The organism is Rhodopseudomonas sp. BAL398 (genome assembly GCF_033001325.1).
Taxonomy (GTDB): Bacteria; Pseudomonadota; Alphaproteobacteria; order Rhizobiales; family Xanthobacteraceae; genus JARJEH01.
Window position 1 is genome coordinate 4947186 of the sequence record NZ_CP133111.1, and the last position, 227071, is coordinate 5174256.

Consider the following 227071-nt stretch of genomic DNA (forward strand, 5'->3'; position numbering starts at 1 on the left):
AACGCGAGGCCGGCGGCGAGAGCACGCGCTTCATCTACCGTAATTTCAGCGGCGGCAGCCTCGAGCCGGACGATGGCGCGACGGGTACCTAGCGGCTGATATCAGCACTCCATGCGACGCCGTTGCGCGATTATTCAGTTGGTAACGATGTAAGGCATTCGGTAGATGTCCGAGATGTCCTCGATTGGCCACCGTGTTAGACTTGGAAACAAATCTAACTCAGGGAGCGATCGAGATGTGCGTCGTATGCGGAGATAATAATCACGACGAGCGGATGAGTTCGTCACGTCGCTCGATCCTGCAATTCGCCGCCGCATCGGCGGTCGGGCTGGCGTTGAGCGCGCCCGCCAGCGCCAAGGACGCGAAGGCGCCGCCGAAGCCGCAAAACGTCGTCTCGCCCGAAGAGTCGATGGAGCTGCTGCTGAAAGGCAATGAGCGTTACGTCAAAGGCAAATCGAAGCTGCACGATTTCAAGCACGAACGCGAGGCCCTGGTCTCGGGCCAAAATCCCTATGCCAGCGTTCTCAGCTGCGCGGATTCGCGGATCGCGCCGGAATATGCCTTCGACAGCGGCCGGGGTGATCTGTTCGTCTGCCGGGTCGCGGGAAATTTCGCCAATGACGACACCGTCGCCAGCCTGGAATATTCCGTGGCCGTGCTCAACACGCCGCTGATTCTGGTGCTGGGTCACGACCGCTGCGGCGCCGTCGACGCGACCATCAAATCACTCAAGGACGGCACGACGCTGCCCGGACATCTGCCGTCGCTGGTAACGGCGATCGCCCCAGCGGTGAAAGCGGCGGCGCAACAGCCCGGCGACGCGCTCAACAATGCGATCCGGCAGAATGTGCGCGACAATGTCGCCAAGCTGAAGGCGGCGGGGCCGATTCTCAGCGCCGCGGTCGAGGCCGGCAAAGTCAAAGTGGTCGGCGGCATCTATCGGCTGACCGACGGTCGGGTTGAAATGCTCTCTTGAGCGCCTGACTCAAAGACCGATCAATCGTAACAGGCGTTCAACTTCGTCATTGCGAGGAGCTGTTGCGACGAAGCAATCCAGTCTGTGCCTGGCACTCCTGGATTGCTTCGCGGTCGGACGGCGCTGCGCGCCGGCCTCGGCTCGCAATGACGGAATTGGCTCGATCCCATGAGTTTCTTGTCAGTCCGCCCCGAAACCAGACACCTTCCGCCCAAATCGATGGCCGATTATGCAGGCACGATGATCTTGCCGATCGGCCACAGTGCCAGGCCGGCGAGTTTGACATGCGCCCAGGCAAAGGGGATGCCGACAATGGTGACGGCGAGCACGACCGCCGTCACGATATGGCCGATCGCCAGCCACCATCCCGCCAGCACGAACCAGATGATGTTGCCGATCACGCCGAGCGGGCCGGTGCCGATATCTTCCTGCCCCGTATAGAAGTCGCGCGCCACCGCCTTCTGGCCGAACGGAAACAGGGTGTAGGCGGCGATATTGAAGGCGGCTTTCGCCCAGGGCAGGCCGACGATCGTGATCGCCATGATGATCGCGGCGATCACCCAGCCAGCGGCCATCCACAGCCCGCCTAACAGGACCCAGAGAATATTGAGCAGCAAGGAGACCGGGGACATGGCTTCACGTCTTTCCTATTGGGCGCTTTGAGCAGGTTATCAGGGCGTTCAGGCGGACCGGAACACGTTGTCGACGTTTGCCGGCGATCCTTGTTCCATCACGCCCAGCTCGGCCTTGCATTGCCGCGGCCGACGGCTGTTCTTATAGTCCGATGAGAATTGAGCAAACTGATGAGCAGGGCGACGGCGCAATGACCTATGACGAGCTGGTTGAGCAGGCGATCGCCGCCAACGACGTCCAGACGCTCTTTAAATATATCTATGGCTACCCCTGCATGTGCAAGAAAATAAAGGGCGAGCCGATGTGCGTCTGCAAGATGCAGGAAAAGGCCGCACGCGAAAAGATCGTCCCGCTGGCGTTGTTCAAGGACCGCATTCAACGGGTCGACCAGCGCTAGGCGGAAGGCGGCGGTTTTACACCGAAGGTCCGTCATCGACTTGTTGGAATCGTCAAATTGCCGCGATGCCGGCGAATTGCAGCCAAACCTGTTGGACATACCGGCAGCAAATAGCCGGAAGGGACCGACGCTTGACCTACAAGATTTCAGCGGCGCGCGAGAATGAGAAGATGGAGAGCGAGCGGGCCAGCTCGCTGATCGCTATTGCCAAGGCGCGAATCTGGGCCAGCGAGGGATGGCTTGTGGTGATCACCGACGAGGCCGGACGCGAGTTCATTCCGGCTCAGTTCGATGAGCTGTCGCCATTCAGGCGGCCCGCCCCGGTGGATAAAAGCCCAGAGCTGACTGCCGAAGACGAATCAACATCGGATGAAGCTGGCGACGTCAGAGTCCTGTCGTAGCGCGGCAAGGTCTTCCTCGCCGGGCAATTGCGGCCGGTCGCGCTCGGCATTGACGAGGCACAGAAAACCCAGCATGTCGCCGGCATTGGCGCGGAATTGATGCCAAGTCAGCGGCGGGATGAACACCAGATCGCCGACCGCGACATCGCCGATGTGGCGTCCGACTAGGCATTGGCCGCGGCCGCGATGGATCATCACCGCATGGACGTGGTCGTGGCGTTCCAGTGTCGAATAGCCGTCCTTGGCGACTTCGAAATAGCGCCATTCGCAGGCGAGCCGCGGATCGGCGAACAGCACCTGCCGCGTCACCGCGCGGAACGGCGCGGCATCGTCCTGCTTATAGGCCATCACGTCGACGCCGTGCCAGCGGCCGGGACCCGCTGCCGTGCGGATGCCGGGCTGCTGATGTTGCACCGTGGGCGCGACCTGCGCTGCCGCCCTGTCGGCTGTCGCCTCATCCATTGCCATGCGCGGCCACCTCTTTGACAAATCGCGCCGCTTCCTCGGTGAGCCGCTCGCGCGCGGCAAGCAGGGCGCCGCCGATCAGCAGCATCATGTCCTGACCATAAAATTGTAGCAGCTCGGTGACACGGTCAACAGCAATGCCGCCGGCGGGCATCGGCGCGCAGGGTTTCACCGCGTGCCACGGGTCGCGCGCGGCGCCGGCCAGCGCCAAACAGGTCTCGGGCGTGTAAGCGAAACGGCCGCCGAAATTGGGAAACACGGTGGCGTCGGCGCCAAACAGCCGGAACAGGCGGCCGAGCAGCAGCGGCGGCGCGATTCGCGCCACGCCGGACAGCGCCGGATGCGCCACCACCGCCAGCCCGGCGGCCTCCCGAACGATGGCGTGAAAATTCGACAGGCCGACGATCATCGGCGCCACCAGCACCGCCTCGATGGCCTCGGCCCGGACTATGTCGAGCTGTCGGCGCATGTCGTCGAGCGTGCCGGACAGGTTGGGCGCATAGATCGCGTGCCGCCCGGTCACCGCATTGGCGTCGCGTACCGCGCGGCCGATCGCGACCGCGCGCGCCGCGAACGGGCTGTAGGCCTGGTCGGCGAGGCCGTGGTCGTCCTTGATCAGATCGACGCCGCCCAATGCCAGCCGCTGCGCGATGCCGGCCAGCGCCTCGGGCGCCAGCCCCTGTGGCTTCAGCGCCGACGCCGTCAGCGCCCGGTGCCGCGCGCCGGTCAATGCGCGGATTCCGGCGAGGCCAAGCCGCGGGCCGCCAAAGGCGCGCAGATAGGTCTCGGGCAGCTCGACATCGGCCAGCACCACGTCCTGTTGGATCGAGCTGTTGCCGAACAGCATGTTGATCAATTGGCCGGGGTCGGGGGGCGCGGTGGCCGGCGCCAGCCCGATCCGGACCGCATAGCGGCCGGTGGCCAGTTCGGTGATGGTCTCGACCCGCCCGACGATGGAGTCGAGCAGCGCGGGATCGGGCACCGCCGCCAGCGGGCATTCCACGCTTTGTTCGAGGGCGAGGCCCTTGGCGCGCTCCGTGATCTGCAAGGCGTCGCTCTCGACATGGTAGGTCGCGACAATGCGTTGGGAAGACATCGGCGGCTTCGTCCGTCTTCGCGGCTGCGCAACGCCGGTCGATCCGCCGGCCCATCTCACTAGCACAAGCGGGCACAACAGGCCTATGACGCGCTTGCGCGACGATGGTCTGCGCCGTCGCGCGAGGCCATCGTCAGGCGACCTCGGTCGGCAGGCTATGCGAGCGCAGCAGACGCGCGAAGGCGGCAGCCGGGATCGCGGGGCTGAACAGATAGCCCTGCATCTGGTCGCAGCCGAGCGAGCGCAGCAGCTCGCGCTGCTGAATTGTCTCGACGCCCTCCGCAACGGTGGTCATGTTGCGCGCCGCCGCGATATCGACCACCGCCCGGATGATCGCGGTCGATGCCGCCGAATCCTCGATCTTGTCGACGAAACTGCGATCGATCTTGATCTTGTCGAACGGAAAGCGCTGCAGATAGCTCAGTGACGAGTAGCCGGTGCCGAAATCGTCCAGCGACACCCGGATACCCAGCGCCCGAATCTGGTGGAGCGCCGCCAGCGCGGTGTCGTCATCCTGGATCAGCACGGCCTCGGTGACCTCGAGTTCGAGCCGCCTCGGCGGAAGCCCGGAGGCCGCCAGCGCCGCCGCGACCTTCAGCGCGAGGGTCCGGCTCTTGAATTGAACGGGAGAAACGTTGACCGCGAGGCTGATCTCGCCGGGCCAGCCGGCCGCTTCGGCGCAGGCGGTCGCCAGCACCCATTCGCCGAGCGGCTCGATCAGCCCAGTGGCTTCGGCGATCGGGATAAACTCGGCGGGAGAGATCATGCCGCGAACAGGATGCCGCCAGCGCAGCAGCGCCTCGCAGCCGGCAATCCGGTCATTGCGGAAATCGACGATCGGCTGATAATTGACCTCGAAGCCGCCATCCGCGATCGCCACGCGCAGATCCAGTTCCAGCTCGCGTCGGGCTTTCGCATCCGCGTCCATCTGCGGCGCGAAGAACCGATAGGTCCGCCGTCCTTCGGCCTTGGCGCAATACATGGCCAGATCGGCCTTCTTCACCAATTGGTCGAGATCGATGCCGTCGTCCGGGAATAGCGCAATGCCGATGCTGGCGTCGGTGGAAATATGGTGGCCGAGGCACTCATGCGGCTGGCGGATGGCGTGATAGAGCCTCTCGACAAGTTCGACGACATCGGGACGGTCCGTCACCGGGGTCTGAATGATCGCGAATTCGTCGCCGCCGAGCCGGGCGACGAAATCGGTCGGCCGAATGCATTCGCCCAGCCGGAGCGCGACGCCCTTCAGCAACTCATCGCCGACCGGATGGCCGAGCGTGTCGTTGATGCCCTTGAATTCGTCGATGTCGATATAGAGCAATGCGAAGGGCTCAGCGCCTTTCCGCAGTTCCTGCTCGAGCTGTTGGCGGAATAGGACGCGATTGGGCAAGGCAGTCAATGCGTCGTAATGGGCCAGATGGGCGATCTGCTGATCAAAGCGCCGGCGTTCGGTGATGTCCTCATGGGTTGCCACCCAGCCGCCGCCGGGCACCGGATGACTGGTGATTTCAATGGAGCGGTCGTCGGAGGTTTGGACGACTGAGACGCCCCTGACGCAAACATTGTCGATGACGCTTTGGCAATAGGCGTCGACATCGCCGGGGAACGATCCGGTCTGCTTGCGATGCGCGATGATGTCGCGAAAGCTGCAGCCCTCGCTCACAACCTCGGCCGACAACCCATACATTTCGATGTAACGCCGGTTGCAGATCACCAGCCGCTCGGATGCGTCGAACAACAGCAGGCCTTGCGACATGTTGTTGATGGCGGTGCTGAGTCGCCACTTGTCCTGCGACAACCCGCGTTGCGTCGCCAGATGCTGGCTGGTCAGTTGGCGGATGATCAGGAATAGGATCATCGTCACCACCAGCGCCGAGACGTAGGCCGTCACGATGATGAATCGCGTTTGGGTGCGCCAATCGGCCAGCGCCGCCGCGGTGGTGGTCGTCACGACGATCACGATCGGGAAATCCGCCAGCGCGTGTGACGAGGTCAGCCGGGCCTCGTTGTCGAACGGGCCGAGCAGTCGCGTATTGGTGTCCAACGTCAACACGCCGCCGGGATCCGAGAACTTCACGCCGATCATCTCGGCGATTTGTGGATATCGCGCCAACAAGACCCCGTCGCGGTGATAGATGGCGATCGCCGAGCTCTCGCCCAGCACGACCGATGCCAGGAATTGTTCGATCTGCCGTATCGGAACGGCTATGGTGACAACCCCGAGAAACTCTCCCGTCGCACCGACAAGCCGGTGCGCGGTCACGATCGTCCAATCGCCGCCGGAAACCCGGTTTCTCACCAGCTCAAAGGTTGACGATGTTGAGGGAGCCACTTTTCAGGAGTTGGAAATACGCGCGATCAGCGATCGTGACGTCGGGAACCGGCCAGATGTCCGCGGAGTTGAGCAGCGCCCCACTTGCCGCGAAGATCGCCACGCCGTCGCCCGCCGCGGCGAGCTTGTTTCGCAATACTTCGTGCATCGCCAGGGACGACATCTGGCCATTGAAATGCGCCGACGAGGCGAAATCCGATTGCGCGATCAATTCGACGATATTCTGCTGGATCGCCGTGAGTTGGCCGAGTTCGCTATCGTAATGGCGGGCCAGCAGCCGGGCCGCATTGCTCTGCTCGCGGTAGGTGTTCCGCAGCGCCTGCTCACGGAAATCGCCGATCGCCATCACGGTGGCGCCGGCGATCGCCAGGATCAGCAAGATGCCGCAGCAGATCAGCCAGAAAATCGGCCCCTGACGCAGCAGCGATCCGACCACACCGCCGGGGATGGCACCGGCAGGTTGAATGGAATCTCCAACGGAATCGCGATTTGAGAATAGCCGCATCCCCAAGCGGTAGGCGCGACAGATGGAAAGCGGGTTAGGATTCAGCGTTATCTATTGGTTTAAGATTCATCGACAAATCGGCATTGCTATGCACAGCCAGCGCGGCTGGCGGCGCTCGCGGAATCAGCCGGGCGCGGCGCCGGCTGCAAGCCATGCTGGTGTCGGCCGCCGCAGAGCGGTTCTGCTCGACGAAGCCGACTCCGAAAATCAGTTGATCCGGGGACCATCGGTGCGGGTGGGGCCGGCCCGGCCGGTGAACGGGTCGAGATTGCTGCCCGTCGCCCGGGCCACCGAACCATTGGCCCGATAGATCTCGACCACGGCCCAGACGGCGATGGCGAGGAAGGCGATCACCACCAGGTTTCGCGGCAGCATCATTGACAGCGCAATCAGTGACACCGCGATCGCGCCGGCCTTCACCACCTTGTCGCGATCGGCGAAGATGCCTTCGAACTGCTCCCAATTCTCCCGCTTCCACAGCGGCGGCGACAGCCGGTTGAGACCGAAACGGATCCACGCGCCCTTAAAGCCGAGTTCGCGCGCCCACAGCAGAAACAGCGCGATCAGGAAGGCCAGCACGGTGATGACAGCGCCCAGCGGGCCGGCGGCGTAGCCGACGACGACGACGATGGCGACTGCGAAAGCAGCGATCCAATATTGCATTGATTTACCTTTTCACCCCGGTCGCGGGTGCCCTTTCAGGTTTCGCCACCCCCACTACGCGGAAGGTGAAATTGATAGGACGGCCAGAAATATGCAAAGCGACGCACGGGCAAGCCCCGCGACTTATGTGCTGCGGAAGCGAGCACGATCAAATTTTCAATTCGTTGAGTTATATCAAAAGCCAGGCTGCTGACAGTCCGGCGAATCGCTGACACCGGGAGGTTCGATGCAGGTATTCGACGGACATGCGGTATCCTGGTCGCAGGTCCTATCACGGGACGCACGACATCAGTTCCATCAGTTGCGAGACATGCGGGCTTTGCGGTGCGCCAGGCGGAGGGGACATCGCGCTTGAATCCGCTAGATCGAAACGTTGCTATATCGGCACCTCACTGCTCCAGTTGAAGAGCATCACGACTGCTATCAAGGCAATGTATTGGCGCGGCGCAGCGTCGGTTCGACTGTATATCGCAGCATTCCTCAGGTATTCTTACGAGGCCTCAATTTAATCAGCGGGTAACGACGGGCTGGAATACTCGCCGCGTTACTGGAGGCTTGGAAGATACAAAGACTTGAAACCACCGATCTGAAAGAGGCGCGGCGTTCCCGGATTGCGCAATTCAGCGGACGAAGTGCGACGCTCAAAGTGGGTGGCGCCATGGTCACCGGCCTGGTCCGCGCCGTGCAGGAAGACAAGTCCAGCGACACCCCGCGCTGGATCGTGACCGTGATTCCGAAACAATCCAAAGGTTGAGACGAGCTTCGTCAGTCCGGCTTGAGCAGCTGCGGCGGCACGAAATGCGCGGCATTGCTGCCCACATTCGCCTTGGCCTTGGCAATCTCCGCCCGGGACACCACGCGCAAATGGACTTCGTCAGGCCCGTCGAGGAACCGCATCGCGCGGCCCCAGGTCCACAGATAGGATAGCGGCGTATCGGGCGTCAGCCCCATCGCGCCGAACACCTGCATGGCGCGGTCGACGATCCGGGTCTGCAGCCGTGCCGCCACCAGCTTGATCGCCGAGACATCGACCCGCGCCGCGGCATTGCCGCCGCGGTCCATCCGGTGCGCCGCCTGCAGCACCAGCAGCCGCGCCTGATCGATCTCGAGCCGCGATTCGGCGATCCAGTCCTGAACATTGGCGAAGTCGGCCAGATGCCGGCCAAACGCCTTGCGCTCCAGCGCGCGCTCGCACATCAGCTCGAGCGCGACCTCGCATTGCCCGATGGTGCGCATGCAATGATGGACGCGGCCGGGCCCGAGCCGGTCCTGCGCCAGCTTGAAGCCCTTGCCCTCCTCGCCGAGCAGGTTCGACGCCGGCACCCGGACGTCGCGGAACAGCATCTCGCAATGCCCCTCGGGGGAGTGGTAATGCATGATCGGGATGTTGCGGACAATGCTCAGCCCCGGCGTATCCATCGGCACCAGGATCATCGAATGCCGCTGCAGCGAATTCGGCTCCAGCTCCTCCCCAGTGACGCCCATCACGATCGCGACCCGGCAGTTTGGATGCAGCGCGCCGGTGATAAACCATTTGCGGCCGTTGATCACATAGTCATCGCCGTCGCGCCTGATCGTGGTGCGGATGTTGCGGGCGTCGGACGACGCCGCGTCAGGCTCGCTCATGGCGAAACAAGAGCGGATCTCGCCGATCAGCAGCGGCTCCAGCCATTGCTGGCGCTGCGCCGGCGTCGCGAACAGATGCAGCAGCTCCATATTGCCGGTATCGGGCGCGCTGCAGTTGAAGGCTTCGGAGGCCCAGGGAATCCGGCCCATGATTTCGGCCAGCGGCGCATATTCCAGATTGCTCAGACGCTGGCCGGGGTCGTCGTCACCGAGTCCGGGCAGAAACAGATTCCATAGGTCTTCGGAGAATGCTCGCGATTTCAACCGTTCGATCAATGCCACCGGATAGCGGCCGGCCTCGGCCTCGCGATGCCAGGCGAGATTCGCCGGCTCGACATGGAACCGCATGAAGTCGGTGAGTTGCGCCCGCAGCCGCTCGACCTTGGCGCTGTGATCAAAGTCCATGCGGCGGCTTTCCGGCACCGGCGCGCCGGCTGGCGATCAAGGTCGGCTCAATCATGCCTGAGCCCGAGGATGTATTGGATGATCGCGTCGGCATCGCCCGGCGCGATGATGAAGTTGGGCATGGTGGTGTGATTGGTTTGCAGGAACACCTTCAGCGACAGCGCCGTTGTCGAAGGCAGCTCGGCGATTTTCTGGAATTCCGGCGCTGTCGGCTTGGCTGACGGCGCCGATGCGGCGTCGATAGCATGGCATTCCTTGCACCACGTTGCGGCGAGCTGATGGCCCCGTGAGGCCTCAGGTGAGACGACGCCGGCAGCCCGGTGAAGCCGAACAAACAGCAGCACCGCCAGGATCAGAATTGCGGTTGCTACGAGCCGTATCCACCCGTGCGCCATCGCGGTTCCCTAGTGACGAGGGGGCACCGGCTGATCGCGGTGCGCTTCGGCTTCCAGCGCGTTGAGCGTGACCTTGTTGCCGCAATAGGACTCGTAATGCTCGGCCAGGCTGCCATCGGCGATATCGTGATCGCATTCGCTCTTGTGCCGGCACAGCGCGCAGACCCGCTCCAGATCGCGCATCACCAGCGGTTGCGCCCGCGCCAGCGCGTGCTCGTCGATGCCGAGTACTTTCAGCAGCTGCGGCAATTCCTCGACCTGGTGTGGGCCCTGGCGCACCAGATCGTCGAGATCCGACGCCGTGACGCCGAGATCGTGGGCGATGCGGCTGTATTCGGCGGCGTCGAACTGACACATCTCGGAGATTTCGCGCCGGTGCCTGAGCCAGTCGGCAAACATTTCGGTTAGTCGTTCAAAAAACATCTGGGGTTTGGTGTGGGCCGTCATCGCACCCTCCGAGGTTGCCGGTAATTGTCGCGACAATTGCCGATCGGGCGGGCGATCACATTGCGATAGATCAAGCAGGCGGGCCGAGAAACCTCCGGATGATAACGGATTCGCCTGCCTGTTCAGCGCGTTGAACCGGGGGCTCAAAAGATATCAGCAGCTTTGCGCGGAACGCGGGCCGGTTTCATCTGTCCGGCGGAATTTGCTAACTGCGGGATCCGCCGCGTCGCGCGACCGCCGGGCGAGCTGCTTCGGGCTGTCGCCCGGCGGCATTGGGGCGACCATCGCTGACCGCGTGCGCCGGCGGCTTTAACTCGTCGAGGAAGATCGGCTTGGAGAAGTAGTAGCCCTGCGCGTAGCGGATGTTGGTGGCGGCCTGCAGATAGGCCAGTTCTTCAAAGGACTCGATTCCCTCGGCGATCACCGTCATGCCGAGCGCCTCGCCGAGCGACTCGATGGCTTTCAGAATGCCCTGGCTGCGCGGGCGTTTGTGGATGTCGGTAATGAAGGATCGATCGATCTTAATTTCATCGGCGGTGATGTCGGAAAGCGCTGACAGCGACGAGTAGCCGATGCCGAAATCGTCGATCGAAATTCCGACGCCGATCTGGCGCAGCAGCGGCAGGATCTCGGACTGGAAAAGCGACTTGGCGACAAACGCATCCTCGGTGATTTCGACCATGAAGCGCTCCGGGCATTCGGTGGCGGCGAGCGCGGCCGCGAAGGAGCGCATGAATGCCGGATTGCCGGCCTGCTTTGCCGCGACGTTGATGCTGATGCTGGTGCCCGAGCCGAATGCCTCGTTGATCAGGTCGATCGACGCCATGATCTCGACCAATACCAGATGGGTGAGGTCGTCGATCAGCCCGAGCTCGACGGCGAGATCGATGAATGTGCCGGGCGCCTGGAGCACGCCGTCGTCATTGCGCAGCCGGACCAGCGCCTCGATGCCCTTGATTTCCCGGGTGCGGATATCGACCTTGGGCTGAAACGCGCAGCAAAAGCGCTTGTCGAGGATCGCCTCGCGCAACGACTGCTCCAGTGCCATCCTCACCAGCGACTCGCGTTCCATCGTGACGTCGAAGATCGCCGCCTCGCCCTTGGTGGCGCCCTTGACTCGATACATCGCGATGTCGGCGTTCTGACGCAATGCCTCGTAGTTGCCGCCATGCTCGGGATAGACGCTGACGCCGATCGACGCCGAGGTGAACAATTCCGAGCCGTCGATGTAGAACGGCACCTTCAGCCGTTGCAGCAGGAATTCGATGTAGTCGGCGACTTCGTCCTGGCTCTGGATCGGGTTGAGCAGCAGCAGAAATTCGTCGCCGCTGATCCGCGATAACATGTCGGTCTCGCGCAGCTCCATGCCCAGCCGCTTGGCGACCCCGACCAGCAGTTCGTCGCCCACTGCGTGGCCGTAGTAATCGTTGACGTGCTTGAAATTGTCGATGTCGAGGAAGGCCAGCGCGAAGCGGGTGGAATCCGTCGCATTGAGCAGGATCGCATTGGCTTGCCGCTCGATCACGCTGCGGTTCGGCAGGCCGGTCAGTTCGTCGAAATAGGCCCGATGCACCAGCGCGTCCTCGACGGCCTTCTGCTCGGTGATGTCGAGCGAACTCGACAACAGCAGATTTCGGTCGGCGATGCGGACCGGCCGGTGCGCCGTCAGCATCACCCGTGCTGTGGCGCCATCGCCGAGCCGTTCTTCGCGAAGCAGGGGCCCGCCCTCCCGCAGCTTTTCGATGCCGGTTCGGCGCAGCTGATCCCGTGCGACGGTGGGCAGCGAGGCCGCGGCATCGGTTGCCGACATCGCGGCGGCGCCCGCATCATATTGCGCGGCAGCGGCCTCGTTGACGAACAGCAGCTCGCCGAATTCGTCCTGAACGGTGATTGCGGCGGGCAATGCCCTGAGAATGTCCCGGAGCAGATCGAGTTCGTCGCGCTCGATTTGGCGTTCGGCTTGGCGCGCGCCTTGGCACTCAACGCTGGCGTCCGGCGTGATCCGTCCCAGGTCGCCGGCACTTGGCGGCTCCTCGACGGCGGCTGACGGATCGGAATTGGCTGCGCTTGACATGGTGGCGTAACATCGCAAGTTCTATTCTAATAAAGGTTAAGCGGCGACGCGAGTGCCCGTTGCAGCTGTGGTCCAAGGCGACCTGATTGGCAGCGGCGCATTTTGTCATTAACAAATGGTCAACGGATGGGGCGCGAGGTCCCACCGTCAGGGGAGAACGACATGGGACGGCTGGACGGCAAGGTTGCGGTGATTACAGGAGCGACCAGCGGCATAGGCCTGCGCACGGCCGAGATCTTCGTCGCCGAAGGCGCCAAGGTGGTGATCGCGGGACGCCGGGCCGCGGAGGGTGAGGCATTGGCCGCCCAGCTCGGTGCCGCCTGCGTGTTCAGGCAGACCGACGTCACTGATGAAGAACAGATGCGGGCCTTGATCGGCCAGGCGATCGACTCCTTCGGCCGGATCGATTGCCTGTTCAACAATGCCGGGGGCCCGGCGCAGACTGGCGGCATCGAGGGCCTCGAGGTCGACCGCTTCGACGCCGCGATGGCCACGTTGGTCCGCAGCGTGATGCTCGGCATGAAACATGCGGCGCCGCATATGAAGCGGCAGGGCTCCGGCAGCATCATCAACAATGGCAGCATCGCCGGCCGGCTCGCCGGCTTCTCGTCGTCGCTGGTGTATGGCGCCGCCAAGGCCGCGGTGATCCACCTCACCAAATGCGTGGCGATGGAGCTCGGCGAGAGCGGCGTCCGGGTCAACAGCATTTCTCCGGGCGCGATCGCCACCGGGATTTTTGGCAAGGCGCTCGGCCTGTCGGTGACGGCGGCGGAAAAGACCTCGGCGACGATGCGGGAGATCTACAAGACCGCGCAGCCGATCCAGCGCGCCGGGCTGCCGGACGACATCGCCCACGCCGCGGTGTTTCTGGCCAGCGACGAATCCAGCTTCATCAATGGCAACGATCTGGTGGTCGATGGCGGCATCACCGGCGGCCGCAACTGGACCGCGCAGCAACAGGGCCTCGCCGCGCTGAAGCAGGCCTTCGATCACGGCGAGGGATAAGGCTCAACATGAAGTTTCGTCATTCCGGGGCGTGAGCAGCGATAGCTGCGAGCGAACCCGGAATCTCGCCCCACGCTGTGCCTGACCGCAAGATTCCGGGTTCGCTCGGCCTGTCGGCCTCGCGCCCCGGAATGACTGCGGGGGGTGGAGCCGGCGGAGTAACAACCGGGTCACCCAGGCGCCACTCACCGCACCGGCGCGAGCGTCACCTTCAGCCCGTCCTTCGGTTTCGGGATCGGCCACATCTGCCAGTCGGACTGATAGCCCGGCTCGAAGCTGACTTCGAGATTTTGCAGGAAGTGTCGGGCGAAGCATTTCGCCTGCATATAGGCGAAGTGCAGCCCGATGCACATATGGGCGCCGCCGCCAAACGGCACGAAGGCGAAGCGGTGGCGGTCGCGTTGCGCCTCGTCGGTAAAACGCAGCGGATCGAAGCGGTCGGGATCGGGCCAGATCTCCGGCATGTGATGGCTGAACAGCGGGTTGATCGCCACCAGCGTTCCGGCCGGAATCGCAAAGCCCTTGAAGCTGAAATCCCGGGTCGCCCGGCGCGGGATCGACGGCACCGGCGGGCGCAGCCGCATCGCTTCCTTGAACGCCATCTCGGTCAGCGGCAGCGCCTCGAGTTGCTCGAACGCCATTGCCTCGCCGGGCGCGAGGCCGAGTGCGGCGATCTCGTCGCGTAGCCGCTGCTGCCATTGCGGATTGGCGGCCAGCGCGGCGACGAATGACGTCAGCGACGAGGTCAGCGTGTCGTGCGCCGCCATCATCAGGAAGCTCATATGGTCGACGATGTCCTTGGTCGACAGCAGCGCGCCGTCCTCGTGGGTGGCGCGGCACAATTGCGAGAACAGATCATCGCCGCCCCTGGCGCGGCGGATCGGAATCTGTTCGGAGAAATACGTCACGATCCGTTGGCGGCCGCGGACGCCGCGCGCCATCGCGGTGCCCGGCCAGGGCTTGCGGATCGGCGCCACCGAGGCCGCCACCATGTCGACAAAGGCGCGGGTGATGTCGTCGGTCTCGGCGCCGATTCCGGTGCCGAGAAACGAGGTGGCGGCGAGATCGAGCGTTAGCTGTTTCATCGCCGGATAGGCCAGCATCGCGCCGGGCTGGGCCTTCCACTGCGCCACCCGCCTGCCGATTCCGGCGTCGAGATCGGCGAGGTAGGAGTGCATCGGCCCGGCCTTGAACGCCACCGACAGCGCCCGGCGGTGCAGCCGGTGCTCCTCGAAATCCAGCATCATCAGCCCGCGCGGAAACAGCAGGCCGAGGATCGGGCCCCAGCCATGGGCCGAGGAAAACAGTTTTGAATTGTCGAACAGCACCAGCTCATTGGCTTCCGGGCCGAGCAGGGTGATGCTGGTCTCGCCCAGCACCCGGCTGCGATAGACCAGGCCGTAATTCGCCGCCATTTTCTCGACCTGGCCCTTGGGGTCGGCCAGCACCTCGAGCGTGCGGCCGATGATCGGCCAGCCTTCGTCGCCCGGAATATGGGCCAGCGCGGCACGCTTCGGCGGCGCCAGACGGGAGACAAGTGACGAGTCCGCGATCGGTAGCGACATCGGAGATCCTCGGCGTTTCCTGGGTCAGTGCGGCAGATTGTGGCTCGGGAGTGGGCTCTCGAGGCGGGCCGTCATTGCGGCAAGGTTGTCGCGTTCGGCGGTTTTTGGCAAGGCTGGATTGCTCACCGCGCCCCGTCAGGGGAATGCGCCAGGAGCCCCGGCCGCGACGCGCTGCCGCACAGCAACATCTTGCGCAGCCACCGGTACAATCCCCATCTTGAGCGCAGCGCCGCGCGCCAGTGTTGCGCGGGCAGGAGAGGATGATGAGCTACTTCAAGACTGCGATGCTGCTGGCCGGCATGACCGCATTGTTCATGGGCGTCGGCTATCTGATCGGCGGCGCGTCGGGCGCCACTATCGCGCTGGTGGTCGCCGCCGGCATGAACCTGTTCACCTATTGGAATTCCGACCGGATGGTGCTGTCGATGTACGGCGCCCAGGAGGTCGATGCCCGCAACGCGCCGGAGCTCCATCAATTGGTCGCCGAACTGGCCGGCCGCGCGCAATTGCCGATGCCGCGGGTGTTCATCATGGACAATCCGCAGCCCAACGCCTTCGCCACCGGCCGCAACCCGGAAAACGCCGCGGTCGCGGTCACCACCGGCCTGATGCAATCGCTGAGCCGCGAGGAACTCGCCGGCGTGATCGCGCATGAACTGGCCCATGTGAAGAACCACGACACTTTGCTGATGACCATCACCGCCACCATCGCCGGCGCGATCTCGATGGTCGCACAATTCGGCATGTTCTTCGGCGGCAACCGCAATAATGGCCCCGGCCTGATCGGCTCGCTGGCGCTGATGATCCTGGCGCCGCTCGGCGCCATGCTGGTGCAGATGGCGATCAGCCGGACCCGCGAATACGCCGCCGACGAAATGGGCGCGCGGATCTGCGGCCAGCCCGCCTGGCTCGCCTCGGCGTTGGCCAAGATCGACAATGCCGCGCATCAGATTCCTAACGCCGACGCCGAACACGCCCCGGCCACCGCGCATATGTTCATCATCAATCCGCTGTCGGGGCAGGGCATGGACAATCTGTTCGCGACCCATCCCTCGACCGAGAACCGGATCGCGGCGTTGCAGCGGCTGGGCGGCGAATTTGCTCCGCTGGCGCCGTCGCGCCCGGTGACGAGCGTGCCGCCGCGCGGCCCGTGGAGCGGCCAGCCGCGTTCGCGCGGCGTTCCGTCGCGCGGTGCACCGCGCGGCCCGTGGGGCTGAGCGCTGCTAGCTACAGCTCCCGGCGGATTCCGGAAAAGAACGCGAAGGTCCCGATCCTGATATGGCTGTCGAGCCGGGACCTTCTCGTCGGTCCGCCGTCCGTCGCGACGGCGCGGCTCGGTTCACATCCATTGCGGATTGACAGTCCGGCGCGTCCCCGCCCAAACTGTGCCCGCCTTGCTGTTTTCGATTGCCGACGGCCATAAGCATTATTTCCTGATCACATTCTATTAGGTCACACCGCCAGACCGTAACTACCAGCAAGGTCATCGACGCAATGACGGGAAGCTGTGACCGCTGAGCGGTCGCGCCAAACGCTCAGGGTCCATCGCCATGCATCAGGCCGTTGCCGCCACCGTCGCGCCGTCGCATCGCTGGCGGGTGCTGGCGATCGTGGTCGCGGCCCAGTTCATGTTCGGGGTCGATACTTTCATCGTCAACGTCGCGATCCCGACCATCGCAGCGGAACTGCAAGCCAGCTCGTCACAGCTCGAGGCGGTGGTGGCGATCTATCTGATCGGCTACGCGACGCTGATCGTCACCGGCGGCCGGCTCGGAGATATCTACGGCGCCAAGAATGTGTTTCTGGCCGGCGTGCTCGGCTTCACTTTGACCTCGCTGTGGTGCGCGCTGGCACGGTCCGGCGCCGAGCTGATCCTGGCGCGGCTGGCGCAGGGCACCACCGCAGCTCTGATGGTGCCGCAGGTGCTGGCGACCATCCATGTGCTGTTCGCCGATTCCGCCCGTGCCCGCGCCTTCGGCATCTATGGCATCGTGCTGGGCCTGGCCGGCGCCGCCGGCTTTGCGCTGGGCGGCGTTCTGGTCACGCTGGATCTGGCGGGGCTGGGCTGGCGCGCGATCTTTCTGGTCAATGTCCCGGTCGGGCTGGTCATCATCACGGCCGCCTGGCGGGTGATGCCGGCGGTGCCGCGCCGGCCCGGCACCCGGCTCGATCTGCCCGGCGCGCTGATCCTGTTTTGCGGGTTGCTCGGCGTGATCGGCCCGCTGTTGTTCGGCCGTGACCTGGGCTGGTCGGTCTGGGTCTGGGTGATCATGGCGATCGGTGTGGCGATCATCGCCGCTTTCCTGCGCTATGAGCGGCTGGTGGCGGCGCGGGGCGGCATGCCGCTGATCGATCTCGCGCTGCTCGCCGATACCGCCTTCATCCGCGGCCTCGGCTCGGTGTTCTGCTTCTTCTTCGCCAATCTAGCGTTCTATCTGGTGATGACCCTGTATATGCAGACCGCGCTGCGGATTCCGCCGCTGCAGGCCGGTCTGGCCTTCATGCCGCTGGCTTTGGCGTTCGTGCTGGCTTCGCGGCACAGCGGCGCGCGGGCCCGGCATCGCGGCACGCTGGTGCTGATCGAGGGCTGCGTGCTGCAGATCCTGGGCCTCGCCGCGGTCGCGGCGACGCTGGCCACCATCGCTGCGCCGTCGGCCTTTGTGGTGGCGCTGCCGTTGATGGTGTTCGGCTACGGTCAGGGGCTGGTGATGGCGCCGCTTTCCGGCGCCGTGCTGTCGCGCGTGCATGCGGGCAGTGCCGGTTCGGGGTCCGGTCTGTATGGCACCACCACACAGATTTCCAGCGCCGCCGGCGTCGCCGCCATCGGGTCGATCTATTTCGCGACCGAGCGGATACGCGACGCGCCGGCCGCGCTCGATCTGGCGCTGGCGCTGATCGCGCTGTCGATTGCCGGCAGCATCGGATTCCTGCTGTGGATGCGCCGCGCCGCGCCGGCCCCGCAGTAGCGAGGTCGGGCGGAGCTGGGTCAGGCCGGCACGTTGTTGCCCAGATAGTCGATCGCCGCCGTGGCGCCGCCCTTGCCATGCGGAATTTGCAGCGCGGTGAGCCCGACCTCGATGACGCCGAGCGTGCCCAGCACCATCGGGGCGTTGACGTGGCCCATATGGGCGATCCGGAACGCCTGGCCGGACAGGTCGCCGATCCCGACGCCCAGCACGACGCCGCATTGGTCCTTGCAGTAGCGCTGCAATGCGCCGGAATCAAAACCCTCGGCAACCAGCACCGTGGTGACGGTGTCGGAGCGCTCGCTGGCGTCCTCGATATTGAAGCTCAGCACCTGGCCCTCGGCCCAGACCGAAACCGCGCGGCGCACCGCTTCGGCGAGCAGGCGATGACGCAGGAACACATTGTCGAGCCCTTCGGCGAACAGCATGTCGAACGCCTTGCGCAGCGCGAACAACAGATGCACCGGCGCGGTGCCGGCATATTTCTGATAGTGCTCGGGGCCCTCGCGCTGGGTCCAGTCCCAATATGGCGTGCGCAGCCCGGCGTTCCTGTGGACTTCGCGGGCGCGATCATTGACCGCGACGAAGCCGAGGCCGGGCGGCGACATCAGCCCCTTCTGCGAGCCCGACATCGCAACGTCGATGCCCCAGGCGTCCATCTCGAACGGCATGCAGCCGAGCGAGGCCACCGCGTCGACCATGAACAGCGCCGGATGGCCGGCCGCCTTGATCGCCTGGCCGATCGCCGCGATGTCGTTGCGCACGCCGGAGGCGGTATCGACCTGCACCACGAGAATCGCCTTGATGGCGTGCTGGGTGTCGCGCCGCAGCCGGGCCTCGACCTCGGCGGGGCGCACGGCGCGGCGGTAACTGCCTTGCAGCACCTCGACCTCGGCGCCCATCGCCGCCGCCGCGCTGCCCCAGCCCATCGCGAAGCGGCCGCTTTCCAGCACCAGCACCTTGTCGCCACGCGACAGCACATTGCTGAGCACGGCCTCCCAGGCGCCATGGCCGTTGGCGATATAGATGTAGGACCGGCCCTTGGTGGCGAACAGCGTGCTGAGATCGCGATGCAGGCTGTCGGACAGCTCCACCATGGCGTCGGAATAGATGTCGAGCGCGGGGCGATGCATCGCCTGCAGCACTTCGTCGGGCATCGTGGTGGGCCCGGGAATGGCGAGGAATTCCCGCCCGGCGCGAACGACCATTGATGGTTTCCTTGGCTTGCTGTTCGATGGGAGTGTCATGCTGGCATGGCGGCGCGCCCGATTGAAGCACGCCGGCACGATGGATGCAGCCTGCGCGGATGTATTGCAAGCCGTCGGTCGACCAGCCGCCTAGCGTCTGGTCTCGCGGCAACCGGCGGCTTCGGCCTCTTCCACCGAACAGAACCAGCGGGTGCCCTTGCTGATCTTCATCTTGATCTTGGCATACCAGCGGCTGGTCGGCTTGTGATAGATGCAGTGTCCGGAGCGGTTGACATTGCCCTTGATGGTGCATTCCGGCGACGGCGCGATCGGCCCCGATGCCGAGGCCAACAGGATCGCGTTGGCGCTGGCCGGGACCTTGGCGGCGCCCAGAATGGTGGTCTTCTTGTTGCGGACGCGCCAGTCCCAGGGCGCGATGAAGGCGCCTTGCCACATCCCCAATTTGGCGGCGCGCGCGGCTTTCTGATCGGCATCATACAGATGGGAGAGCCGGGCGACGGCCAGCGCCCAGCCGTTCTTGACCATCCATTGCTGGATGTCCTCGCCGTCGACCTCGCATTTGGCGATCGAACGCCCAAACTTGTCGGCCCGCAGCGTGTGGCAGCTCCAGCTTTTGGCGCCGACATGCTGCGCCAAGGCGTCGCGCGCGGCCACGCCGCAGGTCCAGCGCTCGCCCTTCGGATTGAGGCAAAGCTGATCCCGCGACGGCGCGTCGATGCCGGCCAGGCGAATTTTGGTGCTGCCGATCAGCACGTGATCGCCATCGCGCAGCTTGGGAATGCCGGTGATGTCGGCGGCGTTGGCGGTTGCGGGCAACAGCAAGACCGCAAGAGCGAGAACAAAGTGCTTCAACATGGGCGGCCCATTCAGCAAAACACCGACTCGGTCGCGGTAAATGCGCAGTGAGCAGGTGCTGCGATTGTGGTGTGAATTTGACCCCTGCGCCAGCGCCGTTTTGCGCCTTGCTTCACCTTCGCGCGAGACCGGCTTTAAGCCGCGGCGGAGCGCTGCGCGATCGTCTTGCGCGCCAGCGCCAGGCCCATCAGCACGAAGGCCGAGGTCACCTCGGGCCCGCCGACCAGGATCCGGGTCGGGGTCTTCATCTTGTTCCACTCATAGGCCTTGAACGGGCCGTGTCGTCCGCCTTCGCCCAACGCATTGAGGATGCAATGCAGCGCCGGAACGATAGAGGTCAGTTCGGCGCCGAGATGGCCCAACGCGATCAGCGCCAAAGCGGCGTCGAATGCGTTCATCTCGGCCGGAACCATCTCGTCCTGCACATAGCCGAGCACCTTGCCGCGCATGGTTTCAAAGTGCCCCTCGGGGTCGATCGCCTGCTGGGCCGGTTCGGGCAGCGCGCGGAACGCGGCGTAGCAGCGGCCGAAATAGGCGCAATACAATTCCGGCAGGTAGTAGATATGGGATTTCGGATCGGCGAAGGCGCCGCTGATCACCAGCCGCAGCTGAAACTCGACGATCCGCCGCACCGTATCCAGCCGCTTCGGCGTCTCGAGGATCTGCCAGCGCCCGCAATTGCGGAAGCTGACCTCGAGCACGTCGAGATTGAGCGTCGGGTCGAGGTCGTTGCCGAACGGCCGGTCGCCGGCCAGATTGTCGATCCAGGTGACGATGGCGCCGTCATAGTCGAGATGGTCGTTGAGCGGCACGCTGACCAGCGGCTCGTTGGCGCCGGCGCGGATCTGATAGCCGGCGTAGAAGTCGATCAGCGGCTGATCCAGCATCGGGTCGGGCGAGCCGGCCTGGGTCGCCGCGGAAATCGAACAGGCCGTCGTGTCGCAATCGGGCACATAGACACCGAAGCCGAGGTTGTGCTTGACCCGCGTGAAGAACCGGCTGAAGCGCGGATGCGGCGGCGGCGCCAGCGCGGTGACGACGTTGAAGCGGCTGCCATCGGCGCCGCGCACGCTCTCGCGGCTGACGTTCAAACAGAAGTCGATCATGTCGGCGATGGTCCGGCGCGACGCCGCTACGTCATCGGGCGATGCCAGTCCGGTGTCGATATAGCCGAGCAGCGCCTCGACGAAAAACGCGTCGTAATAGGCCGAGCGGTGCCGAATCTGCATCGGCTGCCACATCGGCTCGGCGATCCCGGCCCAGGGCGGATTGATCAGCTCGCCTGCGGGCGAGCGGGCGATGAATACCCGCGCCAGATTAAATAACAGCGTCGAATTCTTGTAACTTCGCGCATTGAGCCCGGTCAGCGCCGTCAGGAAATCGCGGCCGTGGATATCGGGATCGCCGATCAGGTTGAACCCCGCATAGGCCGGCAAGAAGCCGTTGCGCTCAAAGGATCGCAGCAGATGGTCGCCGCAGGCGCGGATCGCGCTATCGATATCGGCCGGGCGCGGCATCCGCGTCGGCATCGCGGCCGGCCGCGGGCGGGGATGTTGCAGCTGCACGGTGTCGAGCAGCTCGGCGACAGGCTTGCCGATCTCGGCCCAATCCGGGTTCTCGTCGTGGCAGGCGCGGGCCAGGGCGTCGCGCAGTGCGCGGAATTTGATCGGGTCGCGCAGTTCCGGCAATCCGGCGCGTCGCAACAACGGGCGCAGCGCCGGATTGCCGAGCGCGGTCTTGTAGAATGTCGCAATGTGCGGATCGCCGCCCTTGCGACCCAGAAACACCGGGTCACAAATGTCGTAGAGCGACGGGCCTTGCTTGTTGGCGGTCAGCGCACGATACGCAGCGCTGGCCATATGGCGAACATTCATGGGACTCTTTCCGCACGCTCTGGTCGTACGTCCCGAGCCCGGCCATATCGCTGCCCTGCCCCCGACCTGCAACCGATCGAAAATTCGCACGGGCCGCGGCGGAATACAAATGTGCGAAAGGTCACGGCGGGCGGTCGGAGCCAGGATCAGGATTTGCGCCACATGCCCGCACTCAGCAAGGCGCGCAAAGGGCAAGCAGCGCAGAGGGAGAGCGTCATGATCCGTCGGCAAGCCAGATTCGAACCCAAGTCGATTGTGCTGTGGCTGTTGCGTCCGCCATGGCTGGTTGCATGTTTGTCAGCCATGCAGCCGTCGCGGAGCGGCTCCGGGATCCGGTCCAGCAAGGCCACGCAACCACGCCATCCTGCCATTGCGGGCATTTCCGCGCCTTCAGCCAAGCCAAAGCGCCGCCGGAACCCGGTTCCCAAGGCTGTTCGGCCAATAATCGACCGGCTTGCCTGCCGGATGGTGGCACGGTAATCCTTTTTTATGGTGCGATGCCGCAAAACCAGCGCAATTGACTTGCACTGGATTGCCAACCCCAAAAACCTGACAGGCTTTGACGCGCCGAAGGCTCGCGTCGCAAGGAACTACTGACGATGAACATGCGCCAGTTTGGCATTTCCCGCCGTTCGCTCACCACCGCGGCCGCGCTGGTCGGGTTGGTGTCGCTTGGGCTCGGCGCCCATGCGGCGCTGAACAAGCGCGCGCTTGATGCCGCCAAGGCGGCCGAGGCCGCCGCGATCAGCAGCACCGAACCCAAGGCGGCCCGGCTCGCCCTGGTGATTGGCAACGGTCACTACCCTGATGCCGGCCAACCGCTGAGTCAGTCGATCAACGACGCGCGGGCGCTGACCGGCGCCTTGCGCCACGAAGGCTTTGACGTCGACGTCGTCGAAGACGCCACCAAGGAAGACATGGCGCGCGCGGTGGATCGGCTGAAATCCAGGATCAGGCCGGATTCGGTGGTGATGCTGTTCTTCGGCGGATTCGGGATCCAGTCCGGCCGCGAGAGCTATATGATTCCGGTCGATGCGACGATCTGGAACGAGCGCGATGTGCGCCGCAACGGGATCAGCATCGAGTCGGTTCTGGGGACGATCAAGGAGCGCGGGGCCCAGGTCAAGCTGGCGGTGATCGACGCGTCGCGACGCAATCCCTATGAGCGCCGTTTCCGGTCGTTTTCCCATGGGCTGGCGCCGATCGATGCGGCGGACAATGCGCTGGTGATTTCCTCGGACACGCCCGGCAAGGTCGCTGACGATGCCGAGGGCCAGAACAGCCTGCTGGTCAGCGAGTTGCTCAAATCGATTTCGTCGCCGACCATCGGCGCCGAAGCCCTGTTCAACAAGACTCGTCTCGCGGTGTCACGGGCCTCCGACGGCCGGCAGGTCCCGTCGGTTTCGTCATCGCTGGTCGACGATGTGGCGCTCGGCGAGCCCGCGACGCCGAAGGCCGGCGGCTGAAGCCACCAGCCTGCCTCGGCCGCCCCGCGCCTCAGTTCGACTGCAGCACGAAGCGGCGATTGTCCTTTTGCGCCGGCCGCGCATTCATCGGGTAGAGCTTGGCGAAGGCGGCGATGTCCTCTTTCGCCACCGCCACCGGATGGGTCAGCACCATCCAGTCGACGATTTCGCTGCAGGGCGGCGTCGTCAGCGAGCCCTCATAGCGGAAATAGCTGAGCTTTTCGGGCAGCAGCGCATTCGGATTGATCGCGGCGTCGGCCTTCACCGCGGGACCGGCGTGGTCCGGCATCGTCGCGACGATCTTGTGGAGCGTGGCATTGGCTTTGCCGGCCTCGAACAGGACGCCGAGGACGCCGAGCCCGCCGGAGGGCGAGCGATGCACGAAATGCGCCTCCATCGGAAAATTCTTGCCGTCGATCATATGTTCGCTCGGGTGATGGAAGTGCAGCTGCAGCAGGGCGAATTTGACTGCGCCGAGCTTCAGCGTGCTGCTGCCCTCGGCGAAATTCAGCTGAATGGTATGGCCATTGTTGACGATGGTGTCGGCCTTGTCGGCCCAGTTGATCTCGATCGGGAACAGGTTAGCCTGCACCGTTGCGCCGATATCGATCGGCGATTGCTGCGAGCCGACCGAACAGACCTGGTTGGCGGCGTCGAGCTCGCCCCATTTGGCCGGTCCGCCTTCGCCGTCATAGCCCCAGTGATGGGCAGTCTCCGCGGCCAGGCCGGCCGAGGCGCAGATCGGACACAGCGCAAGACCCGCCAGGGCCTTCAATGCATGGCGACGGTTCATAGGAGACTCCTCGGCTCGGTTCCCACCCTATTTGGGACCGATTCGATGGTGATATCAATCGCGCCGAAAGACGGGTCGGGCCGCCCCTGTGCTGCCGCGAAGCCGGCTTGAGCAGGATGACTTATTTTCGAATCGTCATCCTGCTCGAGCTTGTTTGAGCATGATCTTTTCCGAAAACCGGGATCCACCTTTCGGGATCATGCTCTATTGGCTGGCCCACACGATTCTGGCGATCCATTCGACCTCGGTGGGCGACAATGTCCGGTCCGGATGGCTGGGATTCAACGACTGCAACTCGACGACCTTGGTGGTCCGGCGCTTCAGCTCCTTGACCATCACCTCGCCGTCCGTGGTCTTGACCACGACGCGGTCGCCGCGTCGGATCGCAGTACCGGGCGACACCACGATGACGTCGCCGTCGCGGAACGCGGGCTTCATCGAATCGCCGGAGATTTCCAACGCATAAGCGTGTTCGTCATTGACCGAGGGCAGGCCGACTTCGTCCCAGCCCTTGCCGACCGGAAATCCGCCATCGTCGAAAAAGCCGCCGGAGCCGGCCTGGGCGAGGCCGAGCAGCGGCACCGACTGCACCGTGCGGGCGCGGTTGTCGATCAGCTGCACGAAGGAATCGATCGCAGTGTTGGTGGCGGCGAGCGCCTTGGCCACCGATTCGGTGGACGGCCAACGCTCGCGGCCGTCATTGGTGATGCGCTTGGATTTGTTGAAGGTGGTGGGATCGAGACCGGAGCGCTTGGCGAGGCCCGACGGCGACAGGCCGGCCCGCTCGGCAAGTCGATCCAATGCTGTCCAGATCTGATCATGAGTCAGCATGGTGGTCCATGGGTCCAGAGGCCCGGCATCGCCGGGCGGGTGAGATACTTGACGAAACTAGGAATTATTACCTTAGTGCTGGCGATCGCGCAATCCTGCGCGGCAATAAAACGCGCTCTTGAAGTGCGCAGGGGCGGCCGATACGGTCGGTCGCGGCCTTTCCGGATCGCGGCCAACCGTCACCACCAGGACACCGGTAAGCCTTTGTTTCAACGAACGTTGTCGGATCCCCGGCGGCGGCCCCGATAAGGCATGATGCAGACCGATCAGCCGCAGCAGGATTCCCGGCCCTTGCGCAGGATTTACAAAATTTGTGACGCCTCCGCCTGGCGCGAGGCGGAACGTCAGGGCGTGTACCGCGGCAGCGCCGACGACGCCCGCGACGGCTTCATTCATTTCTCCACTGCGGACCAGCTGCCGGGCACCTTGCGCAAGCACTATGTCGGCCAGACCGGGCTGTTCCTGGTCGCGGTCGATGCCGATGCGCTCGGCGACGCGTTGCGCTGGGAGCCCTCGCGCGACGACGCGCTGTTTCCGCATCTGTATGGCGAGCTCGATCTCGGCGCGGTCACCGCCATTGTCGAACTGCACACCCGCCCCGACGGCAGCCATGACGTTCCGGAGCTGCCGCGATGATCCGGGCCTTCGATGCGTTGTCATTGCCGCTGCTGCGCTGGCTGGATCCGGAAGACGCCCACCGCCTGGCGATCCAGGGCCTGCGCCTGCTGCCGCAGTTCCGTCCGCCGCTGGACGATCCCAAACTGGCGATGCGTGCGTTCGGCCTCAATTTTCCTAATCCGGTCGGGATCGCCGCCGGCTTCGACAAGAATGCGGAGGCGCCGGACGCGATGCTGCGGCTGGGGTTCGGCTTTGTCGAAATCGGCACGGTGACGCCGCTCCCGCAATCCGGCAATCCGCGGCCGCGCCTGTTCCGGCTCGAACGCGACGAGGCCATCGTCAACCGCATGGGCTTCAACAATGACGGCGCCGAAATCGTGCTGCGGCGGCTGGCGGCGCGCGCCCAGCTTCCCGGCATCGTCGGCGTCAATGTCGGCGCCAACAAGGACAGCGACGATCGCGTCGCCGACTACGTCAAGCTGATCGAAACCTTCGCGCCGGTGGCGAGCTATTTCACCGTCAACGTCTCGTCGCCGAACACGCCGGGCCTGCGCAATCTGCAGCAGGCGGCGGCGCTCGACGATCTGTTGGCCAAGGTGATCGAGGCCCGCGAACGGGTCCGGCAAAACGCCGGCGATACGCCGGTGCTGCTGAAGATCGCGCCGGATCTGACGCTGACCGAACTCGACGATGTGGTCCATATCGCGCGCTCGCGCCGGGTCGACGGCATGATCGTCGCCAATACCACGCTGGCGCGGCCGCCGACCTTGCGCGAGCGGACGCGGGCCACGGAGCAGGGCGGATTGTCCGGCCGGCCGCTGTTCCGGCTGTCGACCCGGATGGTGGCTGAGACCTTTGTCCGTGCCGAGGGCGCGTTTCCGCTAATCGGCGTCGGCGGCATCGATTCCGGCGGCGCCGCGCTGACCAAGATCCGCGCCGGCGCCAGTCTGATCCAGGTCTATTCGTCGCTGGTCTATAAAGGCCTCGGCCTGGTCGAGAGCATCAAGGCCGACCTCGCCTCGACGCTGCTGCGCACCGGCCGCGATTCGCTGTCCGAAATCGTCGGCGCCGACGCCCCCACCATCACCGCCGAAGACTGGCCGATCTGAGCAAGGACTCGTCATTCCGGGGCGCGCGCAGCGATAGCTGCGAGCGAACCCGGAATCTCGCTTGAGCGCACGGCCTCGCCGCGAGATTCCGGGTTCGCTCGGCCTGCGGCCTCGCCCCCCGGAATGACGAGAGGGTGGCGCTACAACTCGACGACCAGCCCGTCGCTTGCCGCCATATGCGGCAGGGTGTCGAGCCGGCGCAGCATGTCGTCGCTCATATGGGTGAGGATCAGCCGCTTCGGATTGATCTCGGGCAAATGGGTTTCCAGCGTCTTCAGGCTGAGGTGATTCTTGACGACCTTGTCGTGGTAATAGGCCTCGGCGATGAACAGGTCGGAATCATGCGCGGCGTTGACCAGGGTTTCGGTCCATTGGGTGTCGCCGCTATAGGCGATGGTGCGGCCTTCGGCCTCGACCCGGTAGGCGAAGAATGGACCGCCGGAATCACCATGGACCACCGGGAACGGCGTCACCGTCACGCCGCCGAAGTCACGGGCCTCGCCGGGCTCGAGCGCAATCACCGACAGGTCGAAGGTCGGCAGGGTAGCGGACGAATGCTCGAACAGCGCTTCCCGCAGCCTTGTCAGCCTGATGTCGATGCCCTGGGGACCGGCGATCACCAAAGGCCGTTTGCGCTTGGCGAATTGGGCGTCGAGCAGCAGGAACGGCAGCCCGCCGAAATGGTCGCCGTGGAAATGCGTGATCAGGATCAGGTCGATGTCGTCGCGCGCGATGTTGTAGCGCTTCAGCGCGGCCAGCGACGACGCGCCGCAATCGATCAGGAAATTGACCTTCTCGCCGCCGACATGAAAGCAGGTATTGAGCCGCCCACCGGATCCCACCGCATCGCCGCAGCCGACAAATCGCAGTTGCATGGCTTCGTTCCGTTGATCTGGCCCCATCAGCCGGCCGGAATTCTGCTCTACCCCGATCCCGGCGGAAACGAAACCCGTACCATTGCCGGATAGCGCAGCGCCTGCAGCGCCCCGCGGCACAGCAGGAACAACAATAGCGCAGTCCACAGCCCGCTATTGCCGAACGGCGCCAGCAGGTACAGGGCTCCGAGATAGGCGGCGAATGCGATCAGCATCAGGTTGCGCATCTCGCGCGCCCAGGTGGCGCCGATATAGATCCCGTCATACGCATAGGCGGCCACGCCGCAGAGCGGCGCCAGCGCGGCCAGCCACATCGCCTCGCGCGCCGCGACCCGGATCTCCGGGCTGGCGGTGATGAAGTCGATCAGCGCATTGCCGAACAGCGTGAACAGTCCCGTCACCGCGGCGCCAAACAGCGCGCTCCAGATCAGCACCAGCCGCACCGCATGCGCGAAGGCGCGGCGGTTGCGGGCGCCGAAACTGCGGCCGCAGAGCTGCTCGGCGGCGCTGGCGAGGCCGTCGAGGAAGAACGAGCCGATCATCAGGAAATTGTTCAGCACCGCATTGGCGGCCAGCGTCAGGTCGCCGGCGCGGGCGCTCTGCGCGGAGAAGACCAGGAAGGCGGCGATCAGCGCGGCGGTGCGGATCATGATGTCGCGGTTCATCACGAACAGCCGCGAGAGCTGGGCGCGATCCAGCAGCATCGCGCGCGACACGCCGAGCCGCCGACCGAGCAATTGCCAGGCGACGATCAGGCCGACGACGAAGCCGCAGCTTTCGGCCGTGACCGTGGCGATCGCCGCGCCGGCGATGCCCTGGCCGGCGACCAGGACCAAGAACGCGGTCAGCGCCATGTTGATGCAGTTGATGCCGACCTGGATCGCCAGCGCGATCCCGGTGCGGGCCTGGCCGACCAGCCAGCCGAGCACCACATAGTTGCCGAGCATCAGCGGCGCCGACCACAGCCGGATGAAGAAATATTGCCGCGCCGCCGCGGTCACCGCGTCGCTGCCGCCCATCAGGGTGAAGGTCAGCGTCGCCAGCGGCGTGCGCAGCGCGATCAGGGCGAGCCCGATGGCGAAGCCGAGCAGCAGCGCGCGCGCCAGCACGGCGCGGATCTCGAGCGTGTCGCCGGAGCCGAGCGCCTGGGCGGTGAAGGCCAGCGTCGCCATCCGCAGAAAGCCGAACAGCCAGAACAGGCAATCGAACGCCACCGAGGCCAGCGCCACGCCGCCGAGCAGATGCGGGTCGCCGAGCTGGCCGATCGCCGTGGTGGCGACGACGCCGAGCAGTGGCGTGGTCAGATTGGCCAGCATCGCCGGCCCGGCGATCGCGAATACGCGCCGGTTGGTCACGCCGGAACCGGCTGACATTGTCGTGGACTCGCGGCTCGATTACCGCCCGTTCGGTGCGCCGAACAATCGCGACAGCAGCCAGATCGGCACCACGATCACCGCGCCGAGCAGGAAATAGCGCCACAGCCCGTTGACGGCGTCGAAGCCGAGATCCCAGATCCGCTGGAACAGGATACGGATGCTGACAATGATGTTCCACGGATCGAAGCCGATCGCCGCCAGCACCACGCCGACCAGGACCGACAGCAGCACCAGCCGAAACGCCACCGCCAGCGGCGAGCCGCCCAGAAAGCGGGTCAGGCTGTCCCGGTTCGCCGGCAGTTCCCGTGTGTCGTTTGGCATCATTGGTCTCCCGCGCGGATCAGCGCGCATGATAGGCGCTGCAACGCAAATGGGGAACCGGTTTGATCCCGTCAATGGCCGCCGGCTGCAGGCGGAATCGGGGCGTCGCCCGTCAGCATCCGCTCCAGCGTCTCCAGCCGGTCGGCCTCGCGCGGCGGCTTGTCCCAGCGCAGCCGGCTGATTCGCGGAAACCGCATCGCCACCCCGGATTTATGCCGCGGCGAGCGCGCCAGCCCCTCGAACGCCACCTCCAGCACCAGGCCCTGATTCGGCTCATGCACCACATGGCGGACCGGGCCGAATTTCTCAGTGGTGTTGCGGCGCACGAAACGGTCGATCTGCAACAGTTCCTCATCGGTGAAGCCGAAATAGGCCTTGCCGACCGGCACCAATTGCTCGCCATCGTCGCCGTCGGTCCAGACCCCGAACGTGTAGTCGGAATAATAGGACGAGCGCTTGCCGTGGCCGCGTTGGGCATACATCAGCACCGCGTCGATGATGTGCGGATCGTGTTTCCATTTCCACCATTGGCCCTTCGGCCGGCCCGGCAGATACAGCGCGTCGCGGCGCTTCAGCATCACGCCCTCGACCGCGTCGGCATCGAGTCCCGCGCCGGCGCTGGCCGGATCGCGTCGCGCCGCGGTCAGCGCCGCCCAGTCGGCGAAATCGATCGTCTCCGACAGATCGATCCGCGGATCGGCGAGCTCGGCGATGAAGCGCTGCAGCCGGGCGCGGCGCTCGGCGAATGTCATCGTGCGCAGGTCGCTGTCACCGTCGCCGAGCAGGTCATAGGCGCGCAGGTGGATCGGATAGTCCTTGATCAGCTTCGGCGTCACGGTCTTGCGGTTCAAGCGCTGCTGCAGCACGTTGAACGACTGCACCCGTCCGTCGCGCAGCACCAGCAATTCGCCGTCGATCGCGCCGGGCAGTCGCAGCGACGGCAGCAGGTCGGGGAAGCTCCTGGTGATATCTTCGCCGCTCCGCGAATACAGCCGCGCGACAATGTTGCCGTCGGCATCGCGGCCGCTGACCGCCTGAATCCGGATGCCATCCCATTTCCATTCGGCGATGTAGTCGGCCGGATTCATCGCGGCAAAATCGTCGTCGGCAATTGCATGCGCCAGCATCACCGGGCGGAACGGCGCCGGATCGAGATTGATCGGCTTGGCGGCGCGGCCTTCGAGCCAGGCGAACAGCTCGAGATAAGGCGGCGAAAGCCCGGGCCAGATCAGCTCCAGCTCATGTGCATCCTTGTCGCCGAGCGCCGCCGCCGCGGTCTTCGCCAGCCGCGCCGACACCCCGATCCGCATTCCGCCGGTGACCAGCTTCAACAGCGCCCAGCGCCCGGTCTCGTCGAGCTCGTCCAGCCACCGCGCCAGCTGCGCCGGCAGTTCGGCCTTGCCGAGCGTCGACAGCGTGGCGACGACCTCGGTCAGGGTCGGCGGCGGCGGATTGTTGTGGCGGCTACTTGCCGACTCGGTGGGAGTCGAATTTGCTCGCTCGCCGCGAGCAGGGCCTGCTCCCTCCCCCCTTGCGGGGGAGGGTTGGGGTGGGGGGTAAGCTGCGGGTGCTGCCGTTGTGGCTACCCCCACCCCCGCCCCCGGATCAAGTCCGGGGCAGGCTCCCTCCCCGCAAGGGGGAGGGGAGATGAGGGCGGAGTGCTGATGCGCCGGCCACATCAGCGCCACGGTCTCCGACAGATCGCCGACGTAATCATAGGACAGCGCGAACAGCACCGGGTCGGTGCGGGCGGCGATCAGCTCGCGGATCAGGCCCGGCTTGGCATGTTTGAACGACAGCGCGCCGGTCAATGCGGCCAGCGCGTAGCCGCGATCCGGATCCTCGGTGGCGCGCAGATAGTTGGTGATCAGCCGCAGCTTGTTGTTGCGGCCGGGCTCATAGGCGAGGCGGTCGAGCAGTTCGGCGAAACGGTTCATGCCGTGGCGCCTTCGCTTACGGGCGGTTCGTCGCCGTCTTCGTCGCCATAGCCGACCAGCGCCAGAGGCCGCGCCGCCAATCCTTGCGTCGCGCACCAATGCACCAGCGCGTCCTCCTGGCCGTGGGTGACCCAGATCTCGCCGGCGCCGGTGGCCTTGATGGTCGCGGTCAGCCCGTCCCAATCGGCGTGATCGGAAATCACCAGCGGCAGTTCGACGCCGCGTTGCCGGGCGCGGGCGCGGACGCGCATCCAGCCGGATGCGAAAGCGGTGACGGGATCGGGAAACCTCCGCGTCCAAATATCCGAGGTCGCCGATGGCGGCGCCAGCGTGATGGTGCCGGCCAGATCGGCCTTCTTCACGCCCTTGACCGCGCGCAGCTCGCCGAGCGGCACGCCGCGGCTCTGATAATAGGCGGTGATCTTCTCCATCGCGCCATGCAGATAGATCGGCGCGTCATAGCCGGCCTGACGGATCAGCGCGATGACCCGCTGCGCCTTGCCGAGCGAATAGGCCCCGACCAGATGGGCGCGTTCCGGAAACAGCGCTACCGAGGCCAGCAGTTTGGCGACTTCGGCGGCCGCATCGCCATGACGGAACACCGGCAGTCCGAACGTGGCCTCGGTGATGAAGACGTCGCAGGGCACGATCTCGAACGGCGCGCAGGTCGGATCGGGCGCATCCTTGTAGTCGCCCGAGGCGACGATGCGGATGGCGCCACAGCTCACCGCAACCTGCGCCGAGCCGAGCACATGGCCGGCGGGGTGGAATTTTATCGTGACGTCCCCGAGCCGCAATTGCTCGCCATAGCCGATGACCTGGGTGCTGCCGGCAAAATTCTCGCCATAGCGCAGCCGCATGATGTCGAGGGTTTCCTGGGTAGCCAGCACGGCGCCGTGGCCGGCCCTGGCGTGGTCGGAATGGCCGTGCGTGATCACGGCGCGCTCCACCGGCCGCACCGGATCGATGTGAAAGCCGCCCGGCTTGCAGCACAGGCCGGCGGCGGCGGGAATCAGTATGTCGTGCGGGCGCATCATAGCTATATAAGCCGGCGGCGAGTTCATTCGAGTGCCGCGAGTCTGTCGACACTTGCGAATTCCCGCCTCGGCAACCGGTTCCCAAAATGCCAGCACGCCTGTTCATGTCATCGGGCGATATGATCGCCGATCGGCGGTTCGATTTCGCGCGCGATCTGCAGTTGCGCGGCGATCTGGTGGCGGCCGAGGACCTGTTCGTGCAGGCCACCGATCTGGCGCCGGGCTTTGCCACCGCCTGGTTCACCCTGGGCGAGGTCCGCGAACAGCTCGGCGACCGCGCCGGCGCGATCATCGCCTTCGGTCATGCCCAGAGCAGCGATGAAGGCGACCGCAACGGCGCCGGTCTGCGGCTGATGCGGCTCGGCGCCGCCAGCCTCGCAACCATGCCGCCGACTTATGTCACTGCGCTGTTCGATCAATATGCGCCGAAATTCGAATCCGCCTTGGTCGGCACGCTGGGCTATTGCGGTCCGGAAGTGCTGTACAAGGCCGTGCTCGGGGTTCGCGCCGCCGCCGCGCGGCCGATGTGGTTCGACCACGCCATCGATCTGGGTTGCGGCACCGGCCTTGCCGCAGGCGCCTTCGCGGCGGTCGTGGGCGAGTTCATCGGCATCGATCTGTCGCCGCGAATGATCGAGCGCGCTTGCGCCACCGGGCTCTATGCCGAACTCGAAGTGGCGGAGATCGTCGACGGCCTCGAACGCCGGGGCGCCGCCGGCGCCGATCTGGTGATCGCCGCCGATGTGCTGATCTATCTGCACGAGCTCGGCCCGGTGCTGGCGCAAATCGCGCGGGTGCTGGCGCCGGACGGGGTGCTGGCCTTCACCGCCGAGAGCCATGATGCTGACGGCGTGATCCTGGGGCCGGGGCTGCGCTACGCCCACAGCGAGAGCTATCTGCGCGTCGCGATTGCCGGCGCGGGCCTTCGGCTGCAACGGCTGGATCGGATGTCGACCCGCCAGGAGGGCGGCGTCGCGGTGCCGGGCCTGGTTGCGATCGCGACCAGGATCTGATCGCGCAAGATCCGATCCCCGCAAGCGGCGCCACAAACAAAAACCCCGGCCGTGAGGCCGGGGTTGAAGTTTACGGGAGAAAGAAAGGCTCAGTAGCGCGCGACGGTCGGCGAATTGAAGTGATAATTCAGGCCGGTGCGGAGCACATGCTCGGTGACATCAGTGGTGAACGTTGTTGTTCCTGATCCCTGAGTTTGCGAGCCAAGATCAACGTAGAGATATTCAGTCTTGGAGGTCCAGTTCGGTCCGAACAGCCCGAGCGGATTGAACGGGGTCTCGATGCCGCCGCCGACGGCATAGCCGGTCTGGGTGTTCGACACCTCGGCAGTCTGGCCCAGCACGCTGACTTTGGTTTTCACTTCGCCGTAGGCGAAACCGCCAGTTGCGTAGAACAGAGTCTGACCAACCGAGTAACCGAGGCGGCCGCGAACGGTGCCGAACCAGGGCAGCTTGGCGTTAAAGGAGGCGAGGCCGAGCGCCACAACGGTCTTGTCGTCCTTCTGGTTCGAAGCCTGAATGTCGGTCTCGAGACCGTAGACCCAGTTCGCCATCTGCCAATTGTAGCCGGCCTGCACGCCGCCATTCACGCCGTCGGGCGACAGGTTGAACTGTTCGTTGATGCCGGCGATGGAGCTGCGATCACGGCCCGTTCCGGAACCGAAATTGCCACCGAGATACCAGCCGGTCCAGTTCGCCGCGACCGGCGCGATGTAACCCGCATTGTTTCCGCCAATCCGGTAGTTCAGACCGACGCGGAAGATGTTTTCGCGGATTTTGCTGTTGAGGACCTGGACGCCGGGACCGAAGGTGTCGGTCTTGTTGCCCATGTCGAGGTAGAGATATTCAATCTTGCCGGTCCAATTGCCGCCGAGCGCTGCTTCAACGCCGCTGCCGATGGTCCAGCCGGTCACGGTTTTGCTGTCCGAGAATGCGGCGATGCCGCCTTCATTGACCGTGGTCTTCAGGTTGCCATAGGCGTAACCGCCAGTGAAATAGCTGAGCACCGGTCCGGTCGCCAGACCGATGCGGCCGCGAACCGTGCCGAACCAATCGCTCTTCTGGTTGTACTGGGTGGCCGGGAGCACGGAAACGCTGTCATCGCTGAGGCCCGCGCCCTGGAAATCGGCTTCGACACCGTAAACGATCGGCCCCAACATCGAGTTGGTTTGCCAGTTGTAGCCGATCTGGCCGCCGCCGAAGCCGCCCTGCGGATTGATGTAGAGCGTATCGTTGTTCAAGCTGTGCGAGGTGCGGTTGCGGCCGATGCCGACGCCTGCGTTCACGCCGATATAGAATCCGGTCCAATCATAGATCGCGGCCATCGGGGCCTTGAGGTAGGGCGCTTTGACGGCCATGTCGGCTGCCTGCGCGCTCACTGCGGTTCCAACGAGCATCGCACCGGCAAGAATTCGTTTCATCGACGACTCCAATTCGAATTGAGCAATGAATCTACACCCGGCGACCCCGTTTCGCTGTCTCCGCGCCGCCACACTCGCCAAGATTGCGACCCAAGCGGTTGAAGAATTGCGTAAATTTTTCGTTTCGGGGGGCAATTTCGGCGGCGGCGCAGCGATCCCGCGCGAGTCATCGGCCCCGGTGGCGGCAGAACCGACATTTCGGTCTTCGACCGAGGGGATTGCCAAGCCGGACCGGCCCGCACAGGATGCCGTCGGCCATCAAGCTGCGATCAACGCGGCGGCTGAAAAAGAGCGGCCCGCGTAACGGCGCCGACACCTCTGGGAGAGAATGCCAATGGATTTGCGTCACCATTCCGTCTTCACATCTGTGGCCGCCGTCGCGGTCGCGGCGATTCTGGCCAATCCGGCCATGGCGGCCGGGAAAAAATACGGCCCCGGCGCCAGCGACAGCGAAATCAAGATCGGCCAGACCGTGCCGCATTCCGGCCCGGGCTCGCTCTATGGCGTGCTCGGCCGCGTCGGCGAGGCCTATTTCCAGATGCTGAACGAGAAGGGCGGCATCAACGGCCGCAAGGTCACATTCCTCACCCGCGACGACGCCTATAGCGCGCCGAAGGCGGTGGAGGCGACGCGGCGGCTGGTCGAGCAGGACGAGGTGCTGGCGCTGTACGGTTCGCTCGGCACCGCGCCGCAGACATCGGTGCATAAATACCTGAACTCCAAGGGCGTGCCGCAGCTGCTGCTCAACACCGGCGCATCGAAGTGGAACGATCCGAAGCACTTCAAATGGACCATGGCCGGGTTGCCGCTGTACCCGACCGAAGCGCGGATCCTCGCCAAATACGTGCTCAGCGTGAAGCCGGATGCCAAAGTGGCGATCCTGTATCAGAACGACGATTTCGGCCGCGACTTTCTCGGGCCGTTCAAGAAGGTGCTGGAAGACGCTGGCGGCAAGGCCAAGGTGATCGCGGAGCAGAGCTACGATCTGAGCGAGCCGACGGTCGATTCGCAAATCATCAACCTGTCGAAATCCGGTGCCGACGTGTTCTACAACATCACCACCGGCAAGGCGACGTCGCAGTCGATCCGCAAGGTCGCGGAACTCGGCTGGAAGCCGCTGCAATTGCTGTCGGCGGGGTCGACCGGCCGCTCGATTCTTCACGCCGCGGGATTCGAAAACGCCAAGGGCATCGTGGCGATTTCCTACGTGAAGGACATCGGGTCGCCGAAATACGCCAACGATCCCGACGTCAAGGCGTTCGAGGCGTTGCGCGAAAAATATCTGCCCAACGTCGCGGCGGACAACTCGATCGCGTTCGCCGGCTACGGCCAGGCCGTCGCGATGGCCGAGATCCTGCGCCGCTGCGGCGACGACCTGACCCGTGCCAATGTGCTGAAGCAGGCCTCGATGCTGGGCGGCTTCCGCGCGCCGCACATGCTGGACGACGTCAGCTACTCCTACACCCCCACCGACTACACCTCGATCAAGACGCTGCACACCATGCAGTTCGACGGCAAGGAGTGGGAGGTCTCGGACAAGGCGGTGACCGAATAGCGCAAGGCGGCTGAGAAGTCCGGCTGCACGCTCGTCATTGCGAGGAGCTCTTGCGACGAAGCAATCCAGTCCTTGCTTTTGCCACTGGATTGCTTCGCTGCGCTCGCAATGACGGCCGCCAATGATCCGGCGTCCAATGGTGTGGCCGGGTCGAACCGGGGTCCCGGTTCTGCGACGCGGCATGAAGAATGCCGCATCGCGCCCGGGACACGGTCGCGCTCAATTTTCAAATTCAATTGTCAAACAGCCACGATGAGTTCAGCGCATCAGTCCGCGATCTCGCGGCTCGCGCGAGCCCGAGTTATGTGCAAGTTTCCGCCCCAACCGAGGGGCGGGGGCGCGCCGGGCGGCGCGGGGGTGGTGGTTCGCAATCCGCGGCGAAGCGGATCGCGCGTCGCCGCATCGGCGCGCCCACCGCGGCGATTTTCGGCTTCAGGCCCGTGCTTCCGGGGACGGGCGCGATGCCTTTGCACCGCCTGATCCCGACGGTTTCCCGCCGTTCACCCGCCCCACGTCCAGCGAACTAACAAGTCGCAGAGCCTCGTAATGGGCTCGGACGGGGACCCAAAGCCTCCCGGGCGGCGCTTGCGAGACGCCGGCGCAGGACGCCGCATCCAACCCGGCTTCGCCAGCAGGCTGGCTGCGCCGGGCCATTGACCGGTCCGGTTGCCCGGCCCGGTGATCTGTCCCACTTCCCGAACGCCTCGCGAAGCGCCCCTCGTGGACAGGACGAAATAGGAATATAATCAATAGAGCGGTTTGTCAAGCGGGCCCCGGCTTTGTGCGGCCGGCCACTCGACCTTGCCGCCGCCAGTGCCTAGCTTCGAGGGGTGCCCGCCGCCCGCAAAGCTCCCCCCGATCTTCTCCCCGACCATTTCCGGCAATGGTTCGCCTCGCGTGGCTGGGTGCCGCGCGAGCATCAATTGGCGTTGCTGCAGATGGCCCGCGACGACCGCTCCGCGCTGCTGATTGCGCCCACCGGCGCCGGCAAGACGCTAGCGGGGTTTCTGCCGACGCTGGTGGAATTGGGCGCAAACCTCTCCCCGACCGCGGCGCCGCTTCACCTCTCCCCGCGCGAGACGCCTCTTCACCTCTCCCCACCGGGGAGAGGTCGGATTGCGAGCGCAGCGAGCGATCCGGGTGAGGGGGGCGATGACGACGTTTCGGACGATGCGACAGCGGCAACCGCGGCGCCCCCTCACCCGCCCGGCGCCGCTTCGCTGCGCCGGGCGACCTCTCCCCAGAGGGGAGAGGTGAAGAGCGCGTGGGGAGAGGTGAAGAGCGCGTCCACCGGACGCGGCGTCACCCGCAGCGGCGGGCTGCATACGCTGTACATCTCGCCGCTGAAGGCGCTGGCGGTCGATATCGCGCGCAACCTCGAGACGCCGATCGCCCAGATGCGGCTGCCGATCCGGGTCGAGACCCGCACCGGCGACACCCCGGTGTCGCGCCGCGCCCGGCAGCGCAAATATCCGCCCGACATCCTGCTGACCACGCCGGAGCAATTGGCGCTGCTGTTGTCCAGCGACGACGCGCCGTTCCTGTTCGCCTCGCTCAAGCGCATCGTGCTCGACGAATTGCACGCGCTGGTGACCTCGAAGCGCGGCGATCTGCTGGCGCTGGGGCTGGCGCGGCTGTGGAAGATCGCGCCGCAGCTACGCGCGATCGGGCTGTCGGCGACGGTGGCGGAGCCGGACTCGCTGGCGCGGTTTCTGGTGCCGCAACCCGCGGGCGGCATCGTGGCCGCCGATATCGTCACCGCCGGCGGCGCGGCTCAGCCGGTGGTGGAGATGCTCGACACCAAGGAGCGATTGCCCTGGGCCGGGCATTCGGCCCGCCATGCGCTGCCGGAGATCTACGATCTGATCCGGCGCAACAAGACCAGCCTTGTGTTCGTCAACACCCGCAGCCAGGCCGAGATGCTGTTTCAGGAACTGTGGCGGATGAACGACGACAATCTCGCCATCGCGCTGCATCATGGCTCGCTCGACGTCGCCCAGCGCCGCAAGGTCGAGGACGCGATGGCGGCGGGGAGGCTGCGCGGCGTGGTCTGCACCTCGTCGCTCGATCTAGGCGTCGATTGGGGCGATGTCGATCTGGTGATCAATGTCGGCGCGCCGAAGGGCGCGTCACGGCTGATGCAACGAATCGGCCGCGCCAATCACCGCATCGATGAGGCCTCGCGCGCGGTGCTGGTGCCGGCCAATCGCTTCGAGGTGCTGGAATGCAGCGTGGCGATCGACGCGGTCGCCGAGAACGCGCAGGACACACCGCCGCTGCGAATCGGCGCGCTCGACGTGCTGGCGCAGCACATTCTCGGTTGCGCCTGCGGCGCGCCGTTTTTGGCCGACGATCTCTATGCGGAAGTGCGGAGTGCGGCGCCCTATGCGGATCTGTCCCGCGCCGATTTCGACGACACGCTGGAGTTCGTCGCCACCGGCGGCTACGCGCTGAAAAGCTATGAGCGCTTCGCCCGCATCAAGCAGGACAAAGCGGGCCATTGGCGCGTCACCAATCCGAAAGTGCGGCAAACCTATCGGCTCAATGTCGGCACCATCGTCGAGGAATCGATGCTGAAGGTGAAGCTGGTGCGCGGCCGCGGCCGCGGCTCTGGCGCCACCGGCGCGATCGCGCGCGGCGGCCGGATGCTCGGCCAGATCGAGGAATATTTCATCGAGAACCTGGTGGTCGGCGACACCTTCGTCTTTGGCGGCGAGGTGGTGCGCTACGAGGCGCTGATGGAGGACCAGGTCTATGTCTCCCGCGCCAACGACAAGGACGCGCGGGTGCCGTCCTATATGGGCGGCAAATTTCCGCTCTCGACCTATCTGGCCGAGCGGGTGCGCAAACTGCTCGACGACAAGCGCGCCTGGGGCGCGCTGCCGCAGCAGGTGCGCGACTGGCTGAATTTGCAGGCCCACGCCTCGCGGGTGCCGGGCGTGCGCGAGCTGGTGGTCGAGAGTTTTCCGCGCGCCAACAAATTCTATCTGGTGTGCTATCCGTTCGAGGGGCGGCTGGCGCATCAGACGCTCGGCATGCTGCTGACGCGGCGGCTGGAACGCGGTCGCGCCCGGCCGCTCGGCTTCGTCGCCAATGAATATGCGCTGGCGGTGTGGGGGCTGGGCGACGTCTCGCACATGATCCGCCACGGCCGGCTCGATCTCGACGCGCTGTTCGATCCCGACATGCTGGGCGACGATCTCGAGGCCTGGCTCGCGGAGTCCGCATTGATGAAGCGGACGTTTCGAAGTTGCGCGGTGATCTCCGGGCTGATCGCGCGGCGCTCGACATCCGAGGAAAAGACCCGGCGCCAGGTGCTGTTCTCCACCGACCTGATCTATGACGTGCTTAACAAGCACCAGGGCGATCACGTGCTGCTGCGCGCCGCCCGCGCCGACGCCGCAAGCGGCCTGCTCGATATCAGGCGGTTGAGCGACATGCTGATGCGGATCCAGGGCCGCGTCGTCCACAAGGAACTCGACCGAGTGTCGCCTCTGGCGGTGCCGGTGATGCTGGAAATCGGCCGCGAAGCGGTGTACGGCGAAGCCTCCGACGAATTGCTGGCCGAAGCCGCCGAGGAACTGGTGCGCGAGGCGATGGGCGAGACATGACGAGAGAATTCGATGCGGACGGATCTCGACACGAGCGGCTTTCTTCTCCCTCCCCAATTGCGGCAGGGCCATCGCAAATGAAAGTCTGCGGTCGCAGGAAGGATCACCCTCCCCTGGAGGGGGAGGGTCGCTCGCGCAGCGAGCGGGGTGGGGTGGCGAAGAGGTCATCCGCCGTGCGCGCGGCTCACCCCACCCCGGCGGGCAGCGCGCTTCGCGCGCGACCCGCCGACCCTCCCCCTCAAGGGGAGGGTGAAGAGAGCTCCGATTCAATAGCCCGCCAAGATCCAGATGCGATTGCGCTGCCGCAAGGGGGAGGGGAGCCGTGCGTCAGCATCGCCGGCGTCGAGCTGTACGCCGATCTGTCGGGCGCGCTGTATTGGCAGGCCGAGCGGCTGCTGATCGTCTCCGACCTGCATCTGGAAAAGGGCTCGAGCTTTGCGATGCGCGGCGTGCTGCTGCCGCCTTACGACACCGTGGCGACCCTGGGCCGGCTCGGCGCCGTGATCGCGCGCTACGATCCGCGCCGGGTGATCGCGCTCGGCGACAGTTTTCACGATCGCGAGGCGCATGGCCGATTGTCGGACGGCAACCGCGACATCCTCGCCGCGCTGCAGGCGCGCCGCGACTGGATCTGGATTTCCGGCAATCACGATCCGGCGCTGCCGTCCGATCTCGGCGGCGCGGTGGCCAGCGATGTCGCCATCGGCGGCATCGTGTTTCGCCACGAGCCGACCGGCGCCAAGGGCGAGATCGCCGGCCATCTGCATCCCAAGGCGCGGGTGTCGAATCGCGGCCGTTCCATCGAGCGGCGCTGCTTTGCCAGCGATGGAATGCGCGCGGTGATGCCGGCTTTCGGCGCCTATGCGGGCGGCTTGAACATCCGCGACGCCGCCTTCGCGCGGATCTTTCCGGCGCTGGATTTCGTCGCCCATCTGCTCGGCGATCACCGCCTGCACGCCATCGCGGCGGCGCGCTGCCGCTGAGCGGACTCATCCAACGACGCCGCGTTCGGCGTCACCTCTCCCATGGGAGAGGGGGCGCGCAGCCGCTGACTGAGGCGCACTATCTCATTTGAATTGGTCATTCCGGGGCGCGAGCAGCTTTGCTGCGAGCGAACCCGGAATCTCGCGGCCAATGTCAGCGCCCCACCCGCGGCGAGATTTCGGGTTCGCTCGCAAGTGCTCGCGCCCCGGAATGACGAGGCTTGTGCGCCATCAGTCGAGCCGCGCATCGGCGGATGCGGCGCCGGCTAATCCTTCTTGAACACGATCGATGCCATCCAGCCGGTCATCAGCGCCATCAGCGCCGTCATCAAGCCGTAGATCAGACCGTTATGCCGGGCCGCGGCGGCGACGAATTGCTCGAAGCCGACCTTGACGATTTCGAACGAGGTGGTGGTCTGCGTCACCAGCACGCCGTTGGAGAACGCCTTGATGTCGACGTCATAGCTGCCGATCGGCACCGAGGCCGGCAGCGGAATGCGGGTGCGGAACAGGCTCGGCGTCAGGAACTTCACCGCCGAGGTCTCCTCGCGGTAGAGGCCCTGCTCGGTGCGCAGCCGGACGAAGGCGCTGCGAAACACGTCGTCCGCCACCACATCCGCATAGTCGGTCCCGACCCGCTGGGTCAGCAGCACGTGATTGATCCCGATCTGCTGGCGCCGCCGCACCTCGGGCGTCGCGATCTGCTCCAGCGGCCGGTCGGCGAACACCGCCAGATAGCCGGGCACCATCAGAAATTCCCGCGAATCGGTGTTGACCCAGATTCCGAATTTGCGCTCCTTGCGCCGCGTCACCAGGTCGGCACGCGGGCCGATCACGGTGACGACGATGTCGTAGCCGGTCTGCCGCACCGGCGCCGGACTGTCCTGCTCGACCGAGCCGAACAGCACCAATTCGCCGCCGGAATAATTCGGCGTCACGGTGACGCGGGTGTTGGAAACCGAGACGATCAGCTTTTCCGCCTGCGCGGCACCGAGCGGCACGGCCAGCACGGCGAGCAGGCAGATCAGGGCTGCGCGCGCGGCAAGCCTCATCCGGCGCCCCCCGCTTCGCGGATGGTGAATAGTTCGGCGGGGTGGATTCCGAGCTGGATCGCGAAGCGGATGCCGACCGACAGGATCAGCAATCCCAGCAGCAGCCGCAGCTGTTCGCCGCGAATCTTCTGCCCGGCGCGGGCCCCGAACTGGGCGCCGGTGACGCCGCCGATCATCAGGATCAGCGCCAGCACGGCGTCGACCAGATGGTTGGTGACGGCATGCAGCACGGTGGCGATCAGCATCGTCACCAGCGTCAGCACCATCGCGGTGCCGATCACCATGCCGGTCGGCACCCGCAGCAGGTAGATCATGATCGGAATCAGGATGAAGCTGCCGCCGATTCCCATCACCGCGCCGATGAAGCCGATCAGCAGGCCCACCGCCACGATCGGGATCACCGACAGATAGATCTTGGAGCGCTTGAAGCGCACCTTCAGCGGCAGCGCGTCGATCCAGTTGCGGTTGCCGGAGCGGCGCAGCGCGGTCTCGCCGCGGCGGACCCGCAGCATGGCGCGGATGCCTTCCCAGAACATCACGCCGCCGACCGTGGTCAGCAGCACGACGTATGACAACGCGATGACCAGATCGAGCTGGCCGAGCTCGCGCAGCAAGGTGAACAGCCAGACTCCCAGCGCGGTGCCGACTACGCCGCCACATAACAGCACCGCCGCCAGCGCCGGATCGATGGCGCGGCGGTGCCAATAGGCCAAGGCCCCGGAAAATGACGAGGCGGCGATATGACTGGCGACCGAGGCGACCGCGACGGCGGGCGCGATGCCGACGAAGATCAGCAGCGGCGTCATCAGGAATCCGCCGCCGATTCCGAACATGCCGGAGACGAACCCGACTGCGGCGCCCATCGCCAGAATCAGCAGGACGTTGACCGGAATATCGGCGATCGGAAGATAAAGCTGCACGCGCGTTCGCTTCGGAGTTCTGCGCTGAGGCTGGATGAGGCCCTGACGCGGATTGATATACCGCGTCTTTGCATAACCGAAATCATCCGGCGCGGGGGTTAAAGAATCGGCGACAGCCGCGATTTTTTGCCCGGATTGCCGCGCAATTATCAATTTGGTGAACGATCAAGCTTAACGCGCGGGCGTCTCGTCATCCGCCGCCGCGCCGATCGGCGCCGCCGATGCGGCGCGCCCGGCGTGACGAGTTCATCCGGCGTGCTGTGCGGCGGACACAGGGAGCCGGCCTATCGGCCGGAATATCGCTCCGCCATGTATCGGCCCGGAGAGGTGCCGAGCGTCTTGCGGAACATGGTGACGAAGCTCGGCACGCTCTCATAACCGAGGTCGGCGGCGACCTGCTGGATCGATGCGCCGCCGGCGAGCCATTGCACCGCGAGCATCACGCCGAGTTGCTGCCGCCAGCGTCCGAAGCTCATTCCGGTTTCGCGGCTGATCAGCCGCCCCAGCGTGCGCTCGCTCAGGCCGGCGCGCTTGGCCCAGCCCTGCAGCGAGCCGCGCTCCGCGGGCGCGGCCATCATGAGATCGACCAGATTGCGCAGTCGCGCGTCGGTCGGCATCGGCAGATGCAGATCCTCGACCTCGGCGGTCGCGATCTCGTCGAGCAGCACCGCCAGCAGCCGGGAATTGGCGCCGCCTTCATCATAGAACAGCGGCAGGCGGGCGGCGCGGAACAGCAATTCGCGCGCCAGGGGCGTCACCGCGACGGTGCAGCAGCGCTCCGGCAGGCCGGCATCGCTGCCGGGCGCGACGAAGGCGCTGTAGCCTTCCAGCGCGCCGGTCGCCTTGATGGCGTGCAGCGCGCCGCCCGGGATCCAGACCGCGCTGCGCGGCGGCACGATCCAAAGCCCGCCCTCGACCTGGCAACTGAGCGCGCCGCGCTGCACCAGCATGATCTGCCCCTTGGCATGGCGGTGCATGTCGAGCTCGATCGCGCCGATCCTGTTTGACGCGATGCCATAGGTGACGACCGGGCGCGCGACCTCGTCGGGCTCGACCCAGTCGGACGCAACGGAGCTATCTGTGAGAATGGGCATTGTTCGACCTACCATAGCGCTTGGCGCGAATGGATAAGAATTTGTCCAGGCTTCGTAATGACGCCAATGCGGCCTCCCTTTACTCACACGGACAGGCGATGCCGAAGCGGTCTCGTCCTCACCGAAAGGGAAGTTCATGACATTGCTGAGCAGCAAGCGCGTCGCGGAGACGCTCACCACACTCCACGCCGAGGCCGAGGCGGCGGATCATGACTTCGGGGTCGAGCTGATGGCGCGGCTCGAGGCGTCCGGGACTTCAATCGAGGAAGCGTTGGGCCAGTTGATCGCCGCCGAGCGGGCGGATTACCGGGCGACCTATCGCGATCACGCCGAGCATTTCCTCGCGGTGTCGCCGGCCTATGGCCGCTTCCTTTACGCGATCGTGCGCGCCCGCAGGGCGACCCGGATCGTCGAGTTCGGCACATCGATGGGGATCTCGACGATCTATCTTGCGGCCGCGCTGCGCGACAATGGCGGCGGACAGCTGATCGGGTCCGAGATCGAACCCACCAAGGTGACCCGGGCGCGGGCTCATCTCGAAGCGGCCGGGCTTGCCGATCTGGTGGAGATCCGCGAGGGCGATGCGCTCGACACGCTCAGGGACGTCGGCGGCGAGGTCGATGTTCTCTCGATCGACGGCGCGTTCTCGCTGTATCTGCCGGTGCTCAAACTGATCGAGCCGCGGCTCGCGCCCGGCGCTGTGATCCTCGGCGAGAACGCCTTCGCGCAGGATTATCTCGATTACGTCCGCGCGCCTGCCAACGGCTATTTCTCCCGGCCGTTCGACATCGACGAAGGCCGCGGCAACGAATTCACCGTGCGGGTCGGCTGAGCTTGGCGCGGCCGGCGCCGCTGAATTGCGGCGCCGCGGCAGGACCAATGGGTTTACCGCGCCGCGCGCTTGGCCGGACCATGCGCCGCGGCGCTGGTCGCCGCGTCCCAGCCGCCGGGAGGGCTGGCGACCTCGGTGGCGTCGCTGGGCTGCGGCTCCAGCGTGAAGGTCTGGACCGCGAGCTTGGCGGCCGACAGCGATTGCGGGTCGAGCCGCTTGGCGACGTCGTCGCGCTTGTTGCCGGCATCGACATCGCCCTGGGCGGCGGCGAGGCTGAACCATTTGTAGGATTCGGCGAGGTTCTGTTCGACGCCGATGCCGCGCGCATAGAGGATGCCGAGATTGAACTGGCTGTCGGCGACGCCGCGGGCGGCGGCCTTGCGGAACCAGTGCACGGCGCTCTTGTAGTTCGCGCCCTTGCCGCCGCCATCGGCGTCGAGCACGGCCAGATTGTGCATCGCCTTGGCGTTGCCGCGCTCGGCGGCCTGGGCGTAATAGACCCGCGCCATGGCGAGGTCCCTCTTCACGCTGAGACCCTTTTCATACAGGGTTCCGAGCCGGAACACTGCCGGAACGACGCCGGCCTTGGCGGCGCGCGTGTACCATTTGGCGGCCTCGTCGAAATTCGCCGCGACGCCTTTGCCTTCAGCATAGCGCATGCCGACCTCATAGGCGGCCGAGGCGTCGCCCTTCAGCGCGGCGTTGCGCAGCACCGGGCCGCCAATGCTGGTGGGAAGCTTTTCGTTGGCCGGAATTGTGACCCGGCCGAGCGGCTGCGGCGCGCTCGGCGGGGCCGCGGGTTGCGGCGCCGGGATCGTGCCGGTGATATCGCCGGGCACCTCGGACGTCTCGGCTGTCTGCTCGCGCTGTGGCGCTGCGGCTGGCGCGGGGGCATAGAGCGACTGCCGGCCGATCGGGGTCGGCGAGGTCATCGACGGCATCCGTGGCGCCTCGGGCGCGGGCGCGGTGGTATCTTGTTCGGCTTCCGGCTCGGCTTCCGGTTCGGCTTCGGTCTGGGCCGGCGCCGCCGACGGTCCGGCGCTGCTGACGACCGGGGCGGAACCGCTGTCGAGCAGGTTCATCGTCATCTTGAAGCTGCCGAGCACGATCACCACGACGCTGGCGCCGACCAGCAGCGCCCGGATCTTGGAGCCGAAGCTGGAGTTTGGGTTGGCCGGCGCGGTGTCGGGGTTTTTTGGCGCGCGTTTTGGCTTCTCGGCCGCCGGCGTGGCGGCCGCAGCCGCGGCCTGGGCGGCGCGGCGGGCCGCGGCGATGAAGCTCGATGTGCTGGCCGGCTCGGCCGCCGCCGGCTGGATCTCGCTGATGGCGTTTTCGGAGGCAGCAATCCGCTCGGAGGGCGAGGCCACCCGGGCGATCGGTCTTGTGCCCGGCTCGAGCGGATAATCGGGCGGCAGATCCGGATCGACCGCGCGGGATTTCGGCGGGTCGAATGCCGGTGCCGAGACGGGCGTGGCCTCGCGCGATCGCGGGTCGAGAATGTCATGGATCGCCCGCGGCACCGCCTGCGCGGGCTGCGGTTTCGGCGCGGCCGGTGCCGGCCCGAACTGACGCGGCGCCGCGTCGAAACCGGCGGGATTCGGCAGGTCCGGGCGCGGCGGCAGCGCCGGCGCGGCGGCAGCCGGCTGCGCCCTGGCGGGCTCGGCTGGTTTCGGCCCGGCTGATTCGAATTGGGCAGGTTGGGATTTGACGGGTTCGGAGGGGGCAGCGGACCGCGCGGTGCGCAGGTCGCCTTCGATCATCGCCAGCCGGTCGACCACATGACCCAGCGTATTGTGAACCGCCTCCAGCGAATCCTGGGTGTGGCGATCGGTTTCCGACTGGCTGAAGCGCATGTCGGACAATTCGCGCTTGATGGTTTCGACCAGCGCCGGGTCCATCTGGGCCACCGGCGCGACGTCGCGCGCGGTCAGCGCGGCAAAGCTGGTCTGCTGGCGTTCGAGATGGCGCAGAATGTCCTGCAGACCCTCTTCGACCCGGCCGAGATTGCCGGTGCCCGGACCGGTCACCTGTTCCATGCGCTCGAGCAGATAGGAAACCCGCTGTTCGAGATGGGCGAAGGCCGAGGCGCTGTCCTGCCCGACCTGCAGGTGGTCGAGGCGGTCGGACAAGGCGCGCAGCGCGACCTCGAGCTGATCCGAGGAGTCGCTGGGCGCCGGCCGGTCGCGGCTTTCCAGCGCCGCGGTCAGCGCCGAAATCCGCTGTTCCAGCGCGGCGAAGGACGAATCGCTGGCGCTGCCGGCCTGCGCCAGCTGGTCGACCTTGGAGGACAGCGTGTGGACATTGTCGCTGAGCTGGGCCAGCGCCTCGTTGGAGGCGACGTTGGAGACGATCGCCCGCAAAGCGGCGATCGCGCCCTCGAGCTGCTGCAGGGTGCCCGGATCGTCGCTGCTGCGTACGATCAGATCGATCTTGGCGCCAAGATTGCGGATCGCGTCGTCGAAGCCGGCGAGTTGCTCGGCCGGCGTCAGCGCCCGCAGCGCGTCCTGAATCTCGGCCAGCGCGCGTTCGACCCCGGTCAGCGCGCTGGGGTCGATGCCGCTGTGGCGGCTGTCGTCGATCCGGCGCGACAGCGAGCGGATTTCGTTCTCGATCGATTCGATCGCGCGCCGCGGCATCGCCTCGGTGATGGTCTGGCGGATCTCGGCCAATTCGGCGCGAAACGCCGCGATCGACTGCTCGATGCCGTCGTCGGGACGCTGCAGCGCGTCGATCTGGCTGGTGATCTTGAGAAGCTGACGCTCCAGGCTGGAAAAATCCGGCCCGGCCGGGGTCGGCGCCGGGGGCGGCGTCATCGCCGGGGCGATCGGCGGCGCCAGCGGCCGCGACGGGCGCGGCGCCATGCTGGGGGCGGGGGCGTCGAGTTCGCTCTGGCGCGCGGCGATCTCGGCGATCGCGAAATCCAGCGAAGCGGGATTGAGCGGCGGCGAGGCGTGATAGACTTGGTTGGCGGCGCGTTCGACGCGCTCGGTCTGCGGCTGCGGTGCCGGGGGGGCTGGGGTCTGCGCTTGCGGCTCGGCTTTGGCCGATGGCTCGGTGATCCGCGACAGCCGGGCGTCCAGCCGGGAAATGGCGTCGTTGAGCTGCCGCGCCACGGCCGGTTCGCCGCGCGCCGCGGGGCGGGAAATCTGCTCGATCTGACGGGTGATGGAATCCAGCCGCTGGTGGATTTCGGCGACTTCGACGGCATCCTTGTCGGCCATCGGGGCGCGCACCGGCTCGGTGGTTGTGGCGGGATAGCGGTATTCCGGCGGAGCGTCGCCGACCTGTGAGCTGATCCAGTCACCGAGCGACATGCCAGCGCGCTTGGCGGCGGCTTCAGCCCGCTCGCGTACTGATGGTTCGATACCCTCGACGCTCCACGACACGCGATTCATGCTCTCGTCCGCTTCCGCACACCGGCGCCCCACTGCGCCTGCAAGCCTCCCCGTACGTCCCGTCGAGATACAATCGAGCGTGGCCGCTGGCGGTTTGCCTCTGTCCCCCACTTTTTCGCGTTAGGGTAAATTCCGAGTTAAGGATTGTGCCGGCGCCGCCATAAAGTTGAGGCGGTACCGCTTTGCAGCGTGGAAGGAAGATGGGGGATCAGATCGTGCAGCGCGACCAAAGGGCCTGCAGGGTCGAATTTCCAGGTCCCGAACGGACGAAGGGGTCCTCGCGGACCCCTCGTTTAGTAGTGCCCCTTACGGGACAGCGGACACGTTTTTAAGCGCGCCGTATATGCCTTTAAATATAAATGCTCCTACCGTGTAGTCAACTAGATCGTTTGGTTAGACGGTGGGAACCTTCGGCAATAAACTCAAAACCAGCCCCAACATCTCGTTGAACTCAGTTTCTGGCATGCGCCGAATCGCCCCATGGGTCGCAACCAGACGGCTAACGGCTACCGTTGTTGGCTTATCACAAATGGCCCATGCGGCACGCCCGTCAATTGTCGTTATCATGGGAAGGCGAGTTTGGGGTTCTGATTGGCTGACGTTGAGCACGGGATCACGACAACAGAGCCATAAAGCGTTGCATTCATCGATAAAATGACAACAGGCCGCCGCTTCCAGAACTCCGGAAGTTGCGCATCCTGCGGAAAATCGCACCAGTAAAGCTGCCGGATTTTGGGTGCCGACTTCAGTCGCGGCGCAATCCTTGGAGGTGGTTCTTCTGCCTGTGCCATCTTTCGCGCCTAGTCGTCGCCCTCGCGCGGCTGTTCGATCGCCACGATGTTGCCGCGTCCGGACACCGCGGCCAGCGCGTCGAGCGCCTCTTCGCAAAAATCCGCCACCATCCGCTCGTGGCGCAGCCCCATCCGCAGCAGCAGCAATTTGCCGGTGTCGGCCGGCGTGGCGGTGCCTTGCGGAAAGCGCTTGGTCAGGATGCGGTCGTAGCGGGCGGCGCGGTCGCGGTGATATTCCATCCGCGCCATCAGGTCGCCGCGCAGCGGATCGATGTCGACGCTGTCGAGCGCGTAGAGCCGCACCAACAGGTCGTCCTTCATCAGGGCCGGGCTGCTCGGCCGCGCGGCCCAGTGCCGCAGCGCAATGCGGCCTTCCGGCGTCAGGGTGTAGACCAGCTTGTTGGGTTTGCCGGACTGCACCACCTCGCGGCCCTGAACATGGCCGCGGTCGCGCAGCCGCGCCAGCTCGCGATAGATCTGCTGATGGTCGGCCTTCCAGAAGAAGCCGATCGACGCATCGAAGGTCTTGGCGAGCTCATAGCCCGTCATCGGACGTTCAGTCAGGCATGCGAGGATTGCGTCGCCCAGCGCCATTCGCCTACCCTTCAATGCCATCCGTCGGCTTGACTTTATGCATAATGATGCATATGCGTCAATGTGCATATCGACATCCGGGAACCCGCGCCTGACTGCGGGGTCGTGATGTTGCGCCCAGAGGAGACGTCCGATGTCCGTGAGCGGTCTGGAGAGATGGTACGCCTATATGAAGTCGCACGACCAGGCGGCGCTGTGGGAGCTGCTGCATCCCGACGCGGTGTTTGAAAGCCCGGTGGTGCACACGCCGCAACGCGGGCGCGAGATTACCTTCAAATATCTGGCGAGCGCCGAACAGGTGCTGGGCGGTCCGGGATTTGTCTACCGGGGCGAATGGCGCAGCCCGACCGGCGCGGTGCTCGAATTCGAAAAAGTGATCGAGGGCATCACCATCAATGGCGTCGACATTATTACCTTCGACGACGACGGTAAAATCATCAACTTCAAAGTGATGGTGCGCCCGCTCAAGGCGGTCAATCTGTTGCACCGGCTGATGGGCGAACAATTGACCCGCATGGCCGGCGAGGCCGGCAAAGCAAAACCATCATCGCAGCCGTGATACTTGCCGCGGAGCTTGCGGAAACCGCTAAGGTCCATCCTGCAACGGAACGATTGCTGAGCTGCACGAACGCCCTATAGAGGGAGTTGCCAGCCAGCCGGGAGAACATCATGCCGACCTATAAGGCCCCTCTGGAAGACGTCGGATTTCTGCTCAACGATGTCTTCCAATTCGATCGCTACAACAATCTGCCGGGCTTTGCCGACGCCTCCGCCGATCTGCGCGACGCCATCCTGAACGAGGCGGCGCGCCTCAGCGAAGAAGTGCTGCAGCCGCTCAACCGGGTCGGCGACAAAGAGGGCTGCACCCGCCATGACGACGGCAGCGTGACCACGCCGAGCGGGTTCAAGGAGGCCTACAAGCAGGTCGCCGAAGGCGGCTGGCTCGGCCTGTCGGCGCCGACGGAATTCGGCGGCCAGGGCCTGCCGGTGACGTTGACCCAGGTGGTGGCCGAATTCCAGATCTCCGCCAATATGGCGTTCTCGATGTATCACGGCCTGACCATGGGCGCCGCAGCGGCGCTGCTGGTGCACGGCAAGCCGGAGCAGAAGGCGATCTTCCTGCCCAAGATGGTATCGGGCGAATGGACCGGCACCATGAACCTGACCGAGCCGCAATGCGGCACCGATCTCGGTCTGCTGCGCACCAAGGCGGTGAAGCAGGCCGATGGCAGCTACAAGATTACCGGTACCAAGATCTTCATCTCCGCCGGCGAGCACGATCTGGCCGAGAACATCATCCATCTGGTGCTGGCCCGGATCGAGGGCGCGCCGGCCGGGATCAAGGGCGTGTCGCTGTTCGTGGTGCCGAAGATCAAGGTCAATACCGACGGCTCGCTCGGCGAGCGCAACGGCGTGACCTGCGGGGCGATCGAGCACAAGATGGGCATCCACGGCAATGCCACCTGCGTGATGAATTACGACGGCGCCACCGGCTGGCTGATCGGCGAAGAGAACAAGGGCATGCAGGGCATGTTCGTGATGATGAACGAGGCCCGGCTCGGCGTCGCGGTGCAGGGACTGGCGCAATCCGAGGTGGCCTATCAGAACGCCGTCACCTATGCGCGCGAGCGGCTGCAGGGCCGGGCGCTGTCGGGGCCGAAGGCGACCGACAAGCCGGCCGACCCGATCATCGTGCATCCCGACATCCGCCGCGTGTTGCTGACCATGCGCGCCTTCAACGAGGCGGCGCGCGCCATGGTGGTGTGGACCGCGCTGAAGAGCGACGTCGCGCATCGCTCCAGCGATGCCAAGGAACGCCAGGCCGCCGACGATCACATGGGGCTGATGACCCCGGTGCTGAAGGGCGTGCTGACCGATGTGGGTTTTTCCAACACCGTGCTGGCGCAGCAGGTCTATGGCGGCCACGGCTACATCGCCGACAACGGCATGGAGCAGTTCGTCCGCGATGCGCGGATCGCGATGATCTATGAGGGCGCCAACGGCATTCAGGCGCTCGACCTGGTCGGCCGCAAATTGCCGCGCGACGGCGGCCGCGCCGTGATGGCGTTCTTCGCCGAGCTCGGCGCCTTCGCCAAGGAGCATGGCGGCGACGAGGCGATGAAGCCCTATATCGCGCCGGTCTCGACCGCGCTCGGCCATCTGCAGCAGGCCACCACCTGGCTGATGCTTAACGCGATGGCGGCGCCCGACAATGCCGGTGCCGGCGCCACCGATTACATGCAGCTGTTTGGCCTGGTGGCCTGCGGCTACATGTGGGCCAGGATGGCCAAGGTGGCGCAGGACAAGATTGCCAGCGATGGTGCCACACCCTATCTGACCACCAAGCTCGTCACCGGCCGCTTCTTCATGGAGCGGATGCTGCCCGAAACCGCGCTGCATCTGGCCCGCATCCAGAGCGGCAGCGCCACCACGATGGAACTGCCGGCGGAGGCGTTCTGACACGGTCGCAACGACAACGCTGTCATTGCGAGCGCAGCGAAGCAATCCAGGGCTGCAAGCAAGAGCTGGATTGCTTCGTCGCTTCGCTCCTCGCAATGACGCAATGGAATTTGTCTGCAATTGGTGGGCTCGAAGAGCCAGACCGAAACGGGAGAAAATGAATGCCCGAAGCCTTTATCTACGATCACGTTCGCACCCCGCGCGGCCGCGGCAAGCCGGATGGCGCGCTGCATGAAGTGACCGCGGTGGCGCTGGCCACCGCGCCGCTGAAAGCGCTCAAGGAGCGCAACAATCTGCAGGTCGACACCGTGGACGACGTGATCCTCGGCTGCGTCGATCCGATCGGCGAGGCCGGCTCCGATATCGCCCGCTTCGCGGCGATGAATGCCGGTCTCGGCGAGGCGGTGCCCGGCGTGCAGATCAACCGGTTCTGCGCCTCGGGTCTCGACGCGGTGAATTTCGCCGCGGCGCAGATCATGAGCGGGCAGCACGAATTGGTGATCGGCGGCGGCGCCGAATCGATGAGCCGGATCGGCATCGGCGCCTCCGGCGGCGCCTGGCCGATGGACCCGTCGATCGCGGTGCCGTCCTATTTCATGCCGCAGGGCATCTCGGCCGATCTGATCGCCACCAAATACGGCTTCTCGCGCGACGACGTCGACGCCTATGCGGTGCAGAGCCAGCAGCGCTCGGCCAAGTCCTGGGACGAGGGCCGCTTCGACAAATCGGTGATCCCGGTCAAGGACATCAACGGCCTGACGATCCTCGCCAAGGACGAGCATATGCGGCCGTCGACGACGATGCAGTCGCTCGGCCAGTTGCAGCCGTCCTTCGTGCAGATGGGGATGATGGGCGGCTTCGACGCGGTGGCGATCCAGTCGCATCCCGAGATCGAGAAGATCAACTACGTGCATCACGCCGGCAATTCCTCCGGCATCGTCGACGGCGCCGCCGCGGTGCTGCTCGGCAGCGCCGAGGCTGGCAAGAAATACGACATGAAGCCGCGGGCGAAAATCCGCGCCTTCGTCAATATTGGCTCGGAGCCGGCGATGATGCTGACCGGTCCGGTCGACGTCACCAAGAAGCTGTTCGAGCGCTCCGGCATGAAGAAGGGCGATATCGATCTGTTCGAGCTCAACGAGGCCTTCGCCTCGGTGGTGCTGCGCTACATGCAGGCCTTCGAGATCGACAATGACAAGATCAATGTCAATGGCGGCGCCATCGCGCTCGGCCATCCGCTCGGCGCCACCGGCGCGATGATTCTCGGCACCGTGCTCGACGAATTGGAGCGCACCAACAAGTCGACCGCACTGGTGACCTTGTGCATCGGCGGCGGCATGGGCACCGCGACCATCATCGAGCGGGTGTGAGCTCTTTCCCTCCCCCTTGTGGGGAGGGTGGCCGGCCGATAGGCCGGTCGGGTGGGGGGTAAGCCGCAGGCTCAGTGCTCGCTGCTACCCCACCCCCGACCCCTCCCCGCAAGGGGGAGGGGAGAAGAGATCACGCGCTGCGCCGCCAAGGCCGCAGCGAGCATCAGAACAACAGTTGCACCATCCTGATTGGGAGCACCACATGGCCTTCAAGAATTTCAAACTCGAAACCGATTCCGACGGCATTGCGCTCGTGACCTGGGATCTGCCGGGCCGCTCGATGAATGTGCTGGATACAGCCACCATCGAGGAGCTCGGCGCCATCGTCGAAGCCACCACCGCGGACGCCGCCGTCAAGGGCGTGGTGATCACCTCGGCCAAGGAGGCGTTCTGCGCCGGCGCCGATCTGTCGATGCTGGAAGCCATGAACAAGCAGTTCGCGCAGATCCGCAAGGAGAAGGGCGAGGAAGCCGCGCAGCAGATGCTGTTCGACGAGAGCCGCAAACTGTCGCAGATCCTGCGCCGGCTCGAGACCTGCGGCAAACCATGGGTCGCGGCGATCAATGGCTTGGCGCTCGGCGGCGGTTTCGAAGTGACGCTGGCCTGCCATTATCGCGTGGCCGCAGACAATCCGAAGACCAAGCTCGGCCTGCCGGAGATCAAGGTTGGCCTGTTCCCCGGCGGCGGCGGCACCCAGCGGCTGCCGCGGATTCTGCAGCCGGCCGATGCGATGCAGATGCTGCTCAAGGGCGAGCAGATCAATCTGGCCAAGGCCAAGGCGCAGAAGATCGTCGACGCCATCGTGCCGGCGGCCGAGCTGATCGGCGCCGCCAAGGAGTGGATCAAGGCCGGCGGCAAGCCGGTGGCGCCGTGGGACATCAAGGGTTTTAAACTCCCCGGCGGCGCGGTGTTCTCCAAGCAGGGCATGATGATCTTCCCGGCCGGCAACGCGATCTATCGCCGCGAGACCTATGACAATTATCCGGCGGCGCGCGCCATCATGAGCTGCGCCTATGAGGGATTGCAGCTGCCGATGGACGCCGCTTTGCGCGTCGAATCGCGCTATTTCGCCCACATCCTGCAGAGCAAGGAAGCCGCGGCGATGATCCGCAGCCTGTTCCTGTCGATGCAGGAATTGAACAAGGGCGCGCGGCGGCCGCAGAATATTCCGCCGACCAAGGTGAAGAAGCTGGCCATCATCGGCGCCGGCTTCATGGGCGCCAGCGTCGGCTATGTCTCGGCCAAGGGTGGCATCGAAGTAGTGCTGATCGACCGCGACCAGGAGAGCGCCGACAAGGGCAAGGCGCATTGCAAGAGCGTGATCGACGGCCTCGTCGCCAAGGGCCGCGCCAAGGAGGCCGACCGCGACGCGCTGATGGCGAAGATCACCGCCACCGCCGATTACGCCGCAATCAAGGATTGCGATCTCGTCATCGAGGCGGTGTTCGAGGATCGCGCCGTCAAGGCCGAGCTCTACAAGAAGGTGCAGCCATTCTTAAAGGAGGGCGCCATCATGGCGTCCAACACCTCGACGCTGCCGATCAATTCGCTGGCGGAAGAGTTCGAGGATCAATCGAAATTCATCGGCATCCATTTCTTCTCGCCGGTCGAGAAGATGATGCTGGTGGAGATCATCGTCGGCAAGAACACCGGCGACGTGGCGCTCGCCACCGCGCTGGATTATGTCCGCCAGATCAGCAAGACGCCGATCGTGGTCAATGACAGCCGTGGCTTCTTCGCCAATCGCTGCGTGCTGCGCTTCACCGCCGAGGGGTTGGAAATGCTGATGGAAGGCGTGCCGGCGCCGATGATCGAGACCGTCGCCAAGATGGCCGGCATGCCGGTGGGGCCGCTGTCGCTGTCCGACGAGGTCGCGCTCGATCTGGTGCTGAAGATCATGAAAGCCACCGAAGCCGATCTCGGCAGCCAGGCGGTCGATCAGCAGCAGAAGCAGCTGATGGTCGAGATGGTCGAAAAGCAGGGCCGGTTCGGCCGCAAGAATTCGAAAGGGTTCTACGACTATCCGGAAAAGGGCAAGGGTCAGAAGAGCCTGTGGCATGGCATCGGCGCCCTGCAACCCAAGCACCTCGATCCCGACACGCTCGACATCGAGGAGATGAAGCAGCGCTTTTTGGTGGTGCAGGCGGTGGAAGCCGCGCGCACCGTCGAGGATCACGTCATCACCGATCCGCGCGAGGCCGATGTCGGCTCGATCCTCGGCTTCGGCTTCGCCCCGTTCACCGGCGGCACGCTGAGCTATATCGACTTCATGGGCACCAAAGAGTTCGTGGCGCTGTGCCACAAGCTCGAGGCCAAATACGGCTCCCGCTTCACCCCGCCGAAGCTGTTGGAAGACATGGCGAAAAACGGCGAGACTTTCTACGGCCGCTTCCCGCCGAAGAAGCTGGCGGCAGCGTAAGCGCGCGGCGACGCGCCTGTCATTGCGAGCCGAGGACGGCGCACCGCGCCGTCCGACAGCGAAGCAATCCAGGGACATCAAGCAAGGACTGGATTGCTTCGTCGCAAGAGCTCCTCGCAATGACGACGTTGAAGGCCTCGTTTTGTGGGTTGGTTTTGGAGCCAGGCGCTATGGGGTCGGCCGGAGCATTGCGGCCTCATGGTTCGAGACGGCGCTGCGCGCCTCCTCACCATGAGGGTCTGCGCATCATACCAACGGGTTTTGCCGTTGACTCATCAATCTGGTCATGGCCGGGCTTGTCCCGGCCATCCACGTCTTTGATTAGGCACAGCTTTCAAGGCGTGGATGCCCGGCACAAGGCCGGGCATGACGACCGAGAGGCACCGACCGTGGGCATAAAAAGGGCCGGATCAGCGATCCGGCCCTTGTGATTCGTCGCCATCAATCCGCCAGAGGCGCCGGCCTCACGCGGCCTTCAGCAGGCCTTCCTTGGCGAGGGCTTCCTGCACCTTGGGCCGCGCGGCGATTCGGGTCTTGTAGGCGGTCAGGGTCGGCAGCGCCGAGATGTCGATCTTCATCGCGTCGGCCCAGCGCAGGATCGTGAACAGATAGCCGTCGGCGACGGTGAATTGCTGGCCCATCAGATAATCGTGACCGGCGAGCTGCTCGTCGAGATATTTGAACTTGCCCATGATGCGGTCGCGGAACACGGTCTTGACCTCGTCGGGGATCGCCGGGTTGAACAGCGGCGAAAACCCCTTGTGCAGTTCGGTGGTGATGAAGTTCAGCCATTCCTGCAGGCGATAACGCTCCGGGCTGCCTTGGGCGGGGGCGAGCTTGGAGGCTGCGGCCTGGTCGGCGATGACCTGGACGATCACCGGGCCTTCGGTCATGACCTCGCCGGAATCGAGCCCGAGCGCCGGCACCTGGCCCTTGGGGTTGATCTTGAGATAATCGTCGCCGTTTTCCAGCTTTTTGGCGCGAACATCGACCTTCACCAATTCGTAAGGCAATCCGGCCTCCAACAATGCGATATGCGGTGACAGCGAGCAGGCGCCGGGCGAATAATACAGTTTCATGGGAAATTTCCTCGCTGGGGCTTATTGGTGATTGGCCAAAGCGGAATTAAATGCAATTGCATGGAAGAGTCAAGATTGATGCAGCTGCATATAGTGCGATACACTGCGCGCAGATGATGGACCCCGTCATGAAACGCAAACCGTCGACCGAAGCGACCGCGGCCTGGATTCGCCTGATGCGACTCCAGAGCAGGGTGCTGGACGCCGTCGAGCAGGAGCTGAAGAAGGCCGGCTTCCCGCCGCTGGCCTGGTATGACGCGCTGCTGGAATTGTCGCGCGCGCCGTCGGGCGAGCTGCGGCCGGTCGAGCTCGAAAAGCAGATGCTGATCCCGCAATATTCCACCTCGCGGCTGATCGACCGGCTCGTCGATGAGGGCCTGGCGGCGCGGCGCGAATGCAAGATGGACAAGCGCGGCCAGTTCGTCGAGATCACCGAGGCCGGGCGCGAGTTGCAAAAGAAGATGTGGGGCGCCTATTCGGCGGCGATCGAGACCCATGTCGGATCGAAATTGTCGGATGCCGACGCGGCCAAGCTGTGCAGCCTGCTCGACCGGCTCGGCTGCTCCTGCGACGGGACAGCCTCGCTCGCCACCAAAGACAGCGCCCCGGCGCGATGATACAGCTTGCATCCTCCACCGCGGCGGGCGCTCTCGCCCGCCGCGGACCCCGCCACCGCGCGCTGACCACGACCGCGCCCATCTTCCGGAAATCCCATGGCGCGTGACCAGATCGATATGACGCCGCTGCATTCGCGCGACGAGCTCGTGGCTTGGCTGGAAGACGGCATCAAGCCGCCATCGGAATTCCGGATCGGCACCGAGCATGAAAAGACCCCGTTCACGCTGATTGGCCATCAACCGGTGCCCTATGCGGGCGGCAACGGCATCGGCGCGCTGCTCGACGGCATGAAGCTGCTGCTCGGCTGGGAGCCGATCATGGAAGGCGGCAACATCATCGGCCTGCTTGATGTGACCGGCGGCGGCGCGATTTCGCTGGAGCCGGGCGGCCAGTTCGAATTGTCCGGCGCGCCGGTCGAGACCGTGCACCAGACCCAGTCGGAATTGATGGCGCATCTGGCCCAGGTGCGCGAAGTGGCGACCCCGCTCGGCATCGGCTTTCTCGGCCTCGGCATGACGCCGTCCTGGTCGCGGGCGCAGATCCCGACGATGCCGAAAGGCCGCTACAACATCATGACCAATTACATGCCGAAGGTCGGCCAATACGGCCTCGACATGATGTATCGCACCTGCACGGTGCAGACCAATCTCGACTTCTCGTCGGAAGCCGACATGGTGAAGAAGCTGCGGGTGTCGGTGGCGCTGCAGCCGATCGCCACCGCTCTATTCGCCAATTCGCCGTTCACCGAAGGCAAGCCTAACGGCTATTTGTCGTTCCGCTCCGAGATCTGGCGCGACACCGACAATGCCCGCTCCGGCATGATCCCCTGGGCGTTCGAGGACGGCATGGGGTTCGAGCGCTGGGTCGATTACGCGCTCGACGTGCCGATGTATTTCGTCAAGCGCGGCGACCAATATATCGACGTCGCCGGCGCCTCGTTCCGCGACTTCTTCGATGGCAAGAACAAGATTCTGCCCGGCGAGCGGCCGACGCTGTCGGATTGGGCCAATCATCTGTCGACGATCTTTCCCGAGGTTCGGCTCAAGCGTTATCTGGAAATGCGCGGCGCCGACGGCGTGCCGTGGGGCCGGCTGCCGGCGCTACCGGCCTTCTGGGTCGGCTTGCTGTATGATGACACTAGCCTCGACGCGGCCTGGGAGATCGTCAAGCGCTGGAATGCGCAGGAGCGCCAGGCGCTGCGCGATGACGTGCCGCGACTTGGCTTCAAGGCCAAGATCCGCGAGCGCTTCCTGTTCGAAATCGCCAAGGAATGCATGGTGCTGGCCCATGCCGGGCTGCGCCGCCGCGCCCGCATCGACCATCTGGGCCGTGACGAATCGCGGCATCTGGAGCCGCTCGACCACATTCTCGATACCGGCCGCACCCCGGCCGAGGAGATGCTGGAGAAATTCCACGGCGCCTGGCACGGCTCGGTGGAGCCGGCCTATGACGAATACGCCTTCTAGGCTTCAGTCGGCCCCTTCGGACAGCTTCGGGTGAGCTGCCCCGCTCATCGCCTTGCCAGTCATTCCGGGGCGAGAGCCCGCAGGGCGAGCGAACCCGGAATCTTGCTGAAGCGCTTTGCCTTGCCGCAAGATTCCGGGTTCGCTCGCAGCTGACGCTGCTCGCGCCCCGGAATGACGACAGCCTGAGCTTCGAACGAGACATCTCATCTGGAAACACTCCTGGCTCCATTCACGGTGTCATGAGGCCCGCTCCCCGTTCATCCGCCATACAGGTGGCGGACCGTCAGATGCTCCTTGGTGTGGCGGTTCGGAAGTTCCCTTGAGGGGCGCTCGGTCGGGGATTTCGGAGCCAAACTCGAAAGCGATTGGAATGCGGCGCGGCGGCCTGCTTAGGGCGTGTTCGGTCATGCTTGCTTTGGCGGCGGGCCTGACGACGGCTGCGCTGTCGGCCAGTCCGGCGAGGGCGCAGGCCAATTTCGACCGCCCGGGCGGAGACTATTCGCGCGCGCCGGTGCCGAGCGGCGACCCGGCTGATTGCGCGCTCACCTGCGAGCGCGACCGCCGCTGCCGGTCATGGACCTTCGCCTATCCGACCTCGCCCGATCACGGCGCGGTGTGCTGGCTGAAGAGCACGGTGCCACAGCTGCTGCCGAATAATTGCTGCGTCTCCGGGGTGCGCGGCGCCGGCGTGCTGGAGCCGCGCAACCGCTCGATCGAAGCGTCGATCGATCGCTTCGGCGGCGATTACAAGAACATGGAGCTGAAAAAGGGCGACGGCAACGAGGCCTGCAAGGCGATCTGCGAGGCCGACCACAAATGCCGGGCCTGGACCTATGCCCGGCCGGGCTATATCGGCAGAAATGCCCATTGTTTCCTGAAGAAGGAAATCAAGCCGCCGCGGCGCAAACCCGGATTCATCTCCGGCGTGGTCAGGTAACAATTTCGCGGCCGGCGCGTAACGTTGTCGGCGCGGCGGCGAACCTCGTGTGACCGCGGCCGTCCGCGCATCCGGCAAATGAGGAGTCTCGCCATGACAATGACCCGGAAGATGTTCACCAGCGCCCTGTTTGCCGCCTCGCTGGCGGTGGTCGGGCTGGTCACGCCGGCTTTCGCCGGCCAGGTGACGCCGTTCACCGCCGAGGCCTTCAAGTCGGCGCAGGCCGCGGGTAGCCCGGTTCTGGTCGAGATTCACGCCGATTGGTGCCCGACCTGCAAGGCCCAGACCCCGATCGTCGATCGCCTTACCGCCAATCCGAAATTCAAGGACATGAAGATCTTCCGGGTCGATTTCGACGACCAGAAGCCGGTGGTGAAGCAGTTCGGTGCGCAGATGCAGTCGACCCTGATCGTGTTCAAGGGCGCGGCCGAGCAGGGCCGCTCGGTCGGCGACACCAAGGAAGCCTCGATCGCCAAGCTGCTCGACAAGGCGCTGTGAGCCGGTGACCGGTTTCGCGCTGGCCTTTCTGGCCGGGCTGTTGTCGATCCTGTCGCCCTGCGTGCTGCCGCTGGTGCCGATCGTGCTGGGCAGCGCAGTCAGCGCGCATCGCTATGGCGCGCTGGCGCTGGCGGCCGGGCTGGCGCTGTCGTTCACCGCGATAGGCCTGCTGCTGGCGGTCGCCGGCTTCAGCCTTGGCATCGATGCCGGAATGTTTCGTGTCGCGGCCGCGGCGATCATGATCGCGATCGGCGTGATCCTGCTGGTGCCGGTCTGGCAAATGCGGCTGGCCGCCGCCGGCAATCCGCTGGCGGGCTGGGCCGATCGTCGCTTCGGCGGCGCCGCAGGCTCCGGGCTCGGCGGCCAGTTCGGAATCGGTCTGCTGCTCGGCGCGGTATGGTCGCCCTGCGTCGGCCCGACGCTGGGCGCGGCGTCGCTGCTGGCGTCGCAGGGCCGCGATCTGCCGACGGTGGCGCTGACCATGGCGCTGTTCGGCATCGGCGCCGCGCTGCCGCTGCTGCTGATCGGGCAGCTTTCCCGCGCCGCCCTGATGGGTATGCGCGACCGCCTGCTGTCGGCCGGCAAGCTCGGCAAGACCCTGCTGGGCGCGGCCTTCGTGCTGATCGGCGTGGCGATTGTCAGCGGCGCCGACAAGAAAATCGAAGCCGCGCTGGTCAACGCCTCGCCGGCCTGGCTGACCGAGCTCACGACGTCGTTCTGACAGACCGATTCAAAAGAGGCCAAAGAAGTTAGCCGTCATTGCGAGGAGCGCTTGCGACGAAGCAATCCAGTCTGTGCTTGGCGCCCCTGGATTGCTTCGCGTTCGGACGGCGCTGCGCGCCGGCCTCGGCTCGCAATGACGACGTCGCTTGATCCTGTCAGGTCAGGTCATCAGCAAGCGCCGGCATCACCCGCAATTCGGGCCACAGCGCTGCCCAGCGCGCGGATTTGGCCCGATAGGCCTCGGCGGAAAAATTCGGCGTCGGATTGGGCCGCACGATCATGCCGGCGATATCGTCGAGGCCGTGCGGCGCATAGGAGCGGTCGCCGTCTGGCGTGCGCTGAATGCCGACCTGGGTGCATCGGGTGAGAAAGCGGTCGATGCCGTCGCTGGCGCGTCGAAGGGCGGGGTACGGCCGGCCGTGCTTTTGCGGGTACCACAGATGCACGCGGGCCTGATTGCGCAATTCAATCTGCGCGCCGAGCCGCTCGGTCGCCCGGCGCAGCTCCGCGATAGCGCGGTCCTCGGCCTCCCATGACAGATCGGGATCGAAATAGAACACGTCGTAATCATTGATGCCATGAGCGGGCGCGCGGCCGGTCTGGATATTCCACACCGTCTGCGTCAGGCAGCCGGCGACGATCCAGGCGTCCGGCAGGCCGAGGCTCACGATCGCATCAAGCAACGCCTCATGCAGCGGGTTTTGCAGGATCGCGGCGCGGAAATCGTCGATCTCCATCGCGCCGCCGTCCGATTCCGTCGCCCTCGAAGCGTGGTCTCAATGCACCGCGGTGAAGAACCGCGCGATGCGGAAGCCCGATAGCCAGGATGCGATCGGCCCGTTGCGCACCGCCGGGTCCCAGGAGCCGACAATGGCGTCGACGCGGCCGACCAGATTGTCCATCGGCAGCAGGCCGACGCCGCCGTCGCGCACCGGCACGCGGCTGTCGGCGGAATTGTCGCGATTGTCGCCCATCACGAACAGATCGCCCGGCGGTACGGTGACTTCCGGGGTGTTGTCGAGCCGGCCGTGATCATAGAGCTTGAAGATCGGGTGCGAGACGCCGCCGGGCAGGGTCTCGATATAGCGCTGCGCGGTTTCGTTGCCGCCTTCCTCGTCCTCGGATTGGCCTTGCCCGTCCGGCCGCACCTTTGCGGCGACGCCGTCGATATAGACCTGGCCCTGGCGCAGCTGGATGCGGTCGCCGGGCAGGCCGATCACCCGCTTGACCCAGACCTGCGAGCGGTCACCGGGCCAGCGAAACACCACGACGTCGCCGCGCTTGGGCGTTTCGCCGAATACCCGGCCGGTTTCCGGAAAGGCGACATGGATCGGCAGCGAGGCGGTCGAATAGCCATAGGGATATTTCGACGCCAGCAGCGCGTCGCCGATCAGCAGCGTCGGCTCCATCGAGCCGGACGGCACGTAGAAGGGTTCGGCCAGCGCGCCCTTGGCGACCAGCACGATCGCCACCACCGCGAGCAATTGGCCGAGCTGCGACGACCAGCGCCGCGCCGTCGCCTTGAATGATCCGGATTCCGTTTCGACGCTCATCAGCCGGTTCCTCCAACCGTAATCCGTTCCATCCGCAGCGTCGGCTGGCCGACGCCGACCGGGACGCCCTGGCCGTTCTTGCCGCAGGTGCCGATCCCGGAATCCAGCTGCACGTCGTTGCCAATCATGGAAATGCGGTGCAAATCGGTCGGACCGTTGCCGATCAGCATCGCGCCCTTCAGCGGCGCGCCGAGCTTGCCGTTTTCGATTCTGTAGGCCTCGGTGCACTGGAACACATATTTGCCCGAGGTGATATCGACCTGGCCGCCGCCGAAATTGGCCGCGAAGATGCCGTTCTTCACCGAGGCGAGAATCTCTGCCGGGTCGTGGCCGCCGGCCAGCATATAGGTGTTGGTCATCCGCGGCATCGGCACATGGGCGTAGGACTGGCGCCGACCGTTGCCGGTCGGCTTCATGTTCATCAGCCGGGCGTTCTGGCGATCCTGCATATAGCCGACCAGAATGCCGTCCTCGATCAGCACGGTGCGGCTGGTCGGGGTGCCCTCGTCGTCGATCGACAGCGAGCCGCGCCGCGCCGAAATGGTGCCGTCGTCGACCACGGTGACGCCCTTGGCGGCGACCTGCTGGCCCATCAGACCAGCGAAAGCAGATGTCTGCTTGCGGTTGAAATCGCCCTCGAGGCCGTGGCCGACCGCTTCATGCAGCATCACGCCGGGCCAGCCTGGGCCAAGCACGACATCCATCTCGCCGGCCGGGGCGGGGATCGATTCGAGATTGACCATGGCCTCGCGGATCGCGCCGTCGGCGGCCTCGCGCCAGGCCTTGGTCTCGATGAAGCGGGCATAGCCTTCGCGGCCGCCATAGCCCTTGTTGCCGCTTTCCTGGCGGTCGCCCTGGCCGGCCACCACCGACACATTGACCCGCACCAGCGGGCGGACGTCGCGATAGCTCTCGCCGTCGGGGCGCAGGATCTCCACCACCTGCCAGGTGGCGCCGATCGAGACCGAGACCTGCCGCACCCTGGGATCCTTGTCGCGCACATAGGCGTCGATCTCGGCCAGCAGCTTGACCTTGCTCTCGAAGGCCTCGCCCTCCAGCGGATTGTCGTCGCCATAGAGTCGGACATTGGTGTGCGCCGGCGCCGCGGCGAAGCTGCCGCTGTAATCGCCGCGCACCGCCGAGACCGCGTCGGCGGCGCGAATCAGCGCCGGCAGCGACACGTCGGACGAATGGGCGTAGCCCACGGCATCGTCTTTCACCGCGCGTAAGCCAAAACCCTGCGCGGTGTCGTAGGTCGCCTGCTTGAGCCGGCCATTGTCGAACGCCAACGCCTCGGTCTGGCTGTATTCCAGGAACAATTCGCCGTCATCGGCGCCCTGCAGGCCGCGCGAGATTTCGCGCCGGACCTGGTCGCGGTCGAGATTGGCGCGGTCGAGCAGGGAGGTGGTGGCGGGTTGGGTCATGAAGGCTCCAATGCCGGGCAGGCGTTGCGTTCGTCCGGGCTGAACGCAAGAAGTTCAGCGAAGATGCGTGGCGTAGATAGGCATTGTTCTCACAAAAAGGGAGGGCATATGGCCTCCCCTGCGGCCGGGACTGGCCCGTTCACGCGATTTTCATCGCGGAAGCTGCGCCTGTTGGCGCTGCCGGGATGTCCCACCAGCAGATCATCGACGATTTCCCGGAACTGACCGAAGCCGACATCCCGGCTTGTCTCGCTTATGCGGCCGACCGCGAAAGCGTGTGGTGACTGCGGTCGTCTAACAAGTCCGAATGAAATCCGTCGCGTGCGGCGTTCCAGCAGGGAGCGGCCCATACACAAACGTCATGGCGGGGCTTGTCCCGGCCATCCACGGATGCGCGACGTTGCCTCAAGACATGGATGCCCGGGACAGCCCGGGCATGACGGTCGTTACGATTTCAACCGGTGTGGCGACGGCTTCGCTGCCGACGTGTAACCGCACGACCTCGAGCCGTCACGGCAGCTTGTCGTAGCCCTCGCCGATGCCGTTGAGGCTGAGCGGAAAGCCGATGCCTTCCTCCGGGGTCTCGAAGATGATGAAGGTCGCGGTCTTGGCGGTGCGCAGCTGGCCGAGCAATTTATCGTCCATCACCACTTCGGCGACGCAGCCGTTCGGCAGGCAGCGCACGAAACCGGCGCGGCCGACATCGACGTCGTCGAGCTTGAGCCCGAGGCCGGACGGCAGCAGCACGCCGAGCGGCGCCACCACCCGCATCAGCTTGCTCTTCTGATCGGCGGTTTTCAGGATGATTACGGTGAGGCCGGCATTGGAGCGGTCTTCCGCCACCACGCTCTGGATCAGCGCGCATTGTTCGGCCTTGGCGCCGGGCGGGGTGTCACAGCGGATCTGCCAGTCGCCATGCACCGAGCGCACCGCGCCCTGGGCTTGTGCGCCTGTGGCGATCCCGAGGAAGGAGACAGCCGCGACGGCGCCCGCCACAACGAGCCGCCATGCCGCATGGCGTGCGGTCGGTCCGGATGCCGTGCGAATCGGCAGATATTTCGAAAACCCCATCAGGGTCCATCCCATAGCGATGACGTGCGGTCAACGCAGTGATACGGCAACACGGCACCATGAAGGCGACACGCCCGGATAGCGAATCGGGCCTCCGCGACACCGCCATGCTGTGCCTACATCGGGGCGCGCGCCTGTCAAGCTTGCTTCACATACCGGGGCACCGATTCGGCTCGCCGCAGTGGTATCGACGGGCGGCTCGTTACAAACCTTCAGCTGTTCTCACCCGAACGCCAATCCTGCATTGCGATAGATCAAAAATTATGGTTTGAGAACGGAATGCGAGACATTCTCATAGAAGAATCTTCGCGGTGGGACACAAGTGAATCATGCGGCCAGCATCGTCGACAGGCGGGGCATGCGATCAGAATTCATCAAGGGGAGCGCGAACGGCATGAAGCTGTTGATGGGCCGAATCGGCCGCCAGTTGCTGGGCTTGGCGATTCTGGGGGGCACCCTTGCGATCGGCGGGACGGCGTTCGCAGAACTCGGTCAGCCCGCACCGTGGGAATACAAGCTCCAGGAATCCGGCTCACCGGTGATGGACAACCTCACTTGGTTTCACAACTTCCTGACCTGGATGATCATCGGCATCACGCTGTTCGTGCTGGCGCTGCTGGTGATCGTGGTGGTGAAGTTCAACGCCAAGGCCAACCCGGTGCCGTCGAAGACCACGCACCACACCTTGATCGAGGTGGCGTGGACGATCATTCCGGTGCTGATCCTGGTGGCGATCGCGGTGCCGTCGTTCAGGCTCTTGTTCCTGGAACTCGACATTCCGAAGTCGGACATCACCATCAAGGCCACCGGCAACCAGTGGAACTGGACCTACACCTATCCCGACGACAAGATCGAGTTCACCTCGATCATGCTGAGTGACGAGGAGCGGTCCAAGATCACGCCGACGCCGCCGCGCCTGCTCGCCGTCGACAACGAGGTCGTGGTGCCGGTCAACAAGGTGATCCGGGTGCAGACCACCGGCGCCGACGTGATCCACTCCTTCGCGATCCCGGCCTTCGGCATCAAGATCGATGCGGTGCCCGGCCGGCTCAACGAGACCTGGTTCAAGGCCACCAAGCTCGGCAAATATTACGGCCAGTGTTCGGAATTGTGCGGCAGGGACCATGCATTCATGCCGATCGTGGTGCGGGTGGTGACGGATGCCGACTACGCCGCCTGGAAGAAGCAGCAGCAGGTCGCCTCCCGGGCCGGGACATCATTTGCCTCGGCCGGGACGGCCGCGCGATAGGCGCGGTGCGCCGCGCGACAATGCGTATCGGTGAGGGGGCCGGAAGGCCCCAGGGTTTGCAAGAGAGTTTGCAAGAGAGTCTGCAGGTCAGGATCTGAAAATGACAATGGAAGCTGCCAGGGTTGCTCACGCCGATCACGCCCATGACGATCACGCGCATGGCCATCCGACCGGATGGCGGCGCTACGTCTATTCGACCAATCACAAGGACATCGGCACGATGTACCTTGTGTTCGCGATCATGGCGGGGATCATCGGCGGCGTGTTGTCGATCCTGATCCGTATCGAGCTGATGTATCCGGGCGTGCAGATCTTCCACGAGAGCCACACCTACAACGTGTTCGTGACCTCGCACGGGCTGATCATGATCTTCTTCATGGTAATGCCGGCGATGATCGGCGGCTTCGGCAACTGGTTCGTGCCGTTGATGATCGGCGCGCCCGACATGGCGTTCCCGCGCATGAACAACGTGTCGTTCTGGCTGCTGCCGGCCTCCTTCGCGCTGCTGATCATCTCCACCTTCGTCGAAGGTGAATCCGGCTCTAACGGCGTCGGCACCGGCTGGACCATGTATGCGCCGCTGTCGACCACGGGCCATCCGGGGCCGGCGGTCGATTTCGCCATCCTGGCGCTGCATCTGGCCGGCGCGTCGTCGATCCTCGGCGCCATCAACTTCATCACCACGATCTTCAACATGCGCGCGCCGGGCATGACCCTGCACAAGATGCCGCTGTTCGTGTGGTCGATCCTGGTCACCGTGTTCCTGCTGCTGCTGTCGCTGCCGGTGCTGGCCGGCGCCATCACCATGCTGCTGACTGACCGCAATTTCGGCACCACCTTCTTCTCCGCCGAGGGCGGCGGCGATCCGGTGCTGTTCCAGCATCTGTTCTGGTTCTTCGGCCATCCCGAAGTCTACATTCTGATTTTGCCCGGCTTCGGCATGATCAGCCAGATCGTCTCGACCTTCTCGAAGAAGCCGGTGTTCGGCTATCTCGGCATGGCCTATGCGATGGTGGCGATCGGGGTGATCGGCTTCGTGGTGTGGGCGCACCACATGTACACGGTCGGCATGTCGAGCGCGACGCAGGCCTACTTCGTCGCCGCCACCATGGTGATCGCGGTGCCGACCGGGGTGAAGATCTTCTCCTGGATCGCCACGATGTGGGGCGGCTCGATCGAATTCCGCACCCCGATGCTGTGGGCGATCGGCTTCATCTTCCTGTTCACCGTCGGCGGCGTCACCGGCGTGGTGCTGGCCAATGCCGGCGTCGACCGGGTGCTGCAGGATACCTATTACGTGGTGGCGCATTTCCACTACGTGCTGTCGCTGGGCGCCGTGTTCGCGATCTTCGCCGGCTGGTATTACTGGTTCCCGAAGATGACCGGCTATATGTACAACGAGACCATCGGCAAGCTGCACTTCTGGGTCACCTTCATCGGCGTCAATCTGGTGTTCTTCCCGCAGCATTTCCTCGGCCTGTCCGGGATGCCGCGACGCTATGTCGACTATCCGGACGCCTTCGCCGGCTGGAATTTCGTCTCCTCGATCGGCTCCTATATTTCGGGCTTCGCGGTGCTGATCTTCCTCTACGGCATGGTGCTGGCCTTCATCAAAAAGGAGAAGGCCGCCGATAATCCGTGGGGCCCCGGCGCCACCACTTTGGAATGGACCCTGTCGTCGCCGCCGCCGTTCCATCAGTTCGAGGTGCTGCCGCGGGTTCGCTGAAGCGTCGCGGCGCCCGGCGCCGCGCGCAACGATCATGACGCATCCGCCGCGGTTTGATGCCGGGGCGGAGAGGCTTCAACAGAGAGGGAACCGCCTTGTCGGTCATTGAAAGCAACGAGCTCGCTTTTCTGCCGCGGATCTCCGAGGCCAGCGTTGGCGACTATGTCGCGCTGCTGAAGCCGCGGGTGATGTCGCTGGTGGTGTTCACCGCGCTGGTCGGATTCTTCCTGGCGCCCGGGTCGGTGCATCCGGTGCTGGCGATCACCGCGATCCTGTGCATCGCGGTCGGCGGCGGCGCCGCCGGCGCGCTGAACATGTGGTACGAAGACGACATCGACGCCAAGATGACCCGCACCGCCAACCGGCCGATTCCGCGCGGCCGGGTGACGCGGCCGGAAGCGCTGACCTTCGGCATGACGCTGGCGTTCTTCTCGGTGATCACGCTCGGCATTCTGGTCAACTGGCTGGCCGGCGCGCTATTGGCCTTCACCATCTTCTTCTACGTCGTGATCTATACGATCTGGCTGAAGCGCTGGACCGCCCATAACATCGTGATCGGCGGCGCCGCTGGCGCCTTGCCGCCGGTGGTGGCCTGGGCCTCGGCGACCGGCTCGCTGGCGGTCGAACCGGTGCTGCTGTTCGCGATCATCTTCTTCTGGACCCCGCCGCATTTCTGGGCGCTGGCGCTGTTCCGCAACGACGACTACGCCCGCGCCGGGGTGCCGATGCTGCCGGTTGTGGCGGGGCCGGATCATACCAGGCTGCAGATCCTGCTCTACACCGTGGTGCTGGTCGCTGTCGCCTTCGCGCCCTGGCCGCTGGGCTATTTCGACGCGATCTACGGCGTGACCTCGCTGCTGCTGGGCGGCTGGATGCTGGTGCTGGCGGTGCGTGTCTATCAGCGCCGCACTGGAAGCGCAGCGTTGCGCGCCACCAGGAACCTGTTCCGCTTCTCGATTCTTTATCTGTTCGCGCTGTTCTCGGTGCTGCTGCTGGAAGTGGTCGGGCGCGGCGTGCTGCGACTGATCGGCTAGAGGATGAAGACAATGACCACCAAGCATGATCGAGACCTGCCGGGCGTCGTTCTGACGCCTGCGCAAAAGAAGAGCCAGCGCGAGCGCTCGATCGCCATCGCGCTGGCGCTCGGCGTGCTGGTGGTGCTGTTCTTCGCCGTCACCATGGTCAAGGGACCGGCCGTGCTGGTGCGGCCGATGTGATGATCATGACAGAGCGGTGCCCCCGATGAGCCAAGAGCCGATGAGCCAAGAGCCGGTCAGCCAAGAGCCGATGAAGCAACACCGCAAGCCGCCGCGCCTCGGCCGCGACGCCATGGTGGCGTCGATCTGCGGCTTGGTCGCGGCGCTGATGGTCGGCGCGGCCTTTGCGGCGGTGCCGTTCTACAATTGGTTCTGCCGCACCACCGGCTTCAACGGCACCACCCAGGAGGTGACGTCGGCGCCGACCGCCGCGCCGCTGTCGCGGCACATCTCGGTGCGGTTCGATTCCAACGTCAATGGCGGGTTGCCATGGAAGTTCGAGCCGGAGAAGAACGAAGTCGACGTCGCGATCGGCGAGGTCAAGACGGTGTACTACACCGTGACCAATCAGTCCGCGCGCACCACCACCGGCCAGGCCGCCTATAATGTGGCGCCGCTGACGGTCGGATCGTATTTCAACAAGATCAATTGTTTCTGTTTCACCGAGCAGACTTTCAAGCCCGGCGAGAAACGCGAATTGGCCGTGGTGTTCTATGTCGATCCCGCCTTCGCGGCGGATCACGAGAATGACGGGGTCAGCACCATCACGCTGTCCTACACATTCTACCCGGTGCAGAATCCGACGCCGAAGCCGGTGGCTCAGACCGAGCCGGACAAGCGCAAGGGCAGCCTGTGATCGTTGACGTCGCAGAACTCGATTGTCGGGACCGACGAGATGCAAGACAATATCGGGAATAACGGAGAACACCCAATGGCCACGGCGCACGCCAAGCACCACGACTACCACCTTGTCGATCCCAGTCCGTGGCCGGTGGTGGGCTCGATCTCGGCCTTTATCATGGCGGTGGGCGCGATCGGCTGGATGCACAACATGTATACCGGCGCGCCGCTGGTATTCGGCGCCGGCACCCTTGGCGTGCTCTACACTTTCGCCAGTTGGTGGGGCGACGTCATCAAGGAGGCCCAGCACAAGGGCGACCACACCCGCGTGGTGCAGATCAGCCATCGCTACGGCATGATCCTGTTCATCGCCTCGGAGGTGATGTTCTTCGTCGCTTGGTTCTGGGCGTTCTTCAACGCCTCGCTGTTTCCCGGCGATCCGGTCCATGCCACCCGCGAGGCGCTGTTCGGCGGGGTGTGGCCGCCGAAGGGCATCGAGACCTTCGATCCCTGGCATTTGCCGCTGCTCAATACGCTGATCCTGCTGACTTCGGGCACCACGGTGACCTGGGCGCATCACGCGCTGCTGCACAATGACCGCAAGGGGCTGAAATACGGCCTGATGCTGACCATCGCGCTCGGCGTGATCTTCAGCTGCGTGCAGGCCTATGAATACAGCCACGCCACCTTCTCTTTCGCCGGCAATGTCTATGGCGCGACCTTCTTCATGGCCACCGGCTTTCACGGTTTCCACGTTATCGTCGGCTCGATCTTCCTGGCGGTCTGCCTGTTCCGCGCCTATGCCGGGCACTTCACCCCGGAGCGCCATCTCGGCTTCGAATTCGCCGCCTGGTACTGGCACTTCGTCGACGTGGTCTGGCTGTTCCTGTTCATCTGCATCTATGTCTGGGGTCGCGGCGCCGAATCCATGGCCCACGCCGCGCATTGATCGCGAACTAATGTGCTACAAGGGGCGGTCGCAAGGCCGCCCTTTTTCTTCTCCCCTCTCCCCTTGTGGGAGAGGGTGGCGAGCGAAGCTCGCCGGGTGAGGGGGGCTCTCGTTGTGTCGCGCCCCTCATCCGGCACGGACTTCGTCCGCGCCACCTTCTCCCACAGGGGGAGAAGGAAGGAACATTGCCAATGACCGACTATCCTGCGACCACCACCTGGCAGAGCGCGCTGCGCGGCCTGGCGTGCAAGTGCCCGCGCTGCGGCAAGGGCAAGCTGTTCGCCGGGTTCCTGACGCTGGCGCCGCGCTGCGAGGTCTGCGGGTTGGACTACGCCTTCATCGATGTCGGCGACGGCGCGGCGATCTTCATCATCATGATCTCCGGCGCGATCGTGGTGGTGGCGGCCTTGATCGTCGAGGTCAAATACCAGCCGCCATTCTGGGTCCATGCCGCGCTGTGGCTGCCGCTGATTCTGGCCACCACGCTGCTGCCGCTGCGGCTGATGAAGGCGCTGCTGATCGCGCTGCAATTCCATCACAAGGCCGCACCCGGCCAGCTGATCGATCGCGACCCGCAATGAGCCCACAGCTTCCGCGCCGGCGCGGCATCGCCGGCCTCGCGCTGATTACGCTGGTGATGGTGGCGGTGCTGCTGTCACTCGGCTTCTGGCAATTGCAGCGCCGGACCCAGAAGCACGCCTTGATCGCCGCCCTGACCGAGCGGCTCGCGGCTGCCCCCGTGGCCTTGCCCAAGGTCGCCGACTGGCCGACGCTGACGCCGGCCGATGATGAATTCCGCCGCGTCGCGTTCACCGCGACCTACGACAAACGCCCCGACGCGATGGTCTATTCCTCGGGCTCGGCGGTGCGCAACGACGTCTCCGGGCCCGGCACCTGGGCGTTCCTGCCGGCGCGGCTGCCGGGCGGGCAGAGCGTGGCGATCAATACCGGCTTCGTGCAGAACACCATGCAGGACCGCGCCCAGCAGGACCGCGCGGTGGCGCCATTGGTCACCGGCGCGTCGGTGCAGCTCACCGGCTATCTGCGCTTTCCCGATGCCGGTGGGATGCTGACCCCGGCCGCCGACCCGATCAAGCGGCTATGGTTCACCCGCGACGTGCCGGGGATGGCCGAAAAGCTCGGCTGGAGCGGTGAAATGGCGCCGTTCTACATCGACCTCGAGAGCCCGGTGCCGGCCAGCGGCACCCCGAAGCCCGGGCCGCTCAGCGTCCATCTCAAGGACGATCACCTGCAATACGCCATCACCTGGTTTGGGCTGGCCGCCGCCGTCGCCGGCGGCTTCGGCTTCTGGCTGTTCGGGCGGCGCAGGTCGGCCGCGGAGCGGGCGGACCGGTCGCCAGTCGCCTCCTGACGGGATTGGCGCGTCTCCGAGGGGGCTGTAAGATCGGCCTGAATCCGGATTAGGCCTGGAGCCACAACATGACGGCAAACTACAGCTATTCCGTCATTCTCGAGCCCCAGGAAGGCGGCGGTTTTAGCGTGCTGGTCCCGGCGCTGCCCGAGGTCGTGACCGAAGGCGACACCGAGGAGGAAGCGCTCGCCAATGCCCAGGAGGCCATCCGTGCCGTCCTCAACTATCGGCGGGAACAAGGGCTGGCGCCGCCGTCCGATGCTCCTCCCGAAATTCGCCACGTAACCGTGGCCGCCTGACTAAGCTCCCGTAATTTTCGCCATTCCCGGTTTCCCCTGCGCTGCAAAACCCTCTATGGTGGCCGGCGATTTCGCCCGTGGTGAAGTCATAATCCATTCAGCATCAAAGGCTTGGCAAGGGCCCGCGCCTTTGGAGGACGTTTTGACGCAATATATTTCGACGCGGGGCGAGGCCCCCAGACTGGGTTTTTGCGATGTCATGCTGACCGGGCTCGCCCGCGACGGCGGGCTCTATGTGCCTGAGGTCTGGCCGCAGCTTTTGCCCGAGACGATCGCGGGGTTTTTCGGACGGCCCTATTGGGAGGTCGCCGTCGAGGTGATCCGGCCCTTCGTCGCCGGCGAAATCTCCGATGCCGAGCTCGGCCGGATGGCCAATGAGGCTTACGCGACGTTCCGCCATCCAGCGGTGGTGCCGCTGCGCCAGACCGGCCCGAGCCAGTTCGTGCTCGAATTGTTCCACGGCCCGACGCTGGCGTTCAAGGACGTCGCCATGCAGCTGATCTCGCGGCTGATGGACCATGTCTTGGAGAAGCGCAAGCAGCGTACCACGATCGTGGTGGCGACCTCGGGCGACACCGGCGGCGCGGCGGTCGACGCCTTTGCGGGGCTCAACAATGTCGATCTGTTCGTGCTGTTTCCGCAGGGCAAGATTTCCGACGTGCAACGCCGGATGATGACGACGTCGGGCGCCGGCAATGTCCATGCGCTGGCGATCGAGGGCCATTTCGACGATTGCCAGGCGATCGTGAAGGGCCTGTTCAACCACCACGCGTTTCGCGACCAGGTGGCGCTGTCGGGGGTCAATTCGATCAATTGGGCGCGGATCGTGGCCCAGGTCGTATATTATTTCACCAGCGCGGTGGCGCTCGGTGCGCCGGCACGCGCGGTGGATTTCACCGTTCCGACCGGCAATTTCGGCGACATCTTCGCCGGCTATGTCGCCAAGCGGATGGGGCTGCCGATCGGCAAGCTGCGGATCGCCGCCAATATCAACGACATCCTGGCGCGCACGCTGAACACCGGGATCTATGAGGTCCGCGAAGTCCATGCCACCGCCTCGCCGTCGATGGATATCCAGATCTCGTCGAATTTCGAACGGCTGCTGTTCGAGGCCGCCGGCCGCGACGCCGCTGTGGTGCGCGGCCTGATGGCGTCGCTGAAACAGTCCGGCCGTTTCGTGCTGCCCGACGCCGTGCTGGCGGCGATCCGCAATGAATTCGACGCCGGCCGCGCCGACGAGACCGAGACCGAAGCCGCGATCCGCGCCGCCTGGCGCGAGGCCGGCGACCTGATCGATCCGCATACCGCGGTGGCGCTGGCGGTCGCCGATCGCGACACGCCGGATCAGCGGATTCCCAATATCGTGCTGGCCACCGCGCATGCGGCGAAATTCCCCGATGCGGTGGAACAAGCCTGCGGAATGCGGCCGGCCTTGCCGGCCTGGCTCGATGGTCTGATGACCAGACCCGAGCAGGCCAAAGTCATGACACGCGACCAGGTCGAGATCGAACGCTATGTGGCGTCGGTCAGCCGGGCCGCGAACCAAGGAGTTGCCGGATGAGCGTCGAACTGACCAAGCTGCCCTCGGGCCTGACCGTCGTCACCGATACGATGCCGCATCTCGAGACTGCGGCGCTCGGGGTCTGGACCGGGGTCGGCGGCCGCGACGAAAAGGCGGACGAGCACGGCATCTCGCATCTGCTCGAGCATATGGCGTTCAAGGGCACCAAGCGGCGTTCGTCGCGCGAGATCGCCGAGGAGATCGAGGCGGTCGGCGGCGACCTCAATGCCGGCACCTCGACTGAAAGCACCGCCTATTATGCGCGGGTGATGAAAGCCGACGTGCCGCTGGCGCTCGACGTCTTGAGCGACATTCTCGCCAACCCGTCCTTCGATCCGGAGGAGCTGGAGCGCGAGAAGAGCGTGATCGTGCAGGAGATCGGCGCGGCCCAGGATACGCCGGACGACATGGTGTTCGAGTACCTCAACGAGTTGTGCTATCCCGAACAGCCGATCGGGCGCTCGCTGCTCGGTACGCCGCAGACCCTGAAGACCTTCGACCGCGCCACCTTGCAGAATTATCTGTCGACGCATTATCGCGGACCCGAAATGGTGGTGGCGGCGGCCGGCGCGGTTGATCACCAGCAGGTCGTCGCCGAGGTCGAGCGGCGCTTCGCCAGTTTCGACGGCAGTGTGGCGCCAAAGCCGGAGCCGGCGATGTTCGGCAATGGCGGCTCGCGGGTGGTGCATCGCGACCTCGAACAGGCGCATCTGACGCTGGCGCTGGAAGGCCTGCCGCAATCCGATCCGTCGCTGTTCAGCCTGCAGGTGTTCACCAATGTGCTCGGCGGCGGGATGTCGTCGCGCCTGTTCCAGGAGGTCCGCGAGAAGCGCGGGCTGTGCTACTCGATCTACACCTTCCACGCGCCCTACAGCGACACCGGCTTCTTCGGCCTCTACACCGGCACCGATCCGGTGGACGCGCCGGAGATGATGGAGGTCATCGTCGACGTCATCAACGACGCGGTCGAGACCCTGACCGAAGCCGAAATCGCCCGCGCCAAGGCGCAGATGAAGGCCGGGCTGTTGATGGCGCTGGAAAGCTGCTCATCGCGCGCCGAGCAGCTCGCCCGCCACATCCTGGCCTATGGCCGGCCCTTGTCGGTGCCGGAGCTGGTCGCCAAGATCGACGCCGTCAGCGTCGAGACGGCGCGCGACGCCGCGCGCGGGCTGTTGTCGCGCGGCCGCCCGGCCGTGGTGGCGCTGGGCAGCGGCAGAGAACTGGACAGCGCGGTGGGTTTTGCGGAAGGATTGACACAATTGAGGACCAAAGCCAGCTATCATTAATCCGCCCATCGTCGCGCGACCGCCGAGCGTCGCGCCGGATGCTGGGCTGGGGGTGTCATCATGGCGCTGTTTCGAATTCCATCCAGTGGTCCCACGGCGCTGGCGCCGCGCGGCTATGGGCTGTTGCTGCGGGCGCCGCAGATGGCGGACTTCGTGCAATGGGCGCAGCTGCGTGAAAACAGCCGCGCCTATCTGACGCCATGGGAGCCGATCTGGCCGTCCGATGATCTCACCCGCGCCGGCTTTCGCCGCCGGCTGCGCCGCTACGCCGACGATATCGCCGGCGATAAATCCTATCCCTTCCTGATCTTTCGCGAATCCGACGGCGATCTGCTCGGCGGCGTGACGCTGGCCAATGTCCGCCGCGGCATCGTCCAGGCCGGCACCATCGGCTATTGGATGGGCGAACCGCACGCCCATCGCGGCTATATGACGTCGGCGCTGCGGGTGCTGCTGCCGACGCTGTTCGGCGAGCTAAATCTGCACCGGGTCGAGGCCGCCTGCATTCCCAGCAACGCCGCCTCGGTCCGGGTGCTGGAAAAATGCGGCTTCACCCGCGAAGGCCTGGCGCGGCGCTATCTGTGCATCAATGGCATCTGGCAGGATCACCTGCTGTTCGGCCTGCTGCACGAGGATTTTCGCGGTTAGCGCCTCTGTCAGGTGCGTTGATTCGCTTGAAAAATGCCGCCATTCCGGGGCGCGAGCAGCGTCAGCTGCGAGCGAACCCGGAATCTCGGCGCAGCGCTTTGCCTCGCCGCAAGAGTCCGGGTTCGCTCGCCCATAGCGCGTCGCAGACGCGCGTAAACGCGTTGCCAGGCTCGCGCTCCGACTGACCGCATCGTTGAATCCCCTCGGGTGAAAATGCCGCGCGCCCGTGGCGCCGGCGCCAAGGCCTTTGGTTCGCCGCCTTTGCTTTGGTATAAGGCGGGGCGTCCGGGGGGACGCTGCACAAGGGACGTAAGATGAGTGTTGAGCGTGAGATCATGACAATGGCGCCCGCGCCGCGGCGCCGATTCGGGCTGCGGAGCGCGATCTGCGCGGGCCTGTGCTGCGGCCTGCTGGCGGTGCCGGCGTCGGCGCAATCCATCACCGACCGCTTCAAGAGCCTGTTCGGCGGGTCGTCGGAACCGGCGCAGCCGGCTGCTCCCGGCGCGGCACCCGGCGCGGCGCCCACCGACGAAAGCGGCTTGACCTGTCCGGAGGTCAGCATTCGGGTCGGCGCCTCGACCTATGCGGTCGGCCTGCCGGGCAAGCCCGCCAGCGGCAATGATCTGCGCTTTCAGGCCACGCTCGGCGACACCGCGCGCTCCTGCAACCTCAGCGGCGGCATGATCACCGCGCGAATCGGAATCCAGGGCCGCGTCATTGCCGGGCCGGCCGGCGCGCCGAGCTCGATCGACGTCCCGCTGCGGGTCGCCGTGGTGCAGGAGGGCGTGTCGCCGAAGACCATCTTCACCAAGGCCTACCGGATCAATGTGGCGATGGACCCCGAGGGCAGCGTGCCGTTCAGCCTGGTGGCGGAAGACGTCGTGTACCCCGCGCCCAGCGTCGCCGACGGCGATTCCTACGTGTTCTATATCGGGTTCGATCCGCAGGTGCTGGGGTCGGCGCCCCGCGAGCGCAAGCACAGGAGATAGCCGCGGGATCGCGTCTCTTCACCCTCCCCTGGAGGGGGAGGGTCGGCGGGAAGCGCGCGAAGCGCGGTGCACGCCGGGGTGGGGTGAGCCGCGAGCACGGCTATGACCTCTTCGCCACCCCACCCCGCTCGCTTCGCGAGCGACCCTCCCCCTCCAGGGGAGGGTGACCAAACAAAAAGCCGGCGCGAGGTGATCGCGCCGGCTTTGATGTGTTGGACGGGCTGGGTCGTCAGTTCAGCTTGGCGCGAACTTCCGAGATGCCCTGGGTCAGCAGACCGTCGGCCACCGAGCCCTGCACCGATTGCGACAGGATGGTCGAGGCCGCCGTGATCGCCGCATTGGCGGCGGCGGCGCGGACATCGGCCATCGCCTGGGCTTCCGCCAGCGCGATCTTGCTTTCGGCGGTTTTGGTGCGCCGGGCGACGAAATCTTCCAGCTTGGCCTTGGCTTCCGCGGAGATCCGCTCGGCCTCGTCCTTGGCGCTGGCGATGATCGCCTGGGCTTCCTTCTCGGCGGTGGCGTGGCGGGCGCGATACTGCGCCAACAGCGCCGCGGCGTCGTCCTTCAGCTTGCGGGCCTCGTCGAGCTCGGCCTTGATCCGTTCGCTGCGGTGGTCGAGGGTCTTGAGCACGGTGCGGTGAATGCCGACATAGCCCAGCACGCCCATCAGGATGACGAAGGCGATCGCGACCCAGGTTTCCGCTTCCAAGAAAATCCCAGTCATCAGGCTATCCCTTCAACGACGCATCGACGGCGCGATCCAGCGCCTTGCCCTCGGGGGCGGTGCCGATCAGCCGCTGCACGATGGCAGAGGCGGCCTCGGCGGCGATGCCGCGGACATTGCCCATCGCAGTTTCGCGCGTCGCCGCAATGGTCTTTTCGGCGTCGGCGAGCTTTACGGCCAGCCGATCTTCCAGGACCTTGCGCTCGGCTTCGGACGCCGCGTTGGCCTTTTCGCGGGTCTCGGCACTGATCGCCTGAGCCCGGGCGCGGGCTTGCGCCAGCTCGGTCTCATAGGCCTTCAGCGCCTCATCCGACTCGCTCTTCAGCTTCTGCGCGGCGGCGAGATCGCCGTCGATCTTGTTCTGGCGTTCTTCCAGCACGCTGCCGACTTTCGGCAGCGCGATTTTGGATACGATCAGATAGAGCGCGACAAACGCCACCAGCAACGACACCAGCTGCGAAGCAAAAGTGTCCTGCTGGAACGGCGGGAAGGGAGCCTTGTGGCCACCGTCCGCTTCCGTGTGGGCCGTCGCGCCCGCCGCGTTGCCATGACCTTCAGCCACGAGCATCTCCCATTCAGCCGATCGCGACCTTGCGGCCGGGATCAGGTTTGGCTCAGAGCGCGAACAGCAGCAACAGTGCGATCAGCAGCGAGAAGATGCCGAGCGCTTCAGTCACGGCGAAGCCGAAGATCAGGTTGCCGAACTGGCCCTGAGCCGCGGAGGGGTTGCGCACCGCAGCGGCAAGATAGTTGCCGAAGATGATGCCAACGCCGGCGCCAGCGCCACCCATGCCGATGCAGGCAATACCGGCACCAATGTACTTCGCGGCAATCGGATCCATGAAACGAACTCCTAGTTGGGGTTTGGTTGGAGAGGTCGGGCCTTAATGGCCCGCGTGTAGCGCATCGTTGAGATAGATGCAGGTGAGGATGGCGAAGACATAGGCCTGCAGGAACGCCACCAGCAGCTCCAGCGCGGTCAGCGCGATCACCATGCCGAGCGGCAGCACGGCGCCGAAATAGCCGGCAATGCCCAGGCCCGCCAGCAGCGGAACGAAGCTCGCGAACACCTTCAGGGCGATATGGCCGGCCAGCATGTTGGCGAACAGACGCACCGAATGCGAGATCGGCCGCAGGAAGAACGAGAACACCTCGATGAATACGACCAGCGGCAGGATGAAGCCCGGAACGCCCGACGGCACGAAGATTTTGAAGAAACCCAGGCCGTTCTTGTAGAAGCCGTAGATCACCACGGTGAAGAACACCAGGAACGCCAGCGCGGCGGTGACGATGATGTGGCTGGAAATCGTGAAGGCGTAGGGAATGATCCCGATCATGTTCGAGATCATGATGAACATGAAGATCGAGAACACCAGCGGGAAGAACCGCATGCCCTCGGCGCCGGCGGTCGATCGTATCGTGCCGGCGACAAATTCGTAGGAGATCTCGGCCAGCGACTGGATCCGTCCCGGCACCATCTGCCGCCCGGCCACGCCGCCGATCATCAGCAGCGAAATCACCGCCACTGCGACCAGCATATAGGCCGAGGAATTGGTGAACGCGATCTCCTGATTGCCGATATGGCCGATCGTGAAGATGTTGTGGATATTGAATTGGTGAATCGGATCGATCATACGCGCCGCATCTCTCGGTCCGCCGGCTAACCGGCGCATTGACATCAATCGTCTGGCCGCGCGTCCGTCAGTGCTTGGTCCGCTCGGGAGCCACGCCAGCGGACCGTATCAGGTTGATCAGGCCGGCGATGAAGCCGAGCAGGAAGAACACGATGAGTCCCCAAGGCGAGGTCGACAGCAAGTGGTCGATCCCCCAGCCGATCAGTGCCCCGACAACAACGCCCGCGACCAGTTCGGAGGAAAGCTGAACACCGCGCGCCATGGCCGAGGCCCTGGATTTGGCGTTTTCACTTCCTGTTCCGGATTGGTCCGTCTGGCCCTTCCGGCTCTCCCGCGATTGGGACAACCGTCGTTCCAGGCTTCCGAGCCTTGCGGAAAGCGCAGCTTCGTCAAGCATGGCGCCGCGATTGTCATCCTGGTGATCGCCGCCTGCGTGCGCGTCTTCCGCCATGGTGAGGAGACCCGAACGATGCCGCAATGGATGAAAATAACGCCCCATTACCCTTAAAAGCCGCGCGGACCATACTGACGGCACCCGGGCAAGTCAAGATTCGGCCGTAGTCGACTAACCCTTTGAATCGCGTGAATTTATTGCGGATTTGGCGATCCCCTGCGATAACTTGTCCGCAGTGCAATAGCGCGCGCAGCTTATGATCCTTGTTGCGTGGTCCGAAGCGGTCTGCTGGGATACCGCCAGCTTTGGGCATTCGCGTCGCGGATTGTCGGAGCATGATCCGTTACCGGAGTCCGTATGACGCGCCAGATCGACTATTATTTCTCGCTGCAATCGCCCTGGGCCTATATCGGCCACAAACCTTTCCGGGATGTCGTAAGCACTTACGATCTCAAGATAAATTACAAGCCGGTGGTGCTGCTCGAACTGTTTTCGGAGACCGGCGGGCTGCCGCTAGGCAAGCGCCATCCGGCGCGCCAGCGCTACCGGATGGTCGAGCTGCAGCGCTGGCGCGCCAAGCGCGGGCTCGATTTTCAGCTCAAACCGAAACACTGGCCGTTCGACGGCCGGCTCGCCGACGGGGTGGTGATCGCCGCACTCGCGGCTGGCCACGATCCGGAGCCCTATCTGCAGCTGGCCTATCCGGCGGTGTGGGAGCGCGAGCTCGATCTTGCCGATCCGGCGGTCCTGACCCAACTCGCTGATGAGGCGGGCTTGCCGGGTCGCGAGCTGGTCGCGCGCGCGGCGTCGCAGGAAATCGGCGCCATTTACGACCAGAACCGCCAGGACGCGCTGGCGGCCGACGTGTTCGGCTCGCCGGCCTATGTGCTGGACGGTGAGGTATTCTGGGGCCAGGACCGGATCGAATTGCTGGCCGATGCGTTGAAATCCGGGCGCGCCCCATATCGTCCCTAGAGTCTGACTCTAAAAGGGATCAATAGAATGACGCCTTCATGGTCGTCATTGCGAGCTGTGCGACGAACCAATCCAGTCGGTGCCCGGCGCTCCTGGATTGCTTCGCGGTCGGACGGCGCAAGGCGCCGTCCTCGGCTCGCAATGACGAAATCAAGTTTGATTTCATCAGCTTGTTTTTCGGTCGGACTCTTCGGATGAGCCCCCATATGAATTGGGTTGTCATCCGTCAGGCGGAGCATGCCATGACCCTAGCCATCTGTGTTGCCGACCCCCGTTCGGCGACAGCTGCGACCGTCACGCCCGCGATCCGGCCGGCGCGGCGTCGCCTGGTCGCGGCGCTGACGACCGCGCTCGGCCTGTGCAGCGCCGGCGCCTTGGCCCAGTCGCTGCCCGACACCGAAAACGGCCGCTATACGCTGTCGCCGGCCGCGGACGGGATGCTGCGGCTCGACACCCGTACCGGCCAATTGTCGACCTGCAGCGACAAGGGTAATGGCTGGGCCTGTTATACGACGCCCGACGAGCGCGCGGCGTTCGATGCCGAAATCGGCCGGCTGCAACAGGACAATGAGCGGCTGAAGCAGGCCGTCGACGCCCTGCAAAAGGACAAGGACAGCCTCAAGGCGCAGCTGGCGGCGCGCGACTCGGTCGCCGGCAAGATCGACGAGCCGCTGCCGAAAGCCGATTCGCTGAAGAAGCCGGAAATCACCACCAAGGACGGCGCACGCAAGCTGGAAATCCCGCTGCCCAGCGACCGCGACCTCGACCGCGTAATGGCGTTCCTGGAGAACGCCTGGAAGCGGCTGCTTGACCTCGCCAACAAGGTGCAGAAGGACGTCACCGGCGAGGACAAGATCTGAGCGTGATGCAATGATGTGGAATCGCCCCGCCGCAATCCCCGTTTCACCTCTTCCAAGGGGAGAGATCGGATTACAAAGCAATCCGGGTGAGGGGCTGCGGCCTGACGAGAGGGTGTATCCCTTCACCCCAGCCCCCCGATCAAGTCGGGGGAGGGCTCTCTCCCCACGGGAGAGGGGGCGCGCCGCCGGCGCGGCGAGGCTTTGCGTAAGACGGTCCAAACTCTAGCTTTCGAGGCAGTCGTGGGTTCAGCAAAATCCATCGCGCGCGCGCCGCTGTCGCGGGTCGGCGTCACCAGCATCGTGTCGTCGTGGCTCAGTGTGCAGACCGCCGGCGTGGGCTTTGTCGACCTCACCGGCGAGGTCGGCAAATTCATCGCCGAGGCCGAGGCGCAGGAGGGCGCGGTGACACTGTTCGTGCGCCACACCTCGGCGTCGCTGACGATCCAGGAAAATGCCGATCCCTCGGTGCTGGTCGATCTGTTGAGCGTGCTGAACCGGCTGGCGCCGCAGAGCGCGGCTTGGACCCACGACAGCGAAGGCCCCGACGATATGCCGGCCCATGTCAAAACCATGCTGACCGCGACGTCGCTGCAGATCCCGGTGCTCGGCGGCCGGCTCGCGCTCGGCACCTGGCAGGCGATCTATCTGATCGAGCATCGCCGTCGGGCGCACGCCCGCGAGGTGGTGCTGCAATTCATCGGCGCGGCGGGCTAGCGCATCGGTCAGCTGAATTGATGACTCATCAAGCTCGGTGTCATTCCGGGGCGCGAGCCCCGCAGCGCGTTCACGCGCGTCTTCGGCGCGCGATGGGGCGAGCGAACCCGGAATCTTGCGGCAAGTTAGTCCTCTGAGCGAGATTCCGGGTTCGCTCGCAGCGAAGCTGCGCGCGCCCCGGAATGACCGCCTTCTTGGTCTCGGGCGAATCAACTCGCCTGAAGAATGCGCGAACCCTTCAAAATCCAATGGCCGCGGCTTGCGTCGCGGCCATGATGTCTCATACCAAAGGCGATTAGTTTCGACTCATCCACGCGTCATGGCCGGGCTTGTCCCGGCCATCCACGCCTTTGGTCCAGCACGGCTTTCAAGGCGTGGATGCCCGGCACAAGGCCGGGCATGACGAACGAGAGGCCGGGCCCTCTGGTGTCAGTCTTTCGCCTCGTCGGCGCGCCGACTACATCCGGCTGATGTCGACGTTCTTGGTCTCCGGCAGGAAGATCAGGCCGACGACGACGGTGATCGAAGCGAAGATGATCGGGTACCACAGCCCGGCATAGATATCGCCGGTCGAGGCCACGATCGCAAAGGCGGTCGCCGGCAGCAGGCCGCCGAACCAGCCATTGCCGATGTGATAGGGCAGCGACATCGAGGTGTAGCGGATCCGGGTCGGGAACAGCTCGACCAGCATCGCGGCGATCGGCCCGTAGACCATGGTGACGAAGATCACCAGGATGAACAGCAAGCCGATCGTCGCCGCGATCCGCGGCTGGAAGATGTCGAACGGGTTCGACATCTTGATGATCTGCGGGTCGCCGGCCTTCGGATAGCCGGCGTCATGGATCGCCGCCAGCACCGCCGGATTGGAGGTCTTGGCGTCGGCGTAGGGTACTTCCTTGTCGTTCACCATCACCTTGACGCCGGAGCCCGCCGGGCCATAGGCGGTCGAGTACTTGACCGAGGATTGCGCGAGGTAGGCCCGCGCGGTGTCGCATGGCTTGGTGAAGACGCGGGTGCCGACCGGGTTGAACAGATCGCCGCACAAAGCCGGATCCGACACGACCTGGACCTTGATCTGTTCGATCGCCTTTTCCAATGCCGGGTTGGCGTTGCTGGTGATGCCGCGGAAGATCGGGAAGAAGCTAAGTGCGGCGATCAGGCAGCCGGTCAGGATGATCGGCTTGCGGCCGATCTTGTCCGACAACCAGCCGAAGAAGATGAAGAAGCCGGTGCCGAATGCCAGCGACCAGGCGATCAGCAGGTTCGACGTATAACCGTCGACCTTGAGGATCGATTGCAGGAAGAACAGAGCGTAGAACTGGCCAGTGTACCACACCACGCCCTGGCCCATCACGCCGCCGAGCAGCGCGATCAGCACGATCTTGGCGTTGCCCCAATTGGCGAAGGCTTCGGTCAAGGGCGCCTTCGAGCTCTTGCCCTCGTCCTTCATCTTCTGGAACACTGGCGATTCATTGAGCCGCAACCGGATCCAGACCGAGACCCCGAGCAGCACCACCGAGACCAGGAACGGAATTCGCCAGCCCCAGGCCGCGAAGGCCGGCTCGCCCAACGCCGTGCGGGTGATCAGAATCACGATCAGCGAGACGAACAGCCCCAGCGTCGCGGTGGTCTGGATGAATGACGTGTAGTAGCCGCGTTTGCCAGGCGGCGAATGCTCGGCCACATAGGTTGCGGCGCCGCCATATTCGCCGCCGAGCGCCAGGCCCTGCAGCAGTCGCAGCCCGATCAGGATGATCGGCGCCGCGATGCCGATATGTGCCGCGTTCGGCAGCAGGCCGACGATGAAGGTCGACAGGCCCATGATCAGGATGGTGACGAGGAAGGTGTATTTGCGGCCGACGATGTCGCCGATCCGGCCGAACACGATGGCGCCGAACGGGCGCACCAGGAAGCCGGCGGCGAAGGCCAGCAGCGCGAAGATGTCGCGGGTGGCGGGTGGATAGGCGCTGAAGAATTGCGCGCCGATGATGCTGGCGAGCGAGCCGTAGAGGTAGAAATCATACCATTCGAAAACGGTGCCGAGCGACGAGGCCAGAATGACGAATCGTTCGTCCTTGGTCATTCCGCCACTGCGCGCAGGTGTCGCGGCAATTGTAGACATGGTCTCCTCCCGGATGCTTACGAACTGGCTCCTCTGTCGGTCTTTTTCCTGACGCGATGTCAGGATTTGCCGTGCATGAGGAGTTCCCCTTTACGCTAGCACTCTGTTTATCTTTCCCCAATCGAGACTTTTGGCCACAGTTCTCGGTGTGTTCTTGCGCCGGCTCAATGTTTTGCGACGCATATTCAGCCAGGGTGGCTTGGCTTGGTCGGGCGTGACACGCCTTGCCAGCGGGGTCCGCTTCGGATGACACTTGATCATTCGGAAGAGGACCTTCACAGCCATTGCGACGCGTTCGATTGTAAAAAAGTTCACCAACAGCCTGCGGTAGGTAGAAAAATGACCACCCTCGCCAGCACGCATCTGATCATTGCCGATGATCATCCGCTGTTTCGTGATGCCTTGCGGCTGGCGGTTGCCAGCGTCGTCACCCCGGCCAGGATCGGCGAGGCCGGTTCGTTCGAAGAATTGACCGCGATGCTCGAACGCGAGGGCGACGTCGATCTGGTGCTGCTCGATCTCAAAATGCCGGGGATCAGCGGCTTTTCCGGGCTGATCTATCTGCGCGCGCAATATCCGGCGATTCCGGTGGTGGTGGTCTCGGCCTCCGACGACGTCGAGACGATCCGCCGCTCGCTCGATTTCGGTGCCTCCGGCTTCGTGCCGAAACGCTTCGGCGTGGAGAAGCTCGGCGAAGCGATCCTGCGGGTGCTGGATGGCGACGTCTGGATCCCGCCGGATGTCGACCTGTCGGCCGCCGCCGATCCGGAAATGTCGAGACTGCGCGACCGGCTGGTGACGCTTACACCGCAGCAGGTGCGGGTGCTGATGATGCTGTCCGAGGGTCTGCTCAACAAGCAGATCGCCTATGAGCTCGGCGTCTCGGAGGCCACCATCAAGGCCCATGTCTCGGCGATCCTGCAAAAGCTCGGCGTCGAGAGCCGGACCCAGGCGGTGATCGCCGCCGCAAAAATCTCCGGCAACCATTGGCGCCAGGACGAGCCGGTCGCGCAGTAGGGGAGCCGGGCCGCCATCATCGGTCATTCGCCAGCGTTGCCCCAAGGTGTTTGTCATGCCGGACGGATGGTTGCCGATCGCGCCGGCGGAAGCAGGCTTCGCGCCTGATCTGGAGGCCCGCCTTGATGCCGCGGTGACCGAAGGCCGGATCTGGAATCTGCACGGGCTGGTCGTGCTGCGAAATGATCGGCTGGTGTTGGAGCACTATTTCGACGGCGCCGATCGCGCCCGCGGCATCGGCGATCTTGGCCGTGTCAGCTTCAAGCCTGACACGCTGCACGATCTGCGCTCCTGCTCGAAAAGCATCGTCGGCCTGCTTTACGGAATCGCGCTGCAACAGGGAAAAGTCCCGCCGCCGCAAGCGCCGCTGTTCTCCGCCTTTCCCGAATATGCCGATCTCGCCGACAAGGACGGTCGCGACCGGCTCACCATTGAACATGTGCTGACCATGACGATGGGCACCGATTGGGATGAAACCAGCCTGATCTACTCGGATCCGCGCAACAGCGAAACCGCGATGGACGCCGCGGCGGATCGCTACCGCTATGTGCTTGAGCGTCGCGTCGTCGAGCCGCCCGGCGCGCACTGGACCTATTGCGGCGGGGCCACGGCGCTGCTGGCGCGCCTGATCGCCAAGGGCTCGGGCCAGACGCTGCATGATTTCGCGCGCGAACATCTGTTCGATCCGCTTGGTCTCGGGCCGACCGAATGGGCCGGCGGTCCGGACGGCGAACCGTTCGCGGCATCGGGGGCGCGGATGAGCGTGCGGGATCTGGCGCGGATCGGGCAGATGATGCTGCATGGCGGCCAGGTCGCCGGTCGCGGCGTGGTGCCCGCTGACTGGGTGAAACGCTGCACGACACCATTCGTCAGCGCTGATGAAATCCGCCGCTATGGCTATCAGTGGTTCGTGCTGGATATCGGGTTCGGCAAGCCGAAAGGCTGGGCGATCGGGCGACTGGAGCGGATGTGGACGGCGCAGGGCGAAGGCGGCCAGCGGCTGTTCGTCATCCCGGCGTTGCAATTGGTGATCGCCATCACGGCGGGGAACTACATGCAAGCGGACCAGTGGATGCCGCCGACCCGCGTGCTGCGCGAGGTGGTTCTGGCCAGCATCGTCGAGCGCTGAAGCCGTCCGGCTTGCGCCCGACTATTCCGCCGCCACCACCGCCTGCTGGGCGTGCCACTGGCTCAGCAAGGCGCGTAGCGAGGCGGCCTTGACCGGCTTGTTCAGCACCGCAATTTCCTCGTGGCGCGCCGCGGCGCGGACGCCGGGGCTGCGATCGGCGGTGATCAGGATCGCCGGAATGCTCTGGCCGAAGCGGCTTCTGATATCGCGGATCGCCCCGATGCCGTTGCCGCGGTCGAGGTGGTAGTCGACTAGCAGGCCGGTGATGCGCTGGCCGGCATTCTCGATCGCCCGGATCGCGGCTTCGGGGTCGGCGACCGCGATCACCTTGGCGCCCCAGGTGGTCAGCAGCGTCTTCATGCCATCGAGGATGGCGGGATCGTTCTCGATGCAGACCACCAGAATGCCGCTCATCGAGGCCCGCGACAGCGGCGTGGCGCTGGTGACCGCGGCGGTGTGGTTGACGGCGGCGGCGATCGGAATCGAGACCGAGAAGCACGAGCCGCCGCTGGCATTGGAATCCAGTGCGATGCTGTGGGCCAGCACCCGCGCCAGCCGCTCGACGATCGACAGGCCCAGCCCGAGCCCGCGCGCGATCCGGGCGCCCTGTTCGAGCCGATGGAATTCCTTGAAGATCTCGGCGCGCTTGAGCACCGGCACACCGACGCCGGTGTCGTAGATCGAGATTTTCACCGTGTCGCCATGGCGGCGGCAGCCGACCAGCACGCGGCCCTGCGGGGTGTATTTGATGGCGTTGGAAATCAGGTTCTGCAGCAGCCGCCGCAGCAGCAGCCGGTCGGACTGCACCGGCAGCGTGCAGGGCACGAAGGTCAGGTCGAGCCCCTTGGCGCGGGCGGCGGGGGCGAATTCGATCTCCAGCGAGCGCATCAGGTCGCCCATCAGGAAGCTCGTGATCGACGGCGTCATCGCGCCGGCGTCGAGCCGCGAAATGTCGAGCAGCGCGCCGATGATCTCTTCGATCGCCTCCAGCGATTCGTCGATGTTCTCCACCAGCCGCGAATCGTCGCCGCCATTCTGCCGCTCCACCAGGCTGGTGGCGTAGAGCCTGGCTGCGTTCAACGGCTGCAGAATGTCGTGGCTGGCGGCGGCGAGGAAGCGGGTCTTGGAGATATTGGCTTCCTCGGCGGTGCTCTTGGCCAGCGCCAGCGCCGAATTCAGCCGGGTCAGTTCTTCGGTGCGTTCGCGCACCCGTTTTTCCAGCGTCGCATTGGCGCGCTCCAGCGCCTCGGCGGCCTCGAAGCTCGGGGTGACATCCGAGAAGGTGATGACGACGCCACCATCGGGCATCCGGTTGGCGCGGACCTCGACCACGAGATGGCGATCGGGCAGCCGTTCCAGATAGGGCGCGCCTTCGGTGGTGTAGGCGGCGAGCCGCATCTGGGTCTGGGCGTCGGCGTCGCCGACATTCGCCGTGTTGCTGGCGAGGAATTCCAGGATCTCGACCAGCGGAATGCCGATCTGAATGATATGCGGCGGCAACCCGAGAATCTCGCCGAATTGCCGGTTCGAGCAGATCAGCTGCAGCTCCGGATTGAACACCGCGATGCCCTGACGGACGTGGTTGAGCGCGGTTTGCAGGATTTCGCGGTTGAAATGCAGCGCGGCGTGGGAATCGTCGAGCAGCTTCAGCGCCGCCTCGGCCGACACCGTGCGCTTGCGCAGCAGCAGCGACAGCACCAGCCGCGACGATGCCGCCCCGATCGACGAGGCGATCAGATGTTCGGCGTGTTTGAGCAGTTCGAAATCCGCTGGCGCGGTCGGCTCAAGCGTGATGCCGCGGGTGATCGCGAAGGCCCGGAACGAGGCGTGGGCGCGTTCGGGGCCGAGATATTGGGTCACGGCGCCGAGAATGTCGGCGACCGTCACGGTGCTGCGCCAGCGCCGGAACGCCGGCGTCATCGGCGTCAGCGCGGCGGGCACGAACAGATCGGCCTGCAGCCGCTCGATCGAGGATGGCCGGCGCAGCAGCGACAGCCCGATATAGGCCGCGATGTTGAGCGACAGGCTCCACAACACGCCATGCAGCAGCGGCGGCAGATCGGCGCCGAACAGCGCCTGTGGGCGCAGCGCCTCGATCCCGAACGGCCCGTGCTGCAACAGCAGGATGCCCGTGGTATTGCCTTCCATGAAGCTCGGAATGAACAGCGTATAGGCCCAGGCCGCGAAGCCGATCAGCATGCCGCCGATGGCGCCCTGCGCGGTGGCGCGGCGCCAGATCAGCCCGCCGAAAAACGCCGGCGCGAATTGGGCGATGGCGGCGAACGACAACAGCCCGATCGCCGCCAGCTGGGTGTTGCCGAGCGCGCGGAAATACAGATAGGCCAGGATCAGGATGGCGAAGATCGCGATCCGCCGCACCGTGAGCAGAAAGCCGCTATAGTCGCGTTGCGCGCCGCGCGGGGCGGCGCCGCGCTTGAGCACCAGCGGCATCACCAGGTCATTCGACACCATCACCGCCAGCGCCACGCATTCGACGATCACCATCGCGGTCGCCGCCGACAGCCCGCCGATGAAGATCGCGATGCTGAGCAGCGGCGCCTTGGCGGCGATCGGCAGAGCCAGCACATACATGTCGGCGTCGACCGCGCCGAACGGAAAGGTGATCAGCCCCGCCAGCGCGATCGGGATCACGAACAGGTTGATCGCAACCAGATAGAGCGGGAACAGCCAGCGGGCGCGGCCGACCTCGGCGTCGTTGGAATTCTCCACCACGCTGACGTGGAACTGGCGCGGCAGCAGCATGATGGCGCAGAACGACAACACCACCATGGTCAGGAAATTGCCGGACGACGGCGTGTACATGATGGCGCGGACCGCCTCCGGCGTCTTCATCGCGCGTTCGATCAATTCGCTCGGGCTGAACATCCAGAACGTGACGAACACGCCGGCGGTGATGAACGCCACCAGCTTGACGATCGATTCGGTGGCGACCGCTAGCATCAGGCCGTGCTGATGCTCGGTGGCGTTGGTCTGCCTGGTGCCGAACAGCACCGCGAACAGCGCCATCGCCAGCGCGACGATCAGCGCGATGTCGCCGGCGATCGGAATCTCGGCAATCGCCTGGTCGTCGCCCAGGATGGTCTGCAGCGACGACGCCACCGCCTTGAGCTGCAGCGCGATATAGGGCACCGAGCCGATGATGGCGATGATCGCCACCGTCGCCGCCACCGCCTGGCTCTTGCCGTAGCGCGCCGCGATGAAATCGGCGATCGAGGTGATGTTCTGCGATTTCGCCAGCCGGATCACGCGGCGCAGCAGCGGCGTACCGAACACGATCATCAGGATCGGGCCGATATAGATCGCCAGGAAGTCGTAGCTGGTCCGGGTCGCGAAGCCGACCGAGCCGAAGAAGGTCCAGGAGGTGCAGTAGATCGCCAGCGACAGCGGATAGATCAGCACGCCGGCCCGTTCGCGCTGGAGCTGCGACAGCCGGTCGCCATAGCTGGCGACGCCGAACAAGAGCCCGATGTAGCCGAGTGCGGCTGCGATCACGCCCCAATCGTGCAGCATCGCGATCTGCTCCCCGCGCGGGATGCGCCAGCTGTTTCTAGAGCGTTTTCGAGCGAAGTGGAAACCGGTTCGCGTGAAGAAAACGCGTCAAAACTAGAATCTAGAGCTCCGGTTCTGATCTATCAGAACCGGAATAGCTCTAGCGCTTCGGGCCGCGACGCGCGACAGCGATTTTCATCGCGCCGGCCCGGTGGCGCGGCCTGATTGCGCGCGCAATTATTCCGCCGCGACCGCCTTGGCGCCGAGCGGCAGGTCGAGCTGGCTCCAGACCTGGACCAGCGCCTCGGCCAGTCCGTCGATCAGCGCGTCATCATGATAGGGCGACGGCGTGATCCGCAGCCGTTCCTTGCCCTTGGCCACGGTCGGGTAGTTGATCGGCTGGATATAGATTCCGTGCTGTTCGAGCAGCAGGTCGCAGGCCTTCTTGCAACGCTCGGCCTCGCCGACGAACAGCGGCACGATGTGGGTGTCGGTCGACATCACCGGCAGGCCGGCCGCGGTCAGGATCGCCTTGACCCGCGCGGCGCGGTCCTGGTGGCGTTCGCGCTCCCAGTTCGAGGTCTTGAGATGGCGGATCGCCGCGGTGGCCGCCGAACAGATCGCCGGCGGCAGCGAGGTGGTGAAGATGAAGCCGGGGGCGTAGGAGCGCACCGCGTCGATCACCTCGGCGCGGCCGGCGATATAGCCGCCGAGGCAGCCGAACGCCTTGGCCAGCGTCGCCTCGAGAATGTCGATGCGGTGCATCACGCCGTCGCGCTCGGCGATCCCGCCGCCGCGCGCGCCATACATGCCGACGGCGTGAACCTCGTCCACATAGGTCATCGCGTTATATTTCTCGGCGAGATCGCAGATCGTGGCCAGCGGCGCGACGTCGCCGTCCATCGAATACAGGCTCTCGCAGGCGATCAGCTTGGGCCGGTCGGGACCGGCGGCGATCAGCAATTCTTCGAGATGGGCGACGTCATTGTGACGCCACACCACGCGATCGCAGCCGGACTGGCGGATGCCCTCGATCATCGAATTGTGGTTCAAGGCATCGGACAGGATCAGGCAGTTCGGAATCAGCTTGCCGAGCGTCGACAGTCCGGTCTGGTTGGAGACGTAGCCGGAGGTGAACAGCAGGGCGGCTTCCTTGCCGTGCAGGTCGGCCAGTTCGCGCTCGAGCTGAACCAGCGGATGATGGGTGCCGGCGATATTGCGGGTGCCGCCGGCGCCGGTGCCGAGCCTGGTGGCGGTCTCGACCATCGCGCCGACCACCTTCGGATGCTGTCCCATGCCGAGATAATCGTTGGAACACCAGATCACGACGTCGCGAGGTCCCGCCGGAGAATGCCAGGTCGCGTGGGGGAACCGGCCGGCGATCCGTTCCAGATCGGCAAATACGCGATAGCGGCGTTCATCGCGCAAGCGAGCGAGGGCATCCCCGAAAAATTTGCTGTAATCCATCATCGCTGACTTGGTCCTGCTGGATCGCGACCCGTCGCCGCGCGAGGCATTAGAACGCCTCTAGCCTGAATGTCGAGATCCAAATCGGCTCCGAGGCCGCAGCTCGGGAGCCTCGGGGTTGCTTCCTGCGCGGATCAAAACTTGATCATGATCAATGCGGTAGCCGCCTGGCAGGCTCTTGTCGCAAGGCCCTCAGGCGGCCTTGAAGCGCAGGATTCCGTCGGGCTCTTGCACCACCGTCAGCCGGCTGTTCGCCAGCATGTAATTGACATGGGCGATCAATTCGCCGGCGGCGAAGCCGGTCTGATGCGCATCCAGCACGTGCTTGTGGAAGATCACCGGCACCAGTTCGGCCGACGTCATCGCGACCTCGCGGCACGCATCGGCGATCATCTGGCAGCGTTCTTCGTGGTGATCGGACAGCTGCTTGATCCGCGTCCTGACGCCATAGAACGGAACGCCGTGGCCGGGCACCACCAGCACGTCCTCAGGCAGGTATTCAGCCAGCCCCTTCAGCGAGCTCAGATAGGCGCCGAGCGCGTTTTCGTCGGGCTCGTGCGCCCAGACGCTGACATTGGGCGAGATCTTGCTCAGCACCTGGTCGGCCGACAGGAATAGTCTGTCGGCTTCGCAATACAGCATCACCTGATCGGGCGAATGCCCGGCGCCGGTGATGATCCGGAAATTGCGCGCGCCGATCGTGATGTCGCCGCCATTGGACAGGCGGCGATAGGCCGCCGGCAGCGGGACGGTTTTCTTCAGATAATCCTGGCCGCGGCCGAGCAATTGCGCGGTGATGGCCTCGTCCATGCCGTGGCGGCGGAAGAACTGGCGCGAATTGACGACCCGCTCCTCGGTGCGGCGGTTCTGGTGATAGACCCCCGACAGATATTCGATCTGCGACATGTAGAACGGGCAACGGAACCGCTCGACGATCCAGCCGGCCTGGCCGACATGGTCGGGATGCGCATGGGTCACGATCACCCGGCTGATGGCGAAGCCGGCGAGTGGGCCGTTGAACAGCGTTTCCCAGGCCTCGATCGTTGCGTCATTGCCGAAGCCGGTATCCACCATGGCCCAGCCGTCGCCGTCGGCGAGCAGATAGATGTTCACATGGTTGAGGCGAAACGGCAGCTTCAGCCGGATCCACAGCACCCCGGGGGCGATTTCAACGACCTGATCGTGACCCGGATGGCTCTCCCATGGATAGCGCAGGTCATCGCTCGGCGTGGTGATGGCGTCGGTTTTTTGATGCATTTTTGCTTCGCTTGGGCTCCCTGACACCGGCTTAGCGGGACAATCGCGCTCGCGCCAGCCGAAATTCGGGAACTCGAAGCCACGCCGGCGTCCCACATGGACGCCATGCAATCCTGCGGGGGCGGCATCGGCCGCCCCGATTGGTGCCGCGCGACCGTGGCGGATTTGGCCGCCCCGGTCGCGCGGACCGATTCGCGCGTCGCTGTTCGCCGGCGCTCAGGCGGCGCGCATGTTGGACAGAAAGGCGTCGATTTCGTCGCGCAGACTATCAGCCTCGCGACGTAGCGCGTCCGATGCATCGAGCACCGCGTTGGCCGCGGCACCCGCTTGGCTGGAGGCATCCCGCACGCCGACGATGTTGTTGGAGACCTCGCCCGTGCCGCTGGCTGCATGCTGGATATTGCGGGCGATTTCGCTGGTCGCCGAGCTTTGCTGCGCCACGGCGGCGGTGATCGCGGTGGTGACCGCGTTGATCTCGCCGATGGTCTGGCCGATGCTGCGAATGGCGCCCACCGCCGAGGTGGTGACGTTCTGCATGTCGGCGATCTGCGAGCGGATTTCCTCGGTCGCTCGCGCGGTCTGGGTGGCGAGGCTTTTGACCTCGGAGGCGACCACGGCGAATCCGCGGCCGGCGTCGCCGGCCCGCGCGGCCTCGATGGTGGCGTTAAGCGCCAGCAGATTGGTCTGCGAGGCGATATTCTGGATCAGGTCGATCACCGCGCTGATGCGCGAGGCATTTTCGGCGAGGCCCTGCATCGTCGTATCGGTGACGCCGGCCTCGTCGACGGCCTTGCCGGCGATTTCCGACGAGTTGATGACCTGGCGTCCGATCTCGGCGATCGATGCGGAGAGTTCCTCGGTCCCGGACGCCACGGTTTGCACATTGACCGAGGTCTCTTCGGCGGCGGACGCCACCGTGCCGACCAACTCGCTCGATCGCTCGGCGGTTGCCGCCATGCTTTGCGCCGTGCTCTGCATCGAGTTGGCCGAGGATTGCAACTGTGCCAGCGCCGCCTGAACCTTGGCCTCGAATTCGCCGATTCGTGTTTCGATGCGCTGGGCGCGCTCGGTCTTGGCGATGCGGTCCTTTTCCTGTTCGGCCCCCATCGCGCGTGCGCCGATCATGCTGTCACGGAACACCTCAAGCGAGGTCGCCATCACGGTGATCTCGTCCTGCTGCTTGCCGGGCGCGATCTGCGAATCGAGGTCGCCCTCGGAGAGGCGCTGCATCGCGCGTTGCAGATTGCCGATTCGACGCAGGATGCTGCGACCGACATAGAGCCAGACGAACAGCGCCGATCCCACCAGGGTCAGCGCGCCGAGCGCAAGCATCATCTCGGTCGCCAGCACGCTGCGCTGGCGCGCGACGGCGGTGGCCGCTTCGGTCTCGGTGCGGACATTGCCGACCAGTTGCTGCACGCTGCTGCCGAGACCGACATTGAGCTTGCGGGTCTCATCGAGAAGCAATTGGCCATAATCGGCGGCGTCGAATTCCTTCTGCCGGATCTTGAAGACGCCGGTCTTGCCCTGGCCGAGCGCCAACAGGGCCCCGGCGGCGTCACGGATCGCGGCGCTGCCGGCGCTGGTGGGCAGGGCCTCCAGAGCCGATGTCGCGCGCACAATGGCGGCCTTGTAGTCGGTCTCGACCGGATCGAGCGCCTCGGTATTGTTGGCCGACAGCGCCGCCATCAGGTCGGAGGCGATCAGATTGATGGTGGAGGTGACGTTGCCGAGTTGCTCGATCACCCGGCCGGCATCGGCCGCGTCGTCCGGCGCCGCAATGGCCGAACTCAAGACCGCGTTCATGCGCGCCTGGGCGTCCATCATCATTGGATTGGCTATGGCGACAAAGCCGTCCTGCGCCTGGCGTACCGCCGCGTATAATTTAGTGTGCTGGGCCGCGAGGTCGAGACGCTCTTGCGCCGCGGCGCCAAGGCTATGAATCGTGTCCTCGATATTCGTGACCGTCACGCGCATCGCCGCCACAACGGCCTTGTTTGCACCAAGCTGGGCGATCTGCTCGAGCTGTTGCAGGGTGGCCTGCTGGGTTTCCATCATCTGCTTGGAGATATCCTGCAAGGTCTCGGCGCTGGCCGCCGCCAGCAGCGCGGGGGCTTGGCTCGCCAGCTTCTCGCTCTGGGTCGACAGTTGCAGGCTTGCGGCGAGTTTGGGAATGTCGCGCCGGCTCAGGTCGGACATCACGGTGCCGAGCTGATCGAAAATGATCCCGGCGCCGGCACTGATCGCGATCGCCATGCTGGCGATGACCGCAAAGGCCGCGAACAGGCTGCCGCGAATTCCCCAGCGCGGACGAAGCTGGCGGAGCCGCCGCAAAAATGCCCAAGCGCTACGCCTGACGGCGACAGATGCCGATACCATATTTCCCCCCACACGTTTTTTACGTGGTGCCACTATCTGGGGGGGACGTTAATAAACTGATCCATATGCGGTGCGTGGCGAATCCGGCGCCCCAACAAAAAAGGCCGGCGCACCGCGCCGGCCTCCTTATTCGTCAGTCGATCACCATGAAGGTGATCGGAAAAGCTCAGTAACGAGCCGCGGCGACCGGGCCACCCCAGTTGAAGCGGTAGTTGATGCCGGCCTTGACGCTGTGCTCGTCGTTCTTGACCGACGCGCCGGTGAATTCGGTCTTGCCGAAATCGTAGTACTGATATTCCAGCTTGCCCGACCAGTTCTGGGCGAACATGTATTCGAGGCCGGCACCGACGGTGTAACCGTCCTTGCTGCTCGAAATCGCGACGTTTGCACCGTTGAGCGGGTTGGTCAGCGAGGTCTTGTAATCGGTGTAAGCATAGCCGCCCTTGACGTAGAGCAGGGTCGGACCCCAGGTGTAACCCAGACGACCGGTGACCGAAGCAATGCCCTTCTGCTTGTCGCTGAACAGCAGACCGCCAACCAGAACCGGGTCGGTCTTGTTGTCGAGCCAGCTGTACTGACCTTCGATACCGAGCACCCAGTTCGGGGCGAACTGGTAGTCGGCGCCGGCCTGCACACCGCCGAGGAACGTGCCATCGCTGTTGCGGGTCACGCCCGCTGCGATGCTGTCATCACCGACGAACGCGCCGCCGACGTGACCACCGATGTAGAAACCGGTCCAGTTATAGATCGGCGCCGGCGCATATTCCGGAGCCTTGGTGTAGGCGCGGCGGGGGCCGAGATCGGCGGCGAGCGCGGGGACAGTCGCGCCGAGGACAGCAAGAGCCACAGTACCGAGTAGGAACTTCTTCATTTGTATTCTCCAGAAACCTAATTTTTAGAGCGATAAGCCGTTGCTCGGCTCCGTCCATGCGCAATTGGTAGACCGCTTTTGCGTAAAAAGCTGTCACCCATCCGCCACAGCTGGAAGGGAACTAAACAGCTGGAAGGGCACGATTTTTCATACTTAATGAAGTCTGAATCACGCCTTAATGGTGCCTTAATTTTTGCCGGCCTGCCTTGTTTTGAGTTCCATTCGGGACGCTCGACATCCGGTATGTTATATTGTAACATTTATCCTATCAGTTGCCGACCGACGAAAGCTCGCGGATGCCCGAATCTCCTCTTTATGACAGTGCCGTATCCCATCACGGGCCGGCCCATTCCCATTCCCATTCCCATCCCCACAGCCACCCCGCCGCAACTCCGCATCCGGCACAGCGCGCGCCGTGGTCGATCCTGCGGATGACGCTGGCGGCGCGGCTGGGCGCGGCGCTGGCGATCAGCGCCGCCCTATGGGCGCTGGTGCTGACGGCGATGAGGTGACAATGACCGCGCAATTGACGTTTCGCGATGTGACGCTGGGCTATGACCGTCATCCCGCGGTGCACCATCTGAGCGGCGAGATCGCCGCCGGCGCTCTGGTGGCGATCATCGGTCCCAATGGCGCCGGCAAGTCGACGCTGTTTCGCGGCATCGTCGGCATTCTCAAGCCGCTGGCCGGTTCGATCGCGCTCGGCGGGCTCAATGTCCGCGATATCGCCTATCTGCCGCAGACCGCCGATATCGACCGCAGCTTTCCGATCTCGGTGTTCGATTTCGTCGGCACCGGATTGTGGCGCGCCACCGGCATGTTCGGCGGCATGGGCAAGCAGGCGCAGCCCAAGATCGCGCAGGCGCTGGCCGTGGTCGGGCTCAGCGGCTTCGAGAATCGCACCATCGGCACGCTGTCCGGCGGCCAGATGCAGCGCATGCTGTTCGCCCGGGTGCTGCTGCAGGACGCCCGCGTCATCGTGCTGGACGAGCCGTTCAACGCTATCGACGCCAAGACGACGGCGGACCTGATCGTCCTGGTGCGGCGCTGGCATGAGGAAAAGCGCACCGTGCTGGCGGCGCTGCACGACATGGAATTGGTGCGCGCCAGTTTTCCCGAGACCTTGCTGCTGGCGCGGACCTCGGTGGCGTGGGGCCCGACCGCGCAAGTGCTGACGGCGGACAATCTGCTGGCGGCGCGGCGGATGTGCGAGGCGTTCGACGACGACGCCCACACCTGCGCGGTCGATGCCGCAGCGTCGCGGGCGGCCTGAGCGATGCTGCTTTATAGTGTGCTGATCGCACCGTTCACCGATTTCGAATTCATGCGCCGCGCTTTGGCCGGCGTGGTAGCGCTGGCGCTTGGCGGCGCGCCGATCGGCGTCTTTTTGATGCTGCGGCGGATGAGCCTGGTCGGCGACGCGATGGCGCACGCGATCCTGCCCGGCGCCGCGGTCGGCTTCCTGCTGTCCGGCCTCAATCTGTTCGCCATGACGTTCGGCGGGCTGATCGCTGGATTCACCGTGGCTATCCTCGCCGGCGTGGTGTCGCGCACCACCGAATTGAAGGAAGACGCCTCGCTGGCGGCTTTCTATCTGGTGTCGCTGGCGCTCGGCGTGACCATCGTGTCGATGAAGGGCACCAATATCGATCTGCTCCACGTGCTGTTCGGCAACATCCTGGCGATGGATAATCAGACCCTGCTGGTCATCACCTTCAACGCCACCATCACCATGATCGTGCTGGCGGTGATCTATCGGCCGCTGGTGATCGAATGCGTCGATCCGGTGTTTCTGCGCAGCGTCAGCCGCGCCGGGGCGCCGGCGCATCTGGCGTTTCTGGCGCTGGTGGTGATCAATCTGGTCAATGGTTTCCACGCGCTCGGCACCCTGCTGGCGGTGGGGCTGATGATCCTGCCCGCCGGCATCGCCCGGTTCTGGTCGCGCGACATCACCGGCATGATGCTGATCGCGGTCGCGAGCGCAATGCTGTCCGGCTATCTCGGCCTGGTGCTGTCATTCCAGACCAAGGTGCCATCCGGACCGGCGATCATCCTGGTCGCGGCGGTTCTGTACATCTTCTCGGTTCTGTTCGGCTCCACCGGCGGCGTGGTCCGAAAGCTGTTTCCCGGCCGCCATCTCGAGGCATGATCATGTTCCGACGCTTCAGTCAGCTTCTCGTTCTCGGCGCCGCGGCGCTCACTCTGGCGGCACCGGCGCGCGCCCAAGCCCCTGTCCAGGGCCGCATCGACGTCGTCGCCAGCTTCTCGATCCTCGGCGATTTCGTCCGCAATGTCGGCGGCGATCGGGTCAGCGTCACCACTCTGGTCGGGCCCGGCGGCGACGTCCACGTCTACACGCCGGCGCCGGCGGACGCCAAGAAGGTCGCCGACGCGCAATTGCTGGTCGTCAACGGCCTCGGCCTAGAGGGCTGGTTGCCGCGGCTGGTGCAGTCCTCCGGCGGCAAGGCCGTCATGATCACCGCCACCAAGGGCATCGCGCCGCGCGAACTCGGCACCGATGCCGACCCCCATGCCTGGCAGTCGGTCGTCAATGCGAAGATCTATGTCGACAACATCCGCGACGCGCTGGTCGCGCGCGATCCGGCGGGGGCGGCGATTTACCGCGCCAATGCAGATGCCTATCTGACCAAGCTCGACGCGCTCGACCGCGACGTCAGGGCGCAGGTGGCGCTGATTCCGGCCGGGCACCGCAAGGTGATCTCGACCCATGACGCCTTCGGCTATTTCGCCGCCGCCTATGGCATCGCCTTCATCGCCCCGCAGGGCGTCTCCACCGATTCGGAGGTCAGCGCCGGCGACATTGCGTCGATCATCACCCAGATCCGGGCCGAGAAGATCCCGGCGGTGTTCCTGGAGAGCGTGAGCGACCCGCGGCTGATGTTCCGGATTGCCGCCGAGACCGGCGCCAAGATCGGCGGCACGCTGTATTCCGACAGCCTGACCGACGAAAAGGGCCCAGCCCCCACTTACATTGATATGGTCCGGCACAATATAAAGACGCTGACCAGCGCGCTCACGAGTTAGGGCAGGAGCCTCCCTGCCGGCGGCGCGCGACGATCCGCCCCGGAGAGACAATGCCCGAAACCACCGCGTCTGAGACCACCGCGACCAAAATCCCCGTCACCGTGCTGACCGGCTATCTCGGCGCCGGCAAGACCACGCTGCTGAACCGCATCCTGTCGGAGAATCACGGCAAGAAATACGCCGTGATCGTCAATGAATTCGGCGAGATCGGCATCGACAACGACCTCATCATCGGCGCCGATGAAGAGGTGTTTGAGATGAACAATGGCTGCATCTGCTGCACGGTGCGCGGCGATCTGGTGCGGATTCTCGGCGGGCTGATGAAGCGCAAGGGCAAGTTCGACGCCATCATCGTCGAGACCACCGGGCTCGCCGATCCGGCCCCGGTGGCGCAGACCTTCTTCGTCGACGAGGACGTGATGGCGAGCTCGCGGCTCGACGCGGTGGTGACGGTGGCGGATGCCAAATGGCTGAGCGAGCGGCTCAAGGATGCCCCCGAAGCCAAGAACCAGATCGCCTTCGCCGACGTCATCGTGCTCAACAAGACCGACCTGGTGTCGGCAGCCGAGCTCAATGAGGTCGAGGCCCGGATCCGCGCCATCAACCCTTACGCCAAATTGCACCGCACCGAGCGCTGCCAGGTCGCGCTCGCCGACGTGCTGGAGCGCGGCGCCTTCGACCTCGACCGGATTCTGGAGATCGAGCCGGAATTTCTCGACGCCGGCGACGATCATGATCACGACCACCACGGTCACGATCACGGCCATGATCACCATCATGATCACGGCCTGAAGCATTACCACGACGAGGACATGCAATCGCTGTCGCTGCATAGCGAGCAGCCGGTCGATCCCAACAAATTCATGCCGTGGCTGCAGCAGCTGATCGCCGCCGAGGGCGGCAAGATCCTGCGCTCCAAGGGCATTCTGGCCTTCACCGACGACGACGACCGCTACGTGTTCCAGGGCGTCCACATGATGCTGGAGGGCGACCACCAGCGCGCCTGGAAGGACGGCGAGAAGCGCGAAAGCCGCCTCGTCTTTATCGGCCGCGAACTGCCCGAACAGGCGATCCGCGACGGCTTCGCCCAGACCATCGCCGCGTGATGAAAGAGTTCGACCTGCCGGAACAGGCCCCTTCGATTGCCTCGGTGACCGACCGTGTACGCCCGATCGCGATCGGCGCGCCGGTCATCGCCGTGCATTTTCTCGGCGACAAGGCCGTGTTCTTCGGCGCCGAGGAAACCGCCACATTGGTCGATGCCTCCGGCGAGACCGCGACGGTGCCGCTGCATGGCGGCGCCATCCTGTGTTCGGCCAGCGACGGCAAATCGATCGTCAGCGGCGGCGATGACGGCAAGGTGGCGTCGCTCGACGCCAACGGCGCCGTCAACGTCATCGCCACCGATGCCAAGCGGCGCTGGATCGACAATGTCGCGCTGCATCCGGACGGCGCGGTGGCGTGGTCGGCCGGCAAAATCGCCTTCGTCCGCCCGCCGAAAGGCGAGGACAAATTCTTCGAAGTGCCCTCGACGGTCGGTGGATTGGCGTTCGCGCCGAAGGGCATGCGGCTGGCGATCGCGCATTATAACGGCGTGACCCTGTGGTTTCCCAATATGGCCGCCAATGCCGAATCGCTGGAATGGGCCGGCTCGCATCTCGGCGTCGTGTTCAGTCCGGACAACAAGTTTCTGGTCACCGCGATGCACGAACCGGCGCTGCATGGCTGGCGGCTGGCCGATGCCCGGCACATGCGGATGACCGGCTATCCCGGCCGGGTGCGTTCGCTGTCCTGGGGCATCGGCGGCAAGGCGCTGGCCACCTCCGGCGCCGACAGCGTGATCATGTGGCCGTTTGCCTCAAAGGACGGCCCGATGGGCAAGGAGCCGGCGATGCTGGCGCCGCTGAAGGCCAAGGTGACCATGGTGGCCTGCCATCCCAAGCAGGAGATCCTCGCCGCCGGCTATAGCGACGGCACCGTGCTGATGGTGCGCCTCGGCGACGGCGCCGAAATCCTGGTGCGGCGCAACGGCTCGCCGCCGGTGTCCGCGCTGGCCTGGAACGCCAAGGGCACGATTCTGGCCTTCGCCGACGAGGACGGCGCGGCGGGCTTGCTGACGCTGTAGTAGCTGCGCTTGTCTTCACCTCTCCCGCAAGCGGGGCGAGGTGAGGTCCGCGGCGACGCCGCCTTGGATGCGTCGGGTCAGTTCGGGCGGTGTTGTCTGCGCCTATTTCAGCAGCGCGCGGATCTTGTCCGCATCAGCGGGCGTTGCGGGATTGTAGATCACCAGATTGAGGTCGGGCCGGCCATCGACGGCGAATGCCGAGAATTCCAACGAAAGCGGTCCGGCGATGGGATGGTGCAGGGTTTTCGTGCCGTCGCCATGCTGGCCTTGCACATCGTTGTCACGCCACATCGCGGCGAATTCGGGGCTTGTGGCGCAGAGCTCGTCGACCAGCGATTGCACATTGCCCGTCGCCCCGGCGCGCGCCACATCGGCACGGAACGACGCCACCACATAGCGCGCGACGCTTTGCCAATTGGTCTGCGCTGCGCGGACGTGGCTGTCGCGAAAAATCAGGCGCAGAACATTGCGCTGCCCGTCCGGCAAAGTGCTGTAGTCGGTGAGGACCGCCGCGGCGGCCCTGTTCCAGGCGACCACATCCCAGGTCGCGGTGCGAATGAAGGCGGGACTATATGCGAGCGTATCGAGCACGCGTTGCAGGCGGGGCGAGATCCCTTCCGGCGCGTGATAGCGGGCCGCGGGCGGCCGGCCGAGACCGAGCAGAAACAGATGCTCGCGCTCCGCATTGGTCAGCATCATGGCGTGGGCGATGCGATCCAGCACATCGGCGGAAGGCGCGCCGCCACGGCCCTGCTCCAGCCAGGTGTACCAGGTGGCGCTCACATTGGCGCGCTGCGCCACTTCTTCGCGCCGAAGGCCGGGCGTTCGCCGCCGCTGCAGCGGAAAGCCGAAAGCCGCAGGATCGAGCTTGGCGCGGCGATCCTTTAGATAATTCCCGAGCGGGTTTGCAGCCGTCATGCTGTTAGCGATTATACCCGTATAAGCTCACTACTTTACCCGAATGAGCAACCTACCATATCCCTGCCATCTGAACAGGGAGATTGTCTCATGCGGGTATTCGTCACCGGCGCCGCCGGCTTCATCGGCAGTGAAACGACCAAGGAACTGATCGCCAACGGGCATCAGGTGGTCGGCCTGGCGCGGTCCGACGCCAATGTGGCGACGCTCGAGAAACTGGGCGCGGACGTTCATCGCGGCTCGCTGCAGGACCTCGACAGCCTGAAGAGCGGCGCGAGGGATTCAGACGGCGTGATCCATCTGGCCTTCATTCATGATTTCTCGAAATATGCAGAGAATGGCGCGATCGACAAGGCCGCGATCGAAGCCATGGGCGAGGTGCTGGCAGGCACCAACAAGCCGTTTATCGTCACCTCAGGCACCGGCCTCGTGGCGGCAGGCGTGGTGGTCACCGAGGATATGCGGCGCCAGTCCGGCGCACATGTTCCGCGCGTATCCGAGCAGGCGGGCTTGGCTTTTGCGTCGCGGGGCGTGCGGGCGATGGCGATCCGCCTGCCGCAGGTGCATGGCGCCGACGGCAAGGCCGGGTTGATCTCCTATCTGGTCGAGCTGGCGCGACAGAAAGGTGCTGCCGCCTATGTCGACGACGGCGCCGAACGCTGGGCCGCGGCCCACGTGCTGGATGTCGCCCGCCTGTACCGGCTTGCTTTGGAAAACGGCGCGGCTGACGCGATCTACCACGCTGTTGGCGAAGAAGGCGTGCCGATGCGCCAGGTGATCGACGTGGTCAGCCGTGCGCTCGATGTGCCGGTCGTCTCGATCAAGAAGGAGCAGGCGGAGGCTTATTACGGGCCGCTGGCGGTGTTCGCCGGCCTGGACATGCCGGCGTCCAGCGCCTTGACCCAGCAGCGGTTGGGCTGGACGCCGACCGGGATTGGCCTAATCGCCGATATCGGCCGGCCGAATTACTTCGAGGCCTGAGCGCCCGGCGCAACGGCGCGCCGGTGTCGGCGTTGGCCTGGAACCCGAAGGGAACCAGCCTGGCCTTCGCCGACGAGCGGCGGGCTTGCCGACGCTGTCGCGCGCCGGCGATTCATCTGTCGTTCAGCAGTTCCGGAACCGGTTCGCGGCGATCGGAACCTTGCTTCGCGGCGTCCGTTGTCCTTGCGAACTCAGGGTGGACAACATGACGCCGAAACAGAATACGCGCGCCTTCCGGATCGATCTGCTGCTCGCTGGCGCATTGGTTGCGATCGGGCTGACGATCTCCAGCACGGCCTTCTGGCGTCAGTCGGACACCGGGCCGAGCCAGCAGATGGCGCAGGCGACCCCGCAACCGTTGCAGTCGACGCCCGGCGCCAAGGACAAGCCAGTCGCGCCCGACGAGACGATCAATCATGGCCCGCGTCCGCACCAGATCGCCCCGCAGCCGGCGCGACCCGATCCCGCTGCAATCGACGCCGGCGCCAAACCGGCCCTGCCGCGCGCTCCCGCCGAGAAGATCGGCGAGCCGATCAGGGCGAAGTAGCCACCCGGAAAGTAGCTAACTGAAAACAGAGGAATCGTGTCCCGGGCGCGGTGCAGCACGCCCGGGGTCTGCGCTTTGCGCTGCCCGGGTGTGCTGCTCCGCAGAACCGGGACCCCGCTTCTGCTGCCGGCAAGATCACCGGGGCCCCGGCTCTGCGGCGCACCACGCCGCAAGTGCGGCGCGTTGCGCCGCGTCCGGGGCACGGGCCGGAGTTATCTCGACAGACGTCTTTAGCGCACCAACACGTTGCGGAACTGCCAGGGATCGGTCTCGTCGATGTCTTCAGGGAACAGGCCGGGGCGGTCGGTCAGCGGGGTCCAGTCGGTGTAATAGCCTTTGACCGGGCCGAGATAGGGAGTCTGGATTTCCAGGCAGCGACGGAAATCCATTTCATCGGCTTCGACGATGCCCTCGTTCGGATTCTCCAGCGCCCACACCATGCCGGCCAGCACCGCCGACGACACCTGCATGCCGGTGGCGTTCTGATACGGGCAGACTTGACGGGTCTCCTCGATCGACAGCTGCGAGCCGTACCAATAGGCATTCTTGGCGTGGCCGTAGATCAGCACGCCCAATTCGTCGACGCCGTCCTCGATCTCGTTTTCGTCCAGAATGTGCCAGGACGATTGCATCTTGCCGGTGGCGCCGAACATTTCGTGCAAGGAGAGCACGGCGTCATTGGCCGGATGATAGGCATAATGGCAGGTCGGCCGGTAGATCACGTTCTGGCCGTCGCGCACGGTGAAGTAATCGGCGATCGAGATCGATTCATTGTGCGTGACCAGGAAGCCATATTGCGCGCCGGGCGTCGGGCACCACGAGCGTACCCGCGTATTGGCGCCGGGCTGCAGCAGATAGATCGCGGCACCACAGCCCTCGGTATGGGTGCGGCCATTGTCCGGCATCCATTTCTCGTGGGTGCCCCAGCCGAGTTCGGCCGGCTGCAGGCCCTCGGAGACGAAGCCCTCGACCGACCAGGTGTTGACGAACACGTCCATCGGCTTCGGCTTCTTGGAGCGCTGGGTGTCGCGCTCGGCGATGTGGATGCCCTTGACGCCGAGCTTGTGGGCGAGCTGGCCCCAGCCTTCGCGGCTTTTCGGCTCGTTGAACGGCGTGTTGGTCTCGGCGGCGATGTTCAGCAGCGCCTGTTTGACGAACCACGACACCATGCCGGGATTGGCGCCGCAGGTGGAGACCGCGGTGGTGCGGCCGGCGGCGATGCTCTTGGCCGCCAGCAGGGTCTCGCGCAGCGCGTAGTTCGAGCGCTTCTCCGGGCCGGCGCTCTTGTCGAAATAGAAGCCCAGCCACGGCTCGACCACGGTGTCGATGTAGAGCGCGCCGATCTCCTGGCACATTGTCATGATGTCGACCGAGGAGGTGTCGACCGACAAATTGACGCAAAAGCCCTGGCCGCCGCCTTCGGTCAGCAGCGGGATCAGCAATTCGCGATAATTCTCCCGGGTCACCGCCGATTTGATGAAGCGGACATTGTGCTTCTTCGCCAATTCGCCGTCCTCGTGCGGATCGATGATGACGAAGCGCGACTTGTCATAGTCGAAATGCCGCTCGATCAAGGGCAGCGTGCCTTTGCCGATCGAGCCGAAGCCGATCATCACAATCGGGCCGGAAATCTTGGCGTGGATCTTGTTGGTGGTCATCGGCGAAATCTCCAGGTCGACGGCGCCAGGGCGCCATCCGGGTGTGGTGAGGAAGAGGGAGCGCGCTCAGGCCGAACGGCGCTTGGCGGTGACTTCGATCTCGATCTTCATCTCCGGCTTGTAGAGGCCGGCGACGGCGAGGATCGTCGCGGCGGGGCGAATCTCGGCGAGGTGTTCGCCACAGACCGCGAACACCGCGTCGGCGTCCTTGGGATCGGTGATGTAATAGGTGGCGCGCACCACGTCGGCGAGGTCGAAACCGGCTTCGGTCAGCACCGACGCGATGGTTTTGAAGCAGTTGCGTGTCTGCGTCGTGACATCGGCGGGCAGCGTCATGGTGGTGTAATCATAGCCGGTGGTGCCGGACACGAAGGCGAAATCGCCATCGACCACGGCGCGGCTGTAGCCGGCGGTCTTCTCGAACGGCGATCCGGTGGAAATCAGGCGGCGGGACATTGCGGAACCTCGATTGAAAAACAGAGCCCGCAATGCCGCGTCTGCGCCGTCAAATCAAGCTGGAGAATCGAATGGCGGCGGCCGGCGGCCGCGCGCGTCAGCTGTTCGGGTCGGTTCCGGCCACGCGCACGTGACCGCGCTCCGCGACCGGCAGCCGGGGCGCGTGGCGGCGCATCATCACGTCAACCACGATATTGATCGCCAGGATGATCAGCAGCACGGTCGAGATCGACGGCAGCTTGACCATCGATCGCAGCCTGAATGGGCGACGCGCGCCCACGGTTTCACCCGCGGTGAGGTTGATGGTTTTCATCGCATTGATCCTCAGGCCGCGCGCCGTTGGCGCCGCGTCGCACGCGGCGCCTTGACGGCAGCGGCGGCTCCGGTCGGCACGATCAGGCCGGCGGCGCCGTCGAGCGCGCCTGCGCGCAATTCGATCCCGAGCAGCCGGTCGCGCTCGAACGGGCCCGGCAGCGCCAGATCGGCCATTTTCGCGGCCGAGAAGCCGAAGCGGGCGTAATAGGGCGCGTCGCCGAGCAGAATCACGGCGCCGTGGCCGCGCGCCTGCGCCTCGCGCAGCGCGTGGTTCATCAGCGCGGCGCCGATGCCGAGCGCGCGGCATTCGGCATCGACCGCCAGCGGCCCCAGCACCAGCGCGGCGACGCCGCCGGCGCTGACGTGCCACAACCGCACGGTGCCAACGAGCCGGCCCTGGCGCACGACCGAGAGGGCGAGGCCTTCGGCGGGCGCGCGTCCGTCGCGCAGGCGCTGGCAGGTGCGCGCATGGCGGTTCGCGCCAAAGCAGGCATCCAGCAGCGCTTCGCGCGCGGCGACGTCCGACGCTCGTTCCGCACGGATCGCGAACGGGGCGGCGTCGGTGAGGGCGGTCTGGGTGGTCCGCAATGCAGTCATCTGCAACTTGGTCATGGCACGTCAGTCCCCACGCAAGCGGCGACAGCCGTGCGTGTTGTCAGCAAATTGGCATGTGACGGGATAGGAGCCGGCGCACCGGCTCCTGGTTATTCTGGTGATCCGAGACGGTCGCCCTCGGGTCGAGCTCGAGGGCGGGGTCTCAGATGTGGTAGGTCCGCAACGGCGGGAAGCCGTTGAACGCCACCGCCGAATAGGTCGACGTATAGGCGCCGGTGCCTTCGATCAGCAGCTTGTCGCCGATCTCGAGCGTCACCGGCAGCGGATACGGCAACTTCTCATACATCACGTCGGCCGAATCGCAGGTCGGGCCGGCGAGCACGCAGGGCGTCATCTCGGCGCCGTCATGGCGCGATTTGATCGCGTAGCGGATCGACTCGTCCATCGTCTCGGCCAGACCGCCGAACTTGCCGATGTCGAGATAGACCCAGCGCACCTCGTCCTCGTCGCTCTTCTTGGAGATCAGAACGACTTCGGTCTCGATGATGCCGGCATTGCCGACCATGCCGCGGCCCGGCTCGATGATGGTCTCCGGAATCGCGTTGCCGAAATGCTTGCGCAGCGCCCGGAAGATCGAACGGCCGTACTGCACAACCGCCGGCACTTCCTTCAGGTACTTGGTCGGAAAACCGCCGCCCATGTTCACCATCGACAGATTGATGCCGCGCTCCGCACAATCGCGGAACACCGACGAGGCCATCGCCAAAGCACGGTCCCACGCCTTCACCTTGCGCTGCTGCGAGCCGACATGGAACGAGATGCCATAGGGCTCCAGGCCAACACGCTTGGCGAGGTCGAGCACGTCGACCGCCATCTCCGGATCGCAGCCGAACTTGCGCGACAGCGGCCACTCGGCGCCGGCGCAATCGTACAGGATGCGGCAGAACACGCGCGCGCCGGGGGCGGCGCGGCCGATCTTCTCGACTTCGGCGCTGCAATCAACCGAGAACAGGTTGATGCCGAGCGCGTGGGCGCGCGCAATATCGCGTTCCTTCTTGATGGTGTTGCCGAAGGAAATGCGGTCAGGCGTCGCGCCGGCGTCGAGCGCCATCTGGATCTCCTGCACCGAGGCGCAGTCGAAGCACGAGCCCAGCGAGGCCAGCAATTTCAGCACTTCCGGCGCCGGGTTGGCCTTCACCGCGTAGAACACGCGGCTGTCCGGCAACGCGGTGGCGAAGGTCTGGAAGTTGTCGCGCACGACTTCGAGATCGACGACGAGGCACGGCTCGACGTCCTGACCTTCGTTGCGGCGGGCACGGAGGAATTCTTGAATACGTTCGGTCATAGCACTCTCCAAACGGCCCAGCGACGGGGTACCGCTTAAATACGACGTCTGATCCGAGCGCTTCGACAAGCGTCACGCGATGGAGGCGCGACGAGCCAAATGCTCAGACAAACTGTGCTGCCGTGGATTGGTTGGGAGTGATCCCGTCCGCACACCTGGCAATGAAGGTCAAGCCTCTTCGGTATTCGCGCCGGCTGTTGGAAAGCCGGCAGAGACCAAAAAAGCCCGATCCGTCGTTGCTTTAAGTCGCGTCCCCCGTTGAGAACGAGGTGCGCCGGTTCGCCTCCGGCTGCCAGTCACGGTTGCAAGGATCGAAGTCACCTTCAACGGCATCTCTGGAGAGAGATGCTGGCCCCCTGCGATCTTGCGGGAGACCCTCGGCTTCTTCGTCCCTTGGCGGCTGTCCGGCCTCTTGTCCGGATACCTACCGACTGACACACGACCACAGGCACGTGCGAAATTGGGCAAGACCGGAGATAGGTGCTTTGACCCGGCTCCGCAAGATTTTTTTTGGCTTAACGGGAGATTTTCACGCTGCGCGGGCGCAACGTTGCTGATCAGCAACGCGAAGACGCTCGAACATGAACATCTGTTTAGATTAGCTAACGAGATGTGAAGATTTCACCGCGGCGACACACAATCGGGCCACGATTGCCGGGCGCTTACGCGCGCTTGGTGAACGGCTCGATCTGCTGGGCGTGGCGGACGAACGCCACCATGACGATGACACCGAGCACGAACAGGATTCCCTGCAGGATGTGAGCAGCCTCGCTGCCAAGGCCGAACAGGATCGCCAGCGCCCAGCCGCCCGCGAACGCCGCGCCGAACACTTCGGCGCCGATCAGGATCGCGGCGCTGATCACCGTGATGGCGCTCTGCCAGACAATCCGGCGGGGCGCGGTCGAGGAGGGGGCTTTGGTCATCAGTCTGGATCCTGTTGCGGGCCGCAATCTCTCCGAAAAAGGCCGCCGCGGCAAGGGCTAGCGCGGCGCGCCGCAAAGCGGAAGCGGTTTGGCGGCCTCATTTGGGCAAATAACAAAGGAATGGGCCCGCGCCACGGACCCAAAAAAGCCCGATGGCGTGCTATAGCGTCGCACTCCGAATTCGCCGAAAGCAGGATTGTGTTGATGCCAGATAGCTCCGGACCGATTGCCACGTCACAAAACGCCGACAACCCGCTGCTGATGGCCTGGAGCACGCCGTTCGAGACCCCGCCTTTCGCGCAGATCGCGCCCGCGCACTTCCTGCCGGCCTTCGACCAGGCCTTTGCCGATCACACAGCCGAGATCGCGGCGATCGCCAACGATCCGGCGACGCCGGATTTCGCCAATACCATCACCGCGCTGGAGCGCTCCGGCAAGCTGCTGAACCGGGTCGCCGCGGTGTTTTACGATCTGGTCTCGGCGGATTCCAATCCCGCGCTGCTGGAGATCGATAAGGAAGTGTCGCAGCGGATGGCGCGGCACTGGAATCCCATCATGATGAACGCGGCGCTGTTCGGGCGGATCGCCGCGCTCTACGGCAACCGCGCCGGGCTCGGGCTGAGTTCGGAACAGCTGCGCCTGCTGGAGCGCACCTATACCCGCTTCCATCGCTCCGGCGCCGGGCTCGACGAGGCGGCCAAGCAGCGGATGGCCGAGATCAACGAGCAGCTGGCGCAGCTCGGCACCGCCTTCAGCCATCATCTGCTCGGCGACGAGCAGGACTGGTTCATGGAAATCGGCGAGAGCGATCGCGACGGCCTGTCTGACAGTTTTGTCGCCGCCGCCAAGGCCGCCGCCGACGAGCGCGGGCTGCCGGGCAAGGTGGTGGTGACGCTGTCGCGCTCCTCGGTCGAGCCGTTCCTGAAAAGCTCGGCCCGCCGCGACCTGCGCGAGAAGGCCTATAAGGCGTTCACCGCGCGTGGCGACAATGGCAACGCCAACGACAACAACGAAGCGATTCTCGAAATCCTGCGGTTGCGCGAGGAAACCGCCAAACTGCTCGGCTTTGAAACCTTCGCCGCCTATCGGCTGGAGGATTCGATGGCCAAGACCCCGCAGGCGGTGCGCGGCCTCTTAGAGCGGGTCTGGAAGCCGGCCCGCGCCCAGGCGCTGAAGGACCGCGACGCGCTGCAGGAATTGGTCTCCGAGGAGGGCGGCAATTTCAAGCTGGCGCCGTGGGACTGGCGCTACTACGCCGAAAAGCTGCGGCAGCGCCGCGCCAATTTCGACGACGCCGCGATCAAGCCATATCTGGCGCTCGACAACATGATCAAGGCCGCGTTCGACACCGCGACAAGGCTGTTCGGCGTCAGCTTCAGCGAACGCAAGGACGTGCCGGTGTGGCATCCCGACGTCCGGGTCTGGGAAGTCAAGGACGCCGCGGGCGCCCATAAGGGCCTGTTCTACGGCGACTACTATGCCCGGCCCTCGAAGCGCTCCGGCGCCTGGATGACCTCGCTGCGCGACCAGCAGAAGCTCGACGGCGCGATCCATCCGTTGATCATCAATGTCTGCAATTTCGCCAAGGGATCGAACGGCGAGCCGTCGCTGCTGTCGCCCGACGACGCCCGCACGCTGTTCCACGAATTCGGCCATGGCCTGCACGGCATGATGAGCGACGTGACCTATCCGTCGCTGTCCGGCACCAGCGTCTTCACCGATTTCGTCGAGCTGCCGTCGCAGCTCTATGAGCATTGGCAGGAGCAGCCGCAGGTGCTGCGGCAATTCGCGACCCATTACCAGACCGGCGAGCCGCTGCCCGACGAGCTGTTGCAGCGCTTCCTCGCCGCGCGCAAATTCAACCAGGGCTTCGCCACGGTCGAATTCGTCTCCTCGGCGCTGATCGATCTCGAATTCCACAGCCAGCCCGCGGCATCGATCGGCAATGTCCGCGACTTCGAGCGCCAGGAGCTCGACAAGATCGGCATGCCGGAGGAAATCTCGCTGCGGCACCGGCCCACGCAATTCGGCCACATCTTCTCCGGCGATCACTACGCCTCGGGCTATTACAGCTATATGTGGAGCGAGGTGATGGACGCCGACGCCTTCGGCGCGTTCGAGGAGGCCGGCGACATCTTCGATGCCAAGGTGGCCAAGCGGCTGCTCGACGACATCTACGCCTCCGGCGGCTCGAAGGACCCCGAAGCGGCCTATATCGCCTTCCGGGGTCGGCCGCCCGAACCCGACGCGCTGCTGCGCCGCCGCGGTCTGCTCGACACGCCAGAGGCGGCGTAAGGTGACCCGGCCGCTCATGAATCCGCCATTGCGAGCGAAGCGAAGCAATCCAGGGGCCTCGCGCTCGGCCCTGGATTGCTTCGTCGCTGCGCTCCTCGCAATGACGAGAAGTTTGGTGTGCCTCGGTTTCCTTGTGCTCGGTGTGGGCGCCGCCCAGGCCCATCCGCATGTCTGGATCACCGCCACCAGCGAGCTGGTCTATGGCCCGGACGGCAGCTTCACCGGGGTCCGCCACGCCTGGACCTTCGACGACATGTTCACCACCTATGCGCTGCAGGGGCTCGAGACCAAGACCAAGGGCGTCTACACCCGCGAGGAATTGGCGCCGCTGGCGCTGACCAATATCGAATCGCTGAAGGATTTCGCCTTCTTCACCTTCGCCAAGGCCAATGGCAAGAAGGCCAAATTCGTGCAGCCGACCGAGTACTATCTCGAATACAAGGACACCACGCTGACCTTGCATTTCGTGCTGCCGCTGAAGACCCCGGTGAAGAGCACGGACCTGACCGTCGAGGTGTTCGATCCGACCTATTTCATCGACTTCAGCTTCGCCAAAACCAACCCGGTCAAGCTGGTCGGGGCTCCGGCCGGCTGCCAGATGAACTTCGAACGGCCGAATGACGGCACCGCACAAACCCAGCAGATGAGCGAACAGAACTTCCTGAGCGGCAACAACTCCAATTATGGGGCGATGTTCGCCAACAAGATCACGGTGCATTGTCCATGAACGTATCGAGCAGCCCCGCCCGCGTCTCCGTCCTGCAGTGCCTGCTGATCGCCGCCGTCGCGGTGGTCGCGGTGACGTTATGCGACGGCGCCATGAGTTCGGCACTGGCGCAGAATCCGTTCGGCGGGCCGCGACCGCCGGCGCAGCCGCCGGCCGGCGGCGTCATCGGCTGGCTGCTGGCGCAGCAATCGGCGTTCTACCGCCAGATGTCGCAGACCATTCGGGCGGCGAAATCCGACGGCAGCGCGGTGTGGACGCTGCTGGGGATTTCATTCGCCTATGGGATCTTTCACGCCGCCGGTCCGGGCCACGGCAAGGCGGTGATCTCGTCCTATCTGGTCGCCAATGAACAGACCGCGCGGCGCGGCATCGTGCTGTCGTTCGTCTCGGCGTTGCTGCAGGCGCTGGTCGCAGTTGTGATCGTCACGGTCTGCGCCTGGCTGCTCAACGCCACCGCCAAGACCATGTGCGGCACCGAGCGGGGGATCGAGATCGCCAGCTACGCGCTGATCGCCGCGTTCGGTGTCAGGCTGGTCTGGGTCAAGGGCGGTGGCTTCATCCGGGCACTGCAAAAGAGCCGGCCACCGCAACTGGCGTTCGCGCATGCGGGAGCGGCGCATGATCCCGGCCACCACCACGCGCATCACGAGCACGAGCATGATCACGCGCACCACGCCCACGCAGCTCACGCCCATGATCACCACGCCCATGATCACCATGCCCACGATCACCATGCCCATGATCACCACGCCCATGACGGCCCGCATGACGCGCATTGCGGCCATTCGCACGGTCCGGAACCGCAGCAATTGGCCGGCCCGGGCGGTTGGCGCCGCGGCCTCGGCGCGGTGCTCACGGTCGGAATTCGGCCGTGCTCCGGCGCGATCCTGGTGCTGGTGTTCGCGCTGGCGCAGGGCCTGTTCTGGGCCGGCATCGCCGCGACCTTCGTGATGGGGCTCGGCACCGCGATCACGGTGTCGACCATCGCGGTGATCGCGGTCTCGGCCAAGGGGCTGGCGCGGCGGCTGGCGGCCGGCCGCGAAGGCGGCGGCGCGCTGGTGATGCGCGGCCTCGAATTCGGCGCCGCTGGCCTGGTGCTGCTGCTCGGGGTCGGATTGTTACTAGGTTACATCGCGGCCGAGCGCGTGACTTGCCTGTGATCGAGATGCTTGCCGATTGGGCAGTTCCGCCGGCTGTGGCGGGCCCAACAAATCTCCAGTGGATGCATTAAGTTATGGCTTCACCACGCGACAATTTGCGACAGCTCTGCGACCTCCTTATCTTGACAAGATTAGGCCAACGCGCGAAGCCAAAAGCATCATGACAGTCATAGTCCCAATGGTCAGCCCAGCGGTCGCCGTCGATCCGGCGCTGGAGCGCGTCGGCGTGCTGCTGGTCAATCTCGGCACCCCCGACAGTGCCGACACCAAGGGCGTGCGGATCTATTTGCGCGAGTTCCTGTCCGACTCGCGGGTGATCGAAAATCAAGGCCTGTTCTGGAAGCTGGCGCTCAACGGCATCATCCTGAACACCCGGCCGGCGCGCAAGGCCAAGGACTATCTGAAAATCTGGAACACCGAGAAGAACGAATCGCCGCTGAAGACCATCACCCGGGCGCAATCCGAAAAGCTCGGCGCGGCGATCGCCGGCCACGACCACATCACGGTCGACTGGGCGATGCGCTACGGCAATCCGTCGATCAAATCCCGGATCGAGGCGCTGATGGCGCAGGGCTGCAACCGGCTGTTGGTGGTGCCGCTCTATCCGCAATATTCCGCCGCGACCTCGGCGACGGTGTGCGATCAGGTGTTCCGGGTGCTGGGCGAGATGCGGGCGCAGCCGACGCTGCGGGTGACGCCGCCCTATTATCGCGACGCCGACTACATCGACGCGCTGGCGACCTCGATCAGGTCGCATCTGGCGACGCTGCCGTTCGAGCCGGAGATCATCGTGGCATCGTTTCACGGCATGCCGCAGGCCTATATCGAGAAGGGCGACCCCTACCAGTCGCAATGCATCGCCACCGTGGATGCGCTGCGGGCGCGGATGGGGCTCGATAGCAAGAAGCTGATGCTGACCTTCCAGTCGCGGTTCGGCTTCGACCAGTGGCTTCAGCCCTATACCGACAAGACCATCGAGAAGCTCGCCAAGGACGGCGTGCGCAACATCGCCGTGGTGATGCCGGGCTTTTCCGCCGATTGCCTGGAGACGCTGGAAGAAATCGCCCAGGAGAATGCCGAAATCTTCCTGCATAATGGCGGCAAGGAATTCTCCGCCGTGCCCTGCCTCAACGACAGCGACGAGGGCATCAGCGTGATCCGCCAGCTGGTGCTGCGCGAGCTCAAAGGCTGGCTGTGACGCGGCTTTGCGTCGCTGGCTGGCGTTGCGATGCCTCGTATTTCTACGCAGAGCGAGCCGGCTTGGCTGGGTTCGATCGGCTTGGGGCGCAGCCGGAAGCGATCGTTAACCTTGCATCTGCGGTGCCGTGCCACTCGTTTTGTTAACGCTCGAACCTTACATCCTGTCACAACGACCTAGAGCCGGTGACGCCGTTCCGGCGATCGCATTGCCATGGCTGCAGCGGGGCTGGCCTGATGCGAAGGGGACCGCCGCGAGGAGAGCCCGATGTATTCGTTGACCGGCTTCGATATCTTCACCATTACGCTCGTCGTCCTCGTCATTCTCACGCTGTTCGCCGGGGTCAAGACCGTCCCGCAGGGCTATGATTGGACGGTCGAACGCTTCGGCCGGTTCACCCGCTCGCTGTCGCCCGGGCTCAATCTGATCATCCCCTATTTCGATCGGGTCGGCCGCAAGGTGAATATGATGGAGCAGGTGATCAACATTCCCGAGCAGGAGGTGATCACCAAGGACAACGCCACCGTCACGGTCGACGGCGTCGCGTTCTATCAGGTGTTCGACGCGGCGAAAGCCAGCTACGAGGTCTCCGACCTGACCCAGGCGATCGTGGTACTGACCATGACCAATATCCGCTCGGTGATGGGCGCGATGGACCTCGATCAGGTGCTGTCGCATCGCGACGAGATCAATGAACGGCTGCTGCGCGTGGTCGATGCCGCGGTGTCGCCCTGGGGCCTCAAGGTCAACCGCATCGAGATCAAGGACATTGTGCCGCCGGCCGATCTGGTCGAGGCGATGGGCCGGCAGATGAAGGCCGAGCGCGTCAAGCGCGCCGACATCCTGCAGGCCGAGGGCCAGCGGCAATCCGAGATCCTGCGCGCCGAAGGTGCCAAGCAGGGCCAGATCCTGCAGGCCGAGGGCCGCCGCGAGGCCGCGTTCCGCGACGCCGAGGCCCGCGAGCGCTCCGCCGAGGCCGAGGCCCGCGCCACCCAGATGGTCTCCGAGGCGATCGCCAAGGGCGACGTCGCCGCTCTGAACTACTTCATCGCCGACAAATACATCAAGGCGTTCGGCCAGATCGCCGATTCGCCGAACCAGAAGATCATCATGTTGCCGATCGAGGCGATGAACGTGCTCGGTTCGCTGGCCGGGATCGGCGAGATCGCCAAGGCCACCTTCGGAGAAAGCGTCGCCTCGGCGCAGGCCGCGGCGCGCCGCGGCTCGGTGCCGACCACCGGCCCCAATCCGACCACGCCACAACGCTGAAAGTAGACAATGATACAAACGTTATTGAGCCAGGGCCACTGGACCTGGCTGATCCTGGGCCTGGTGCTGATGGTGCTGGAGCTGTTGGCGCCCGGCGTCTTTCTGTTCTGGCTCGGCCTCGCCGCGATGGTTGTCGGCCTGCTGTCGTCGGTGATCGCGCTGCCGTGGGAGGCCCAGATTCTGATGTTCGCGCTGGTCTCGGTGCTGGCGGTGCCGCTGTGGCGCGGCGCCTCGGGGCCGAAACCCGGCACCAACCGGCTCAACAAACGCGGCGAGGCGCTGCTCGGCCGCGAGTTCACGCTTGATAAGCCGATCATCGACGGCGAAGGCCGGCTGCGGATCGACGACACGATCTGGCGGATCGTCGGCCCCGATTTGCCGGCCGGCACCCGGGTCCAGATCGCCAAGGCCGAGGGCGTCCGCCTGACGGTGGCGGCGATCGAGCCGGAATAGAACCTCCGCTTCGTCATTGCGAGCCGAGGACGGCGCATCGCGCCGTCCGAACGCGAAGCAATCCAGGGGCGCCAAGCCCAGACCGGATTGCTTCGTCGCAAGAGCTCCTCGCAATGACGGCTCGCAATGACGGCTTCGAGTCTTGCTTCGATTGATCGCTTTTTGCGTCAGACCCTGAGGTGCCGTCGCCGTAGAGCTTTTTTTGCGAAGTGGAAACCGGTTCGCGTGAAGAAAACGCGTCAAAACAAGAATCCAGAGCAATTCCGGTTCTGATCTATCAGAACCGGAATTGCTCTGGCGACGGCCTCGAAGGATGAGTCGCCGCTACGCCACGCCGGCGCGCAGCAGATCGTGCAGATGGACGATGCCGACCGGCTTTTTCGCCACCGTGACGATGACCGCGGTGATCTTCGACGCATTCAGGATCTCGAGCGTCTCGATGGCGAGCAGGTCCGGGCTGATGGTCTTGGGATTCTTCGTCATCACGTCGTCGACCAGCGCGGTCATCAGATCGGCCCGCATGTGACGGCGCAAATCGCCGTCGGTGACGATGCCGGCGACGTGGCCGCGGGCGTCGACGATGCCGACGCAGCCGAAGCCCTTGGCCGACATTTCCACCAGCGCGTCCGACATCCGCGTGCCGAGCGGCCGCAGCGGCAGCGCCTCGCCGCTATGCATCAGGTCGCGGGCGTATTTCAGCATCGCGCCGAGCTTGCCGCCGGGATGCAGCACGCTGAAATCGACTGAGGTGAAGCCGCGACCTTCCAGCAGCGCGATCGCCAGCGCGTCGCCGAGCGCCAGCATGGTCAGCGACGAGGTGGTCGGCGCCAGATTATGCGGACAGGCCTCGCGCGCCTTCGGCAGCGTCAGCGAAATATGGGCGGCCTTGCCGAGCGTCGAATCCGCATCCGCCGTCATCGCGATCAGCGCGATCCGGAAGCGCTTGGCGTAGGTAATCAGGTTCTTCATCTCGGGCTGCTCGCCGGACCACGACATCGCCATGATGACGTCGTCGGCGGTGATCATGCCGAGATCGCCGTGGCTGGCCTCGGAGGCATGGACGAAGAACGCCGGGGTCCCGGTCGAGGCGAAGGTCGCGGCGATCTTGCGGCCGATATGGCCCGACTTGCCGAGCCCGGTGATGATCAGCCGGCCCTTGGCGTTGCGGATCAGATCGACCGCGGCGGCGAAGGCCGGGCCGAGATCGGATTTCAGCGCGGCTGCCAGCGTGGTGACGCCGCTGGCTTCGGCTTCGAGCGTGCGCAGGGCGGACTCGACGGCGGCGGCGGCGTGGTCGGTCATTGCGGATTTCGTAGTTGTGGTTTTTGAGATGGCCATGATGGGTCCGGAAGGAAAAGGAGCCGTTATGTTGGCGCGGGGCTCTTCCTAGCACGGCCCGCCGGGCGATGCGACGCGCTGCCCGATCTCAACCGGTCATTAACCATAATTGTTTTAACTCCCTTAACGATGCCCGCGGGCGGCTCGGGTTGCCCCCGTCGCTGGTTTTAAACGAATGTTTTTGTTGGAGTTTTGTGATCGTGACCTCGGGTCCAGCCACGGGCCGCCACCGCCGCGCAGCTTGCCTTCGCGTCGCATTGGCATGTCTGGGCCTGGTGGCGATCGATCACGTTCCGGCGTCCGCGCAACGCCTGACCGCCGACCTGCTGCGCCCGGTGCGCGGCGGTTTCGTTGCCCCGCAGGATCTGCCGCTGCGCAAGACCGACGATCCCGCCATCGACGACCCGCTCGATAACACCGTGCGGATCCCGGAGACGGCGGCGCCGTCGCGGATCGGCAACATCCCGACCTATGGCACCGCCGCGGCCGCGGGCTCCGGCACCGCCGAGATCGGCTATGATTCGCTCAACCGCAAACGCCGCAAGCCGAAATATTACCCCGGCGCGCCGAAGCCCAAACCGGCTCCCGGACCCGGTACGGCGGTGGTGGACCCGGCGCCGCGGCTGCTGACGGGGCCGCCATCGGCGCGCGCCAACAAGGCGCCGGTCTCGGCCGCCTTGGCCGGCACCGCGGTCGGCCAGCCGACGCGCCGCCGGCTCAAAGCCGATACCGACCCGTTCGGCGCGGTCGGCGACTATGCCGGCAGCTTCCTGGTCAAATCCGCAATCGAACTGCGCGGCGGCTATGACAGCAATCCCGGCCGGGTGTCGTCCAATCCGAAGGGGGCGGGGTTCTACGTCGTCGCGCCCGAACTGATGGTGACGTCGGACTGGGACCGCCATGCGCTGGTCGCCGATCTGCGCGGCTCCTATACCGGCTATGCCGGCGCGCTGCCGTCGACCAATCCCGGCGTGCAGTCGGCGCCGATCAATCTCGACCGTCCCGATTTCACCGGCCACATCGACGGCCGGATCGACGTCAGCCGCGACACCAGGCTGCTCGGCGAGGCCAGGCTGCGGCTGTCGACCGACAATCCCGGCAGCCCCAACATCGAGGCTGGCCTCGCCAAATATCCGATCTTCACCACCACCGGCGGGTCGTTCGGTATCGACCAGAATTTCAACCGGCTGCAGGTCACGGTGGTCGGCAATGTCGATCGCACCGTGTACCAGAACTCGCGCCTGACCGACGGCACCACCGACAGCAATGCCGACCGCAACTTCAACCAATATGGCGGCGCCGGCCGCGTCAGCTACGAGGTGCTGCCCTGGCTGAAGCCATTCGTCGAGGTGGAGGGCGATACCCGCGTCCACGACACCGCGGTCGATCGCGGCGGTTACCAGCGCGATTCCAGCGGCGGCTATGCGATGGCGGGCACCAGTTTCGAACTGACCCGGCTCCTGACCGGCGAAGCCTCGATCGGCTATGCCACCCGGACCTATAGCGACCCGCGGCTGCAGAAACTGACCGGCCTATTGACCAGCGGCTCGCTGATCTGGACGGTGACGCCGCTGACCACGGCGAAATTCATCGCCACCAGTTCGGTCGACGAGTCCACACTGGCCGGGGTCTCGGGCGTGCTGTCGCGCAGCTACACCGCCGAGGTCGATCATGATTTCCGCCGCTGGCTGACCGCGATCGGCCGCTTCACCTGGGGCTCGCTCGATTATCAGGGCTCCAGCCGCTACGAGACCTTCCATTCGATCTCGGGCGACCTAGTCTACAAGCTCAACCGCACCGTCCAGGTCAATGCGCAGGTCCGCCACGAATGGCTCGACTCCAACGTCGCCGGCTCCAGCAACAAAGCCACAATCGTCATGCTCGGCGTCCGCCTGCAGAACTGACGGGGACCGCCAGCGCTATTCGTGCGCGTTGACGTCCGGCCGCCAGGTCAGCAGCCGGTTCTCGATCAGCGTCAGGATCCATTCGGCGGCCAGCGCCACCACGGCGATCACGATCATCGCGGCGAACACGCCGTTACTGTCGAACGAGCCCTGTGCGGTGGCGATCAGCAGGCCCATGCCCTCGCGCGCGCCCAAAAATTCGCCGACGATGGCGCCGACCAGCGCGAAGCCGAACGAGACATGCAGGCTGGCGAGAATCCACGACATCGCCGAGGGGATCACCACCGCGCGGGTCATCTGCCAGTCGCTGGCGCCGAGAATCCGCGCATTGGCGATCAGGTTCTTGTCGGCCTCGCGGACGCCCTGGAACGCATTGGCGAACACCACGAAGAACACCATGACGACCGCCAGCGCGATCTTCGAGGCAGCGCCGAGGCCGAGCGCGACGATGAAGATCGAGCCCAGCACGACGCGCGGAATCGAATTGGCCACCTTGATGTAGATCGAGAACACGTCGGAGAGCAGCTGATTGCGCCCGAGCGCGATGCCACACAGGATGCCGGCGACGGCGCCGATCAGGAAGCCGGCGCCGGCCTCATAGATCGTCACCCAGATCTGCTTCCATAGCGGCCCGATCGAGGTGCCGTTGCGGAACCAGTCGATCAGCTTGACCACGATGCCAGAGGGCTGGCCGAAGAAGAACGGATCGATCAGTCCGAAGCGGACGCCGAATTCCCAGCCGCCGACCAGGATCACCAATACCGCGAGCCGCAGCCCCAGTACCAGCCGCGCCCGCCGCCGCAGCCGCTCCACCAGCGTCTCCAGCCGCGCATCGGGCAGGGCGGTCTCGGGCGGAATGCTGATCTCGCTCATGTCAGGACGCCTCGGCTATGTGGCTGGAAAGGTGCCGATGCGGTCGCCGCACCGGCAGCGCGCCCCCTCTCCCATGGGGAGAGGGTTGGGGTGAGGGCGTAAGACCTATCGATAGTTTGTAACCCCTCACCCGACCGGCTTCGCTGCGCTTCGCCGGTCGACCTCTCCCTAGGGGAGAGGTGACAGAACGCGAGCGCTTCGATGTGATGACATCATTCATGCTCAATGCCCCGCCCGCGCGCGCAACACTTCCTCGCGCAGATCGTCGTTGATCTTGCGGGCGATGGCGATGAAGCGCTCGTCGTAACGCAGCGTGGCGACGTCGCGCGGCCGCGGTAGGTCGATGGTGTGCACCGATTTGACCCGCGCCGGCCGCGTCGTCAGCACCGCGACGCGATCGGCGAGCAGGATCGCCTCGTCGAGATCGTGGGTGACGAACAGCACCGCGGATTGCGCCTGCGCCCACAGCTGCAGCAATTCCTCCTGCATCAATTCGCGGGTCTGGACGTCGAGCGCGGAGAACGGCTCGTCCATCAGCAGCACCTGCGGATTGTTGATGAAGGTCTGCGCCAGCGCTACCCGCTTGCGCATGCCGCCGGAGAGCTGGTGTGGGTGGTGGTCCTCGAACCCCTTCAGCCCGACCCGGATGATCCAGTCGCGCGCCATCGCCTCGGCCTCGGCTTTGGCGACGCCGCGAAACAGCGGCCCGGCCATCACATTGCCGAGCACATTGCGCCAGGGAAACACCGCGTCCTGCTGGAACACGAAGCCGACGCGGCGGTCGACGCCGTTGACCGGCGCGTCGAACAGCGTCACCTCGCCGGCCTGCGGCCGCGCCAGCCCGGCGATCAGCCCCAGCGTCGTCGACTTGCCGCAGCCGGTCGGGCCGACGATCGCCATGAACTCACCGGGCGCGATGCTGAGGTCGAAATCCTCCAGCGCCGACAGCACATGCCCGGTCGGCGTCACGAAGCGCCGGGCGACATGTTTGAGTTCGATCGCGGAGGGGGCGGTGGTCATGTTAAATCTCGATCGCGTTTGAAGCACGGGTCGAAGAAAAATCCCTCCCCCCTGTGGGGAGGGTCGGCCGAGCGAAGGCGATGCGCAGCATCGCCGAAAGCGGAGGCCGGGGTGGGGGTGCGGCGAGCACTGCGCTCGTGGCTCCCCCACCCGACCCGGCTTCGCTGCGCTTCGCCGGGCCACCCTCCCCACTAGGGGGAGGGAGAAGAGCTGCGGCGATTCCGCATTCCATCACTGGCTCAATGCGTCGCGTTGGCCTTGATGACGAATTCGGTGGTGTAGGTCTTGCTCAGGTCGATGGTCTTGCCCTTGAGATTCGGCGAGAAGCTCGACAGCACTTTCAACACCGATTCCGGCGCGTCCTTCGGCATCATGCCGTCGGGCGAGTACTGCGCCTTGCCGTCTTTCAAGCCCTGGACATAGAGATCGAGATCGCCGGCGTAGTAATCCTTCGGCATCTTGGCGGCGATCTCTTCCGGCGAGTGGCTGTGCATCCATTTCAGCGTCTTGACGAAGACATTGACCACCTTTTGAACGGTGGCCTTGTTGGCCTCCATCCAGCCGCGATCCATGTAGAGGCAGGCGGCCGGATAGTCGCCGCCAAGTGCGGCGCGGGTGGTCTGCGCGGTGCGCAAATCGATGCCGACCTTGGCGGTGCCGTTCTTCAGCGCGCGCGCCACCGTCGGTTCGGTGGTCATGCCGGAGACGATCTTGCCCTGCTGCATCGCCGCCAGAAAGGTGTCGCCGGCGCCGACCGGCACCAGCGAATAATCCTGCGGCTTCAACCCGGCCTTGGCGGCGAGCGCGCGGGTCAAAAAGTCGGTCGCCGAGCCCAGCCCGGTGACGCCGAGGGCCTGGCCCTTCCAATTGGCGGGGTCTTTAAGCTTGTCGGCGTCAGCGGCCTTCACCAGCACGACTTCGCCCGGCGCCACCGCGAACTGCACCACGTCGGTGATGAATTTGCCCTTCGACTGCAGGTCGATGGTGTGATCGTAGAACCCGACCACGCCCTGGACCTCGCGCGCCAGCAAAGCGGTCGCGGCCTGCGAGCCCGAGGTCGAGTTGAACAATTGGACGTCGAGCCCCTCTTCCTTGTAGAAGCCGAGCCCCTCGGCGAGCTTGGCCGGCAGATAGATCTGTTTGTCGATGCCGCCGACCATGATCTTGATCGGGGTCTGGGCGGCCGCGGGCAGCGCCGTGGAGGCGGCAAGCAGGATTGCGACGAGCAGCTGACGCATCGGGGTTTCCTCGGCTTATGGATGTTCACCGCCCGTCATGGCGGCGATTGGCCGCATCAGGCCCCGGGGTGCGGCATTCTGTCAATGGCCGATTGCAGCGGCGCGGCTGCGATGCGTCAGAACAGCCGCCGCCGTCGTTCCGGCTTCTTCTTGCGGAACCGAACGCCGCTGCCATCGGCCAGCCTGGTGGCGATGTAGCCGGCTTCGAGGCAGGCCTCGCGCTGCGGCATCTTTTCCTGCGGGCTGCGCTCGGTTTCCCACCACGACGCGCGCTGCGACGCCCGCGACAAGGCGAAGCCGAGAATCTCCTCGATCTGCTCCAGGCTCAGCACCAGTTCTTCGGCGCTCTGCGCCATCAGGTAGTCGCGCAGCGGATCGTAAGCACTCACGTCTCGTCCTCGGTTGCTGGAACCCCGTCGTTAACCGATTGCCGCGGTGCTGTCGCCATTTAAGCGGCCGATCGCGGCCGGGTCTCGCGCCAGGCCGGTGCGAGGCCCGGCCTTCGTTATTGCGCCAGATAGTGCTTCATTTCCTTGCGCAGATCCTCGCGCAGATCGTCGCGCTGCATCGCAAAGGCGATATTGGCGCGCAGGAATCCGGCCTTCGAGCCGCAATCATGGCGCTCGCCCTCGAATTCGACGCCGTAGAATTTCTGCGTCTTGGACAGGCCGATCATGGCATCGGTGAGCTGGATCTCGTTGCCGGCGCCGCGCTCCTGGGTCTCCAGGATCTTGAAGATCTCCGGCTGCAGGATGTAGCGGCCCGAGATCGAGCGGTTCGAGCGCGCGGTGCCCTGCGGCGGCTTTTCCACCATGCCGTCGATTTCGAAAATATTGCCGTCGCGCGCGCCGACGCCGCAGATGCCGTAATTATGCGTCAGATGGTCGGGCACTTCCTCGACCGCGATAACGTTGCTCTTGTCGCCGAGCTTGGCGGCCGCGGCGATCATCTGCGCCAGGCAGCCGGGATTGTTCAGCACCAGCTCGTCCGGCAGCACCACCGCGAAGGGCTCATTGCCGACGATGTCGCGGGCGCACCACACCGCGTGGCCGAGCCCGTGCGGGGCCTGCTGCCGGGTGAAGCTCATGGCGCCGGCCTCGGGCTGGTCGCGCGCCAGGATTTCCATCTCGGCGGTCTTGTTGCGGCCCTTCAGCGTCATGTCCAATTCGAATTGGCGGTCGAAATGGTCCTCGATCATGCCCTTGTTGCGGCTGGTGACGAAGATGAAATGCTCGATGCCGGCTTCCTTGGCTTCATCGACGACGTACTGGATCAGGGGCCGGTCGACGATGGTCAACATCTCCTTCGGCATCGCCTTGGTGGCGGGGAGAACGCGGGTGCCGAGGCCTGCGACCGGGAAGACGGCTTTGCGGATTTTCATCGGAGGGGAAATCTTTCAAGAGAAAGGACGAGGCTAAAGACGGGATTGCAGCTTTGCAGCCCGGAACAACGGCGGATGTGTGGTCGCGTTCCGGGCATCAGAATAACGGCGTCCCCGGTACGAAGGCGTCGAACGCGGCCCAGAACTGGCCGCGATAGCGATCCTGCTCCTGCAGGATCTCATGCTTGGCGCCGGCGATCACCAGATGCGAGCCGGCGCGCAGATGATAGGCGAATTCCTCGATCGCCGGGGTGGAGACTACGCTGTCGCTGCTGGCGGCCAGCATCAGCAGCGGCTGCCGGATTCGCGAGGGATAGTCGGTGGCCTTGAAGCCGTGCATCGCCCGGAACGCGGTATCGGCCCATGCCACGGTCGGCGAGGCGATGCCGAGCGTCGGGTCCTCGGCGAGGATCGCGGCGTTGCGGGCGTAGCGCACCGGATCGCTGGTCAGCTGGTTGCCGACGAACGGCCCGGTATTGGTCAGCTCGTCATTGCCGCCGGGGACGTAGCGGCCGCCCTGGCCGGCGAGCCGCAGCGCGCCGAGCAGCAACCGCACCGGCAGAGTGGTGGCGCGGCCGGGCAGGTCGATCATCGGCGCCGACAGCACCATGCGGTCGAACCAGCGCTTGCCGGAATGCGCGATCCGCAGCATCACCGCGCCGCCCATCGAATGCGCCAGCGCGAAATGCGGCGGCGGGCAATCCGGCAGCACCACCTCGCGGATGAAGGTCTCGACGTCGATTTCGTAATCGGCGAAGTGGTGGACATAACCCTTGCGCGGGTCGCTCAGCCGCCGCGACGAATGGCCCTGGCCGCGCCAGTCGATCATCGCCACCGCGAAGCCGCGCTCGCGCAGGTCGCGCACCGTCTCGAAATATTTCTCGATCTGCTCGCCGCGGCCGGTGAAGACGCAGACCGTGCCCTTGCGGCCGGCCGGCGGCGGCCAGCGCGCGAACCGCAATTCGGCGCCGTCGGGCGTTCGGATGAAGCCGGAAACGGCATCTTCCGGAACCGGGTTGGCGGGAATCGAGACAAGCGTCATGGGCCGGACCGATGGGGCTAGGGGGCTGAAATACAAGAGGAAAAAAACTTCGGCAGGAGGATTATTCCGCCCTCTTGAACCCGGACAGGACTCTCCCATATCACCTTCGTGCAGGCCGCACCAAGGGGGCAGCGATGTTCCCAGGCTGCACGCAGACGACAGCCCGGCCCGATGGCGGGCGGGTTACCACAACAGTCGCTTCTTTGGAGGACTACACCATGCGTACTTTCGATCTGACCCCGTTTTATCGCTCCACCGTCGGCTTCGACCGGCTGTTTTCGCTGCTCGACCAGGCCTCCGGCGATGGCGCGTCTCCCGGCTATCCACCCTATAACATCGAGCGGTCCGGCGAGAACGATTACCGCATCACCGTAGCGGTCTCCGGCTTTTCGCAGGATGAGCTCTCGATCGTCGCCAAGGAGAACACCCTGACGATCAAGGGCGAGAAAGCCGCCAATGATGCCGGAAGCAAGGGTGGCGAGGTGCTGTATCGCGGCATCGCCGCGCGCGCCTTCGAACGCGCCTTCCAGCTCGCCGATTATGTGACGGTGAAAAATGCCAGCCTCGAAAACGGCCTGCTGCATGTCGATCTCGTCCGCGAGATCCCCGAGGCCAAGAAGCCCCGCAGCATTCCGATCTCCGCGCCGGCTGCCGCCGCGCCGCAGGTGATCGAGGGCAGCAAGCAGGCCGCCTGAGCATTCTCGCTCTGACGAGCCGACGTTGAATCGAAAACGCCCCGGGCAACCGGGGCGTTTTTTTTGCGCAGCCGTCCGTTCGGAATTGTCCGAGCTGCCATGCGGTAACAGCGCGCCCTGGGCGAACGAAACATTTTTGAGCGCAACGCTCCAGCGCAATCACTCAAGGATTAGTCGATGACGAGATTTCACATCATGACGGCCATGGCCGCGGGCTTGTTTGCCGCAACGTTTGGTGCCGCAGCGGCTGACGCCGCGACCCCGGCGCCGGTGCCGGCGCGCAATGTGGTGTTGGTGCACGGGGCCTGGGCCGACGGCTCGAGCTGGGCCCAAGTGATCCCGCGGCTGCAGGCCGCGGGCCTGCACGTCACCGCGGTGCAGAATCCGCTGTCCTCGCTGCAGGACTCCGTCGCCGCCACCCGTCGCGCGCTGGCGCTGCAGGACGGCCCCACGGTGCTGGTCGGGCATTCCTGGGCCGGCACCGTGATCAGCGAGGTCGGCAGCGATCCGAAGGTGACGGCGTTGGTCTATGTCGCCGCGCGTGCCCCCGACGCCGGCGAGGATTTCGTTGCGCTCTCCGGTAAGTTCCCCACCGGTGCGGTGCGCGCCGGCATCCAGACCCGCGACGGCTATACCCAGCTGTCCGAGGACGCGTTCTTGAAGTATTTTGCCAATGGTATCGACCACCAGACCGCGGAAGTGCTGTTCGCGACACAGGGCGCCACTGCGGCCGCCCTGTTCGGCGACCGCACCACGGTTGCGGCCTGGCACGCTAAGCCGACATTCTATGCTGTCTCGAAGCAGGACCACACCATCGATCCCGATTTCGAACGCTTCCTTGCCAAGCGCATGAACGCCACCACCATCGAAGTCGATGCCGGCCACTTGGCGATGGTCTCGCATCCCAAGGAGATCGCCGACCTGATCCTGGCCGCCGCCGGCCAGCGCGACTGAGGCAGAAATCGAACCCCGGCCGCAACGCGATGTGCCGCGGAGTGGCCAACTTCATCCCCCCGCGTCTCGCGGTGGGGTGGCCGGCCGACTGGCCGGTCGGCATTCCCAGCCGGCGTCGCTCGGCGAGCTTTGCCCGGCGTAGCCCGGCCTCCAATTCGGTGATGCTGCGCATCGCCTGCGTTTGCCAAACTTCCCCCTGCAACAGGGGGGAGGGATGCGGGAAGGATATTGCCGGCGTCTCGTCGAAACTCTACTCCAGCGCCTGCACCGGCGGCATCGGCTGGGTCGGCAGGATCTGCGGCGATGGTTTGGCCTCGACCGCCGGGGCGGTGGCGTGCGTGATGGTGCTGGGCTGCGCCGCGGCCGATTGCTGCGGGGCCGGTTGGGGCGCTTGCCGCTTGGCTGCTTGGCTGGCGTCGACATTCGGCCCACCAACCGGATGGGGCTTGGGCAGCGGCACCGATGGGGTCCGGCTGGCAAGCTGCGGCATCGGCCGCCGCGATGGCGCTGCGCGTCCGATCCGCGGCGGCGGAAGCGCCCGTAGACCGTAGCCCTCGGGAACAGCGTCGAATGCCGCATCCTCCCGCAGATAGGCCGGCATAAATCGTACGATCTGGCCATCCCGGGCGTCGATCAGCAGCCGTCCGTCATCGCCGTTCGGATCGATCGCCGCGATGGCGTAGAACGGCCCGCGGCGGCGCGGGATCCCGAGCGGCGAATAGCCGTTTTCACGCAGCACGCTGTAGACCTCGCGCGCCGGCAACCAGCGCGGTCCATCGCCGTCATTTGCGTCGCGCGGCATCGGGGCTTCAGGCGGCATTGCCGCATAGGGACCGCCGAGATCCGACACGTTGCGGTAAATCCCACTTCCGGCCTGGTATGGCGGCCGTGCCTGCGCGGTCGCCGCGGTTGTTGCTGCCACTAAACCTGCCGAGATGATCCACCCGATCGCCTTCATGTCAGTCGCTCCTGCGGCGCCCCCGCGCCCGGTCGAAGCTGCAAGCTGGGCGGCGAATCGGGCATGGCTTGGACCGGATCGCGGCGCATTCGGCATGAATCCGCGGCAGCTGGGGCAGGACTGCTCCCATCAAACAGAGGACTCAGTGGCGCTTGTGTGATAGAAAAAAGTTTGGCAATGTCTCATCTAGGACAGTAATGCTGTCTCAATATGGGTTGCCTGACCCAGTATGGGGTTGCGAAGTTCTTGGCGTCTGACGCCGAATGCGGCTTTTGTGGTTGTCCGATCGGCGATATGGACACCGGGGCCTGAAATCTGAAATCGTGGCTCGCGCTGTGCGAGCGGTGGCCCAGAGGGTGCCGCGAACACCGAAGGTGCGCCGATAGTGCCGGTGGTTGCGACTGCCTAGCCGGATGAGAGGATGAAGATGAGCGGGTCTGAGTTCGAGCGCGATACCATCGTCACCGATGCGCTGGCGGCCGACCTGACGGCGAAACCGGCAGCGCCGGCGGGCGAGCATACGCGCGAGCATACTTGGCGCCCGCCGGCCGAAGGGATGTACGACCCCTCCCAGGAAAAGGACGCCTGCGGCGTCGGCTTCATCGCCAATATCAAGGGCAGGAAATCGCATCAGATCGTGTCCGATGCGATCTCGATCCTGTGCAATCTCGAGCATCGCGGCGCCGTCGGCGCCGATCCGCGCGCCGGCGACGGCGCCGGCATCCTGGTGCAGATTCCCCATGCGTTCTTCTCCCGCAAGGCGGCCGAGCTCGGCTTCGAGCTGCCGGCGCCGGGCCAATACGCCGTCGGCGCGCTGTTCATGCCGCGCGAGACGCCGTGGCGCAAAGTGATCCAGAGCATCATCGCCGGCCAGATCCGCGCCGAGGGCCTGACCTTGCTGGGCTGGCGCACGGTGCCGACCGACAATTCGACGCTCGGCGAGACCGTCAAGCCGACCGAACCCACCATCATGCAGGTGTTCATCGGCGCCGGCGCGCAGGCGACCAGCGAGGACGATTTCGAGCGCCAGCTCTACATCCTGCGCAAGTCGATCTCGCAGGCGATCTATCAGCGCCGCGACCGCGGACTGGCCGGCTATTATTCGGCGTCGCTGTCGTGCCGCACCGTGATCTACAAGGGCATGTTCCTGGCCGACCAGCTCGGCACCTATTATCCCGACCTCGGCGAGCCGGATTTCGAAAGCGCGCTGGCGCTGGTGCATCAGCGGTTTTCCACCAACACCTTCCCGACCTGGTCGCTGGCGCATCCCTACCGCATGGTCGCGCACAACGGCGAGATCAACACGCTGCGCGGCAACAATAACTGGATGGCAGCGCGGCAGGCCTCGGTGCATTCCAAGCTGTATGGCAAGGACATCAGCCGGCTGTGGCCGATCTCCTATGAGGGCCAGTCCGACACCGCCTGCTTCGACAACGGCCTCGAATTCCTGGTGCAGGGCGGCTATTCGCTGCCGCATGCGGTGATGATGATGATTCCGGAGGCGTGGTCCGGCAATCCGCTGATGGATGAGCAGCGCCGCGCCTTCTACGAATATCACGCCGCCATCATGGAGCCGTGGGACGGCCCCGCCGCCCTGGCCTTCACCGACGGCCGCCAGATCGGCGCCACGCTCGACCGCAACGGGTTGCGGCCGGCGCGCTATCTGGTGACCAAGGACGACCGCATCGTGATGGCGTCCGAAATGGGCGTGCTGAAAATTCCCGAGGACCAGATCGTCACCAAATGGCGGCTGCAGCCCGGCAAGATGCTGCTGGTCGATCTCGAACAGGGCCGGCTCATTCCGGACGACGAGATCAAGGCGCAGCTGGCCTCGAGCCAGCCCTATCGCGAATGGCTCGACCGCACCCAGATCGTGCTGGAGGAATTGCCCGACGCGCCGATCAAGGGCCAGCGCTCCAACCTGCCGCTGCTCGATCGCCAGCAGGCCTTCGGCTATACCCAGGAGGACATTTCCGTCCTGATGACGCCGATGGCCTCGACCGGCGAGGAAGCCTCAGGCTCGATGGGCAATGACACGCCGCTGTCGGCGCTGTCGGACAAGCCCAAGCCGCTGTTCACCTATTTCAAGCAGAACTTCGCCCAGGTCACCAACCCGCCGATCGATCCGATCCGCGAGGAGCTGGTGATGAGCCTGGTCTCGATCATCGGCCCGCGCCCGAACCTGTTCGACACCCAGGGGCTGGCCGGCACCAAGCGGCTCGAAGTGCGCCAGCCGATCCTGACCGACGGCGATCTGGAGAAGATCCGTTCGATCTCCGAGATCGGCGATCCGCATTTCAATTCGCGCACGCTCGACACCACCTTCCATTCCGGCCTCGGCGCCGCGGGGCTCGAGCACGTGCTCGAGGCGCTGTCGGCGCGCGCCGAAGAAGCGGTGCGCGAAGGCGTCAACATCATCATCCTGAGCGACCGCGCCGCGGGCAGTGACCGGATTCCGATCCCGTCGCTGTTGGCCTGCGCCGCCGTGCATCATCATCTGATCCGCACCGGCCTGCGCACCTCGGTCGGCCTGGTGGTCGAATCCGGCGAGCCGCGCGAAGTGCATCACTTCGCCTGCCTGGCCGGCTACGGCGCCGAGGCGATCAATCCGTATCTCGCCTTCGAATCCATCATCGCGATGAAGGACCGGTTGCCGGCCAAGCTCGACGACTACGAGATCGTCAAGCGCTACATCAAGTCGATCGGCAAGGGCCTGCTGAAGGTGATGTCGAAGATGGGCATCTCGACCTATCAGTCCTATTGCGGCGCGCAGATCTTCGATGCCGTCGGGCTGAAAGCGGATTTCATCGCCAAGTACTTTGTCGGCACCCATTCGCAGATCGAAGGCGTCGGCCTTGGCGAAATCGCCCAGGAAACCGTGCGCCGCCATCAGGATGCGTTCGGCAATGTGCAGATCTACAAGAGCGCGCTTGATGTCGGCGGCGAATATGCCTTCCGCAGCCGCGGCGAGGATCACGCCTGGACCGCCGAATCGGTGGCCAACCTGCAGCACGCGGTGCGCGGCAATTCGCAGGAGCGCTACAGCGCCTTCGCCAAGATTCTCAACGAGCAATCGGAGCGGCTGCTGACGCTGCGCGGGCTGTTCAAGTTCAAGTCCGCCGAGGACGAAAAGCGCAAGCCGGTGCCGCTCGACGAGGTCGAACCGGCCGCCGAGATCGTCAAGCGCTTCGCCACCGGCGCGATGTCCTATGGCTCGATCTCGCGCGAGGCGCATACCACGCTGGCGATCGCCATGAACCGGATCGGCGGCAAGTCCAACACCGGCGAGGGCGGCGAAGAAAGCGATCGCTTCAAGCCGATGGCGAACGGCGATTCGATGCGCTCGGCGATCAAGCAGGTCGCCTCCGGCCGGTTCGGCGTCACCACCGAATATCTCGTCAATTCGGACATGATGCAGATCAAGATGGCGCAGGGCGCCAAGCCCGGCGAGGGCGGTCAATTGCCCGGCCACAAGGTCGACGCGGTGATCGCCGCGGTGCGGCACTCGACGCCGGGCGTCGGCCTGATCTCGCCGCCGCCGCATCACGACATCTATTCGATCGAAGACCTCGCGCAGCTGATCTACGATCTCAAAAACGTCAATCCGACCGGCGCGGTCTCGGTCAAGCTGGTCTCGGAAATCGGCGTCGGCACCGTCGCCGCCGGCGTCGCCAAGGCGCGCGCCGACCACGTCACCATTGCGGGCTTCGAAGGCGGCACCGGCGCCTCGCCGCTGACCTCGATCAAGCACGCAGGCAGCCCGTGGGAAATCGGCCTGGCCGAAACCCACCAGACGCTGGTGCGCGAACGGCTGCGGTCGCGCATCGTGGTGCAGGTCGATGGCGGCTTCCGCACCGGGCGCGACGTGGTGATCGGCGCGCTGCTCGGTGCCGACGAATTCGGCTTCGCCACCGCGCCGCTGATTGCGGCCGGCTGCATCATGATGCGCAAGTGCCATCTCAACACCTGCCCGGTCGGCGTCGCGACGCAGGACCCGGTGCTGCGCAAGCGCTTCACCGGCCAGCCCGAACACGTCATCAACTACTTCTTCTTCGTCGCCGAGGAAGTCCGTGAATTGATGGCGCAGCTCGGCTACCGGACCTTCAACGAGATGGTCGGCCAGACCCAGATGCTCGATCAGAACGCGCTGGTGGCGCATTGGAAGGCCAAGGGGCTGGACTTCTCCAAGCTGTTCCATCGCCAGAACGAACTGCCGGGGCAGAAGATCTATCATGCCGAGAGCCAGGATCATCACCTCGAAAAGGTGCTCGACCGCACCTTGATCGCCAAGGCGCAGCCGGCGATCGATCGCGGCGCGCCGGTGAAGTTCGAGATGGAGATCAACAGCGTCAACCGCTCGGCCGGCGCGATGCTGTCCGGCGCCGTCGCCAAGCATTACGGCCACACCGGCCTGCCGCACGACACCATCCAGGTGGCGTTCAAGGGTACCGCCGGTCAGGCCTTCGGCGCTTGGCTGGCGCGCGGCATCACCTTCGATCTCGAAGGCGAAGGCAACGACTATGTCGGCAAGGGCCTGTCCGGCGGCCGCATCATCGTCCGCCCGCCGGCCAATTCGGGCATCGTGCCGGAAGAGTCGATCATCGTCGGCAACACCGTGATGTACGGCGCGATCGAGGGCGAGTGCTATTTCCGCGGCATCGCCGGCGAACGTTTCGCGGTGCGCAACTCCGGCGCCGTCGCGGTGGTCGAAGGCGCCGGCGATCATTGCTGCGAATACATGACCGGCGGCATCGTCGTGGTGCTCGGCAAGACCGGGCGCAACTTCGCCGCCGGCATGTCGGGCGGCGTCGCCTATGTGCTCGACGAGGACGGCAGCTTCCCGAAACTGTGCAACATGGCGATGGTCGAACTCGAGCCGGTGCTGTCGGAAGAGATGATCAACGAGAACGCCTTCCACCAGACCGGCGATCTCGAGGCCCATGGCAGGGTCGACGTGTTCGCCGATCTGCTGGGCTCCGATGTGGAGCGGCTGCATGTGCTGATCTCGCGTCACGCCAAGCTCGCCGGCTCCAAGCGCGCCGCCGAGATCCTGGCGAATTGGAAGGCCACTTTGCCGAAATTCCGCAAGGTCATGCCGGTGGAATATCGCCGCGCGCTGCGCGACCTAAAGGCGCGCAAGCCCGAGGAGCCGAAAATCGCGATCGGGGCGTAGGTCTAGAAATATCGCTTCGTCATTGCGAGCGGAGCGAAGCAATCCAGGGGCATCACCCAAGAGCTGGATTGCTTCGTCGCTTCGCTCCTCGCAATGACGCAGAGGTGAGGCCGCCGAACTGGCCAGGCGCAAATCGTCGGCCGGTTCGAGACGGGTGAGAGATAAAGGGGCGTCAGGTTTTTCGATGGGCAAGATCACAGGGTTTCTGGAAATCGAGCGGCATGACCGGGTCTATGCGCCGGTCACCGAGCGGGTCACCAACTACCAAGAATTCGTCGTTCCGCTGAGCGAGAAGGACACCCGCGACCAGGCCGCGCGCTGCATGAGCTGCGGCATTCCCTATTGCCACGGCACCGGCTCGGCGCAGCCGGGCGCGCCGGGCTGCCCGGTCAACAACCAGATCCCGGATTTCAACGACCTGGTCTATAACGGCAATTGGCAGGAGGCCTCGCGCAACCTGCATTCCACCAATAATTTCCCGGAATTCACCGGGCGGATCTGCCCGGCGCCGTGCGAGGCGTCGTGCACGCTGAACATCGACGACAGCCCGGTCACCATCAAGACCATCGAATGCGCCATCGTCGACCGCGCCTGGGACAATGGCTGGGTCAAGCCGGAGCTGCCGGCGCTGAAGACCGGCCAGAGCGTCGCCGTGGTCGGCGCCGGTCCGGCGGGCCTGGCCTGCGCCCAGCAGCTGGCGCGCGCCGGTCACGACGTCCACGTCTATGAGAAGGCGGCGAAAGCCGGCGGGCTGCTGCGCTACGGCATTCCCGACTTCAAGATGGAAAAGCATCTGATTGATCGCCGCGTCGCCCAGATGGAGGCCGAAGGCGTCACCTTCCATTACAATTCCCCGGTCGGCGGCCAAGCGCCCGGCGCGGTCGATCCGGCCGAGTTGCTCAAGACCCACGACGCAGTGGCGTTGACCGGCGGCGCCGAAGCCCCACGCGACCTGCCGGTGCCGGGCCGCGAGCTCGACGGCATTCATTTCGCGATGGACTTCCTGACCCAGCAGAACCGCCGCGTCGGCAACGAGCCGCTCGGCGAGGTCAAGGAGATCCTGGCCACCGGCAAGCATGTGGTGGTGATCGGCGGCGGCGACACCGGTTCCGATTGCATCGGCACCTCGTTTCGCCAGGGCGCCAAGAGCGTCACCCAGATCGAGATCATGCCGGCGCCGCCCGAGCATGAGAACAAGGGCCTGACCTGGCCGAACTGGCCGATGAAGATGCGCACCTCGTCGAGCCAGGCCGAAGGCGCGCGCCGCGAATTCGCGGTGCTGACCCAGAGCTTTTCCGGCGAGGCCGGCGCGGTCAAGAAGCTGCATTGCGTCAAAGTCGACGGCAAATTCCAGCCGATCCCCGGCAGCGAATGCGAGCTGCAGGCTGATCTGGTGCTGCTGGCGATGGGCTTCGTCCATCCGGTTCATGAGGGGCTGCTGAAATCGCTCGGCGTCGATCTCGACCCGCGCGGCAATGTCGCCGCCAACCTCACCGAATTCGCCACCTCGGTGCCGAAAGTGTTCGCCTCCGGCGACATGCGCCGCGGCCAGTCGCTGGTGGTGTGGGCGATCCGCGAAGGCCGGCTCTGTGCCCGGGCGATCGATCAATTTTTGATGGGATCGACCACGTTGCCGAAGTAGTAATACCAACGGTCGTTGCCTCTCGTTCGTCATGCCCGGCCTTGTGCCGGGCATCCACGCCTTGAAAGCAGTGCCGGATCAAAGACGTGGATGGCCGGGACAAGCCCGGCCATGACTAACTTGATGAGTCAACGGCAACGTCTGTTGGTTAAAGCCGCGCCGCTGTCTTTCCCTCCCCCGTGGGGAGGGCGGGGACCACACGCACGGCCCCATACTTATGGCCCGGCGACAGCGCCGTCGTGGCCATCTATCTCCTCGCGTGCTGGCGTCGTTTGCCGGCAGTTGGCGTTAGGAGCGTGCGATGGATGCAGATCAGGGTGCGGCCGGGGTCGGGCACCTCACCGCCGGCGAGGTTCTCGACGGCATTCGCGAACAGCTGCAGCAACCCGGCACGGACGATCTGCAGCTGCTGCTGAAAATCTCTCAAGAGCTGGCCGATCTCGACGACAGGCGCTTGAGCCCCGAGGCCGCGAGTGCCTGGAATCAGCGCGCCGAGACCAAGCGGGAAAAAGCCCGCGCCTCGCTCGGTCTGCAGACCGGAGTCAAGCGCGGCCTGCTGATCGGCTTCATCACCGGCTTCGTACTCTGCGCCCTGTTCGCCGCGGCGCTCGCCATGCATTGGCTGGTGGTGATGCAGTGAGCCGACCGCTCGGGCTGGCTCATCCATCCTGCGGCCGAGATTGTCGCCCAGCTGACGCGCCGGGCTGTCGGCGCGGCGCGGCTATGCGGCGGCGAAGCGTTGCTGCATGCGCTTGGCGGCTGGGGTCATCATGATCTGGAACAGCGAGCATTGCGCCGCTGGATCAAGCTCGCGCAGCGCCATCTTGGTCTCGAAGCCGCAATTGGCGCAGGTCAAAGTGTGGATTTCGTAGACGCCGTCGATCGCCTCGATATTGGCGGCCGGCAGGTTGGCGTGGCAACGCATACAATGGGACATGGCTCTGGTTCCTTCGTTCGAATGGCGCCGTTGCGCACAACGGCTCCGTGAGCAGGCCCTGCCTTTGGTGTTTCCTGAATTGTCGTCAAATCGCCTTGAGCTGGCGGATCGCGCGGGCCTTCGAAAAGGCCGCCGCAGCGGTGTTGTGCGGTGCAACATAAGATGGATACCGCACATGCGATGCGCAAGCCACGCACAGCCTCGTGATCGACGCTTGGTTACCGCGTCGTTGCCGTGCCACGAGTCAGTAGAAATGCGGATAGGCTATTCGGCGGCCTGCTGCGCCACTGTCGGCGCGTCACCCGCCACCGTGGCGCGGCGCATGTCGCGCGGCTGCGACGCATCGTAACGCCGCACCCGGTGCATGGTCTGGCGGTTGTCCCACATCACCAGATCATGCAGCTTCCATTTGTGGACATAGACGAATTGCGGTTGGGTGGCGTGCTCGTTGAGGTCGCGCAGCAGCACCCGTCCCTCCGGCACCGTCATGCCGAGAATGGCACCAGCATGGGAGGCCAGATACAGCGATTTTCTGCCATGCGCCGGATGGGTCCGCACCAGCCGTTGCAGCACCGGCTTGAACATCTGCTTTTCTTCCTCAGAGTAATCGAGAAAGCCCAGCGCGCCGCGCGAATACATCAGCGAATGTTCGCAGATCATGTCCTCGATCTCGGCTTTGGTGTCGTCGTCGAGCGCGTCATAGGCGGCGCGCATGTCGGCGAATTCGGTGTTGCCGCCCTTCGGATTGACGATCCGCGCCGATAGCAGCGAGTATTTGGCTGGGATCGGCCGGAACGAACTATCCGAATGCCACAGGCAGTTGCCGAGATTGAACAGATGCACGCGGTGGTCGCGTGGCAGCGGCTTGCCGTCGGGGCCGAGATTGGAGACGTCGTTGACGCCGCTGGTCAGCCGCGCCTCATGGGCTTTCATCACGGTGCCGCCATGGGCGTTTTCGCGCTCGCCGAAATTGCGCGCGAAGGCCAGCTGCTGCTCGTCGGTGATGTCCTGCTTGGGAAATACCAGCACCGCGTAGTCGTCCATCGCCTGCTCGATGCTTCGCGCCTCGTCGCGGCTGATCGGCTGGCGCAGATCGACGCCACTGACTTCGCCGACAAACAACGGATGCAGCTTGCGAATCGCAATGGCCATCGGCGTATTCCTCCGTGCGGAATGGTTGATCCATTCATGCGCGGCTTCGGTCGCCCGTGCCGCTTGCTACCACGAGGCTACGCCGGGGCAGGGCGATGTCAACCGCGCGAGATGCAGAACCATATGTCCGCCGTGAAGGACGCGCGTGCCCCGGCCGCAGCGCAACGCGCCGCGGTGTGGGGCGCTGCAGAGCTGGGCCCCGCTGGTCTCAGCGGCGGGACCGGGAGACGAGGCGGCTATGCGTTGCGCGCCATCAGCCCGCCATCGACCGGAATGATCGCGCCGGTCAGGAACGATGCTGCCGGCAGGCACAGGCTCAGCGTCATATGCGCGACCTCTTCGGGATCGCCGTAGCGCCGCAGTGCCGTGCGGCGGCGGGCGTAGATCTCCTTATGCTCGTCCTTGATGCGCTGCGTCATGCCGGTCGAGATCGGCCCCGGACAGATGCAGTTCACCGTGATGCCCTCAGGCCCAAGTTCGACCGCGAGCGATCGCGTCAGCCCGACGACGCCGGCCTTCGCCGCCGAATACGGGCTGTGCAGCGCGGTGGCGCCGAGCGCCTCGGTGGAGGCGATGTTGACGATGCGCGGGCAGTCGGATTTGCGCAGATGCGGCAGCGCGGCGCGGATCACGCGCTGATGCGCGCTCAGCAGCACGCTGAGGCTGCGATCCCACGCCGCGTCATAACCATCGGCGTCGATCGCGGTGACGATCGAAATCCCAGCATTGTTGATGACGATGTCGAGCCCGCCGAAATGCGCCGCCGCGGTGGCGACCACCGTTGCGATGTCGTGCGGATTGGAGACGTCGAGCGTAAAGGCCTTGGCGTCGCCGCCGCTCGCCGCGATCGCCGCGCTGACCGCCTGCGCGCCATCGCCGTCGAAATCGGTCACCGCGACCCGCGCGCCTTCGGCCGCGAACACCCGCGCGGTGGCGCGGCCCATCCCGCTGGCCGCACCGGTGACCAGAACGCGCAAATCCTTGACCGAACGGCTGAACTGCTTGAAGTCCGACATCGGTTGCCTCCGAATTTGTTGTTGCCGCGCTTGATGCACGGCTTTCTTGACAAGGCTGGCATCGATCTGCACAGAGGTCAAACGCAACGACAACAAAAACAACAATAAAGGGAGCGAGACGATGAGCGACCTCGACTTTGGCGGCCAGCAGGTGCTGGTGATCGGCGGCTCCAGTGGGATCGGCAACGGCATCGCGCAGGCATTTCGCGCCCGCGGCGCAACGGTCTGCGTCAGCGGCACCCGCGCCAACGCCGCCGACTACGCCGGGATCGAAGGTTCGGATCTCGACGGCCTGAGCTACGCGCAACTCGATGTCAGCCAGCCGCAATCGGTCGAAGCCTTCGCCCCGGTGCTGGACCGGCTCGACGTGCTGGTGCTGGCGCAGGGTGCTGTGATCTATCGCCGCGGCGAATTCGAGATGGCGGGCTTTCGCCAGGTGATGGAAGTCAATCTGATCAGCCTGATGCAATGCGCGATCAAGTATCATCCCGCGCTGAAGGCCAATGCCGGCAGGCTGATCATCGTGTCGTCGACCGCCGCCTATCACGCCACCAAGGGCAACCCGGCCTACAACGCGTCCAAGACCGGCGCGGTCGGCTTGACCCGGACGCTGGCGCAGGCCTGGGCCGAGGATGGCATCCGCGTCAACGGCATCGCGCCCGGCCTGGTCGACACCAAGATGACCAAGGTCACCACCGCCAATCCGCAGCGCCGTCAAGGCGCGATCGAGAACATTCCGCTGAAGCGGCTCGGCACCCCGCAGGACATGGCCGGCGCGGCCTTGTTTCTGGCCTCGCCACTGTCATCCTACATCATCGGCCACACGCTGGTGGTCGATGGCGGACTGATTCTGTAGCGCAACCGAAATGGCTCCGCCGCATTGCGTCCCCTTCGCCACGGCGAAGCCGACATCGATCAGATCGGTGCTGTTTCAGCAGCGATCTAGGATTTGCGGCGAAGCGCCAAGTCCAAGGCGGTTTGCTGTGCTTGCTCAAGCGGGGCCGACACGTCAGGCTGCACGCCCACGCCGCCCCAATTGCCGTGCGTGATCGGATTCTCGGCCCTGCCGGTCGGCACCACGACGAAAAGATCGGCACCGACCTTATTCAGGCCTCCCGGGTTTGCGCCGCCGCGGGTTGTTTCGCCGACCACGGTGGCGCGCTCGAGCACGTGCATGTCGTAAGCGAACTCCTCACCCGCCGAATAGGTCTTTGACCCCACCAGCACATAGACCGGCTTGCCGAGATAGCGCACCGGCGTCGGCGAACTCCAAAACGACTCCGTCCGGAAAGTCGATGTCCCACGATTGCGCCAGATCAGGTCGTTGATATGCACGCGATGGCCCGGGTCGAGGAAGAAACTGACAAGATAGGCAACGGACGCCGGATGTCCGCCGCCATTGTCCCGCATGTCGATGATGAGCGCGGCGGTGTCCGAGATCTGGCGCATCGCGTCGTCGGCGGCCGGATTGAAGATGTCGGGCGGAACGAACCGCGCCAGGTGAATGTATCCGATATTGCCGTCGAGCCGTTTCACCGCGAAGCCGGCATCCTGCGGCGCGGCCGGCGGAGGCTGATTGCGAAACGGCGAGCCGGAGATCACCCGCATATGGCTGTCCTTGGTGATCGCCCGCAGCTGCGCGGTCAATTGCAGCGCCAACTGAGTGGGGTCGGTCAGGCCGGCATAGGCATTCGACTTCAATGCCGTCTCCAGCGCATCGGCCGCCTGCGCGCCCTTATCGGGAAACACATAGGCTTCGCGCAATTCGACCGCGATGCTGTCGATGACCGTCTTGACCGTCGTCTGATCCAGGGATGCGCTTTGCGCCTTGCCGGCAATCGCTTCGGCTCGTGTCGCCGATGGAGCGGCGATCAGTGCGGCGAGCGTCACGACGCAGGCGGGAAGGAACGGTGAGCTACGTTGCAGCATCTGGCCCTCGGTTAAGGTTAGAACAGCTCAGCGATCGCCGACTTTCGACGGATCGAACCAGATCCCGCCGAAATATTTTCGAAGTTTGGCATGGTCCAGGGAGTCGTTTTCCAGGGCGGCATGGCGTCTTTGTGGCCGAATGGCGTTACCGCGAGAACAGCCGCGAAATCCAGGCCGTCGGGTCGATGTCGACGACGGGCGGGCGCTGCGAGGCGCGGGTCCGTTGCTCCTGCGAGGAATATAATGGCCGCTCTGGCGGTGCCGCCTGGGCGCGCCTCGACTGAGGCGGCGGCGCCGCCGCCGCAACGCTCGGCTTCGGGCTTTCTTTGGCGGCCACCGGGACCACCTCCTTTGGCGGCTCCTTGGCCGGCTCGTTGCCGATCTCGCGGCGCGGCCAGACGAAATCGTCGGCGCGGCCGGCCGGCGCGGTCAGCGGTTCGCCCTTCACCAGCGTCCGCGCCACCAGCGCGTCGACCGGCGCCGGTCGCGTGCCCGCGCCGCCGAGCAGCCGGTCCGCGCTGATCGAGGACGCCACCAGCGGCAGGATCGGCCCCGCCACCGGGCGCGGCGCCGGCTCGCCGGGCTTGGCGCTGGCATCGGGCGTGCCGGGGTCGGTCGGCAGCGTGATCGGTGCCGCGCGCGCGGCCAACACCCGGGTGATTTCGCGTTCGACGAAATGCGCCAGCTTGCGCGCGCCGGCCTTGGTGAAATACACCCCGTCACTGGTCCGCAACCGGCGGATCTGGCCCTCGAAATCCGGCCCCTGGCGCAGGAAGTGGCCGCCCTCGTCGACGAAACCGTCCCAGACGTCCACATAGGTAATGCCGGCCTTGCCGGCGGCGTCGCGATACAGCGCGTTCAGAAACAGCATGTCGGAGGTCGATTTGGTGCCGCGCACCGCGGGCAGCCCGACCCACAGCACCGGCACGCCCTTGGCCTTCAGCACCTCGATCATCGCCTCGATCTTCTTGGTGTAGAGTTCGGCCCAGCGTTCGTCCCGGAACCGATAGATGCCGTTGGGCGAGCGGGCGCTTTTCTCCGGTGCCATGATCGAGGGGACATCTTCGTCGTCGTCGTCGGTCGAATCCGCTTCGGCGGCCTTATCGGCGGTCTTGTCGTCCGGCTTCGCGTCGGATTTGGCGTCGCTCTTGCCGTTGGCGGCTTTTTTGTCGTCCTTCTTGTCGGTCTTCTCGACCACGGGTTCGCGCAGCGACATGCGATCGTTGAGGCCGAGCATCACCACGATGGCGTCGGGTTTTTCCTCGGCCAGAATATCCTTGGCGGCGGCGGCCCAGTCGGCGGGCTCGCCCTTGGCCTGATAGCGGATCAGGCCGGAGCCGCGCCGGGATTTGCGGATCACGCCCATTTCGGGCTGTTCCGCATAGGCGCCCTCGAGCCCATAGGCCAGCCAGTCGGCCATCGCGTCGCCGAGCACCAGAACGTTGCGCTCTGCCGGGGTCTCGCGCTTGTCCGGCGCGGGCGCCCGCGAAAAATCCTCGCGGACCGGGGCGCGGCGCGCCGGCGCGCGTTGCTGAAAGGGTGCGAAGATCTCGCCGCCGAACCAGCCGCCGCCCTCGCGCGGAATCGGCGCGCGCGGCCGCGGCGGGCCGCCGAAATCGAAGAATTGTGCCGCGGCCGGGCCGGCAATGCCGAATAGCAGCAGCGCCGCCACCCCCAGCGCGATCAGCGGGCCGCGTTGGGTGAAGGCGCCCAGCAGGGATTTCGGCTTTTTGGACATGGCGTTCGCGGCGCTCGACAATCAGGGGATGCGCGGATCTATAATAGCGGATTCGGGCCGCAAGCGGGCAGCTTTCGCCCCGCCATTGGGAGGCCATCGGCCGCCGCCGTCAAGGGCGGCGGCGGCGTTTCATCGCGGCACGGTTAGCGCCCCGCCGCTGGCGTCGGCCGAGACAGCTAAGCTCCGGTTTTTGCGGGTAAAACCCGCCGGTCGATGGCGTCCGCCAGATCCGCGCCGATCGCCACCATCGGCAGCCGCAGTTCCGGGCTGTCGATCAGGCCTTGGCGCCACAGCCAGTGCTTGAGCGGAGCCGGGGAGGGCTCCGCGAACAACAGCCTCGGCACCTCGGCAAGCTGGTTCCATTGCATCGAGGCGCCGAGCCGGTCGTCGCTCAGCACTTGCTGCCGGACAAACGCGAAGGTCTCGGTCTCGACATGGGCCGAGGCCAGAATCGCCCCGTCGCAGCCGCGGACCAGATCGCCGAAGAACAGCGCATCCTCGCCGGTCAGCACCGCGAAGCCGGCGGGGCGTTTCCGCAACAGATCCACGGTCTGAAGCGTATCGCCGCAGCAATTCTTGACGCCGACGATATTGCGGCGCGCGGCCAGTTGCAGCATCGCCGCATTGCCGAGATTGACGCCGGTGCGATACGGGATGTTGTAGATCATGATCGGCCGCGCAGTCGCCTCGGCCAGCGCCTCGAAATGCAGCACCAGGCCGCGCTGCGACGGCCGCGTGTAGGACGGGCAGGCGATCAGATAGCCGTCGAGCGGCCAGTTCGCGGTGCGCGCCAATGATTTGACCAGCTTGCTGGTGTAGCTGCCGGACAGGCCGAGATACACCGGCATGGCGCGGCCGGATTCCGCCAGCGCCGCGGCTGTGATCATCACCAGCTGCTCGATCTCGTCGTCATCCAGCGTCATCCCCTCGCCGGTGGTGGCGCCGAGGATCAGCCCGTCGAGCGGTATGCGCGCAAAATGCGCGATCAGCCGGCGCAGGGAGGTGGCGTCGAGCGCCCCATCCCGGAACGGTGTGATCAGCGGCAGCCACAAGCCACTGGGCGGCTCGATTTCGGCGGACATCGGGTCGTCTCCTGTTGGGCCGGAGACGGAGTCACAAAAAAGCCCCGTCGAAACCGGCGGGGCGATCGGATTGATACGGTGCGGACTGATCTAGCGCGCGCGTGCATCCCCGGCCCCGAAGCGGCCGCGGTATTTCGATGCGAGATGGGCGATGCGAATGATCATGCCGCAAAATGCGCAGGGCCGCGCGGATTTGTCAAGCACCGGCGAGCGAACTACGCAGTGCGATCAGCGCGGCTGCTACGCGCCGGATCGATCGGCGAGGGGATCGGTCCGATTAGTTGCTCAGGCTCCCGGTCGTTCCGGGGCGCAAGCCCCTGGGCGAGCGAACGCGGAATCTTGCGAAATCTGCAAAGAGACGATGCTGAGCGAGTGGAATCGCGCGGCGCGAGATTCCGGGTTCGCTCGCAGCGAAGCTGCTCGCGCCCCGGAATGACGTCCGGTGGTATCAGAACATCAGCTCGGCTGAACCATGGCTAATGCCGGACGTCGAGACCGGCCTGCGGGGCCTGGCCGTTGGCCGCGGCAAGGGGGGATTCGGGCGACTTGGCTGGGGAAGGTGTGGCCGGAGAAGGCTTGGCCTGAGGCGATTTGGTCTCAAACGATTTCGTCGAAGACGACTTGGTCCGCGCCTTGGTCCGCGTCTTGGTCCGCGTTTTGGGGCGCTTGGCGGCGCGCTTCGGGGCGCTGTGGCAGGCCTCCTCGGGCGGGTTCATTTCGGCCGCCATGGTGTCGAGCACATCCTTGTAGTCCCCGGCCTCCGGCTGCGGCGCGGCATTTGTCTCCGCCGGATGAGCCGGCGCGACCGCCCGGTAATCGAAGCGCACGCGCTGCAGCGTCTCGCCGACAAACCAGACGCAGACGATGCCGGTGAATTTGTTGTCGTCGAAAATGTCGGTGTTGATAGCGTCCACGGTCATCACCGGGCCGCCGGATTTGAGCACGACCAAATCGCCCAGTTTGAAATCACTCATGATTGAATATCCCGGAACCAGCTACGCGAATCTCATCCCTTTGCGCCGCAATATTAGCCAAACCCCGGTAAAATCACCAGTGCTACGCCGCCGGACCGCAACCAGAAGCGGCCGCCCCCATCGATCACGAGAACGTTGAAGGAACCGGGCGCGCAGCTGGGTGTTCGACAGCTGCTGAAGGCAGCGGTGCGGACGCACCCGAGCGGAAGGACCCGATATGTCTCAGGACAGCTTTGCTCAGTCCCGGCAAGGGCTTGTATCGACAGCGCGGATCGCCGCGCATCCCATTCATCCGATCCTGGTACCGATCCCGATTGTCTGTTTCGTCGGTGCCTTGCTGACCGACATCGTCTATTGGCGGACCGCAACCATGATGTGGTCGGATTTCTCCGCCTGGCTGATCAGCGCCGGCGTGGTGATCGGCTGGCTCGCCGCGATCTTCGGTGCGATCGATCTGTTCGGCAATCGCGGCATCCGCAACCTGTCGGTGGCCTGGATGCATGCGGTCGGCAATGTCGTGGTGCTCGTGCTCGCGACGTTCAACATGCTGGTTCACACCCATGATGCCTGGACCTCGGTGGTGCCGTGGGGGCTGACGCTGTCGGTACTGACCGTGCTGATCCTGCTGGTCACTGGCTGGCTCGGCTGGTCGATGGTCTATCGCTACCGCGTAGGAGTATCCCGATGAAACATGACCGCGCATTCCGGCGCATCGGCACGCTGTTGGTCTGTGCGTCGCTGCTGACGCTGGCCGGCTGCAACGACGACAAATTCGATGTCGCGAGTCAGATCGGCCCGAATCCGAAATTGCCGGAGCCGCAGCAATATCTGTTTCCACCGATGAATCTGGCACCGATTATCGGCTGGAAGCAGGACGAGACCCCGCAAGTTCCGCAGGGCATGAAAATTGCGGCGCTGGCCACCGGCCTGCAGCATCCGCGCTCGCTTTACGTGCTGCCGAATGGCGACGTGCTGGTGGTGGAATCCAAGAAGCCGCCGGGTGAGCCGATCAAGCGGCCGAAGGATCTGGTGATGGGCTGGATCGAATCCTTCGTCACCTCCGGCGGCGCCTCCAACGAGCCGAGCAACCGCATCACCTTGCTGCGCGACAGCAATGGCGACGGCAAGCCGGAGCTGCGCACCACCTTCCTCGACCATCTCAATTCGCCGTTCGGCGTGGCGCTGGTCGGCAATGATCTCTACGTCGCCAATACTGATGCGATCATGCACTACACTTATACCGCCGGCGAAACCCAGATCACCACGCCCGGCACCGTGCTGACGCCGCTACCGGGCGGGCCGATCGACCATCATTGGACCAAGAGCCTGGTGGCCAGCAAGGACGGCTCGCTGCTCTATGTCGGCGTCGGCTCCAACAGCAACATCACCGAGAACGGCATCGAGGCGGAGAAGAACCGCGCCGCGATCTGGGAGGTGAACCGGCAGACCGGAGCCTGGCGGCTGTTCGCCACCGGGTTGCGCAATCCCAATGGTCTCAGCTTCGAGCCGGACAGCGGCGCGCTGTGGGCGGTGGTCAATGAGCGCGACGAACTCGGCCCCAATCTGGTGCCGGACTACATGACTTCGGTGCAGGACGGCGCGTTCTACGGCTGGCCCTACAGCTATTACGGCCAGCACCTCGATCCGCGGGTGCATCCGCAGCGGCCCGATCTGGTCGCCAAGGCGATCGCTCCGGACTACGCGCTGAGCTCGCATGTCGCGCCGCTGGGGCTCGCTTTCTACAACGGCGACAGCCTGCCGGTCAGATACCAGGGCGGCGCCTTTGTGGGCGAGCATGGCAGCTGGGATCGCGGTCGGCTCAACGGCTACAAGGTGGTGTTCGTCCCGTTCGCGGGCGGCAAGCCGGACGGCAAGGCGCAGGACGTCGTCACCGGCTTCCTCAACGGCGACGGCAAGGCCCACGGTCGTCCGGTGGGGCTGGCCATCGACAAAACCGGATCGCTGCTGATCGCCGACGACGTCGGCAACACCGTCTGGCGCGTCAGCGGTGCCAACCCGCAAACGGCGGGCGGTGCGACGACGGGGGCTGCGACGCAACCGCCCCGGTAACGCTGGACGTGACGAGTTGAACGGGCTGGATCGGCTACCTTCCTCTCAGCCGCTGCAGCAGCTCGGTGGTGGCGAAGCCGTCGGCGGGGGCGCCGATCGAGGCCTGGAAGCCGCGCAGGGCTTTGCGGGTGAGGCTGCCGAAGCGGCCGTCGGGGCGGCCGTCATAGAGCCCGCGCTGCGCCAGAAGTTGTTGTAATTCCAGCTTTTCGGTCCGCGACAGCACGCGTTCCTGGCGCGGCCAGGGCTGCACGAAGGGGGCGCCGCCGCGCAGCCGGTCGGCGAAATGGCCGATCGCCAGCGCATAGGCCTCGGCCGGATTGTAGTGCAGGATCACCCGGAAATTTTTCAGCATCAGGAAGGCCGGACCCTCGGCGCCGGCCGGCGCCAGCAGATAGGCCGTGTCGGAGGCGCGCGGAAACGCCTTGCCGGCGACGCGGGTGACGCCGAGATGGTGCCATTGCGCCAGCGTCTTGCTGTAATGGCGGTCGGCCAGCATGTAGTTGAAGCCGCGCGGCACCACGACTTCGTAGCCCCAGGTCTCGCCGGGCTGCCAGCCGTCCTTTTTCAGATTGTTGGCGGTGGAGGCGATCAGGTCGAAGGGATTGTTGATGACGTCGCGACGGCCGTCGCCATCGGCGTCGACGGCGTAGCGCTTGAACGAGGTCGGCATGAACTGGGTCGGGCCGAAGGCGCCGGCCCAGGAGCCGCGCAACTGGTCCGGGCGGACGTCGCCATGATGGAGGATCTCCAGCGCGGAGAGAAACTCGTCGCGGAAATATTTCTGGCGGCGGCCGACGCAGGCCAGCGTCGCGGTGGAATTCAGCACGCTGCGGTCGCCCATCTGGGTCGAGTAGTTGGATTCGATGCCCCAGATCGACGCGATGATGTAGCGGTCGACCCCATAGGCCTTTTCCACCGCGTCGAATTGCGGTTTGTATTTGGCCAGGATTTCGCGGCCCTTGGCGAGCCTGGTGTCGTTGACCAGGATGTCGAGATAGTCCCAGATCGCCTTGGTGAATTCCGGTTGCGAATCCATCAGGTCCATCAGCCGCAGATCAGGCGTCAGCCCGGTAGTGAAGCGCCGAAAACTCTGCTGCGAGATGTGGCGGCGCGCGGCGTCCGGCCACATCGACGCGACGCAGTTATCGAAATTCGCCGCCGCCTGGCGGATCGCCGCCGCGGTCATCAAAGGATGGCCGGAGCCGCCATCCTCGCCGCTCCAGCCGCGCGACGCCGAGCTCGGCGCCGGTGCCGGCTCGTTCTGCACCGAGGCGCTACGGCGCGGCGGGACCGGGACGGAGCGGTTGGCCGGCGCGATCGAGCCAGTGAAGAAATTGTCGAACAGGCTGATCGGGCCGCCGCCGCTGGAGGATTGCGCCTGAGCGGCCGACGACAGCAGCGTCGCGCCGATCGTTGCTGCAATTATCATTCCCGTCAGCCGGCTGCCGGTTCCCGTCATCAATCCATCCCTAGTTTGAAATTCGCCGGGCTTCAGCAGGCCCGGTCAGGGTTTCTATATGCTTAACAAAGATGATTTTTTGTGGTCGGCCGCGGCGTCGCGGCGGCGGCCTGCTTCACATTGTCGCCGTGATGGCGCCCGCGTCAGGCTGGGTAGGGATCACGCAATGAACCTGACCAGCGTCGAGCCGGCAAGATAGCAGCCCAGCCCCATCATGGCGATCAGGAACCAGCGCCGGAATGTCGCCGCGTCCATCCTGTTGCGCACCGTCTGGCCGAGGAACATGCCGGCAAACGCCATCGTCATGGCGATCGCGCCCGGCACCGCGACGGAGGCGTTGAGCAGGCCCGCGGCGGTGAGGTTGAAGGCCTGCGCCAGCGTGGCGACGGTGAAGAATACGCCGAGCGCCTGCACCAGCTCGTCCTTCTCCATGCCGATCGCCTGCATGAACGGCATCGAGGGAATCACCTGGACGCCGGTCGCCGCGGCGACGACGCCGGTGAGCAGCCCGACCACGCCGCCGAGCCATTTTTCATGCGCGGGCGCGACGTGAAAACGCCGCTGGGTCAGCCCGAGCAAGGCGTAGATCACCAGCAGCAAGCCTAGAATCAGCGCGCCGTAGCGCGCATAAGGCCCGGTCATCAAGCCCGCGCCGGCCCGGATCCCGATCGCGGTGGCGAGCATCAACGGCCACAGCCGCCGCACGATGTCGCGCAGATAGGGGCCGACAAAAGTCTGCCAGATATTGGTGACGATCGCCGGCGCGATCACGATCGCCAGCGCCTGCGCCGGCGGCATCGACACCGCCAACAGGCCCATTGCCACGGTCGGTAGCCCGAGCCCGATCACGCCCTTGACGAAGCCGGCGAGCGCGAAGACGACGGCGACGAGGATCAGCAAACTGTCGGGCATGAGGGAATATTGACCGAGCCGGACGCTGCGCACAATGTGGAGCCTCTAGATGCAGCCTTCGGCGCAGCCGAAGGCAGTGAGGACGCGATGCGGTTCGACCTGGTCGATCTTCGGCTGTTCGTCGCTATCGCCGAGGCCCGCAGCATCACCGGCGGCGCGGCCCGCGCTCATCTGGCGCTGGCCTCGGCAAGCGCGCGGATCAGGGGGCTGGAGCAGTCGCTCGGCGTGGCGCTGCTGACGCGCGGTCGTCGCGGCGTGACGCTGACGGCGGCGGGCGACAGCCTGCTCGGCCATGCCCGCCTGGTGTTGCACGACGTCGAGGTGATGCGCGGCGATCTGGCCGCCTATGCGCGCGGCCTGAAGGCCAGCGTGCATCTGCTCGCCAACACTGCCAGTCTCTCGGAGCATCTGCCGAAGGCGCTGGCGGCGTTTCTCGCCGCCCATCCGGATTACGACATCGACGTCGAGGAACGCGAAAGCGCCGAGATCGCCGAGGCGATCGCGGCCGGCGCCGCGGAGGTCGGCATTGCGGTCGAGGCGGCGGTGCCGGCCGCGCTGGAACGCTTCGGGTTTTGTGATGATCGGCTGATGCTGGTGCTGCCGCCGCGCGATCCGCTGGCGCGGCGCCGAACGATCGCGTTCGGCGAAGTCGTGGGGCGGGATTTCGTCGGCCTCGCGGGGCCGAGCGCGCTGCAGGAGCACATCGCCGCGCAGGCGGCGCGGCTCGGCGTGCGGCTGCGGCTTCGCGCCCGGTTGCGCGATTTCGGCAGCGTCGCCCACATGGTCGAGGCCGGGGTCGGCGTGGCGGTGATGCCGGAGGCCGCCGCCAGGGCCTGCGCCAGGACCATGAAGGTCCGGGCGGTGCGGCTGAGTGACGGCTTCGCCCGTCGCAAGCTGGTGATCTGCGTGCGCAGCCTGAAATCGCTGCCGCGGCCGGCCCAGCTAATGGTCGCGCATCTGCGCAGATCGGGATTGTCCTAGCGGCGGCTTCAGGAGTTGAGCTGCTCCAGCGCCGCCTTGTGGGTGCGCGGATCGCCGGCGGCGACGATGCGGCCGCCATTCTGCGCCGGCTTGCCGTCCCAGGTGGTGACGATGCCGCCGGCGCCGGTGATGATCGGGATCAGCGCGGCGATGTCATAGGGCTTCAGCTCGGTCTCGATCACCAGATCGACCAGGCCGGCCGCCAGCATGCAGTAGGAATAGCAATCGCCGCCATAGCGCGACAGCCGGACATCGGCCTCGACGCGGCCGAAGGCGGCGCGGTCTGCGGCGTTCATCAGCAGCGGGCTGGTGGTGAACAAAGTGGCCTCGTCGAGGGCGGCGCAGCGCCGCACCGTCAATTTCCGGCCGCCGGACGGACCTTGATAGTGCGCCGAGCCGCTGTCGCCGCTGAAGCGTTCGCCGATATAGGGCTGGTGCATCATGCCGAACACCGGGTTGCCACGATGCAGCAGCGCGATCAACGTGCCCCAGATCGGGAATCCGGCGATGAAGGATTTGGTGCCGTCGATCGGGTCCAGCACCCAGACATAGTCGGCGTCCTCGCGCTCGCTGCCGAATTCCTCGCCGACAATGCCATGCTGGGGGAAGTTCTCCTTGATCATCCGCCGCATCACCGCTTCGGCGGCGCGGTCGGCCTCGGTCACCGGATCGAAATCATGGCCGGGATTCTTGTTGTCGACCGCCAGCGTGGTGCGGAAGAACGGCAGAATGGTCTCGCCCGACGCGGTCGCAAGGCGTCCGATAAAGGCGGTGAAATCGATGACCGTCACGGGCGTTCCTTGTGAATCGGGTTGTGGTTGCATCGCGCTCCTGGGTAATCCAATCCCGCGACGCTCGCCTGCTTTATTATGCGCGGGCGGGTGCGATCCACATCTACAATGGTTGGGCCCCGGGCGCACGGCCGGTTGCGCAGAACCGATGCCGACAACGTGACCAAAAACCCTCGCCGAGGGTGAGTTTCGGCAAAGCTCCGCGCTGATCACGAAACTGCGACTGGCAGGACCTTCCGGGCGATCGTCCAGGTTGCGGCGTCGGTTTTTATCTCTTTGATTTGGCTCAAAGAATTTATGCTTTTGGAGGCCCCCTCCGCCACTCAGACATGCAATTTTGCATGGGAAATTGCCCGAAAACACTTGCGCTTTGTGCGCCGCAGCCGCATATTGTTGCGGTGCGGTAGCGCCTTGCGCTATCGCTGCCCTCCTTGGGCGTTTCCTCCCTAGACTTGGGCCGCTTGCCAACGCAAGCGGCCCTTTTTTCTTTTGGCAACGTTTGCCGGTTGATAAGCGGCCGATTCCCGATCCCCGATCACCGAAAACGAAATTGGGCCGCCTGCCGGGGCAAGCGGCCCTTGTTGTTTTGAGAACATTTGAGAACGCCGAGATGGTCATCGCCTGTGGAGTGTCAGGCTAGGCCGGATGAGTTCGTGCCTGCTTAGCTGCCGGCTGCTGGAGCCGTGGTCTTCAACGCATTTGAGACGCCAGTGAAACCAAGCAGCAGTTTGCTGCCGATGCCGTTTACAACGGCGATGATCGCGAGCGAGATGCCGGCTGCGATCAACCCGTATTCGATCGCGGTGGCGCCGGATTCGTCGGCCCAGAACTTCGAAAGTGTCGCCTTCAAAATTACCTCCTATGGCTTTGCGGAGTAATGCGCCGCAACCCGAACGTGCATCAGAGGTTTTAAGGAGGACTAAATTCGATCGCGAGAATCCTCGTATTATTCCGTATTTTTTCTTTGAATCAATGACTTGCGGTATTTGGTTGCCGTCTGCGAAAATTGCTCGCAACCGCAAGGTATTAAATTATTCCGCCGCCGCCTGGAACGGCCGCAGATCGCCGAGCGGGATCGTCGCGAGCGCATCGGCCAGCAGGGTGAAGTCGGCGGCCACATCGGCGAATCGGGCGCTGCGCTGGCGCAGCCGTTCATCCATATAGATCGCCCGATTGAGCTCGACTTGCACCGTGTGCACGCCGTTGGCCGGATTGCCGTAATGCTCGGTGATGAAACCGCCCGCATAGGGCTTGTTGCGGCCGACCGAATAGCCGCGCGCCGCGAAGGCTTCCTCGATCACGTCGGGGATCAGCGCGTTGCAGCTGGTGCCGTAACGATCGCCGATCACGATGTCGGGCCGCATCGGTTCGTCGCGCGCGATCCCGACCGACGGCATCGAGTGGCAATCCACTACGATCACGCTGCCGAAATTCTGATGCGCCTTGTTGATCAACCGCCGCAATGCCCGATGATACGGCTTGTACAGCGCCTCGATCCGGCCGAGCGCCTCGTCGATGCCGATGCGCTCGCGGTAGATTTCCTGGCCGTCGCCGACCACGCGGGGAATCGTGCCGAGCCCCCCGGCCACCCGCATCGAGCGGGTATTGGCGAAACTCGGCAATCGGCCGAAAAACATCCGCGGATCGAGTTCATAGGGCTCGCGATTGACGTCGACATAACAGCGCGGGAAATGCACCCGCGCCACCGGAAAGCCGCGCGCGGCCAGGCCATCGATCAATTCGTCCACGAATGAATCTTCGGAGCGGCGCAGCGCCTCGATGTCGATCCGCGACGCATCCAGGAAGGCGTGGGGATAGACCGAGCCGGAATGCGGGGAATTGAAGATGATCGGCGCGCGCCAGTTTGCTGGTTCGGAGATCTCGAAGGCTGGCGAGAATTCACCGTCAAAATCCGTCATGCTCGGGCGCCATCCTTCGAATAAGTGGTGATCCGGCCTCGTCCCCGCTCGCGATTGCCGACTTTTTCAGCACAAACATTGTCGGCAATCATCCAAGCGCTGCCAAGCAAAATAAACCCGGCCGCCCTAAGACGCGTGCGATCGCCCGGAACCCGTTGATTTGTTGATCCGTCGTGCGATCGGGCGCAGGATCGGCCATCGCCGCCGCGCGCCATCCGCGGCGCGGCTTTCACCCGAAATTTACCAACCATCGGGCTTAGTGCCGCGAGTGATCCTCTCATCCGGGTTTGACGTCCAGCCGCCATGCACAAAATCCTCCTCGCCGAAGACGACAACGACATGCGACGGTTCCTGGTCAAGGCGCTGGAAAACGCCGGGTTTCAGGTCTCGTCCTACGATAACGGACTGTCAGCCTATCAGAGGTTGCGCGAAGAGCCGTTTGAAATGCTTCTAACCGACATCGTGATGCCGGAGATGGACGGGATCGAACTGGCGCGCCGCGCCTCCGAACTCGACCCCGATATCAAGATCATGTTCATCACCGGCTTTGCCGCAGTGGCGCTGAATTCCGATTCGGAAGCCCCGAAAAACGCCAAGGTGCTGTCCAAGCCCGTGCATCTGCGCGAATTGGTCAGCGAAGTGAACAAGATGCTGGCGGCCTAATTCCTCCATCGGCGTCCTTGCCTCGCCGCTTTGGAGCCGATATAGGGACGCAACCCGGACTTGACGTGAGGGCGCGTAGCTCAGCGGGAGAGCACCTCGTTGACATCGAGGGGGTCACAGGTTCGATCCCTGTCGCGCCCACCATCCCCTCCGCAGTGAAGATCCCCTCCGGGGGGCGCCGCCGGAACGCCGGGCGAATCAGCTGACCAGACCGTTCGGCCGAGCCGGCCGCGATCCTCGGCCCCATCCCACGCGGATTCACCGGGCCGAAACCTATCCGCGCCATGCTGCAAGCCAGTTTCAACTGGATGGCCCGCATGACCTCCGATCGCCTGACATCCGCGCTGGCCTTGCGCGGCCTGACCAAGACCTATGACCGCCCCGCCGTCGACCGGCTCGATCTCACCGTTCGGATCGGTGAATTCTATGCGCTGCTCGGGCCCAATGGCGCCGGCAAGACCACGACGCTGCGGATGGTCGCCGGGCTGTTGACGCCCGATGCCGGCTCGATCGCCCTGATGGGGATCAACGCGCTGGCCGATCCGGTGGCGGCCAAGCAGATCACCGCCTGGGTCTCCGACGAGCCGATGATCTACGACAAGCTGACGCCGCTGGAATATCTCGAATTCGTCGCCGGGCTGTGGGGCTGCGATGCCGCCGCCACCGAGCGCGCCGCGCGCGAGCTATTGGCCCAGCTTGGCCTCGCCGAGCATGCGCATCAGCGCTGCGAAGGCTTTTCCAAGGGGATGCGGCAGAAGGTGGCGCTGGCCGGCGCGCTGGTGCACGACCCCAAACTGATCATCCTCGACGAGCCGTTGACCGGTCTCGACGCGGTGTCGGCGCGCCACGTCAAGGCGCTGCTGCAGGAGCGCGTGCGTGCCGGCTGCACGGTAATCATGACCACGCATATTCTCGAAGTCGCCGAACGGATGGCCGACCGCATCGGCGTCATCATCGCCGGCCGGCTGGTCGCCGAGGGCACGCTGGGCGAATTGCGCGCCCGCAACGGCGCCGGCGATTCCAGCCTCGAGGACATGTTCGTGGCGCTGGTGGATTCGCAAGCGGTCGCCGCGTGAGCGCAACCTCGCTGGCCGGCTTCGCCCGCCACGATATCCGGCTGGCGTGGCGCGAATTCCTGGCGATGATGAGCGGCGGCCGGCGCCGGCGCGGCCGCAACATGGTGCTAGGGCTGCTGGTGTTCGCCGCCTTGCTGCATCTGCCGGCCTACGCCATGGTCGGCCGCTTCGCCGGCCTGTCATCGGACGCCGATCTCACCGCGCTGATCGTCATCACCGTCACTTTGGCGATGGCCTGGCTGTTGATGCTGTCGCAGGCGATCGAATCGGTGACGCGGGTGTTCTACGCTCGCGCCGATCTCGATCTGATCATGTCGTCGCCGGTGCCGCTGCGGCGGGTGTTCTCGGTGCGGATGGCGGCGATCGCGCTGTCCGTCACCGCGATGGCGCTGTTGTTTTCCGCCCCGGTGATCGACGTGCTGGCACTCGGCGGCGGCGCGCATTGGCTGGCCGCGTTCGGCGTGGTGGCGGCGATCGGGATCTCGGCCTCGGCGATCGCGATCGGCTTCACCGTGGCGCTGTTTCGTCTGATCGGGCCGCGCCGGACCCGGCTGGTGGCGCAGATTCTCGCCGTCATCATCGGCGCCGGCTTCGTCATCGGCCTGCAGGTCGCAGCGATCCTGTCGACCGGCACGCTGTCGCGCTTCGCCTTGCTGAGCTCTGGCGTCGCGGCGTCATTTGCGCCCGATGCCGCCAGCATTGCCTGGTGGCCGGTGCGGGCGATTCTTGGTGATCCGATGGCATTGGCGGCGCTGCTCGGCGGCGCCTTGCTGCTGCTCGGGCTGGTGATGACGACGGTGTCGGCGGGACTCGGCGATCTTGTCGTCAGCGCCTCAACCGCCGGCGCCCCATCGACCGCGCGGGCACGGGGCAAGGCCGGGTTTCGCCGCGGCTCGCGGCAGCAGGCGCTGCGGGCCAAGGAATTGCTGCTGCTGTGGCGCGATCCCTGGCTGGTGTCGCAATCGCTGATGCAATTGCTGTATCTGCTGCCGCCGGCGCTGATGCTGTGGCGCAGCTTCTCCGATCATTCGACCGCAATCGTGCTGATTACGCCGGTGATCGTGATGGCGGCCGGCCAGCTCGCCGGCGGCCTGGCCTGGCTGACGATCTCCGGCGAGGACGCCCCCGATCTGGTCGCCACCGCGCCGCTGCCGCCGCGCGCGGTGATGCGTGCGCGAATCGAGGTGGTGCTGATGGTGATCGGCGCGGTGGTCGCGCCGCTGCTGCTGGCGCTGGCCATTGTCGCACCATTGCAGGCGCTGGTGACTGCGCTCGGCTGCGCGCTCGGCGCGATCTGCGCCACCGCGATCCAGCTGTGGTTTCGGGTGCAGGGCAAGCGCAGCCAGTTTCGCCGCCGCCAGACCGCGTCGCGCTTCGCCACTTTCGCCGAAGCGTTTTCCTCGATCGGCTGGGCCGCGACCGCGGTGCTGGTGTTGACGGTCCCGCTGGCCGGGATGGTCACCGGGCTGTTGACCGCCGGCCTGCTGGCGGCGACCTGGAAATTCAGCCCGCGCCACACTTGAAACTGAAGGCTGCACCGCGCAGCCTCATGGTGAGATGCGCGCCGTCTGGCGCGCATCGCGAATCATAAGGCGAGACGGCGCTCATACCAAAGGCGTTTGGTTTCGACTCATCCACGCGTCATGGCCGGGCTTGTCCCGGCCATCCACGTCTTTGATCGTGTACGGCTTTCAAGGCGTGGATGCCCGGCACAAGGCCGGGCATGACGAACGAGAGGCCGTGCCCTTCGGTATCATCCTGCAAGACGCGGCCGAATGGCCGCTCCTCGGGATGAGGCGATCTCACCTATCAGCCGTGCAGCTTGATCGCGGTTTCGGCGATCACCTGGCCCTGATAGCGCGCGCCGGCGAGTTCGTTCTCGCTGGGCTGCCGCGAGCCGTCGCCGGCCGCGATCGTGGTGGCGCCGTAGGGCGAACCGCCGGTGACTTCGTCGAGCTTCATCTGGCCCTGGAAGCCGTAATTCAGGCCGACGATCACCATGCCGAAATGCAGCAGATTGGTGATGATCGAAAACAGCGTGACCTCCTGGCCGCCATGCTGGGTCGCGGTCGAGGTGAAGGCACCGCCGACCTTGCCGTGCAGCGCGCCCTTGGCCCACAGGCCGCCGGCCTGGTCGAGGAAATTCGCCATCTGCGAGGTCATCCGGCCGAAGCGGGTGCCGGTGCCGACGATGATGGCGTCGTAATTGGCCAGATCAGCGATGGTGGCGATCGGGGCTGCCTGGTCGAGCTTGTAATGCGAGGCCTTGGCGACGTCCGGCGGCACCAGTTCGGGCACCCGCTTGATGTCGACGCTGGCGCCCGCGGCGCGCGCGCCCTCGGCGACCGCGTTCGCCATGGTTTCGATGTGGCCATAGGCCGAGTAGTAGAGCACGAGTACTTTTGCCATTGTGGTCTCCGGTGGGTTGAAGTGATGAGAAGAGTTCGTCATTGCGAGCGAAGCGAAGCAATCCAGGGCTCCGAGTCAGAGCTGGATTGCTTCGTCGCAACTGCTCCTCGCAATGACGATCGAGAGGGTCGTGGTTGCTTTTTGCGTTATGCCGCGTCGACCAGCACCAATTCGGAATCTTCCAGCGCCGTGATGGTTAGCTTGGCCTCGTCGCTGATCGCGGCGCCGTCGCGGGCATTGACGCGGACGCCATTGACCTCGACGCTGCCGACGGCCGGCACCAGGTACAGATGCCGCGCCTTGTCGGGCGTATATTCGGCGCGCTCGCCGGCCTTCAGCGTCGTCGCCAGCACCCGCGCATCGGCGCGGATCGGCAGCGCGTCGGTGTCGGCGGCAAAGCCGCTGGCGATGGTGACGAGCTTGCCGGAGCGGTCCGCCTTCGGAAACGGCTTGGCGCCCCAGGTCGGCTGGCCGCCTTCCTGCGCAGGTTCGATCCAGATCTGGAAGATCCGGGTCGGGCCGGGCTCCAGATTATATTCGGAATGCCGCACGCCCGAGCCCGCGCTCATCACCTGGACGTCGCCGGCCTCGGTGCGGCCCTTATTGCCCATGCTGTCCTGATGGGTGATCGCGCCTTCGCGGACATAGGTGATGATTTCCATGTTCTTGTGCGGATGCGCCGGAAACCCGGTCTCGGGCGCGATCTCGTCGTCGTTCCACACCCGCAGGGCGCCGTGGCCCATATTGGCGGGGTCGTAATAATTGGCGAAGGAGAAGTGGTGCTTGGCCTTCAGCCAGCCGTGGTCGGCACCGCCGAGTTTGGCGAAGGGGCGAAGCTCAATCATGTTGGTCTCCGTTGGTTGGCGCTTGGGCGCTTTGGGTTGACGCCTTGGCGCTGATGTCTTGCGTTGGACCCTAGATAGAGCGGCGCCATTGATGCATAAATAGAAACTGTTGAAACTCATTGTTTCTATTTTTGATCGGAACGCTGATGGCCAAACTTCCGGATTTCGAGGCGCTGGCAATCTTCGCCAAGGTGGTGGAGCTGCGCTCCTTCGCCGCCGCCGCGACCGAGCTGGCGCTGTCCAAGGCCACGGTGTCGAAGGCGGTGACCCGGCTCGAGGCCCGGCTCGGCGCCCGGCTGTTCAACCGCACCTCGCGGCGGCTGGCGCTGACCGATGCCGGGCAGAAGCTGGCCGAGAAGGCGACGCAGTTGCTCGCCGACGGCGAGGCCGCCGAAAACGAGGCTTTGGCGCAATCGGCGGCGCCGCGTGGGCTGGTGCGGCTGGCGGTGCCGATGACCTTCGGGGTCAAGGTGGTGGCGCCGCTGCTGCCGGAATTCCTGGCCGCCTATCCGCAGGTCGCGATCGACCTGCATCTGTCCGACCAGATGGTCGACCTGATCGGCGAGGGGTTTGACGCCGGGATCCGGATCGCGAGCCTGCCGGATTCCTCGCTGATGGCGCGGCGGCTGTGCCCGATGCCGCGCTACACCGTGGCGTCGCCGGCCTATCTGCAACAATACGGCCGGCCGACCCATCCGATGCATTTGGCCCAGCATCGCTGCCTTGGCTACGCCTATCTGTCGACGCCCGGCGCCTGGCATTACAGCAATGCCAAGGGCGAGCAGGCCACGGTAAGGCCCTCCGGGCCGCTGCGGGTCAATAATGGCGAGGCGTTGCTGCCGGCGGTGCTCGCCGGGCTCGGCATCGCCGACCTGCCGGAATTCATCGTCGGCGATGCGCTGGCCGACGGCCTGGTGGAAGTCATTCTGCCGGGCTGGCACCAGCGCGAAGGCGCGGTGCATCTGGTGACGCCGCCGGGCGGCCCGCGCCCGGCGCGGGTCGAGGCGCTGTCGGCCTATCTGGCCGACAAGCTCGGCCGGCGCCGCCGCGGCGATTCGCCAGAGCTCACCCCGGATCTCAGTTCAGATTGACGTTGAATTCATAGGACCGGCCGGGACCGACCAAAGTCAGCTTCAGCGCCGCCCCTTCCGCATGCGCACCGGGCGGCAGGCCGTCGAGCGCGAAGCCGAAGCGCTTCACGCCGTCGGGGCCGACTTCGAGCAGTTTCGGCGCCGGCAGCGCCCATTCGGGGGTCGGCCCCTCGACGAACAGGCTGACTTGGGCGACGTCGGGGGCGACCACGTCGACCCAAACCTCACCGCCGTTGCGCTTGACGTCGCGGATCGTCACCGGATTGGCGTCGCCGACCTTGGCGGGCTTCGGCACGGTATCGAGCGCGGCCGACAGGGCGCCGTCCTGGGTGCTGGCAACGCTGACAAACGCCAGTTCGGGGTCGGCCTCGACCGGCACGCACAGCCTTTCGCACACCGCGTAATCGATCTTGGCGCGCAGCGTTACCGGCTTGTCGGCATTCTTCGCCACGATCCGCAGCGGCAGCACGACATGTTTCTTGTAGCCGAAGGAATGCCCGCCGGCGCCGTCGTCGAAGGCGGTCGGCGCCGGCCACAGGATCGTTATCGCGTCGATATTATCGGATTTGCTGAAATCGAACCGCGGCGGCACGCCGGAATCGCCGGGCGTGCGCCAATAGGTCTTCCACCCCGGTTGCAGCTCGAAGGCGATGCCGCCGAGCAGCACCGCGCCGCTGCGCGAGCCGGCCAGCAACCTGACCGCCGAATGGCTGTCGCTGATCCAGGGAGACGCGTCGTCCGCAGAAGCGGCGCCGCCAAGCACCGCGGCGATCGCGGCGGTGGCGACAACGAACAGGGCACGAACAGGAACCATTGCGTTCATCTGACGTCTTTAGGGCTTACGCGGCGCGCAAACCATTGAATTGGCTGTGATCCCAACCTGTCGCAGATTGGAAGCTTGATTGACACGATCGGCACCCAATATCAGGATGGACACCAACATGAGAACGCTGATGGACCCGAAACCCAAAAGGACCAGGCGGACCGCAGCCCAGGGGGCCGGCGAGGCGCCCGATGGCGGCTATCTCGACGGGCAATTGCTGATCGCGATGCCGGTGATGGACGATGAACGGTTCGCGCGCTCGGTGATCTATGTCTGTGCGCATTCCTCGGAAGGCGCCATGGGGATCATCGTCAACCGGCCGGCCGGCAGCATCGATTTTCCCGAATTGCTGATGCAGCTCGACATCATCGACAAGGCCGACGAGATCAAGCTGCCCGAAAACGCCGAGACCATGAAGGTGCTGAAGGGCGGGCCGGTCGAGACCGGACGCGGTTTCGTGCTGCATTCGAGCGATTTCTTTATCAAGGACGCCACATTGCCGATCGACGACGGCATCTGTCTGACCGCAACGGTGGACATTTTGAAGGCGATAGCCAAGGGCGCCGGGCCCAAACACGCGATTTTGGCGCTCGGCTATGCCGGCTGGGCGCCGGGCCAGCTCGAAACCGAGATCCAGGACAATGGCTGGCTGCATTGCGCCGCCGACGCCGATCTGATCTTCGGCGGCGACGTCGAGGACAAATACGACCGCGCCATGCACAAGATCGGCATCGAGCCCGGCATGCTGTCAAACGAAGCCGGCCACGCGTAGTTTGTGCCGATGCCAGCCCGTGTCCGGGCGCGGTGCAGCTGGCCTTTGCCGGTCTACTTGCTGTCATCGCCCGCGAAAGCGGGCGACCCAGTATTCCAGAGCGTGAGTGATCGAGCCGCAACGCTGCGGCGTACTGGGTCCTCCGCTTGCGCGGAGGATGACGGCTGGGGGCGTGGCTACGCGCATCGCTATATCTTGCGCGGAGGATGACGGTTAGGGGCGTGGCTACGAAGCGCGCTCTATCTGCGGCCGGCGGCTCAGCCCGCCGCTTCCAGCCGTTCCTCGTTCAGCAGCCGCATCGCGGCTTCGGCGTCCATCGGCTCGCCGAAGGCGAAGCCCTGGGCGTATTCGCAGCCGAGCTGATACAATTCCACCGCGTCGGAATCCGTCTCCGCGCCCTCGGCGACGACGTCCATGCCGAGATCATGCGCCATCGCGATGATCGATTTCAGGATCACCGGGCGGGTGCCGCGGCTGGAGGTGCGCACGAAGGACTGGTCGATCTTGATGGTGTCGAACGGGAAGCGCTGCAGATAGGCCAGCGACGAATGGCCGGTACCGAAATCGTCCAGCGACAGCCCGGTGCCGAGTTCGCGGATCCGGGTCAGCATCTGGGCGGCGTGTTCGGGATTTTCCATCACCAGCGATTCCGTCAGCTCCAGCTTCAGCGAGCCGCGCGCGATTGCCGAGCGCGCCAGCACGGTGCGGACGTCGTGGATCAGATCGTGCCGCAGCAATTGCCGCGACGAGATGTTGACGCTGGCGAAGATCGGCACCCGCGAGCGCATCGCGCGCTGCCAGATCGCCAGCTGCTTGGCGGTCTGGTCCATCACGAACAGGCCGAGTTCGACGATCAGGCCGATCTCTTCGGCGATCGAGATGAATTCCACCGGCGACATCCGGCCGAGCTTGGGATGATCCCAGCGCGCCAGCGCTTCGAAGCCGGCGATCGAGCGATCTTCCAGCCGCACGATCGGCTGATACAGAATGGTGATTTCCTGCCGCTCGATGGCGCGGCGCAGTTCGGATTCCAGCGTCAGCCGGTCGGATTTGCGCGCCCGCATCGCCGGCTTGTAGACGTCGATGCGGTCGCCGCCGATCCGCTTGGAATGATACATCGCCAGCTCGGCGTCCTTGATGATCTCGTCGGTGAGCTGGGTCTGCGGATCGCTGAGCGCCAGACCGATCGAGGCGGTCAGGAAGATCTCGCGATCGTTGAAGGCGATCGGGGCGCGGATGGTCTTGCGGATGGTTTCGGCGAAGGCGGTGATCCGCGCCGGGTCCTGTTCGGACATCAGGATCAGGCCGAACTGGTCGCCGGCGATCCGCGCCAGAGTGTCCTGCGGCTTCAGGATCCGGGTCAGCCGCCGCGCCAGCGTCAGCAGGATCGAATCGCCGACCGCGATGCCGACGGAATCATTGACCTGCTTGAAGCGGTCGAGGTCGATCACCATCAGGGTCGGCCGCAGGCTCGGCATGGTCTTGGCGAAATTGGCGACGGCGCCGAGCCGGTCGATGAACAGCCGGCGGTTGGGCAGGCCGGTCAGATTGTCGTGCACCGAATCGTGCAGCATCCGCTCTTCGGCGTTTTTCTGCTCGGTGACATCGGTCAGGGTGCCGACCACTCGCGTCACCTCGCCGTCGGAGCCGACCACTGGGCGCGCCTTCAGGGCGAACCACATGAAATGGCCGTCCGGGGTGCGCAGCCGGAAATCCTGGGTCAGCCGGCCGCGGCGCTGGTCGAGCACGCTGTCGAGCGCGGCGCGAAACCGGTCCTGGTCGAGCGGGTGCAGCACTTCGAGCCAGCTCGCCGCGGAGCCTTCCAGCGTGCCGCGCTTCAGCCCGAGCAGGGCCTCGGTCTCCGGGCTGGTGAATACCTTGTCGGCGGAGACGTCCCAGTCCCAGATCAGATCGCCTGATCCGACCAGCGCCAGCGCGCGGCGCTCGACGTCCGACACCACGCCATTGGTGGCGCCGCTGCCAGCAAAGGCGTGCTGCATCACCGTGAAGCCGATCAGCATCACGATCAGCACCAAGCCGCCGAGCAGCGCCGGGCCGACAATGTCGTTGGTGACATAGCCGCCCACCGCCATGCCGGAGGCGATCACCCAGACCACCAGCAGGAACCAGGTCGGGATCAGCAGCACGGCGCGGTCGAAGCCATGGGTCGACAGATACAGGATCAGCGCGAAGCCGGCGAAGGCGATCAGCACCAGCGAGATCCGGGCGATGCCGGAGGCCACCGCGGGATCGAACAGCGCCAGCGCCACCAGCGAGCCGAGAAAGGCCAGCCAGCCCAGCGTCAGCTGCGAATAGCGCACATGCCAGCGGCTGAGATTGAGATAGGCGAACAGGAACACCAGCAGGGTCGCGGCCAGGATCGCTTCGCCCGAGGCGCGCCACACCCGCTCGGCGCCCGCCGACATGTCGAGCACCTTGCCCCAGAAGCCGAAATCGATGCCGATATAGACCAGCACCGCCCAGGCCAGCGCTGCTGCGGCCGGGAACATAATGCTGCCCTTGACCACGAACAGGATCGTCAGCACCAGCGCCAGCAGGCCGGAAATGCCGATCACGATGCCCTGATACAGGGTGAAGGAGTTGACCTTGTCCTTGTAGGCCTCGGGCTCCCACAGATAGAGCTGCGGCAGCTTGTCGGTGCGCAATTCGGCGACGAAGGTGATCACCGCGCCGGGATCCAGCGTGATCCGGAAGATGTCGGCGGTGGGCGAATCCTGGCGTTCCGGGCGGTCGCCGGTCGAGGGCGTGATGGTGGCGATCCGCGACAGGCCGAGATCGGGCCACAACAATCCCGACGAGACGATGCGGTAATGCGGCGCCACGATCAGGCGGTCGAGCTGGTCGTCAGTGTTGTTGGCGAGCGCGAACACCACCCAGTTCTGGCCGCCCTCGCGGGCGCGCACCTCGACGCGACGGACGATGCCGTCGGTGCCGGGCGCGGTCGAGATCTGGATCCGGTCAGTGTCGCTGTGTTGATGGTCGAGGATGGCGGTGAGATCGATCGCAGGCACGTCGCTGCGGACGCTGACCGCGTCGACCGCATGCGCCTTCGGCGAGGCCGCAATCATCATGAGACCCAACGCCAGCGGCGCAAGGTACCTGATCAGACGCAATGTCGGTTCTCCGCGGTTACGCGGCGAGCGCACGCTGAGATGCGCATCCGCCGCGCGATAAATGACATGAATGCGAGAGAAAACAAAGGCTTTACCGGCGAGCCAATCGTCGACCCAGGATCAAACCGTCAACACAATTTTGCCAATATGTTGGCTGGTTTCCATCCGCCGGTGGGCGTCGGCGGCCTGTTGCAGGGCGAATGTGCTGTCGATCAGCGGTTTGATCCGGCCGTCCTGCAACAGCGGCATCACCTTGGCCTCGATCGCCGCCACCATCGCGGCCTTGTCGGCATTGCTGCGCGGGCGCAGCGTCGAGCCGGTGTGGTGCAGCCGCTTCATCATCAGCTTGGCAAAGTTCACCGTCGCCTTGGGGCCGTTGAGGAAGGCGATCTGCACGATCCGCCCGTCGATCGCGGCGGCGTCGTAATTGCGCTCGACATAGTCGCCGCCGACCATGTCGAGGATCAGTTCGACGCCCTTGCCGCCGGTGATGTCCTTGACGACGGCAACGAAATCCTCGGTCTTATAATTGATGGCCCGGATTGCGCCGAGCTTGAGGCAGGCCTCGGCCTTGTCCTGTGAACCGACGGTGACGATCACCTTGGAGCCGAGCGCGGTGGCGAGCTGGATCGCCATCGTGCCGATGCCGGAGGAACCGCCATGGATCAGCAGGGTTTCGCCGGGCTGCAGCGCGCCGCGCTCGAACACATTGTGCCACACCGTCATCAGGGTTTCCGGGGTGGCGCCGGCCTCGATCATCGAAAACGCGGCGGGCACCGCCATCGCCTGGGCGTCCGGGGCGAGACAATATTGCGCGTAACCGCCGCCGGCGACCAGCGACATCACCTTGTCGCCGAGCTTGTGCTTGCTGGCGCCGTCGCCGAGCGCAACCACTTCGCCGGCGACTTCGAGGCCGGGCAGGTCGCTGGCGCCGGGCGGCGGCGGATAGCTGCCGGAGCGCTGCGCGACGTCGGGACGGTTGACGCCGGCGGCCGCCACCTTGATCACGATTTCGTTTGCGCCGGGCGTCGGTACCGCACGGGTCTCGGGCAATAGCACTTCGGGGCCGCCGGGCTTGCTGATGCCGATAACGGTCATTTGCGCGGGCAGCTGTTCCATGATTTGTCCTTGGCAGGGGGCGTGATGATCCCCTGATTAGACAGCCGCGGCGCGGCTGGCAACCGCGCCGGATCGACAGAGCGTTTTCGAGCGAAGCGGGCACCGGTTCGCGTGACGTGTGCAGGACAGGGCAAATGGCGAGCGACGACGACGACAAACCCAAGAAGAAGATCAGTCACGAGATCGGGCAGGATCTGTCGCTGCTGTCCGTCGAGGAAATCGGCGAGCGCATCGTGCTGCTGGCGGCCGAGATCGCGCGGCTGCAATCGGCGCAGACCATGAAGCGGGCGACGCGCGATGCCGCCGACCGGTTTTTCAAGAGCTGAGCGGTTAGCGAAAGCAGCCCGCGACCTGACGACCGCGCGCGAATTGGTGAGTGGCGAGCCCCAATGGGCGGGCGATCTGGTGATCGCGACGGCCCCGGTTCCGTTTTGGCGACGCTGTCACAATTGCAAACCAAAGGTCAACAAATCCGCTCGTTTACGTAACATTAAGCCTTCCGATGTATTACTTCATTGTCCATCTTTTGGACCGAGTGGCTCCTGTCCACTCTGTTTTGACGCCTCCCTGTTACCAACTTCAAAGCCGCCGGAAACGGCGGCTCTTTTTTGTGTTGGGTTCCGTCAACGCCTTGGCAATCATGTTAACCGTTTGCCGATGTCGCAGCTGGACTCGCGGCCGCGACAGCGTAATGATTTGTTCATCATATCAAGCCGGTGCCGATCGAAGCCGGCGTGTAACAAATTGCGTGAGGCGTTAACCATGTCGGACTATTCGCATAGCGAAGCCGCGCTCGTTCAGTTCAGCGAGCGACTGACGAATTCCGCCGCTTTCGGCGTCTTGTTCCGCGAAGGCATGGATCTGGTCGAGGAAACCGCGGCCTATCTCGATGGCGTCGGCCGCACCGAGGCCAAGGCGCTGGACCGCGCCGTCAGCCTGACCTACGCCACTGAAAGCATGCGTCTGACCACGCGGTTGATGCAGCTGGCGTCCTGGCTGCTGCTGCACCGCGCCGTCAAGGAAGGCGAGATGACGCTGTCGCAGGCCAACCGGGAGAAGACCAAGGTCAAGCTCTCGGCCGCCGAGCCCGGCACCGACGAGATGCTGCAACGGCTGCCCGAGCAGCTGCAGGAACTGATCGCCCGCTCGATGAACCTGCAGGCCAAGGTGCGCCGCCTCGACGGCACCATGCACGCCTCGCCCGGCGATCGCGCCCAGATCGGCAATCCGCTGGTGCCGCAGCTCAATATGCTGAAGGCGGCGTTCGAGCGCTGAGGCGGGCGGCGCCGGCGCCGCCGCGCGCCCGCCCTCTTGCGATCTTTCGACCTTTGCCGACGTAAATCCACCATTGTGAATCCGCGGCACCCTGTGCTCCGCGCCGTCGCGCTGTGCCGCCGCGGCGCCGGAGCGCCAGCTCCGCGACCCTATCGCATCGACGTCATCCGATCCGAATGGATGGGCGCGGTCTGACGCCGCGGCCCGCCGCACCGCCGACGCCTGGCGAAATGCGAGTGCGTCGCCCGGCAATTCGCTGCCGATTGCCAAAAACCCTTGCCGTGCAGGCATCGACGGCCGCGCTGGCGCGTGTGGTTGCTGCCGCTGAACGCGAGTTTCGATCTACCGCTGCCGCCCGTATGGTCGCCTGGCTGGGTTCCGGCCCTGCGGCAGCGGTGCGGCGCGCTCCAGCGTCATGCCGAGCATCCCGCCCTCGATCGACGCAAGGAATGGAATGTCCACGTCCCGTCTACTGTTCTCGGCCATTGGTTTGCTGATCTGTCCGGCGGCGGCCTTCGCCGCCGATCCGGTCGTGACGCTGCCCTCGGTGCCGCTGGTGCCGTCAGCCTCGGGCGATTGGACCGTGACCATCGGTGTCGGCGGCGCAATGAAGCCATCCTATGTCGGCGCCGACCATTCGATGTTGAGCCCGAAGCCGATCATCTCGGTGCGCCGCGCCGGAACCGCTGAGCGCTTCAAGAGCTTGCGCGACAATGCGAGCTTCGCGCTGATCGACTACGGCCGTTTCCGCGCCGGCCCGGTGGGCGCCTACAGGAGCGCTCGCAAGGCCGGCGATCACGACGAATTGCGCGGGCTGAACGACATCAAATTCGCCATCGAGATTGGCGGCTTCGCCGAATATTACGCATTCGACTGGCTGCGGGTGCGCTCCGAAGTGCGGCGCGGTTTTGGCGGACATAAAGGCATCGTCGCGGATTTCTCGGCCGATGTGATCGTGCCGCTCAACGAGCGCATGACCTTCTCGGTGGGGCCGCGCTACACGCTGACCGACGCGAAATACGCCTCGACCTATTTCAGCGTCAGCGCGATCGAGGCATTGGCGTCGGGGCTGCCGGCCTTCGATGCGAAGGGCGGCTCGCATTCGGTCGGCGCCGGCGCGCAGCTGCGCTACAAGCTCGATCCGCAGTGGGAGGTTCGTGGCTATGTCGAATATGACAAATTGCTCGGCAGCGCCGCCGACAGCCCGCTGGTGACGATGCGCGGTTCGAGCAACCAGATCACCTATGGCCTCGGCCTGGCCTATTCGTTCGACGTCGGGGTGCGATAGCAGCCTGCGGCGGGCGCGTTCAGCGCCCGCCGATCAGATAATATGACAGCATCGAACTGAGTTCGCGCTCCAGCTCGCCATTGGTGAGCGTCGCCGGCCGCAACATGATGGCGGCGTCGATGACCGGACCAATCATATTGGGAATGACGAAGCTGCCGGCCTCGACGTCGAAATCCTTCCGGAGTTCGTCGCCGTGGGCGTTGAGACAGTTGCTGAGGATGATCTGCCGCTTGCGGTGGGTCGGGGCCGACTCCGTCGGCAGCGAGTTCTAGTTGGAGCAGGATCTGGAGCAGCGGCAGCACGCTGGCGTGACGGTTGATCGATTTGCGTAGCCCCAACGTGATCTCGCTGCGCAGGTCGCTTTCGTGCTTTTGCGACAGGCCCAGCCACAGCGGCTCGGAGATGCCGGCCTCGACGCGTTGCGCGACCGCCCCCACCACCGCTTCGCGATTCGGAAAATACTGGTAGAGCGAGCCGATGCTGACGCCAGCGCGTTCGGCAATACGGTTGGTGGTGGTCTGTTCAAAGCCCTCGTCGACCAGCAGAAGCGCGGTGGCGTCGAGGATGACTTCGACGGTGGCGCGTGAGCGTGCCTGCCGCGGGATTTTCCGCGGGCGGTTCGTCTTGGTCGGCATGACCCGGGGCGCCCCCTGCGCGATCTCGATGGGTGGAACCGAGCGTCGAGGACAACGGAGGCGAATTCAAGGTAGCGGGCGCCGACGGGCGGCGCCGCAACGCAAAACGCCCCGGCTTGGACCGGGGCGTTGCGTCTCGGACAGGAAAATCCTGACCGGCGATCAATCTTTTTTGAGGAAGCCCGAAAACTTCTTCTGGAAGCGCGACACGCGGCCGCCGCGATCCAGCATTTGCTGGGTGCCGCCGGTCCAGGCCGGATGGGTCTTGCAGTCGATGTCGAGGTTCAGCTTGTCGCCCTCCTTGCCCCAGGTGGAGCGCGTGAGGTACTCGGTGCCGTCCGTCATGACCACCGTAATGCTATGATAATCTGGGTGAATTTCGGCTTTCATGGGAGATCCTTCGGCGCGTCGGCGCCTGCATAGCGACGTTGGAGAGGGCGGATTTGCGCGGTTCTATATCGCAGGAACGTGCTTAAGACAAGCATCCCGCCGATTTGCCAGCGGCGGCCGAGGGGCCTAATTGAGGCCTCCTGGAAGCGTTCTCATGTGAAGTGCGGGAAATCTGATGAAGCCGGCCAAACAACGCGAGACCGAAACCCCGGCGGCGGCGATCGCGCTGTCGCTCGAGGCGATTGCAGCCACAGAGAATGTCGGAGCGCGGCTGGGTCCGCTGGTGGCCGATGCCCCAGCCCAGCACGACGCCGAGCGGCGCGGCCGGCTGCGGCCGCTGTTGGCGCTGGCGCCCTATGTGGCGCGCTATCGCGTCCGCGCCTTGCTGGCGCTGGTGGCGCTGATCATCGCGGCGCTGACCACGCTGCTGGTGCCGATCGCGGTGCGGCGGCTGATCGATTTCGGCTTCAGCCCCGAAGGCGTCGCGCTGATCAACAGCTATTTCAGCGTCATGGTGGCGATCGTGGCGGTGCTCGCGCTGGCCAGCGCGGCGCGCTATTATCTGGTGATGACGATCGGCGAGCGTATTGTCGCCGATCTGCGCCGCGACGTGTTCGCGCATCTGACCGCGCTGTCGCCGAGCTTCTTCGATTCCGCGCGCAGCGGCGAGCTGATCTCGCGGCTGACCGCCGACACCACCCAGATCAAATCCGCGGTCGGCTCCTCGGTGTCGATCGCGCTGCGCAACGCGATGATGTTCGTCGGCGCGATCGCCATGATGGTGATCTCGAGCCCGCGCTTGAGCGGCTTCGTGCTGGCGGCGATTCCGTTGATCGTGATTCCGCTGGTGGCGTTCGGGCGCTGGGTGCGGCGGCTGTCGCGCAACGCCCAGGATACGCTGGCCAACGCCTCGGCCTATGCGGCCGAACTGATCGGCGCGATCCGCGTGGTTCAGGCCTACACCAATGAGAGCCTGGCCAAGGCCCGGTTCGGCGGCGAGGTCGAGCAGGCCTATGACGCCGCGCGCAGCTCGACCAAGGCCCGCGCCTTGCTCACCGCGATCATCATTTTCATCGTGTTTTCCAGCGTGGTGATCATCCTCTGGATTGGTTCGCACGACGTTGTCAGCGGCCACATCACCCCGGGCCGGCTCGGCCAGTTCGTGCTTTACGCGGTGTTCGCGGCCTCCAGCCTCGGCCAGCTCAGCGAAGTCTGGAGCGAGGTGTCGGCGGCGTCCGGCGCGGCCGAACGATTGTTCGAGATCCTGCGGATCAAGCCGGCGATCGCGCCGCCGGCGGCGCCCCGCGCCCTGCCGGAGCCGGCGCGCGGCGACGTGGTGCTCGACAATGTCTGCTTCGCCTATCCGACACGGCTCGATGCGCTGGTGCTCGATCATGTCTCATTGACGGTGCGCGCCGGCGAGAAGGTGGCGATCGTCGGCCCCTCCGGCGCCGGCAAGAGCACGCTGTTTCACCTGCTGCTGCGGTTCTACGATCCGACCAGCGGCACGATCTCGCTGGACGGCGTGCCGATCAGCGCTGCCGATCCGCGCGAGGTCCGCGAACGGATCGCGCTGGTGCCGCAGGATTCGGTGGTGTTCGCCGCTACCGCCCGCGACAATATCCGGTTCGGCCGCGAGGACGCCGCCGACGCCGATGTCGAGCGCGCCGCGGCGCAGGCCCATGCCACCGAATTCATCAAACGGCTGCCGCAGGGCTTCGAGTCGCAGCTCGGCGAACGCGGCGTGACGCTGTCCGGTGGCCAGCGCCAGCGCATCGCGATCGCCCGCGCGATCCTGCGCGATGCGCCGCTGCTGCTGCTCGATGAGGCGACGTCGTCGCTCGATGCCGAAAGCGAGGTGCTGGTGCAGACCGCGCTGCAGGAACTGATGCGCCACCGCACCACGCTGGTGATCGCGCACCGGCTCGCCACCGTGCTGTCCTGCGACCGCATCGTGGTGATGGAGCAGGGCAAGATCGTCGAGCAGGGCACCCACGCCCAGCTGGTCGCCAAGGGCGGCCTCTACGCCCGGCTGGCCAAGCTGCAATTCGAGGCGGCGTAAATCACCTGCGTGCCCCGGACGCAGTGCAGCGCGCCGCCATGGCGGCGTGGTGCGCTGCAGAGCCGGGGCCCCGGTTAGTTGCGCAGTTGAAGCGGGGTCCCGGTTCTGCGAAGCGGCACGGCGTGCCGCATCGCGCCCGGGACACGGTGATCATTTCGCGGCTGCTGGACCGGCCCAGTTCCTACGCCTGCCATTCCATATTCAGCACCGCGCGCCCCGAGGAATTCACCTCGTCGCCGGTCTCGACAAATCCCTGCCGCTTGTAGAAGCGGATCGCGCGGGCATTGTCGGCATTGACCTTGAGGGTAACCCGGTCCGGCGACAGGCGCTTGGCCTCGGCCACCAGCGCGTCGGCGATGCCGATTCCCCAATGTTCCGGCGCGACCACGATCTGGTCGAGATAGCCCTCGGCATCGATGGTGACGAAGCCGATCAAGGCGCCGTTGCGCTCGGCGACAATGATGACGGCATTCGGCACCAGCTCGCCGTGCCAGCGTTTGCGCCACCATTCCAGACGGGCGGTGAAGTCGATATCGGGATAAGTGAGCTGCCAGGTGCGCTGCCACAGCGCGACCGCCGCAGGCTCGTCGTCGGCGCGATAGGCGCGTAGTCGAAAGGGGGCATTCATCGGGCGCACCGTCAGGCCCGCAATTCATTTCGGGCGTCCATCCTGCTGCCTGTCTACTTGGCAGGATTCGCAGGTCAAGCCCGGCGGCTGCTAAAACCCCGAACCTCGTAGAGCTACGAGGTTCGATTACTACCTTTCGGTCAGCTTCAATTCGATCCGGCGGTTTCGTTTGTAGGCCTCTTCGGTTGCCGCGGTATCCAGAGGTTGGAATTCGGCGAAGCCGGCGGCGACCAGCCGCTGCGCCGGCACGCCAATTGAGATCAGGTACTGAACTACCGAAATCGCTCGCGCGCTCGACAGTTCCCAATTCGATTTGAACGTGCCGGTGATCGGCCGCACGTCGGTATGGCCGTCGACCCGCAGCACCCAGGGGATTTCGCTCGGGATCTGCTTGTTGAGGTCGATCAGCGCGCCCGCCACCTTGTCGAGTTCGCCACGGCCTTCGGGCAGCAGCAGCGCTTGCCCGGTGTCGAAGAACACTTCGGACTGGAACACGAAGCGGTCGCCGACGATGCGAATGTCGGGGCGCTCGCCCAGGATGGCGCGCAGCCGGCCGAAGAATTCCGAGCGATAGCGCGACAATTCCTGCACCCGCTTGGCTAGCGCCACATTCAGCCGCTGGCCGAGATTGGCGATCTTGTCCTGGGATTCCTTGTCGCGACTCTCGGATGCCTCCAGCGCCGCCTCGAGCGCGGCGAGTTGCCGGCGCAGCGCGCTGATCTGCTGGTTCAGCACCTCGACCTGCGCCAGCGCGCGGGCCGACAGCTGCTTTTCCGAATCCAGCGCCTTGTTGAGCTCGCCGGCGCGGCCGGCGGCGTCATTGCCGGCGCCGGCGAGGCCGTCATACAGCCCCTTGACGCGGTCGCGCTCGGCCTCGGCCGAGGCCAGGCCGGCGCGCAATTGCGACAGCTGGTCGTCGAGGCTGAGCTTGCCGAGCTTCTCAAGCGACAGCATGTCGTTCAACTGCGCCAGCTTGGCGTTGAGCTCCTGCAGCGCCTTGTCCTTGCCGGTGACCTCCTGCGACAGGAAGAACTGCACCACCAGAAACACCGACAGCAGGAACACGACGGCGAGCACCAGCGTCGACAGCGCGTCGACAAAGCCCGGCCAGTAATTGAATCCGGAATCGTTGCGGCGTCCGCGTGCCAGGCCCATGCCTCTAACCTTCGTGTTGTCGCGACGTCAGGCCGGCGACCATGCGCCTGGCGAATCTGTTGATAGGGCGCGAGGTCGCCGCTGCTGCTCCCTCCCCCTTGTGGGGAGGGTGGCCCGGATGAGCACCCGGATCGGCGCTTTGCGCCGTCCGAGTACCGGCTCCGCGAAGCCGGGTCGGGTGGGGGAGGCCACAGGCGCGGTGCTCGCCGCACCCCCACCCGGCTCGCCTGCGGCGATCCACCCTCCCCACAAGGGGGAGGGACAAGAGCCGCGGGGCGTGCGCCAGGTTCGACAGCTCCATCATGGGTTCGAATTCTTTTCCGGCTGGCGCGCGATCCATTCCAGCAGCCCTTTGATCTCGCGGTTCTGTTCGCCCTGGGCGTCGGCCCATTCGCGGATCATCTGCTGTTCGGTGCGCATATGCCCCACCATGCCCTGGATCGCCTCGGCCAGATTGGCCATTGCGGCGACCGCGCTGCGATTGGCGCCGCCACTCTCGATGGTCAGGCGCAGCCGCTCCAGCGCGCTTTGCAGCTCGCTGGTGCCGCCGGCGGCGTGCTCGCCGCCATATTCCCGCACCGTGGAGGCCAGCCAGTCCTCCAGATCGGTGTAGAAGCGGTTCTGGGCCTGGCTCGATTGCAGATCGAGAAAGCCGAGGATCAGCGAGCCGGCGAGGCCGAACAGCGACGACGAGAACGAGATCCCCATGCCGCCGAGCGGGGCGGCGAGGCCTTCCTTCAGCGTATCGAACAGCGAGCCGGCGTCGCCGCCGACTTTCAGCCCGTCGATCACCTTGCCGACCGAACCGACGGTCTCGATCAGGCCCCAGAAGGTGCCGAGCAAGCCGAGAAACACCAGCAGCCCGGTCATGTAGCGCGAAATGTCGCGGGCCTCGTCGAGCCGCGTGGCGATCGAATCCAGCAGATGGCGCATGGTCTGCTGCGAGATCGACATCCGGCCGGAGCGCTCGCCGCCGAGGATCGCCGCCATCGGCGCCAGCAGCGTCGGCCGCGTTTCCAGCGCCAGGCCCGGATCGGCGATGCGGAAATTATTGACCCAGGCGACTTCCGGATAGAGCCGCACCACCTGCCGGAACGACAGCACGATGCCGATCAGCAGCACCGCCCCGATCAGCGCGTTGAGGCCGGGATTGGCGAAGAACGCCAGCACGATCTGCTTGTACAGCACCACCACCAGCAGCGCGCACAGCACCAGAAACACCGTCATCCGCACCAGGAAGATCCGCGGCGACGACAATTTGGTGAGTTCGATCTCCATCGCGGAGCGGGGAGAGGGGCCTGGCGCCATGGTGCGGTTCATCTTGCGTTCCGAGGACAGAAGTTGCGCGCCAATATGGCACAGCGCGGCGCGGATGAAAGGCGTTAGCCTCGGTTTTCCGCTACCATGGCCTGTGTTCGCGCTCTGGATCGAAACCCGTTCGGGAACAGGACGTATCTTCAACCGTTTAGCTCGGTCGGATGATCCGACCGGATTCGGGCGGGGCAGTATGACGGTTTTATATCTTGAAGCGCTGGCGGCGATCGCGCTGGCGCTGTGCGCCTTGATGGCGCTGGCCTGGGTGGTGCAGCAGAAGACCGGCAATTCCGGTTGGGTCGACACGATCTGGACGTTTTCGACCGGGCTGGTGGGCGCCGCCGCGGCGCTGTGGCCGGTGGCAGGCGTAGCTCCCAACGCCCGGCAATGGCTGGTGGCGGCGCTGGTGGTGGTCTGGGCGGTGCGGCTGGGTTCGCATATCGCTGCGCGAACCCGCGGCATCACCGACGATCCGCGCTACGCCGCCTTCGCCAGCGAATGGGGCGCCGAAGCGCCGCGCAAGATGTTCGTGTTTCTGCAGAACCAGGCGCTGGGATCGATCCCGCTGGTGTTCGCGATCTTCGTCGCCGCGCGGTTTCCCGCCGAGGCGCTGCGCGTTCAGGATTTCCTCGGCGTGGCGATTCTCGCCGCCGGCATTGCCGGCGAAGCCATCGCCGACGCGCAGCTGAAATCGTTCCGCCAGGATCCCGCCAACAAGGGCAAGGTCTGCAATATCGGGCTATGGCGCTGGTCGCGGCATCCGAACTACTTCTTTGAATGGTTCGGCTGGCTGGCCTATCCGGTGATCGCGATCTCGCTCGCCGATCCGCTGGCCTATCTCTGGGGCTTCGCCGCGCTGCTGGCGCCATTGTTCATGTACTGGATCCTGGTCCATGTGACCGGGGTGCCGCCGCTCGAAGAGCAGATGCTGAAATCGCGCGGCGAGCGCTACAAGGAGTACCAGGCGCGCACCAGCAAGTTCTTTCCGCTGCCGCCGCACAGCCGGGCCACGTCATGAGCGCGGTATCAACGATCATCGGCGCCGCCGAGCGCGTGCCGTTGCCCGATGTCGTGATCCGCGCTGCGATCCAGCGGCTGTGTCGGCGCACCGCGACCAGGCTCGCGCTCGGCAGCCCGGAAGCCGATTCGGCCTTCGCCCAGGATATGGCGGCGCGCGCCATCGCCGAACATGCCGACGCCGCCAACGCCCAGCACTATGAGGTGCCGGCGGCGTTCTTCGCACAGGTTCTCGGCCCCAATCGCAAATACTCGTCGTGCTTCTACAAGGAGCCGCAATCGACGCTGCAGGAGGCCGAGGAGGAGGCGCTGCGGCAGACCATCGAGCACGCCGATCTGGCCGACGGCCAGTCGATCCTCGAACTCGGCTGCGGCTGGGGTTCGCTGTCGCTGATGATGGCGCTGCGGTTTCCCAACGCCCGCATCGTCGCGGTGTCGAATTCGGCGTCGCAGCGGCAATATATCGAGGCCGAGGCCGCCAGGCGCGGCGTGACCAATCTGGCGGTGGTGACGCAGGACATGAATCATTTCGATCCCGGCGCCGTGTTCGATCGCATCGTCTCGGTGGAAATGTTCGAGCACATGATGAACTGGCGCGAGCTGATGGTGCGGCTGCGCGGCTGGCTGAAGCCCGACGGCCGCTTCTTCATGCATATCTTCACGCATCGCTCGGGCTCCTACCTGTTCGATCGCGCCGACACCGAGGACTGGATCGCGCAGCATTTTTTCACCGGCGGGGTGATGCCGAGCCATCATTTGATCCGGCAATATGCCGATCTGTTCGAGGTCGAAAAAGAGTGGTGCTGGAGCGGCACGCATTATCAGCGCACGGCCGAGGACTGGCTCGCCAATTTCGACGCGCATCGCCGCGACATCGCCGGCATTCTGCGCCCGGTCTATGGCCGCGACACCGCGTTGTGGATGCGGCGCTGGCGCTGGTTCTTCCTTGCCACCTCGGGCCTGTTCGGCTTCGGCGATGGCAGCGAATGGGGCGTCAGCCATTATCGCATGAAGGCGGCGGGATAATTTTCAGCTCAACGCGCCGCAAGCGCGCGGCGATTCCGGGCGTGAGCCGCCCGGCGCGCTGACGCGTTGCGACCCGGTTCCACGTATTGCCTCACGCCAATCCGCCTGATCACAAACGGGTGAGCGCAGCTTTGTCGACGTGTGAATGCTCAAGGATCGCGTTTACGATCAACTAACTATCGCAAAGCTAACCGCCGGTGCCGGGGGGATTGTAGCGCCGCAAAATTGATCCGACGCAATGTCGTCCGTCGGTATTTTTTCTATTTTACCGCCGTAACCCAACGCGGAGGTGTGACGTGTATCTGGATTCACTTGGATCTTTGGTCGTGCTCATGGCCTGTGGCGTCAGCGCCGCGATGATTGCCTATCTCGTGCTCGACGACCTCTGGCACCGGGTGTTCCCGCGGCAGCCGCGGCCCGAGCCGGCGCCGTCAGTGGCGGAGAAGCCGGCCAACCCGCGACGTTCCGGCTGGTTCGCCTGGACGGCGTCCTGAACTATGTCGACCACCACGCTCCGCCGCGCAAGGGCGGGCGCCAAGCAGCAGAGGTGATGCCTTGACGATTGTTGCATTGATCGCAGGAATCTATGTGGTGCTCGGATTGATCGGGCTTGCCGTCGTGATCTTTGGCCGCCGTGCCGGCGCCACCGAGACGCCGCATTGGAAGCGGTTCGACGACGCGCATTATTGGGACGATCTGGCCGAGGACTGGCGACCCCACGAGGACGCCGGCTCGCAGGCGGCTGCGGCCTGAGCCGCCCCGTCGCGCCGCCGCCGCGCATCTGTCGGCCGCGTTGACACAAACTGACGGTCATCAAAGGTCCGGTCACTAAACTGACGGTCATCAAACGATTGATTATCAAACGGATGATCATCACGGAGACGGTCACCAAACTGGCGTCATAAACGGACGGTCATAAAGGCGCGGTTATAAACGCGCGGTTATAAACGGATAATCATTCCGGGGCGCGAGCACTTGCGAGCGAACCCGGAATCTCGCCGCCCGCGCAAGCGCTGGCGTCTCGAGACTCCGCGTTTTCACAAAGCCGGTGCCTGTCGTGCGATTCCGCCGTTGCGCGCAGCTGTCGCTGCTCACGCCCCGGAATGTCTGCAAAATGCGTAATTACAGGCAGATCGGCGGGGTGTCGTCGCTCCATTGCGGCGCGGCGATCGCCAGATCGTCGATGCCGAGCAGGCCGATCGCCCGCATCGCCATATGGTCGATCATCTCCTGCAACGATGCCGGCCGTAGATAGAAGGCCGGCGACAGCGGCGCCACGATCGCGCCGCTCTCGGTGGCCTGCGCCATGGCGCGGATATGGCCCAGATGCAGCGGGCTTTCGCGCAGCAGCAGCACCAGGCGGCGGCGCTCCTTGAGCTGCACGTCGGCGGCGCGGACCAGCAGATTGTCGAGATTGCCGGTGGCGACCGCCGACAGCGAGCGGATCGAGCACGGCGCCACGATCATCCCGGCGGTGCGGAACGAGCCCGAGGCGATGCTGGCGCCCACATCGTTGATGGGGTGATGGCGATGCACCAGGTGTTTGGCATCCGCCAGCGCCGAGACGCCGACCTCATAGGCGATGGTGCGTTCGGCCGCGGCCGACACCACCAGATGGATCTCGCAATCGGCACCGGCGAGCAGCTCGACGATGCGCAACCCGACCGCGGCGCCGGACGCGCCGCTGATGCCGACGACGATGCGATGCGCTGCGCTCATGATCGGCGCCTGCGCTGCGGCGGGGAGATGTTGCCAAGGCCGAGGCTCGACCACATCGCGTCGACCCGGGCGATCACCGCATCATCCATCGCCAGCACCTTGCCCCATTCCCGCGCGGTCTCGGCGCCGATCTTGTTGGTGGCGTCGATGCCGAGCTTGCCGCCGAGATTGGGTTTCGGCGAGGCGAAGTCGAGATAGTCGATCGGAGTGTCGGCGATCGAGACCAGATCGCGCGACGGATCGGAGCGGGTCGACACCGCCCACATCACATCGGCCCAGTCGCGCACGTCGACGTCGTCGTCGACGATAATCAACAGCTTGGTATAGCTGAATTGCGGCAGCATCGACCACAGCCCCATCATCAGCCGCCGTGCCTGGCCGGGATAGCGCTTCTTGATCGAGGCGACCGCGATCCGGTACGAACAGGCTTCCGGCGGCAGCCAGAGGTCGACGATCTCGGGAAATGCCCGCCGCGCCACCGGCAGAAACACGTCGTTGAAGGCCTCGCCGAGCCGCGACGGCTCGTCGGGCGGGCGGCCGGTGAAGGTCGACAGATAGATCGGGTCGCGCCGCATGGTGATGGCGGTGAGCCGCATCACCGGAAACTGCTCGACCGCGTTGTAATAGCCGGTGTGGTCGCCATAGGGGCCCTCCGGCGCGGTCTCGCTCGGCGACACGAAGCCCTCGAGCACGATCTCGGCGTCGGCCGGCACCGCCAGCGGCACGCTGACGCAGGGGATCAGATGCGGTCGCTCGCCGCTCAACAGCCCGGCGAATTTGATCTCCGAGAGCGTCTCCGGCAGCGGCAGCACCGCCGACAGGATCATCGACGGATCGGCGCCGATCACCACCGCGACCGGCATCTCGCGATCCTGGGCCTTCCACTGGTGGTGATGCTTGGCGCCGCCGCGATGCGCCAGCCAGCGCATGATGACGCGATCCTTGCCCAGCACCTGCATCCGGTAGACCCCGACATTGTCGGAGCCGGCCACGCCCGGCGGCGGCTTGGTGAACACTAGCGGCCAGGTGATCAGCGGCGCCGGCTCGCCCGGCCACGGAATCTGCACCGGCAGCCGGCCGAGATCGATCTGGTCGCCGGTCAGCACCACCTCCTGCGCCAGCGCCGATTTGGTCATCTTCGGCCGCATCGACAGCGCCGCCCGCGCCATCGGCAATTTGCTCAGCGCATCGGTCAAGCTTTGCGGCGGCGCCGGCTCGCGCATTTCGGCGAGCGCTTCGCCGAGCGCCGACAGATTCTGCGGCTCGATGCCGAGCCCCCAGGCGACCCGCTCGACGGTGCCGAACAGATTGACCAGCATCGGCATCTCGGAGACCTGGCCATCGGCCTTGATCGGCTGCTCGATCAGCAGCGCCGGGCCGCCCGCCACCAGCACGCGACGATGAATTTCGGTGAGCTCGTGCACCACCGAGACCGGCTTGCGAATCCGAATCAATTGTCCACGGGATTCGAGATAGGCGCTGAAGGCGCGCAGATCCGGGAAAGGCGGTTTGACGCGGCTCAGCATGGTGTCTCCGTAAGGACAGCTCTGGTCAGCACTTCGACCCGCCCCTGTCTTTGATCCCGCGCAAAGAACTGCCGATCGGTTCAATGGTAATCGGGTCGCCACAAAGGTGGCCTCATGTCGGTGTCCAATCCAACCGTCTCCAGGATGCCCATGCCGGTCGCTTTGGCGTCGCGTGTGCTTCCGCTGTTGCCGTTGCAGGTGATGCTCGGCATTTGCCTGCGCGAGATTCGCGGCCGGCATCCGCGCATCTTCGATCGCCTGGGGTCGAACACCGGCAAGCGCTATGGCCTCGATCCGACCGATCTGCCGCTGGCCTTCGTGCTGGAGCCGCGGCGGATGAATCCGAAAGTGACCGTGGTGCGCAGCTTGCCGTCGCGGATCGACGCGCGGATCGCCGGGCCGCTATGGGCGCTGATCGGAATGACCGACGGCTCCTATGATGGCGACGCGCTATTTTTCTCGCGCGACATCGAGATCGACGGCGACATGGAAGCGGTCGTGGCGCTGCGCAACGCAATTGATGACTCCCGGGTCGATTTTCTGTCCGAATCGGTGGCGTGGCTGGGGCCGTTGGCGACGCCGATCGAGCGGATGCTGCGCGCCATGGTGGCTCCGCCGGCGTTCAGCCAGGACATGGGCGCCGGAGGCGGAGGATAGACCATGGAATTGATTTGCCCGGCCGGCACCCCGGCGGCGATGCACGACGCGGTCGGCGCCGGCGCCGACGCGGTCTATTGCGGCTTCAACGACGAGACCAATGCGCGCAATTTTCCCGGGTTGAATTTCAACCGCGAGGAGATGCGCGATTCGATCGCCCATGCGCACCAAAACAACGTCAAGGTGCTGGTGGCGATCAACACCTTCGCCCGCGCCGGCAATGTCGCATTGTGGCACCGCGCGGTCGATGACGCGGTCGACTGCGAGGCCGACGCGCTGATCGTCGCCGATGTCGGCGTGATGGATTATGTGGCGCGGATCCATCCGCAGCAGCGCCTGCACGTTTCGGTGCAGGCCGCCGCCGCCAATCCGGATTCGATCAAGTTCTATATCGAGGCGTTCGGCGCCAAGCGCGTGGTGCTGCCGCGGGTGCTCAGCGTGCAGGAGATCGCGGCGATCACCAAGGAGGTCGATTGCGAGACCGAAGTGTTCATCTTCGGCGGGCTGTGCGTGATGGAGGAGGGCCGCTGCTCGCTGTCATCCTACGCCACCGGCAAGTCGCCGAACATGGACGGGGTGTGCTCGCCGGCGGGCGCGATCCAGTATCGCGAGGAGAACGGCGCGCTGATCTCGCGGCTCGGCGATTTCACCATCAACAAATTCGCCAAGGGCGAAGCCGCGGCCTATCCGACCTTGTGCAAGGGCCGCTACCAGACCGATGAAGGCTGCGGCTATCTGTTCGAGGATCCGTCCAGCCTCGACGCCACCACGATGCTGCCGGAGCTGCGCAAGGCCAAGGTGTCGGCGCTGAAGATCGAGGGCCGGCAACGCGGCCGCGCCTATATCGAGCGCGTGGTCAAGACCTTCCGCAATGCGCTGACCGCGCTGGACGAGGGCCGGCCGATTCCGGCGGACGAACTCAACGGCCTCAGCGAAGGTCAGTCGACCACGGTCGGGGCCTACAAGAAGACGTGGCGATAAGAGGCTTGGCGATAAGAGGCTTGGCCTGAGAATTTCGAAGGGCAACGGTCAATGAAGACGCGGCCTTCAAGTTCGTCATTGCGAGCGAAGCGAAGCAATCCAGGGGCTCCGTGCTCGGCGCCCTTGCTTCGTCGCTACGCTCCTCGCAATGACGAGCTCTGGCGTCCGGTCTTGTGAGACTCTCGAGGAAATCAGATTGGGACGATGGCGATGAGCGCAGCGGCGAAGGACTTCCAACTCACTCTTGGACCGGTGCTTTACAATTGGAAGCCGGAGCAGTGGCGCGACTTCTATTTTCGCATCGCCGAGGAAGCCCCGGTCGATACCGTGGTGGTCGGCGAGATCGTCTGCTCGAAGCGTTCGCCCTTCATCGAGGACCACATCCCCGCGGTGGTCGAGCGGCTGAGCGCCTGCGGCAAGCAAGTGCTGATGGGCTCGCTGACGCTGATGTCGCTGGTGCGCGAGCGCAAGGCGATGGCTGAACTCGCCGCCGCCGAGGAATTCACCATGGAGGTGAACGACCTGTCCTGCCTCGGCATGCTGGGCGGCCGGCCGCACGCGATCGGCCCCTTCGTCAACATCTACAACGAGGCCGCGGCGGCATTCTTCGCCTCGCGCGGCGCGCGGCGGATCTGCCTGCCGCCGGAATTGCCGCTGTCGGCGATCCGCACCATCGCCCGATCGCAGCCCGACGTCACGTTCGAGGTGTTCGGCTTCGGCCGCGCGCCGCTGGCGATCTCGGCGCGCTGCTATCACGCCAGGCTCAACAAGCTGTCGAAGGACAATTGCAAATTCGTCTGCGAGCAGGACCCCGACGGGCTGGCGGTGACGACGCTCGACAATGAGCCGTTCCTGACGATGAACGGCGTACAGACGCTGGCCTATGCCTGCACCAGCCTGCTCGGCGACATCGACAAGCTCGCCGACGCCGGCGTCGGCGCGTTGCGGCTGTCGCCGCAGCAATGCGACATGGTGGCGGTGACCCGGCTGTTCCGCGACGTCATCGACGGCAAGCTCGACGCCGCAGCGGGCGCCGAGCAATTGACCGGGCTCTATCCGGTCCCGGTCGCCAACGGCTTCCTCTATGCCAAGCCGGGCTCGAGTTTCGTCGCCGCCGCCGGCGAGGTCCATCAGCTGATTCCGGCATCCTAGCCACGCCGTCGCAGGCGGGAGGGTTTCGCGATGGCTTCCCACAGCGCCGATAGCGAAGCGTTCGAGCTGATGGAGCGGATGCGCGCGGTGATCACCCAGTCCAACATGGACGGGCATTGCCGCGACATGCTGTGCTCGGCGTTCGACCGCTTCCTCAATCTGGAGGCGCGGCGGCTGTCGAAGCGCTTCCTGCATCGCGCCCGCGACCAGAAGCAGCGCATCGTCGCGACGCTGGCGCTGATGGCGGAGCTCGATGGTCTCGGCGAAGACGAAGCCGATCGCAGCGTGTTTGCCGAGATGGCGCAGCTGTTCGACGAAATCAGCCTCACCGCGGTCGCGGGCTCCGCAGCGCTGCGCGAGATGGACCGCGTCAAATCCGAATTCGCCGCCGAGGAGCCCGAAAAGCTCGAAACCCTGATGGCGCAATGGTCGCCGCAATGCGCCAAGGACGAGTAGCGGGGGACTAAAGTCGCCTGTCCGCGAGCGCGTCCGTCATTGCGAGCCGAGGCCGGCGCGCAGCGCCGTCCGACAGCGAAGCGATCCAGGGGCGTCACGCACTGGATTGCTTCGTCGCTTCGCTCCTCGCAATGACGACCTTGTCGGCGACATATGAGCTGCGTCTGCTTGCAAAACGCCGGACGCCTCATCCTTCGAGACGCCCGCCTGCGGCGGGCTCCTCAGGATGAGGCTTGCGCTGCGGCTCCAGCGCCAGCCCAGCCCCAGCCCGACCAAATCCCGCCTCAGCCTAAATCCCGATTGCAGGAATCTTCTCAAGCCACGCAGCGTCGCCTATCGTCCTCATCCTGAGGAGGCGCTTCTTCAGCGCCGTCTCGAAGGATGAGGCTTGCGCTGTGGCTCAAGCGCGAGCCCAGCGCGCCAGCCCGACCCCGGCGCCACCCAGCCTTCGCCTAGCCCAGCGGCTTGATGATCTTCACCAGCTCGCCGTGGACGTATTCATTGCCGCAGACCACGTTGCCGGTCTTCAAGAGGTCGCCGCCATGGATGTCGCCGACAACGCCGCCGGCTTCGCGGATCATCACGATGCCGGCCGCGATGTCCCAGGACGACAGGTTACGCTCCCAATAGCCGTCGAAGCGGCCGGCCGCGACCGCGGCCATGTCGAGCGAGGCGGCGCCGAACCGGCGCAGGCCCGCGACCTTCGGCTGCAGCGCGGCCATCTCCCGCTGCGACAATTGGAAGTCGCCGCGTCCGATATGCGGCAGACCGCAGGCGATCACGCAATCATTGAGCTGGCGGCGGCCGGCGACGCGCAGGCGGCTGTCGTTCATGAACGCGCCCTTGCCCTTCTCGGCCATATAGAGCTCTTCATTCGCCGGATTGTAGATCAGGCCGGCGATCATCTGGCCTTCGCGCTGCAGCCCGATCGAGATCGCGAATTGCGGAATGCCGTGCAGGAAGTTGGTGGTGCCGTCCAGCGGATCGACGATCCAGGTATGGGTCTTGTCGTCGCCTTCGCGGATGCCGCCTTCCTCGCCGATGAAGCCGTAGCCGGGCCGCGCCTTCGACAGGTCGGCATACAGCATCTCCTCGGCGCGCTTGTCGGCGAGCGAGACGAAATTCGCCGGGCCTTTCAGCGAGACCTGGAGATTTTCGACCTCGCCGAAATCGCGTTTGAGGCTGCGGCCGGCGCGGCGCGCGGCTTTCACCATGACGTTCATGAGGGCTGAATGCAGCATGATCTCGGCTCAAGACGACCTGAGCGTCAGGTCAGGGCTGGGAAGGGTGGGATTTCGGCTCAGGGGTGCCCTGCGCAGGGGGCGGCGTCAAGCCGGATCATTTGCCGCCCAGCCATTTACGCGCGGCCTCGTCGACCTTGGCGCGCTCCTCGGGCTTGAGCTGCGCCAGCGCCTCGTCGAGCATCAGGTCGCCCTTGCCGGCGGTTTTGGCGATCAGGTGCCATTTGAGGCCCTCGATCCGGTCGACCGGCACGCCTTCGCCCAGCACCAGCACCCGCGCCAGCCGGTTCTGGGCGATCGGATTGTTCTGCTGGGCCGCCTTGCGCAGCAGCGCGATGGCGGCGATCTGATTCTTGGGTGTCCCGGTTCCGTTGAACAGCGCGATGGCATATTCGAGCTGGGCATCGACATTGCCGGCGACCGAGGCCGCCTGCAGCAGCCGCACCGATTGTTCGATATTTTTCGGAACCCCGGTGCCCTCCTTGTAGAAAGTCGCCAGCGCATATTGGGCTTCGGGATTGCCGGCATCGGCGGCCAGCCGCAGCAATTCGGCGGCGCGCTTGAGATCCTGCGGGAAGGTGTGGCCGTCGATATAGAGCAGCGCCAGATTATAGGCCGCCTTGGGATTGCCGAGCTTGGCCGACGAGGCCAGCAATCTGGCGGCTTCCTCGCGGTCGGCCGGGGCGCCGCGCCCGGCCATGCGCATCATCGCCAGCGCGAACATCGCCTCGCGGTCGCCGAGATCGGCGGCGCGCTTGTACCAGTCGATCGCCTTCGGGTAGTCGCGCTTGATTCCGAGGCCATTGGCATAAAGCTCGCCCAGCATGGTCATCGCCTTGGGATCGCTGAGCTCCTGGGCGCGGACGGTGGCCAGATCGAAGGCGGTCTTGTATTGGCCGCGCTGATAGGCGGCGAACACCAGATCGACATTGGGCCCCTCATTGACGGCGGCCTCGGCGGTCGGCGCCGATGCTTTCTCGGTGCCGGGTTTGTCGGCATCGGGCTTTTTGGCGTCGGGCTTCTTGGCCTCCGCCGCGACCGGCCTCGGCTTCGGTTTGGGCTTGGGTTTCTCCTTGGATTTTTCCGGAGCGATCGGTTTCGGAAACGGATTGACCGCCGGGGGCGTCAGCGAGATCTGCGCCGTCGCGCTGTCGGCCAGCAACAGCGTCGCCGCCACCATCGAAATCAGTTGCAGGGTCTTCATCGCGATCATTCCTGGATCGGGCGGAACGCGCCGGGCGACGCAAAGCCGCGGGCGACGGCCGCGGCCGCCTCCGCCAGCGCCGCGGCGGCGCCGCGCGGATCCGCCCAGATGAAATCGCCGACCAGCACGAAATCGGCACCGGCGGCGGCGAATTCGAAGGCTTCGTCGCACGACATCGCGTAGCCGACACAGGGCGGCTCGAACAATTCGGCCCACCATTGCAGTCGCTCGGCGATCGCCTCGACCGACGGCCGTTCGCCGTCACGGCCGGGCTCGCCGAACAGCACGTAATCGGCGCCGGCCTCGCCGGCCAGCATCGAATCATGGCGGGTCACCAACCCGCCCACGCCGGCGATCCGGTCCGGCTTCAGATTCGGCAGCCATTCGTCCATCGCCGCGACGCCGTCGAGATGCGCGCCATCGGCGCCGCCCCGCGCCACCAATTCGGCATGGCCCTCGAGCAGCACCGCCGCGCCGGCGTCCTGGATCAAAGGCGCCAGCGCCTTGATCCGGGTGATCATGCTGCGCTGATCGGTCAGTTGCAGCCGCAGCAACACCGCCGCGATGTCGGCCCCGGCCAGCAGTGCGGGCAGGGCGGCGAGCAGCGACGACGGATCATCCACGACCGGGGTCGCGAGATAGAGTCGCGTCGCCGGTCGTGTCGGGGCGGGTTTCGTGGCCATTCGGAGTTAAGCTACCTTTTGCTCCAGCGCGGCTGTCCACTCGCCCTTGCTGGCGAGAGAATTCATCCGGGCCCGATGGGTGAAGGCCTGCTGGCCGGCGGCGACATTCTCGGTCTTGCCGGACCAGGCCTTTTGCGGCGCCGCCTGCAGCGCGCGACCATAGGAGAAGGTCAGCGGCCAGGGCAGGCCGCCGATCTTGTTCATGGCGTCGAGATGCGCGGTGGCGTCCTGATCGGACTGGCCGCCGGACAGGAAGGCAATGCCCGGCACCGCCGCCGGCACGCAGCGCTTCAGCAGCCGCACGGTCTTCTCGGCGACTTCGTCGGCACCGGCCTGCTTCTTCGATTTCTTGCCGGCGATCGCCATATTGGGCTTCAGGATCATGCCTTCGAGCGCGACCTTCTGGTAGTACAGTTCCTGGAACGTTTCCTTCAGCACGAATTCGGTGACCTCGAAGCAGCGGTCGATGTCGTGATCGCCGTCCATCAGCACTTCGGGCTCGACGATCGGCACGATCTGCGCGGCTTGGCACAGCGCGGCGTAACGCGCCAGCGCATGCGCATTGGTGTGGATCGCCGCATAGCTCGGAATCCCGGCGCCGATATCGATCACCGCGCGCCATTTGGCGAAGCGGGCGCCCTGCTTGTAATATTTCGCCAGCCGCTCGGCGAGCTTGTCGAGACCGACGGTGATCAATTCGCCCGGACAATTCGGCAGCGGCTGGGTGCCTTCATCGACCTTGATGCCCGGAATGGAACCGGCGGCTTCGATCAGCTTGACCAGCGGGGTGCCGTCCTTGGCGTTCTGCCAGATCGTCTCGTCATACAGAATCACGCCCGAAATGGCGTTGGTCATCGCATCCTTGGCGCGGAACATCATTTCGCGGTAGTCGCGCCGGGAATCCTCGGTGGATTCCACGCCGATGACGTCGAACCGCTTCTTGATTGTGCCGGAGGATTCGTCGGCGGCGAGCAGGCCCTTGCCGGGCGCGACCATGGCTGTGGCGATCTTGTTGAGGTCGGCGAGGTTCATCATCGGTCTCCAGGGTGGTTTCTTGGTTGGTTTTGGTGTCGGCCCGGTATTAGACAAAGCCCAAGAAAATGGCGAGGGCGCGATTGACCGCGGTCATGTCGGAATCGGTGAGGCGGCCGAAGACGTCCCCCACCTTGTTCCGGGGAAGTGTGGAACACTTATCTGCCATAACTTGTGACGTCGCGCGCAGCCGGTTTTCCGAACTGGGTTCGATCAGCACGCGAAACGTGAGGGCTTCGGTTATATCGCTGGTCAGGGGCAGGAAGGTGACGGATTGAACATGCTCGAAGGAGTCGGCCTGAATGATAACCGCGGGACGCGGTTTTCCGTAAGGGCCTGACATTGCAACCGTCACCAGGTCGCCGCGCCTCATTTCCAGCCATCGATCTCGATATGCGAGAGCTCTTCGAGGATGACCTTCTCATCGGCACTGGCATTGATGGCCGCGATATCGCGCGCCACCTGGGCCCTGAACTCCGGTGAATTCACGTCCGGAACCCATAACGTCACCGGCTTCAAGCCCATCGCCTTCATCTTCTCGCGGTGCTTGCGGACTCGACCTGCGCTTTCGCCGCGCCCGGTTGCGCTGCTCCGCTTCACCACCTTGTCTGCGGCCTTTGCCATCGCACGGTTCCTCTGCTGGAAGCGTTACATGTAACATAGGCCGCCGCGGGTCGGGCTGCAAGCCGGGGTCGCTTGCCCGTTACGCGCCCAGCACCTCGACGCCGGGCAGCGGCTTGCCTTCCATCCATTCCAGGAAGGCGCCGCCGGCGGTTGAAATATAGCTGAAATCTTCGGCGACGCCGGCATGGTTAAGCGCCGCCACGGTGTCGCCGCCGCCGGCGACCGAGATCAGCTTCTTGGCCTTGGTGCGTTCGGCGGCATGCTTGGCTGCCGCCACGGTACCGCGGTCGAACGGCGCCATTTCAAAGGCGCCGACCGGGCCGTTCCACACCAGCGTCGCGGCGTCGTCGATCGCCGCATTGATCCGCTCGACCGACAGCGGGCCGACATCGAGGATCATGCCGTCGGCCGGAATGGCGTCGAGCCCATAAGCGTGCGACGGCGCGTTGGCCTCGAAATGATAGGCCACGATGGCGTCGACCGGCAGGATGATGGCACAATTGGCGGCCTCGGCCTTGGCGATGATCCGCAGCGCGGTCGCCGCCAGATCCTTTTCGCACAGCGACTTGCCGATGCCGATGCCTTGGGCGTGCAGGAAGGTGTTGGCCATGCCGCCGCCGATCACCAGCGCGTCGACCTTGGCGACCAGGTTTTCCAACAGATCGATCTTGCTGGAGACCTTGGCGCCGCCGACGATGGCGATCACCGGCTTGGTCGGCGCCTCCAGCGCCTTGTTCAAGGCGCTGATTTCGGCCTGCATGGTGCGGCCCGCATAGGCTGGCAGCTTGTGGCCGAGGCCTTCGGTCGAGGCGTGGGCGCGGTGCGCCGCCGAGAACGCGTCATTGACCCAGATGTCGCCCAGCTCGGCGAGCTTGGCGACGAAGGCGGGGTCGTTCTTTTCCTCTTCCGGATGGAAGCGGGTATTTTCCAGGCACAGGATGTCGCCGTCGGCCATCGCGGCGATCGCCTTGGCGGCGGACTCGCCGATGCAGTCGTCGGCGAAGCCGACCGGCTTCTTGATCACCTCTGCGAGCCCGGCCGCAACCGGCTTCAGCGAATTCTTCTCGTCCCGGCCCTTGGGCCGGCCGAAATGCGCCAGCAGGATCACCTTTGCGCCCTTGTCGGCGAGCTCGGTAATAGTGGGCGAGACCCGCTCCAGGCGGGTGGTGTCGGTGACGACGCCCTTGTCCATCGGCACGTTGAGATCGACGCGCAGCAAGACGCGCTGGCCTTTGACGTTCACGTCATCGAGGGTGCGGAATGATTTTTTCATTTTCTCAGAACATTCAGTGCGAAGATGAGGATACCTGAGCCGATTCCCCAGGTTGCGAAAATGATAGTGAGTATCGTCCATGTCGTCGGCAGGCTGGCGAAGCGCGCATCGATGCCGGTCAGGTGACCTTCAATTTTTGCCAGGGTAAGTTCAATTGATCGAAGCGACGTCTTGACGTCCTTCATATCGTCTTCGAGGCGAGCAACGCGTTGCTCCAGCACGGGATCCTCCGGGCCGCTGCCGCTGGACCGTCCACCGCCGCCGGGGAATGGAACGACCGGCATAGGCGTCAGGCTTTCGGCACGGGTAGTGGTTTTACCGCGTCCTTCAGTACGTCGGTCAAGTGTTGTTCAACGAGGCCACAGCGCCTGCAGACCAGCGTAGCGACCGCGCCGAGCGCATCGTCGGCCTGTGTTGACGGCATTCCAAGCAACAGCCTCACTTCCTTGAGGCTGGCCGCTGCGGGATCATCAGTCAGGAAAAACTGATCATGCCCGCAGCGAAGGCACGAGAGCTTGGGAAAGCTCTCGTTGATGAGGTCGGCTAACCGATCAAATCCGGCCTTTGCCTTGGTGTCTGTCATCGCCGAACACTAGCACGGGAACGTCAGATCAGCTTGCTCATCGCCACGGCGGTATCGGCCATGCGGTTGGAGAAGCCCCATTCATTGTCGTACCAGGACATCACCCGGACGAAGGTACCGTTCTGCACCTTGGTCTGGTCCATGTGGAACGTCGAGGAATGCGGGTCGTGGTTGAAATCGATCGAGACGTTGGGGAAGTCGGTGAAGCCGAGGATTCCCTTCAGTTCCTGCTGCGCGGCGCGGCGCATCGCCTCGTTGATCTCGTCCTTGGTGGTTTCGCGCTTGGCGATGATCTTGAGGTCGATCACCGAGACATTCGGGCTCGGCACCCGGATCGAAACGCCGTCGAGCTTGCCCTTCAGTTCCGGCAGCACTAGGCCGATCGCCTTGGCGGCGCCGGTCGAAGTCGGGATCATCGACATCGCTGCGGCGCGGCCGCGATACAGATCCTTGTGCATGGTGTCGAGGGTCGGCTGGTCGCCCGTATAGGCGTGGATCGTGGTCATGAAGCCGGTCTCGATCCCGACCAGATCGTTCAGCACCTTGACCACCGGCGCCAGGCAATTGGTGGTGCAGGAGCCGTTGGAGACGACCAGATGTTCGCGGGTCAGCTTGTCGTGGTTGACGCCGTAGACAATCGTGGCGTCGGCGCCGTCGGAGGGGGCAGAGACCAGCACGCGCCTGGCGCCGGCGCTCAGCAGCATCGCGGCTTTGTCGCGCGCGGTGAAGATGCCGGTGCATTCCAGCGCGATGTCGACGCCGATGTCCTTGTAGGGCAGCGAGGCGGGGTCCTTGACCGCGGTGACCTTGATCTTGCCCTTGCCGATATCGATGCTGTCGCCGTCGACCGTCACGGTGCCGGGAAAACGGCCATGCACCGAATCGAAGCGCAGCAGATGGGCATTGGTCTCGACCGGGCCGAGATCATTGATGGCGACGACTTCGATATCGTCGCGGCCGGATTCGTAGATCGCCCGCAGCACATTGCGACCGATGCGGCCGAACCCATTGATCGCCACCCGAACTGCCATTCAACTTCTCCTTGGTGCTAGTGATTTCCATTGTTATGAGGCGTGCGGCTCATTGTTGGACGGTTTCTGCCCTGAATGACGACCCGTTGCAATGCGCCATTATTGTGATGCCGGCCGATAGTTACTTGCCGTCGAGCCGGGCCGCGGCCGCCTCCGCTGCGGCTTCGGCGGTGATGCCGAAGTACTTGTAGAGCTCCTTGGCCGGGGCGCTGGCGCCGAATCGGGTCATGCCGATGAACACCCCGTCGGGGCCGATCACCGCGTCCCAGCCGAACCGCACCGCGGCCTCGATCGCGACCTTGACCGGGGCGTCGCCGATAATGGCGTGGCGCAGATGGTCGGGCTGCTGCAGCAGCAAGTCCAGCGACGGCACCGACACCACGCGCGCGGCGACGCCGCGCCCGGCCAGCAGCTTCTGCGCCGCCACCGCGATCTCGACCTCGGAGCCGGAGGCGAACAGCGAGACGCTGGCCTTGCCGTGCGCGGCGACCAGCTCATAGGCGCCATGGGCGCACAGATTGTCGTCGTGCTTGGTGGTGCGCACCGGCGTCAGATTTTGCCGCGACAGCGCCAACACGGTGGGGCCAGAGGTGTTTTCCAGTGCCAGCTGCCAGCACTCGGCGGTCTCGACCGGGTCGGCCGGGCGGAACACCCGCATGTTCGGCATCGCCCGCAGGCTGGCCAGATGCTCGACCGGCTGATGGGTCGGGCCGTCTTCGCCCAGCCCGATCGAATCATGGGTCATGATGTAGACCACCGACACATGCGACAGCGCCGCGATCCGCATCGAGGGGCGGGCATAGTCGGTGAAGCACATGAAGGTGCCGCCGGCGGGAATGAAACCACCATGGGTGGAAATGCCGTTCATCGCCGCCGCCATGCCCATTTCGCGGATGCCGTAATGGATGTAACGGCCGCTGAAATCCTCCGGCGTGACGTCCTTGGCCTGTTTGGTGCGGGTGTTGTTGGAGGGCGTCAGATCGGCGGAGCCCAGCACCATCTCGGGCACCACGCCGACCAGCGCTTCCAGCGCCAGCTCACTGGCCTTGCGGGTGGCGATGGTCTGCGGCTCGGCCACCAGATTGTCCTTCAGCTTGCGGATCGCCGCGCCGAGCCCCTCGGGCCGGGTACGGTCGATCACCCGGCGCTGAAATTCGCCGCGGGCGTCGTCCGGCATCGCGTTGAACCGCTCCTGCCAGTCGACATGGGCCGAGGCGCCCTGCTTGCCGACATTGCGCCAAGCGGCGAGCACGTCGTCGGGAATCTCGAACGGGCCGTAATCCCAGCCCAGCGCCTTTTTGGCGCCGGCCAGTTCCTCGGCGCCGAGCGGCTCGCCATGGGCCTTGGAGGTGCCGGCTTTGTGCGGCGCGCCGAAGCCGATCGTGGTCTTGCAGGCGATCATGCTCGGCCGGTCGGAGGATTGCGCCGCGGTGATCGCCGCGGCGATCGCCTTCTGATCGTGGCCGTCGATCTGCACCGCGTTCCAGCCATGGGCCTTGAAGCGGGCGACCTGGTCGACATTGTCGGCCAGCGTCAGCGGACCGTCGATCGAAATGCCGTTGTCGTCATACAGGAAGATCAGCTTTGACAGCTTGAGATGGCCCGCCAGCGCGATCGCCTCGTGGCTGACGCCCTCCATCAGGTCGCCGTCGGAGCACAGCACGTAGGTATAATGATCCACGACGTCGCCGAATTCGGCGGCCAGCATCCGCTCCGCCAGCGCGGTGCCGACCGATGACGCCACGCCCTGGCCGAGCGGGCCGGTGGTGGTCTCGACCCCGGTGGTCATGAAATTCTCCGGATGGCCGGGGGTCTTGGAATTGAGCTGACGGAAATTCTTGATCTGGTCGAGCGTCATGTCGCCATTGCCGGTCAGATACAGCAGCGCATAGAGCAGCATCGAGCCATGGCCGGCGGACAGGATGAAGCGGTCGCGGTCCGGCCAGGTCGGGTCGGCGGCGTCGAATTTCAGGAACTGGGTGAACAGCACCGTGGCGATGTCGGCGGCGCCCATCGGCAGGCCCGGATGGCCGGATTTGGCCTTTTCGACGGCGTCCATCGCCAGCGCGCGGATCGCGTTGGCCATACGGGAGTGATCGACCTGCGTCATGATGAAACCGCCTGAAACCGTGCGTTTGTTGAAGTCCCGAGCGCATCGGGACGCGGAAAACCGGCCCGGCGCGACACAATTTGGATCACCCAAGTGTGGATCACCGATGCCGCCGGAAAGGACCAGACCCCAGCTGAATAGCACCCCGTCAGGGCGAGTCCAAGGCCACCGGCCTCCGCCCCATGGGGGACGGCCTCTTTGCGGTGCATAGCTGCGCTGCGACGTTGCGCTCGGCTTGTTTGACACGTAAATTTCCACCTCTAAAGGCTTGTTCAACCGCGGCTTTTGTTTGGACGGCTTTGCAGAAGGGTCGCTGAAAGACATGAAGGATCGACCTGCCAGCAGCTCGACGGGCGCCGACACCATCCCAAGCGAGATCGGCGCGGCGACGCGACGCTTGGCCGCGGCGCTCGAAGCGCTGGAGAGCGCGGCGGAGCGCCGCGCCGAGGCCGACCGCGACGAGGATGAATTGGCATCGCGGATCCAGGCGCTGGGCGCCGACCGCTCGCGGCTGGCCGACGAACTCGACGGCGCGCTGGTGCGCACGCGCCGGCTGGAGCGCGCCAATCGCGAGATCGCGCAGCGGCTCGATGCGGCGATCGGCAGCATCCGCATCGTGCTCGAGGCCGAGGAAGAGTCGTCATGACGACCAAGGCCCCGCCCACCCCCAACCACGTCAACGTCACCATCAATGGCCGGCAATACCGGATGGCCTGCGAGGAAGGCCAGGAGCCGCGGCTGCTGGCGCTGGCCGATAATCTGGAATCGCGGATCCAGAATCTGCGCGGCAAGTTCGGCGAGATCGGCGACGCCCGGCTGATCGTGATGGCGGCGCTGATCGCGGCCGACGAATTGATCGACGCCAAGGGCCGGATCGCCGCGCTGGAGCAGGAAGTCAACGCGCTGCGCAGCGGCACCACGGACGCGATCGACCGCGCCAGCCTGACCAACCGCGCGGTGATCGCCGCGCTGAACTCCGCCGCCGAGCGGATCGAGAAAACCACCCAGGTCCTCAACCGCACCATCGGCGGCGGCATCGCCATCGGTTAGTTGTTGCTTCGCTGCGGGCTTGCCACTTTCGGCTTCGGCTTCGGCTTTGGCTTCGGCTTCGGCTTTCGGCGTTCGGCGTCGCGCCTCCGCATCCCTGTGTCGGTCATTCCGGGGCGCGAGCAGCTTCGCTGCGAGCGAACCCGGAATCTTGCCGATCGTGCCGTGTCGCGAGATTCCGGGTTCGCTCGGCCTGCGGCCTCGCGCCCCGGAATGACTGACGCTGAATTAGTTCGCCCGCCGCGACACGCCCGCCGCATCACGCCCGCCGCTGCGCAACGGCCGCGCTTACTTGCGAAACCGCGCCACCAGCTCGACATGCGGGGTGTATTTGAACTGATCGACTGGCGTCACGCCGTCGATCTTGTAGCCGCCCGCGATCAGGATGTTGGCGTCGCGCGCGAAAGTCGCGACATTGCACGACACCGCGACCACCAGCGGCACGCGGCTGGCGGCGAGTTTTTCGGCCTGGGCCTGCGCGCCCTGGCGCGGCGGGTCGAACACCACGGCGTCGATGTCGCGCAGCTCCTGCGGCACCAGCGGGCGGTGGAACAGGTCGCGGGTCTCGGCGGTGAGCGGCTTCAGCCCCGAGGTCGAGGTGGCGGCCTTTTGCAGCGCCTGCACCGCGGGGGCGTCGCTGTCATAGGCCATGACGCGGGCTTTTGCCGCCAGCCGCAGCGCGAACGGACCGACGCCGCAGAACAGATCGGCGATCAGTTTCGCCTTGCCGCAATGCGCCAGCACCAGCGCGCCGAGCGCATCCTCGCCCGCCGTCGTCGCCTGCAGGAAGGCGCCCGGCGGCAGCACCAGCTGCGCAGTGCCGATCTGCAGCACCGGCGGATCGCGCATCAGCACCAATTCGCCGTGCCGGGTCAGCCGCGCCAGCCGATGCTGTTCGGCGATGCCCGACAGCACGCCGATCATCTTGGTCGGCAATGGACCGGAGCCGCGGACATCGACGTCGAGCCCGTTGCTGGCTGCCGTGACCTGGATATCCAGCGGTTTGCCGATGATGGTCAGCGCCTCGGCCAGCGCCCAGGCGGCGTCGATCGCGCCATCGAGGCCGGGATCAAGGATCGGGCAATGGTCGATCGCGATAATGTCGTGGCTCGAAGCCGCGGTGAAGCCGAGCTTCAGCACGTCATGCGTGCCCTTATGGGCGTGCAGCGTGATGCGGCGGCGCCCGGCGCCATGGGCGTCGATCAAGGGCGCGACCGCACAGTCGATCGCCGATTGCCGCAGCGTCTCGACCACCAGCCCGCGCTTCCAGGCCCGATAGGCATCCTCCTGCCAATGCTGGATCGCGCAGCCGCCGCAGACGCCGAAATGCGGGCAGAACGGCGCGATCCGCTCTGGGCTGGCGACATCAACCCGCAGCAGCCGGCGCCGGTCGGGATGGCCGCGGACTGATTCGACCTCGACGGTCTCGCCGCCCAGCGCATAGGGCACATAGACAGTCTGATCGCCGACCAGGCCGACGCCATCGCCGCGATGGCCGACATGATCGAGGGTGATGGTTTCAACCACGGCGGGCGCCGAGAAAGAATTCGGCGTTGCCGTCGCCGCCGACGATCGGCGAGGCGAACACCGCGATGTCGGTGCAGCCGAGCGAGGCGGCAAAGGCCGCGACATCGTCGCACACCGCCTGATGCACGCTGTTGTCGCGCACCACGCCGTGCTTGGCGTGTTTGCGCGTCGCCTCGAATTGCGGCTTGATCAGCGCCAGCAGATGCATCGGCGCAGCCGCCAGCGACAGCGCCGCCGGCAGCACCGCCTTCAGCGAGATGAAGCTGGCGTCGATCACCACCACGTCGGGCCGCTGCGGCAGCCGCGTGCCTTCGAGGCTGCGGATGTCGGTCTGTTCCATCGAAACGATCCTGGGGTGGCCATGCAGCGAGGCATGGAGTTGATCGGTGCCGACGTCAACCGCGAACACCAGGCTGGCGCCATTGGCCAGCAGCACCTCGGTAAAGCCGCCGGTGGAGGCGCCGACGTCGAGGCAGACATGGTCTTCGATTTCGATCGGATAGCGCTCCAGCGCGCCGGCGAGCTTGACGCCGCCGCGCGACACCCAGGGATGCGCCGGCTCGGCCTGCACCACGGCGTCTGCGGCGATGCCCTCGGACGGCTTGGTGACGATCTTGCCGTCGGCGATCACCAGCCCGGCCTCGATCGCGGCCTGCGCCCGCGCCCGGCTTTCGAACAGCCCGCGTTTGACCAGCACCATATCGGCGCGTTCGCGGGGCGTGAGGTTGCCGGGCTTGGCCAAGGTCAACTCGGAAACCGCGCGGCAAGCGGCGCCAGCCGCACCACCGCCAGTTCGACGCAGGCCTCGAATGCGCGAAGATCGCGCCACGGATCGGCCGGTGGCTGTCGCGGCGTCACCAGCGCGCAGCCATGCAGGTCGAGCGCATGGATCAGCATCAGATTGTCGGGCAGGGCGAAATCCTCGACGATCAGTCCGGATTGATCGATCAGCGCGCCGTCGCGCCGGGTCAGCTCGCCGGATCGGGCGACGCGGTCGGCGTAAATCGCCGGGTCGTTGCAATAGCCGAACACCAGCTTGCCGCGCCCAGCCATGTAGCCGAGCTCATACACGGTGCCGGCGTCGGCGCTCGGCCCGCGGAACGGCGTCAGATTGGCGATGATGGCGGCGGCGTCATTCATCATGGCCTCGTTGCCGCGAAAGATCGTCAGCGATGCATCGGGTGCCGTGGGATCGACGGCATTGTCGAGCGGAAACAGCCCGGTCAGCCCGTGGTGCGCGCAAAGCTCGGCCTTGCGCCGGCCGACCGCCAAGGCGTCGGGCAGAAAAACATCGGGGCCGGCGAGGTAGATCTTCATTTCGCTTGTTTGCAGACTGGGCTAATCTGTCATTTTCAATATGCGGCGCCGGAGTTTGCCAATGACCGGCTTTTCAAACGCGGAACGTCTTGCTGTCTATACGCATCTGCGCTTATTCGAAAGCGACTTCGACAAGTCGCAAAGCCAGATTAGGGCGCTGTGTTCCGCTTGGAGCGCGGCAGTTTTAACCGGCATTGCGCTGATCGTGACGAATGCCACGTCGCCACCGTCGCAACTATCGGCCGCTGAGGTCCTCGGGCGCGGGAACATCCTGGCCTATTTGCGCGGCATGATCTGCTTCGTGGGCAGTGCCGGAGTTCTTGCCTTCTGGCTCGTGGACCAGCGCGTCTACCAGCGCCTGCTCCATTCGGTGTTCGGTTACGGGTTGCACCTCGAACTGCAGTTTCCGGATTTGCCGCAGATTCGGTCGACATTGTTCCTCAACAACCTGGATGTGAGCAACAGGATGGGCTGGTTCTATTGGACGCAGGCATGGCTGTTTCTTGCCATTGCCTGTGTGTTTGTCTGGCCGCCGCTTGGAGCACGCCTCGGCAACGTGCCGCCTGGTATCAAGGCTCTGACCTACATTCACATTGCCGCGGTGCTGCTCGCAAGCTGGTCGAGCAGATATTGGCCGACGCTTCGTGGGCTGATCGAGGAGTTCTATCCGGACCTTGCGGCGGAGTTGCCGACGCCTCACTGGCGATGGCGTGACAGCATTATCGCGGCCATCGATCCCGCCGGGTTCTGGAGCAAGGCGGCACGCCGGGATTGTGCCAAAGACGACGCTATGCGCGAAGCCTGGATGCGCCGGGTCAGGGCGCATCCAAAGTTCAAATGAGCGCCGCCTAGGCGGTCTACGCCAGTTTCACGGTCTCGGCCTGGCCGTCCTTGCCGAGCGCTTCGAACACCTTCTTGACGATGCCCTTGGCGTCGAGCCCGGCGCGGGCATACATCGCCGCGGGGGTGTCGTGGTCCATGAATTCGTCGGGCAGCACCATCGAGCGCATCCGCACGCCGCCGTCGAGCAGGCCGTGCTCGGCCAGCGTCTGCATCACATGGCTGCCGAAACCGCCGATCGAGCCTTCCTCGATGGTGATCAGGATCTCGTGCTCGCGCGCCAGTCTGGTCACCATCTCGACGTCGAGCGGCTTCATGAAGCGGGCATCCGCGATGGTAGTGGACAGGCCGAGCGCCGCCAGTTCCTCGGCGGCCTTTTCGCATTCGGCCAGGCGGGTGCCGAGCGACAGCAGCGCCACTTTGCTGCCCTGGCGGATGATGCGGCCCTTGCCGATCTCCAGCGCGACGCCGACTTCCGGCATTTCGATGCCGCGGCCTTCGCCGCGCGGATAGCGCAGCGCGGAGGGGCGGTCGTTGATCGCCACTTGCGTGGCCACCATGTGGACCAGATCGGCTTCGTCGGCCGCCGCCATGATGACGAAATTCGGCAGGCAGCCGAGATAGGCCAGATCGAACGAGCCCGCATGGGTGGCGCCGTCGGCGCCGACCAGGCCGGCGCGGTCGATCGCGAAGCGGACCGGCAGGCTCTGGATCGCGACGTCGTGCACCACCTGGTCGTAGCCGCGCTGCAGGAAGGTTGAATAGATCGCGCAGAACGGCTTGAAGCCCTCGGTGGCGAGGCCGGCCGCGAAGGTCACCGCGTGTTGCTCGGCGATGCCGACGTCGAAGCTGCGGTCGGGGAACGCCTTCTGGAACAGATCGATGCCGGTGCCCGACGGCATCGCCGCGGTAATGCCGACGATCTTGTCGTCCTTGCTGGCTTCCTTGATCAGGCTCTGGCCGAACACGTTCTGGTAGGACGGCGCGTTCGACTTGGCCTTCGACTGGGTGCCGGTGGCGATATCGAACTTGACCACCGCGTGATATTTGTCGGCGGCGGCCTCGGCGGGCGCGTAGCCCTTGCCCTTCTGGGTGACGACATGGACCAGGATCGGGCCGTTTTCCATGTCGCGGACGTTCTGCAGGATCGGCAGCAGGTGGTCCATATTGTGACCATCGACCGGCCCGACATAATAGAAGCCGAGTTCCTCGAACAGCGTGCCGCCGCCGACCATGAAGCCGCGGGAATATTCCTCGGCGCGGGCGGCGCGGTCGGCGATCAGCCGCGGCAGGTGCTTGCCGATCTGCTTGCCGGCCTCGCGCAGCGAGCGATAGGTCTTGCCCGAATACAGCCGCGACAGATAGGCCGACATCGCGCCGACCGGCGGGGCGATCGACATGTCGTTGTCGTTAAGGATGACGATCAGCCGGGAATTCATCGCGCCGGCATTGTTCATCGCCTCATAGGCCATGCCGGCTGACATCGAACCGTCACCGATCACCGCGATAACGTTGTTCTTGGCGCCCGACAGGTCGCGCGCCACGGCCATGCCGAGGCCGGCGGAAATCGAGGTCGAGGAATGCGCGGCGCCGAACGGGTCGTAGTCGCTCTCGGTGCGCTTGGTAAAGCCGGAGAGCCCGCCGCCGGTGCGCAGCGTGCGGATGCGGTCGCGGCGCCCGGTCAGGATCTTGTGCGGGTAGGCCTGGTGGCCGACGTCCCAGATCAGACGGTCGCGCGGCGTGTCGAACACATAGTGCAGCGCGGTGGTCAGTTCGACGACGCCGAGGCCGGCACCGAAATGTCCGCCGGTGACCGACACCGCGTCGATCGTCTCCAGGCGCAATTCATCGGCAACCTGCCGGACTTGATCAATTCGGAGCTTCCGCAAATCTTCCGGCGTGCGAATAGTATCAAGTAAGGGCGTTTTACTGAATTCGGTCACGGCGATATTCCAGTCTCACAAGTGGGGCAGGTGAAGCCCCGATGACGCATGCTCTGGACGTGTTGCAGGAGTCTCACCAACTCCCGTCTCCCTGAGGAGAACCGATTTTGTAGCTTATCGTTCAAAGCCTAAAGCCTGCTTCGACCGAAAAAAGTGACCTGTGTCACTTTGCTGTCGCACTGTCCACCGAGCCCGCAGCGCTCCGATCCCATAGGGATGCGGGCGCCTGGCTCAGCGCATAAGCCTATACCTCTACACAAAGCTGGCGTTAAAGCCAATCATGAGCCGCCAAAGGCCAATTCGGCTACCGAACTTTCGGCCAATGTGGTTGATTGCGCCGCATGGAACCGGGTTCCGCCGCCCCTGGCGTCAGTCTTTGCCGGACAGTCTGACGTGCAATTGTGCGTTTTCGAGCGAGGTGGGCGCCAGATCGCGTGAAGACAACGCGTCAAAACCAAGGCGGGAGCGCCGGTTCCGATCGATCGGAACTCCGGCGCCAGGCCTATTGGGGGTCAAGCGGCTCGGTTCCGCTCGGCTGGCCGCTGCCATCGGTGGTGATTTTGTCGACGCGGGCCTCGGCGGTGCGCAGCAGTTCCTCGCAGCGCCGCTTCAGCGCCTCGCCGCGTTCATAGATCGCGACCGACTCCTCGAGTGGAACTTTGCCGTCCTCGAGCCGCTTGACGATCGTTTCAAGTTCCTCGATCGCGCGTTCGAAGCTCAGCTTTTTGATGTCGACATTGGAAGCTTCGGCCATATCGGTTCCTGCAATGCGCCGCTGATCGGGCGATGGTGACGGCGACAATTGGGTGGATGGCGGCGGACGCTCACACGCCCATCAGCGCGGCGACATGGGCGGCGACCGATTCCTGCAGCCCCTTCAAGTCATAGCCGCCCTCGAGCACCGAGACAATGCGGCCGCCGGCGCTGACGTCGGCGACGTCCATCAGCTTGCGGGTGACCCAGCCGAAATCCTCGGCGTGCAGATTGAGGCTGGCCAGCGGGTCACGGTAATGGGCGTCGAACCCGGCCGAGATGATGATCAGTTCGGGCGCGAATTTGGTCAGCTGCGGCAGGATCAGATTGTCGAAGGCGGAGCGGAATTTGGCACTGCCATCTTCCGAGGCCATCGGCGCGTTGACGATGTTGTCGTGCTCGCCGCGTTCGCCGACTGCGCCGGTGCCGGGAAACAGCGGCATCTGGTGAGTCGAACAATACATCACGGTCTTGTCGCCCCAGAAGATTTCCTGTGTCCCATTGCCGTGATGGACGTCGAAATCCACCACCGCGGCGCGTTCGATGCCGTATTTGCGTTGGGCGTAGCGCGCCGCGATCGCCGCATTGTCGAAAAAGCAGAATCCCATCGGCTTGCTGATCTCGGCATGATGGCCGGGCGGCCGAGTAGCGACGAACGCATTGCTGGCGCGGCCGGTCATTACCGCGTCGGTCGCCGCGACCGAGCCGCCGACGCCGCGCAACGCGGCCTCGAAGGTGCCTGGCGACATAGAGGTGTCACCATCCAGATAGACGATCCCGGAGCTCGGCGACATGTGCCGCATCTCGACGATGTGATGATCGCTGTGACACAGCGCGATATCTTCAAGTGCCCCGAGCGGCGATTCAAGGCGCTCCAGCGCGTTGAAGCGGTCCTCGTTCAGAGCCTGATTGACCGCACGCAGCCGCTCGGCGCGCTCTGGATGGCCCTCGGGCGTATGATGTTCGAGGCACGCCGGGTGTGTCAGGTATTGGGTTGTCATGCGGGCTGTCCGGTCCCTCAATACGCGGTTGCGACAAACGTATAATGTAAAGGCTCGCCAGCCATTGCGAAAGGGCAGCTTAGGACTTGGGCGCGCGAATGCCTAGTTCAGTCGCAGGATGCGGGTCGACGGCGGCGGCGAGACCGGACTGCCGGCCTTCAAGAAATTGAACAGCGCATCGACGTCATAGACCCCGATACGCGGTTCGCTGCCGTCCTTGAAGGTGGTGAAGCCGTCGCCACCGGCCGCCAGGAAGGCGTTCACGGTAACGCGATAATGACCGGTCGGATCGAGCGGCGCACCGTTCAGGGTGATCTTATCGGCCGGGACGCGCGCGCCGGGCTGGCCGGCATTGTCCCACGCATAGCTGAAATGGCCAGACACCTGCAGCATCCGCGGCCGCTGCGGGTCGCTCCATTGCTGTTCGAGCGCGGCCTTGATCTGGGCGCCGGTCAAAGTCAGCGTCACCAGCTGATTGCGGAACGGCTGCGCCGCGAACACGTCGCCATAGCTCACCGTGCCGTCGGCGCGCTTGGTGATATCGGCGCGCACGCCGCCCGGATTGGTGAAGGCGATCACCGCGCCGCCATCGGCTTCCGCCGCCGTGGCGGCGAGCTGAGCGTCGGCGATGATATCACCGAGCGGGCTTTCGCCGGCCTCGTTCGGCAGCCGCACCAGTGTCGCGGAGACCGAGCCCGCCGGTTGCGCGGCGATCGGCCCGGCCAGCTGGTCATAGCTGTCGATCAGCGCGGTCTGCTGCGGATCCTTGGCCAGGGTCTTGGTGCGGACGATGACATTGTCGGCCTTGGCGCTGATCACGTCGCGGCTATGCGGATCGAGCCGAAGATCGATCGCGGTGACGAGCGTGCCGTATTTGTCGCCCGAGGTGACCAGCCGGCCGTCGATCTGGCAGCTATAGGCGCGGTGGGTGTGACCGCTGATGACGACGTCGACGGCCTTGTCGAATTTCTTGACGATGTCGACGATCGGGCCGGAAATTCCCGGGCATTCGTTGATACCGCCGGTCGGCCAGCCGCCCTCATGGATCAGCACCACGATGGCCTTGACGCCGAGCGTCTTCAGCTCGGCAACTTGTGTGTTGACGGTCTCGGCCTCGTCGCGGAATTCCAGCCCGGCGACACCGGGCGGCGACACCATATTGGGCGTGGCTTTCAGGGTCAGCCCGATGAAGCCGACCGGAATACCGTTGAAAGTGCGGATCTCGTAAGGCGGAAACAGCGTCTTGCCGGTCGCGCTGTCGACCGTGGAGGCGGCGAGATATTTGAAGCGGGCGCCGAGAAACGGGTGCGGGCCGCGGCAATTGTCGGTCGGGTGACAGCCGCCATGCTGCATGCGCAGCAATTCGGTCTTGCCCTCGTCGAATTCGTGATTGCCGACCGCGGCGAGGTCCAGCCCCATCAGCGACAGCGATTCGATGGTCGGCTCGTCGTGAAACATCGCCGACAGAAACGGGCTGGCGCCGATCAGGTCGCCGGCGGCGACGAAGATCGAATTGGCGTGGCCGGCGCGCAGCTGTTTCACCAGCGTCGCCATATATTCGGCGCCGCCCGCCGGAATCACGGTTTTCTTGGCCGGATCGGCCGGATCCTGGATCGTGATACCGCCAGGCGACGGCCGCAGATAGCCGTGGAAATCGTTGATCGCCAGAATCCGCAGCTCCACCGGCTTGGCCGTCTCGGCAATGGTCGGAGAGGTCATGCCGGCCAGCAGCATGGCGGCGATTACAGCGTAGCGATTCATGATTCGGATCCTGGTCGCGGTCCGCGACAAATTTGGTGGGGCAGCGCGGGGAATCCAAACCTGCTTCGCGGCGGAAGCGCAAGGGCCGAACGGCCGTGGCGTCCGGGCGCGCGATCCACTAGAAACATGATCTGCCAAACCAGAGCAGCCGCCCAAGCTGCCGCGCCGGTTTGCACCGGCGGTGAGATGCAAGGATTTGAGATGAAAATTCCATCGTTCGTGGCGCTGTCGCTGGCCATCATGGCGTCAATCCCGGTCGCCATCGCCCAACAGCCCGATCGCTCGGCGGCGACTTTCGACGGCCCGCGCCTGGCCGATATCATGGAGGCGATCCAGGCGCGCCACATCAAGCTGTGGTTCGCCGGCAAGAACCGCAATTGGGAGCTGGCGACATTCGAGGCGATGCAGATCAGGGGCCGGCTGGAGGACGCCGCCCGGTTCTATCAGGACCTGCCGGTCACCGACGTCACCACCATGGGGGCGCCGCTGGATGCGCTGTCCGATGCGATCAAGGCCAAGGACGCGACCAAATTCGCGGCGGCGTTTGATCAGCTGACCGCCGGCTGCAATTCCTGCCATCAGTCGATCGAGCGTGGCTTCATCGCGATCCAGCGGCCGAGCGCGCAGCCGTTCAGCAATCAGAACTTCGCGCCGACGAAGAAGTAGCAGCGAGGCGGCCGCGATCGGCCCCGCCGCCGCGATCATGTGCGAAACGGCATAAGTACCCAGTAATTCTACCCATTATCGAATTAATCGGGCCTTTAGGTTGATCGTGGAATTCTGCCGCGATCAGCCCTCCTGCGGGGGCATCGCTTTGCTTGCATCGCTAGCAAAGCCCATGGAGGCTCGCCGTGCGCACCAACCTTCCAGTCACGACCGTCGAATATCCGATCGACGATGATACGTTGATCGTTTCGCGGACCGATTTGAAGGGCCGGATGACCTATTTCAATGGCCAGTTCGTCGACGCCGCCGGCTTCACCGAAGCGGAGCTGATGGGCCAGCCGCACAATATGATCCGCCATCCGGATATGCCGCCGGAGGCCTTCGCGAATCTGTGGGAGACGCTGCAGGCCGGCAAGCCGTGGGTCGGCGCGGTGAAGAACCGTCGCAAGAACGGCGACTTCTACTGGGTGCTGGCGACCGCATCGCCGATCGTCGAAAACGGCGCGATCACCGGCTATACGTCGATCCGCACCAAGCTGGCCGCCGACCAGCGCGCCGAAGCCGAAAAGGTCTATGCGCTGCTGCGTAGCAAGCAATCCCACGACTACCGGATCGATGCTGGCATCATCCGGCGCAAATCGCCGCTGGATGTTCTGGCTGTCTTCAACGGTTCGCTACGCGCGCGATTGGTCACCCTGGTCGCCTGCCTCGGCTTATTCCTGTTGGCGGTGGGCATTGTCGGGATGCTGGAAACGCAGGTCGCCAACGCGCGATTCCTCATCGCGGCGATGATTGCCGCGGGTCTGCTCATGGGTGGATGGCTCGGCTGGCAAACCATCCGGGCGATCATCGGGCCGCTCGACCGTCTCAATGGCGCGATGACCAATATCGCCCAGGGCAAGCTTGCCAACCGCATCGTGGTGGACCGTGACGACGAAGCCGGTGCGGCGCTGCGCAATCTGATGACGTTGCAGGCCATCGTGCGCTCCAGCCGCGAAGAGATCAGTGCCTCCGAGCGGCGCTCGGAATCCCAGCGCAAGGCCGGGATGCAGCGTCTGGCCGGCGAGTTCGAAAGCGCGGTCGGCGCGATCATCGAGACGGTGTCGTCCTCGGCGGCCGAGCTCGAGGCCTCGGCCGGCATGCTGTCGTCGACGGCGGAGCGGGCGCAGGAATTATCGACCGCGGTCGCCGCGGCATCCGAAGAAGCCTCCACCAATGTGCAATCGGTGGCCTCCGCCACCGAACAGATGAGCTCGTCGGTCAACGAGATCAGCCGCCAGGTCCAGGAATCCTCGCGGATCGCCCATGAGGCGGTGGATCAGGCGCGCAGGACCAACGACCTCGTCGCCGAATTGTCAAACTCGGCCGCGCGGATCGGCGATGTCGTCGAACTGATCAACACCATCGCGGGGCAGACCAATTTGCTGGCGCTGAACGCGACGATCGAGGCGGCGCGGGCCGGCGACGCCGGCCGCGGCTTCGCGGTGGTGGCGTCCGAGGTCAAGGCCCTGGCCGAACAGACCGCGAAGGCAACCGACGAAATCGGTCAGCAGATCACCGGCATCCAGGCGGCGACCCAGGGCTCTGTGGCCGCCATCAAGGAGATCGGCGACACCATCGGCCGGATGTCGGAAATCTCCTCGACCATCGCGTCGGCCGTCGAGGAGCAGGGCGCCGCGACCCAGGAAATTTCCCGCAACGTGCAACAGGCCGCGCTCGGCACCGAACAGGTCAGCGCCAACATCACCGACGTCCAGCGCGGCGCCAGCGATACCGGCTCGGCCTCCTCGCAGGTGCTGTCTTCGGCGCAATCGCTGTCCCGCAACAGCAATCTCATGAAGACCGAGATCGGCAAGTTCCTCGATACGGTGCGGGCCGCCTGACCCGGCGCAGCTTCGGCGAGCGCCGCAGCCGCGCCGGCTCGAACCTGCGCCACGTCATTCCGGGGCGCGAGCAGCCCCGCTGCGAGCGAACCCGGAATCTCGCGCCATCGCACCGCGGCTCGCGGCCGCGCCCGACTCTGACTCCGCGCGCCCATCGAGCGCGGCCTTGAAATGGCCGAGCGAGCCACGCTCCCGCCGCCGGCGGCCGACCACCGGCTTGTAGATGCTCTTGTAGAAGTCGCAGCTGCGGCACACCGGCCGGAATTCGCCGCGCTGCTGCTCGTCGATCAGCGCCATATAGGTGTCGTTCCTCGTCGACAGGATGTCGCGCAGCGTCTGCTGCTGCAGGTCGCCGATCCGCAGTGTCGCTTCGGCGTCGCGGCAGGCGCAGCCATTGACGATGCCGGTGGCCATCACCTGGACCTGGTCGAACAGCAGGGTGCAGGCGCCGGCCTTGTAGACCGCCTCCGCGCCCTTGAGCTCCATGTCGAGGCCGCGCAGATCCTGCGGCGTGACCATGCCACCCCAATTGTTGTACAGCGCGCTCGCCGGTCGGATCTTGATGCCGGCGCGCCGGAATCGCGCGAGGCTGGCCATCAGGTCCGTAGTCGGATCCCGCGACGCCGCCCGGGTCGACTTGATGCTGAATTCGAGCGCGAAGCGTTTTTCGCTCATCAGGCCATAGAGTGTGTCGAGATTACTCAGCAGCCGGCGATACACTTTATCGGTCGATCGGGTGATCGCTCGGAAGCTGTCGCGGTCGTGACCGTAGATGCTGATATGAATCGACGACAGCTTGCGCAGCCGCATCAGCCGGGCGATGGCCTCGGCATCCGGAACGGTGAAATTGGTGAAGAACGAATAGCCCGCGACGCCCGGCTCGGCGTCGAGAAAATCCAGCTTGTCGAAGACGCGGCGGTCCATGAACACGTCGCCGGTGCAGGGCGTCAGGTGAAACTCCGCAAAGCCGATATCGAGTGCCTGGCGCACGATGTCGCCGAACAGCGCGTTGCTCATCGTCACTTTCGGGCTGGTCTTTTTCGGATAGGCGCAGAAGCAGCAATCGAGATTGCAGATGCTCGAGGTTTCGATGTTCAGCACCCGGCCGCCGAGCGGCGCGAAAGCGCGTCCGCGCCGGCGATTGAAATCGATTGCGACGGATTGCACGAGGGTCCTGGCATGCTGCGCCAGCACCGCCGGATTGGCGAAACGTTGCGTCACGCAATAGCCCCCGTTCACAGAGGTGAATTGCCTCAGAGTCTGATTCAAAAAGCGATCAATAGAATCAAGGCGTCAAGGTCGTCATTGCGAGGAGCCCTTGCGACGAAGCAATCCAGTCCTTGCTTGCCCTGGATTGCTTCGCATTCGGACGGCGCTACGCGCCGGTCTCGGCTCGCAATGACGCATCATCGAGCTTGATTTCAGTGGTTTCTTTTCGGTCAGACTCTCACGACGACATCGACATGCCGGCCGCGCCGGCTGAAAGTCCGATGTTAACAGAAATCCGCCGGACCGGGCAATCGCCGCGGTCCGGGTTCCGTGATCATATCGCGCTCCGGCCGAAGCCGATGTGCGGCTCGCTTACTCCGGTAACCTGGGACGCAGCTCGGCCCGCTGTGGGATCAACAGGATCAGCGCGGCAATCGCCGCGACCAGCACGGCCGATGCGTAGTAGCGGCTGAGCGCCAGCCCGCCCAGCGCATGCGGCTTGTCGAGCAGATCACCGACGGTGGCGCCCAGCGGCCGGGTCAGGATGAAGGCGGCCCAGAACAGCGCGACGCGCGAGGTGCTGGTGAAGAAATACAGCGCGGCGACCACCGCCAGTGCCGCGCCGAACACCAGCGCGCCGCCGCCGAAGCCCAGCCCGTTGCTGTCGGCCATCCAGTCGCCGAGCGCGGTTCCGAGCGTTTGCGAGAACAGGATGGTCACCCAGTAGAAGGCCTCGACCCGCGGCGTCGACACGCTCTGCACCGACACCGTGCCCTCGGACCAGCGCCAGATCTCCAGCGATGCGGCAAGCGCCACCACCAGCAATGTGGTGCCGCCCGCATAGCCGATGCCGAGCGAGCGGTCGGCGAGGTCGGCCGCGGTTGTTCCGACCGTGGTGGTGGCCACGATGGTCAGCCAATAGATCGTCGGGTGAAACGCGGCGGCGCGAATCTGGGCGATCACCGCGACGACGAAGACGGCGAGAAAAATCAGCGTGCCGATCGCATAGCCCAGATGCATCGACATCGTGACGGCATCGCCGCCGGTCTCGCCGAGTGTGGTGGCGAGAATCTTGATGATCCAGAAGCCGAGTGTGACCTCCGGGACTTTGCTCAAGGCGGTTTGCTGTGTCGGGGTCATGGATGATCCTCCCTTGTCGCGTGTAAGCCCGCCCGACCGACGCGGCGGCCGCGTGCGGCTGTCGTCAGAGTTCGAGCAATTGAGGCGTTGAAAATCGAGACACGTCGTCATTGCGAGCCGAGGCCGGCGCGCAGCGCCGTCCGACAGCGAAGCAATCCAGGGGCGCCACGCTCAGACGTCTCGTGAGACTCTGGATTGCGTCGTCGCTTCGCTCCTCGCAATGACGAACAACGCGTCGTCGGGCCTCAGTCAGCCCCTTCGGCCTTGTTCTCGAGCACCCTGCCGGATGCGGCGTCGACGCCGACTTCCTGCGTGACCTGACCATTGGCGATATCGAATGAATAGCGCAGGCCGCTGCCGCCCGGCTCGCGTTCCAGCTCCTCGTCGGTGATCTTGCCGGGATGCGCCTTGAGCGCGATGGCGCGGGCCTGCGCGATCCCGACCTTGGCGTCGCCGGCGAGCCTCTCACCGCTATAGGCCTGGGCCCATCCGCCCAGCGCGAGCACGATCATGGCGGCGCCGAGCGCGCCGATGGGGTTGATGGCTGTGGTTCTCATTGCTGTCTCCTTCCGTGTTGGCCGGCACCGATCCGAACGATGCGGTGTCGGCGACGGTGAGACGGTGCAACGGCAGAATGAGCAGAGAATGAGCCCGGTGGCGTCAGCTTGGATGCGACGCGGCGGGCGAGGGCGGATCCGGAATCGTCACCTGGGCGAGGACGCCCGAGCCGCCGTCGGCGCGGTTTGCGACGGTGAGGCCGAAGCCGTTGCGGTCGGCGATCCGGCGCGCGATCGCGAGACCCAGGCCGGTGCCCTCGATCCCGGCCGGAGCGGCGCGATAGAACCGATCGAAGATGCGCGCCTCGGCGCCGGGTGGCAGGCCGGTTCCGGAATCCTGGATGGCGACGATGCAAGCCGTGTCGCGGCGGTCCAGCGTCACGTCGATAGTGCCGCCCGCCGGCGTGTAGCGCACCGCATTGTCGATCACCACGTCGAGCAGCGTGCGCAGCTCGGCGGCGGGGGCGACGATCGTCACCGAAGCGGCGATCGCGATTCCGAGATCCACGCCCTTGGCCTCGGCGAGCGCCACATGATCGCCGGCGCAATCCAGCACCAGCGCCGCCAGGTCGATCGCCTCGGCCGATGCGGTGGCGGCCTCGTCGAGGCGGGCCAGGCTCAACAATTGGCCGACCAGCCGACCGGCGCGCTTGACGCCGTCATCGAGTGCCGACCGGGTCTCGCTCGCTGTTTCCGGTGCGGTCGTCGCGAGGTTGTCGAGCTGGATCTGGATCGCGGCAAGCGGCGTCCGTAGTTCATGGGCGGCGTCCGCCACGAAGCGGCGCTGGGCGGCGATCGCGTCTTGCAGCCGGGCGATCAGGGCGTTCATGCCGCGCACCAGCGGGATGACTTCGGTCGGGAGCCCTTGTGGCGGGATCGGCGCGGCCGCCGCCACGCTGCGTTGCGCCAGATCGTCGGCCAGCGCGTTCAGTCGGCGAAACAGCCGGTTCATCGCCCAGCCGACCACCAGCCAGGACAGCGGAATCACGATGATGATCGGCGCCGCGGCGCCCAGCGCCGTGCCCTGCGCGATCTCCTGGCGCACCGTGTCGCGTTGCGCGACCTGGACGGTGCGCAAGGCGTTGCGCGTGGTGTAGACCCGCCACAGCTCGCCACCGGCGCGGACATCGGCGTAGCCGGCCTGGTCCTGACGCGGGATTTGGATGTCCGGCGGCGAGGCGTGCAGCAGCCGGCCGTCGGCGTCCCAGATGCCGATCGCGAACTGGTCTTCGGGGTCCTGATCGGATGGACCCGGCGCGTCGGCGGCGTGCATCCTGGGCCCGGCGTTGAGCGCAATCTGGCGCAGCTCGCCGTCGAGAAAATCCGCGGCTTCCAAATAGGCGAAACGATAGGCGATGATGGTGGTGACCAGGCCGACGATCGCCAGCAGGATCGTCATCCACAGCAAGGCGGTGCGGCGCAGCGAGATCGTCGTCATGATTTCGGCACCATCCAGCCGGCGCCGCGGACATTGAGGATGATTCCCTTGCCGAATTTGCGCCGGATCGAATGGATCAGCGCGTCGACGGCATTGCTTTCGACCTCTTCGCCCCAGCCATAGATCCGCTCCTCGATCTGCGCGCGCGACAGAATCCGACCCGGCCGCTGCATCAGCGCATGCATCAGGGCGTATTCCCGCGCCGGCAGAATCTCGGCGACGCCGCCATGGGTCAATTCGTGGGTCTCGGTATCGAGCTCGATCGCGCCCGCCACCACCCGCGATGACGCAGCCCCCAGCCTGCGCCGGATCAGCGCCCGCATTCGCGCCAGCAATTCGCGCAGCTCGAACGGCTTGACGAGATAATCATCGGCGCCGAGGTCGAGCCCGGCGACGCGGTCGTCGAGTCCGTCCCGCGCGGTGATGATCAGCACCGGGGCGTCGACGCCGCGGGCGCGCGCGGTGCTGAGCAGGTCGAGGCCGCCGATCTGCGGCAGGCCGAGATCGAGCAGCACCAGCGCATAGCCGGCATCGCGCAACGCCGCGTCGGCATCTTCGCCGCCGCGGACCCAATCGACCGACATGCCCTCGGCGGCCAGGGCCTTGCACAGCCCGGCTCCGATCATGGCATCGTCTTCGATCAACAGAATCCGCATCGCGTCACATCCTCGATGCCGGCGCGCTGTTGATCGGACGCCCGGCTATGCCTTCTTCCTTTGGAAGAACCGCGTGAACGCCGCCACCGCTTCGCTCGAGGTCATCCGCGCGCTGAACAGCTTGGTCTCCTGATCGATCCGTGCCGTCAGTTCCTCGGTCGAGGGCCGCAGCAGCTTGCGCGAGATCGCCACCGCTTCGGCCGGCAGCGCGCAGATCTCCTGCGCCACCTTGATCGCCGTGGCCTCAAGCTGATCGGGCGCCACCACCTCATTGACGAAGCCGGCCGAGCAAGCCTGCTCGGCGTTCAGCTTGCGGCCCATCACCAGCATCGCAAAGGCGCGGTGCAGCCCCATCGCGCGCGGCGCCAACATGCTTGAAGCGCCTTCCGGCACCAGGCCGAGCTGGATGAAAGGCGTCGAGAAACTCGCGTTGCTCGAGGCCAGCACGTAGTCGCAGTGAAACAGCAAAGTGGTGCCGATCCCGATCGCCAGCCCGTCGACCGCGGCGATCAGCGGCTTGGTGTTGTGCGCCAGCGCATAGAGCAGTTTGGTGGCGTTGGAGGCGCGCGGCGCGCCGCTGGTGTCGGTGCCGGCCTTGAGGAAATCATCAAGGTCGTTGCCGGAGGTGAACACGCCGGCGCTGCCGGTGATGACCAGGCAGCGGATCGCCGCGTCGTGCTGCGCGGCGTCGATCGCCTCGCTGATCGCCCGGTACATCTCCTGGGTCAGCGCGTTCTTCTTCTCCGGCCGCCGCAGCGCGATGACGCGCGCGCCGTCCTCGTCGGTGATCGTCACATGCAAGGACATCGTCCCCCCGTTTGTCCCGCGCTGATGGCGGGTTTTTGTTCAATTTTTCGACCGACCATCTTGCGGCAGGCGGCCTGAAGTTTGCCGCGACTTTGCCGCAGGATCTAGGCCAGCAAAACCGCGTCCGCGGCGATCACCGCATCGGCGCTGTCGATCACGGTGCGTTCCAGGGCGCTCGCCTGCACGGCGATGTTCTCGGCGAAGAACCGCGCCAGCGTCACATAGCGCTCGCCGCCATCGGCCTCGCGTGCCGCCAGCGCCTCGGCCGCCAGCACGCAGCCGCCGAGCGTCGATCCGAACAGCCGCAGATACGGGGTCGCGCCGGCCAGCGCCTCGTTCGGCGCCGCGCTCAGGCGCTCCAGCAGCCACTTGCTGGCGCGCTCCAGCGCCGCCAGCGCGTCGCGCAGCTTGGCGCCGGTGGTGCCGAAGGCGGGGTCGTTCGAGCTTTCGACCTCCCTGACGATGGCGGACAATTCGTCGAGCAGCGCCCACACCGAGGCGCCGCCATTGACGCCGAGCTTGCGGGTTACCAGATCGATCGCCTGGATGCCGTTGGTGCCCTCATAGATCGAGGTGATGCGGACGTCGCGCATGTGCTGTGCGGCGCCGGTTTCCTCGATGAAGCCCATGCCGCCATGAACCTGGACGCCGAGCGAGGCGACCTCGTTGCCGATGTCGGTGGAGAACGCCTTGGCGATCGGCGTCAGCAGCGCGCCGCGCGCGGCGGCCGCGGCCTTCACCTCGGGATCGGTGGCGCGGGCCGCGATATCGAGCGCGACCGCGGTGGAATAGCAGATGGTTCGGGCGGCGGCGGTCAGCGCGCGCATCTGCATCAACGTCCGCTTGACGTCGGGGTGCACGATGATGGCGTCGGGCTGGTCGGCCTTGGCGCCGACCGCGCGGCCCTGCTTGCGCTCCTGCGCGAAGGCCAGCGCTTCCTGATAGGCGCGATCGGCGATGCCGACGCCTTCGAGGCCGACGCCGAGCCGGGCCTGGTTCATCATCGTGAACATGCACAGCATGCCGCGATTTTCCTCGCCGATCAGATAACCGACGGCGCCGCCGTGGTCGCCCATCGTCATGGTGCAGGTCGGCGCAGCGTGCATGCCGAGCTTGTGCTCGATGCCGCTGGGATAGATGTCGTTATGCTCGCCGAGCGAGCCATCGTCATTGACCAGGAATTTCGGAACCAGGAACAGCGACAACCCCTTGGTGCCGGGCGGCGCATCGGGCAATCGCGTCAGCACGAAATGCACGATGTTGTCGGTCATGTCGTGGTCGCCATAGGTGATGAAGATCTTGGTGCCGTGCAGACGATAGCTGCCGTCGTCCTTGCGCTCGGCGCGGCTGCGCAAGGCGCCGACGTCGGAGCCGGCCTGCGGCTCGGTCAGCAGCATGGTTCCGGTCCATTCGCCGGACACCAGCTTCTCCAGATAGATCTTCTTCAGCGCGTCGCTACCATGGGCATCCAGCGCTTCGATCGCGCTCAAGGTCAGCAGCGGGCACAGCCCGAAGGCGGCGTTGGACGCGCTCCAGATCTCGGTGCAGGCGGCGTTGATCGCCAGCGGCAGGCCCTGGCCGCCGAAATCTTCGGGGCCCGACACCGCGTTCCAGCCGGCTTCGGTCCAGCGCCGATAGGCGTCGGGCCAGCCGGGCGCGGTGGTGACCTTGCCGCCTTCGAGCTTGATGCCGTTCTGGTCGCCGACCCGGTTCAGCGGCGCCAGCACATCGCCGGCGAAGCGGCCGGCTTCTTCCAGCACCTGAGCGGTAATCTCGCTGTCAAAGTCGCCATAATGGCCGGCGGCCAGCGCCGAACGCAGGCCGGCGCCATGATTGAGGGCGAGCAGAATGTCGTCGATCGGAGCGCGGTAGGTCATGGCGGGGTCCCGGCTGAATGAGGTGACAGCCCTATTCCCACGAAATCCGCCGGCTCTCAACCGCCCGCTGCTGAAAATGCCGAATCCGGAGGAGCCGCGTTAGGCGGTTGAAATCACGCGGCTGTCTCTATAGACCGACGTTGCCAGAGGGAATTCGCTTGGGCTATCGTCCCGCCGCTTTCCGCAACAGGTCAATTGGGGCGTCGCCAAGTGGTAAGGCAGGGGATTTTGATTCCCCCATGCGGAGGTTCGAATCCTCCCGCCCCAGCCAGTCATTTCAATAGGTTAGTAAAATTGTCGGAAGGGGCTTCCCTAGGAAGGGGCTTCCCTAGAAGGTCGACCCCAAGTCGACCCGACAACGAAATGCTCCAATAGACACGCGTCGCGGAGCATTTGTCATTTGGCGGCGCTCAGCAGAGTTTGGCTCATCTGATTTGAATGCGATTCCGGCGCGACGAAACGTGCAGTTCTCCATCTTTCTCGAAATTGATCTGCTTTGCGTTGATCGATGATGACCACTCGCCAACGGCCGCCGGCGCTTCGGCTATCGGCGGCTGTTCGTGCTGCTGCGCCGGCAGGGCGAGCGTCCGGGCTGAACTGAATCTACTGGCTGTATCGGGAGGAAGGACTCGGCGTGCGCAAGCGCCGGGCCCGCCGCCGCGCGTCGGCACAAGGGCGCCGATCCTGGTCGACGCCCATCCGAATGCCCGCTGGTCGCTGGAATTTGTCGACGACCACCTTCCTAGCTAAACGCGGTGGCCTTCAATGATGCTAGCAGTCGCTGCGTCAAGACTCGGGGTCGTCGATCAGTCGATTGGGTTTCGCCAGGCGCGTTAGCGATGCGATATCGTTCAGCGTGATATCGCGCGAATTGATCTCGACGCCATAGGCTTGCAGCGACGCGAAGTTGCGCGACAGATTTTCAGGCGTCATTCCCAGATGTGACGCCAGGGTTCGCTTGTCGAAGGGAATCTCGAACCGGCCCTGACCGCCGGCGCTGATGTTTCTCCGCAGCAGCCAGTTCGCCAGCCGCTCCAGGCTGGGCCGCAGCTTGATGTTCTTGAGGTCCCTCACCACGTCGCGATAGCGCGCGGCAAGCTCCAGAACCGTCGCATGGGCGAACGCCGGGTCGTTGTCAAATGCCTCGTGCACCGCCTTGGCGGGGATCATCAGAATTCGCGAGATCTCCAGCGTTCGCGCCGAGTGCAGGTAGACCTGGTCGCGGATCACCGCAGCCAGAATGAAGGTCGCGTAAGGCTGCGCGATCCACAGGCTGGTCTCTCTGCCGGCGTGCACCGCGAAGAAATCGATCGAGCCCTCGATCACGACATGCAGGAAGTCGGACGAATCGCCCTCCCTGATGATCACGAGCTGGGCAGGAAACCGCTGCAGGAAACTCGCTTGCATCAGTTTTGTGAAATTCGGCTGGGCCATGCCGCTGAACAACGGCAACGACCTGATCGGTTCGTAGTCGGATATTGGCACTGGGACTTCCCATCTGAAGCTGAGGAAGGTGATTGCTTCTTGATAAAAGTCAATTGGGAACGAAACGAAAATTCATATGCGACAAGAATTAAGTCAATCGGAGTATTGATGACCGGCAAGTCGGTGCAAGATTCCACTCTGCCAGTAAAAGAGCTTGATCTGGCGCAAGGATCACAAGTCGAAACATCCGATCTGTCCCCTAACGGACGCCTTTGTTCTGGCTGTCTGCTTGGTAGGGGATCAATTCATGACAACTGTCTCGGATGCGGACGCAGGCCCACGGAGCCGTGCGCTTTGGGCCTCGACGATTGGATTTACGCTTTGCTTCGCCGTATGGACGATCTTCTCGATCATCGGCATCCAGATCAAACAGGAGCTCTCGCTCTCTGAAACCCAGTTCGGCCTGTTGGTCGGCACCCCGATTCTCACCGGTTCACTAGTGCGGCTGGCACTTGGGATCTGGACCGACCAGTATGGCGGACGCCGGATTTTTCCGGTGGTGATGCTCGCCGGCGCGCTGGCGACCTTCCTGCTCACCTACGCGCACACCTATACCCAGACGCTGGTCGCCGCGCTCGGCGTCGGCATCGCCGGCGGCTCCTTCGCGGTCGGCATCGCCTATGTCTCGCGCTGGTATGAGCAGGGCAAGCAGGGCCTCGCGCTGGGCATTTTCGGCGCAGGCAATGTGGGCGCCGCAGTCACCAAATTCGTCGCCCCCTTCGTGCTGATCGCCTATGGCTGGCAGGGTGTCGCGCAGATCTGGGCTGCGGTCCTTGCCGTTGGCGCCGTGGTGTTCTGGTTCGTCACCGCCGACGATCCGGTCGTCGCCGAGCGTCGCCGCACCGGCGCGCCGGCGAAAAGCGCGTGGCTGGAGTTTTCAGCGCTGAAGAACATTCAGGTCTGGCGCTTCTCGCTGTATTACTTCTACGTATTCGGCGCGTTCGTCGCGCTGTCGCTGTGGCTGCCGCAATATCTGATGAACGTCTACGGCGTGGACATCAAGACCGCCGGCATGACGGCGGCGATGTTCTCGCTTCCGGCCAGCGTATTCCGTGCCTATGGCGGCCATCTCTCGGATCGCTACGGCGCCCGGACCGTTATGTACTGGACCTTCCTGGTCGGCGTCGCCTGCACCTTCATCCTGTCCTATCCGCCGGTCGACTACGTCGTGCACGGCATCAAGGAGCCGGTCGCCTTCCACCTCGAGATGGGCGTGGTCTCCTTCACAGTGACCATTTTTGTGCTGGGCTTCTTCATGGCGCTCGGCAAGGCGGCGGTGTACAAGCACATTCCGCTGTATTACCCCAATAATGTTGGCGCCGTCGGCGGACTGGTCGGCATGATCGGCGGTCTCGGCGGCTTCGTGCTGCCGATCGCCTTCGGCATCCTCAACGACCTCACCGGCCTATGGACCAGCTGCTTCATGCTGCTGTTCGGCCTGGTGTTGGGCTCGCTGCTCTGGATGCATTTCTCGATCCGCCATATGGAGCGCAACGCCACTGCCGGCGCGCTACGGGCGCTGCCGCAGCTGCCTGAAATGCAACCGATCCACGGCACCAAGCATGCCGGTGCGCTCTCCGGTGCGATGCTGAGTGACTGGCGCCCCGAGGACAAAAAGTTCTGGGAGAGCAGCGGCCGCGCCATCGCCCAGCGCAATCTCTGGATCTCGATTCCGGCGCTGCTGCTGTCGTTCGCGGTGTGGCAGGTGTGGTCGGTCGTGGTCGCCAAGCTGCCCTCGGTCGGCTTCAAGTTCACCACCGACGAATTGTTCTGGCTGGCTGCCCTGCCGGGAATTTCCGGAGCCCTGCTGCGGATCTTCTACTCGTTCATGGTGCCGATCTTCGGCGGCCGGCTGTGGACCACGTTGGCGACCTGGTCGCTGATGATTCCGGCGATCGGCATCGGCTACGCAGTGCAAACGCCGGAGACGCCCTATGCGGTGTTCCTGATCCTGGCGCTGCTGTGCGGCCTTGGCGGCGGAAACTTCGCGTCATCGATGGCCAACATCTCGTTCTTCTTTCCGAAATCGGAGAAGGGCAACGCGCTGGCGCTCAATGCCGGGCTCGGCAATCTCGGCGTCAGCGTCGTCCAGTTCCTGGTCCCGATCGTGATCACCGTCGGGGTGTTCGGCTGGATGGGCGGCGATCCGGTGGCGGTCGGCGCCGGCGCCAAGGCGGCGCCGATGTGGCTGCAGAACGCCGGCTTCATCTGGGTGCCGTTCATCGCGGTGTCGGCATTCGCGGCGTGGTTCGGCATGAACGACATCGCTTCGGCGAAGGCCTCGTTCTCCGAACAGGCGGTGATCTTCCAGCGCAAGCACAACTGGATCATGTGCGTGCTCTACACCGGAACGTTCGGATCGTTCATCGGCTACTCGGCGGGATTCCCGCTGCTGGCGAAGACCCAGTTCCCGGCGGTCGACGCGCTGCCGTTCATCTTCCTCGGCCCGTTGGTCGGCGCGCTGTCGCGCTCGGCGACCGGATGGATCGCGGATCGGCTCGGCGGCGCGCGGGTGACGTTCTACGTCTTCATTCTGATGTCGGTCGGCGTCATCGGGGTGCTGTACTTCCTCGGCGTCAAGGACCAGCCCTATGCGTTCTGGGGCTTCTTCTCGATGTTCCTGCTGCTGTTCTTCGCCACCGGCGTCGGCAACGCCTCCACCTTCCAGATGATCCCGGCGATCATGCGGAAGGAAGTCGCGCGGCTGATGCCGAATCTCGACCCCGCCGAGCGTACCCGCGAGGCGGAGAAGGAATCGGCGGCGATCACCGGATTCACCTCGGCGATCGCGGCGTTCGGCGCCTTCTTCATCCCGAAAGCCTATGGCAGTTCGATCGCCGCGACCGGCGGGCCGCAGATGGCGCTGTACGGCTTCCTCGCCTTCTACCTGATCTGCATCGTGGTGACCTGGGCGGTCTACACGCGGCGCGGCGGGCTGCTTTACGACGTCGAGCGCAGGCCGGCCGCGGCCGTCGCGCAACCCGCAGAATAATCGGAGATCGATGATGAGCAATTTTCTGGACCGTCTCACTTTCTTCAACCGCATGACGGACGAATTCTCCGGCGGCCACGGCATCATGACCGACGACGACCGCTCGTGGGAGGACGGCTATCGCAAGCGCTGGCAGCACGACAAGATCGTTCGCTCCACCCACGGGGTGAACTGCACCGGCTCGTGCTCCTGGAAGGTCTATGTCAAGGGCGGCATCGTCACCTGGGAGACCCAGCAGACCGACTATCCCAGGACCCGGCCGGACCTGCCGAACCACGAGCCGCGCGGCTGCGCCCGCGGCGCCAGCTACAGCTGGTATCTGTATTCGGGCAACCGGGTGAAGTATCCGCTGGTCCGCTCGCGGCTGTTGAAGGCGTGGCGCGACGCCCGGGTGCTGATGACGCCGGTGGCGGCGTGGAAGTCGATCGTCGAGAATCCGCAGAAGCGCGCGTCCTATGTGTCGAAGCGCGGGCTCGGCGGCTTCGTCCGCGCCCCCTGGGACGAGGTCAATGAACTGATTGCGGCGGCCAATGCCTACACCGCAAAAACCTACGGCCCGGACCGGGTGTTCGGATTCTCGCCGATCCCGGCGATGTCGATGGTCAGCTACGCCGCCGGCTCGCGCTATCTGTCGCTGCTCGGCGGCGTCTGCATGTCGTTCTATGACTGGTACTGCGACTTGCCGCCGGCCAGCCCGCAGACCTGGGGCGAGCAGACCGACGTTCCGGAATCCGCCGACTGGTACAATTCCGGATTCCTGATCCTGTGGGGCTCGAACGTTCCGCAGACCCGCACCCCTGACGCGCACTTCTACACCGAGGTGCGCTACAAGGGCGCCAAAAGCGTGGTGATTTCGTCCGACTATTCGGAGGCCTCGAAATTCGCCGACATGTGGGTGTCGCCGAAGCCGGGCACCGACGCCGCTTTGGGCATGGCGATGGGCCACGTCATCCTGCGCGAATTTCACATCGACCGGCAGCCGGAATATTTCCGCGACTACGCCAGGCAATATACCGACATGCCGATGCTGGTGCGGCTGGTCAAGCAGGGCGATCACTACGTTCCAGAGCGGTTCATCCGCGCCTCCGATCTCGCCGGCGCGCTCGGCGAGACCAACAATCCGGACTGGAAGACGCTGGCTTTCGACGAAACCAGCGGGGACCTCGTCGTTCCGAAGGGATCGGTCGGCTTCCGCTGGGGCGAGAAGGGCAAGTGGAATCTGGAGGAGAAGGACGCCAAGGGCGAACCGACGCTGCTGCGCCTGTCGCTGACCGACATCAAGGACGGTATCGCCTCCGTCGCGTTCCCTTATTTCGGCAATCGCGAACACGATTATTTCCAGGGCACCGATCATCCCAGCGTCCTGACCCGCAACGTTCCAATCAAGAAGCTGCAATTGACCGAAGGCGAGACGCTGGTGGCGTCGGTGTTCGATCTGTTTGTCGCCAATTACGGCGTCGACCGCGGCCTCGGCGGCACCAACATCGCCAAGACCTATGATGACATGGAACCGTACACGCCGGCCTGGGCGGAGCAGATCACCGGAGTCGCGCGCGCCCAGATCATCACCGTGGCGCGCGAATTCGCCAAGAATGCCGAGAAGACCAAGGGACGATCCATGGTGATCGTCGGCGCCGGACTGAACCACTGGTACCACATGGATATGAACTACCGCGGGATCATCAACATGCTGGTGATGTGCGGTTGCGTCGGTCAGTCCGGCGGCGGCTGGTCGCATTATGTGGGCCAGGAGAAACTACGGCCGCAATCCGGCTGGACGCCGCTGGCGTTCGGTCTCGACTGGAACCGGCCGCCGCGACAGATGAATTCGACCTCGGCGTTCTACGCCCACACCGACCAGTGGCGCTACGAGACGCTCGACGTCTCCGAGATCCTGTCGCCGACGGCGCCGGCCGGGCCGTGGGACGGCGCGCTGATCGACTACAATGTGCGCGCCGAGCGGATGGGCTGGCTGCCGTCGGCGCCGCAGTTGCAGGAGAATCCGCTCGGGATCAAGGCCAAGGCGGACGCCGCCGGCCTCGACGCCAAGGACTACGTCGCCAAATCGCTGCAGGCCGGCGAGCTGAAAATGTCCTGCGAAGATCCCGACAATCCGAAGAACTGGCCGCGCAATCTGTTCGTGTGGCGCTCCAACCTCCTCGGCGCGTCGGGTAAGGGGCATGAATATTTCCTCAAGCACCTGGTCGGCACCAAACATGGCGTGCTTGGCAAGGACCTCGGAGTCGAGGGCCAGCGCAGGGCCAGCGAAGTGGTCTGGCACGACCAGGCGCCGGAGGGGAAACTCGATCTCCTGGTCACGCTCGATTTCAGGATGTCGACCACCTGCATGTATTCCGACATCGTGCTGCCGACCGCAACCTGGTACGAGAAGGACGACCTCAACACCTCGGACATGCATCCCTTCATTCATCCGCTGGCCGCGGCGGTCGATCCGGCCTGGCAGGCCCGCAGCGACTGGGAGATCTACAAGGGGCTGGCCAAGGCGTTCTCGCAGGTGGCTCCGGAGGTGCTCGGCGTCGAACAGGACGTGGTGCTGACCCCGATCATGCACGACTCCCCGGGCGAGATCGCCCAGGCCTTCGACGTCAAGGACTGGAAGAAGGGCGAGATCGAGCCGATTCCGGGCCGCACCATGCCGGCGGTGACGGTGGTCGAACGCGACTATCCGCATCTCTATGATCGCTTCACCTCGCTCGGGCCGTTGATGGACAAGCTCGGCAATGGCGGCAAGGGGATGAGCTGGAACACCAGCCACGAGGTGGAATTTCTCCGCAAGCTCAACGGCGAGGTCCACGATGGCCCGGCCAAGGGGATGCCGCGGATCCAGACCGCGATCGACGCCGCCGAGGTCATTCTGTCGCTGGCGCCGGAGACCAACGGCGAAGTTGCGGTCAAGGCCTGGGAGTCGCTGGGCGGCTTCACCGGCCGCGATCACAATCATCTGGCGGTGCCCAAAGAAGATGAGAAGATCCGGTTCCGCGATATCGTGGCGCAGCCGCGCAAGATCATCTCGTCGCCGATCTGGTCCGGGCTGGAATCCGACAAGGTCTGCTACAATGCCGGCTACACCAACGTTCACGAGTTGATTCCGTGGCGGACGCTGACCGGGCGCCAGCAGCTCTATCAAGACCATCTGTGGATGCGGGCGTTCGGCGAGGGCTTCTGCGTCTATCGCCCGCCGATCGATACCAAGACCATCAAGCCGATCATCGAGGAGCGCCCGAACGGCGAAAAGCAGATCGTCCTCAACTTCATCACCCCGCATCAGAAGTGGGGCATCCATTCGACCTACACCGACAACCTGCTGATGCTGACGCTGTCACGCGGCGGCCCAATCGTGTGGATCAGCGAGGACGACGCGGTCAGGGGCGGCATCGTCGATAACGACTGGATCGAGGCCTACAACACCAACGGTGCGCTGGTGGCGCGCGCGGTGGTGTCGCAGCGGGTCAAGAACGGCATGTGCATGATGTATCACGCGCAGGAGAAGATCGTGAACGTGCCCGGGTCGCAAATGACCGGGCAGCGCGGCGGCATCCACAATTCGGTGACCCGCGTGGTGACGAAGCCGACCCATATGATCGGCGGCTATGCACAGCAGGCCTACGGCTTCAACTATTACGGCACCGTGGGATCGAACCGCGACGAATTCGTGATCATTCGTAAAATGACGAAGATCGACTGGCTGGAGGGCGCCGCCCCCGACGCCACGATCGACGACAGGACCGGCAAGCTGGAGACCGCATCATGAAAATTCGCGCGCAAATCGCCATGGTGCTGAACCTCGACAAGTGCATCGGCTGTCACACCTGTTCGGTCACCTGCAAGAACGTCTGGACCAGCCGCGAAGGCATGGAATACGCCTGGTTCAACAATGTCGAGACCAAGCCGGGGATCGGCTATCCCAAGGAGTGGGAGAACCAGACCAAGTGGAACGGCGGCTGGACCCGCAAGGCTAACGGCAAGATCCAGCCGAAGATCGGAGGCAAGTGGCGGGTGTTGGCGAAGATCTTCGCCAATCCCGATCTGCCCGAGATCGATGACTATTACGAGCCTTTCACCTTCGACTACGAACATCTGCAGACCGCGGGCGAAAGTCAGGCGATGCCGACCGCGCGGCCGCGCTCGCTGATCTCGGGCGAGCGGATGGAAAAGATCGAGTGGGGCCCGAACTGGGAGGAAATCCTCGGCGGCGAATTCGCCAAGCGATCGAAGGACGCGAATTTCGAAGGCGTGCAGAAGGATATCTACGGCGCGTTCGAGAACACTTTCATGATGTATCTGCCGCGGCTGTGCGAGCACTGCCTCAATCCGGCCTGCGTCGCCTCGTGCCCGTCGGGCGCGATCTACAAGCGCGAGGAAGACGGCATCGTACTGATCGATCAGGACAAATGCCGTGGCTGGCGGATGTGCGTCTCGGGCTGTCCGTACAAGAAGATCTATTACAACTGGTCGAGCGGAAAATCCGAGAAATGCATCTTCTGCTATCCGCGGATCGAGGCCGGCCAGCCGACGGTGTGCGCGGAGACCTGCGTCGGGCGCATCCGCTATCTTGGCGTCGTGCTCTATGATGCCGACCGCATCGAAGAGGTCGCCAGCAGCAAGGACGAAAAGGATCTCTACGAGGCGCAGCTGTCGATCTTCCTCGACCCCAGCGATCCCGCAGTGATCGCCCAGGCGAGGGCCGACGGCATCGCCGAGGCCTGGATCGAAGGCGCGCGCAAGTCGCCGATCTGGAAGATGGCGATGGAGTGGAAGGTGGCGTTTCCGCTGCATCCGGAATACCGCACGCTGCCGATGGTCTGGTACGTGCCGCCGCTGTCGCCGATCCAGTCGGCGGCCGAGGCCGGCAAGATGGGGCTCGACGGCGCCATGCCGGACGTCCGCAGCCTGCGGATTCCGCTCAAATATCTCGCCAATTTGCTGACCGCGGGCGACGAGGCGCCGGTCGCGACCGGCCTCGAGCGGATGTTGGCGATGCGGGCCTATATGCGCGCCAAGACCATCGACGGTGTGATCGACGACAGCATCGCCGAGAAGGTCGGTCTCACCGGCGCGCAGATCGAGGAGATGTATCAGTTGATGGCGATCGCCAATTATGAGGATCGCTTCGTTATTCCGACCACCCACCGCGAGGCGGGCGCCAATGCGCTCGACCTGCGTGGTTCCTGCGGCTTCTCGTTCGGCAATGGCTGCGCCGACGGCCGCACCGAGACCAATCTGTTCGGCCAGCCGAAGAAGGCGCGTAATCCGATGGAGATCGTCTGATGCGAGACTCAACGAGTGTGCTCACCTTCAAGGTGCTGTCCGCGCTGCTGTCGTATCCGGAGGCCGAGTTGTGCGCGGCAGTTCCGGAAATGCGGCGGGCGCTGGACGGCGAGCGACTGATCCCGGCGCCGCAACGCGCCGCGCTCGATCGTTTTCTCGACGAGGTCGAAACCGGCGACCTCTACGATCTGCAGGAGCGCTATGTGCAGCTGTTCGATCGCTCGCGCACGCTGTCGCTGCACATTTTCGAGCACGTCCATGGCGAGAGCCGGGACCGCGGCCAGGCTATGATCGATCTCGGCGCGATCTATCAGCAGGGCGGGCTGGCGATGCGGCCCGGCGAATTGCCGGACTTTCTGCCGCTGCTGCTGGAATACTGCTCGACGCTGCCGCTCGACACCGCACGCGAATTCCTCGGCCAGCCGGCACATATCCTGGCGGCGCTGGCGGAACGGCTGCGCAAGCGTGAATCCAGCTACGAGTGGGTGCTGCGTGCGATCGGTGCGATCGCCGCCGCCGAATTGCGCAAGGCCGATCTCGACGCGATCATGTCGGAACAGGAGGCCGATCCCAACGACTTCGCTGCGCTCGACGCGGCGTGGGAAGAAGAGGCCGTCAGCTTCGGGCCGGGCGCCGGTGCGCAATCCGCGATCGGCGGCTGCGGCACCGATGCGCTCGCCGCGCGGATGCGCCATGCCAAACGCGCGGTGTCGACCGCGGACAATCCGTTGAGCCCGGGAGCAGCGTCATGAATGGAACCCTCAATCACATCGCCTTCGGCTGGTATCCGTATTTCGCCCTGACCGTGTTCCTGTGCGGCAGCCTGTTGCGCTATGACCGTGAGCAATACACGTGGAAGAGCGGATCGAGCCAGTTGCTGCGGCGTCGCCAGCTGACCTGGGGCTCGAATCTGTTTCACGTCGGCGTGCTCCTGATCTTTGCTGGTCACTTGTTCGGGCTGCTGACGCCGATTTGGATCTGGGAGACGCTGGGCGTGAGCCACAGCTTCAAACAAGGCGTCGCTATCGTGGTCGGCGGCACCGCTGGCCTGATCTGCCTGGTCGGCATTGTCCTGCTGCTGCATCGTCGGCTGACGGATTCGCGAATTCTGAAGCACTCCTCCTTCGGCGATATCGCGGTGCTGGCGCTGCTGCTGGTCCAGCTGTTGCTTGGGCTGTCCAGCATCTTCGTCTCGCTGGGCCATATGGATGGGCACGAGATGGTGAAGTTGATGAGCTGGGCCCAGGGCATCCTGACGCTGCAGCCGGGCGCCTCGGCCTATGTCGCCGACGTTCACCCGATCTTCAAGGCTCACCTCCTGATCGGCATGACGATCTTCCTCGTGTTTCCCTTCACCCGGCTGGTCCATATCTGGAGCGCGCCGGTGTGGTATCTCGGGCGTCGCGGCTATCAGCTGGTGCGCACGAATCGTAAGGGCGTCCGCGGTGTCGGCGCGCCAGTTCAACCGGCGGAGTAAGGCACATGAGCAATCTTGCGTTTGCACCATCGGCTACGCCTCAGAACCGTGTCGTCAGCGTCAACGGCCGAAGCATTCCGCGCGAAACCATCGCGCAGGAGGCGCAGCATCATCCCGCCACGACGCCGGCGGCCGCCTTTGCGGAAGCGGCCCGCGCGCTGGTAATCAGGCAGTTGCTGCTGGATCGGGCCAACGAACTCGGATTGCTGCCGAAGCCATTGGCCGATGCGCAGGGCCGCCGCGAGACCGACGAGGAGGCCTTGGTCCGTCAGGTGGTCGAGCTCGAGGTGATCACGCCGGTCGCCGACGAGGCGACCTGCCGACGCTACTACGAGAAGAACCTCGCGAGATTCCGGTCGTTGGCGATCTTCGAAGCCGCCCACATCCTGTTCCCGGCGGCGCCAGGCGACCCGACGGCGCGCGCCGAGGCAAGACTCGAGGTGGCGGCGGTTCTGAAGCTTGTTCAAGCCGCACCTGAAAGGTTCGCCGAACTGGCACGGCGGCATTCTGCATGTCCGTCGAGTCAGCAGGGCGGCAATCTCGGCCAGATCAGCTCCGGCACCACGACTCCGGAATTCGAAAAGGCGCTCGACCGGCTGCAACCCGGCGAGACTTGCGCTGAGCCGGCCGAGACCCGCTACGGCTTTCACATCGTGCGGCTCAACCGGCGCATCGAGGGCCAGTTGTTGCCGTTCGAGACCGTTCGTCTGCGGATTGCCGAATATCTCAACGAGGCGGTCGAGCGGCGCGCCACGGTTCAATACATTTCGATGCTGGCCGGCAACGCCGTCATCACCGGCGTCGTCCTTGATGCGGCAACGTCGCCGCTGGTCCAATAAGGAGCGCTTCTGATGCTTCTCGGCGATCTGTTGCGACAATTTCAGGACGAGGCGGTGGCGACCACGACGCTGCTGGCGACGAACGACTTTCGTCGCCTCGGTCAGGTCCGGCACGCCGCCGAACACTACGGTGAGACGGTCGGTGAATACGTGGCCAATGCGGTGCGTGGTTTCGCCGACCGGGGCAACGACGAAGACTGGCTTGCCATGATGACCGCGCTGGAGCATTCGAGCGACGCCGCATCGACTTGCCTGGAACGCATGATCGACTGGTCGCTGTTGCGCGATCAGGCTCCGACAGCGCAATCCAGCTGCAGTTGTGGCGGTCATGCCGGCGATGATCCGACGGCTAATTCCGGGACGGACTGGGAGGGGAACCGGTGATCGCCGCATCTGGGACAATCGCGCCGCATTCTCAACAGACCGAGGCTGATATCGACGTGCCTTTCGCGGCGATGCTGTATGACGACAGTCTTCGCGCCGACGCCGTACTCGCTGGTTGCATGCGGGATTTGCAGGTGCAGGGCCTTCGTCTCGGCGGCGTGATCCAGATTGCCCATGACCGGCCGGATCGCCATCGCTGCGATATGATCCTGCACGATCTGTTTTCCGGCGACCAGATTTCGATCTCGGCGGATCGTGGCGCTCAGGCTCGCGGCTGCAAACTTGATCTCGACGCGCTGGCGCAGGCTGCGGTCTGGATGGAGCGGGCGCTCGATGGCCCGCTCGATCTGATGGTGTTGAACAAATTCGGCAAGCAGGAGGCCGCCGGCCGCGGCCTGCTGCAACCGGTTGCGGAAGCGATCAGCCGTGGCATTCCGACCGTCGCGGGGGTCTCGGCGGTTAATCTTGAAGCCTGCATCGCATTTGCCGGTGGCAGGCCGGCGATTCTCAAGCCGCACGCTGGCGAACTCGATGCGTGGTGCCGGCGGCAGGTCGAGAGCAAGCTGATGTCGCCGCCGCAGTGACCGCAACCAGGGTTGGCCAGCGCGAGAATTGAAGCGAGAGCGGAATCCATGAGCCAAGTCACACGCTGTACGACAGAAACCCCGACGTCCAAATGCTTGGCGATTTTGTAGATGCCGAGCCTTGCGTCACGAAGATTGCGAATCTCTTGTTCGATTGCTTTGGCAACCGGTGGTCGCCCCGATCGCCTTCCTTCAGCTTTTGCCCTGGCCAGCCCGGCCATAACCCGCTCCCGAATGATTGCGTGCCATCGCGGCACAAGTCAACCGAACGGCGTCCGCGAATCCCGGAGTGGTTCAGCGCCAAAGCTGTTCGCGCATGCGAGTGGCGACCTCAGAAACCCGCTCTCTTCTGCCGCCAACGCTGCCACCTCCGGAAGGATGGTCGTCTCGACACTTGGCAGGTAGGCTGCGGAGTAATCGACGTTCGCAACTTTCGGCTCCTCGACGAGAATCGACAAGTCGCCGGATTCGAGATCTGCTCTGAACAAGTCGGGCGGCAGCAGGCTGACGCCGACTCCGCGTCGCACCAGCGATGCCATGACGCTGAAGCTATTGCAGCGGTGAACCAGACCGGGACTGACATCGGCCTGCTCAAACCAGTGCACCGTCGAGTAGTAGGCATTGGCGTCCTGCGGCATGCTGATGATCGGCAATTCAGCAAGGTCGGTCGCCGTCATCGCACGATCTTTCGGCCTCAGCCGGGGATGGCCAAGCCATCGCATGGCGCAACTGCCGAGCGGGACCAGAACAACGCCGGTCAACTGCACGGGGCCAGGCAACAGCGCAATGTCGATCTGGCGGCGGGCCAGCTTGGTTGCCAGGCGGCTCGACAGATCGACGTCGATCTCAAGCTGCACCTTGGGATAGCGATCCTCGATCCGGGTCAGCATATTCTGGAACCAGGTGAGCGCGATGCTCTCCACCACGCCGACACGAATCGTGCCGACCGCGGCCGTTCCGCTCGCCGCCACACGCATGGTGGCGACTTCGGACAGGATGCGCTCGGCCTTGCCAAGGCAGATCTGGCCGAGCGGCGTCGGCACCACGTTGCGTCCCTGGCGGCGTAGAACCTTGGCGCCGAGCTCGCGTTCCAGCTCCTGGATCCGCCGGGTGATGGCGGGCTGTGTCAGATTGAGGTGCTGTGCAGCCGCCCCAATGCCGCCAAGCCGTGCCACCCAGACCAATGTCTCGAGGTTGCGAGAGTCCATTCACATATAAAATATGCGCATAGATTAAATGTCCAGATTTCATTTGTAATGCACCGCAATAACCCAAATAATTCCCTTAAAGTGCCGGGTTATGCAGCGAGGGAATGGGAAAAACATGCGCAATATTTATTGGTTATTGCCGCGCGCCGCCGTCTGTGTTGCCGCCATGATCGCAGCAAGCGTCGCGGTCGCGCGGGCCGATGATGGGTGTGAGCCGACCAAGATGGCGGCCAAATATCCGGGGCTGGCTGGCAAGACAATCAAGATCGGGCAGGACGGCGAAACCGTGCCGTTCAGTCAGCGCGATCCCAAGGACTTCAACAAGCTGATCGGCCTCGATGCCGACCTCGCCCGTGCTACCTTCGCCTGTGTCGGCGTTCCGATGGAATTCTCGATCGGCACCTGGGCCGGTCTGATCCCCGCGACCATGGCGGGTCAGATCGACGTCATGTGGGACACGCTGCTCTACACTCCCGAACGCGCGAAGAAGATGGACTTCGTCGTTTACATGAATGCGGCCACCGGCATGCTGGTGGCGAAGGGCAATCCCAAAGCCATCCACGCGCTTGGCGATATCTGCGGTGTGACCGCGACCACGACGCTTGGTACCACGCAAGAGGCGATGTTACGCGAGGCCGCCGGCAAGTGCGTCGCCGCCGGCAAGCCGGCCGTCAACATCATCACCTCCTCGGACATGCCGAGCGGGATGCGGCTGGTGCAGAACGGGCGTGCTGATCTGGTCGCGATCAACAAATTCGTCGGCGAGAGTCTGGTGGCGTCGAACCCAACCGTGATCGAAAGTGCTTTCGATGTCATCACAGGCGCAAAAATCGCGGTGGGCACCGCCAAGGGCAATTCCGATCTGATCAAGGCGATCCGCGACGGGCTTGCCGCGATCCGGGCCAACGGCACCGAGAAGGCGATCTACGATCGCTACCATGTGGACTACAGCCTCACCACGGAGCCTGCCGTTCTCACCGAGTGAGCGCACCCCCGCAAGCGATCCATCCAGGAGAAACCCCATGACCGTCGAGTTGTCCGCCGTGCAGCAGCACGTCGATGCTGCGCGCGTTCTCGAGATCGAGCAGGAACTGCTGCGGATCCCCAGTTCGGCGTTCCAGGAGCACCATATCGCCGATCGTCTCGCCGAGCGCATGACCGATATCGGCCTCGACGTCACGATGATGGACGTGATGCATCCATTCGATCCGGCGATCACCAGCCGGCAGCCGATGGGTGTACTGCGTGGCAACGGCGGCGGCCGCAGCCTGATGCTCAACGGTCACATGGATCCCGGCGTTGAGATGCCGGGTTGGTCAGTCGACCCCTACGGTGCCAAATTCGAGGATGGCTGGGTTTGGGGCATGGGCGCCCATGACGACAAGGGCGGACTCGCCGCGGCGTTCTGCGGCTTGGAGGCCGTGATCAAATCGGGCACGCGGTTGCAAGGCGACGTGCTGCTGTGCCCGGTGATCGCTCACAAGCTCGGCGGCGCCGGCACAAGGGCATTATTGAACAGCGGGGTTCGGGCGGATCTCTGCATCAACATGGAGCATTCCAACAACACCATCGCCACGGTGTGTGTCGGCATCGTCATGGTACGAATCCGCGTCGAGGCGCCGGAATTGTTTTTTCGCTACAGCGCCGAGGCGAAGGCGCAGTATTGGAATCCGATCGAGCAACTCTGCGAAGTGATCCGCCGCATCGGTCCCAGTCTCGATCCAATTCCGGAAGGAAGCTGGATGAATTTTGCGCCGCATCCGGATTTGCCGGGCTTTCCGACTCACACCTTCGATACGTTTCACAAGGAGCATTACTACCAGAAGAACCATACCGGCCTGCACAGCAAGCAGGCCGAATTGATGCTGCAGTTTCGCACCGTGCCGGGCCAGACGTTGCACGGCATCGCCGCCGATTTGACCGCGTTGCTGGAAGGGATCAGGAGCGAGCATCCGGCTTTCAATTACAGTTTTGAATTGCCGGCCAAGGGCACCGAAACCGGATGGTGCCAGGAGCCGATGGAATGCGCGCGCGATCATGCCTTGGTGACTTCGCTGGCGGCAGGTCAGGCGCAGGCCTCCGGCGCGCCGGCCGTGGTCGGCGGATGGGGCCG

The 227071-nt window shown here is 65.1% G+C and carries 207 protein-coding genes, 2 tRNA genes and 3 pseudogenes (2 of these 212 only partly in view); 102 read left to right on the forward strand and 110 right to left on the reverse strand.

Going from position 1 to position 227071, the window contains the following annotated elements; translation table 11 throughout:
- Together pqqE and RBJ75_RS23270 are read left to right on the forward strand one after the other, a co-directional pair.
- Window positions 1–92: the 3' end of a pyrroloquinoline quinone biosynthesis protein PqqE gene (gene pqqE / locus RBJ75_RS23265; protein ID WP_044404884.1), read on the forward strand. Its footprint begins 1120 nt before the window's first position; only the last 92 of its 1212 coding nucleotides appear in the window; its start codon lies off the left edge, out of view; it ends in the stop codon at window positions 90–92.
- 182 nt (window positions 93–274) lie between these two features.
- Window positions 275–976, forward strand: a complete 702-nt coding sequence (locus tag RBJ75_RS23270; protein WP_234707293.1) for a carbonic anhydrase — start codon at window positions 275–277, stop codon at window positions 974–976.
- Between the two features lie 227 nt (window positions 977–1203).
- Here RBJ75_RS23270 and RBJ75_RS23275 read toward each other — a convergent pair whose 3' ends face one another.
- Window positions 1204–1608 (reverse strand): YccF domain-containing protein, encoded by a 405-nt coding sequence (locus RBJ75_RS23275; RefSeq protein ID WP_044404890.1) that lies wholly within the window; start codon window positions 1606–1608, stop codon window positions 1204–1206.
- Between the two features lie 191 nt (window positions 1609–1799).
- Here RBJ75_RS23275 and RBJ75_RS23280 point away from each other — a divergent pair, with 191 nt between their 5' ends.
- Together RBJ75_RS23280 and RBJ75_RS23285 are read left to right on the forward strand one after the other, a co-directional pair.
- The gene (locus RBJ75_RS23280) at window positions 1800–2006 is read left to right on the forward strand and encodes a hypothetical protein (RefSeq protein ID WP_044404893.1); all 207 of its coding nucleotides are present in this window, start codon (window positions 1800–1802) and stop codon (window positions 2004–2006) included.
- Window positions 2007–2137: 131 nt separating this feature from the next.
- Window positions 2138–2407, forward strand: a complete 270-nt coding sequence (locus RBJ75_RS23285) for a hypothetical protein (RefSeq protein ID WP_080900817.1) — start codon at window positions 2138–2140, stop codon at window positions 2405–2407.
- On the opposite strand, the gene RBJ75_RS23290 is transcribed toward RBJ75_RS23285, so the two are convergent.
- From RBJ75_RS23290 to RBJ75_RS23330, 8 genes and pseudogenes are all read right to left on the reverse strand, one after another.
- Window positions 2366–2875, reverse strand: coding sequence for a cupin domain-containing protein (locus RBJ75_RS23290; protein WP_044404896.1), 510 nt, complete (start codon window positions 2873–2875; stop codon window positions 2366–2368). The two genes, RBJ75_RS23285 and RBJ75_RS23290, sit on opposite strands and share 42 nt — an antisense overlap.
- Window positions 2862–3968, reverse strand: a complete 1107-nt coding sequence (locus RBJ75_RS23295) for a RuBisCO large subunit C-terminal-like domain-containing protein (RefSeq protein WP_044404899.1) — start codon at window positions 3966–3968, stop codon at window positions 2862–2864. The genes RBJ75_RS23290 and RBJ75_RS23295 overlap by 14 nt, the downstream gene beginning before the upstream one ends.
- A 133-nt stretch (window positions 3969–4101) precedes the next feature.
- Window positions 4102–6805: pseudogene (locus RBJ75_RS23300) on the reverse strand (EAL domain-containing protein).
- Between the two features lie 207 nt (window positions 6806–7012).
- Window positions 7013–7468 carry a hypothetical protein gene (locus RBJ75_RS23310; RefSeq protein ID WP_044404902.1) on the reverse strand — a complete coding sequence of 152 codons (456 nt, stop codon included), beginning with the start codon at window positions 7466–7468 and terminating at the stop codon, window positions 7013–7015.
- Window positions 7469–8233: 765 nt separating this feature from the next.
- Complete coding sequence (locus RBJ75_RS23315) at window positions 8234–9499, reverse strand: acyl-CoA dehydrogenase family protein (RefSeq protein WP_044404908.1); 1266 nt, start codon at window positions 9497–9499, stop codon at window positions 8234–8236.
- A gap of 47 nt (window positions 9500–9546) precedes the next feature.
- Window positions 9547–9894 (reverse strand): c-type cytochrome, encoded by a 348-nt coding sequence (locus RBJ75_RS23320; RefSeq protein WP_044404911.1) that lies wholly within the window; start codon window positions 9892–9894, stop codon window positions 9547–9549.
- A 9-nt stretch (window positions 9895–9903) separates the two neighbouring features.
- Window positions 9904–10341 (reverse strand): hypothetical protein, encoded by a 438-nt coding sequence (locus RBJ75_RS23325; RefSeq protein WP_044404914.1) that lies wholly within the window; start codon window positions 10339–10341, stop codon window positions 9904–9906.
- A 205-nt stretch (window positions 10342–10546) separates the two neighbouring features.
- Window positions 10547–12415 (reverse strand): putative bifunctional diguanylate cyclase/phosphodiesterase, encoded by a 1869-nt coding sequence (locus RBJ75_RS23330; RefSeq protein ID WP_080900818.1) that lies wholly within the window; start codon window positions 12413–12415, stop codon window positions 10547–10549.
- 162 nt (window positions 12416–12577) lie between these two features.
- Between RBJ75_RS23330 and RBJ75_RS23335 the strand changes: the two genes are divergently transcribed.
- Window positions 12578–13420 carry an SDR family NAD(P)-dependent oxidoreductase gene (locus RBJ75_RS23335; RefSeq protein WP_044404917.1) on the forward strand — a complete coding sequence of 281 codons (843 nt, stop codon included), beginning with the start codon at window positions 12578–12580 and terminating at the stop codon, window positions 13418–13420.
- A 185-nt stretch (window positions 13421–13605) separates the two neighbouring features.
- Here RBJ75_RS23335 and RBJ75_RS23340 read toward each other — a convergent pair whose 3' ends face one another.
- Window positions 13606–14985, reverse strand: coding sequence for a cytochrome P450 (locus RBJ75_RS23340; protein ID WP_276156886.1), 1380 nt, complete (start codon window positions 14983–14985; stop codon window positions 13606–13608).
- Window positions 14986–15248: 263 nt separating this feature from the next.
- Here RBJ75_RS23340 and htpX point away from each other — a divergent pair, with 263 nt between their 5' ends.
- Both htpX and RBJ75_RS23350 read left to right on the forward strand, forming a co-directional pair.
- A complete protein-coding gene (htpX, locus tag RBJ75_RS23345; protein WP_044405543.1) occupies window positions 15249–16202 on the forward strand; it encodes a zinc metalloprotease HtpX in 954 nt (317 codons plus the stop codon).
- 333 nt (window positions 16203–16535) lie between these two features.
- A complete protein-coding gene (locus RBJ75_RS23350; RefSeq protein ID WP_044405538.1) occupies window positions 16536–17951 on the forward strand; it encodes an MFS transporter in 1416 nt (471 codons plus the stop codon).
- A gap of 20 nt (window positions 17952–17971) precedes the next feature.
- On the opposite strand, the gene RBJ75_RS23355 is transcribed toward RBJ75_RS23350, so the two are convergent.
- From RBJ75_RS23355 to RBJ75_RS23370, 4 genes are all read right to left on the reverse strand, one after another.
- The gene (locus tag RBJ75_RS23355; RefSeq protein WP_044405536.1) at window positions 17972–19159 is read right to left on the reverse strand and encodes a pyridoxal-phosphate-dependent aminotransferase family protein; all 1188 of its coding nucleotides are present in this window, start codon (window positions 19157–19159) and stop codon (window positions 17972–17974) included.
- Window positions 19160–19288: 129 nt separating this feature from the next.
- The gene (locus RBJ75_RS23360; RefSeq protein WP_044405540.1) at window positions 19289–20014 is read right to left on the reverse strand and encodes a thermonuclease family protein; all 726 of its coding nucleotides are present in this window, start codon (window positions 20012–20014) and stop codon (window positions 19289–19291) included.
- A 134-nt stretch (window positions 20015–20148) separates the two neighbouring features.
- Entirely contained in the window at window positions 20149–21888 is a 1740-nt protein-coding gene (locus RBJ75_RS23365) for a hypothetical protein (RefSeq protein WP_044405534.1), read from the reverse strand.
- A 146-nt stretch (window positions 21889–22034) separates the two neighbouring features.
- On the reverse strand, window positions 22035–22427 hold the full coding sequence (locus tag RBJ75_RS23370) for a hypothetical protein (protein WP_276156528.1): 393 nt from the start codon (window positions 22425–22427) through the stop codon (window positions 22035–22037).
- Window positions 22428–22487: 60 nt separating this feature from the next.
- Here RBJ75_RS23370 and RBJ75_RS23375 point away from each other — a divergent pair, with 60 nt between their 5' ends.
- Window positions 22488–23354, forward strand: a complete 867-nt coding sequence (locus RBJ75_RS23375; RefSeq protein ID WP_044416300.1) for a caspase domain-containing protein — start codon at window positions 22488–22490, stop codon at window positions 23352–23354.
- Window positions 23355–23385: 31 nt separating this feature from the next.
- On the opposite strand, the gene RBJ75_RS23380 is transcribed toward RBJ75_RS23375, so the two are convergent.
- Both RBJ75_RS23380 and RBJ75_RS23385 read right to left on the reverse strand, forming a co-directional pair.
- Window positions 23386–24147: a carbonic anhydrase gene (locus RBJ75_RS23380; protein ID WP_044416302.1), complete on the reverse strand. Its 762-nt coding sequence runs from the start codon at window positions 24145–24147 to the stop codon at window positions 23386–23388.
- A gap of 204 nt (window positions 24148–24351) precedes the next feature.
- On the reverse strand, window positions 24352–24978 hold the full coding sequence (locus tag RBJ75_RS23385) for a helix-turn-helix transcriptional regulator (protein WP_044416304.1): 627 nt from the start codon (window positions 24976–24978) through the stop codon (window positions 24352–24354).
- A 252-nt stretch (window positions 24979–25230) separates the two neighbouring features.
- Here RBJ75_RS23385 and RBJ75_RS23390 point away from each other — a divergent pair, with 252 nt between their 5' ends.
- Window positions 25231–25614 (forward strand): DUF952 domain-containing protein, encoded by a 384-nt coding sequence (locus RBJ75_RS23390; RefSeq protein ID WP_411194483.1) that lies wholly within the window; start codon window positions 25231–25233, stop codon window positions 25612–25614.
- Entirely contained in the window at window positions 25611–26705 is a 1095-nt protein-coding gene (locus RBJ75_RS23395) for a quinone-dependent dihydroorotate dehydrogenase (RefSeq protein WP_044416306.1), read from the forward strand. Before RBJ75_RS23390 ends, RBJ75_RS23395 begins: the two co-directional genes overlap by 4 nt.
- Before the next feature lie 140 nt (window positions 26706–26845).
- Here the strand turns inward: RBJ75_RS23395 and RBJ75_RS23400 are convergent, their stop codons facing one another.
- The 5 genes from RBJ75_RS23400 to RBJ75_RS23420 form a co-directional block, all read right to left on the reverse strand.
- A complete protein-coding gene (locus tag RBJ75_RS23400; RefSeq protein WP_044414916.1) occupies window positions 26846–27580 on the reverse strand; it encodes an MBL fold metallo-hydrolase in 735 nt (244 codons plus the stop codon).
- A 47-nt stretch (window positions 27581–27627) separates the two neighbouring features.
- Window positions 27628–28953: an MATE family efflux transporter gene (locus RBJ75_RS23405; protein WP_044414914.1), complete on the reverse strand. Its 1326-nt coding sequence runs from the start codon at window positions 28951–28953 to the stop codon at window positions 27628–27630.
- A 21-nt stretch (window positions 28954–28974) separates the two neighbouring features.
- Complete coding sequence (locus RBJ75_RS23410; protein WP_044414918.1) at window positions 28975–29277, reverse strand: DUF6460 domain-containing protein; 303 nt, start codon at window positions 29275–29277, stop codon at window positions 28975–28977.
- Window positions 29278–29348: 71 nt separating this feature from the next.
- On the reverse strand, window positions 29349–31214 hold the full coding sequence (locus RBJ75_RS23415) for an ATP-dependent DNA ligase (protein ID WP_317528545.1): 1866 nt from the start codon (window positions 31212–31214) through the stop codon (window positions 29349–29351).
- Window positions 31211–32248, reverse strand: a complete 1038-nt coding sequence (locus tag RBJ75_RS23420; protein ID WP_044418018.1) for a ligase-associated DNA damage response exonuclease — start codon at window positions 32246–32248, stop codon at window positions 31211–31213. Before RBJ75_RS23420 ends, RBJ75_RS23415 begins: the two co-directional genes overlap by 4 nt.
- Window positions 32249–32337: 89 nt before the next feature.
- On the opposite strand from RBJ75_RS23420, the gene RBJ75_RS23425 reads away from it, so the two are divergent.
- The gene (locus RBJ75_RS23425; protein WP_044418013.1) at window positions 32338–33264 is read left to right on the forward strand and encodes a methyltransferase domain-containing protein; all 927 of its coding nucleotides are present in this window, start codon (window positions 32338–32340) and stop codon (window positions 33262–33264) included.
- Between the two features lie 89 nt (window positions 33265–33353).
- On the opposite strand, the gene RBJ75_RS23430 is transcribed toward RBJ75_RS23425, so the two are convergent.
- The gene (locus RBJ75_RS23430) at window positions 33354–34682 is read right to left on the reverse strand and encodes an outer membrane protein (protein ID WP_044418015.1); all 1329 of its coding nucleotides are present in this window, start codon (window positions 34680–34682) and stop codon (window positions 33354–33356) included.
- 409 nt (window positions 34683–35091) lie between these two features.
- Here RBJ75_RS23430 and RBJ75_RS23435 point away from each other — a divergent pair, with 409 nt between their 5' ends.
- From RBJ75_RS23435 to pdeM, 3 genes are all read left to right on the forward strand, one after another.
- Complete coding sequence (locus RBJ75_RS23435; protein WP_411194533.1) at window positions 35092–36237, forward strand: ABC transporter substrate-binding protein; 1146 nt, start codon at window positions 35092–35094, stop codon at window positions 36235–36237.
- 830 nt (window positions 36238–37067) lie between these two features.
- On the forward strand, window positions 37068–39848 hold the full coding sequence (locus RBJ75_RS23440; RefSeq protein WP_317528546.1) for a ligase-associated DNA damage response DEXH box helicase: 2781 nt from the start codon (window positions 37068–37070) through the stop codon (window positions 39846–39848).
- 293 nt (window positions 39849–40141) lie between these two features.
- Window positions 40142–40831: a ligase-associated DNA damage response endonuclease PdeM gene (pdeM, locus tag RBJ75_RS23445; RefSeq protein ID WP_044418815.1), complete on the forward strand. Its 690-nt coding sequence runs from the start codon at window positions 40142–40144 to the stop codon at window positions 40829–40831.
- A 266-nt stretch (window positions 40832–41097) separates the two neighbouring features.
- On the opposite strand, the gene RBJ75_RS23450 is transcribed toward pdeM, so the two are convergent.
- The 3 genes from RBJ75_RS23450 to RBJ75_RS23460 form a co-directional block, all read right to left on the reverse strand.
- Complete coding sequence (locus RBJ75_RS23450) at window positions 41098–41883, reverse strand: TIGR02186 family protein (RefSeq protein ID WP_044418554.1); 786 nt, start codon at window positions 41881–41883, stop codon at window positions 41098–41100.
- Window positions 41880–42803 (reverse strand): sulfite exporter TauE/SafE family protein, encoded by a 924-nt coding sequence (locus RBJ75_RS23455; protein WP_044418556.1) that lies wholly within the window; start codon window positions 42801–42803, stop codon window positions 41880–41882. Before RBJ75_RS23455 ends, RBJ75_RS23450 begins: the two co-directional genes overlap by 4 nt.
- Before the next feature lie 284 nt (window positions 42804–43087).
- A complete protein-coding gene (locus RBJ75_RS23460; RefSeq protein WP_276156476.1) occupies window positions 43088–43897 on the reverse strand; it encodes an AraC family transcriptional regulator in 810 nt (269 codons plus the stop codon).
- A gap of 136 nt (window positions 43898–44033) precedes the next feature.
- Here RBJ75_RS23460 and RBJ75_RS23465 point away from each other — a divergent pair, with 136 nt between their 5' ends.
- The gene (locus RBJ75_RS23465; RefSeq protein ID WP_044416329.1) at window positions 44034–44729 is read left to right on the forward strand and encodes an O-methyltransferase; all 696 of its coding nucleotides are present in this window, start codon (window positions 44034–44036) and stop codon (window positions 44727–44729) included.
- 53 nt (window positions 44730–44782) lie between these two features.
- Here RBJ75_RS23465 and RBJ75_RS23470 read toward each other — a convergent pair whose 3' ends face one another.
- From RBJ75_RS23470 to RBJ75_RS23480, 3 genes are all read right to left on the reverse strand, one after another.
- Complete coding sequence (locus RBJ75_RS23470; protein ID WP_044416331.1) at window positions 44783–48124, reverse strand: tetratricopeptide repeat protein; 3342 nt, start codon at window positions 48122–48124, stop codon at window positions 44783–44785.
- 563 nt (window positions 48125–48687) lie between these two features.
- Complete coding sequence (locus RBJ75_RS23475) at window positions 48688–48915, reverse strand: type II toxin-antitoxin system PemK/MazF family toxin (RefSeq protein WP_201776333.1); 228 nt, start codon at window positions 48913–48915, stop codon at window positions 48688–48690.
- 9 nt (window positions 48916–48924) lie between these two features.
- Window positions 48925–49509 (reverse strand): PadR family transcriptional regulator, encoded by a 585-nt coding sequence (locus RBJ75_RS23480; RefSeq protein WP_044416333.1) that lies wholly within the window; start codon window positions 49507–49509, stop codon window positions 48925–48927.
- Between the two features lie 133 nt (window positions 49510–49642).
- Between RBJ75_RS23480 and RBJ75_RS23485 the strand changes: the two genes are divergently transcribed.
- From RBJ75_RS23485 to RBJ75_RS23500, 4 genes are all read left to right on the forward strand, one after another.
- Window positions 49643–50068 carry a nuclear transport factor 2 family protein gene (locus RBJ75_RS23485; RefSeq protein WP_044416335.1) on the forward strand — a complete coding sequence of 142 codons (426 nt, stop codon included), beginning with the start codon at window positions 49643–49645 and terminating at the stop codon, window positions 50066–50068.
- Window positions 50069–50178: 110 nt separating this feature from the next.
- Entirely contained in the window at window positions 50179–51969 is a 1791-nt protein-coding gene (locus RBJ75_RS23490) for an acyl-CoA dehydrogenase C-terminal domain-containing protein (RefSeq protein WP_044416339.1), read from the forward strand.
- Between the two features lie 161 nt (window positions 51970–52130).
- Window positions 52131–53339: an acetyl-CoA C-acetyltransferase gene (locus RBJ75_RS23495; RefSeq protein WP_044416337.1), complete on the forward strand. Its 1209-nt coding sequence runs from the start codon at window positions 52131–52133 to the stop codon at window positions 53337–53339.
- Window positions 53340–53541: 202 nt separating this feature from the next.
- Window positions 53542–55758 carry a 3-hydroxyacyl-CoA dehydrogenase NAD-binding domain-containing protein gene (locus RBJ75_RS23500; RefSeq protein ID WP_276156408.1) on the forward strand — a complete coding sequence of 739 codons (2217 nt, stop codon included), beginning with the start codon at window positions 53542–53544 and terminating at the stop codon, window positions 55756–55758.
- A gap of 464 nt (window positions 55759–56222) precedes the next feature.
- On the opposite strand, the gene gstA is transcribed toward RBJ75_RS23500, so the two are convergent.
- Window positions 56223–56837: a glutathione transferase GstA gene (gene gstA, locus RBJ75_RS23505; RefSeq protein WP_044405563.1), complete on the reverse strand. Its 615-nt coding sequence runs from the start codon at window positions 56835–56837 to the stop codon at window positions 56223–56225.
- Between the two features lie 128 nt (window positions 56838–56965).
- On the opposite strand from gstA, the gene RBJ75_RS23510 reads away from it, so the two are divergent.
- The 5 genes from RBJ75_RS23510 to RBJ75_RS23530 all read left to right on the forward strand — a co-directional run bounded on the left by RBJ75_RS23510 (window position 56966) and on the right by RBJ75_RS23530 (window position 61077).
- Window positions 56966–57454 (forward strand): MarR family winged helix-turn-helix transcriptional regulator, encoded by a 489-nt coding sequence (locus RBJ75_RS23510; RefSeq protein ID WP_044405565.1) that lies wholly within the window; start codon window positions 56966–56968, stop codon window positions 57452–57454.
- A 96-nt stretch (window positions 57455–57550) separates the two neighbouring features.
- On the forward strand, window positions 57551–58921 hold the full coding sequence (locus tag RBJ75_RS23515) for a glutamate--cysteine ligase (protein ID WP_044416297.1): 1371 nt from the start codon (window positions 57551–57553) through the stop codon (window positions 58919–58921).
- Window positions 58922–59327: 406 nt separating this feature from the next.
- Window positions 59328–59858 (forward strand): PAN domain-containing protein, encoded by a 531-nt coding sequence (locus RBJ75_RS23520; RefSeq protein ID WP_044403878.1) that lies wholly within the window; start codon window positions 59328–59330, stop codon window positions 59856–59858.
- A gap of 93 nt (window positions 59859–59951) precedes the next feature.
- On the forward strand, window positions 59952–60356 hold the full coding sequence (locus RBJ75_RS23525) for a thioredoxin family protein (RefSeq protein ID WP_044403876.1): 405 nt from the start codon (window positions 59952–59954) through the stop codon (window positions 60354–60356).
- Between the two features lie 4 nt (window positions 60357–60360).
- Entirely contained in the window at window positions 60361–61077 is a 717-nt protein-coding gene (locus RBJ75_RS23530) for a cytochrome c biogenesis CcdA family protein (protein ID WP_044403872.1), read from the forward strand.
- A 157-nt stretch (window positions 61078–61234) separates the two neighbouring features.
- On the opposite strand, the gene RBJ75_RS23535 is transcribed toward RBJ75_RS23530, so the two are convergent.
- Genes RBJ75_RS23535 through tldD form a run of 3 tightly spaced genes read right to left on the reverse strand, consistent with a single transcriptional unit; the run spans window position 61235 to window position 64056 of the window.
- Complete coding sequence (locus RBJ75_RS23535; protein WP_044404080.1) at window positions 61235–61816, reverse strand: nucleotidyltransferase family protein; 582 nt, start codon at window positions 61814–61816, stop codon at window positions 61235–61237.
- A 39-nt stretch (window positions 61817–61855) separates the two neighbouring features.
- Window positions 61856–62632, reverse strand: a complete 777-nt coding sequence (lepB, locus tag RBJ75_RS23540) for a signal peptidase I (RefSeq protein ID WP_044404083.1) — start codon at window positions 62630–62632, stop codon at window positions 61856–61858.
- Entirely contained in the window at window positions 62632–64056 is a 1425-nt protein-coding gene (tldD, locus tag RBJ75_RS23545) for a metalloprotease TldD (RefSeq protein WP_044404086.1), read from the reverse strand. Before tldD ends, lepB begins: the two co-directional genes overlap by 1 nt.
- Window positions 64057–64241: 185 nt before the next feature.
- Here tldD and RBJ75_RS23550 point away from each other — a divergent pair, with 185 nt between their 5' ends.
- Window positions 64242–64340 (forward strand): DUF433 domain-containing protein, encoded by a 99-nt coding sequence (locus RBJ75_RS23550; RefSeq protein WP_080900795.1) that lies wholly within the window; start codon window positions 64242–64244, stop codon window positions 64338–64340.
- Window positions 64341–64566: 226 nt separating this feature from the next.
- Here the strand turns inward: RBJ75_RS23550 and RBJ75_RS23555 are convergent, their stop codons facing one another.
- Window positions 64567–65127 carry an invasion associated locus B family protein gene (locus RBJ75_RS23555; RefSeq protein WP_044404103.1) on the reverse strand — a complete coding sequence of 187 codons (561 nt, stop codon included), beginning with the start codon at window positions 65125–65127 and terminating at the stop codon, window positions 64567–64569.
- 394 nt (window positions 65128–65521) lie between these two features.
- On the opposite strand from RBJ75_RS23555, the gene coxB reads away from it, so the two are divergent.
- The 13 genes and pseudogenes from coxB to RBJ75_RS23620 all read left to right on the forward strand — a co-directional run bounded on the left by coxB (window position 65522) and on the right by RBJ75_RS23620 (window position 77083).
- Window positions 65522–66376, forward strand: coding sequence for a cytochrome c oxidase subunit II (gene coxB, locus RBJ75_RS23560; RefSeq protein WP_044404106.1), 855 nt, complete (start codon window positions 65522–65524; stop codon window positions 66374–66376).
- A gap of 100 nt (window positions 66377–66476) precedes the next feature.
- Window positions 66477–68102: a cytochrome c oxidase subunit I gene (gene ctaD / locus RBJ75_RS23565; protein ID WP_044404091.1), complete on the forward strand. Its 1626-nt coding sequence runs from the start codon at window positions 66477–66479 to the stop codon at window positions 68100–68102.
- Between the two features lie 95 nt (window positions 68103–68197).
- Window positions 68198–69136 (forward strand): heme o synthase, encoded by a 939-nt coding sequence (locus tag RBJ75_RS23570; protein ID WP_044404094.1) that lies wholly within the window; start codon window positions 68198–68200, stop codon window positions 69134–69136.
- A 12-nt stretch (window positions 69137–69148) separates the two neighbouring features.
- The gene (locus RBJ75_RS23575) at window positions 69149–69319 is read left to right on the forward strand and encodes a hypothetical protein (protein WP_044404109.1); all 171 of its coding nucleotides are present in this window, start codon (window positions 69149–69151) and stop codon (window positions 69317–69319) included.
- 18 nt (window positions 69320–69337) lie between these two features.
- Window positions 69338–69995: pseudogene (locus tag RBJ75_RS23580) on the forward strand (cytochrome c oxidase assembly protein); the annotation flags it as partial.
- A gap of 75 nt (window positions 69996–70070) precedes the next feature.
- Window positions 70071–70928, forward strand: coding sequence for a cytochrome c oxidase subunit 3 (locus tag RBJ75_RS23585; protein WP_044404100.1), 858 nt, complete (start codon window positions 70071–70073; stop codon window positions 70926–70928).
- A gap of 191 nt (window positions 70929–71119) precedes the next feature.
- Window positions 71120–71509 (forward strand): DUF983 domain-containing protein, encoded by a 390-nt coding sequence (locus RBJ75_RS23590; RefSeq protein ID WP_044416781.1) that lies wholly within the window; start codon window positions 71120–71122, stop codon window positions 71507–71509.
- The gene (locus tag RBJ75_RS23595) at window positions 71506–72300 is read left to right on the forward strand and encodes an SURF1 family protein (RefSeq protein WP_044416783.1); all 795 of its coding nucleotides are present in this window, start codon (window positions 71506–71508) and stop codon (window positions 72298–72300) included. Before RBJ75_RS23590 ends, RBJ75_RS23595 begins: the two co-directional genes overlap by 4 nt.
- Before the next feature lie 68 nt (window positions 72301–72368).
- Window positions 72369–72599, forward strand: a complete 231-nt coding sequence (locus RBJ75_RS23600) for a type II toxin-antitoxin system HicB family antitoxin (RefSeq protein ID WP_044414842.1) — start codon at window positions 72369–72371, stop codon at window positions 72597–72599.
- A gap of 142 nt (window positions 72600–72741) precedes the next feature.
- Window positions 72742–74160, forward strand: a complete 1419-nt coding sequence (gene thrC, locus RBJ75_RS23605) for a threonine synthase (protein WP_044414850.1) — start codon at window positions 72742–72744, stop codon at window positions 74158–74160.
- Window positions 74157–75446 (forward strand): M16 family metallopeptidase, encoded by a 1290-nt coding sequence (locus RBJ75_RS23610; RefSeq protein WP_044414844.1) that lies wholly within the window; start codon window positions 74157–74159, stop codon window positions 75444–75446. Before thrC ends, RBJ75_RS23610 begins: the two co-directional genes overlap by 4 nt.
- Window positions 75447–75506: 60 nt before the next feature.
- Complete coding sequence (locus RBJ75_RS23615) at window positions 75507–76094, forward strand: GNAT family N-acetyltransferase (RefSeq protein ID WP_044414846.1); 588 nt, start codon at window positions 75507–75509, stop codon at window positions 76092–76094.
- A 314-nt stretch (window positions 76095–76408) separates the two neighbouring features.
- A complete protein-coding gene (locus RBJ75_RS23620) occupies window positions 76409–77083 on the forward strand; it encodes a hypothetical protein (protein WP_044414848.1) in 675 nt (224 codons plus the stop codon).
- A gap of 229 nt (window positions 77084–77312) precedes the next feature.
- On the opposite strand, the gene RBJ75_RS23625 is transcribed toward RBJ75_RS23620, so the two are convergent.
- The 5 genes from RBJ75_RS23625 to RBJ75_RS23645 form a co-directional block, all read right to left on the reverse strand.
- Entirely contained in the window at window positions 77313–77807 is a 495-nt protein-coding gene (locus tag RBJ75_RS23625) for an ATP F0F1 synthase subunit B (RefSeq protein WP_044414586.1), read from the reverse strand.
- A 4-nt stretch (window positions 77808–77811) separates the two neighbouring features.
- Window positions 77812–78369: an ATP synthase subunit B gene (locus tag RBJ75_RS23630; protein WP_044414591.1), complete on the reverse strand. Its 558-nt coding sequence runs from the start codon at window positions 78367–78369 to the stop codon at window positions 77812–77814.
- A 52-nt stretch (window positions 78370–78421) separates the two neighbouring features.
- The gene (locus RBJ75_RS23635; RefSeq protein WP_009796340.1) at window positions 78422–78649 is read right to left on the reverse strand and encodes a F0F1 ATP synthase subunit C; all 228 of its coding nucleotides are present in this window, start codon (window positions 78647–78649) and stop codon (window positions 78422–78424) included.
- Window positions 78650–78691: 42 nt separating this feature from the next.
- Window positions 78692–79441 carry a F0F1 ATP synthase subunit A gene (locus RBJ75_RS23640; protein WP_044414587.1) on the reverse strand — a complete coding sequence of 250 codons (750 nt, stop codon included), beginning with the start codon at window positions 79439–79441 and terminating at the stop codon, window positions 78692–78694.
- Window positions 79442–79508: 67 nt separating this feature from the next.
- Complete coding sequence (locus tag RBJ75_RS23645) at window positions 79509–79892, reverse strand: AtpZ/AtpI family protein (RefSeq protein WP_044414588.1); 384 nt, start codon at window positions 79890–79892, stop codon at window positions 79509–79511.
- A 300-nt stretch (window positions 79893–80192) separates the two neighbouring features.
- On the opposite strand from RBJ75_RS23645, the gene RBJ75_RS23650 reads away from it, so the two are divergent.
- The 3 genes from RBJ75_RS23650 (at window position 80193) to RBJ75_RS23660 (ending at window position 82384) form a co-directional block, all read left to right on the forward strand.
- Window positions 80193–80810: a 2-hydroxychromene-2-carboxylate isomerase gene (locus RBJ75_RS23650; protein ID WP_044414589.1), complete on the forward strand. Its 618-nt coding sequence runs from the start codon at window positions 80193–80195 to the stop codon at window positions 80808–80810.
- A gap of 242 nt (window positions 80811–81052) precedes the next feature.
- Window positions 81053–81670 (forward strand): hypothetical protein, encoded by a 618-nt coding sequence (locus RBJ75_RS23655; RefSeq protein WP_044414592.1) that lies wholly within the window; start codon window positions 81053–81055, stop codon window positions 81668–81670.
- A gap of 240 nt (window positions 81671–81910) precedes the next feature.
- On the forward strand, window positions 81911–82384 hold the full coding sequence (locus RBJ75_RS23660) for a secondary thiamine-phosphate synthase enzyme YjbQ (RefSeq protein WP_044414590.1): 474 nt from the start codon (window positions 81911–81913) through the stop codon (window positions 82382–82384).
- A 457-nt stretch (window positions 82385–82841) separates the two neighbouring features.
- Here the strand turns inward: RBJ75_RS23660 and RBJ75_RS23665 are convergent, their stop codons facing one another.
- Window positions 82842–84506 (reverse strand): MFS transporter, encoded by a 1665-nt coding sequence (locus tag RBJ75_RS23665; protein WP_044416617.1) that lies wholly within the window; start codon window positions 84504–84506, stop codon window positions 82842–82844.
- A 339-nt stretch (window positions 84507–84845) separates the two neighbouring features.
- Here RBJ75_RS23665 and RBJ75_RS23670 point away from each other — a divergent pair, with 339 nt between their 5' ends.
- Together RBJ75_RS23670 and RBJ75_RS23675 are read left to right on the forward strand one after the other, a co-directional pair.
- Window positions 84846–85523: a response regulator transcription factor gene (locus tag RBJ75_RS23670; RefSeq protein ID WP_276156573.1), complete on the forward strand. Its 678-nt coding sequence runs from the start codon at window positions 84846–84848 to the stop codon at window positions 85521–85523.
- Between the two features lie 55 nt (window positions 85524–85578).
- A complete protein-coding gene (locus RBJ75_RS23675; protein ID WP_044409932.1) occupies window positions 85579–86652 on the forward strand; it encodes a serine hydrolase domain-containing protein in 1074 nt (357 codons plus the stop codon).
- A 21-nt stretch (window positions 86653–86673) separates the two neighbouring features.
- Here RBJ75_RS23675 and RBJ75_RS23680 read toward each other — a convergent pair whose 3' ends face one another.
- The 5 genes from RBJ75_RS23680 to RBJ75_RS23700 form a co-directional block, all read right to left on the reverse strand.
- On the reverse strand, window positions 86674–90183 hold the full coding sequence (locus RBJ75_RS23680) for a PAS domain-containing hybrid sensor histidine kinase/response regulator (protein WP_276156574.1): 3510 nt from the start codon (window positions 90181–90183) through the stop codon (window positions 86674–86676).
- A 216-nt stretch (window positions 90184–90399) separates the two neighbouring features.
- Window positions 90400–91629: a 5-aminolevulinate synthase gene (gene hemA, locus RBJ75_RS23685; protein ID WP_044408039.1), complete on the reverse strand. Its 1230-nt coding sequence runs from the start codon at window positions 91627–91629 to the stop codon at window positions 90400–90402.
- 192 nt (window positions 91630–91821) lie between these two features.
- On the reverse strand, window positions 91822–92886 hold the full coding sequence (locus RBJ75_RS23690) for an MBL fold metallo-hydrolase (protein ID WP_044408019.1): 1065 nt from the start codon (window positions 92884–92886) through the stop codon (window positions 91822–91824).
- Window positions 92887–93102: 216 nt separating this feature from the next.
- Window positions 93103–95265 (reverse strand): methyl-accepting chemotaxis protein, encoded by a 2163-nt coding sequence (locus RBJ75_RS23695; RefSeq protein WP_044408022.1) that lies wholly within the window; start codon window positions 95263–95265, stop codon window positions 93103–93105.
- Between the two features lie 166 nt (window positions 95266–95431).
- Window positions 95432–96136 carry an outer membrane protein gene (locus RBJ75_RS23700; protein WP_044408024.1) on the reverse strand — a complete coding sequence of 235 codons (705 nt, stop codon included), beginning with the start codon at window positions 96134–96136 and terminating at the stop codon, window positions 95432–95434.
- Window positions 96137–96432: 296 nt separating this feature from the next.
- On the opposite strand from RBJ75_RS23700, the gene RBJ75_RS23705 reads away from it, so the two are divergent.
- The 6 genes from RBJ75_RS23705 to RBJ75_RS23730 are packed head-to-tail and all read left to right on the forward strand — an operon-like array spanning window position 96433 to window position 101306.
- Entirely contained in the window at window positions 96433–96648 is a 216-nt protein-coding gene (locus RBJ75_RS23705) for a hypothetical protein (RefSeq protein ID WP_080900936.1), read from the forward strand.
- A 2-nt stretch (window positions 96649–96650) separates the two neighbouring features.
- Window positions 96651–97409: a metal ABC transporter ATP-binding protein gene (locus tag RBJ75_RS23710; RefSeq protein ID WP_044408027.1), complete on the forward strand. Its 759-nt coding sequence runs from the start codon at window positions 96651–96653 to the stop codon at window positions 97407–97409.
- Window positions 97410–97412: 3 nt separating this feature from the next.
- Window positions 97413–98285, forward strand: coding sequence for a metal ABC transporter permease (locus tag RBJ75_RS23715; protein ID WP_044408030.1), 873 nt, complete (start codon window positions 97413–97415; stop codon window positions 98283–98285).
- A 2-nt stretch (window positions 98286–98287) separates the two neighbouring features.
- Entirely contained in the window at window positions 98288–99181 is an 894-nt protein-coding gene (locus RBJ75_RS23720; RefSeq protein WP_044408042.1) for a metal ABC transporter substrate-binding protein, read from the forward strand.
- A gap of 50 nt (window positions 99182–99231) precedes the next feature.
- Window positions 99232–100287: a CobW family GTP-binding protein gene (locus tag RBJ75_RS23725; RefSeq protein ID WP_044408033.1), complete on the forward strand. Its 1056-nt coding sequence runs from the start codon at window positions 99232–99234 to the stop codon at window positions 100285–100287.
- Window positions 100287–101306 carry a WD40 repeat domain-containing protein gene (locus RBJ75_RS23730; RefSeq protein WP_276156992.1) on the forward strand — a complete coding sequence of 340 codons (1020 nt, stop codon included), beginning with the start codon at window positions 100287–100289 and terminating at the stop codon, window positions 101304–101306. The genes RBJ75_RS23725 and RBJ75_RS23730 overlap by 1 nt, the downstream gene beginning before the upstream one ends.
- Window positions 101307–101408: 102 nt before the next feature.
- Here the strand turns inward: RBJ75_RS23730 and RBJ75_RS23735 are convergent, their stop codons facing one another.
- The gene (locus RBJ75_RS23735; RefSeq protein ID WP_044418646.1) at window positions 101409–102224 is read right to left on the reverse strand and encodes a helix-turn-helix transcriptional regulator; all 816 of its coding nucleotides are present in this window, start codon (window positions 102222–102224) and stop codon (window positions 101409–101411) included.
- Between the two features lie 90 nt (window positions 102225–102314).
- Between RBJ75_RS23735 and RBJ75_RS23740 the strand changes: the two genes are divergently transcribed.
- A complete protein-coding gene (locus tag RBJ75_RS23740) occupies window positions 102315–103205 on the forward strand; it encodes an SDR family oxidoreductase (protein ID WP_044418648.1) in 891 nt (296 codons plus the stop codon).
- A gap of 205 nt (window positions 103206–103410) precedes the next feature.
- The gene (locus RBJ75_RS23745) at window positions 103411–103752 is read left to right on the forward strand and encodes a hypothetical protein (protein WP_044418652.1); all 342 of its coding nucleotides are present in this window, start codon (window positions 103411–103413) and stop codon (window positions 103750–103752) included.
- Between the two features lie 230 nt (window positions 103753–103982).
- On the opposite strand, the gene RBJ75_RS23750 is transcribed toward RBJ75_RS23745, so the two are convergent.
- The 6 genes from RBJ75_RS23750 to RBJ75_RS23775 form a co-directional block, all read right to left on the reverse strand.
- The gene (locus tag RBJ75_RS23750; protein WP_276156993.1) at window positions 103983–105410 is read right to left on the reverse strand and encodes a homospermidine synthase; all 1428 of its coding nucleotides are present in this window, start codon (window positions 105408–105410) and stop codon (window positions 103983–103985) included.
- A 66-nt stretch (window positions 105411–105476) separates the two neighbouring features.
- Window positions 105477–105866 (reverse strand): RidA family protein, encoded by a 390-nt coding sequence (locus RBJ75_RS23755; RefSeq protein ID WP_044415893.1) that lies wholly within the window; start codon window positions 105864–105866, stop codon window positions 105477–105479.
- Window positions 105867–105963: 97 nt separating this feature from the next.
- Complete coding sequence (locus RBJ75_RS23760; protein ID WP_044415891.1) at window positions 105964–106179, reverse strand: hypothetical protein; 216 nt, start codon at window positions 106177–106179, stop codon at window positions 105964–105966.
- 11 nt (window positions 106180–106190) lie between these two features.
- Window positions 106191–106778: a GNAT family N-acetyltransferase gene (locus RBJ75_RS23765; RefSeq protein ID WP_044415897.1), complete on the reverse strand. Its 588-nt coding sequence runs from the start codon at window positions 106776–106778 to the stop codon at window positions 106191–106193.
- A 160-nt stretch (window positions 106779–106938) separates the two neighbouring features.
- A complete protein-coding gene (locus RBJ75_RS23770) occupies window positions 106939–108081 on the reverse strand; it encodes a type III PLP-dependent enzyme (protein ID WP_276156994.1) in 1143 nt (380 codons plus the stop codon).
- Window positions 108082–108743: 662 nt separating this feature from the next.
- Window positions 108744–109004 (reverse strand): hypothetical protein, encoded by a 261-nt coding sequence (locus tag RBJ75_RS23775; RefSeq protein WP_044413707.1) that lies wholly within the window; start codon window positions 109002–109004, stop codon window positions 108744–108746.
- Window positions 109005–109208: 204 nt separating this feature from the next.
- On the opposite strand from RBJ75_RS23775, the gene RBJ75_RS23780 reads away from it, so the two are divergent.
- The 6 genes from RBJ75_RS23780 (at window position 109209) to RBJ75_RS23805 (ending at window position 116106) form a co-directional block, all read left to right on the forward strand.
- Window positions 109209–111299, forward strand: coding sequence for a M3 family metallopeptidase (locus tag RBJ75_RS23780; RefSeq protein ID WP_044413705.1), 2091 nt, complete (start codon window positions 109209–109211; stop codon window positions 111297–111299).
- A gap of 100 nt (window positions 111300–111399) precedes the next feature.
- The gene (locus tag RBJ75_RS23785) at window positions 111400–112026 is read left to right on the forward strand and encodes a DUF1007 family protein (protein ID WP_044413702.1); all 627 of its coding nucleotides are present in this window, start codon (window positions 111400–111402) and stop codon (window positions 112024–112026) included.
- Window positions 112023–113186, forward strand: coding sequence for a nickel/cobalt transporter (locus tag RBJ75_RS23790; protein WP_044413700.1), 1164 nt, complete (start codon window positions 112023–112025; stop codon window positions 113184–113186). The genes RBJ75_RS23785 and RBJ75_RS23790 overlap by 4 nt, the downstream gene beginning before the upstream one ends.
- Window positions 113187–113346: 160 nt before the next feature.
- On the forward strand, window positions 113347–114384 hold the full coding sequence (hemH, locus tag RBJ75_RS23795; protein WP_044413697.1) for a ferrochelatase: 1038 nt from the start codon (window positions 113347–113349) through the stop codon (window positions 114382–114384).
- A gap of 276 nt (window positions 114385–114660) precedes the next feature.
- Window positions 114661–115653 carry an SPFH domain-containing protein gene (locus tag RBJ75_RS23800; RefSeq protein ID WP_044413710.1) on the forward strand — a complete coding sequence of 331 codons (993 nt, stop codon included), beginning with the start codon at window positions 114661–114663 and terminating at the stop codon, window positions 115651–115653.
- Between the two features lie 9 nt (window positions 115654–115662).
- Window positions 115663–116106 carry an NfeD family protein gene (locus tag RBJ75_RS23805; RefSeq protein ID WP_044413694.1) on the forward strand — a complete coding sequence of 148 codons (444 nt, stop codon included), beginning with the start codon at window positions 115663–115665 and terminating at the stop codon, window positions 116104–116106.
- Window positions 116107–116430: 324 nt separating this feature from the next.
- Here RBJ75_RS23805 and RBJ75_RS23810 read toward each other — a convergent pair whose 3' ends face one another.
- Window positions 116431–117444, reverse strand: a complete 1014-nt coding sequence (locus RBJ75_RS23810) for an SIS domain-containing protein (protein WP_044417091.1) — start codon at window positions 117442–117444, stop codon at window positions 116431–116433.
- Between the two features lie 200 nt (window positions 117445–117644).
- Here RBJ75_RS23810 and RBJ75_RS23815 point away from each other — a divergent pair, with 200 nt between their 5' ends.
- Window positions 117645–119348, forward strand: a complete 1704-nt coding sequence (locus RBJ75_RS23815) for an outer membrane beta-barrel protein (protein WP_044417093.1) — start codon at window positions 117645–117647, stop codon at window positions 119346–119348.
- Between the two features lie 15 nt (window positions 119349–119363).
- On the opposite strand, the gene RBJ75_RS23820 is transcribed toward RBJ75_RS23815, so the two are convergent.
- From RBJ75_RS23820 to RBJ75_RS23845, 6 genes are all read right to left on the reverse strand, one after another.
- Window positions 119364–120221, reverse strand: a complete 858-nt coding sequence (locus tag RBJ75_RS23820; protein ID WP_044417089.1) for an ABC transporter permease — start codon at window positions 120219–120221, stop codon at window positions 119364–119366.
- A 222-nt stretch (window positions 120222–120443) separates the two neighbouring features.
- Window positions 120444–121241, reverse strand: coding sequence for an ABC transporter ATP-binding protein (locus RBJ75_RS23825; RefSeq protein ID WP_044419159.1), 798 nt, complete (start codon window positions 121239–121241; stop codon window positions 120444–120446).
- A 239-nt stretch (window positions 121242–121480) separates the two neighbouring features.
- Window positions 121481–122479, reverse strand: a complete 999-nt coding sequence (locus RBJ75_RS23830) for an ABC transporter substrate-binding protein (protein ID WP_044403828.1) — start codon at window positions 122477–122479, stop codon at window positions 121481–121483.
- 116 nt (window positions 122480–122595) lie between these two features.
- Window positions 122596–122868 carry a hypothetical protein gene (locus tag RBJ75_RS23835; RefSeq protein WP_152647547.1) on the reverse strand — a complete coding sequence of 91 codons (273 nt, stop codon included), beginning with the start codon at window positions 122866–122868 and terminating at the stop codon, window positions 122596–122598.
- Window positions 122869–122984: 116 nt separating this feature from the next.
- A complete protein-coding gene (locus RBJ75_RS23840) occupies window positions 122985–123860 on the reverse strand; it encodes a UTP--glucose-1-phosphate uridylyltransferase (protein ID WP_044403832.1) in 876 nt (291 codons plus the stop codon).
- A gap of 97 nt (window positions 123861–123957) precedes the next feature.
- Window positions 123958–124902: an alpha/beta fold hydrolase gene (locus tag RBJ75_RS23845; RefSeq protein WP_044403835.1), complete on the reverse strand. Its 945-nt coding sequence runs from the start codon at window positions 124900–124902 to the stop codon at window positions 123958–123960.
- Window positions 124903–125120: 218 nt separating this feature from the next.
- On the opposite strand from RBJ75_RS23845, the gene RBJ75_RS23850 reads away from it, so the two are divergent.
- A complete protein-coding gene (locus RBJ75_RS23850) occupies window positions 125121–125597 on the forward strand; it encodes an Hsp20 family protein (RefSeq protein WP_044403849.1) in 477 nt (158 codons plus the stop codon).
- Between the two features lie 177 nt (window positions 125598–125774).
- Window positions 125775–126551, forward strand: coding sequence for an alpha/beta fold hydrolase (locus RBJ75_RS23855; protein ID WP_044403838.1), 777 nt, complete (start codon window positions 125775–125777; stop codon window positions 126549–126551).
- Between the two features lie 250 nt (window positions 126552–126801).
- On the opposite strand, the gene RBJ75_RS23860 is transcribed toward RBJ75_RS23855, so the two are convergent.
- On the reverse strand, window positions 126802–127509 hold the full coding sequence (locus RBJ75_RS23860; RefSeq protein WP_044403841.1) for a hypothetical protein: 708 nt from the start codon (window positions 127507–127509) through the stop codon (window positions 126802–126804).
- A gap of 427 nt (window positions 127510–127936) precedes the next feature.
- Between RBJ75_RS23860 and gltB the strand changes: the two genes are divergently transcribed.
- The 3 genes from gltB (at window position 127937) to RBJ75_RS23875 (ending at window position 134964) form a co-directional block, all read left to right on the forward strand.
- On the forward strand, window positions 127937–132682 hold the full coding sequence (gltB, locus tag RBJ75_RS23865; RefSeq protein ID WP_044403852.1) for a glutamate synthase large subunit: 4746 nt from the start codon (window positions 127937–127939) through the stop codon (window positions 132680–132682).
- 184 nt (window positions 132683–132866) lie between these two features.
- Entirely contained in the window at window positions 132867–134324 is a 1458-nt protein-coding gene (locus RBJ75_RS23870; protein ID WP_044403844.1) for a glutamate synthase subunit beta, read from the forward strand.
- Window positions 134325–134625: 301 nt separating this feature from the next.
- The gene (locus tag RBJ75_RS23875; protein ID WP_044418021.1) at window positions 134626–134964 is read left to right on the forward strand and encodes a hypothetical protein; all 339 of its coding nucleotides are present in this window, start codon (window positions 134626–134628) and stop codon (window positions 134962–134964) included.
- A gap of 81 nt (window positions 134965–135045) precedes the next feature.
- On the opposite strand, the gene RBJ75_RS23880 is transcribed toward RBJ75_RS23875, so the two are convergent.
- From RBJ75_RS23880 to RBJ75_RS23890, 3 genes are all read right to left on the reverse strand, one after another.
- Window positions 135046–135261: a hypothetical protein gene (locus tag RBJ75_RS23880; RefSeq protein ID WP_152647896.1), complete on the reverse strand. Its 216-nt coding sequence runs from the start codon at window positions 135259–135261 to the stop codon at window positions 135046–135048.
- Window positions 135262–135525: 264 nt separating this feature from the next.
- Window positions 135526–136413 (reverse strand): TauD/TfdA dioxygenase family protein, encoded by an 888-nt coding sequence (locus RBJ75_RS23885; RefSeq protein WP_044418025.1) that lies wholly within the window; start codon window positions 136411–136413, stop codon window positions 135526–135528.
- Window positions 136414–136649: 236 nt separating this feature from the next.
- Window positions 136650–137429 (reverse strand): SDR family NAD(P)-dependent oxidoreductase, encoded by a 780-nt coding sequence (locus tag RBJ75_RS23890; RefSeq protein WP_044418027.1) that lies wholly within the window; start codon window positions 137427–137429, stop codon window positions 136650–136652.
- Window positions 137430–137550: 121 nt separating this feature from the next.
- On the opposite strand from RBJ75_RS23890, the gene RBJ75_RS23895 reads away from it, so the two are divergent.
- Window positions 137551–138285, forward strand: a complete 735-nt coding sequence (locus RBJ75_RS23895) for an SDR family NAD(P)-dependent oxidoreductase (protein ID WP_044418035.1) — start codon at window positions 137551–137553, stop codon at window positions 138283–138285.
- A gap of 86 nt (window positions 138286–138371) precedes the next feature.
- Here RBJ75_RS23895 and RBJ75_RS23900 read toward each other — a convergent pair whose 3' ends face one another.
- The 4 genes from RBJ75_RS23900 to RBJ75_RS23915 all read right to left on the reverse strand — a co-directional run bounded on the left by RBJ75_RS23900 (window position 138372) and on the right by RBJ75_RS23915 (window position 143152).
- The gene (locus tag RBJ75_RS23900; RefSeq protein ID WP_044418029.1) at window positions 138372–139358 is read right to left on the reverse strand and encodes a S41 family peptidase; all 987 of its coding nucleotides are present in this window, start codon (window positions 139356–139358) and stop codon (window positions 138372–138374) included.
- 145 nt (window positions 139359–139503) lie between these two features.
- Window positions 139504–141096: a GDSL-type esterase/lipase family protein gene (locus tag RBJ75_RS23905; RefSeq protein WP_044418031.1), complete on the reverse strand. Its 1593-nt coding sequence runs from the start codon at window positions 141094–141096 to the stop codon at window positions 139504–139506.
- A gap of 176 nt (window positions 141097–141272) precedes the next feature.
- On the reverse strand, window positions 141273–142178 hold the full coding sequence (locus RBJ75_RS23910; RefSeq protein ID WP_044418033.1) for a 4-hydroxy-tetrahydrodipicolinate synthase family protein: 906 nt from the start codon (window positions 142176–142178) through the stop codon (window positions 141273–141275).
- 476 nt (window positions 142179–142654) lie between these two features.
- Window positions 142655–143152, reverse strand: a complete 498-nt coding sequence (locus RBJ75_RS23915) for a YodC family protein (protein ID WP_044410627.1) — start codon at window positions 143150–143152, stop codon at window positions 142655–142657.
- Window positions 143153–143369: 217 nt separating this feature from the next.
- Between RBJ75_RS23915 and RBJ75_RS23920 the strand changes: the two genes are divergently transcribed.
- Both RBJ75_RS23920 and RBJ75_RS23925 read left to right on the forward strand, forming a co-directional pair.
- Window positions 143370–143840 carry a DUF2231 domain-containing protein gene (locus RBJ75_RS23920; protein ID WP_044410629.1) on the forward strand — a complete coding sequence of 157 codons (471 nt, stop codon included), beginning with the start codon at window positions 143370–143372 and terminating at the stop codon, window positions 143838–143840.
- Window positions 143837–145222: a PQQ-dependent sugar dehydrogenase gene (locus RBJ75_RS23925; protein ID WP_044410631.1), complete on the forward strand. Its 1386-nt coding sequence runs from the start codon at window positions 143837–143839 to the stop codon at window positions 145220–145222. The genes RBJ75_RS23920 and RBJ75_RS23925 overlap by 4 nt, the downstream gene beginning before the upstream one ends.
- A 34-nt stretch (window positions 145223–145256) precedes the next feature.
- Here the strand turns inward: RBJ75_RS23925 and RBJ75_RS23930 are convergent, their stop codons facing one another.
- Together RBJ75_RS23930 and RBJ75_RS23935 are read right to left on the reverse strand one after the other, a co-directional pair.
- Entirely contained in the window at window positions 145257–146681 is a 1425-nt protein-coding gene (locus RBJ75_RS23930; protein ID WP_044410632.1) for a lytic murein transglycosylase, read from the reverse strand.
- 159 nt (window positions 146682–146840) lie between these two features.
- Window positions 146841–147593 (reverse strand): sulfite exporter TauE/SafE family protein, encoded by a 753-nt coding sequence (locus RBJ75_RS23935; RefSeq protein ID WP_044410635.1) that lies wholly within the window; start codon window positions 147591–147593, stop codon window positions 146841–146843.
- An 87-nt stretch (window positions 147594–147680) separates the two neighbouring features.
- Between RBJ75_RS23935 and RBJ75_RS23940 the strand changes: the two genes are divergently transcribed.
- Entirely contained in the window at window positions 147681–148574 is an 894-nt protein-coding gene (locus tag RBJ75_RS23940) for a LysR substrate-binding domain-containing protein (RefSeq protein WP_044410638.1), read from the forward strand.
- An 8-nt stretch (window positions 148575–148582) separates the two neighbouring features.
- Here RBJ75_RS23940 and hisN read toward each other — a convergent pair whose 3' ends face one another.
- From hisN to RBJ75_RS23955, 3 genes are all read right to left on the reverse strand, one after another.
- Window positions 148583–149365, reverse strand: coding sequence for a histidinol-phosphatase (gene hisN / locus RBJ75_RS23945; RefSeq protein WP_044410640.1), 783 nt, complete (start codon window positions 149363–149365; stop codon window positions 148583–148585).
- Between the two features lie 661 nt (window positions 149366–150026).
- Window positions 150027–150215, reverse strand: coding sequence for a Flp family type IVb pilin (locus RBJ75_RS23950; protein WP_044410643.1), 189 nt, complete (start codon window positions 150213–150215; stop codon window positions 150027–150029).
- A gap of 181 nt (window positions 150216–150396) precedes the next feature.
- The gene (locus RBJ75_RS23955) at window positions 150397–151284 is read right to left on the reverse strand and encodes an N-formylglutamate amidohydrolase (protein WP_044410645.1); all 888 of its coding nucleotides are present in this window, start codon (window positions 151282–151284) and stop codon (window positions 150397–150399) included.
- 303 nt (window positions 151285–151587) lie between these two features.
- Here RBJ75_RS23955 and cpdR point away from each other — a divergent pair, with 303 nt between their 5' ends.
- The 4 genes from cpdR to RBJ75_RS23975 all read left to right on the forward strand — a co-directional run bounded on the left by cpdR (window position 151588) and on the right by RBJ75_RS23975 (window position 154546).
- Window positions 151588–151947, forward strand: coding sequence for a cell cycle two-component system response regulator CpdR (gene cpdR, locus RBJ75_RS23960; RefSeq protein WP_044410648.1), 360 nt, complete (start codon window positions 151588–151590; stop codon window positions 151945–151947).
- Window positions 151948–152016: 69 nt separating this feature from the next.
- A tRNA-Val gene (locus RBJ75_RS23965) sits at window positions 152017–152091 on the forward strand.
- A gap of 173 nt (window positions 152092–152264) precedes the next feature.
- A complete protein-coding gene (locus RBJ75_RS23970) occupies window positions 152265–153023 on the forward strand; it encodes an ABC transporter ATP-binding protein (RefSeq protein ID WP_044410653.1) in 759 nt (252 codons plus the stop codon).
- A complete protein-coding gene (locus RBJ75_RS23975; protein WP_044410651.1) occupies window positions 153020–154546 on the forward strand; it encodes a hypothetical protein in 1527 nt (508 codons plus the stop codon). Before RBJ75_RS23970 ends, RBJ75_RS23975 begins: the two co-directional genes overlap by 4 nt.
- A 286-nt stretch (window positions 154547–154832) precedes the next feature.
- On the opposite strand, the gene wrbA is transcribed toward RBJ75_RS23975, so the two are convergent.
- Both wrbA and RBJ75_RS23985 read right to left on the reverse strand, forming a co-directional pair.
- A complete protein-coding gene (gene wrbA, locus RBJ75_RS23980) occupies window positions 154833–155432 on the reverse strand; it encodes an NAD(P)H:quinone oxidoreductase (RefSeq protein WP_044405275.1) in 600 nt (199 codons plus the stop codon).
- A 146-nt stretch (window positions 155433–155578) separates the two neighbouring features.
- Window positions 155579–156277 (reverse strand): pirin family protein, encoded by a 699-nt coding sequence (locus RBJ75_RS23985; protein ID WP_044406508.1) that lies wholly within the window; start codon window positions 156275–156277, stop codon window positions 155579–155581.
- Between the two features lie 146 nt (window positions 156278–156423).
- Here RBJ75_RS23985 and RBJ75_RS23990 point away from each other — a divergent pair, with 146 nt between their 5' ends.
- Entirely contained in the window at window positions 156424–157368 is a 945-nt protein-coding gene (locus RBJ75_RS23990) for a LysR family transcriptional regulator (protein ID WP_044406520.1), read from the forward strand.
- Here RBJ75_RS23990 and RBJ75_RS23995 read toward each other — a convergent pair.
- Complete coding sequence (locus tag RBJ75_RS23995; protein WP_044406511.1) at window positions 157355–158191, reverse strand: protein-disulfide reductase DsbD domain-containing protein; 837 nt, start codon at window positions 158189–158191, stop codon at window positions 157355–157357. The two genes, RBJ75_RS23990 and RBJ75_RS23995, sit on opposite strands and share 14 nt — an antisense overlap.
- 130 nt (window positions 158192–158321) lie before the next feature.
- Between RBJ75_RS23995 and RBJ75_RS24000 the strand changes: the two genes are divergently transcribed.
- Window positions 158322–158963: a YqgE/AlgH family protein gene (locus RBJ75_RS24000; RefSeq protein WP_080900885.1), complete on the forward strand. Its 642-nt coding sequence runs from the start codon at window positions 158322–158324 to the stop codon at window positions 158961–158963.
- Window positions 158964–159220: 257 nt separating this feature from the next.
- Here the strand turns inward: RBJ75_RS24000 and RBJ75_RS24005 are convergent, their stop codons facing one another.
- Window positions 159221–162097: an EAL domain-containing protein gene (locus RBJ75_RS24005; protein WP_276156378.1), complete on the reverse strand. Its 2877-nt coding sequence runs from the start codon at window positions 162095–162097 to the stop codon at window positions 159221–159223.
- Between the two features lie 120 nt (window positions 162098–162217).
- A complete protein-coding gene (locus tag RBJ75_RS24010; protein WP_044417803.1) occupies window positions 162218–163216 on the reverse strand; it encodes an NAD(P)H-quinone oxidoreductase in 999 nt (332 codons plus the stop codon).
- A gap of 134 nt (window positions 163217–163350) precedes the next feature.
- Here RBJ75_RS24010 and RBJ75_RS24015 point away from each other — a divergent pair, with 134 nt between their 5' ends.
- The 3 genes from RBJ75_RS24015 to RBJ75_RS24025 all read left to right on the forward strand — a co-directional run bounded on the left by RBJ75_RS24015 (window position 163351) and on the right by RBJ75_RS24025 (window position 165779).
- Entirely contained in the window at window positions 163351–163542 is a 192-nt protein-coding gene (locus RBJ75_RS24015; RefSeq protein WP_044417801.1) for a DUF1192 domain-containing protein, read from the forward strand.
- A 436-nt stretch (window positions 163543–163978) separates the two neighbouring features.
- Entirely contained in the window at window positions 163979–164491 is a 513-nt protein-coding gene (locus RBJ75_RS24020; protein ID WP_044417799.1) for a DUF1465 family protein, read from the forward strand.
- Window positions 164492–164945: 454 nt separating this feature from the next.
- The gene (locus tag RBJ75_RS24025; RefSeq protein ID WP_052629061.1) at window positions 164946–165779 is read left to right on the forward strand and encodes a MipA/OmpV family protein; all 834 of its coding nucleotides are present in this window, start codon (window positions 164946–164948) and stop codon (window positions 165777–165779) included.
- Here the strand turns inward: RBJ75_RS24025 and RBJ75_RS24030 are convergent.
- Both RBJ75_RS24030 and rpmE read right to left on the reverse strand, forming a co-directional pair.
- Window positions 165752–166414 carry a helix-turn-helix domain-containing protein gene (locus RBJ75_RS24030; protein ID WP_317528547.1) on the reverse strand — a complete coding sequence of 221 codons (663 nt, stop codon included), beginning with the start codon at window positions 166412–166414 and terminating at the stop codon, window positions 165752–165754. The two genes, RBJ75_RS24025 and RBJ75_RS24030, sit on opposite strands and share 28 nt — an antisense overlap.
- A 162-nt stretch (window positions 166415–166576) precedes the next feature.
- Window positions 166577–166804, reverse strand: coding sequence for a 50S ribosomal protein L31 (gene rpmE / locus RBJ75_RS24035; RefSeq protein ID WP_044409405.1), 228 nt, complete (start codon window positions 166802–166804; stop codon window positions 166577–166579).
- Window positions 166805–166979: 175 nt separating this feature from the next.
- On the opposite strand from rpmE, the gene RBJ75_RS24040 reads away from it, so the two are divergent.
- Complete coding sequence (locus tag RBJ75_RS24040) at window positions 166980–168866, forward strand: ABC transporter transmembrane domain-containing protein (protein ID WP_044409402.1); 1887 nt, start codon at window positions 166980–166982, stop codon at window positions 168864–168866.
- A 181-nt stretch (window positions 168867–169047) separates the two neighbouring features.
- Here RBJ75_RS24040 and RBJ75_RS24045 read toward each other — a convergent pair whose 3' ends face one another.
- From RBJ75_RS24045 to RBJ75_RS24055, 3 genes are all read right to left on the reverse strand, one after another.
- Window positions 169048–169494, reverse strand: coding sequence for a GNAT family N-acetyltransferase (locus RBJ75_RS24045; RefSeq protein WP_044409399.1), 447 nt, complete (start codon window positions 169492–169494; stop codon window positions 169048–169050).
- A 129-nt stretch (window positions 169495–169623) separates the two neighbouring features.
- The gene (locus RBJ75_RS24050) at window positions 169624–170649 is read right to left on the reverse strand and encodes a peptidoglycan -binding protein (protein ID WP_044409396.1); all 1026 of its coding nucleotides are present in this window, start codon (window positions 170647–170649) and stop codon (window positions 169624–169626) included.
- A gap of 300 nt (window positions 170650–170949) precedes the next feature.
- Complete coding sequence (locus RBJ75_RS24055; protein ID WP_044403818.1) at window positions 170950–171957, reverse strand: hypothetical protein; 1008 nt, start codon at window positions 171955–171957, stop codon at window positions 170950–170952.
- Window positions 171958–172156: 199 nt separating this feature from the next.
- Between RBJ75_RS24055 and RBJ75_RS24060 the strand changes: the two genes are divergently transcribed.
- The 4 genes from RBJ75_RS24060 to RBJ75_RS24075 all read left to right on the forward strand — a co-directional run bounded on the left by RBJ75_RS24060 (window position 172157) and on the right by RBJ75_RS24075 (window position 174759).
- Window positions 172157–172981 (forward strand): DUF1295 domain-containing protein, encoded by an 825-nt coding sequence (locus tag RBJ75_RS24060; RefSeq protein ID WP_044403793.1) that lies wholly within the window; start codon window positions 172157–172159, stop codon window positions 172979–172981.
- On the forward strand, window positions 172978–174006 hold the full coding sequence (locus RBJ75_RS24065) for an SAM-dependent methyltransferase (protein WP_044403796.1): 1029 nt from the start codon (window positions 172978–172980) through the stop codon (window positions 174004–174006). The genes RBJ75_RS24060 and RBJ75_RS24065 overlap by 4 nt, the downstream gene beginning before the upstream one ends.
- Window positions 174007–174332: 326 nt before the next feature.
- Entirely contained in the window at window positions 174333–174500 is a 168-nt protein-coding gene (locus tag RBJ75_RS24070; protein WP_234707274.1) for a hypothetical protein, read from the forward strand.
- 61 nt (window positions 174501–174561) lie between these two features.
- Window positions 174562–174759, forward strand: a complete 198-nt coding sequence (locus RBJ75_RS24075) for a hypothetical protein (protein ID WP_044403802.1) — start codon at window positions 174562–174564, stop codon at window positions 174757–174759.
- A gap of 369 nt (window positions 174760–175128) precedes the next feature.
- On the opposite strand, the gene RBJ75_RS24080 is transcribed toward RBJ75_RS24075, so the two are convergent.
- Window positions 175129–175725, reverse strand: a complete 597-nt coding sequence (locus tag RBJ75_RS24080) for a UbiX family flavin prenyltransferase (RefSeq protein ID WP_044403804.1) — start codon at window positions 175723–175725, stop codon at window positions 175129–175131.
- A complete protein-coding gene (locus RBJ75_RS24085; RefSeq protein WP_044403807.1) occupies window positions 175722–177251 on the reverse strand; it encodes a UbiD family decarboxylase in 1530 nt (509 codons plus the stop codon). Before RBJ75_RS24085 ends, RBJ75_RS24080 begins: the two co-directional genes overlap by 4 nt.
- A gap of 114 nt (window positions 177252–177365) precedes the next feature.
- Here RBJ75_RS24085 and RBJ75_RS24090 point away from each other — a divergent pair, with 114 nt between their 5' ends.
- The 4 genes from RBJ75_RS24090 to RBJ75_RS24105 all read left to right on the forward strand — a co-directional run bounded on the left by RBJ75_RS24090 (window position 177366) and on the right by RBJ75_RS24105 (window position 180497).
- Entirely contained in the window at window positions 177366–177908 is a 543-nt protein-coding gene (locus tag RBJ75_RS24090; RefSeq protein WP_044403809.1) for an SCP2 domain-containing protein, read from the forward strand.
- Window positions 177909–177911: 3 nt separating this feature from the next.
- A complete protein-coding gene (locus RBJ75_RS24095; protein WP_044403812.1) occupies window positions 177912–178889 on the forward strand; it encodes a peptidase U32 family protein in 978 nt (325 codons plus the stop codon).
- 210 nt (window positions 178890–179099) lie between these two features.
- Window positions 179100–180041 (forward strand): U32 family peptidase, encoded by a 942-nt coding sequence (locus tag RBJ75_RS24100; protein ID WP_044403821.1) that lies wholly within the window; start codon window positions 179100–179102, stop codon window positions 180039–180041.
- A 30-nt stretch (window positions 180042–180071) separates the two neighbouring features.
- Entirely contained in the window at window positions 180072–180497 is a 426-nt protein-coding gene (locus RBJ75_RS24105; protein ID WP_044403815.1) for a hypothetical protein, read from the forward strand.
- A gap of 452 nt (window positions 180498–180949) precedes the next feature.
- Here the strand turns inward: RBJ75_RS24105 and RBJ75_RS24110 are convergent, their stop codons facing one another.
- The 11 genes from RBJ75_RS24110 to tkt all read right to left on the reverse strand — a co-directional run bounded on the left by RBJ75_RS24110 (window position 180950) and on the right by tkt (window position 190278).
- Window positions 180950–181738, reverse strand: a complete 789-nt coding sequence (locus RBJ75_RS24110; protein WP_044409762.1) for an inositol monophosphatase family protein — start codon at window positions 181736–181738, stop codon at window positions 180950–180952.
- Between the two features lie 97 nt (window positions 181739–181835).
- Window positions 181836–182942, reverse strand: coding sequence for a tetratricopeptide repeat protein (locus RBJ75_RS24115; protein ID WP_044409791.1), 1107 nt, complete (start codon window positions 182940–182942; stop codon window positions 181836–181838).
- Between the two features lie 5 nt (window positions 182943–182947).
- A complete protein-coding gene (locus tag RBJ75_RS24120) occupies window positions 182948–183625 on the reverse strand; it encodes a thiamine phosphate synthase (protein ID WP_044409765.1) in 678 nt (225 codons plus the stop codon).
- A gap of 6 nt (window positions 183626–183631) precedes the next feature.
- Window positions 183632–184657 carry a class I fructose-bisphosphate aldolase gene (locus tag RBJ75_RS24125; protein WP_044409793.1) on the reverse strand — a complete coding sequence of 342 codons (1026 nt, stop codon included), beginning with the start codon at window positions 184655–184657 and terminating at the stop codon, window positions 183632–183634.
- Between the two features lie 49 nt (window positions 184658–184706).
- Window positions 184707–185030: a type II toxin-antitoxin system PemK/MazF family toxin gene (locus RBJ75_RS24130; RefSeq protein WP_044409767.1), complete on the reverse strand. Its 324-nt coding sequence runs from the start codon at window positions 185028–185030 to the stop codon at window positions 184707–184709.
- On the reverse strand, window positions 185027–185281 hold the full coding sequence (locus tag RBJ75_RS24135) for an antitoxin MazE family protein (RefSeq protein ID WP_044409770.1): 255 nt from the start codon (window positions 185279–185281) through the stop codon (window positions 185027–185029). The genes RBJ75_RS24130 and RBJ75_RS24135 overlap by 4 nt, the downstream gene beginning before the upstream one ends.
- A 79-nt stretch (window positions 185282–185360) precedes the next feature.
- Window positions 185361–186554 (reverse strand): phosphoglycerate kinase, encoded by a 1194-nt coding sequence (locus tag RBJ75_RS24140; protein WP_044409774.1) that lies wholly within the window; start codon window positions 186552–186554, stop codon window positions 185361–185363.
- Window positions 186551–186775, reverse strand: coding sequence for a hypothetical protein (locus RBJ75_RS24145; RefSeq protein WP_234707382.1), 225 nt, complete (start codon window positions 186773–186775; stop codon window positions 186551–186553). Before RBJ75_RS24145 ends, RBJ75_RS24140 begins: the two co-directional genes overlap by 4 nt.
- 68 nt (window positions 186776–186843) lie before the next feature.
- A complete protein-coding gene (locus tag RBJ75_RS24150) occupies window positions 186844–187137 on the reverse strand; it encodes a hypothetical protein (RefSeq protein WP_044409780.1) in 294 nt (97 codons plus the stop codon).
- Window positions 187138–187160: 23 nt separating this feature from the next.
- Window positions 187161–188168 (reverse strand): type I glyceraldehyde-3-phosphate dehydrogenase, encoded by a 1008-nt coding sequence (gene gap / locus RBJ75_RS24155; protein ID WP_044409783.1) that lies wholly within the window; start codon window positions 188166–188168, stop codon window positions 187161–187163.
- Window positions 188169–188289: 121 nt separating this feature from the next.
- Complete coding sequence (gene tkt / locus RBJ75_RS24160) at window positions 188290–190278, reverse strand: transketolase (protein WP_044409786.1); 1989 nt, start codon at window positions 190276–190278, stop codon at window positions 188290–188292.
- 322 nt (window positions 190279–190600) lie between these two features.
- Between tkt and RBJ75_RS24165 the strand changes: the two genes are divergently transcribed.
- Entirely contained in the window at window positions 190601–190924 is a 324-nt protein-coding gene (locus tag RBJ75_RS24165) for a DUF4164 family protein (RefSeq protein ID WP_044409796.1), read from the forward strand.
- A complete protein-coding gene (locus tag RBJ75_RS24170) occupies window positions 190921–191328 on the forward strand; it encodes a cell division protein ZapA (protein WP_044409788.1) in 408 nt (135 codons plus the stop codon). Before RBJ75_RS24165 ends, RBJ75_RS24170 begins: the two co-directional genes overlap by 4 nt.
- Before the next feature lie 285 nt (window positions 191329–191613).
- Here RBJ75_RS24170 and RBJ75_RS24175 read toward each other — a convergent pair whose 3' ends face one another.
- The 3 genes from RBJ75_RS24175 to RBJ75_RS24185 are packed head-to-tail and all read right to left on the reverse strand — an operon-like array spanning window position 191614 to window position 194169.
- On the reverse strand, window positions 191614–192852 hold the full coding sequence (locus RBJ75_RS24175) for a class I SAM-dependent RNA methyltransferase (protein WP_044412944.1): 1239 nt from the start codon (window positions 192850–192852) through the stop codon (window positions 191614–191616).
- Window positions 192845–193552, reverse strand: coding sequence for a TlyA family RNA methyltransferase (locus RBJ75_RS24180; RefSeq protein ID WP_152647750.1), 708 nt, complete (start codon window positions 193550–193552; stop codon window positions 192845–192847). Before RBJ75_RS24180 ends, RBJ75_RS24175 begins: the two co-directional genes overlap by 8 nt.
- Before the next feature lie 44 nt (window positions 193553–193596).
- On the reverse strand, window positions 193597–194169 hold the full coding sequence (locus tag RBJ75_RS24185) for a nucleoside 2-deoxyribosyltransferase (RefSeq protein ID WP_044412950.1): 573 nt from the start codon (window positions 194167–194169) through the stop codon (window positions 193597–193599).
- 61 nt (window positions 194170–194230) lie between these two features.
- Between RBJ75_RS24185 and RBJ75_RS24190 the strand changes: the two genes are divergently transcribed.
- Window positions 194231–195010, forward strand: coding sequence for a hypothetical protein (locus RBJ75_RS24190; RefSeq protein ID WP_044412953.1), 780 nt, complete (start codon window positions 194231–194233; stop codon window positions 195008–195010).
- 16 nt (window positions 195011–195026) lie between these two features.
- Here the strand turns inward: RBJ75_RS24190 and dxs are convergent, their stop codons facing one another.
- The 4 genes from dxs to RBJ75_RS24210 form a co-directional block, all read right to left on the reverse strand.
- Entirely contained in the window at window positions 195027–196952 is a 1926-nt protein-coding gene (gene dxs / locus RBJ75_RS24195) for a 1-deoxy-D-xylulose-5-phosphate synthase (protein ID WP_044412956.1), read from the reverse strand.
- Window positions 196953–197454: 502 nt separating this feature from the next.
- Window positions 197455–197706 carry an exodeoxyribonuclease VII small subunit gene (locus tag RBJ75_RS24200; RefSeq protein ID WP_044412959.1) on the reverse strand — a complete coding sequence of 84 codons (252 nt, stop codon included), beginning with the start codon at window positions 197704–197706 and terminating at the stop codon, window positions 197455–197457.
- 70 nt (window positions 197707–197776) lie between these two features.
- On the reverse strand, window positions 197777–198706 hold the full coding sequence (locus RBJ75_RS24205; protein WP_044412961.1) for a histone deacetylase family protein: 930 nt from the start codon (window positions 198704–198706) through the stop codon (window positions 197777–197779).
- A gap of 102 nt (window positions 198707–198808) precedes the next feature.
- Window positions 198809–200467: a bifunctional metallophosphatase/5'-nucleotidase gene (locus tag RBJ75_RS24210; RefSeq protein ID WP_044412963.1), complete on the reverse strand. Its 1659-nt coding sequence runs from the start codon at window positions 200465–200467 to the stop codon at window positions 198809–198811.
- Window positions 200468–200668: 201 nt separating this feature from the next.
- On the opposite strand from RBJ75_RS24210, the gene RBJ75_RS24215 reads away from it, so the two are divergent.
- Together RBJ75_RS24215 and RBJ75_RS24220 are read left to right on the forward strand one after the other, a co-directional pair.
- Complete coding sequence (locus tag RBJ75_RS24215) at window positions 200669–201133, forward strand: hypothetical protein (RefSeq protein ID WP_234707433.1); 465 nt, start codon at window positions 200669–200671, stop codon at window positions 201131–201133.
- A 185-nt stretch (window positions 201134–201318) separates the two neighbouring features.
- Window positions 201319–203016, forward strand: coding sequence for a methyl-accepting chemotaxis protein (locus tag RBJ75_RS24220; RefSeq protein ID WP_044412969.1), 1698 nt, complete (start codon window positions 201319–201321; stop codon window positions 203014–203016).
- 54 nt (window positions 203017–203070) lie between these two features.
- Here RBJ75_RS24220 and RBJ75_RS24225 read toward each other — a convergent pair whose 3' ends face one another.
- The 7 genes from RBJ75_RS24225 to RBJ75_RS24255 form a co-directional block, all read right to left on the reverse strand.
- Complete coding sequence (locus tag RBJ75_RS24225; protein WP_276156842.1) at window positions 203071–204237, reverse strand: radical SAM/SPASM domain-containing protein; 1167 nt, start codon at window positions 204235–204237, stop codon at window positions 203071–203073.
- A 360-nt stretch (window positions 204238–204597) separates the two neighbouring features.
- Window positions 204598–205365 (reverse strand): membrane protein, encoded by a 768-nt coding sequence (locus RBJ75_RS24230; protein WP_044417518.1) that lies wholly within the window; start codon window positions 205363–205365, stop codon window positions 204598–204600.
- A gap of 245 nt (window positions 205366–205610) precedes the next feature.
- Window positions 205611–205922, reverse strand: coding sequence for a PepSY domain-containing protein (locus RBJ75_RS24235; protein WP_044405546.1), 312 nt, complete (start codon window positions 205920–205922; stop codon window positions 205611–205613).
- Between the two features lie 103 nt (window positions 205923–206025).
- The gene (locus RBJ75_RS24240; RefSeq protein WP_044405548.1) at window positions 206026–207360 is read right to left on the reverse strand and encodes an ATP-binding protein; all 1335 of its coding nucleotides are present in this window, start codon (window positions 207358–207360) and stop codon (window positions 206026–206028) included.
- Window positions 207357–208016, reverse strand: a complete 660-nt coding sequence (locus tag RBJ75_RS24245; RefSeq protein ID WP_044405550.1) for a response regulator — start codon at window positions 208014–208016, stop codon at window positions 207357–207359. Before RBJ75_RS24245 ends, RBJ75_RS24240 begins: the two co-directional genes overlap by 4 nt.
- A 45-nt stretch (window positions 208017–208061) precedes the next feature.
- Window positions 208062–208823: a crotonase/enoyl-CoA hydratase family protein gene (locus RBJ75_RS24250; RefSeq protein ID WP_044405552.1), complete on the reverse strand. Its 762-nt coding sequence runs from the start codon at window positions 208821–208823 to the stop codon at window positions 208062–208064.
- 104 nt (window positions 208824–208927) lie between these two features.
- Window positions 208928–210700 (reverse strand): acyl-CoA dehydrogenase, encoded by a 1773-nt coding sequence (locus RBJ75_RS24255; protein ID WP_044405554.1) that lies wholly within the window; start codon window positions 210698–210700, stop codon window positions 208928–208930.
- A 196-nt stretch (window positions 210701–210896) separates the two neighbouring features.
- Between RBJ75_RS24255 and RBJ75_RS24260 the strand changes: the two genes are divergently transcribed.
- Both RBJ75_RS24260 and RBJ75_RS24265 read left to right on the forward strand, forming a co-directional pair.
- Window positions 210897–210971, forward strand: a tRNA-Gln gene (locus tag RBJ75_RS24260).
- A 247-nt stretch (window positions 210972–211218) separates the two neighbouring features.
- A pseudogene (locus tag RBJ75_RS24265) lies at window positions 211219–211435 on the forward strand (IS3 family transposase); the annotation flags it as partial.
- Between the two features lie 51 nt (window positions 211436–211486).
- Here the strand turns inward: RBJ75_RS24265 and RBJ75_RS24270 are convergent.
- Window positions 211487–212185 carry a helix-turn-helix domain-containing protein gene (locus RBJ75_RS24270; protein WP_080900849.1) on the reverse strand — a complete coding sequence of 233 codons (699 nt, stop codon included), beginning with the start codon at window positions 212183–212185 and terminating at the stop codon, window positions 211487–211489.
- A gap of 247 nt (window positions 212186–212432) precedes the next feature.
- Between RBJ75_RS24270 and RBJ75_RS24275 the strand changes: the two genes are divergently transcribed.
- Genes RBJ75_RS24275 through RBJ75_RS24310 form a run of 8 tightly spaced genes read left to right on the forward strand, consistent with a single transcriptional unit; the run spans window position 212433 to window position 223750 of the window.
- Window positions 212433–215177, forward strand: a complete 2745-nt coding sequence (locus tag RBJ75_RS24275) for a nitrate/nitrite transporter (protein WP_044405556.1) — start codon at window positions 212433–212435, stop codon at window positions 215175–215177.
- A 13-nt stretch (window positions 215178–215190) separates the two neighbouring features.
- Window positions 215191–218949 (forward strand): nitrate reductase subunit alpha, encoded by a 3759-nt coding sequence (locus RBJ75_RS24280; protein ID WP_044405558.1) that lies wholly within the window; start codon window positions 215191–215193, stop codon window positions 218947–218949.
- Window positions 218946–220466 carry a nitrate reductase subunit beta gene (gene narH / locus RBJ75_RS24285; protein WP_317528548.1) on the forward strand — a complete coding sequence of 507 codons (1521 nt, stop codon included), beginning with the start codon at window positions 218946–218948 and terminating at the stop codon, window positions 220464–220466. The genes RBJ75_RS24280 and narH overlap by 4 nt, the downstream gene beginning before the upstream one ends.
- Window positions 220466–221218 carry a nitrate reductase molybdenum cofactor assembly chaperone gene (narJ, locus tag RBJ75_RS24290; protein WP_234707297.1) on the forward strand — a complete coding sequence of 251 codons (753 nt, stop codon included), beginning with the start codon at window positions 220466–220468 and terminating at the stop codon, window positions 221216–221218. The genes narH and narJ overlap by 1 nt, the downstream gene beginning before the upstream one ends.
- Window positions 221215–221943 (forward strand): respiratory nitrate reductase subunit gamma, encoded by a 729-nt coding sequence (narI, locus tag RBJ75_RS24295; RefSeq protein WP_044405201.1) that lies wholly within the window; start codon window positions 221215–221217, stop codon window positions 221941–221943. Before narJ ends, narI begins: the two co-directional genes overlap by 4 nt.
- A gap of 5 nt (window positions 221944–221948) precedes the next feature.
- Window positions 221949–222782, forward strand: coding sequence for a peptidylprolyl isomerase (locus RBJ75_RS24300; protein WP_044405198.1), 834 nt, complete (start codon window positions 221949–221951; stop codon window positions 222780–222782).
- A gap of 12 nt (window positions 222783–222794) precedes the next feature.
- Window positions 222795–223166 (forward strand): hypothetical protein, encoded by a 372-nt coding sequence (locus RBJ75_RS24305; RefSeq protein ID WP_044405196.1) that lies wholly within the window; start codon window positions 222795–222797, stop codon window positions 223164–223166.
- Complete coding sequence (locus RBJ75_RS24310; RefSeq protein ID WP_052628791.1) at window positions 223163–223750, forward strand: DUF2478 domain-containing protein; 588 nt, start codon at window positions 223163–223165, stop codon at window positions 223748–223750. The genes RBJ75_RS24305 and RBJ75_RS24310 overlap by 4 nt, the downstream gene beginning before the upstream one ends.
- A gap of 260 nt (window positions 223751–224010) precedes the next feature.
- Here RBJ75_RS24310 and RBJ75_RS24315 read toward each other — a convergent pair whose 3' ends face one another.
- A complete protein-coding gene (locus tag RBJ75_RS24315; protein ID WP_044405194.1) occupies window positions 224011–224958 on the reverse strand; it encodes a LysR family transcriptional regulator in 948 nt (315 codons plus the stop codon).
- A gap of 115 nt (window positions 224959–225073) precedes the next feature.
- Between RBJ75_RS24315 and RBJ75_RS24320 the strand changes: the two genes are divergently transcribed.
- Both RBJ75_RS24320 and RBJ75_RS24325 read left to right on the forward strand, forming a co-directional pair.
- Window positions 225074–225943 (forward strand): transporter substrate-binding domain-containing protein, encoded by an 870-nt coding sequence (locus RBJ75_RS24320; RefSeq protein ID WP_052628790.1) that lies wholly within the window; start codon window positions 225074–225076, stop codon window positions 225941–225943.
- Between the two features lie 37 nt (window positions 225944–225980).
- Window positions 225981–227071, forward strand: partial view of a M20 family metallopeptidase gene (locus RBJ75_RS24325; protein WP_044405191.1) — the 5' portion only. 181 nt of this gene lie beyond the right edge of the window; the window shows 1091 of its 1272 coding nt (coding positions 1–1091); its start codon is at window positions 225981–225983; its stop codon lies off the right edge, out of view.

Coding starts and splice junctions, on each gene's coding strand:
- RBJ75_RS23270 (WP_234707293.1), top strand. CDS start 275: ATGAGTTCGTCACGTCGCTCGATCCTGCAATTCGCCGCCGCATCGGCG.
- RBJ75_RS23275 (WP_044404890.1), bottom strand. CDS start 1,608: ATGTCCCCGGTCTCCTTGCTGCTCAATATTCTCTGGGTCCTGTTAGGC.
- RBJ75_RS23280 (WP_044404893.1), top strand. CDS start 1,800: ATGACCTATGACGAGCTGGTTGAGCAGGCGATCGCCGCCAACGACGTC.
- RBJ75_RS23290 (WP_044404896.1), bottom strand. CDS start 2,875: ATGGCAATGGATGAGGCGACAGCCGACAGGGCGGCAGCGCAGGTCGCG.
- RBJ75_RS23295 (WP_044404899.1), bottom strand. CDS start 3,968: ATGTCTTCCCAACGCATTGTCGCGACCTACCATGTCGAGAGCGACGCC.
- RBJ75_RS23310 (WP_044404902.1), bottom strand. CDS start 7,468: ATGCAATATTGGATCGCTGCTTTCGCAGTCGCCATCGTCGTCGTCGTC.
- RBJ75_RS23315 (WP_044404908.1), bottom strand. CDS start 9,499: ATGGACTTTGATCACAGCGCCAAGGTCGAGCGGCTGCGGGCGCAACTC.
- RBJ75_RS23320 (WP_044404911.1), bottom strand. CDS start 9,894: ATGGCGCACGGGTGGATACGGCTCGTAGCAACCGCAATTCTGATCCTG.
- RBJ75_RS23325 (WP_044404914.1), bottom strand. CDS start 10,341: ATGACGGCCCACACCAAACCCCAGATGTTTTTTGAACGACTAACCGAA.
- RBJ75_RS23330 (WP_080900818.1), bottom strand. CDS start 12,415: ATGTCAAGCGCAGCCAATTCCGATCCGTCAGCCGCCGTCGAGGAGCCG.
- RBJ75_RS23335 (WP_044404917.1), top strand. CDS start 12,578: ATGGGACGGCTGGACGGCAAGGTTGCGGTGATTACAGGAGCGACCAGC.
- RBJ75_RS23340 (WP_276156886.1), bottom strand. CDS start 14,985: ATGTCGCTACCGATCGCGGACTCGTCACTTGTCTCCCGTCTGGCGCCG.
- htpX (WP_044405543.1), top strand. CDS start 15,249: ATGAGCTACTTCAAGACTGCGATGCTGCTGGCCGGCATGACCGCATTG.
- RBJ75_RS23350 (WP_044405538.1), top strand. CDS start 16,536: ATGCATCAGGCCGTTGCCGCCACCGTCGCGCCGTCGCATCGCTGGCGG.
- RBJ75_RS23355 (WP_044405536.1), bottom strand. CDS start 19,159: ATGGTCGTTCGCGCCGGGCGGGAATTCCTCGCCATTCCCGGGCCCACC.
- RBJ75_RS23360 (WP_044405540.1), bottom strand. CDS start 20,014: ATGTTGAAGCACTTTGTTCTCGCTCTTGCGGTCTTGCTGTTGCCCGCA.
- RBJ75_RS23365 (WP_044405534.1), bottom strand. CDS start 21,888: ATGAATGTTCGCCATATGGCCAGCGCTGCGTATCGTGCGCTGACCGCC.
- RBJ75_RS23375 (WP_044416300.1), top strand. CDS start 22,488: ATGAACATGCGCCAGTTTGGCATTTCCCGCCGTTCGCTCACCACCGCG.
- RBJ75_RS23380 (WP_044416302.1), bottom strand. CDS start 24,147: ATGAACCGTCGCCATGCATTGAAGGCCCTGGCGGGTCTTGCGCTGTGT.
- RBJ75_RS23385 (WP_044416304.1), bottom strand. CDS start 24,978: ATGCTGACTCATGATCAGATCTGGACAGCATTGGATCGACTTGCCGAG.
- RBJ75_RS23390 (WP_411194483.1), top strand. CDS start 25,231: ATGATGCAGACCGATCAGCCGCAGCAGGATTCCCGGCCCTTGCGCAGG.
- RBJ75_RS23395 (WP_044416306.1), top strand. CDS start 25,611: ATGATCCGGGCCTTCGATGCGTTGTCATTGCCGCTGCTGCGCTGGCTG.
- RBJ75_RS23400 (WP_044414916.1), bottom strand. CDS start 27,580: ATGCAACTGCGATTTGTCGGCTGCGGCGATGCGGTGGGATCCGGTGGG.
- RBJ75_RS23405 (WP_044414914.1), bottom strand. CDS start 28,953: ATGTCAGCCGGTTCCGGCGTGACCAACCGGCGCGTATTCGCGATCGCC.
- RBJ75_RS23410 (WP_044414918.1), bottom strand. CDS start 29,277: ATGCCAAACGACACACGGGAACTGCCGGCGAACCGGGACAGCCTGACC.
- RBJ75_RS23415 (WP_317528545.1), bottom strand. CDS start 31,214: ATGAACCGTTTCGCCGAACTGCTCGACCGCCTCGCCTATGAGCCCGGC.
- RBJ75_RS23420 (WP_044418018.1), bottom strand. CDS start 32,248: ATGCGCCCGCACGACATACTGATTCCCGCCGCCGCCGGCCTGTGCTGC.
- RBJ75_RS23425 (WP_044418013.1), top strand. CDS start 32,338: ATGCCAGCACGCCTGTTCATGTCATCGGGCGATATGATCGCCGATCGG.
- RBJ75_RS23430 (WP_044418015.1), bottom strand. CDS start 34,682: ATGAAACGAATTCTTGCCGGTGCGATGCTCGTTGGAACCGCAGTGAGC.
- RBJ75_RS23435 (WP_411194533.1), top strand. CDS start 35,092: ATGGCGGCCGGGAAAAAATACGGCCCCGGCGCCAGCGACAGCGAAATC.
- RBJ75_RS23450 (WP_044418554.1), bottom strand. CDS start 41,883: ATGAGGCTTGCCGCGCGCGCAGCCCTGATCTGCCTGCTCGCCGTGCTG.
- RBJ75_RS23460 (WP_276156476.1), bottom strand. CDS start 43,897: ATGCCCATTCTCACAGATAGCTCCGTTGCGTCCGACTGGGTCGAGCCC.
- RBJ75_RS23465 (WP_044416329.1), top strand. CDS start 44,034: ATGACATTGCTGAGCAGCAAGCGCGTCGCGGAGACGCTCACCACACTC.
- RBJ75_RS23470 (WP_044416331.1), bottom strand. CDS start 48,124: ATGAATCGCGTGTCGTGGAGCGTCGAGGGTATCGAACCATCAGTACGC.
- RBJ75_RS23475 (WP_201776333.1), bottom strand. CDS start 48,915: ATGGCACAGGCAGAAGAACCACCTCCAAGGATTGCGCCGCGACTGAAG.
- RBJ75_RS23480 (WP_044416333.1), bottom strand. CDS start 49,509: ATGGCGCTGGGCGACGCAATCCTCGCATGCCTGACTGAACGTCCGATG.
- RBJ75_RS23485 (WP_044416335.1), top strand. CDS start 49,643: ATGTCCGTGAGCGGTCTGGAGAGATGGTACGCCTATATGAAGTCGCAC.
- RBJ75_RS23490 (WP_044416339.1), top strand. CDS start 50,179: ATGCCGACCTATAAGGCCCCTCTGGAAGACGTCGGATTTCTGCTCAAC.
- RBJ75_RS23495 (WP_044416337.1), top strand. CDS start 52,131: ATGCCCGAAGCCTTTATCTACGATCACGTTCGCACCCCGCGCGGCCGC.
- RBJ75_RS23500 (WP_276156408.1), top strand. CDS start 53,542: ATGGCCTTCAAGAATTTCAAACTCGAAACCGATTCCGACGGCATTGCG.
- gstA (WP_044405563.1), bottom strand. CDS start 56,837: ATGAAACTGTATTATTCGCCCGGCGCCTGCTCGCTGTCACCGCATATC.
- RBJ75_RS23510 (WP_044405565.1), top strand. CDS start 56,966: ATGAAACGCAAACCGTCGACCGAAGCGACCGCGGCCTGGATTCGCCTG.
- RBJ75_RS23515 (WP_044416297.1), top strand. CDS start 57,551: ATGGCGCGTGACCAGATCGATATGACGCCGCTGCATTCGCGCGACGAG.
- RBJ75_RS23520 (WP_044403878.1), top strand. CDS start 59,328: ATGCTTGCTTTGGCGGCGGGCCTGACGACGGCTGCGCTGTCGGCCAGT.
- RBJ75_RS23525 (WP_044403876.1), top strand. CDS start 59,952: ATGACAATGACCCGGAAGATGTTCACCAGCGCCCTGTTTGCCGCCTCG.
- RBJ75_RS23535 (WP_044404080.1), bottom strand. CDS start 61,816: ATGGAGATCGACGATTTCCGCGCCGCGATCCTGCAAAACCCGCTGCAT.
- lepB (WP_044404083.1), bottom strand. CDS start 62,632: ATGAGCGTCGAAACGGAATCCGGATCATTCAAGGCGACGGCGCGGCGC.
- tldD (WP_044404086.1), bottom strand. CDS start 64,056: ATGACCCAACCCGCCACCACCTCCCTGCTCGACCGCGCCAATCTCGAC.
- RBJ75_RS23550 (WP_080900795.1), top strand. CDS start 64,242: ATGTCCCACCAGCAGATCATCGACGATTTCCCGGAACTGACCGAAGCC.
- RBJ75_RS23555 (WP_044404103.1), bottom strand. CDS start 65,127: ATGGGGTTTTCGAAATATCTGCCGATTCGCACGGCATCCGGACCGACC.
- coxB (WP_044404106.1), top strand. CDS start 65,522: ATGAAGCTGTTGATGGGCCGAATCGGCCGCCAGTTGCTGGGCTTGGCG.
- ctaD (WP_044404091.1), top strand. CDS start 66,477: ATGACAATGGAAGCTGCCAGGGTTGCTCACGCCGATCACGCCCATGAC.
- RBJ75_RS23575 (WP_044404109.1), top strand. CDS start 69,149: ATGACCACCAAGCATGATCGAGACCTGCCGGGCGTCGTTCTGACGCCT.
- RBJ75_RS23585 (WP_044404100.1), top strand. CDS start 70,071: ATGGCCACGGCGCACGCCAAGCACCACGACTACCACCTTGTCGATCCC.
- RBJ75_RS23590 (WP_044416781.1), top strand. CDS start 71,120: ATGACCGACTATCCTGCGACCACCACCTGGCAGAGCGCGCTGCGCGGC.
- RBJ75_RS23595 (WP_044416783.1), top strand. CDS start 71,506: ATGAGCCCACAGCTTCCGCGCCGGCGCGGCATCGCCGGCCTCGCGCTG.
- RBJ75_RS23600 (WP_044414842.1), top strand. CDS start 72,369: ATGACGGCAAACTACAGCTATTCCGTCATTCTCGAGCCCCAGGAAGGC.
- RBJ75_RS23610 (WP_044414844.1), top strand. CDS start 74,157: ATGAGCGTCGAACTGACCAAGCTGCCCTCGGGCCTGACCGTCGTCACC.
- RBJ75_RS23615 (WP_044414846.1), top strand. CDS start 75,507: ATGGCGCTGTTTCGAATTCCATCCAGTGGTCCCACGGCGCTGGCGCCG.
- RBJ75_RS23620 (WP_044414848.1), top strand. CDS start 76,409: ATGAGTGTTGAGCGTGAGATCATGACAATGGCGCCCGCGCCGCGGCGC.
- RBJ75_RS23625 (WP_044414586.1), bottom strand. CDS start 77,807: ATGACTGGGATTTTCTTGGAAGCGGAAACCTGGGTCGCGATCGCCTTC.
- RBJ75_RS23635 (WP_009796340.1), bottom strand. CDS start 78,649: ATGGATCCGATTGCCGCGAAGTACATTGGTGCCGGTATTGCCTGCATC.
- RBJ75_RS23640 (WP_044414587.1), bottom strand. CDS start 79,441: ATGATCGATCCGATTCACCAATTCAATATCCACAACATCTTCACGATC.
- RBJ75_RS23645 (WP_044414588.1), bottom strand. CDS start 79,892: ATGGCGGAAGACGCGCACGCAGGCGGCGATCACCAGGATGACAATCGC.
- RBJ75_RS23650 (WP_044414589.1), top strand. CDS start 80,193: ATGACGCGCCAGATCGACTATTATTTCTCGCTGCAATCGCCCTGGGCC.
- RBJ75_RS23655 (WP_044414592.1), top strand. CDS start 81,053: ATGACCCTAGCCATCTGTGTTGCCGACCCCCGTTCGGCGACAGCTGCG.
- RBJ75_RS23665 (WP_044416617.1), bottom strand. CDS start 84,506: ATGTCTACAATTGCCGCGACACCTGCGCGCAGTGGCGGAATGACCAAG.
- RBJ75_RS23670 (WP_276156573.1), top strand. CDS start 84,846: ATGACCACCCTCGCCAGCACGCATCTGATCATTGCCGATGATCATCCG.
- RBJ75_RS23675 (WP_044409932.1), top strand. CDS start 85,579: ATGCCGGACGGATGGTTGCCGATCGCGCCGGCGGAAGCAGGCTTCGCG.
- RBJ75_RS23680 (WP_276156574.1), bottom strand. CDS start 90,183: ATGCTGCACGATTGGGGCGTGATCGCAGCCGCACTCGGCTACATCGGG.
- hemA (WP_044408039.1), bottom strand. CDS start 91,629: ATGGATTACAGCAAATTTTTCGGGGATGCCCTCGCTCGCTTGCGCGAT.
- RBJ75_RS23690 (WP_044408019.1), bottom strand. CDS start 92,886: ATGCATCAAAAAACCGACGCCATCACCACGCCGAGCGATGACCTGCGC.
- RBJ75_RS23695 (WP_044408022.1), bottom strand. CDS start 95,265: ATGGTATCGGCATCTGTCGCCGTCAGGCGTAGCGCTTGGGCATTTTTG.
- RBJ75_RS23700 (WP_044408024.1), bottom strand. CDS start 96,136: ATGAAGAAGTTCCTACTCGGTACTGTGGCTCTTGCTGTCCTCGGCGCG.
- RBJ75_RS23705 (WP_080900936.1), top strand. CDS start 96,433: ATGCCCGAATCTCCTCTTTATGACAGTGCCGTATCCCATCACGGGCCG.
- RBJ75_RS23710 (WP_044408027.1), top strand. CDS start 96,651: ATGACCGCGCAATTGACGTTTCGCGATGTGACGCTGGGCTATGACCGT.
- RBJ75_RS23715 (WP_044408030.1), top strand. CDS start 97,413: ATGCTGCTTTATAGTGTGCTGATCGCACCGTTCACCGATTTCGAATTC.
- RBJ75_RS23720 (WP_044408042.1), top strand. CDS start 98,288: ATGTTCCGACGCTTCAGTCAGCTTCTCGTTCTCGGCGCCGCGGCGCTC.
- RBJ75_RS23725 (WP_044408033.1), top strand. CDS start 99,232: ATGCCCGAAACCACCGCGTCTGAGACCACCGCGACCAAAATCCCCGTC.
- RBJ75_RS23730 (WP_276156992.1), top strand. CDS start 100,287: ATGAAAGAGTTCGACCTGCCGGAACAGGCCCCTTCGATTGCCTCGGTG.
- RBJ75_RS23735 (WP_044418646.1), bottom strand. CDS start 102,224: ATGACGGCTGCAAACCCGCTCGGGAATTATCTAAAGGATCGCCGCGCC.
- RBJ75_RS23740 (WP_044418648.1), top strand. CDS start 102,315: ATGCGGGTATTCGTCACCGGCGCCGCCGGCTTCATCGGCAGTGAAACG.
- RBJ75_RS23745 (WP_044418652.1), top strand. CDS start 103,411: ATGACGCCGAAACAGAATACGCGCGCCTTCCGGATCGATCTGCTGCTC.
- RBJ75_RS23750 (WP_276156993.1), bottom strand. CDS start 105,410: ATGACCACCAACAAGATCCACGCCAAGATTTCCGGCCCGATTGTGATG.
- RBJ75_RS23755 (WP_044415893.1), bottom strand. CDS start 105,866: ATGTCCCGCCGCCTGATTTCCACCGGATCGCCGTTCGAGAAGACCGCC.
- RBJ75_RS23760 (WP_044415891.1), bottom strand. CDS start 106,179: ATGAAAACCATCAACCTCACCGCGGGTGAAACCGTGGGCGCGCGTCGC.
- RBJ75_RS23765 (WP_044415897.1), bottom strand. CDS start 106,778: ATGACTGCATTGCGGACCACCCAGACCGCCCTCACCGACGCCGCCCCG.
- RBJ75_RS23770 (WP_276156994.1), bottom strand. CDS start 108,081: ATGACCGAACGTATTCAAGAATTCCTCCGTGCCCGCCGCAACGAAGGT.
- RBJ75_RS23775 (WP_044413707.1), bottom strand. CDS start 109,004: ATGACCAAAGCCCCCTCCTCGACCGCGCCCCGCCGGATTGTCTGGCAG.
- RBJ75_RS23780 (WP_044413705.1), top strand. CDS start 109,209: ATGCCAGATAGCTCCGGACCGATTGCCACGTCACAAAACGCCGACAAC.
- RBJ75_RS23785 (WP_044413702.1), top strand. CDS start 111,400: ATGACGAGAAGTTTGGTGTGCCTCGGTTTCCTTGTGCTCGGTGTGGGC.
- RBJ75_RS23790 (WP_044413700.1), top strand. CDS start 112,023: ATGAACGTATCGAGCAGCCCCGCCCGCGTCTCCGTCCTGCAGTGCCTG.
- hemH (WP_044413697.1), top strand. CDS start 113,347: ATGACAGTCATAGTCCCAATGGTCAGCCCAGCGGTCGCCGTCGATCCG.
- RBJ75_RS23805 (WP_044413694.1), top strand. CDS start 115,663: ATGATACAAACGTTATTGAGCCAGGGCCACTGGACCTGGCTGATCCTG.
- RBJ75_RS23810 (WP_044417091.1), bottom strand. CDS start 117,444: ATGGCCATCTCAAAAACCACAACTACGAAATCCGCAATGACCGACCAC.
- RBJ75_RS23820 (WP_044417089.1), bottom strand. CDS start 120,221: ATGAGCGAGATCAGCATTCCGCCCGAGACCGCCCTGCCCGATGCGCGG.
- RBJ75_RS23825 (WP_044419159.1), bottom strand. CDS start 121,241: ATGACCACCGCCCCCTCCGCGATCGAACTCAAACATGTCGCCCGGCGC.
- RBJ75_RS23830 (WP_044403828.1), bottom strand. CDS start 122,479: ATGCGTCAGCTGCTCGTCGCAATCCTGCTTGCCGCCTCCACGGCGCTG.
- RBJ75_RS23840 (WP_044403832.1), bottom strand. CDS start 123,860: ATGAAAATCCGCAAAGCCGTCTTCCCGGTCGCAGGCCTCGGCACCCGC.
- RBJ75_RS23845 (WP_044403835.1), bottom strand. CDS start 124,902: ATGACGCTTGTCTCGATTCCCGCCAACCCGGTTCCGGAAGATGCCGTT.
- RBJ75_RS23850 (WP_044403849.1), top strand. CDS start 125,121: ATGCGTACTTTCGATCTGACCCCGTTTTATCGCTCCACCGTCGGCTTC.
- RBJ75_RS23855 (WP_044403838.1), top strand. CDS start 125,775: ATGACGAGATTTCACATCATGACGGCCATGGCCGCGGGCTTGTTTGCC.
- RBJ75_RS23860 (WP_044403841.1), bottom strand. CDS start 127,509: ATGAAGGCGATCGGGTGGATCATCTCGGCAGGTTTAGTGGCAGCAACA.
- gltB (WP_044403852.1), top strand. CDS start 127,937: ATGAGCGGGTCTGAGTTCGAGCGCGATACCATCGTCACCGATGCGCTG.
- RBJ75_RS23870 (WP_044403844.1), top strand. CDS start 132,867: ATGGGCAAGATCACAGGGTTTCTGGAAATCGAGCGGCATGACCGGGTC.
- RBJ75_RS23875 (WP_044418021.1), top strand. CDS start 134,626: ATGGATGCAGATCAGGGTGCGGCCGGGGTCGGGCACCTCACCGCCGGC.
- RBJ75_RS23880 (WP_152647896.1), bottom strand. CDS start 135,261: ATGTCCCATTGTATGCGTTGCCACGCCAACCTGCCGGCCGCCAATATC.
- RBJ75_RS23885 (WP_044418025.1), bottom strand. CDS start 136,413: ATGGCCATTGCGATTCGCAAGCTGCATCCGTTGTTTGTCGGCGAAGTC.
- RBJ75_RS23890 (WP_044418027.1), bottom strand. CDS start 137,429: ATGTCGGACTTCAAGCAGTTCAGCCGTTCGGTCAAGGATTTGCGCGTT.
- RBJ75_RS23895 (WP_044418035.1), top strand. CDS start 137,551: ATGAGCGACCTCGACTTTGGCGGCCAGCAGGTGCTGGTGATCGGCGGC.
- RBJ75_RS23900 (WP_044418029.1), bottom strand. CDS start 139,358: ATGCTGCAACGTAGCTCACCGTTCCTTCCCGCCTGCGTCGTGACGCTC.
- RBJ75_RS23905 (WP_044418031.1), bottom strand. CDS start 141,096: ATGTCCAAAAAGCCGAAATCCCTGCTGGGCGCCTTCACCCAACGCGGC.
- RBJ75_RS23910 (WP_044418033.1), bottom strand. CDS start 142,178: ATGTCCGCCGAAATCGAGCCGCCCAGTGGCTTGTGGCTGCCGCTGATC.
- RBJ75_RS23915 (WP_044410627.1), bottom strand. CDS start 143,152: ATGAGTGATTTCAAACTGGGCGATTTGGTCGTGCTCAAATCCGGCGGC.
- RBJ75_RS23920 (WP_044410629.1), top strand. CDS start 143,370: ATGTCTCAGGACAGCTTTGCTCAGTCCCGGCAAGGGCTTGTATCGACA.
- RBJ75_RS23925 (WP_044410631.1), top strand. CDS start 143,837: ATGAAACATGACCGCGCATTCCGGCGCATCGGCACGCTGTTGGTCTGT.
- RBJ75_RS23930 (WP_044410632.1), bottom strand. CDS start 146,681: ATGACGGGAACCGGCAGCCGGCTGACGGGAATGATAATTGCAGCAACG.
- RBJ75_RS23935 (WP_044410635.1), bottom strand. CDS start 147,593: ATGCCCGACAGTTTGCTGATCCTCGTCGCCGTCGTCTTCGCGCTCGCC.
- RBJ75_RS23940 (WP_044410638.1), top strand. CDS start 147,681: ATGCGGTTCGACCTGGTCGATCTTCGGCTGTTCGTCGCTATCGCCGAG.
- RBJ75_RS23955 (WP_044410645.1), bottom strand. CDS start 151,284: ATGACGGATTTTGACGGTGAATTCTCGCCAGCCTTCGAGATCTCCGAA.
- cpdR (WP_044410648.1), top strand. CDS start 151,588: ATGCACAAAATCCTCCTCGCCGAAGACGACAACGACATGCGACGGTTC.
- RBJ75_RS23970 (WP_044410653.1), top strand. CDS start 152,265: ATGACCTCCGATCGCCTGACATCCGCGCTGGCCTTGCGCGGCCTGACC.
- wrbA (WP_044405275.1), bottom strand. CDS start 155,432: ATGGCAAAAGTACTCGTGCTCTACTACTCGGCCTATGGCCACATCGAA.
- RBJ75_RS23985 (WP_044406508.1), bottom strand. CDS start 156,277: ATGATTGAGCTTCGCCCCTTCGCCAAACTCGGCGGTGCCGACCACGGC.
- RBJ75_RS23990 (WP_044406520.1), top strand. CDS start 156,424: ATGGCCAAACTTCCGGATTTCGAGGCGCTGGCAATCTTCGCCAAGGTG.
- RBJ75_RS23995 (WP_044406511.1), bottom strand. CDS start 158,191: ATGAACGCAATGGTTCCTGTTCGTGCCCTGTTCGTTGTCGCCACCGCC.
- RBJ75_RS24000 (WP_080900885.1), top strand. CDS start 158,322: ATGGACCCGAAACCCAAAAGGACCAGGCGGACCGCAGCCCAGGGGGCC.
- RBJ75_RS24010 (WP_044417803.1), bottom strand. CDS start 163,216: ATGGAACAGCTGCCCGCGCAAATGACCGTTATCGGCATCAGCAAGCCC.
- RBJ75_RS24015 (WP_044417801.1), top strand. CDS start 163,351: ATGGCGAGCGACGACGACGACAAACCCAAGAAGAAGATCAGTCACGAG.
- RBJ75_RS24020 (WP_044417799.1), top strand. CDS start 163,979: ATGTCGGACTATTCGCATAGCGAAGCCGCGCTCGTTCAGTTCAGCGAG.
- RBJ75_RS24025 (WP_052629061.1), top strand. CDS start 164,946: ATGTCCACGTCCCGTCTACTGTTCTCGGCCATTGGTTTGCTGATCTGT.
- RBJ75_RS24030 (WP_317528547.1), bottom strand. CDS start 166,414: ATGCCGACCAAGACGAACCGCCCGCGGAAAATCCCGCGGCAGGCACGC.
- rpmE (WP_044409405.1), bottom strand. CDS start 166,804: ATGAAAGCCGAAATTCACCCAGATTATCATAGCATTACGGTGGTCATG.
- RBJ75_RS24040 (WP_044409402.1), top strand. CDS start 166,980: ATGAAGCCGGCCAAACAACGCGAGACCGAAACCCCGGCGGCGGCGATC.
- RBJ75_RS24045 (WP_044409399.1), bottom strand. CDS start 169,494: ATGAATGCCCCCTTTCGACTACGCGCCTATCGCGCCGACGACGAGCCT.
- RBJ75_RS24050 (WP_044409396.1), bottom strand. CDS start 170,649: ATGGGCCTGGCACGCGGACGCCGCAACGATTCCGGATTCAATTACTGG.
- RBJ75_RS24055 (WP_044403818.1), bottom strand. CDS start 171,957: ATGGCGCCAGGCCCCTCTCCCCGCTCCGCGATGGAGATCGAACTCACC.
- RBJ75_RS24060 (WP_044403793.1), top strand. CDS start 172,157: ATGACGGTTTTATATCTTGAAGCGCTGGCGGCGATCGCGCTGGCGCTG.
- RBJ75_RS24065 (WP_044403796.1), top strand. CDS start 172,978: ATGAGCGCGGTATCAACGATCATCGGCGCCGCCGAGCGCGTGCCGTTG.
- RBJ75_RS24080 (WP_044403804.1), bottom strand. CDS start 175,725: ATGAGCGCAGCGCATCGCATCGTCGTCGGCATCAGCGGCGCGTCCGGC.
- RBJ75_RS24085 (WP_044403807.1), bottom strand. CDS start 177,251: ATGCTGAGCCGCGTCAAACCGCCTTTCCCGGATCTGCGCGCCTTCAGC.
- RBJ75_RS24090 (WP_044403809.1), top strand. CDS start 177,366: ATGTCGGTGTCCAATCCAACCGTCTCCAGGATGCCCATGCCGGTCGCT.
- RBJ75_RS24095 (WP_044403812.1), top strand. CDS start 177,912: ATGGAATTGATTTGCCCGGCCGGCACCCCGGCGGCGATGCACGACGCG.
- RBJ75_RS24100 (WP_044403821.1), top strand. CDS start 179,100: ATGAGCGCAGCGGCGAAGGACTTCCAACTCACTCTTGGACCGGTGCTT.
- RBJ75_RS24105 (WP_044403815.1), top strand. CDS start 180,072: ATGGCTTCCCACAGCGCCGATAGCGAAGCGTTCGAGCTGATGGAGCGG.
- RBJ75_RS24110 (WP_044409762.1), bottom strand. CDS start 181,738: ATGCTGCATTCAGCCCTCATGAACGTCATGGTGAAAGCCGCGCGCCGC.
- RBJ75_RS24115 (WP_044409791.1), bottom strand. CDS start 182,942: ATGAAGACCCTGCAACTGATTTCGATGGTGGCGGCGACGCTGTTGCTG.
- RBJ75_RS24120 (WP_044409765.1), bottom strand. CDS start 183,625: ATGGCCACGAAACCCGCCCCGACACGACCGGCGACGCGACTCTATCTC.
- RBJ75_RS24125 (WP_044409793.1), bottom strand. CDS start 184,657: ATGAACCTCGCCGACCTCAACAAGATCGCCACAGCCATGGTCGCGCCC.
- RBJ75_RS24130 (WP_044409767.1), bottom strand. CDS start 185,030: ATGAGGCGCGGCGACCTGGTGACGGTTGCAATGTCAGGCCCTTACGGA.
- RBJ75_RS24135 (WP_044409770.1), bottom strand. CDS start 185,281: ATGGCAAAGGCCGCAGACAAGGTGGTGAAGCGGAGCAGCGCAACCGGG.
- RBJ75_RS24140 (WP_044409774.1), bottom strand. CDS start 186,554: ATGAAAAAATCATTCCGCACCCTCGATGACGTGAACGTCAAAGGCCAG.
- RBJ75_RS24150 (WP_044409780.1), bottom strand. CDS start 187,137: ATGACAGACACCAAGGCAAAGGCCGGATTTGATCGGTTAGCCGACCTC.
- gap (WP_044409783.1), bottom strand. CDS start 188,168: ATGGCAGTTCGGGTGGCGATCAATGGGTTCGGCCGCATCGGTCGCAAT.
- tkt (WP_044409786.1), bottom strand. CDS start 190,278: ATGACGCAGGTCGATCACTCCCGTATGGCCAACGCGATCCGCGCGCTG.
- RBJ75_RS24165 (WP_044409796.1), top strand. CDS start 190,601: ATGAAGGATCGACCTGCCAGCAGCTCGACGGGCGCCGACACCATCCCA.
- RBJ75_RS24170 (WP_044409788.1), top strand. CDS start 190,921: ATGACGACCAAGGCCCCGCCCACCCCCAACCACGTCAACGTCACCATC.
- RBJ75_RS24180 (WP_152647750.1), bottom strand. CDS start 193,552: ATGGTGCTGGTCAAACGCGGGCTGTTCGAAAGCCGGGCGCGGGCGCAG.
- RBJ75_RS24185 (WP_044412950.1), bottom strand. CDS start 194,169: ATGAAGATCTACCTCGCCGGCCCCGATGTTTTTCTGCCCGACGCCTTG.
- RBJ75_RS24190 (WP_044412953.1), top strand. CDS start 194,231: ATGACCGGCTTTTCAAACGCGGAACGTCTTGCTGTCTATACGCATCTG.
- RBJ75_RS24200 (WP_044412959.1), bottom strand. CDS start 197,706: ATGGCCGAAGCTTCCAATGTCGACATCAAAAAGCTGAGCTTCGAACGC.
- RBJ75_RS24205 (WP_044412961.1), bottom strand. CDS start 198,706: ATGACAACCCAATACCTGACACACCCGGCGTGCCTCGAACATCATACG.
- RBJ75_RS24210 (WP_044412963.1), bottom strand. CDS start 200,467: ATGAATCGCTACGCTGTAATCGCCGCCATGCTGCTGGCCGGCATGACC.
- RBJ75_RS24215 (WP_234707433.1), top strand. CDS start 200,669: ATGAAAATTCCATCGTTCGTGGCGCTGTCGCTGGCCATCATGGCGTCA.
- RBJ75_RS24230 (WP_044417518.1), bottom strand. CDS start 205,365: ATGACCCCGACACAGCAAACCGCCTTGAGCAAAGTCCCGGAGGTCACA.
- RBJ75_RS24235 (WP_044405546.1), bottom strand. CDS start 205,922: ATGAGAACCACAGCCATCAACCCCATCGGCGCGCTCGGCGCCGCCATG.
- RBJ75_RS24240 (WP_044405548.1), bottom strand. CDS start 207,360: ATGACGACGATCTCGCTGCGCCGCACCGCCTTGCTGTGGATGACGATC.
- RBJ75_RS24245 (WP_044405550.1), bottom strand. CDS start 208,016: ATGCGGATTCTGTTGATCGAAGACGATGCCATGATCGGAGCCGGGCTG.
- RBJ75_RS24250 (WP_044405552.1), bottom strand. CDS start 208,823: ATGTCCTTGCATGTGACGATCACCGACGAGGACGGCGCGCGCGTCATC.
- RBJ75_RS24255 (WP_044405554.1), bottom strand. CDS start 210,700: ATGACCTACCGCGCTCCGATCGACGACATTCTGCTCGCCCTCAATCAT.
- RBJ75_RS24275 (WP_044405556.1), top strand. CDS start 212,433: ATGACAACTGTCTCGGATGCGGACGCAGGCCCACGGAGCCGTGCGCTT.
- RBJ75_RS24280 (WP_044405558.1), top strand. CDS start 215,191: ATGAGCAATTTTCTGGACCGTCTCACTTTCTTCAACCGCATGACGGAC.
- narH (WP_317528548.1), top strand. CDS start 218,946: ATGAAAATTCGCGCGCAAATCGCCATGGTGCTGAACCTCGACAAGTGC.
- narJ (WP_234707297.1), top strand. CDS start 220,466: ATGCGAGACTCAACGAGTGTGCTCACCTTCAAGGTGCTGTCCGCGCTG.
- narI (WP_044405201.1), top strand. CDS start 221,215: ATGAATGGAACCCTCAATCACATCGCCTTCGGCTGGTATCCGTATTTC.
- RBJ75_RS24300 (WP_044405198.1), top strand. CDS start 221,949: ATGAGCAATCTTGCGTTTGCACCATCGGCTACGCCTCAGAACCGTGTC.
- RBJ75_RS24305 (WP_044405196.1), top strand. CDS start 222,795: ATGCTTCTCGGCGATCTGTTGCGACAATTTCAGGACGAGGCGGTGGCG.
- RBJ75_RS24315 (WP_044405194.1), bottom strand. CDS start 224,958: ATGGACTCTCGCAACCTCGAGACATTGGTCTGGGTGGCACGGCTTGGC.
- RBJ75_RS24320 (WP_052628790.1), top strand. CDS start 225,074: ATGCGCAATATTTATTGGTTATTGCCGCGCGCCGCCGTCTGTGTTGCC.